Source organism: Pseudoalteromonas sp. SG45-3 (assembly GCF_014164075.1).
Taxonomy (GTDB): domain Bacteria; phylum Pseudomonadota; class Gammaproteobacteria; order Enterobacterales; family Alteromonadaceae; genus Pseudoalteromonas; species Pseudoalteromonas distincta.
In genome coordinates this window covers 1-230,686 of the sequence record NZ_JACJEN010000003.1, presented here as the reverse complement: position 1 = coordinate 230,686, position 230,686 = coordinate 1, and the positions used below count along the sequence as shown (strand labels likewise).

At 39.0% G+C, this 230,686-nt stretch carries 193 protein-coding genes and 1 pseudogene (1 of these 194 cut by a window edge); 102 read left to right on the top strand and 92 right to left on the bottom strand.

The genetic code is table 11. The features are described from left to right. The 4 genes from H5126_RS05500 to H5126_RS05485 form a co-directional block, all read left to right on the top strand. Positions 1-376, top strand: the 3' end of a protein-coding gene (locus H5126_RS05500; protein ID WP_004334683.1) for a cytosine permease. 1,346 nt of this gene lie to the left of the window's left edge; the window shows 376 of its 1,722 coding nt (coding positions 1,347-1,722); the start codon falls outside the window, past its left edge; the stop codon is at positions 374-376. Between the two features lie 47 nt (positions 377-423). Further along, the gene (locus tag H5126_RS05495; protein ID WP_182719940.1) at positions 424-1,947 is read left to right on the top strand and encodes a mannitol dehydrogenase family protein; all 1,524 of its coding nucleotides are present in this window, start codon (positions 424-426) and stop codon (positions 1,945-1,947) included. A gap of 2 nt (positions 1,948-1,949) precedes the next feature. After that, a complete protein-coding gene (locus tag H5126_RS05490) occupies positions 1,950-2,867 on the top strand; it encodes a carbohydrate kinase (RefSeq protein ID WP_182719939.1) in 918 nt (305 codons plus the stop codon). A gap of 259 nt (positions 2,868-3,126) precedes the next feature. After that, a complete protein-coding gene (locus H5126_RS05485; protein WP_004334688.1) occupies positions 3,127-4,596 on the top strand; it encodes a carbon starvation protein A in 1,470 nt (489 codons plus the stop codon). A gap of 84 nt (positions 4,597-4,680) precedes the next feature. Here H5126_RS05485 and H5126_RS05480 read toward each other — a convergent pair whose 3' ends face one another. After that, entirely contained in the window at positions 4,681-5,199 is a 519-nt protein-coding gene (locus H5126_RS05480; RefSeq protein ID WP_182719938.1) for a TetR/AcrR family transcriptional regulator, read from the bottom strand. A gap of 389 nt (positions 5,200-5,588) precedes the next feature. Between H5126_RS05480 and H5126_RS05475 the strand changes: the two genes are divergently transcribed. The 3 genes from H5126_RS05475 to H5126_RS05465 all read left to right on the top strand — a co-directional run bounded on the left by H5126_RS05475 (position 5,589) and on the right by H5126_RS05465 (position 7,476). Then, positions 5,589-6,209 (top strand): glutathione S-transferase family protein, encoded by a 621-nt coding sequence (locus H5126_RS05475; protein ID WP_182719937.1) that lies wholly within the window; start codon positions 5,589-5,591, stop codon positions 6,207-6,209. A gap of 49 nt (positions 6,210-6,258) precedes the next feature. Next, positions 6,259-6,951: a cupin domain-containing protein gene (locus H5126_RS05470; RefSeq protein ID WP_182719936.1), complete on the top strand. Its 693-nt coding sequence runs from the start codon at positions 6,259-6,261 to the stop codon at positions 6,949-6,951. Positions 6,952-7,095: 144 nt separating this feature from the next. After that, positions 7,096-7,476, top strand: a complete 381-nt coding sequence (locus tag H5126_RS05465) for an STAS/SEC14 domain-containing protein (RefSeq protein ID WP_002960091.1) — start codon at positions 7,096-7,098, stop codon at positions 7,474-7,476. Between the two features lie 95 nt (positions 7,477-7,571). Here the strand turns inward: H5126_RS05465 and H5126_RS05460 are convergent, their stop codons facing one another. Further along, on the bottom strand, positions 7,572-8,459 hold the full coding sequence (locus tag H5126_RS05460) for a LysR family transcriptional regulator (protein WP_138490298.1): 888 nt from the start codon (positions 8,457-8,459) through the stop codon (positions 7,572-7,574). A gap of 119 nt (positions 8,460-8,578) precedes the next feature. Between H5126_RS05460 and H5126_RS05455 the strand changes: the two genes are divergently transcribed. The 3 genes from H5126_RS05455 to H5126_RS05445 all read left to right on the top strand — a co-directional run bounded on the left by H5126_RS05455 (position 8,579) and on the right by H5126_RS05445 (position 10,620). Further along, a complete protein-coding gene (locus tag H5126_RS05455) occupies positions 8,579-9,457 on the top strand; it encodes an MBL fold metallo-hydrolase (RefSeq protein ID WP_024595728.1) in 879 nt (292 codons plus the stop codon). Between the two features lie 40 nt (positions 9,458-9,497). Then, positions 9,498-10,148, top strand: coding sequence for a DsbA family protein (locus H5126_RS05450; protein ID WP_182695368.1), 651 nt, complete (start codon positions 9,498-9,500; stop codon positions 10,146-10,148). An 82-nt stretch (positions 10,149-10,230) separates the two neighbouring features. Beyond that, entirely contained in the window at positions 10,231-10,620 is a 390-nt protein-coding gene (locus H5126_RS05445; protein ID WP_149603532.1) for a nuclear transport factor 2 family protein, read from the top strand. Positions 10,621-10,665: 45 nt separating this feature from the next. Here the strand turns inward: H5126_RS05445 and H5126_RS05440 are convergent, their stop codons facing one another. The 3 genes from H5126_RS05440 to H5126_RS05430 form a co-directional block, all read right to left on the bottom strand. Next, positions 10,666-11,613 carry a carbohydrate kinase gene (locus H5126_RS05440; protein ID WP_182719935.1) on the bottom strand — a complete coding sequence of 316 codons (948 nt, stop codon included), beginning with the start codon at positions 11,611-11,613 and terminating at the stop codon, positions 10,666-10,668. 113 nt (positions 11,614-11,726) lie between these two features. Next, complete coding sequence (locus H5126_RS05435) at positions 11,727-14,123, bottom strand: TonB-dependent siderophore receptor (RefSeq protein ID WP_182692364.1); 2,397 nt, start codon at positions 14,121-14,123, stop codon at positions 11,727-11,729. Between the two features lie 171 nt (positions 14,124-14,294). After that, positions 14,295-15,521 carry a sugar MFS transporter gene (locus H5126_RS05430; RefSeq protein ID WP_039488390.1) on the bottom strand — a complete coding sequence of 409 codons (1,227 nt, stop codon included), beginning with the start codon at positions 15,519-15,521 and terminating at the stop codon, positions 14,295-14,297. 176 nt (positions 15,522-15,697) lie between these two features. On the opposite strand from H5126_RS05430, the gene gtfA reads away from it, so the two are divergent. After that, complete coding sequence (gtfA, locus tag H5126_RS05425; RefSeq protein WP_182719934.1) at positions 15,698-17,170, top strand: sucrose phosphorylase; 1,473 nt, start codon at positions 15,698-15,700, stop codon at positions 17,168-17,170. 95 nt (positions 17,171-17,265) lie between these two features. Here gtfA and H5126_RS05420 read toward each other — a convergent pair whose 3' ends face one another. Further along, complete coding sequence (locus H5126_RS05420) at positions 17,266-18,297, bottom strand: LacI family DNA-binding transcriptional regulator (protein WP_182695370.1); 1,032 nt, start codon at positions 18,295-18,297, stop codon at positions 17,266-17,268. 415 nt (positions 18,298-18,712) lie between these two features. On the opposite strand from H5126_RS05420, the gene H5126_RS05415 reads away from it, so the two are divergent. The 3 genes from H5126_RS05415 to H5126_RS05405 all read left to right on the top strand — a co-directional run bounded on the left by H5126_RS05415 (position 18,713) and on the right by H5126_RS05405 (position 21,760). Continuing rightward, entirely contained in the window at positions 18,713-19,192 is a 480-nt protein-coding gene (locus H5126_RS05415) for a hypothetical protein (RefSeq protein ID WP_182692363.1), read from the top strand. A 158-nt stretch (positions 19,193-19,350) separates the two neighbouring features. After that, entirely contained in the window at positions 19,351-20,223 is an 873-nt protein-coding gene (locus H5126_RS05410) for a trypsin-like serine protease (protein ID WP_182692362.1), read from the top strand. A gap of 55 nt (positions 20,224-20,278) precedes the next feature. Further along, positions 20,279-21,760, top strand: coding sequence for a S41 family peptidase (locus tag H5126_RS05405; RefSeq protein WP_182719933.1), 1,482 nt, complete (start codon positions 20,279-20,281; stop codon positions 21,758-21,760). A 34-nt stretch (positions 21,761-21,794) separates the two neighbouring features. Here the strand turns inward: H5126_RS05405 and H5126_RS05400 are convergent, their stop codons facing one another. After that, complete coding sequence (locus H5126_RS05400) at positions 21,795-22,697, bottom strand: LysR family transcriptional regulator (RefSeq protein WP_182719932.1); 903 nt, start codon at positions 22,695-22,697, stop codon at positions 21,795-21,797. Positions 22,698-22,827: 130 nt separating this feature from the next. Between H5126_RS05400 and H5126_RS05395 the strand changes: the two genes are divergently transcribed. After that, a complete protein-coding gene (locus H5126_RS05395; RefSeq protein ID WP_182719931.1) occupies positions 22,828-23,586 on the top strand; it encodes an SDR family NAD(P)-dependent oxidoreductase in 759 nt (252 codons plus the stop codon). Between the two features lie 244 nt (positions 23,587-23,830). Here H5126_RS05395 and H5126_RS05390 read toward each other — a convergent pair whose 3' ends face one another. From H5126_RS05390 to H5126_RS05345, 10 genes are all read right to left on the bottom strand, one after another. Further along, positions 23,831-26,764 (bottom strand): TonB-dependent receptor, encoded by a 2,934-nt coding sequence (locus tag H5126_RS05390; protein ID WP_182719930.1) that lies wholly within the window; start codon positions 26,762-26,764, stop codon positions 23,831-23,833. Positions 26,765-26,829: 65 nt separating this feature from the next. Continuing rightward, positions 26,830-29,490 (bottom strand): glycoside hydrolase family 16 protein, encoded by a 2,661-nt coding sequence (locus H5126_RS05385; protein ID WP_182719929.1) that lies wholly within the window; start codon positions 29,488-29,490, stop codon positions 26,830-26,832. 440 nt (positions 29,491-29,930) lie between these two features. Further along, entirely contained in the window at positions 29,931-30,722 is a 792-nt protein-coding gene (locus H5126_RS05380; protein ID WP_182758506.1) for a sterol desaturase family protein, read from the bottom strand. Then, positions 30,715-31,395, bottom strand: coding sequence for a CDP-alcohol phosphatidyltransferase family protein (locus H5126_RS05375; protein WP_182720929.1), 681 nt, complete (start codon positions 31,393-31,395; stop codon positions 30,715-30,717). Before H5126_RS05375 ends, H5126_RS05380 begins: the two co-directional genes overlap by 8 nt. Positions 31,396-31,439: 44 nt before the next feature. Next, entirely contained in the window at positions 31,440-32,078 is a 639-nt protein-coding gene (locus H5126_RS05370; RefSeq protein WP_076924245.1) for an ATP-binding cassette domain-containing protein, read from the bottom strand. Between the two features lie 55 nt (positions 32,079-32,133). Further along, positions 32,134-33,888: an ABC transporter permease gene (locus H5126_RS05365; RefSeq protein ID WP_182720928.1), complete on the bottom strand. Its 1,755-nt coding sequence runs from the start codon at positions 33,886-33,888 to the stop codon at positions 32,134-32,136. Beyond that, entirely contained in the window at positions 33,885-35,219 is a 1,335-nt protein-coding gene (locus H5126_RS05360) for an ABC transporter substrate-binding protein (RefSeq protein ID WP_182720927.1), read from the bottom strand. Before H5126_RS05360 ends, H5126_RS05365 begins: the two co-directional genes overlap by 4 nt. Next, positions 35,206-36,024, bottom strand: a complete 819-nt coding sequence (locus tag H5126_RS05355) for a DUF547 domain-containing protein (protein WP_182720926.1) — start codon at positions 36,022-36,024, stop codon at positions 35,206-35,208. The genes H5126_RS05360 and H5126_RS05355 overlap by 14 nt, the downstream gene beginning before the upstream one ends. A gap of 2 nt (positions 36,025-36,026) precedes the next feature. Continuing rightward, positions 36,027-38,180 (bottom strand): FAD-dependent oxidoreductase, encoded by a 2,154-nt coding sequence (locus H5126_RS05350; protein ID WP_182720925.1) that lies wholly within the window; start codon positions 38,178-38,180, stop codon positions 36,027-36,029. 10 nt (positions 38,181-38,190) lie between these two features. Further along, the gene (locus H5126_RS05345) at positions 38,191-40,551 is read right to left on the bottom strand and encodes a TonB-dependent siderophore receptor (protein WP_182720924.1); all 2,361 of its coding nucleotides are present in this window, start codon (positions 40,549-40,551) and stop codon (positions 38,191-38,193) included. Positions 40,552-40,968: 417 nt separating this feature from the next. Between H5126_RS05345 and H5126_RS05340 the strand changes: the two genes are divergently transcribed. Then, complete coding sequence (locus tag H5126_RS05340; RefSeq protein ID WP_096794390.1) at positions 40,969-41,382, top strand: hypothetical protein; 414 nt, start codon at positions 40,969-40,971, stop codon at positions 41,380-41,382. A 94-nt stretch (positions 41,383-41,476) separates the two neighbouring features. On the opposite strand, the gene H5126_RS05335 is transcribed toward H5126_RS05340, so the two are convergent. Continuing rightward, positions 41,477-41,902 (bottom strand): hemerythrin domain-containing protein, encoded by a 426-nt coding sequence (locus tag H5126_RS05335; RefSeq protein WP_182716821.1) that lies wholly within the window; start codon positions 41,900-41,902, stop codon positions 41,477-41,479. Positions 41,903-42,249: 347 nt separating this feature from the next. Here H5126_RS05335 and H5126_RS05330 point away from each other — a divergent pair, with 347 nt between their 5' ends. The 3 genes from H5126_RS05330 to H5126_RS05320 are packed head-to-tail and all read left to right on the top strand — an operon-like array spanning position 42,250 to position 43,066. Continuing rightward, positions 42,250-42,504, top strand: a complete 255-nt coding sequence (locus H5126_RS05330; protein WP_076924239.1) for a hypothetical protein — start codon at positions 42,250-42,252, stop codon at positions 42,502-42,504. A 59-nt stretch (positions 42,505-42,563) separates the two neighbouring features. Further along, positions 42,564-42,818, top strand: a complete 255-nt coding sequence (locus tag H5126_RS05325) for a hypothetical protein (protein ID WP_096794392.1) — start codon at positions 42,564-42,566, stop codon at positions 42,816-42,818. Positions 42,819-42,847: 29 nt separating this feature from the next. Next, positions 42,848-43,066, top strand: a complete 219-nt coding sequence (locus tag H5126_RS05320; RefSeq protein WP_149603545.1) for a DUF6500 family protein — start codon at positions 42,848-42,850, stop codon at positions 43,064-43,066. A 36-nt stretch (positions 43,067-43,102) separates the two neighbouring features. Here H5126_RS05320 and H5126_RS05315 read toward each other — a convergent pair whose 3' ends face one another. Beyond that, on the bottom strand, positions 43,103-45,022 hold the full coding sequence (locus tag H5126_RS05315; protein WP_182720923.1) for a GGDEF domain-containing protein: 1,920 nt from the start codon (positions 45,020-45,022) through the stop codon (positions 43,103-43,105). Between the two features lie 179 nt (positions 45,023-45,201). Beyond that, a complete protein-coding gene (locus tag H5126_RS05310) occupies positions 45,202-46,857 on the bottom strand; it encodes an RluA family pseudouridine synthase (protein ID WP_182720922.1) in 1,656 nt (551 codons plus the stop codon). Between the two features lie 316 nt (positions 46,858-47,173). Between H5126_RS05310 and poxB the strand changes: the two genes are divergently transcribed. Next, positions 47,174-48,898 carry a ubiquinone-dependent pyruvate dehydrogenase gene (gene poxB, locus H5126_RS05305; RefSeq protein ID WP_182720921.1) on the top strand — a complete coding sequence of 575 codons (1,725 nt, stop codon included), beginning with the start codon at positions 47,174-47,176 and terminating at the stop codon, positions 48,896-48,898. A 554-nt stretch (positions 48,899-49,452) separates the two neighbouring features. Here poxB and H5126_RS05300 read toward each other — a convergent pair. From H5126_RS05300 to H5126_RS05290, 3 genes are all read right to left on the bottom strand, one after another. Continuing rightward, positions 49,453-50,679: a threonine/serine exporter ThrE family protein gene (locus tag H5126_RS05300; protein WP_002960134.1), complete on the bottom strand. Its 1,227-nt coding sequence runs from the start codon at positions 50,677-50,679 to the stop codon at positions 49,453-49,455. Positions 50,680-50,795: 116 nt separating this feature from the next. Next, positions 50,796-52,025 (bottom strand): glycosyltransferase, encoded by a 1,230-nt coding sequence (locus H5126_RS05295; RefSeq protein ID WP_182720920.1) that lies wholly within the window; start codon positions 52,023-52,025, stop codon positions 50,796-50,798. Continuing rightward, on the bottom strand, positions 52,022-53,017 hold the full coding sequence (locus H5126_RS05290; RefSeq protein ID WP_182720919.1) for a LacI family DNA-binding transcriptional regulator: 996 nt from the start codon (positions 53,015-53,017) through the stop codon (positions 52,022-52,024). Before H5126_RS05290 ends, H5126_RS05295 begins: the two co-directional genes overlap by 4 nt. A 166-nt stretch (positions 53,018-53,183) precedes the next feature. Here H5126_RS05290 and H5126_RS05285 point away from each other — a divergent pair, with 166 nt between their 5' ends. The 3 genes from H5126_RS05285 to H5126_RS05275 all read left to right on the top strand — a co-directional run bounded on the left by H5126_RS05285 (position 53,184) and on the right by H5126_RS05275 (position 56,907). Further along, positions 53,184-55,646: a prolyl oligopeptidase family serine peptidase gene (locus tag H5126_RS05285; protein WP_154902959.1), complete on the top strand. Its 2,463-nt coding sequence runs from the start codon at positions 53,184-53,186 to the stop codon at positions 55,644-55,646. A 71-nt stretch (positions 55,647-55,717) separates the two neighbouring features. Then, positions 55,718-56,335, top strand: coding sequence for a LysE family translocator (locus H5126_RS05280; protein ID WP_024595057.1), 618 nt, complete (start codon positions 55,718-55,720; stop codon positions 56,333-56,335). Between the two features lie 80 nt (positions 56,336-56,415). Continuing rightward, positions 56,416-56,907: a DUF2798 domain-containing protein gene (locus H5126_RS05275; protein WP_182692473.1), complete on the top strand. Its 492-nt coding sequence runs from the start codon at positions 56,416-56,418 to the stop codon at positions 56,905-56,907. Between the two features lie 52 nt (positions 56,908-56,959). Here H5126_RS05275 and uvrA read toward each other — a convergent pair whose 3' ends face one another. After that, the gene (uvrA, locus tag H5126_RS05270; protein ID WP_182720918.1) at positions 56,960-59,518 is read right to left on the bottom strand and encodes an excinuclease ABC subunit UvrA; all 2,559 of its coding nucleotides are present in this window, start codon (positions 59,516-59,518) and stop codon (positions 56,960-56,962) included. A gap of 267 nt (positions 59,519-59,785) precedes the next feature. Between uvrA and H5126_RS05265 the strand changes: the two genes are divergently transcribed. Next, on the top strand, positions 59,786-60,190 hold the full coding sequence (locus H5126_RS05265; protein ID WP_024597346.1) for a hypothetical protein: 405 nt from the start codon (positions 59,786-59,788) through the stop codon (positions 60,188-60,190). 13 nt (positions 60,191-60,203) lie between these two features. Here the strand turns inward: H5126_RS05265 and H5126_RS05260 are convergent, their stop codons facing one another. From H5126_RS05260 to H5126_RS05250, 3 genes are read right to left on the bottom strand one after another with little or no spacing between them, the layout of a single operon-like run. Next, positions 60,204-60,992 carry a LytTR family DNA-binding domain-containing protein gene (locus H5126_RS05260; RefSeq protein ID WP_182720917.1) on the bottom strand — a complete coding sequence of 263 codons (789 nt, stop codon included), beginning with the start codon at positions 60,990-60,992 and terminating at the stop codon, positions 60,204-60,206. After that, complete coding sequence (locus H5126_RS05255; RefSeq protein WP_182720916.1) at positions 60,989-62,029, bottom strand: sensor histidine kinase; 1,041 nt, start codon at positions 62,027-62,029, stop codon at positions 60,989-60,991. Before H5126_RS05255 ends, H5126_RS05260 begins: the two co-directional genes overlap by 4 nt. Positions 62,030-62,057: 28 nt before the next feature. Beyond that, positions 62,058-63,911: a CIA30 family protein gene (locus H5126_RS05250; protein WP_182720915.1), complete on the bottom strand. Its 1,854-nt coding sequence runs from the start codon at positions 63,909-63,911 to the stop codon at positions 62,058-62,060. Between the two features lie 1,051 nt (positions 63,912-64,962). Here H5126_RS05250 and H5126_RS05245 point away from each other — a divergent pair. Further along, entirely contained in the window at positions 64,963-65,940 is a 978-nt protein-coding gene (locus H5126_RS05245; RefSeq protein WP_182695397.1) for a helix-turn-helix domain-containing protein, read from the top strand. 346 nt (positions 65,941-66,286) lie between these two features. On the opposite strand, the gene H5126_RS05240 is transcribed toward H5126_RS05245, so the two are convergent. The 7 genes from H5126_RS05240 to H5126_RS05210 form a co-directional block, all read right to left on the bottom strand. Next, on the bottom strand, positions 66,287-67,213 hold the full coding sequence (locus H5126_RS05240) for a DMT family transporter (RefSeq protein WP_182720914.1): 927 nt from the start codon (positions 67,211-67,213) through the stop codon (positions 66,287-66,289). A 101-nt stretch (positions 67,214-67,314) separates the two neighbouring features. Continuing rightward, entirely contained in the window at positions 67,315-68,022 is a 708-nt protein-coding gene (locus H5126_RS05235) for an AraC family transcriptional regulator (RefSeq protein ID WP_024597340.1), read from the bottom strand. A 326-nt stretch (positions 68,023-68,348) separates the two neighbouring features. Beyond that, positions 68,349-68,693, bottom strand: a complete 345-nt coding sequence (locus H5126_RS05230; RefSeq protein WP_310736007.1) for a sulfotransferase — start codon at positions 68,691-68,693, stop codon at positions 68,349-68,351. A 35-nt stretch (positions 68,694-68,728) separates the two neighbouring features. Next, positions 68,729-69,334, bottom strand: coding sequence for a hypothetical protein (locus tag H5126_RS05225; RefSeq protein ID WP_182711695.1), 606 nt, complete (start codon positions 69,332-69,334; stop codon positions 68,729-68,731). Positions 69,335-69,376: 42 nt separating this feature from the next. Beyond that, positions 69,377-70,123, bottom strand: coding sequence for a glycoside hydrolase family 19 protein (locus tag H5126_RS05220; protein ID WP_182716833.1), 747 nt, complete (start codon positions 70,121-70,123; stop codon positions 69,377-69,379). Positions 70,124-70,567: 444 nt separating this feature from the next. Then, positions 70,568-72,148, bottom strand: coding sequence for a sulfotransferase (locus H5126_RS05215; RefSeq protein ID WP_182720913.1), 1,581 nt, complete (start codon positions 72,146-72,148; stop codon positions 70,568-70,570). 85 nt (positions 72,149-72,233) lie between these two features. Beyond that, positions 72,234-74,648, bottom strand: coding sequence for a TonB-dependent receptor (locus tag H5126_RS05210; protein ID WP_182695401.1), 2,415 nt, complete (start codon positions 74,646-74,648; stop codon positions 72,234-72,236). Between the two features lie 477 nt (positions 74,649-75,125). Here H5126_RS05210 and H5126_RS05205 point away from each other — a divergent pair, with 477 nt between their 5' ends. After that, positions 75,126-76,220 (top strand): NADH:flavin oxidoreductase/NADH oxidase, encoded by a 1,095-nt coding sequence (locus H5126_RS05205; protein ID WP_182720912.1) that lies wholly within the window; start codon positions 75,126-75,128, stop codon positions 76,218-76,220. A 75-nt stretch (positions 76,221-76,295) separates the two neighbouring features. Beyond that, positions 76,296-77,492, top strand: a complete 1,197-nt coding sequence (locus H5126_RS05200) for an MFS transporter (RefSeq protein WP_182720126.1) — start codon at positions 76,296-76,298, stop codon at positions 77,490-77,492. A gap of 72 nt (positions 77,493-77,564) precedes the next feature. On the opposite strand, the gene H5126_RS05195 is transcribed toward H5126_RS05200, so the two are convergent. From H5126_RS05195 to H5126_RS05180, 4 genes are all read right to left on the bottom strand, one after another. Then, positions 77,565-78,428, bottom strand: a complete 864-nt coding sequence (locus H5126_RS05195) for a DMT family transporter (protein WP_002960588.1) — start codon at positions 78,426-78,428, stop codon at positions 77,565-77,567. A gap of 232 nt (positions 78,429-78,660) precedes the next feature. After that, positions 78,661-79,404, bottom strand: coding sequence for a FadR/GntR family transcriptional regulator (locus H5126_RS05190; protein ID WP_002960591.1), 744 nt, complete (start codon positions 79,402-79,404; stop codon positions 78,661-78,663). 426 nt (positions 79,405-79,830) lie between these two features. Further along, positions 79,831-80,817, bottom strand: a complete 987-nt coding sequence (locus H5126_RS05185; protein ID WP_182720127.1) for a Gfo/Idh/MocA family protein — start codon at positions 80,815-80,817, stop codon at positions 79,831-79,833. 37 nt (positions 80,818-80,854) lie between these two features. Continuing rightward, positions 80,855-81,865, bottom strand: coding sequence for an AraC family transcriptional regulator (locus H5126_RS05180; RefSeq protein WP_182720128.1), 1,011 nt, complete (start codon positions 81,863-81,865; stop codon positions 80,855-80,857). A gap of 102 nt (positions 81,866-81,967) precedes the next feature. Between H5126_RS05180 and H5126_RS05175 the strand changes: the two genes are divergently transcribed. Next, complete coding sequence (locus H5126_RS05175) at positions 81,968-83,572, top strand: GMC family oxidoreductase (RefSeq protein ID WP_182720129.1); 1,605 nt, start codon at positions 81,968-81,970, stop codon at positions 83,570-83,572. Between the two features lie 27 nt (positions 83,573-83,599). Here H5126_RS05175 and H5126_RS05170 read toward each other — a convergent pair whose 3' ends face one another. From H5126_RS05170 to H5126_RS05160, 3 genes are all read right to left on the bottom strand, one after another. Next, positions 83,600-84,415 carry a class I SAM-dependent methyltransferase gene (locus H5126_RS05170; RefSeq protein ID WP_182720130.1) on the bottom strand — a complete coding sequence of 272 codons (816 nt, stop codon included), beginning with the start codon at positions 84,413-84,415 and terminating at the stop codon, positions 83,600-83,602. Between the two features lie 3 nt (positions 84,416-84,418). After that, on the bottom strand, positions 84,419-84,820 hold the full coding sequence (locus H5126_RS05165) for a hypothetical protein (RefSeq protein WP_002960599.1): 402 nt from the start codon (positions 84,818-84,820) through the stop codon (positions 84,419-84,421). A 67-nt stretch (positions 84,821-84,887) separates the two neighbouring features. Continuing rightward, positions 84,888-85,307, bottom strand: coding sequence for a DUF3429 domain-containing protein (locus H5126_RS05160; protein WP_182692533.1), 420 nt, complete (start codon positions 85,305-85,307; stop codon positions 84,888-84,890). 281 nt (positions 85,308-85,588) lie between these two features. Here H5126_RS05160 and ahpC point away from each other — a divergent pair, with 281 nt between their 5' ends. Beyond that, on the top strand, positions 85,589-86,158 hold the full coding sequence (gene ahpC, locus H5126_RS05155; protein ID WP_002960601.1) for an alkyl hydroperoxide reductase subunit C: 570 nt from the start codon (positions 85,589-85,591) through the stop codon (positions 86,156-86,158). A gap of 155 nt (positions 86,159-86,313) precedes the next feature. After that, positions 86,314-87,888, top strand: coding sequence for an alkyl hydroperoxide reductase subunit F (ahpF, locus tag H5126_RS05150; RefSeq protein WP_182720131.1), 1,575 nt, complete (start codon positions 86,314-86,316; stop codon positions 87,886-87,888). A gap of 117 nt (positions 87,889-88,005) precedes the next feature. Here ahpF and H5126_RS05145 read toward each other — a convergent pair whose 3' ends face one another. The 4 genes from H5126_RS05145 to H5126_RS05130 form a co-directional block, all read right to left on the bottom strand. Beyond that, positions 88,006-88,263, bottom strand: a complete 258-nt coding sequence (locus H5126_RS05145) for a hypothetical protein (protein WP_182720132.1) — start codon at positions 88,261-88,263, stop codon at positions 88,006-88,008. A gap of 58 nt (positions 88,264-88,321) precedes the next feature. Further along, positions 88,322-90,340 carry an ATP-binding protein gene (locus H5126_RS05140; protein WP_182720133.1) on the bottom strand — a complete coding sequence of 673 codons (2,019 nt, stop codon included), beginning with the start codon at positions 90,338-90,340 and terminating at the stop codon, positions 88,322-88,324. A gap of 172 nt (positions 90,341-90,512) precedes the next feature. Next, positions 90,513-90,734: a hypothetical protein gene (locus H5126_RS05135; RefSeq protein ID WP_002960604.1), complete on the bottom strand. Its 222-nt coding sequence runs from the start codon at positions 90,732-90,734 to the stop codon at positions 90,513-90,515. A gap of 205 nt (positions 90,735-90,939) precedes the next feature. Further along, positions 90,940-91,713: an undecaprenyl-diphosphate phosphatase gene (locus H5126_RS05130; protein ID WP_182692529.1), complete on the bottom strand. Its 774-nt coding sequence runs from the start codon at positions 91,711-91,713 to the stop codon at positions 90,940-90,942. A gap of 236 nt (positions 91,714-91,949) precedes the next feature. On the opposite strand from H5126_RS05130, the gene H5126_RS05125 reads away from it, so the two are divergent. From H5126_RS05125 to H5126_RS05115, 3 genes are read left to right on the top strand one after another with little or no spacing between them, the layout of a single operon-like run. Beyond that, complete coding sequence (locus H5126_RS05125; RefSeq protein ID WP_182711686.1) at positions 91,950-92,237, top strand: hypothetical protein; 288 nt, start codon at positions 91,950-91,952, stop codon at positions 92,235-92,237. Further along, complete coding sequence (locus tag H5126_RS05120) at positions 92,234-93,829, top strand: PepSY domain-containing protein (protein ID WP_182720134.1); 1,596 nt, start codon at positions 92,234-92,236, stop codon at positions 93,827-93,829. The genes H5126_RS05125 and H5126_RS05120 overlap by 4 nt, the downstream gene beginning before the upstream one ends. Beyond that, entirely contained in the window at positions 93,826-94,071 is a 246-nt protein-coding gene (locus H5126_RS05115; protein ID WP_165723373.1) for a hypothetical protein, read from the top strand. The genes H5126_RS05120 and H5126_RS05115 overlap by 4 nt, the downstream gene beginning before the upstream one ends. A gap of 9 nt (positions 94,072-94,080) precedes the next feature. Here H5126_RS05115 and H5126_RS05110 read toward each other — a convergent pair whose 3' ends face one another. Next, positions 94,081-94,917, bottom strand: coding sequence for a patatin family protein (locus tag H5126_RS05110; protein ID WP_165723372.1), 837 nt, complete (start codon positions 94,915-94,917; stop codon positions 94,081-94,083). 166 nt (positions 94,918-95,083) lie between these two features. Between H5126_RS05110 and H5126_RS05105 the strand changes: the two genes are divergently transcribed. Beyond that, the gene (locus H5126_RS05105) at positions 95,084-95,956 is read left to right on the top strand and encodes an SMP-30/gluconolactonase/LRE family protein (RefSeq protein ID WP_182720135.1); all 873 of its coding nucleotides are present in this window, start codon (positions 95,084-95,086) and stop codon (positions 95,954-95,956) included. Positions 95,957-96,194: 238 nt separating this feature from the next. On the opposite strand, the gene H5126_RS05100 is transcribed toward H5126_RS05105, so the two are convergent. Continuing rightward, on the bottom strand, positions 96,195-97,634 hold the full coding sequence (locus H5126_RS05100) for a diguanylate cyclase domain-containing protein (protein ID WP_182720136.1): 1,440 nt from the start codon (positions 97,632-97,634) through the stop codon (positions 96,195-96,197). A gap of 198 nt (positions 97,635-97,832) precedes the next feature. On the opposite strand from H5126_RS05100, the gene H5126_RS05095 reads away from it, so the two are divergent. Further along, on the top strand, positions 97,833-98,726 hold the full coding sequence (locus H5126_RS05095) for a cation diffusion facilitator family transporter (RefSeq protein ID WP_002960617.1): 894 nt from the start codon (positions 97,833-97,835) through the stop codon (positions 98,724-98,726). 69 nt (positions 98,727-98,795) lie between these two features. Here the strand turns inward: H5126_RS05095 and H5126_RS05090 are convergent, their stop codons facing one another. Continuing rightward, a complete protein-coding gene (locus tag H5126_RS05090) occupies positions 98,796-103,295 on the bottom strand; it encodes an EAL domain-containing protein (protein WP_182720137.1) in 4,500 nt (1,499 codons plus the stop codon). 166 nt (positions 103,296-103,461) lie between these two features. On the opposite strand from H5126_RS05090, the gene H5126_RS05085 reads away from it, so the two are divergent. The 3 genes from H5126_RS05085 to H5126_RS05075 all read left to right on the top strand — a co-directional run bounded on the left by H5126_RS05085 (position 103,462) and on the right by H5126_RS05075 (position 106,135). After that, positions 103,462-104,013: an isochorismatase family protein gene (locus H5126_RS05085; RefSeq protein WP_182712365.1), complete on the top strand. Its 552-nt coding sequence runs from the start codon at positions 103,462-103,464 to the stop codon at positions 104,011-104,013. Positions 104,014-104,160: 147 nt separating this feature from the next. Continuing rightward, the gene (locus tag H5126_RS05080) at positions 104,161-105,627 is read left to right on the top strand and encodes a methyl-accepting chemotaxis protein (protein ID WP_165723367.1); all 1,467 of its coding nucleotides are present in this window, start codon (positions 104,161-104,163) and stop codon (positions 105,625-105,627) included. Continuing rightward, positions 105,611-106,135 carry a DUF6436 domain-containing protein gene (locus H5126_RS05075; protein WP_182716305.1) on the top strand — a complete coding sequence of 175 codons (525 nt, stop codon included), beginning with the start codon at positions 105,611-105,613 and terminating at the stop codon, positions 106,133-106,135. The genes H5126_RS05080 and H5126_RS05075 overlap by 17 nt, the downstream gene beginning before the upstream one ends. Before the next feature lie 61 nt (positions 106,136-106,196). On the opposite strand, the gene H5126_RS05070 is transcribed toward H5126_RS05075, so the two are convergent. Next, entirely contained in the window at positions 106,197-106,754 is a 558-nt protein-coding gene (locus tag H5126_RS05070) for a TMEM165/GDT1 family protein (protein ID WP_182720138.1), read from the bottom strand. 342 nt (positions 106,755-107,096) lie between these two features. On the opposite strand from H5126_RS05070, the gene H5126_RS05065 reads away from it, so the two are divergent. Beyond that, positions 107,097-107,291 carry a (2Fe-2S)-binding protein gene (locus H5126_RS05065; protein ID WP_002960627.1) on the top strand — a complete coding sequence of 65 codons (195 nt, stop codon included), beginning with the start codon at positions 107,097-107,099 and terminating at the stop codon, positions 107,289-107,291. Between the two features lie 65 nt (positions 107,292-107,356). On the opposite strand, the gene bfr (H5126_RS05060) is transcribed toward H5126_RS05065, so the two are convergent. The 5 genes from bfr (H5126_RS05060) to H5126_RS05040 all read right to left on the bottom strand — a co-directional run bounded on the left by bfr (H5126_RS05060) (position 107,357) and on the right by H5126_RS05040 (position 112,837). Beyond that, positions 107,357-107,821, bottom strand: a complete 465-nt coding sequence (gene bfr, locus H5126_RS05060; RefSeq protein ID WP_002958984.1) for a bacterioferritin — start codon at positions 107,819-107,821, stop codon at positions 107,357-107,359. A 12-nt stretch (positions 107,822-107,833) separates the two neighbouring features. After that, the gene (gene bfr / locus H5126_RS05055) at positions 107,834-108,304 is read right to left on the bottom strand and encodes a bacterioferritin (RefSeq protein ID WP_002958985.1); all 471 of its coding nucleotides are present in this window, start codon (positions 108,302-108,304) and stop codon (positions 107,834-107,836) included. A gap of 272 nt (positions 108,305-108,576) precedes the next feature. Then, positions 108,577-110,712 (bottom strand): TonB-dependent receptor, encoded by a 2,136-nt coding sequence (locus tag H5126_RS05050; protein ID WP_182720139.1) that lies wholly within the window; start codon positions 110,710-110,712, stop codon positions 108,577-108,579. A 72-nt stretch (positions 110,713-110,784) separates the two neighbouring features. Further along, positions 110,785-111,855: a PepSY domain-containing protein gene (locus tag H5126_RS05045; protein ID WP_182720140.1), complete on the bottom strand. Its 1,071-nt coding sequence runs from the start codon at positions 111,853-111,855 to the stop codon at positions 110,785-110,787. 103 nt (positions 111,856-111,958) lie between these two features. Then, positions 111,959-112,837 (bottom strand): cation diffusion facilitator family transporter, encoded by an 879-nt coding sequence (locus H5126_RS05040; RefSeq protein ID WP_182720141.1) that lies wholly within the window; start codon positions 112,835-112,837, stop codon positions 111,959-111,961. Positions 112,838-113,088: 251 nt separating this feature from the next. Between H5126_RS05040 and H5126_RS05035 the strand changes: the two genes are divergently transcribed. The 8 genes from H5126_RS05035 to H5126_RS05000 all read left to right on the top strand — a co-directional run bounded on the left by H5126_RS05035 (position 113,089) and on the right by H5126_RS05000 (position 123,009). Continuing rightward, on the top strand, positions 113,089-117,852 hold the full coding sequence (locus H5126_RS05035) for a PAS domain-containing protein (protein WP_182720142.1): 4,764 nt from the start codon (positions 113,089-113,091) through the stop codon (positions 117,850-117,852). Positions 117,853-117,864: 12 nt separating this feature from the next. Then, the gene (locus tag H5126_RS05030; RefSeq protein ID WP_002958990.1) at positions 117,865-118,347 is read left to right on the top strand and encodes a GNAT family N-acetyltransferase; all 483 of its coding nucleotides are present in this window, start codon (positions 117,865-117,867) and stop codon (positions 118,345-118,347) included. Between the two features lie 79 nt (positions 118,348-118,426). Beyond that, positions 118,427-118,933, top strand: a complete 507-nt coding sequence (locus tag H5126_RS05025; RefSeq protein WP_182720143.1) for a hypothetical protein — start codon at positions 118,427-118,429, stop codon at positions 118,931-118,933. 22 nt (positions 118,934-118,955) lie between these two features. Continuing rightward, on the top strand, positions 118,956-119,567 hold the full coding sequence (locus H5126_RS05020; RefSeq protein WP_182720144.1) for a superoxide dismutase: 612 nt from the start codon (positions 118,956-118,958) through the stop codon (positions 119,565-119,567). A gap of 74 nt (positions 119,568-119,641) precedes the next feature. Then, positions 119,642-120,994, top strand: coding sequence for a DNA-3-methyladenine glycosylase 2 family protein (locus H5126_RS05015; RefSeq protein WP_182720145.1), 1,353 nt, complete (start codon positions 119,642-119,644; stop codon positions 120,992-120,994). Next, positions 120,994-121,464, top strand: a complete 471-nt coding sequence (locus tag H5126_RS05010) for a methylated-DNA--[protein]-cysteine S-methyltransferase (protein WP_182671096.1) — start codon at positions 120,994-120,996, stop codon at positions 121,462-121,464. Before H5126_RS05015 ends, H5126_RS05010 begins: the two co-directional genes overlap by 1 nt. Before the next feature lie 72 nt (positions 121,465-121,536). Next, complete coding sequence (locus tag H5126_RS05005) at positions 121,537-122,331, top strand: amino acid ABC transporter substrate-binding protein (RefSeq protein ID WP_182720146.1); 795 nt, start codon at positions 121,537-121,539, stop codon at positions 122,329-122,331. A 93-nt stretch (positions 122,332-122,424) separates the two neighbouring features. Beyond that, entirely contained in the window at positions 122,425-123,009 is a 585-nt protein-coding gene (locus H5126_RS05000; protein ID WP_154902930.1) for a thymidine kinase, read from the top strand. Here H5126_RS05000 and ltaE read toward each other — a convergent pair. Together ltaE and rlmF are read right to left on the bottom strand one after the other, a co-directional pair. Continuing rightward, a complete protein-coding gene (ltaE, locus tag H5126_RS04995; RefSeq protein WP_182720147.1) occupies positions 122,992-123,996 on the bottom strand; it encodes a low-specificity L-threonine aldolase in 1,005 nt (334 codons plus the stop codon). The genes H5126_RS05000 and ltaE overlap by 18 nt on opposite strands. Before the next feature lie 40 nt (positions 123,997-124,036). Then, on the bottom strand, positions 124,037-124,969 hold the full coding sequence (gene rlmF, locus H5126_RS04990; protein ID WP_182720148.1) for a 23S rRNA (adenine(1618)-N(6))-methyltransferase RlmF: 933 nt from the start codon (positions 124,967-124,969) through the stop codon (positions 124,037-124,039). Positions 124,970-125,097: 128 nt separating this feature from the next. On the opposite strand from rlmF, the gene H5126_RS04985 reads away from it, so the two are divergent. Continuing rightward, entirely contained in the window at positions 125,098-126,006 is a 909-nt protein-coding gene (locus H5126_RS04985; protein ID WP_182720149.1) for an alpha/beta fold hydrolase, read from the top strand. Here H5126_RS04985 and H5126_RS04980 read toward each other — a convergent pair. The 3 genes from H5126_RS04980 to H5126_RS04970 form a co-directional block, all read right to left on the bottom strand. Next, positions 126,003-127,436, bottom strand: a complete 1,434-nt coding sequence (locus H5126_RS04980; RefSeq protein ID WP_182720150.1) for a sulfotransferase — start codon at positions 127,434-127,436, stop codon at positions 126,003-126,005. The genes H5126_RS04985 and H5126_RS04980 overlap by 4 nt on opposite strands. A 249-nt stretch (positions 127,437-127,685) precedes the next feature. After that, complete coding sequence (locus H5126_RS04975; RefSeq protein WP_182720151.1) at positions 127,686-130,268, bottom strand: TonB-dependent siderophore receptor; 2,583 nt, start codon at positions 130,266-130,268, stop codon at positions 127,686-127,688. Positions 130,269-130,585: 317 nt separating this feature from the next. Next, positions 130,586-130,759 carry an oxidoreductase-like domain-containing protein gene (locus tag H5126_RS04970; RefSeq protein WP_154902924.1) on the bottom strand — a complete coding sequence of 58 codons (174 nt, stop codon included), beginning with the start codon at positions 130,757-130,759 and terminating at the stop codon, positions 130,586-130,588. Between the two features lie 103 nt (positions 130,760-130,862). Between H5126_RS04970 and H5126_RS04965 the strand changes: the two genes are divergently transcribed. Beyond that, positions 130,863-131,285, top strand: a complete 423-nt coding sequence (locus H5126_RS04965) for a hypothetical protein (RefSeq protein WP_002959004.1) — start codon at positions 130,863-130,865, stop codon at positions 131,283-131,285. A gap of 87 nt (positions 131,286-131,372) precedes the next feature. Next, entirely contained in the window at positions 131,373-132,737 is a 1,365-nt protein-coding gene (locus H5126_RS04960; protein WP_182720152.1) for a M17 family metallopeptidase, read from the top strand. 39 nt (positions 132,738-132,776) lie between these two features. On the opposite strand, the gene H5126_RS04955 is transcribed toward H5126_RS04960, so the two are convergent. Next, complete coding sequence (locus tag H5126_RS04955) at positions 132,777-133,163, bottom strand: VOC family protein (RefSeq protein ID WP_002959006.1); 387 nt, start codon at positions 133,161-133,163, stop codon at positions 132,777-132,779. A 70-nt stretch (positions 133,164-133,233) separates the two neighbouring features. After that, positions 133,234-134,313 (bottom strand): ketoacyl-ACP synthase III, encoded by a 1,080-nt coding sequence (locus H5126_RS04950; RefSeq protein WP_182681583.1) that lies wholly within the window; start codon positions 134,311-134,313, stop codon positions 133,234-133,236. A gap of 153 nt (positions 134,314-134,466) precedes the next feature. Here H5126_RS04950 and H5126_RS04945 point away from each other — a divergent pair, with 153 nt between their 5' ends. The 8 genes and pseudogenes from H5126_RS04945 to H5126_RS04910 all read left to right on the top strand — a co-directional run. Further along, positions 134,467-135,774: an amidohydrolase family protein gene (locus H5126_RS04945; RefSeq protein WP_182720153.1), complete on the top strand. Its 1,308-nt coding sequence runs from the start codon at positions 134,467-134,469 to the stop codon at positions 135,772-135,774. A gap of 8 nt (positions 135,775-135,782) precedes the next feature. Further along, positions 135,783-136,187 carry a DUF4440 domain-containing protein gene (locus tag H5126_RS04940; RefSeq protein WP_182720154.1) on the top strand — a complete coding sequence of 135 codons (405 nt, stop codon included), beginning with the start codon at positions 135,783-135,785 and terminating at the stop codon, positions 136,185-136,187. A gap of 61 nt (positions 136,188-136,248) precedes the next feature. Next, the gene (locus H5126_RS04935; protein WP_182720155.1) at positions 136,249-137,490 is read left to right on the top strand and encodes a sensor histidine kinase; all 1,242 of its coding nucleotides are present in this window, start codon (positions 136,249-136,251) and stop codon (positions 137,488-137,490) included. Beyond that, positions 137,487-138,014 carry a response regulator transcription factor gene (locus H5126_RS04930; RefSeq protein ID WP_154902919.1) on the top strand — a complete coding sequence of 176 codons (528 nt, stop codon included), beginning with the start codon at positions 137,487-137,489 and terminating at the stop codon, positions 138,012-138,014. Before H5126_RS04935 ends, H5126_RS04930 begins: the two co-directional genes overlap by 4 nt. 27 nt (positions 138,015-138,041) lie before the next feature. Further along, entirely contained in the window at positions 138,042-138,464 is a 423-nt protein-coding gene (locus tag H5126_RS04925) for a thiol-disulfide oxidoreductase DCC family protein (RefSeq protein ID WP_182695195.1), read from the top strand. 102 nt (positions 138,465-138,566) lie between these two features. Continuing rightward, positions 138,567-138,845 carry a peptidylprolyl isomerase gene (locus tag H5126_RS04920; RefSeq protein WP_002959014.1) on the top strand — a complete coding sequence of 93 codons (279 nt, stop codon included), beginning with the start codon at positions 138,567-138,569 and terminating at the stop codon, positions 138,843-138,845. 355 nt (positions 138,846-139,200) lie between these two features. Next, positions 139,201-139,593 carry an ankyrin repeat domain-containing protein gene (locus H5126_RS04915; RefSeq protein WP_033037352.1) on the top strand — a complete coding sequence of 131 codons (393 nt, stop codon included), beginning with the start codon at positions 139,201-139,203 and terminating at the stop codon, positions 139,591-139,593. Between the two features lie 91 nt (positions 139,594-139,684). Next, positions 139,685-139,789: pseudogene (locus H5126_RS04910) on the top strand (peptidylprolyl isomerase); the annotation flags it as partial. Positions 139,790-139,869: 80 nt separating this feature from the next. Here the strand turns inward: H5126_RS04910 and H5126_RS04905 are convergent. The 6 genes from H5126_RS04905 to H5126_RS04880 all read right to left on the bottom strand — a co-directional run bounded on the left by H5126_RS04905 (position 139,870) and on the right by H5126_RS04880 (position 144,216). Continuing rightward, on the bottom strand, positions 139,870-140,217 hold the full coding sequence (locus tag H5126_RS04905; RefSeq protein WP_039488466.1) for an energy transducer TonB: 348 nt from the start codon (positions 140,215-140,217) through the stop codon (positions 139,870-139,872). A 167-nt stretch (positions 140,218-140,384) separates the two neighbouring features. After that, entirely contained in the window at positions 140,385-141,044 is a 660-nt protein-coding gene (locus H5126_RS04900; RefSeq protein WP_182720156.1) for a DsbA family oxidoreductase, read from the bottom strand. A 114-nt stretch (positions 141,045-141,158) separates the two neighbouring features. Continuing rightward, positions 141,159-142,379 (bottom strand): Xaa-Pro peptidase family protein, encoded by a 1,221-nt coding sequence (locus H5126_RS04895; RefSeq protein WP_182695192.1) that lies wholly within the window; start codon positions 142,377-142,379, stop codon positions 141,159-141,161. A gap of 101 nt (positions 142,380-142,480) precedes the next feature. Beyond that, positions 142,481-143,089: a flavin reductase family protein gene (locus H5126_RS04890; RefSeq protein WP_182720157.1), complete on the bottom strand. Its 609-nt coding sequence runs from the start codon at positions 143,087-143,089 to the stop codon at positions 142,481-142,483. A 9-nt stretch (positions 143,090-143,098) separates the two neighbouring features. Further along, complete coding sequence (locus H5126_RS04885; RefSeq protein ID WP_154902913.1) at positions 143,099-143,821, bottom strand: SDR family NAD(P)-dependent oxidoreductase; 723 nt, start codon at positions 143,819-143,821, stop codon at positions 143,099-143,101. Next, the gene (locus tag H5126_RS04880; RefSeq protein WP_154902912.1) at positions 143,818-144,216 is read right to left on the bottom strand and encodes a thiol-disulfide oxidoreductase DCC family protein; all 399 of its coding nucleotides are present in this window, start codon (positions 144,214-144,216) and stop codon (positions 143,818-143,820) included. The genes H5126_RS04885 and H5126_RS04880 overlap by 4 nt, the downstream gene beginning before the upstream one ends. A gap of 120 nt (positions 144,217-144,336) precedes the next feature. Between H5126_RS04880 and ppc the strand changes: the two genes are divergently transcribed. Both ppc and cdd read left to right on the top strand, forming a co-directional pair. Continuing rightward, complete coding sequence (gene ppc / locus H5126_RS04875) at positions 144,337-146,982, top strand: phosphoenolpyruvate carboxylase (RefSeq protein WP_002959021.1); 2,646 nt, start codon at positions 144,337-144,339, stop codon at positions 146,980-146,982. Between the two features lie 136 nt (positions 146,983-147,118). Further along, entirely contained in the window at positions 147,119-148,045 is a 927-nt protein-coding gene (gene cdd, locus H5126_RS04870; protein ID WP_182720158.1) for a cytidine deaminase, read from the top strand. Between the two features lie 94 nt (positions 148,046-148,139). Here the strand turns inward: cdd and udp are convergent, their stop codons facing one another. After that, positions 148,140-148,895, bottom strand: a complete 756-nt coding sequence (gene udp, locus H5126_RS04865) for a uridine phosphorylase (RefSeq protein WP_007375563.1) — start codon at positions 148,893-148,895, stop codon at positions 148,140-148,142. Between the two features lie 464 nt (positions 148,896-149,359). Between udp and H5126_RS04860 the strand changes: the two genes are divergently transcribed. The 7 genes from H5126_RS04860 (at position 149,360) to H5126_RS04830 (ending at position 159,477) form a co-directional block, all read left to right on the top strand. After that, positions 149,360-150,469 (top strand): arginase family protein, encoded by a 1,110-nt coding sequence (locus H5126_RS04860; protein ID WP_024605708.1) that lies wholly within the window; start codon positions 149,360-149,362, stop codon positions 150,467-150,469. A 129-nt stretch (positions 150,470-150,598) separates the two neighbouring features. Continuing rightward, the gene (locus H5126_RS04855; protein WP_002959026.1) at positions 150,599-151,288 is read left to right on the top strand and encodes a transporter substrate-binding domain-containing protein; all 690 of its coding nucleotides are present in this window, start codon (positions 150,599-150,601) and stop codon (positions 151,286-151,288) included. A gap of 147 nt (positions 151,289-151,435) precedes the next feature. Next, a complete protein-coding gene (locus H5126_RS04850) occupies positions 151,436-152,737 on the top strand; it encodes a hemolysin family protein (RefSeq protein ID WP_002959027.1) in 1,302 nt (433 codons plus the stop codon). Positions 152,738-153,022: 285 nt separating this feature from the next. After that, positions 153,023-154,192, top strand: a complete 1,170-nt coding sequence (locus H5126_RS04845) for an efflux RND transporter periplasmic adaptor subunit (RefSeq protein WP_182720159.1) — start codon at positions 153,023-153,025, stop codon at positions 154,190-154,192. 12 nt (positions 154,193-154,204) lie between these two features. Further along, positions 154,205-157,339: an efflux RND transporter permease subunit gene (locus H5126_RS04840; protein WP_182720160.1), complete on the top strand. Its 3,135-nt coding sequence runs from the start codon at positions 154,205-154,207 to the stop codon at positions 157,337-157,339. Then, a complete protein-coding gene (locus tag H5126_RS04835; protein ID WP_182720161.1) occupies positions 157,336-158,754 on the top strand; it encodes an efflux transporter outer membrane subunit in 1,419 nt (472 codons plus the stop codon). The genes H5126_RS04840 and H5126_RS04835 overlap by 4 nt, the downstream gene beginning before the upstream one ends. Before the next feature lie 96 nt (positions 158,755-158,850). Continuing rightward, the gene (locus tag H5126_RS04830; RefSeq protein WP_002959031.1) at positions 158,851-159,477 is read left to right on the top strand and encodes a TetR/AcrR family transcriptional regulator; all 627 of its coding nucleotides are present in this window, start codon (positions 158,851-158,853) and stop codon (positions 159,475-159,477) included. Positions 159,478-159,543: 66 nt separating this feature from the next. On the opposite strand, the gene H5126_RS04825 is transcribed toward H5126_RS04830, so the two are convergent. From H5126_RS04825 to H5126_RS04800, 6 genes are all read right to left on the bottom strand, one after another. After that, complete coding sequence (locus tag H5126_RS04825) at positions 159,544-160,656, bottom strand: HupE/UreJ family protein (protein WP_182720162.1); 1,113 nt, start codon at positions 160,654-160,656, stop codon at positions 159,544-159,546. Beyond that, on the bottom strand, positions 160,653-161,678 hold the full coding sequence (locus H5126_RS04820) for a hypothetical protein (RefSeq protein ID WP_182720163.1): 1,026 nt from the start codon (positions 161,676-161,678) through the stop codon (positions 160,653-160,655). The genes H5126_RS04825 and H5126_RS04820 overlap by 4 nt, the downstream gene beginning before the upstream one ends. Positions 161,679-161,732: 54 nt before the next feature. Beyond that, positions 161,733-162,242, bottom strand: a complete 510-nt coding sequence (locus tag H5126_RS04815; RefSeq protein ID WP_024600513.1) for an Ig-like domain-containing protein — start codon at positions 162,240-162,242, stop codon at positions 161,733-161,735. Positions 162,243-162,253: 11 nt separating this feature from the next. Beyond that, the gene (locus tag H5126_RS04810) at positions 162,254-163,846 is read right to left on the bottom strand and encodes a DUF4331 domain-containing protein (protein ID WP_182712336.1); all 1,593 of its coding nucleotides are present in this window, start codon (positions 163,844-163,846) and stop codon (positions 162,254-162,256) included. Positions 163,847-164,004: 158 nt separating this feature from the next. Further along, positions 164,005-164,688 carry an anti-sigma factor domain-containing protein gene (locus tag H5126_RS04805; protein ID WP_182720164.1) on the bottom strand — a complete coding sequence of 228 codons (684 nt, stop codon included), beginning with the start codon at positions 164,686-164,688 and terminating at the stop codon, positions 164,005-164,007. After that, positions 164,685-165,209, bottom strand: a complete 525-nt coding sequence (locus H5126_RS04800; protein WP_182720165.1) for a sigma-70 family RNA polymerase sigma factor — start codon at positions 165,207-165,209, stop codon at positions 164,685-164,687. The genes H5126_RS04805 and H5126_RS04800 overlap by 4 nt, the downstream gene beginning before the upstream one ends. A gap of 349 nt (positions 165,210-165,558) precedes the next feature. Here H5126_RS04800 and H5126_RS04795 point away from each other — a divergent pair, with 349 nt between their 5' ends. Beyond that, positions 165,559-167,178: a diacylglycerol kinase family protein gene (locus H5126_RS04795; protein WP_182720166.1), complete on the top strand. Its 1,620-nt coding sequence runs from the start codon at positions 165,559-165,561 to the stop codon at positions 167,176-167,178. A gap of 51 nt (positions 167,179-167,229) precedes the next feature. Here the strand turns inward: H5126_RS04795 and H5126_RS04790 are convergent, their stop codons facing one another. After that, complete coding sequence (locus H5126_RS04790; protein WP_024591820.1) at positions 167,230-167,538, bottom strand: VF530 family DNA-binding protein; 309 nt, start codon at positions 167,536-167,538, stop codon at positions 167,230-167,232. Positions 167,539-167,592: 54 nt separating this feature from the next. Further along, positions 167,593-167,895, bottom strand: coding sequence for a DUF1496 domain-containing protein (locus H5126_RS04785; protein ID WP_182720167.1), 303 nt, complete (start codon positions 167,893-167,895; stop codon positions 167,593-167,595). Positions 167,896-168,021: 126 nt separating this feature from the next. Between H5126_RS04785 and H5126_RS04780 the strand changes: the two genes are divergently transcribed. Beyond that, positions 168,022-168,255 carry a TIGR02647 family protein gene (locus H5126_RS04780; protein WP_007375551.1) on the top strand — a complete coding sequence of 78 codons (234 nt, stop codon included), beginning with the start codon at positions 168,022-168,024 and terminating at the stop codon, positions 168,253-168,255. A gap of 11 nt (positions 168,256-168,266) precedes the next feature. Here H5126_RS04780 and maiA read toward each other — a convergent pair whose 3' ends face one another. Then, positions 168,267-168,896, bottom strand: a complete 630-nt coding sequence (gene maiA, locus H5126_RS04775) for a maleylacetoacetate isomerase (protein WP_182716343.1) — start codon at positions 168,894-168,896, stop codon at positions 168,267-168,269. Between the two features lie 2 nt (positions 168,897-168,898). Then, complete coding sequence (hmgA, locus tag H5126_RS04770; RefSeq protein ID WP_182720168.1) at positions 168,899-170,200, bottom strand: homogentisate 1,2-dioxygenase; 1,302 nt, start codon at positions 170,198-170,200, stop codon at positions 168,899-168,901. Positions 170,201-170,351: 151 nt separating this feature from the next. Here hmgA and H5126_RS04765 point away from each other — a divergent pair, with 151 nt between their 5' ends. Next, entirely contained in the window at positions 170,352-170,783 is a 432-nt protein-coding gene (locus H5126_RS04765; RefSeq protein ID WP_182720169.1) for a MarR family winged helix-turn-helix transcriptional regulator, read from the top strand. A 51-nt stretch (positions 170,784-170,834) separates the two neighbouring features. On the opposite strand, the gene H5126_RS04760 is transcribed toward H5126_RS04765, so the two are convergent. From H5126_RS04760 to H5126_RS04750, 3 genes are all read right to left on the bottom strand, one after another. Next, a complete protein-coding gene (locus tag H5126_RS04760) occupies positions 170,835-173,951 on the bottom strand; it encodes a TonB-dependent receptor (RefSeq protein ID WP_182720170.1) in 3,117 nt (1,038 codons plus the stop codon). Positions 173,952-174,287: 336 nt separating this feature from the next. After that, a complete protein-coding gene (locus H5126_RS04755; protein WP_182720644.1) occupies positions 174,288-177,494 on the bottom strand; it encodes a TonB-dependent receptor in 3,207 nt (1,068 codons plus the stop codon). A gap of 43 nt (positions 177,495-177,537) precedes the next feature. Further along, positions 177,538-178,392, bottom strand: a complete 855-nt coding sequence (locus H5126_RS04750) for a S1/P1 nuclease (RefSeq protein ID WP_182720645.1) — start codon at positions 178,390-178,392, stop codon at positions 177,538-177,540. A 251-nt stretch (positions 178,393-178,643) separates the two neighbouring features. Here H5126_RS04750 and H5126_RS04745 point away from each other — a divergent pair, with 251 nt between their 5' ends. Beyond that, entirely contained in the window at positions 178,644-179,510 is an 867-nt protein-coding gene (locus H5126_RS04745) for a hypothetical protein (protein ID WP_182720665.1), read from the top strand. Continuing rightward, the gene (locus tag H5126_RS04740; protein WP_182720646.1) at positions 179,503-180,447 is read left to right on the top strand and encodes a hypothetical protein; all 945 of its coding nucleotides are present in this window, start codon (positions 179,503-179,505) and stop codon (positions 180,445-180,447) included. Before H5126_RS04745 ends, H5126_RS04740 begins: the two co-directional genes overlap by 8 nt. Positions 180,448-180,476: 29 nt before the next feature. Here the strand turns inward: H5126_RS04740 and ushA are convergent, their stop codons facing one another. Both ushA and H5126_RS04730 read right to left on the bottom strand, forming a co-directional pair. Beyond that, complete coding sequence (gene ushA / locus H5126_RS04735; protein WP_182720647.1) at positions 180,477-182,111, bottom strand: bifunctional UDP-sugar hydrolase/5'-nucleotidase UshA; 1,635 nt, start codon at positions 182,109-182,111, stop codon at positions 180,477-180,479. 92 nt (positions 182,112-182,203) lie between these two features. Next, positions 182,204-182,374, bottom strand: coding sequence for a hypothetical protein (locus H5126_RS04730; RefSeq protein ID WP_182720648.1), 171 nt, complete (start codon positions 182,372-182,374; stop codon positions 182,204-182,206). Between the two features lie 250 nt (positions 182,375-182,624). On the opposite strand from H5126_RS04730, the gene H5126_RS04725 reads away from it, so the two are divergent. Continuing rightward, a complete protein-coding gene (locus tag H5126_RS04725; protein ID WP_182716351.1) occupies positions 182,625-183,365 on the top strand; it encodes a peptidylprolyl isomerase in 741 nt (246 codons plus the stop codon). Positions 183,366-183,432: 67 nt separating this feature from the next. Here the strand turns inward: H5126_RS04725 and H5126_RS04720 are convergent, their stop codons facing one another. Further along, positions 183,433-183,849, bottom strand: coding sequence for an MAPEG family protein (locus H5126_RS04720; protein ID WP_024594583.1), 417 nt, complete (start codon positions 183,847-183,849; stop codon positions 183,433-183,435). 236 nt (positions 183,850-184,085) lie between these two features. Between H5126_RS04720 and H5126_RS04715 the strand changes: the two genes are divergently transcribed. Continuing rightward, entirely contained in the window at positions 184,086-186,968 is a 2,883-nt protein-coding gene (locus H5126_RS04715; RefSeq protein ID WP_182720649.1) for an insulinase family protein, read from the top strand. A gap of 247 nt (positions 186,969-187,215) precedes the next feature. Here the strand turns inward: H5126_RS04715 and H5126_RS04710 are convergent, their stop codons facing one another. Further along, complete coding sequence (locus H5126_RS04710; protein WP_182720650.1) at positions 187,216-188,598, bottom strand: Na+/H+ antiporter NhaC family protein; 1,383 nt, start codon at positions 188,596-188,598, stop codon at positions 187,216-187,218. A 323-nt stretch (positions 188,599-188,921) separates the two neighbouring features. Here H5126_RS04710 and H5126_RS04705 point away from each other — a divergent pair, with 323 nt between their 5' ends. Continuing rightward, positions 188,922-189,149 (top strand): hypothetical protein, encoded by a 228-nt coding sequence (locus tag H5126_RS04705; protein ID WP_370626123.1) that lies wholly within the window; start codon positions 188,922-188,924, stop codon positions 189,147-189,149. A 201-nt stretch (positions 189,150-189,350) separates the two neighbouring features. Continuing rightward, the gene (locus H5126_RS04700; RefSeq protein ID WP_261765619.1) at positions 189,351-189,692 is read left to right on the top strand and encodes a GNAT family N-acetyltransferase; all 342 of its coding nucleotides are present in this window, start codon (positions 189,351-189,353) and stop codon (positions 189,690-189,692) included. Here H5126_RS04700 and H5126_RS04695 read toward each other — a convergent pair. From H5126_RS04695 to H5126_RS04685, 3 genes are read right to left on the bottom strand one after another with little or no spacing between them, the layout of a single operon-like run. Further along, positions 189,689-190,297: a PqiC family protein gene (locus tag H5126_RS04695; RefSeq protein WP_024595769.1), complete on the bottom strand. Its 609-nt coding sequence runs from the start codon at positions 190,295-190,297 to the stop codon at positions 189,689-189,691. The two genes, H5126_RS04700 and H5126_RS04695, sit on opposite strands and share 4 nt — an antisense overlap. Continuing rightward, entirely contained in the window at positions 190,297-191,952 is a 1,656-nt protein-coding gene (pqiB, locus tag H5126_RS04690; protein WP_002959056.1) for an intermembrane transport protein PqiB, read from the bottom strand. Before pqiB ends, H5126_RS04695 begins: the two co-directional genes overlap by 1 nt. After that, on the bottom strand, positions 191,949-193,115 hold the full coding sequence (locus H5126_RS04685) for a paraquat-inducible protein A (RefSeq protein WP_024595565.1): 1,167 nt from the start codon (positions 193,113-193,115) through the stop codon (positions 191,949-191,951). The genes pqiB and H5126_RS04685 overlap by 4 nt, the downstream gene beginning before the upstream one ends. Before the next feature lie 164 nt (positions 193,116-193,279). On the opposite strand from H5126_RS04685, the gene H5126_RS04680 reads away from it, so the two are divergent. Then, a complete protein-coding gene (locus tag H5126_RS04680; RefSeq protein WP_182716356.1) occupies positions 193,280-194,026 on the top strand; it encodes an ABC transporter substrate-binding protein in 747 nt (248 codons plus the stop codon). Here the strand turns inward: H5126_RS04680 and H5126_RS04675 are convergent. After that, positions 194,015-194,830 carry a thioesterase family protein gene (locus H5126_RS04675; RefSeq protein WP_024595563.1) on the bottom strand — a complete coding sequence of 272 codons (816 nt, stop codon included), beginning with the start codon at positions 194,828-194,830 and terminating at the stop codon, positions 194,015-194,017. The genes H5126_RS04680 and H5126_RS04675 overlap by 12 nt on opposite strands. Positions 194,831-195,071: 241 nt before the next feature. On the opposite strand from H5126_RS04675, the gene dnaK reads away from it, so the two are divergent. The 12 genes from dnaK (at position 195,072) to H5126_RS04615 (ending at position 208,393) form a co-directional block, all read left to right on the top strand. Beyond that, positions 195,072-196,988, top strand: coding sequence for a molecular chaperone DnaK (dnaK, locus tag H5126_RS04670; protein ID WP_002959064.1), 1,917 nt, complete (start codon positions 195,072-195,074; stop codon positions 196,986-196,988). Positions 196,989-197,190: 202 nt separating this feature from the next. Continuing rightward, a complete protein-coding gene (gene dnaJ / locus H5126_RS04665) occupies positions 197,191-198,330 on the top strand; it encodes a molecular chaperone DnaJ (protein ID WP_002959065.1) in 1,140 nt (379 codons plus the stop codon). A gap of 100 nt (positions 198,331-198,430) precedes the next feature. Beyond that, the gene (ybaK, locus tag H5126_RS04660; protein ID WP_182716874.1) at positions 198,431-198,892 is read left to right on the top strand and encodes a Cys-tRNA(Pro) deacylase; all 462 of its coding nucleotides are present in this window, start codon (positions 198,431-198,433) and stop codon (positions 198,890-198,892) included. A 150-nt stretch (positions 198,893-199,042) separates the two neighbouring features. Then, positions 199,043-199,447 carry a DUF1761 domain-containing protein gene (locus tag H5126_RS04655; protein ID WP_002959069.1) on the top strand — a complete coding sequence of 135 codons (405 nt, stop codon included), beginning with the start codon at positions 199,043-199,045 and terminating at the stop codon, positions 199,445-199,447. Positions 199,448-199,539: 92 nt separating this feature from the next. Continuing rightward, entirely contained in the window at positions 199,540-199,908 is a 369-nt protein-coding gene (locus tag H5126_RS04650; protein ID WP_182720651.1) for a response regulator, read from the top strand. A 304-nt stretch (positions 199,909-200,212) separates the two neighbouring features. Then, positions 200,213-200,464: a hypothetical protein gene (locus H5126_RS04645; protein ID WP_024595559.1), complete on the top strand. Its 252-nt coding sequence runs from the start codon at positions 200,213-200,215 to the stop codon at positions 200,462-200,464. Between the two features lie 160 nt (positions 200,465-200,624). Further along, positions 200,625-200,888, top strand: a complete 264-nt coding sequence (locus H5126_RS04640) for a hypothetical protein (RefSeq protein ID WP_024595558.1) — start codon at positions 200,625-200,627, stop codon at positions 200,886-200,888. 190 nt (positions 200,889-201,078) lie between these two features. After that, on the top strand, positions 201,079-202,809 hold the full coding sequence (locus H5126_RS04635; protein ID WP_182692464.1) for an ATP-binding protein: 1,731 nt from the start codon (positions 201,079-201,081) through the stop codon (positions 202,807-202,809). Then, complete coding sequence (locus H5126_RS04630) at positions 202,802-204,166, top strand: sigma-54 dependent transcriptional regulator (protein WP_002959078.1); 1,365 nt, start codon at positions 202,802-202,804, stop codon at positions 204,164-204,166. Before H5126_RS04635 ends, H5126_RS04630 begins: the two co-directional genes overlap by 8 nt. A 176-nt stretch (positions 204,167-204,342) precedes the next feature. Beyond that, a complete protein-coding gene (locus tag H5126_RS04625; RefSeq protein ID WP_182693761.1) occupies positions 204,343-205,299 on the top strand; it encodes a porin in 957 nt (318 codons plus the stop codon). A 9-nt stretch (positions 205,300-205,308) separates the two neighbouring features. Then, complete coding sequence (locus tag H5126_RS04620; protein ID WP_182716873.1) at positions 205,309-206,784, top strand: SLC13 family permease; 1,476 nt, start codon at positions 205,309-205,311, stop codon at positions 206,782-206,784. A gap of 214 nt (positions 206,785-206,998) precedes the next feature. After that, the gene (locus H5126_RS04615; RefSeq protein ID WP_404936431.1) at positions 206,999-208,393 is read left to right on the top strand and encodes a coniferyl aldehyde dehydrogenase; all 1,395 of its coding nucleotides are present in this window, start codon (positions 206,999-207,001) and stop codon (positions 208,391-208,393) included. Positions 208,394-208,529: 136 nt separating this feature from the next. On the opposite strand, the gene H5126_RS04610 is transcribed toward H5126_RS04615, so the two are convergent. After that, a complete protein-coding gene (locus H5126_RS04610; protein ID WP_039488497.1) occupies positions 208,530-209,255 on the bottom strand; it encodes a tetratricopeptide repeat protein in 726 nt (241 codons plus the stop codon). Positions 209,256-210,045: 790 nt separating this feature from the next. Between H5126_RS04610 and H5126_RS04605 the strand changes: the two genes are divergently transcribed. The 7 genes from H5126_RS04605 (at position 210,046) to H5126_RS04575 (ending at position 217,963) form a co-directional block, all read left to right on the top strand. Then, positions 210,046-210,909 (top strand): DUF6279 family lipoprotein, encoded by an 864-nt coding sequence (locus tag H5126_RS04605; RefSeq protein WP_182720653.1) that lies wholly within the window; start codon positions 210,046-210,048, stop codon positions 210,907-210,909. 84 nt (positions 210,910-210,993) lie between these two features. Next, on the top strand, positions 210,994-212,022 hold the full coding sequence (locus H5126_RS04600; protein WP_182720654.1) for an XdhC family protein: 1,029 nt from the start codon (positions 210,994-210,996) through the stop codon (positions 212,020-212,022). Continuing rightward, positions 212,016-212,609 carry a nucleotidyltransferase family protein gene (locus H5126_RS04595; RefSeq protein ID WP_182720655.1) on the top strand — a complete coding sequence of 198 codons (594 nt, stop codon included), beginning with the start codon at positions 212,016-212,018 and terminating at the stop codon, positions 212,607-212,609. Before H5126_RS04600 ends, H5126_RS04595 begins: the two co-directional genes overlap by 7 nt. A 199-nt stretch (positions 212,610-212,808) precedes the next feature. After that, the gene (locus H5126_RS04590; protein ID WP_182720656.1) at positions 212,809-213,297 is read left to right on the top strand and encodes a (2Fe-2S)-binding protein; all 489 of its coding nucleotides are present in this window, start codon (positions 212,809-212,811) and stop codon (positions 213,295-213,297) included. Positions 213,298-213,309: 12 nt separating this feature from the next. Beyond that, a complete protein-coding gene (locus H5126_RS04585; RefSeq protein ID WP_182720657.1) occupies positions 213,310-215,601 on the top strand; it encodes a xanthine dehydrogenase family protein molybdopterin-binding subunit in 2,292 nt (763 codons plus the stop codon). 184 nt (positions 215,602-215,785) lie between these two features. After that, entirely contained in the window at positions 215,786-216,757 is a 972-nt protein-coding gene (moaA, locus tag H5126_RS04580; protein ID WP_182720658.1) for a GTP 3',8-cyclase MoaA, read from the top strand. A 168-nt stretch (positions 216,758-216,925) separates the two neighbouring features. Beyond that, positions 216,926-217,963, top strand: a complete 1,038-nt coding sequence (locus H5126_RS04575; protein ID WP_182720659.1) for a GGDEF domain-containing protein — start codon at positions 216,926-216,928, stop codon at positions 217,961-217,963. A 10-nt stretch (positions 217,964-217,973) separates the two neighbouring features. Here H5126_RS04575 and H5126_RS04570 read toward each other — a convergent pair whose 3' ends face one another. Further along, on the bottom strand, positions 217,974-218,912 hold the full coding sequence (locus H5126_RS04570; protein ID WP_002958690.1) for a LysR family transcriptional regulator: 939 nt from the start codon (positions 218,910-218,912) through the stop codon (positions 217,974-217,976). 119 nt (positions 218,913-219,031) lie between these two features. Here H5126_RS04570 and H5126_RS04565 point away from each other — a divergent pair, with 119 nt between their 5' ends. The 5 genes from H5126_RS04565 to H5126_RS04545 all read left to right on the top strand — a co-directional run bounded on the left by H5126_RS04565 (position 219,032) and on the right by H5126_RS04545 (position 228,716). Beyond that, complete coding sequence (locus H5126_RS04565; RefSeq protein ID WP_024595653.1) at positions 219,032-220,201, top strand: efflux RND transporter periplasmic adaptor subunit; 1,170 nt, start codon at positions 219,032-219,034, stop codon at positions 220,199-220,201. Positions 220,202-220,210: 9 nt separating this feature from the next. Continuing rightward, complete coding sequence (locus tag H5126_RS04560) at positions 220,211-223,363, top strand: efflux RND transporter permease subunit (protein WP_002958688.1); 3,153 nt, start codon at positions 220,211-220,213, stop codon at positions 223,361-223,363. Continuing rightward, a complete protein-coding gene (locus tag H5126_RS04555; protein WP_182720660.1) occupies positions 223,356-224,768 on the top strand; it encodes a TolC family protein in 1,413 nt (470 codons plus the stop codon). The genes H5126_RS04560 and H5126_RS04555 overlap by 8 nt, the downstream gene beginning before the upstream one ends. Positions 224,769-224,778: 10 nt before the next feature. Continuing rightward, positions 224,779-225,807, top strand: a complete 1,029-nt coding sequence (locus H5126_RS04550; RefSeq protein ID WP_182720661.1) for a zinc-binding dehydrogenase — start codon at positions 224,779-224,781, stop codon at positions 225,805-225,807. A 653-nt stretch (positions 225,808-226,460) separates the two neighbouring features. Beyond that, on the top strand, positions 226,461-228,716 hold the full coding sequence (locus H5126_RS04545) for an acyl-CoA dehydrogenase (RefSeq protein WP_182720662.1): 2,256 nt from the start codon (positions 226,461-226,463) through the stop codon (positions 228,714-228,716). A gap of 192 nt (positions 228,717-228,908) precedes the next feature. On the opposite strand, the gene H5126_RS04540 is transcribed toward H5126_RS04545, so the two are convergent. Then, entirely contained in the window at positions 228,909-229,877 is a 969-nt protein-coding gene (locus tag H5126_RS04540; RefSeq protein WP_182720663.1) for an integron integrase, read from the bottom strand. Positions 229,878-229,982: 105 nt separating this feature from the next. On the opposite strand from H5126_RS04540, the gene H5126_RS04535 reads away from it, so the two are divergent. Next, positions 229,983-230,477, top strand: coding sequence for a hypothetical protein (locus tag H5126_RS04535; protein ID WP_182720664.1), 495 nt, complete (start codon positions 229,983-229,985; stop codon positions 230,475-230,477). The last annotated feature ends 209 nt before the right edge of the window (positions 230,478-230,686 follow it).

The window sequence follows — 230,686 nt, the reverse complement described above, 5'->3', positions numbered from 1 at the left end:
ATGGATTTTCACCATTGTTGTTTACACGCTTTTAGCTAAAAAATACGGCGCTGGTGACGACTACACACAAGAAATTGCAGCAGAAAAACAAGAGCAACGTGATATTAAAGAATATCAAGCAGCTGAGGCTAAAGACATTCCAAAGCCAGTAATTGACAGCTCTGTATTTACAAAAGTACTTAACGCAGTTTCTACGGTTTCACTGGTTATCATTTTCATATTTGCCAGCCAAGTGATGTTTTTCAGTGAAACTATGAGTATGTACAGCGCTAATAAATCGCAATTCGAAATAGCCTGTTTTATTTGTACTGTTATTTATTTTGTTACTGCGTACTGGTCGTTAAAACGCCATAAAGTACTCAACACAGCATCGTAATACAGTATCGTAATTTATATTTTATCTTTGTTTAGTAAGGTCACACCATGACACAATACCAACACACTGACGCTCTAGTTACAGGGCTAAACCAACAGAGCTTGGCTCAATTACCAAGCCATGTTGATACACCAACCTACGACCGTAGCGCAGTTAAAGCCGGTATTGTACATATTGGTGTGGGCGGTTTTCATCGTGCTCACCAAGCAGTGTATGTCAACGAGCTTTTAAAAACTCCGGGCTCTGAGCAATGGGGTATATGTGGTGTTGGCCTTTTAGAGGGTAACCGTGGTCTGCGTGATATTTTAAAGCAGCAAGATTACCTTTACACGCTTACTGTTAGACACCCAGACGGTACAATAGATAACAAAGTAATTGGCTCAATGATCGACTTTTTGTTTGCTCCAGAGGACAAACAAGCGGTAATTAATAAGCTAGCGCACAGCGATACTAAAATTGTGTCGCTTACTATTACTGAAGGCGGTTACAACTTTAACCCTGCAACGGGCGAGTTTGATTACAGTAATCCAGATATTATTAACGACATTAATAACCCAAACTACCCAATTACAGCGTTTGGCTACATTACCGCTGCGTTAAAATTGCGTAAAGAGCAAGGCCTAGGCGCGTTTACAGTTCAGTCGTGCGATAACATTCAGCACAACGGTAACGTAACACGCAAAATGCTTTTAGCCTTTGCTACAGAGCAAGACAAAGACTTAAGTGAGTGGATTGAGCAAAACGTATCGTTTCCTAATGCGATGGTTGACCGTATTACGCCGGTATCTAAAAAGAGTGATATTGATTACGTGGTTGATGCATATGGTGTTAGTGACGAGTGGCCAATTACCTGTGAGTCGTTTACACAATGGGTAATAGAGGACACATTTAGTGACTCTCGTCCAAATTGGGATGTTGTTGGTGCTCAGTTTGTTACTGATGTAACGCCTTATGAAACCATGAAAATACGTTTACTTAATGCAGGGCATTCTGTACTTGGTTTATTAGGTTCAATCCATGGCTATGGCACTATTGACGAAACGGTATCGGATGAATTATTTGCCACATACCTACGTGCTTTTATGGATAAAGAAGTAACCCCAAATCTTGAACCACTTGAAGGCATTGACCTTGAAAGTTACAAAGATACGTTAATAGAGCGTTTTGCTAATCCTAATATTAAAGACAGCCTAGCGCGTATCTGTAGTGAAAGCTCAGCTAAACTGCCTAAGTTTTTAATTGCCACAATTAACGAAAACCTAGTACAAGGTCGCGATGTGTCACTGGCAACGCTTGTTATTGCAACTTGGTGTTTATACAGCGATAAAGGTTTAAGTGAAAACGGCGAAAAGCTTGAAATTCAAGATGCGATGCACAAAGAGCTTAATTCTTACGCGCAAGAGACTCAAACTAGCCCGATTGCATTTTTAAAGTTAACGAGCTTGTTTGGCAAGCTTGAGCATAACGAAACGTTTACTGCTGAATATAAAAAGTCGATTGCTGCGTTGTATGCACCTAATAGTAAAATTAAAGCCATTATGCAGGCTGTACTTGATCAAAAGAGTAACTAATTATGAGCATTTTAATTAATCATAAATCAGGCGAAAACGTAAGTGTTAGCTGCTTTGGCGAAGTGCTGTGGGATTGTTTTGATTCAGGTAAACGCTTAGGTGGCGCGCCACTTAATATGTGTGTGCGTATTAACTCACTTGGCATTAAAGCCGACATGATCAGCGCTGTTGGTAACGACGAGTTAGGCGCTGAGCTACTAGGCGAAATTACTAGCAAGGGCGTAAGCTGCGAATACATTGCTATCAATAGTGACAAAAAAACTAGCACGGTTGAGGTAACGCTCGACAGTGGTGGCTCTGCAAGTTATGAAATAGTGGCAGACTCTGCGTGGGATAATATAGCGCTTACCGATGAGTTACTTAGTAAAGTTAAAAGTAGCGATGTATTTGTATTTGGCAGCCTAATTGGGCGAAGCGAAGCGTCTTTAGCAACGTTAAATCAACTCGTTGATGTAGCAAACTTTAAAGTATTTGACGTAAATCTACGTGCACCGCATTACAAGCTAGAAATACTTGTAAATTTAATGAATAAAGCAGACTTTATTAAGTTAAACGATGAAGAGCTATACGAAATTGCAAAAGCGATGGGTTGTAAGTTTCATTCGCTTGAACAAAATTTAGCGTTTATAGCACAGCAAACAAATACCGATTACTTATGTGTAACCAAAGGTAGCCACGGTGCTTTATTAACAATCAAAGGCGAGAATTTTTATAATTCAGGTTATTTAATTAGCGTAATTGACACTGTTGGCGCAGGGGATTCGTTTTTAGGTTCGTTAATTTATCAGCTTTGTAGCAACGACGACGCGCAATATGCCGTTGACTTTGCATGTGCCGTTGGAGCAATGGTCGCCGAAAGTTCTGGTGCAACACCTACTTTAACGCATCAACAAATTAGTGAGTTTATGAACCCACTTTAAAAAAACATTGTGTGTGAAAGCGGTTATACGTAAAAGTTTAACCGCTTTTTTTGTGCCTAAAATAAGACATAGGCGATAAGTGAGTGTTAAGTGCGCAGGTTGCGTAAATAGTGGCTTATATCGATTATTGTATTAGCTAAACGTCTTATTGTTTGAGGGTTAAAGCTTTGTTATCGTTCGTCGATTATTCACGGATTGAAAAGGCGGGGCGACACACAATGCGCTCTATAACTAAAATACAAAAAGAGAAACGTGCTTTATGATCATCTTTTTTATCTGCCTCACTATTTTAATACTGGGCTATAAGTTTTACAGCCCATTTGTTGAAAAACAAGCCGGTTTGGATTCAACTGCTGACACACCACAAAAACGCTTTAGCGAAGGTGTTGATTACGTAGCTATTCACCCTGTACGAGCATTTTTAATTCAGTTTTTAAACATTGCTGGCGTAGGTCCAATATTTGGCCCAATTTTAGGTGCTTTATACGGACCAGTTGCACTAGTATGGATTGTACTTGGTAATGTTTTAGGTGGAGCTGTACACGACTTCTTCTCAGGTGTAATGAGTATAAAAGAAGACGGTAAAAGCCTACCAGAAATCGCAGGCCATTATTACAACGTCGTATTTAAAGGCTTTATGCTTGTATTTACTGCCATGCTACTGTTTTTTGTAGGTGTAGTATTTATTATGAGCCCTGCAGGTTTGCTAAGTAACCTTGATTTTTTTGAAGGTACAATACTGGCAAACAATACCTTTTGGGTACTTGCTATTTTAGCGTATTACTTTTTAGCTACCTTGCTACCAATTGATAAAATTATCACTAAGTTTTACCCAATTTTTGGTGCGCTAATGATTGTAATGACAGTGGCAATTGCTATTTCATTACTTATTAATGCGCCGCACTTACCTGTACCAAGTGACTTTTTAGCTTACTTTGAAGCTGATCACGCACATGACTTTTTAGAGCCAAACCCAGATGGATTACCAACATGGCCATTGTTATTTATAACAATTACCTGTGGTGCTATTAGTGGTTTTCACTCTACTCAAGCGCCTATTATTGCGCGCTGTTTAACTAACGAAAAATACGTACGTCCAGTTTATTACGGCGCTATGATGTGTGAAGGTATTGTAGGTTGTGTATGGGCACTTGCTGGTATTGCAGCGTTCCCAGATGGTTACGCAGGCTTAAAAGCATTGCTTGACCAAGGTGGTCCAGGCTTAGTTGTTAACCATGTAGCTAACAGTTACTTAGGCGTATTTGGCGGTATAATGGCAATTATTGCAGTAGCCGTATTCCCAATTACTTCTGGTGATACAGCGTTCCGCTCATTACGTTTAACTGTTGTTGATGCGTTTAATATTCCACAAAGCTTACGTAATCGCTTACTAGTGGCGGTGCCTATACTTGCTATAGCGTACTTTATGACGAAGCTCGATTTCTCATTAATTTGGCGCTACTTTGCATTTTCAAACATGCTGCTTTCTACAAGCGTATTATGGCTTGCCACTAAGTACTTGTTTGACCGTGGTACATTCCATTGGATTGCCAGTGTTCCTGCTGTTATAGCAACAGCGGTAACGGTTTCTTATATTGGCACTGCAGCAATTGGTCTTAACTTATCAAGCGATTTAGGTAAACCTATTGGCGCTGTAGTAACAGTGATTGGCTTAATTGTTTTAGCAATTGTGCACTCTAAGCATAAAGTTAAACCAACAGCGGTTTAATAATCACATAAGTTATTTCAAGCATTAAAAAAGCGAGCTATTGATAATCAATAGCTCGCTTTTTTTGTGTACTAAATTTAGGTATTACTGAGTTGCAAGTTCAAAGTAACTATTATCGTCGAGCGTTTTGCTTATCATCATAGCGCCCTCAAGCAGGCTTACTGTTTGAATAGCTGCTTGATCGGGGTTAGGCTCACCATTCGCTAAGTGTGCAGCGCTAAGCCATGTTAGGTTTTGATTAAAAAAGCGCTTTACTTCAAGGCGTACTTTATCTGGAAGGCTATCGCTTTCGGCTCCTAGCAACCCGCATAAACACATTTTTTTATCGGTTACTAATGCACGTCTAAAAAGCTGTGTGTACACATCAATAGGATTTTTACCGTTTGCTTTAAGCTCGCTTGGCTCGCCTAACGCTGCTAAAAAAGAATCAGTATATTGATGAGCCAGCTCAGCACCTAAATCGGCCTTAGTCGCAAAGTGATAGTGCACACTGGCGCTTTTAATGCCGACTTCGCAGGCTAGCTCTCTAAAACTAAAATTACTGTATCCGCCAAGGCGCACCTTGTTTTCAGCGGCTTTTAATAAAGCTTCTTTTTTACTCATTTTTAATATTTCCTATCTGCAGTAACACCAGTTTTATTAAAAACATGATCATTGTATCGCATTAAATAACACACTAACTGCGTTAAAAATTATTCATACAGAATAACTAGATGTCATGATTTTCGCCTCGTTATTGCGCTATTTTCCTAGCGCAATAATAGATCACTTATTTAATGCAATTGGTACAGCAAAATTATCGACCAGTAGGTAGTTATTTACAAGTGTTTTTACTTTTAAGCAACTCCATAATTTTATTATGAATTAAGTTAAATCCCATAAATCAAAAAAATTTAAACGTTGACTTAAATTTAGTTTAATATTATAAATTACCTATCGATAGGTAGGTTACGCCATTGGCTCACTTTTAAACAATAAAGATAGAGATTGCTATGAAAATTTATGATGTAGAAAACTTTCCAAATCCACTTCGTGTTCGTATCGCTTTAGCTGAAAAAAATGCCACTTCAAATGTTGAGTTTGTACCTGTTGATTTATTAAATGGTGAACACAGAACAAAAGCCTTTTTAGCTAAAAATCCATTAGCAGGTGTACCCGTATTAGAGCTAGATGACGGCACGTTTATATCAGAAAGTACCGCTATTACTGAGTATATTGATACCGCATTTGAAGGCCCATCTTTAATGGGTGAAACCGCAAAAGAGCGTGCAGTAATTAACATGATGCAAAAGCGTGCAGAATCTATGGTGCTTGACGCTGTGGCAACTTACTTTCATCATGCAACTGATGGCTTAGGTCCTGAGCTTGAAACATATCAAAATGTGGCTTGGGGTGAAAAACAAGGCGAAAAAGCGCGCCAAGGGTTTAGCTATTTTAATGATGTACTAGTGCAATCGGCGTTTGTTGGCGGCGAGCAGTTTAGTATTGCTGATATTACATTGTATGCTGGGATGGTATTTGCTGGATTTGCACAAATAGCAATCCCGAATGAGTTAACCCATTTAGTTGCATGGCAAGAAAAAGTAGCAAAACGCCCAAGTGTTGCAGCTTAATTAGGTTATTAGTTTAAAATTTAAGTGAAGTTACGCTTAGGAGCCAAATATGAAAATAGCTGCCGATTTTAGTAAACGAGTTGTGGTACATAGCGAATCACTTCCGTGGGTTGCATCGCCAATGGCGGGCGTTGATAGGCGAGCGCTCGATAGAGTGGGCGACGAAGTTGCTCGCGCAACGACTATTGTTCGTTATGCACCTGGCAGTGAATTTTCGCCGCATGTTCATACAGGCGGTGAAGAGTTTGTTGTGCTTGAAGGGGTATTTCAAGATGAACATGGTGACTTTGCGGCAGGTTCTTATATCCGTAACCCACCGCAATCAAAGCACAAACCGGGGTCTGAAAATGGCTGCGTTATATTTGTAAAGTTATGGCAGTTTCAGCCAGATGATCGAACCCACGTGCGTTTACAAACGGACTTGATGCAAAGTACGGCGCACCCTAGTTTTAAAAATGTAGCCGTAACCCCTTTATACAAAGACGATTTTGAAGACGTAAGCTTGTTGGACTTTAAGCCCAACGCCTGCATGGTTATAAGCGCAAAAGGCGGAGCTGAGCTGCTAGTACTTGAAGGCTCATTTGATGAGCAAGCCGATACCCTTGTAAAAAACAGTTGGTTAAGAGTGCCTATTAATAGCTCTGTTAACGTTAAAGCGGGAAGTAATGGTGCAAAAGTATGGCTTAAAACGGGCCATTTAACTGATGTAGAAAACCAGACATCTCGCGTACAAAATGCGTAATTGAGTCGTTTATTTGAGACTATTTAATGATCTAGCTCAGAACTATTTATTGATTTAGTTCAGGACTATTTATTGATTTAGTTCAGGACTAATTAATTTTAGAAGGTGTACTTTTACCACTCAGCCTATTTAAGGAGAGCAGTAATGGTACACACAACACATGGTTTATCGATTGGTCTTGAACGTGCAGGAAGAGAGTTTTTTTTAAAACTTAAAGCCGTTGGTACGCTTACTCACGACGACTACAAAATAATTACCCCAATGATAAATTCAGCTCTTGGCGAAGTTAAGCACCCAGTTGTAAACGCCTTAATAGATGGTAGCGAGCTTGAAGGTTGGGAATTACGCGCAGCGTGGGACGACCTCAAGTTAGGTGTTAAGCACTCTAAAGAATTTAAAAAAGTAGCTATTTACGGTAATAAAGAGTGGCAAGCTCGAATGGCCAAAATAGGTAACTGGTTCATATCGGGTGAGGTTCAATACTTTGAAAATGCTACCGCAGCCATAGATTGGCTAGACGAATAATAAATCCCTTCTTTCAAAAAATAGCGCTTACAAAGCGCTATTTCAACTCTTAAATAAAGGACTTATAGCGAACGTTTAATAGTTTTCGCTTATTGTTAAGTATCAATTTTATCAAAATACGTTACTAAGCTATCAATAAATGAACGAAGTGCAAGTGACTGATGTTTCCTAGAGCGGTAAATACCGTATATGCTCAAAGTTTGTGGTTTAAGGTGTGGTAGTAAATGTATTAACTTTCCATTATTTATATATTTCTGCGCAGCAAACTTAGGTTGTAGAGTTATTCCTTGATTATTAAGAGCAGCTTTTAACAGTAAGCTCGAATCATTAGCACTGAAGTTACCAGCAATCGCTACAGATACGGGTTTTTCAGGGTGTGAAAAATGCCACATACTTTTTTCAAACCGTGAATAGTTTAAACAGTTATGGCGACTCAAATCATCCGTAGTTATAGGCTTAGAGTTTTTTTCTAAATATTCTGGGCTTGCACATAATACTGAATGGCATTTCCCAAGTGGGCGAGCAATTATATTAGGATCTAAGTCATTGGTAATTCTAATTGCTAAATCTATTCGCTCTTCTACCAAATTTGTAACGTGATTACTAATTTGTACATCAATACTGACTTCGGGATGAGCGTGCAAGAATTGTTGCAACATATCTGGTAGTACATCATGTGCTAAAAAAGGCGAGCACGACAACCTAATTTGCCCGTTTAATCTGTTATTACTTTCTATTGGCGCACTGATGTTTTGGGCGATGGCAATGAGCTCTCGGCTATGATTAAGTACTTTTTCACCCTCTGACGTGAGTGTTATTTTTCTTGTTGACCGATGGAGTAGTTGGGTATTTGCCCACTTTTCCATTTGATTCAAATACCGTGTAACCATAGATCTAGACATATCTAAAGCACGGGCAGCACCGGCTAGACTTTTCTGCTCTACAATTTTTATAAATACATCAGCTGCAATAATTCTATCCATTCACTTTGCCTATATGTTCGATTTATGCAACAGATAGTTGCATTCTGCCTAGTTTTTCATTCTTAAATTGCAACATACAATAGCCTCATCTTAACGAAATAACAAACAGGCTACTGAGAATGAAAAAAGTTAAACACGTATTAGCAGCAACAGCTTTATTAGCAAGCACATTAATGCAACCGGTATTAGCGCAAAGTGAATTAGTTGTTGATGTATATAACCCACAAGACAAAAGTATTTTTGCTGTTTCATCAAGCATTATAAGTGGTGATAACGAAGTGTTATTAGTGGATGCCCAATTTCAGCGTAATGATGCACAAGCATTGGTTGAAAAAATAAAAGCGAGCGGTAAAACATTAACAGCTGTTTATATTAGTCACAGCGACCCTGATTTTTACTTTGGTTTAGATGTAATTAAAGCTGCTTTTCCAAAAGCAAAGTTATTAGCGACTAAATCAACAGTAGAGAATATTAAGCGCTCAATGCAAGGAAAGTTAAATTATTGGGGGCCTATTTTAAAGAGCAATGCACCTAAAGAACTTATTTTGCCAGAAGTAATGCTATCTAATAGCCTAACTATAGATGGGAAAGAAATTATTATTAAAAATTTACAGCATGATCCAAAGCATACTTACCTTTGGATCCCTTCTATAAAAACAGTGCTGGGTGGGGTTGTAGTATTTGATCAAATGCATGTGTGGTTGGCCGATTCGAGCACTGCTGCAGAGCGTCAAACTTGGCAGTCAACATTAGATAACATCGAGAATTTAAAACCACAGACTGTTATTCCAGGTCATTTTTTACAGGGCAGTAAACAAGACCTTTCTGGTGTGTCATTCATGAAAGGATACTTAAATAAAGCGGATAGCGCTGCAAAAAATGCAAAAAACTCAACTGAATTTGTAGAGATAATGACTCAAGCTTACCCTGATTTAGGTGCAAGAAGCATTTTAGAGTTGGGCTCAAAAGTGGTTATGGGTGAGATGCAATGGCACTAAGTGCCCTTGCGTTAAGCAATTATTTAGATAGGAAATATTAATGAAAAACGTAACGTTACATATAATTGTTGACCCTTTATGTGGTTGGACTTACGGCAGCGTGCCCTTGATCACCGCTGCTGAAAATATTGATGGTTTAATTGTAAAAGTACACAGTGGAGGTATGCTAACAGGTGATAATGTCAAACCTGTGACTCCTGCATGGCGTGAATTTGCACTTAAAAACGACAGTGTCATAGCGAAGAAAACCGGTCAGGTATTTGGTAGTAACTATACTGATGGGCTTTTAAAAACCAACGATATTATACTCAACTCGGCTCCGGCTATTACCGCTATATTGGCAGCGCAAGAGCTTGGTATATCAGGTGGGGAAATGCTTAATAGTATTCAACATGCTTATTATGCTCAGGGTAAAAACATTATGCAGCTGCATGTACTGACTGATATTGCATTGGAGCTGGGTTTAAACAAGGCCTTATTTGAAACCCACTTTAATGCGCTAGAAGGCGGTGCAACAGATCAACATATAGCACAAAGCCGAGGCTTATTGCACGATATTCATGGGCAAGGCTTTCCTAGTGCAGCATTTGAATTTAACACAGGTAAGTGGCAAAAAGCCGATATAGCCCATTATTATGGAAAAACTGAGCAGTGGGTTACCTACTTACAGCAATCAGTTGCGCTAGTATAGTGTGATGAAATTTCTAAATAATAAAGCTGTTTATATTACAGCTTTATTGAGCTTCCTTTTTATAGTGCAAGGGTGTGCAAAAATGAACAACATAGACATAATTAAAAGTACGTATGAAGGCAAAACATCACAAGAGAATGGGCAAAATTTAGTTGCTCATGCAAGTGATACTATTACTTGGAAAGAGGCTGACGGTTTTGCTTATGCTGGTACATACCATGGTATGAATGACATTACTGAACATGTTTTTCAAAAGCTTGCAAGCGAGTGGTATAACTACACGTTTACGCCACAAAACTACTTATCCCAAGATGATACTGTTGTAGTGTATGGCACGTACTCTGGTACTTATATTAAAACGGGTAAAAAAATGCAAGCTAGGGTCGCGCATATTTGGCAGCTTAAAAATCAAAAAATAACGCACTTTGAACAAATAGTGGATAGTAAAATGGTGTTTGATGCTATGCAGTAACTACGCGTTACTGCATATATTTGAACTTAAAAAACATTAGGTCTATTAAAGTACATCAGCCAGCACAGGTAATGCCGGAAATGCCCCTTTAGCTAAACACGCTTTAGAGCCACATTTAAGAGCGAAGTGCAGGGCGCCTTTTACGCTCGCTTTATCATTTAGTTTATCTGCTAGTGGTAAATCACTTCCTAAGTGATTTAAGTAGTATAAAACCCCCGCTATAAATGCATCACCTGCGCTTGTTGTATCTACGGCGTTTATTTTTGGTGCCGATTCGTTAAGTGTAAATGCGCTGTGGTAAACCGTGGCAGGCTCTGGTCCATCGGTTAAAAACACCAGTTTTACTCCGGTATTTAATAGCATTTGAATGTAATCATCGCTCGTTGTATCGCTATGCTGGGCTAAAAAATTAAGTTCATCACGCGAGAGTTTTACTATGTCACAATAGGTGTAACAGGCTTTTACATTGCTTGCTATATCGTTTGTGTTTTCCCACAAGCTGTAGCGTAAATTTACATCAAAACTGACGAGCTTATTATTCGCTTTTGCAAGTTCTAGCGCTTTAACCGTTGTGTTGGCAATTGCTGATTCGGTTAATGTGTTTGAACAAAAGTGTAGTGTGCTTATTTCTTGCCAATTTATATGCGCTAAATGCGCCTGCGTTAATAGTACATCGGCTGTATTATGGCGATAAAAGCCAAAACTACGCTCGCCGGTTTCATCAAGGCTTACTATAACCATGGCGGTTTGTGAGCCTGCAATGGTAAATAAATAGTCTGTATTTACATTATATTGCGCTAATGCATTACTTAATTGATTGGCAAAATGATCGTCCCCTTTACCACCACAAAATGCAGCCTCTGCGCCGAGTTTTGCGTAGCCAACAGCTACATTGGCAGGCGCGCCACCTGGTATAGGTAAATAGGCTGAGTTATTAGCATCTTGTGGCAGCATATCAATTAATAGCTCGCCTAAGCACAGGAGTTTAGTCATTTGGAATATCCTAAAAAGCCTAGCAAGGCTAGGCTAAAAAACGTGAAGGGTGTTATTTATTCATACTTTAAAAGGCGCTACAGTGACTACTCACCGCAGCGCAATACACACATTTAGTTAAAAGCGTATTTTAAAGTTACCGACGTTGTGCGGCCGTTAATAGTACGGGCACGAATAATGTTATTTTCAGGTACTGAACCTTCTTCTGCTTCTGTAATACCTACTGTATCGAAGAGGTTATTCACATTAAGCGCAATATTAAGGTTTTCAGATAAGTCATAGCTTACAAAGCCATTTACCTGTGTGTAGCCGTCAAATTGTAGATCGTTATTATCTTGAGCGTATGCATCGGTAGTACCAATGAAACTTACCCCTGCAGCGCCTTTTTCATAGTTGTAACGTGCCATTAATGAGTAAATTAAATCGGCTTGACGACGTGGCGTATTACCTACCACATCTGGATTAAGCGCATCTTTTGCTATTTCTGCATCGGTCCAGGTTAAATTACCGCGAAAATCCCATGCATCAATAAAGTAAGTAGATTCTATTTCAATCCCTTTTGCTTCGTATTCACGGTCAAAAAACGTTTGTGATGTTGCTTCAAAATTTTGCTCTTCAGTTTCGGCAAAAAACGCAGTAGCAAACACTGATAATGAATCAAAGCGCTTTTTAACACCAAACTCAAACTGGTTTACTTCATCAACAGCGTCTTCTTTTGCAACAGAGCCGTCGGCGCGTACTTTACCAAATAAAAGACGGTCAGCATTTGCACGCCCACCTTTACTAATACGTGCAAACGTAGCAAGGCTTGGGTCAATTTGATAATTAGCACCAATTGAATAAGAAGAATAGTTCCAGTCATAGTTTACTGGGCTGGCGTTGGCAATATCAATACCTGCAACGTTTTGCTCAGGGATTGATATTTCTCCGTCGCGGTTCATATCTACAGTTGATGTTACGGCACCTGCATAGTTACCGCGAGCTTCGCCACTGTCGTAACGGGCACTTGCATCAATGCTTACGTCGCCTAATTTAGTAGAGAATGCAACGTATGGTGCACGGGTGTCGTACTCTGTGTCGTAATCACGTTGGCAACAGTTTCCCCAGTAAGGTGTGCCATATGCATATAAACCATTTTCTGAAAATTCAGTACCGTCAGCTGCAGTAACATTTAATAATGCAGCATTGTCGCCTTTAAGCTCCATAAGGTATGAATTCCATAACCACGACATAGCAATGTTTTGTGTTGACGCGTAATAACCAAAGGTAATGCTGGTGTCATCATCAAACGATTTAGTTAGTTTAAAGTCGTTAACTAATGAATCGAAGTCGTTCATTGTTACGTCAAACGTATGAATTCGCATAGCAAGGTCGTCGTTAAATGCAGCGCCCGTGTTTGCGTTACTGAGTGTTGCGCCTACACCACCAATGCTCTGTGCAATAGATGATGCGCTGCCAACCTCTGCAGGAATAAGCGAGTTAAAGTTGCCGCTTATTGATGATTTACGAAAACGGTTTTCGATACGCCAATCGTTATCTAAATCAAATACAGCTTCAAAACCAACAGAGTCAACCTTTGGATTCATACCATCGCGAATATCGCCGCTACTGATTTGGTTTTCACCATTTAAACGTACTGTTTTAGTAAATAACGCTGAGTGAGGTGTGTCTGATTGCGCATCAAAGCCAGCAATAGAGTCACCATTTGAGTACATTGGCATAGGAAGGTAGCCAACACTCTTATCGTCTAAGTGTTTGTAATAAAGGCGAACGTAACCGTTGTCGAAATCTTTAGTAAGATTAGCTTTTATTTGGCCACCTTTATTAGACGTGTAACCTGTTTCGCGCGGGCCTTCGCCTTGTCGAACAAAGCCACCAACATGAAAACGCACGCTATCGGTTAAGTAAGTGCCGTATTCAAAGTCTGTACGAACGCTGTCGTAATCTAAGCCAAGTGTTGTAGATACACTGCCAGATTCGTTTTCGCCATTTTTAGAGATAAAGTTAATAATGCCACCAGGTGCATTACTTGCGGCAGTAGATGCTGAGCCACCACGAATCGATTCGATAGTTTGCACAGTGTTATCTAATCGCATAAAAATATCTGAATTACCAAAAGCGATATCACCGTATTGCAGTACAGGTAAACCATCTTCTTGTAATTGTAAAAATTTTGCACCGCCTGAAGCAACTGGCAGGCCACGAACAGCAATATTTGCATTACCTTCGCCACCTGTCGATTCTGCACGGATACCAGGAATGATTCTAAAAGCCTCGGCTGTTGAGCGAGGAGTAGACACCTGAACTTGTTCAAGTGATACGCTACTAACTGAAACGCTTGAAGCCATGATTGTTGTTCGACGTGGTACGCCGGTTACAACAATTGTTTCAAGACCTTTGTTTTGTGATGCTTCAGGTGTTGCTTGGTCTGTTTCTTGTGCGTTAACGCCTTGACTTACGGCAAGTGCTAAAGCGCTGATTAAATATAAAGGTGTATTGTGTGTTGTCATGTGAACGCCTCGTTGTGTTGAACCCAGTAGGATTTGTTATTTTCACTTAATCGATTAAGTAAAAATAACAAATATTTTACAATAAGCAAATTATTTTGTGTTTAATTTGCTCTTTTATTATTCATATGTTGATTTTAAAAGTATTTTTTATTGTATTGAGATACAAATTTATTAAGCTGTTGGGTTATTTTCTTGTAAAGCACTCATTGATGGGTCGCGTAAATAATTGAACAACATAGCTACAAATAAAATCACGGCAAACCCTGTTGCTAAGTAAAAGCCATAGCGCACATGGCCAAAGTAATCGCTGATCATACCCATAAATAAAGGAGCTAAAGCAGCCGATAATGCGGTAAAAAATAATATAACGCCGGCTACGGCTCCATGGCGCTCAGCAGGAAAACACGATATACCTTTAGAGTTTAAAGTTGGATAAACCATAGACATAAATAAACCTGAAAGAGGTAGTAACCCTACAGCCCAGTCAACGCCACCAATAAGTGTACCCACATAACAAAGCGCAATACCTAAGCTTAAATAAGCCATAACACCTTGCCAGCTATAACGATTTAGTAACCATACAGCAATAAAACGACCTGCAGCACGTAGTATAAAAAATATAGTAAGTGCATAAGTGGCAAGGAGTGGCCAAGAGCCTGTGTAGTCCTTTAATAGCGTTGGCATCCATACATAAATAGCCACTTCAGTCGCTACATAAAGTGCAATAGCTAAAGAAAAGCCAAGTGCATAAGGGTTTTTTACCATTTTCATGGTCGTGGCCAAAGAGGCTGGCTTTTCAGTTGTTTTAACTACGTCAGGGTAGTCTGCGCGCCATGCTAATAAAGCAAGGATTAAACACATTACGCCCGCAGTAATATACAGGTATGTCCAACTAACGTTTTGCACTAATAAAACACCAACTAGGGCAGGGCCTACAATAGCGCCAATGCCAAAAAAGCCCTCAACCTTGTTCATAGTTTTAGTATGGTCGTCGTTACTATGTGAAATATCGCCAAGCAATGCCAGTGCGCCGGTTTTAAATAAACCAATGGCCAGGCCTATGCAGCAAAGCAATACTAAAAAGAAAGTAAAACTGGTGCTAAATGCAAATAAAAAACAACTCGCGGAAAATATTAATAGACCTAGCATAATGGTTTTTTTACGGCCAAGGCTGTCAGCTAAAAAGCCTAAAAATAATCCACTAAAGGCAATGAGTGCCATAGGAGCGTAATGAAATGCACTAGCTTGAGTCATGCTCAAACCGAAATCTTTTATAAGTTCGGGGATTATCATGCCGACTGCGTCAGAGGTCATGGCAAACATAAAAAACATCATGTATGTAAGCCAGCGTATTTGTTGCAGTGGGTCGCTGCTTACGTGAGTGTGTGATTTTGTCATGTGTTTATTCCTCGTTAAATTCTCTATTAATACTTCGTAAGTCAGTCAGTTGCTTACTGTAGTATTACGTGAGACACGAAATTTGTATGTAAAATTATTAAAAATTACTTGTAAATTCTTACTCGCTAGTTAAAGATATATCTTAATCGATTAAGTTTCAACATGGTAATCACACAATGATGAAGAATAAAGTTCAATTGATCACATATGCTGATCGAATCACTGGCCAAAATATAGGCGCGCTAACCACACTTTTAAACGGCCCTTTAAAAGGCGTATTTGGTGGTGTGCACTTATTGCCATTTTACAATCCTATTGATGGCAGCGATGCTGGCTTTGACCCTATTGACCATAGTGAAGTTGATTCTAGAATAGGCACTTGGGAAGACATACAAGTATTAGGTAAAGATCTCGACTTAATGGCTGACCTAATTGTTAACCATGTATCGGCGCAGTCTTTTCAGTTTCAAGATGTATTAGCTAAAGGTAAGCAATCAGAATTTTGGGATTTGTTTTTAACCAAAGATGATGTATTTCCAAATGGTATGAGCGAAGCTGAGCAAAAAGCAATTTACCGCCCACGTCCTGGTAGTTGCTTTACCCCAATGAAATGTGGTGATGGTAAAACGTATGACTTCTGGACCACTTTTACCGATAACCAAATTGATATAAACGTAAAAGTAGAAGCCGGTGTTGCGTATTTAAATAACGTACTCACTAAATTTTCGGCTAACAATGTAAATATTATTCGTTTAGATGCGGCGGGTTACGCTATTAAGCAAGCTGGCACTAACTGCTTTATGCTTGATGAAACGTTTGGCTACCTAGATAACTTATCTAAGCAAGCAAACGATTTAGGCATGGAAACCATTGCAGAAATTCATAGCCATTATCAAACTCAGGTAGAAGTGGCAAAACGCGTAAATATGGTTTACGACTTTGCGTTACCACCGCTTATTTTACACAGCTTATTTAACAACGATGTAGATGCACTGCTCAAATGGTTACAAATTTCGCCACGTAATTGCTTAACTGTACTTGATACACATGACGGTATTGGCATTATTGACGCAGGTCCAATGGGCGACAAACCAGGGCTATTAAATGCACAGCAGATTGATAACCTAGTAGAAACAATGCACGCCAACAGCAACAACCAAAGCCGCCAAGCTACGGGCGCTGCGGCGAGTAATGTCGACTTATATCAAGTTAACTGTACGTACTACAACGCATTAGGCGCTAAAGACTTTGATTACTTACTGTCGCGTGCAATTCAATTTTTTGCTCCAGGTGTACCACAAGTTTATTACGGCGGCCTATTTGCTTGCGAAAATGATATGGAGCTATTAGCTAATACAAATGTTGGCCGTGATATTAACCGCCCATATTTAGATGCAAATATAATCGACAAAGCCTTAAATAAGCCTGTAGTAAAAGGTTTAATTGAATTAATTAAAATTCGCAATTCACACCCTGCATTTGCAGGTGAATTTAGCGCCCAAGGTGAAGGCAGTATGTGTTGTTTATCGTGGCAACTAGATGAGCAAACTATTTCACTGACTGTTGACTTTAAATTACGCCATGCACTTATTACGCAGGTAAACGGTGATGAAGAAACAACGATTAACTTAAATTCATTTTTAGCTTAATGTTATAAAAGTAATTTACAAGCGCCATGTAAAGCAAAAGCCAAGCTTAAGTAGCTTGGCTTTTTAACACATAAAACTATTACAAGGTTTGTAAGCTAACTACTCGCACCAATCTCTAATTCGTAACTGACTTCCTGAGTTTTTTCTTCTTTAGAAATAAATAATTCGGCGGCTATAACGCCTTTTTCTTGGCTGTTTTGATGAATGGTGGTTAGGCGAGGTACAAACCGGGCTGCTTCATCAATACCATCAAAGCCCACAATACGCAGTTCTTCACCTATCTTTATGCCTTGTTTTATTGCTTCTCGCATTGTGGCAAGGGCAATTAAATCACTCATACAAATAATAACGTTAGGGCGAGGGGAGGCACTTAAAACCTCTTTAGCAGCAATATTAGCAAAACGCTCGCTGCTTTCAGGAATGTTCCAAATACGATCGTCAGCCACCGTAATATTTGCCTCGCTTAAAGCGCGTTGATAACCACGTAAACGTTGATGCGAAATAGATTGTCCGGTTTCAAATTCGTGATGCTCATACACGCGGCATAATACGTTTTCATCAAGTAATCTAAGCCCTAATATAGCCACTTTATCGCTTTGATTATGCAGTACGTGTTTAGCAATTTCGTAACTTGCTTGCTCGTTATTAATATTTACAGAGGCATTGCGAGCAATATCAAAATCAATTGTCACTACATGTTTAGACACTGTTTTTAACTGCTCAACTAACGCGTTATTACGAGGGCGGCCATAACAAATAAAGCCATCTACCAAGTCGACCACGTTGTTAAGGTTACCGCTATTACCTGAAAACAATAAAACATTAATGCCGTTTTTTTCAAGCACCGAGGTAACACCGCGCATAAAGCTGCTAGCCACAGGGTCCGACACCATGTATTCCACACTATCGGGCAGCACTAAAGCAACAATATTAAATGTGCCATTACGCAAAGATTGCGCGGCCTTATTGGGCCCGTAATAGCCCAAAGTTTTACACGCTGCGAGAATATCGTCTCGGCGTTTAGCCGATAGCTGATCAGGGCGATTAAACGCATTAGATACTGTCGCGTTAGACACACCTAACTCTTTAGCAATACTTTTTAGGGTCCAGCGGGTTTGCTTACTCATACCAATTCTTTACTCAATACACATGTTAATAAACTAACATATTCAGCGCGTTAGCAAAGTAAAAATTAAGAGTATTTACCTTAGGTGTTTTTATCGTACTTTTTACAACCCGTTTAATACCTCCTTAGAGCACAGGCGCTTTTTGAAAAGTGTGCAAAGATGATTATATGAGCAAGTTTTTATAGTTTATTCGCTTTGTTCAAGAGGAAATTTTGCTTATCTGGAATATTATTGCTCTTCTCCATTTTGGTGTATTTTTACAATTAACATATCAATTCGCACTTAACTATTTGTTTACACATATTTATTTGATGGCTAAGATAAATGTATCGCAATATTAGGATATTTGTCGGTTTAATAAACGACAATGTCGTAGATAAAATTGATAGCACTATAAGTTGAGTGGGTTGCATAAATGAAGGTTTTAAGAAAAGCGGAACCCAATATCTATTACAAAGCAGAAAGTTTTCATATTGCTGCTCAGGTTTTAAATCAAGCTAATGAAATGCAATATAGAGGATCTCCATTTATTGTAAATGCCACCTTTGCAATTGAACTTTATCTAAAATGTTTTGATGGGCAAACTGTTTTTAATCAACCATCAGAGTACTGCGAGGGTGTTACCAAATATGAGAATGTAACTAGTGAAGGTAGCAACAGAGGGCATGACCTTGGCAAACTATTTAACCATTTAAATGATGCTAACCGCAAACAAATCAGTAGTGCATTTGAAAAGCGTATAAGTGGAATAACATCAGAAGAATTTTTTGAAAAATACCGAGACCATTTTGTTTCGTGGCGTTATGGTTTTGAGGGTAATGCTACTGTTTATTCTCCATCAGAAATATTAGTAATGCTAGAAGTCTTAAAAGAGAGTGCATCGCAATATATATAGTGCTAACAAGCACTTTAAACGGAACAAAAACAGTTGGCTGTTTCGCTCCGCTAAACAGTTATAGCCAACAACTTTTGTCCGCTTAAGCGGGCGATAGGTACGAATGTTAAGCTCAAGGGGTTGACTTTTTTTCTGTCTCTTATGATAAGGATGTTTAAATGAAAAAATTTATTATTTTTGTGTTGATGATTGCTTTTAATTCGCAGGCAGTTGTTAAGCGCCATGATATTAAGCCTGAGCTGTACGAACTAAAAAATGCTCCAGAATACTATGTAGATATGCCCTTTGAAGGGACAGCTGTTTTAATAGATAAAAATTGGTTGTTAGCTCCCGCACATGTAATTTACACATTTTATTATGATTATCTTGGAAAACCTATAGAAGTAGGTGGTATCGAAAATAAAATCGATAAAATAATTTTTCACCCAGAATATGTCCAAGACCAAACTGACTGGGGGGATAGTGATCCTCAACCATTGATGGATTTTTTAAATAGCCATAGCGATATAGCATTAATTAAACTTACCGATTCAGTAGATCATATTAATCCAATTAGACGTTTTTCTGGAGAAACTGAATTAGGCCTCGAAGTTACTGTATACGGTAAGGGAGCGGTAGGTAATGGTTTAACTGGAGAATTAAGAGAGACAAAAAACGCCGGTTTTTTAGAAAAAGTTTACAACTGGTTTCGACAAAAATTTACAGACTTGGCACCGACTCAAGAATTTAGGCAGCTTAATTATTACAACAATGTTATCACTAAAGTTGATGAACGCTGGATTAGATTTAAATTTGACGCAGACGAAACTGCTCTACCTTTGGAGGGGACTATTGGCTCTGGGGATAGTGGAGGTCCTGCAGTCATATTTACCGAAGATAAGCCAATCTTAGTAGGTTTAGCCAGCTGGGTGGAAATAGACTCTGCGTTAAATCAATTCATTCCCGGAAAATATGATTCAGTCGCAGTTTTTGTCAGAGTGTCATCCTTTAATGAATGGATCGATAAAGTAATAATAGAAAATGGCCATTAAGGTACAGAGTTGCAATAACATTGCACCGGCAAGAAGATTAAAAGGAAAAATATAAATGGCTAATTTTACTTCGTTCCATATTATAACCAATCATGTATTGCTCTGCGCTTTACTACTATCACCAATTATAAATGCTGCACAAGAACCCACTCTACCTACTACACCTGAGCAGTGGCGCAGCATAACAGAGCGCGATATTAACGCGGCTTATAGTATTACTGCACAAAATCATCCAGGTATGTTTGATGTTAATAACCCAACTTTTCCTGATTTATTAAAACAAGCAAAAGCAGAGGCGCTTGCACTCTCGTCACAAGCGAGTGGGCCGCAGGCGCATGTTGCGTCAATTGCACGTTTTAGTACTGTGTTACAAGATGGTCATGCTGGTGCGTTTTCAAGCGTAGATAGACCCGCGCGCCGCTGGCCCGGCTTTAGAGCTGTATGGCGAGGTGATGCGCTAAAAGTGTATTACAGCGAAACCAACAATATTAGTAAAGGCGACGTTGTAAGCCAATGTGATGGGCAAAGCACTGATACCTTAATGCGTGAGAGAATATTTAAGTTTCATGGTGAAGTTGCACAACCTGGGCATTGGTGGCAGCAAGGTTGGCGGTTACTAATTGACGAGGGCAATCCATTTTTAACCCCTCTAAAAAAATGTGAATTTGTTAAAGCCAATAGCGATACCTATACACACGTATTAAATTGGTCAGTAAGGCCTAAGTCAGCAAGCAAGTATTTAGAAAATGCTTATAACGGTGATGAGCTTCCCATTGATTTAACGTGGCCTGAAAAAAACATTGCTTGGATTGCTATGCCTAGCTTTTCATCAACAGATAAACAAACTGCTGCATACAATAAAGTGTTTGAAAAAATAAAACAGCAGCGTAGCAAGTTACTTACTGCAAAAGCCGTGGTATTAGATTTGCGTCATAACCAAGGTGGCTCATCTTATTGGAGCTCACAAATAGCCAAAGAATTATGGGGTGAAAAGGTAGTAGAACAAAAAGCAAATGATAAATCTCAAAACACGCAAGTGTGGTGGAGAGCATCAAAAGATAATACTGACCATGTAGTGTCTTTATTAGAGATTGTAAAAGATCAGCCTGAATTATTGAAAATAGTTAAAACCGTAGCAGCTGGTATGGCTTTATCACTTAAAAATGATGCCCCATTTTATGTAGAACAAGAAACTAATACGCTAAATAATATGCCACAAAATCCTTTAACTAGTGACTTTAAAACCAAGGTGTTTGTTATTGTTCCGCCGCAGTGCGCCAGTGCTTGTTTAGATGCGCTTGATAAGTTTAAGCTTTTTGAAAATACAACGTTATTCGGTGCGCCAAGCAGTGCTGATTCTATGTATATGGAAGTACGCTTAGCTGATTTACCTTCAGGGTTGGGGAAAGTGATTGTACCTAACAAAGTATACGTAAACAGAGCGCGAGGGGCAGGGTCTTACTACAAGCCAGATATTGCGTATAACGGCATTGATTGGACAACTAATGTGTTGCTTGAGCAGATTAAAAATCTGTAACTTGTATTAGTAACTCAAGCGAGCAACTAGGTTATTACTTTGTAAATACACTCAATTGTTCTTCAAGCCAAAGCATAAATGCACTTACGCGTTTGGGTAAGTGACGCCTATTCGTGTACAAAATATTGATTGGTAGGTCGGGCATCGCGTATTGAGGCAAAACCTGTATAAGTTCGCCAGATTCAAGGTATTTACTTATACCGTGAATAGGTGATTGAATAAGCCCGAAACCACTCAGTACTGCGCTTAAATATGCCTCTGAGGAGTTAACAGTAAGCTGGCTTTTCATCGTTATTGATTGCAATTGATTATTGCTATCTAAATATTCGAAACCCGGATCAGGGATACCAAGTGTTTGACTGTAGCGAACAATGTAATGATTTTTTAAATCGTTTAGAGTTTTAGGTAAGCCATGATTTTTTACATAATAACGGCTTACGCAATTTAAAACTTTAAAGCTACCCAAACGTCGTGCAATTAATGATGAGTCGGTAAGTTCGCCCACTCTTACTACGCAATCAAATCCTTCTTTAATGACATCTACTCGTCTATCGGAGCTGCCAAGTTCTATTTCAAGATTTGGGTGCATTTTTAAAAACGAACTTAAGTTTGGAATTATGGTATCTCGACTAACAGCTTGTGGCATATCTACACGTATTCGGCCTGTTAAACCTTTATCCTCAGTTACAAATAAATTTTTTAAATCGTCAGCGTCGCTGATAATTCCCAGTGCACGTTGATAAAATAGCTCACCGTCTGAAGTCATATTTACGGTGCGTGTAGTACGGTGTAATAAACGCGTATTTAATGTACTTTCGAGCATGGTTACTGCTTGCGATACACTTGACTTAGGAAGATTTAAGCTTGTTGCTGCTTTAGAAAAACTACTGAGTTGCGCTACTTTAATAAAAATACGTATTGCATTTAGGTCTTTCATAATACCGTTTATTGTTCGTTTATTTTGAACAGTGTAACTCTTTTCAGCCTGTTTATCTTTGTTGCTTGAAAAAATATACTGGCTTGGAAGTTATTTAACTCCCCGCTTTTATTTTCAACAGGATATAACAATGAACAAACGAATTGCAGTGATCACCGGTGGTAATCGTGGGCTTGGTAAAAGCACGGTGCTTTGCCTTGCAAAGCAAAATATCGATTGCATTTTTACTTACCGTCGTCATGAAAAAGAAGCAAAAGAGGTTGTAAAGCAAGTACAGGAGCTAGGCTCTAAAGCGGTTGCATTGCAATTAGATGTAAGTGATATGCTCGGCTTTGAGGATTTTGCACAACAACTACAAAATGTCCTGCAGACTCATTGGCAACAAAGTGAGTTTGATTACTTAATTAATAATGCAGGGGTGGGGCTTACTAGCAGTTTTGCAGACACAAGTGAATCAACTTTTGATACGTTAATAAATATTAACTTAAGGGGAGTATTTTTTGTTACCCAAACATTGTTGCCCTTTATAAAAAACGGTGGTCGTATTATTAATTTATCAAGTGGTTTAACGCGTTTTTCATTACCCGGTCATATTACTTATGCAATGACCAAAGGTGCAATAGAAGTAATGACAAGGTATTTAGCTAAAGAACTTGCACCTAAAAATATTACGGTAAATGTTGTAGCCCCTGGTGCAATTGAAACCGACTTTGGTAATGGCGCCGTTCGTGATAACGATGAAGTAAATGCGTTTATTACATCACAAACGGCAATGGGCAGAGTCGGTGTAACAGACGATATAGGGCCTATGATTGCCAACTTATTAGCGGACGAAAACCGTTGGATGACAGGCCAGCGACTTGAGGTATCGGGCGGTATGTATATGTAATCATACCAACCGACATGAATCTTTGAGCAATTTAGTGAATTAAATTTCACTATAATGTCGCTGAAATTTTTATTTAGAACAACTAGGTACAAAAATTTTTGCCTAGTTATAGCGTAATTTTCTTAACGTTAAATAGACCCCATATATAAACAGATTGGTACCATTTATTAAAAAATTATGACTTTAGACAATAAAAAACCGCTCAGTGAGCGGTTTTTTGCATTTTTTACTAAAGGAAATTTAGTTAGAACGTGTAACGAGCACCAATTGAGTAACGAGGACCGTATTGATTAGCAAATAAGAACTGCTCTTCGTAACGTCCGTAACCTTCTTCGGTTGCATTATTTAAGTTTATGCCATCAAAAAATACCGTTACGTTTTCGTTTACATCGTAGTTAACGCTCATATCCCATTGGCCATACGCTTTAGCATATTGCGGAGGCGCATCAGCTGAACCTTGCGCTTGGCCAACACCAATTAGGTATGAGTCGCGCCATGCATAAGTAATTTTAACTGATAGGCCGTCTTTTTCGTAAAAGCCTTGGAAGTTAGCTGAGTCACTTAAGCCTGTAAGCGGTGCTTGTTGATCAAGGCTTTCGCTATCAAATTCAACGTCGCCATCTACAAACGTTGCGTTAACACCAACACCAAAACCGGTTTCACCAATTAAGTGCTGAACAGCTACTTCAAAACCATCCACCGATTTACTGTCGGTGTTTTGTGGTTGGCTAATATTCCATGTAATTAGCGGATCGTCGCTGTTTGGTTCAATAACGCCATTTGCATTGCCGTAACCGCTGGCAATCATTTGTGCAAAAATAGCGTCGGTTGTTGCTTGCTCACCACGTGATTCAATATCGCTTACGGCTTGTAAGTAACGAGGGCCGTTTAAAATATCGTGCAAGCCATCAATAGTGGTTTGCGTAATAGTGGTTTGAATAAAGTTATCAACATCTTTTTTAAAGTAACCAACAGACGCGTAGCTGCCTTCTGCGTAGTAATACTCAAGTGATAAATCAAGGTTTGTTGATTCAAACGGCAATAAGTTTGTATTACCTTGGCTACCTGTACGAGAACCCGGTTTTGGGCTCCCTGTTAAACTACGGCCACCGGCTAAATTACCTAGTGGTGCACGCGACATTGTTTTACCCCAAGATACGCGGGCTACTACGTCTTCAGTTAAATCAACACTTACGTCGATTGAAGGCAGTAAAACATCGTAATCACCTTGTTGCTCTAAGAAGTTATCATCGCCGCCAGCAGCGTATTGCATGATCCACTCTGAAGCGCTGATCCAATTAACTTGATCTTCAACGCGTTGGCGCACAGTACTTGTTACGTCTGTTTGCTCATAGCGTAGGCCTGCATTTACTTTTACGTAGTAGTTACTTACGTCAAATTCCCAGCTTGATTGAACATAAAAGCTATTAGTGATTTCTTCTACGTAGCTTTCGCTGTCAATACCATCCATATATGCATTTGCGGCGTATGCATCGCCGCCTGTCACATCAGCTGTTAAGTAAGCAATTTGGCGCGCAACAGCTTCGTCAAAATCGTAGGTATAGTAGTAACCAGGTTGTAAGTCACTGCCGCCCCCTTCAAATTGATCTAAAAGGCCCGATGTATCGTGACGGGTAAACATGCCGTCTGGGAATATTTCTGTATACGACGGGTTAAAACCAGGGCCACCTACTAAACCACTCCATGCGGTGTAACCACCGGTGTTTTGTTCTGTACGTGATGCGCCAAATTTGACTTTAACTAAACCAATGTCATAACTTTCGTTATACCATGTTGTATGTAGCTGTAATTGTTCAATGTTTGATTCACCCGGTGAGTGAGTAAACTGACTAAAGTTTGAATCAATTTCGCCAGGCGTTAATTCACTTGTGCCATTTAACCAATTAACTTGTGCACTGGGTACTTCGCCCGTGCGGTAATCATAAATTTTATTAGCTAGCTGATCAGAACCTAAAATTACTTGGCCGGCACTTCCCAGCCCATTGTCGGCGCCGTTATCGGTTTCGTTTTTAGAGTCGTGGTAATCAAGCTCTACGTGCCACGTGTCACTAATTTCCCAATCTAGGTTTAAACCAAGTGAGCGCGCTTTTACTTCTGAAGTTCCTTTATTAGCTGTGAATGACGCATCGTTACCGCTAATATCAGCATAAACAGCCGTACCATTTTCATCAAGCTCGTAGCCATTAATATTGCTACCAAAGTCGTTCCAAATACCCCAACCAATACTTTGAGAACCTGTTACAGCTTTACTTGCGGTGTAATCAAGTGTTGCTACAAAGCCATCTACCGGTGCATATTGAAAGGTAACTTGTCCGTTTGTACGTTCACGTTCTACATCTTCAATAGAGTAATTCATGTCTTTAGGGAAGTAGTAGTTACCTGCAGGGTCTGTGCGGTTATCAACGACGTTGCTGCTATCTAATTCAGGTAAGTCTACGTTTGCCTGCCAGCCTTGAATATTGGCACTTTGTTTTTGAAAGTCACGCTCTTGGTGCGAAAACGAAAAACCAAAGCCAAAAGTGTCATCTACAAAAGTATTGCTGTAAACAGTAGAAAACTCTGGTGTTACGTCATCACCAGCTTCGTTTGACGAGTCGTGATTTGCTTTAACGGTTGCTGAAAAGTTTTGACCCGGCTTTTGAAAAGGGCGCGCAGTAGAAATATTAACTGTTGCACCTAAGCCACCGCTTGGCACGTCTGCACGTGCTGTTTTAAAAACTTCAAGGGCACTTACGCCCTCAGAGGCAACGTTTTCAAGATTATACGAGCGTGTATAACCTGTGCCCGGCATTTGGCGGCCATTTAAGGTTATTAAGTTAAACTCAGGGCCAAAACCACGTACTGTAATTTGGCTACCTTCACCGTTTGCACGGCTTACCGATACACCGGTAATACGTTGTAATGATTCTGCTAAGTTGGTATCTGGGAATTTACCCATTTCTTCAGACGAAATGGCATCTACAATACCTGAAGAGTCGCGTTTCATATCCATAGAACGAATAAGTGAACCACGAATACCTTTTACTTCAATAACTTCTACATCAGATGAAACGCTTGTTTCTGCTTCTGCCGCAATAGCTGTGTTTAATGTGCTCGCAGCAATGATGAGAGACACAGAAGCCGCAAGTTGGCTCTTTTTAAAATTGAATGTGTTCATAATAGCTCTGCTTTATAAAATGTTGTTGTGTAGCAATAGGCGCTAAGCGCCTATTGGTGTGTGTTTTATGGATTTGCAATAATCACGTTATCTATACGGTAAAGCGCGCCATCGCCCATGTCCCAGCTAGGAAAAACCATAATTACGTTTAATGCGCTAATGTCTAGGCCGGCATCAAATAATTGCTGAAGAGGGAAGGTGTATGTTTGCCATTCGCCCGTTACAGGTACTTGGCCTTCAACACTGCTAGATAAAGCAAGCTCTACGGCACTCGATGTAACAATTGATTCAATTTTAAATAGCCATTGTGCGTCAATATCTGAAGGGGCTGATACAACTTTCATATCAAATTGAACTACACCATTTTCAAGTATTGCAGAGGCATCAAACGATACGTCTTCATCAGCAATAAAGCCCATTACTGTTGCAGTAGAACCAATGCTAAATTGCGCTACTGCGCCATGCGCGTCATCATCGGTTTCTGTTGTTGGTGTAGAGCCACCACAACAATCCCAAATACTCCACTGATCGGCAGCTGCATCTTTAAATACAGTAAGCTCACCCGTTGCAGCTGGCGCTGCATTTGGATTATAAATCTTAACGTTATCTACACGGTAAACAGAGCCTTCACCTGCCCCCCACGCTGGGAAAATCATTAATACATCTATAGTACTTACATCTAAGCCAGCAGCTGCAAGATCAGACAATTTAAATGTATATGTTTGCCACTCGCCAGTAACTGGCGCTACGCCTTCAACACTTGCCGTTAATTCAAGCTCTACTGCAGAGTCTCCGCCATTTGACTCAACTTTAAACAACCACGGTGTAGCTGGATCGCTAGGAGTAGAGGTTACTTTTAAATCAAATTGAATAACGCCTTCATCTAAAATGCTACTAGCGTCAAACGATTCGCCTGCGCCTCCTGACGATGTGCGGCTATTAAAGCCCATCACAGTAGGCTCTGCACCAATGCTAAACTCTGCAGTTAGACCATGTTCTTCATCATCCATAGCTTCAACAGGGGTTGAGCCACCACAACAATCCCACATTGGCCATGCTAGATTTTGCTCATCAGTAAAAATAGTAAGCTCAGGTGATACGCCTAAGTTATCTTGAGTAATCTCAACATCGTCAATTAAATAAACAGCGCCTTCACCTGCGCCCCATGCTGGAAACACCATGATCACATCAATTGCACTAATATCTAAATTTGCTGCATCTAGATCTTTTAGTAAAAATGTATAAGTTTGCCATTGGCCAACAACAGGGCTTACGCCTTCAACACTGTCTGTAATCGGCATTTCTATTGCGCTAGAACCTTCATTACTTTCAAGTTTTACAAGCCAAGCTGCATCAGCTGTGCCTGGTGCATTTGTTACTTTCATTTTAAAGCGAACGTAACCTTCATCCAGCATTGGAGATGCATCAAACGGGCTGGCTTTTCCTGCTTCGTCAGTAATAAAAATCTCACGGCTAATAAAGCCCATTACAGTGGGTTCTGCACCTACTACAAATTCAACTACATCACCTTGGGTTTCATCTGCAACAATAGCGGGAGTAGAACCACCACAACAATCCCATGCAGGCCAGTTTGGATTAAATGATTCACCAAAAATAGTTAGTGGTGTTGCAATGCCTGTCGAAGGTGGGCTAGGGATTGGTGCATCGCCTTCAAGCAACGCATCGTCTAAGCTATTGTAACCTGGGCGAATAGTTTCACAGCCTTTACCTGTTTCAGGGTTTGATGCACATTGATAAACACGTACGTAATCAATAGCAAAGGTTTGGCCGTTTTCAAATGCGCTAGCGTCTACACCTAAATCATTTACGTTTTCAGGCCAGTCACCGCCTACTGCTAGGTTTAGCAATAAGTGAAAGTCTTTATCAAATGGTGCGCTATCCCAGTGAGTTTCAAGCTCGCCAGAACCTTGTTCAAAATATTCTGCAAACCAGCCACGATGTTTTAGACCTACAGCCTCGCCACTTGCATTAGTACGAACTTCAGATTGACGCTGAGTTGCATAAAGGTAACCGTCTACGTACCAGCGAATTTCACCTTCTTGCCATTCAACAGCATACGTGTGGAAGTCATCAGCAGGATTAGTATCTTCAGGGAATTTAAATTCTTGCCCTGTATAGCTGTTATCTGGCCACGCGCGTCCGTAATGAAGGGTGCCGTGGATACTAGACTCTATACCGCCGTCTTCATCTGGTGTTTTAAGGTTTACTGATTCTAAAACATCTATTTCGCCAGAACGAGGCCAAGTGCCGTAAACTTCATCAGTTGGTAGCATCCAAAATGCTGGCCAGCTACCTTGTCCTGATGGAAGTTTGGCGCGCACTTCAAAACGGCCATACGTAAAGTCGGCGTTATAACGCGTATTTAAGCGTGCTGAAGTGTAAGGTTTTTCTGCACCTTCCTCAGCGGGTAGGGCAACAATGTTTAACAGACCGTCTGCAATAAATGCATTTTGCTCGCTGTCGGTGTAACACTGTTTCTCGTTGTTACCACCGCCATCGCAGTTTAATTCATAGTTCCATTTGTTTGTATCAATGGCTGAGCCTTCAAACTCGTCGCTCCAAACCATTTGCCAATCTGAAACTGGCTCAGAGGCATCTACATTTTCAAAATTTGATTTAGTGGCAGAGTCGCCACCACAGCCAGCTAACGTAACTAAAGAGATAGCGGCAAGTAAACGTGTAATGTGCGTTGTTTCAATGTTCATAACTGAACCCCGGTTTCAACAGATTATTGTCAGATTAATTGTTTTTTGAGCTTTGTTTTTTCATTCTGTAAGCGCTTACATTTTGATATGTGTTTTGTAAGCGCTTACAAATGATATTGTGGAGTACGCAAATGGTCAACATATTTGTTTATTTTATTTACAATTAGTTTACGGTAAGACCAGTTTACCAATTTTAGATTGTATATAAACTGCAGTTTATACAATTAGTTATGTTGTTTGTGTTTTTTGATGGGAGCGTGAGCGGAATATTTTTTACGTCAAAAAAGTAGGGAAGGACTTAACAATTAAAAGGTTAGTTACAGGTATATTTATAGTATTTAAGGAGTATTTTGTTATACCAATCTACATAAAAGCAATTTTAAGTGGATTGGTATTATATGAGATAAAATATGCTTGTTTTTACTTGTTTTTACTTGTTTTTACTTGTTTTTAAAAGGCATTGTAAGTAACCCCAAAAGGGACGCATTTTGGTTTTGGCTTGGGTATTCTTTTAAACCAATATTTATATCTGTGTCGGCTTTTGTTGCTTTATCTTTGTAGCTACCAAATAATTTATCCCACCAAATTACACTAAAACCATAGTTTGAGTTAGTTTCGCTAACCACTTGGCTATGGTGAATTCGATGCAATATTTGCGTCATTAGTATTAAACGCAGTGGTTTTTCAATGGCATTAGGTAGGCGTATATTTGCATGATTAAATAATGCTAAACCATTAAGTGCTATTTCAAAAATAAGTACCGCAATGGCAGGTACGCCAAGAGCAGTTATTGCAATGAGTTTTATAAGTATGCTCAGTACAATTTCGATAGGGTGAAAGCGCAGCCCTGTACTGGTATCTACGTGTGCATCGGCGTGATGTACACGGTGCAAGCGCCATAAAATAGGCACGTTATGAAATAACCTATGTTGCCAATAAATTAATATATCGAGTAAAAGTATGCTCAATATAATAATTAAACTGCTTGGTAGAGCTATTTGATTAAATAAGCCTATGCCGTGCTCTTGATTGTAAAGTGCTACGGCGGTTAGCCCAATGGGAACTACTAAGCGCGCAACAACTGATGAAGCAAACACTAATCCAAAATTAGCAAACCAACGTGTACTGCTTTTTATTGGTGATTTACGCGCTGGTTTTTGCGCTTCAAGCAGCATCATTATAACTAAAATGCTAAAAAAGAAGCCTAGTCGCCACCATACTTCATTAGTCATTTATTACCTCAGAATTTGAACTGCTAGGCACGTTTTCAGCTGCTTTGTTAGCATCGGCTTCTTGTTGCTTAAGTGTGTGATAACCGCCATGTATACGGGTAAAAATAGTTATGCCACACGCAATAGCAAAAATGCTCGCCATAACCGCAAAGTGCTGCGGCCAAATACAAAATGCAATAAATAGCGCTATTGTTTCAGTGCCTTCGGTTAAGCCGTTTAAGTAGTAAAAGCTTTTGTATTTAAATTGCGGTTTTTCGAGTTTAAATTTTTCGGCGGCAATCGCAAAAGCTAAAAAGCTTGAACCCGTACCAATAAAAGTAGCAAGTAATAACGATCCCGCTATCGCGTTTTGCTCAGGGTTTGCCAAAATAAAGCCAAGCGGAATAGCCGCGTAAAATAAAAAGTCGAGTGTGATATCTAAAAAGCCACCTGCGCTTGAACTTTGGTTTGCATAGCGTGCTAATGCGCCATCAAGTCCATCTAAAATTCGATTTAAAGCAATGGCAACTAATGCGCCGTACCACATTTCAAACGCCAGTAATGGCACTGCTAATAAGCCAACTAAAAAGCCAACTACGGTTAGCTGATCGGCGGTTATGCCGCGTTTATGCATAAGCATAACCACAGGTGTTAACAGTGGCTTAATTACAGGGGTGATAAATTTGTCTAGCATGTTTGTTGCCTTATGCGTTTAAAACTATTCATTAAAGTCATGTATTAAAGTGCGCTACTTAAAGTAATGAGTTTGCCATTTGCAGCGTCGGCATCGCTATGATCATGAGTAACCATAATTGCAGGTAGCTTATGATCGCGTATTTGGCTAAACACGAGTTCGCGTGTATCAACACGCAGTTGGGTGTCGAGTTTGCTAAAGGGTTCGTCAAGTAAAATGGCTTTAGGTTCGCTCAGCAGCATACGTAATAATGCAACACGAGCTTGTTGCCCACCTGAGAGGTTGTCGGGGTGACGATTACCCATGTCTTTAAGGCCGACTTTCTCAAGTGCGTGTTCTATTTTTTCAAGGCGTTGTTTTTTATTGCCTTTGGGCATTGCAAAGGCAATGTTACCAGCAACAGTTAAATGCGAAAACAATAAAGCGTCTTGATAAAGCACTCCAATATGGCGCAAGTGTGGAGGGGTGTTATCGATATTTTGACCATTAAGCCACACCTCTCCATTGGCCTTAAAGCTACTTGGTAAAGTACCCGTAAGCCAATTTAATAAGCTTGATTTACCACTGCCTGATGGGCCCATAATAGTCAGAATTTCACCGCCATTAACTTGCTCGTTTAAGCTAAGTAACAGTTCATTTTGGCGATAAAGCTGACAATTTTTAATCTGTAACGATGACTGCATTAAAAAACCTTAACCCTGATAGTGTTAAACATGGGTGCTTTACATATGTGCACGTTTAAACACGTGCACTTTTGAAAAAATATTTAGGTAAACCCCATGCCAGTATAAATCCAATAAGCGGTAACACCATTTGCATAATAGCGTACACGGCACTGGTGCGTCTGCTTGCGCCATTGGCAAGCGTAACGGCTTCGGTTGTTATTGTGGCTATACGCCCGCCGCCAGCTAAAAGCGTGGGGAGGTATTGTCCAAAACTAATAGCTAAGCCCAGTGCGGCTGCAATTAAAATAGGGGCAAACAACTGAGGTAGTTTTACTTTAAAAAACACCTTACATGGCGCTGCGCCTAAGCTTGCTGCAACATGAGCAAAACGAGGATCTAAGCGCCTATAACTGCTCGCAAGTGACAAAAACACATAAGGCAACACAAACAGTAAATGCGTAAGTACCACATTAAAAAATGCGGCTTGGTTATTTAACAATTGCTGTATCCATACTAGCCCAAACAAAAAGGCAATACTGGGTACTAATAACGGTAAGTAAATAATTAAACTGGTAAAACGAGAAATAGGTTTGTCACTCAATTGCTCTGATTCTAAACACAATAAAGTAAGAATAATGGCAAATAGTGTGGTTACTAAACCGATTGCTAGCGTATTAAAAAGCGGGCTGCCCATTTGCATTAGCGCACTTTTAAAATGCAGTAGCGTAAATTGCTCAGGCATTGCATCTGGAAAGCGCCAAAAGCCTGCAACCGACCACATAACTAAACCAATAAGTGACAACAGTATAAAGCTAATTACTAATGTGGTGAGTACTACCGTTATTTTTTGCCAATAAAAGCCGCCGTATTCGCGCACCCCATTAGTGAGAGAGTCGCTAAATAACACTTTTACGGCCTTTTCTGCGCCAAGCCAGAGCGCTAATAACCCGCCTGTAACAGCCAGTTGTAATAAAGCACCTGCAGAGGCTTTAATGCGCAGGTTTAAATCAACATCGTTAAACCAATGCATTATTGCAACGGCTAACGTGGGTGGTGTATTTGGGCCTAAAATGAGTGGCATTTCTACACTGGCACTTGCATAGGCAAGCACGGCTAAAAGGGGTAAACGCAGCAGCGGATAAAGACTTGGCAGTATTACTTTAAAAAAGGCGGTCATTGGGCAATAACCCAAGTTAAGCGCAACCTTATGTTGTTGGCGTAATTTTTTGCCAAGCTCAGGTTGAGCAAGTACGCCCAGTGCCATTAATAATAAAAAGGGAAGCTCTTTGAGTGTTAAGCCTAAAATAATACTAATACCGAACGAATCATGCGGAAACATGCCGTTTGGTGCAAGTTCCCAGCCGCTTAACCAAGGCGACGCTAAGCGTGAAATCATACCTGAAGGGGCTATTAAAAACCCCACCGCAATAGCGGCTGCGGCATGAGGTATAACTAATATAGGGCTCAATAAACGCTGAATTTGGTTAAGCCACGGGCTGTTAAAAAACGCAGCTAAAATCATTAGGGTAATGATAAATGCAAGCAAAGTACTTATTAAGCCTGTTGCAACGCTTAAGGTAACCATTTGGGTAAGGCCAGGTGTTTGCCAAAGGGCATTAAAACCTTGCAAGCTAAACGTTGTTTGCTCAAGTACGGGCGCATAACCAAAGGCAGGCAGCAATACGCTAATTAAGCCACCAAGTACGGGTAATATAAGTAAAGCGAGTAAAAATCGCGGGCTAAATTTTACAATGCGCGTAAACATATCGGTGCTGCACTGCGTTGTTGCTTTGGTATTTACTGCTACACTTTTTGAAATGACGCTCATTGGCTTACTCCATAACGGGTTTGCCAACCTTGCATAATGGCGTTTACCCAGCTTGGACGAGGTTCGCTCAATGTGCGTTTAATACTGTTTAAAGGCAGTGCACTTGGATGCGGTTTAGCTGTTTTAAATAAGGCTTGCTGATCAGGTGTTAACGTTGATTGAATAAGTACGCTTTTATCGCCCCATATATGCGCTTTTTGTTTTTCAGCTTGCGCCTCAGGGCTCATTAAAAAATTAGCCACTAATTGCGCACTTTGCTGGTGGCTTGCATTGTAAGGGATTGCCACGAAATGGGTATTACTCAAACTGCCATCACTCATTGCGTAACTGCGAATGCTGTTTGGTAAATCATAGCGTTTTACAGCAGCGGGTACTTCTGGTGCTGAAAAAGTAAAGGCTAAACTCAACTCTGTATCGTCCACAAGGCGGCGCATTTGAGCACCACTTTGCATAAAATGAGTGCCACCACGCCAAAGAGTTGGGTGTAATTTATCTAAAAAGTCCCACAGTGGGTTTAACACTTGCGCTGTATTTTTAGTTGTAGCTGGTTGGTTTAGCTGCGCTTTAATACTTTCGCTGCTTTGCTGATGCAGTACAACTAAGGCGTATTTTAAAAAGCTCATACCTAAAAAGTCAGGCGGCTTTGGGTAGCTAAAGCGACCAGGGTTTTGCGCGCTCCAGTTTAATAATTCGTTTAATGTCGTCGGCAATTTATTGTTTGCCTTACCATTTATTGCAATGCTGTCGTAATAAAATGTAAGTGACGCTTGCCCCCATGGAGCCTCCATACCATTGGTAGGTAAACCAAAGTCAAAGGTTACAGCAGGGTTGTTAGCCGGATCGGTTAATGCAAAGTAGGGGAGTTTATTAGCCCATTCTTTTAAAAGCAGAGAGTGCTCACTCATGGTGGCAAAGTTAGCCCCGTTGATCCACATTAAATCTACGCTGCCTTGGTTGTTATTGTTTGCTGATTTTTCGGCAAGTACACGGCTTACTGCTTCGCTGGTATCGCTTAATTTTACATGCACTAGGTTAATGTTGTACTTAGTTTTAACTTGCTGAGCTGCCCATTGAATATAGGCATTTATTTGCGCGTCGCCGCCCCATGCATAAAAGTATACATCTTGATTGCGACCAAGTGTTTGAACTTGTTGCCAGCGAGATCCCTGTTGTATGTTAATTACTAAATTACTTTTACTATTTGAGTTAATAGCGGGATTAGCAAACGCAGTGCTCGAAAAAACAGCTAAATTTACGATTGCACAAACGCAAAACGCGACACAGCAAAAGCTGTATCGCGTCAGTGTTTGCCAAAACTTAATGGCGAACATTTAAATCCCAGTTGTAGTCGAAAAATTTAACTTTCATGTCATCATTCTTAAGTGCTTTTTGCTGAGCGGGTATCAGTTTAAGGGCATCAGGATACTGCAAGAAAAACTGCTGTAGCGTGTTTGCACCTCTAAAGCCTTTTTCAAAGTCATCGCCGTACCACTTAAATATTGAAGACACGCTTAGCGTATTTTCTTGAGCCATATTACGTGTCATATCAGATAAAAAGCGCACCGTTTGCTCTTGCAATTGGCTTTCTAAATCAGTGGCTGTATACGCTTCTTCTCGAAGCGCTGGACAACCAATACTCGCGCAATTTACCGCAAAGTGAATGCGTGGGTCGTTGTATTTACCGCTACCACGTATTAAACCATGCTCAATATCATCAAGGCTGCGAGTTTTGCCAAGTAATGGCACAAACTCTTTACTCCATGGTGAGCTAAAAAAGCTCCCTAAGTCTTTAATTGATTTAAGATCTGGGTACTTTGTCAATATAAGTTCAACAGTCCACGCATTATAAGCATTGATTAAAAAAGCGAGTTGCTTAGGCTTTTCCCATGCGTCAAATTCGCTTTGCGTTACAGCTGTTAACGAATCTAAATACGTTTTTAGCTGTGCATGCTCACGTTTTATGGCAGCGTAATCAACCTCAGTACTGTGATTATGGTTAATAGCGACAACATGCTTATTTAACAATGCATTCCAGCTATCGTGCATATTTTGGGCTTGGGCCGAAAATGACGTTGTAAACGATGTTACAACTAAAGCCGAACCAAGTAGTAATGCTTTTAGAGGTGTTTTAAACATAATTAACCTCGACGCCAAGTATGGTATTTTTCAAGCATGTTAAGCACTTTTTCAGGTGCATGAGCGCGTTTCCACTCGCCTGCTGCGTACTTATTACCTTCAGCCCAAGTAGGATAGCTGTGTATAGTACCGAGTATTTTATTAAGGCCTAAGCCGTGTTTCATTGCCAGTACAAACTCAGCAATCAAATCGCCAGCGTGTTCAGACACCACGGTAACACCGAGTATTTTGTCTTTGCCTTTGGGTGTAATCACTTTAATAAAGCCTTTTGTAGCGCTGTCGGTAATTGCGCGGTCTAGCTCTTCAAATTCAAAGCGAGTAATTTCGTAATCTATGCCTTTGTCTTTTGCGTCTTGCTCGTTTAAGCCAACACGTGCTACTTCTGGGTCAATAAACGTAGTCCACGGAATAACACGGTAATCTACTTTAAACTTTTTAAGGTGACCAAATAAGCCATTTACCGCTGCGTACCAACCCTGATGAGCGGCGACGTGCGTAAACTGGTATGGACCTACAATATCGCCAGCTGCGAAAATATTTGGGTACAGTGTTTCTAGGTATTCGTTAGTTACTACTGTGCGGTTTGTTTCAATGCCTAGCTCTTCAAGACCGTAACCTTTAAGGCGTGCACTTCTACCAACGGCACATAATAGCTCGTCGTATTCAATATCTATTTCTTTGTCGTTATGTTTAACAACAATATATTTTTTACCATCGCGCGTTTCACAGCGAAGTGCTTGGTGCGATGTTAAAATATTAACGCCACTTTCGGTTAACGCTTCGTGAGCAAAAGTAGACACTTCAAGATCTTCTTTGATCATGATGCGCTCCGCCATTTCAATTTGCGTAACGCTTGAACCTAAACGAGCAAAGCTTTGTGCTAATTCGCTACCAATTGGACCACCACCAAGTACTACAAGTTTTTTAGGTGCCTCATCTAGCTCTGCAAATTTATTCCACAATGTATCGCTTGTTACATAGCCAGTTTCTTCAATACCAGGTAGTGGCGGTACAAATGGGCGTGCGCCAGTTGCAATAACAATAGTACGAGCGGTGAGTGTTTGCGTGCCACCGTCGTTAAGTTTAATTTCTACAGTCCACGGGTCTATTAATTTACCGTAACCTTTTACAACATCTACGCCTAGGTTGGTGTAACGCTCAACACTGTCGTGTGGTGCTACATCGGCAATTACTTTGTGTACACGTGCCATTACTTTTTTGAACGAAAACTGCGGTGTCGCATTTTCTAGGCCGTAGTTTTCACCATGGCGAATTTGTTCTGCAATTTTAGCGCTTTTAATGACTGCTTTACTTGGAACACAACCATAGTTTAAACAGTCACCGCCCATTTCGCCCGCTTCAATAAGGGTTACTTTTGCTTTAACAGCAGCGGCTATATAACTTGTTACCAAACCACCTGCGCCTGCGCCAATAACAATCATGTTACGGTCGAATTTTTTAGGCTTAGTGTAGTTTTTGTATACGCGACGCTTTTTAAACACGTTTAAGATTCCTTTTGCAATGAATGGGAATATACCCAATAAAGCGAATGATAAGATTAAGTTGAATGATAAAATTCCAGATAAGCTTTCTATTTGCGCCAGTTGTGTACCTGCGTTAACAAATACAAATGTACCGGCGAGCATACCTGCTTGGCTTACCCAGTAGTAAGTCCAAGACTTTATTGAAGTAACACCCATTAGTAAGTTGATTAAAAAGAACGGAAACACCGGCACTAAACGAAGGGTAAATAAGTAAAATCCACCTTCTTTTTCAACGCCTGCATCAATGGCGGCTAATCGCTCAGGAAAACGTTGTTTAATAGTGTCACGTAGTAAGTAACGCGATACTAAAAAAGCAAGTGTTGCGCCAATAGTTGAGGCAAAAGATGCAACCAATAAGCCTTCAACTAAGCCAAACAATGCACCTGCGGCAAGTGTTAAAATAGCGGCGCCTGGTAAAGAGAGAGCAGTTACTACTACGTATAGTAAAAAGAACCCACCAATAACGAGTAACGGTGACTGCTCTTTGTATTGGTTAAACTGATCCATCGATCCTTTTAAGCCATCAAGCGTAAGTAGTTGGTGTAAGTCAAAATGAAAGAACAGGCCGACGGCGGCCGCTGCAATCAATAATAGAAATATTTTTTTAATCATGTTCTCTCTCTTAAAAACTATGCGTAAGGGTTAACTTGGCGTTAATTGGCAACTCAGGAAAAGCTAAAGTTGCACCAAAGTAACCGCCTTCAAATACTGGGCGCCAGTTTTTTTGATTCGTCACGTTGTTCACATCTAATCGTAACTTGGTATTAGGCGTAAAAGCATAGCTAGTATTTACGTTTAGGGTGTACTGATCACGAATTTTTACTGTCGCCAAAAAGTCTAATGGGTAACTCTTTGTATATAGACCTGAAAAACCCGTTTGCCATTTCGAATTAATTGAATAATTTCCGTTAAAGCTGAAAGATTGCTCAGGGATGCCCTGAACTTGGCGGTTTGAAGGTGCAAACGCGGTAAAGCTAGGTGCGCCAACACTGGTACCTGCAATAATATCTGGACGTGAGTTGTCAAATGCATCTGCTACTTGCGCTGAATCTTGGCTACTTGCAGAATTATCGTAGCGAGCGTCAATATAGCTGTAGCCGGCACTTAACCAATAAGGGTAAGCATCATAGAATACTTGGCTTTCAAAGCCGGTAGTACGAATGCCGGTATTACTACCATCGCGATTACGTAAACTACGACGTTGGCTAAACACTGCACCATCGGCGTACCAATCACTGTCGGTTGGTGCGTATTTTAAACCGAATTCAACTAAGGTATTTTCGGTTGAAAAGTTTTGCGCGCTAATCGTGTTGTCACCACCAAGAGACGTGCCGCCAGCCATGCTATTTGATGTGGCTTCGTTGTAACTTGCTGCACCATAAGTGGTGTAATCACCATTTAATCGGTAATTAAAGCTTACTTGCCCCGAATGTAGCTTATCGTTAATGCTATCGCTCGCTGCAATTTCACCCTCTGGTGCTATTGGGTCGTGCGCGTCTACGTCATAAAAATCAATGCGGTAGCCAACACTTGTATGAAACTTATCTGTCCAATCTGAATCTTGCTGAATAGCAAAACCCGTTTGCCATGAGCGCGAATCGGTAGTGTCTGATAAGTTAAAGTCGCCGCTGCCATCGTTATTAATATCGTACTGACCACCAGGGGATACAAATACACCTGGGCTAATTTCAATTAAACGCGCTTGTTGTGAATCAGTTAAAGGAATGCGGCGATTTGAAATTGGGCCAGTTAAATCAATAGGTAGGTCGGCTTCTGTTGTAAATTGGCTGTAGCCTAGCACGCGGTTGTAACGCACATCAAAAGCAAAAATTGTTTGCTGTTCGTTGCTCCATTGGTAAGTCAGTTCGGTACGGTTCTGCGCGGTATCGGCACCATCTATAATTTCAACAAAGCTATTTTGTGCAATTTCTTCGCGTTGTAAGTGCTGAAAATACGTAATGTTTTTTATTGATGCGTTGTTTGAAAGTTCACGCTTATAAATACTGTGTAGTAAATAAGTAGTGGCTTCGTTTTGATTGTCAGGGTCGGTAAGTACTGTACTACGGTCTATTTTTACTTGCCCAGTAGGTGAAACAATAGAACCTGCCGCTGGAACTGTACTGCCATTTACTTGCACGCCTTGGCCGGTAATATAAAGGCCATTATCTATTAGCGCTTGAGTAGGGCGGTTAATACCTGCGTTATCGGTAAATTCAACTTGGTATAACTCAAAGTTAATATCCCAGCTGCTCTTGTCATCAGGTAACACCCTAAGTGCTGCAAATAGGCTGTCGCTTTTCGTGCCCGAAAAGTCGTAGTAACTGCCGTTATCAATGTGTTCAGCGCTTACTCTAAAGCCTACTTTGTCTTTTACTATAGGTGCACTGTAATCAACTAAAACACTGTACTGATCCCATCGTCCTGCAGATACCGTTGCTTTGCCTTTACTGTCGTCAGTTGATGCTTTTTTAGAATGTAAGTTTACAAAACCACCGTTGCGTTGGCTTGAACCAAATAATACCGGTGGCGCGCCTTTTACTACATCTATTTGTTCTACAGAGTTGAACGATAACGGCACACCGAAGCCATTATTACCTGCTTGGCGGCGTGTACCATCTTGGAAAAGCTCACCTAGTTGCCCACGAATAGTAGGTAAACTAGGTGCTCCAAAACCACTGGCTGAATAGGTATTAGGACTTACTGCAAGTACATCTTGTAAAGTCGTAATATTGAGTTGTTCTATTAACTCGCTTGAAATTGGTGTTACTGAACGGGCTATATCTTGTAGAGCTAAGTTGTCGCCAAAAGGGCCGTCTACAGTGGCATTTTTAACCGAAAGACCTTGAGATTTAATAACTTGGCCTGCCACCTCAATACGCTCAATTGCGCCTTCTTTTGCTGTTTTTGATTCTTCGGCTGCAAAAGCATTAAGTGGTGTATTTAATATGGTGGCTAGGGAAAGTGCTAAATATGCGTGTTTCAAACGTTTTCTCTCTACGGTTAAAATGTTGTTGGCGATAAAGACCGAAAGGATTAAAAATAACTTTCAGTAAAATTTTGATTCTTTTTGTTTTTTAGAACATAACAAAACAGATGCATTATAAAGATGGTAATTAAGTAGTATTGTTTTATTAGTTGATAAAATATTAATACAGCGATTGTACTAGACTGAATGTAAATATATGCTTTTAATAGAATTTTTAATTATAGACTACTTTCAACCTGCTAACATTTTAAAAGAGTTAACTTTTATGCAGCATTTTTAAATTACTTAAATAAGCTTCACTTTTAGTACTGCATGGCTTAACTAATGAATTTAATTAAAAATTTTTGAAATAAAAAATAACTTATACGGTCTAGGTTACTTCTAAGTTTATTAATATTCATTTAAGGAAATTTTATGACAGGTTCAATGAATTCTGATGTGCAAAACCGTTTGCAGTGGTCACTTTTATCTTTGCGTTTAGGCGTGTTTATTGTAATGGTTATGTGGACATTCGATAAGTTTGTTAATCCTGGACATAGCGCACGTATTTTTGAACATTTTTACGGTATTAGTGGCTCTACAGATATAGTGGCTTACATTATTGGTGCGGTGCAGTTAGTGCTTGTTTTAGCATTTTTAGCGGGTATTAAAAAACGCATTACTTATGGTGTGATTTTTGTGATGCATGGTTTGTCTACGCTTTCATCTTACAACCAGTACATAGATGGCTTTAATAACTTATTATTCTTTACTGCATGGCCAATGTGGGCTGCGTGTTTTGCACTTTACTTACTACGCGACCAAGACGTGAAATTTACTGTAAAGTAATAAAGTACATGCAAAAAAATTGGTTATAAGCCATAAGGCTTATAACCAATAAGTACACAGGGAGTGTGTGGAAGTCGGTTTGCATGTTATGCAACTAATGCATTGCGTCGTTGTATTGCTCAGCAAGGCTCTCTTTTTGCCCTTCGGTAAGTGCTTTACCCGCTAATTGAAACACTTCGTGTTCTTCTTCACTTAAATGATGATGTACCAAATGGTGTAGCTTTTTAGCTGCAACTAACCATGCAGACGAGCTCATTTCGGTATCTTCAAGTTGTTCAATTAATTCATCAATTTCGTGATGTTCAGCTACGCTGTGGCGCGCTTTTTCATGAGTTAAGTCATCAAACATAAGTGGGTTATAAAAGTAACGTTCTTCAAATTTTGCGTGTTGTTCTAGTTCTGTTTTTAGCTCGTCCATTAGCGTGTGGCGCTGCTCTGTTTCGCCGTGCGTTTGAATAAGCGCATCTACTAATTCTCGTTGTTTGTCATGATCGTGACGTAGTGCTTCAAAAATATTCATAACTAATCCTTTTACAATTTATTTGCTTATATCACTAATGTGCAAACTAAATGCCAAATATTAAGTTGATGTATTTTATTGCTTTTATTTTGATTTTTTATTTTTATGCTCATATCACTGTAAATTTTACAGTGATATGAATGCAATAATTTCAGGATTTTACATAGTTCAATTATAAAGGGAGTATAAATCCCTACAGAACCTTACAAATATTTACTGGTTGTTGATTTTATTGCAGTGATAAAGTAGCAACATTATTTAGGTACAACCTATATGTATTACTCCCACATATAATACATATAGGTATAAATGCAGGTAGCACGTTAACTGAATAGGATAGTTTAAGGATGAACATAAAAAGCCCCGTCGCCGCATTATTGCTGTGCGCTTTACTGAGTGCATGTAGTACAGCCCCGCGTTCTGACCCTAACTTATGCATTGAAGAGGCTGAAATGGTTGATCGAAATGGCGCTCAAACAAGCTCACAGGTTTACAATCAATGCATTAGCGCACAAATTAAAAAGGATGAAAAAAATAACACTTTTTTTGATGCCATCGGTACGTTCTTTTTTGAATTTTTTGTAATGGTGGTAGAAAAGTAAATAGGCTAACTTGCAACTGTAATTTAAAGTAAATAAGTTGCGTAAAAATAGGATTAGTTATGAAGCAATTATTGATAGCAATTCCACTTTTTTTATTACTAAGCGCTTGTGCGGCAAAGCCTTACGCAGGCTCGGCAAAATGTATGGAACAAGCAGATATTGCATACGAAACCGATACACTTAAAAATGAGACATTAGATAATGAATGCAAAGCTGCAAAAGTAAATACGCCTAATAAAGAGCTTGAGAATCATGGCTTGGTTGATAGAAGCCTTTTACAGCTAATCGTTAGCTTTTTAAATGGCGTATTTTAATAGTAAAAATATAATTAAATAAGGTATGTATGAGGGAAGAACTAAGAGCAAAAATAATTACCGTGTGCGATAAAAAAATAGCAGTTAAAGGCGAAAATGTAGGGCTTTCTTTTTATGCATTTTTTGCTAATAAAAACGACGACCCAGAGCTACTTATGGAAGCTGCTACTTGGTGGATACACACCCATAAATTAGATCATTTTGTAAAAGCACATAAAATTAAACAGATGGTTACAGATGGACTTTAGTCAATTAACTGAGCAAGTACTTCTAGCTGTGTTTATTTAATCAACAACGACTTGGTTTCTTCCGTTTTCTTTTGCTTTATAAAGTAATTTATCTGCATGCTTAATAAGAACATCTAGTGTGCTTTTTAAAGGGTTACTTACAGAGGCTCCAACACTAAAAGTGATTTTTGTATCACAAGGAAGGTCTTTTATATTACTACAATGCTCGGTAAACCTAGTGGCTAGCTGGTCAAATATATCTCGAATAGCTAGTTCGTCAACCGAATTTAGTGCAAACAACCATTCTTCGCCGCCGTAGCGGCCAAACTGATGATCACCACTTAGTGTTTCTCTTGCAGCTTTTGCAAAGGCAATAAGAACTAAATCGCCAACATCGTGACCAAAATGGTCGTTAACTTTTTTAAAGTAGTCTAAGTCAACAATTGCTATAGTCATTTTACCTTCATCAAGCTTTGCTTCTGCTGCGCGCATTATTCCTCTTCGATTAGGGCAATTTGTTAGGTAATCTGTTAATGAAATATCGTGATACTTTTGACGTTGTCGAGCTTGTCGATAAAATAAAAATAATGAAACAATCACTAAAATAAACGCAATAGCAGCGCTAAGTCGCCAAATTATTTTTTGATGATATTCTTCTTTAGCTTGTAGCTCACTAATATCTTTTGCGTACTCTAGTTGCTGTATTTTTTCTTCTTTTTCTTTTACTTCAAACTGTATCTGTAGTGTTTTTATATTATTTTCACTGGTAGCTTCGTAGTGTTTTTTTGTATAAAGGAGCTTTTGTTCAATTGCTTCAAAAGCCTCGTCAGTGTAGTTAAGGCGTCGCTTTAGCTCATAGCGTTTACTTAAAAAATCGGCTTTATAAATACTGCGGCTGAATTTATCTAATTTTAAAAACACCTCATCGTTTGCTTCATTTGCTTGATCAATTAAATCTAGTTTTATATATATGTCAGCTAACAAAATGAGCGATGCGAGTTGCATATCATAAACACCTGCAGAACGAGCAAGCTCAATGTTTTCTTTAGTTAAAGTTAAAGCTTTATCGTAGTTTGCTTGTAAGTACTCAATGCTGGCAATTGAGTATTGGGCAAAGGTTAAGCCTTTTTGCATATTAACTTTTTTGAAATAGAGCAATGCTTTGTCTAGGTATATTAAGGCATCTTTAGGTTTCTTTATCTCGAGCAATATATTGCCTAAACTCCAATATGCTTTTGCAGTAAAAAGCCCATCTTGTGTTTGCTCATATGCTGCAACCGCTTTTTTTGCATAATATATGGCTTTGTCTTTTTCGTTTAGATAATTATATGCATCGGCTATTTTTCTAAAAAAGTATCCCTGAGATGCTGAGTCGTCATCTTTTAATGCTAATTCTAACCCCTCTAGTGCAACATTTAGGGTCTTTTTCAATGCATCAGTATCGGTGTAATAGTAAGCAAGTGCTCGTAAAATAATAATTTTTTCTTTAGATGAATGCTGTTGCAAGCTCTCTTCTAATTTTGTGGCTAGCGTGTGTGCTGGAGCTGGGTTTGCATCCCTCGCTAGAGACTTGAGTTGTGATTCGAGAAATAATAAATACACACTTTTTTGGTTTGGTAACTCTTTGTTCTTTAAGTAATAGGATAAGTGAGTATTTAACGCTGTGTATTTTTCTTGTCTAAAAAGTAACTCCGCATACAAAGCGGCCGCTTCTAGATGAAGCTTTTCCCAATTTTGATCTTTGCTTATTTTAAACGCTTGAGTGAGTTTGTCTCCATTTTGAAGATAGTCTAATTCATTTAGTTTTATGTTATTGATGAGAGTTTGAGTCGTGTCAAAGTCTAGCGCATGTGAAGTTGCATTTAATGAATCGCCGTTAGCAGAGGCAAGTTTACTAAAAAGTAAAAATAAAAGGAGAACAATATACTTTGCCCATAAAGTATTACCTAAAATCTTTATTTGTGTATTGTTAGCCATGTTAATCCTTTGCTGATTTATTTTTATTATTGAAATACTTATTCACAGTGCTTAATAAACTTGGGTTTGAACAGTTTTTTTTACACTTCTCATTGAAAAAATAAGACCACAAACGATATCAATTTAATTAATAAAAACAAACACATTATATAATATAGTCGCTGTAGTTATGTGTTTTATTAAAAATCAGCGGCTACTTCAAACTCTAATCGTTTAAGCGTAATAGGGTGAGTAAATGCTAAGTATTCTGCATGTAAATGTAATCGTTCGGCTTTTTGCCCGTAATGTGTGTCGCCTATAATTGGCATGTTTAAACCTAAGCTGTGCGCACAATGCACTCTTAATTGATGAGTTCGCCCTGTTTTAGGGTATAACTGTAATCGGGTAATATTGTTGTTACGCTCTAAAACCTGCCAGGTAGTAAGTGATGGCTTACCGTGTGTGTAACACACCATTTGGCGCGGTTTATCATCAAAGTCGAGCACTAAGGGTAAATCAATTACTCCGCTATCCTCAGCTACGTTACCATTAACTAATGCGACATAACGTTTATCTATGGTGCGTTCAATAAACTGCTTTTGCAGTGCTTTGTGCACGCGTTTATTAAGCGCAATCATCAATAACCCAGAAGTCGACATATCTAATCTGTGTACAATTAGTGGCCCTGATGCCTCTGGAAACTGCGTTTTGATTCGCATATAAACTGAGTCATCAATATTAACGCCAGGTACCGATAAAAACTCAGCGGGCTTATTTACCACAAGTAAGTCGTCATCTTTATAAACAATACTTAAATCTTTACCCTGAGCTGGGTTGATAAGTAGCGGGTTATCTTCAACATCTAAACCCTTTAGCATATGCCCAAGTATTGGTTGGCATTTACTGTAACAAGAAGGGTAGTAATTCTTATGCTGCCTAATTGCTGATTTAGGTGCTGCTCCCCACCAAAACTCTGCCATAGCAAGTGGCTTTAAGTCATGTTTATAGGCGTATTGTAATAATTTAGGCGCTGCACAATCGCCAGCACCCGAAGGAGGAGTGTGCTCAGGTAATGCTGCAAAAATAGCATTTAAGTCTGTAGTTTCACCATTTGCATTTAAAAATTGGTACTGTGCAAATAGCTTTTTTTGTAAGCTTTTAGAAAGCGTTTTACGGCGTTTTTTTAAATGAGCAATTTCATCAGAAATATTGATGTGTGTTTGCTGCAGTGACTCGATTATATTTTGCCAATAGGCTTTAAGTGCCAGCAGTTGCTTTTTTTCTACGATGCTTTGCCCTGCAAGCTTATTTTTTAACTGCTCAAAATCACTTTCGCTAAGTTCTAATTCACCTTCAGTACGTTGTATTTTTCGTTGCTGACGACCGGCTTGCATTACTGCCTGTTGAGCTAATAGCGCTTGCTGGTAGCTCTGTGTTGCATCATCAAGTTTGTTATTAACTTCAAGTAGTTGTTCGCTATTTTCTAACTGCTCAATTTGAGCATTAATATCGTTAATTATTTTACTTTGAGCCAAATAGGTATCATCTTGAAGTTGCATGCTAGAAACAGGCGGCACAAAACTAATATTGCCTTTATCACCTTCAATTTGTCCCGAATAAGCACTTAAAAAGCCTAATTGTTGCTTAGCATTTTGCACCACTAAAACCCCAAACATTTTACCTGCATTTTCTGCTTTTAAATGCGTTAACGTTTCAAGTTGTTGCTGTAATTGTTTAGTGGCTGCTACAGCTAATGGTTGCGGCTCGTAATAAAAAGGGAAAGTAAACTTTTCAGGAAGCGCGAGAGCATCAATATTTTGAGAAAATAATGTAAAGCAAGAAGCAGAATTTGACATAGAAGTAAGAGAAAAGCATTCAGTAAAATAATTGAGCGCATAATAACATATTCATAGTTAAGCCACTAAAAATCTCGCACCCGCATATTCATAAACACTTTAAAGCGGACATTCATGTTTTATGTATCAGTATGGGGTCGCAGCAAGCATAGGCGTTTGTTAGTAAAGTCTCAGTAGTAATATATTTATCATTATCAAAATATTTAAGCTTATCGATTCTCAATAATTGAGCGCATTTCGAAACGATGACTTACCTGATAGATCAGAGACGAAAAATCAATTTACAGAATAACTGAATATTTAGGAGTTCTATATTATGAGTCAAAATATCGCAAGTTTTATTACTAAAACCCTCGAACAAGCAGGCGTAAAACGTATTTGGGGAGTAACTGGCGATTCACTTAACGGCATTAGTGAAAGTCTGCGAAAAATGGGAACAATTGAATGGTTAGGAACGCGACATGAAGAAGTTGCCGCATTTGCAGCTGGTGGCGAAGCCCATTTATCAGGCGAGCTTGCGGTGTGTGCGGGTTCTTGTGGGCCGGGTAACCTTCATTTAATTAATGGCTTATTTGATTGTCAGCGTAATAATGTACCAGTATTAGCAATTGCCGCACATATTCCTTCATCTGAAATTGGTAGTAGTTATTTTCAAGAAACCCATCCGCAAGAATTATTTAAAGAATGCAGTGTGTATTGTGAAATGGTGTCGAGCCCTGAGCAAATGCCGTACCTGCTAGAAACAGCAATGCGACAAGCAATATTAAATAAAGGCGTGAGTGTACTTGTGCTACCTGGCGACATAGCATTAAAAGATATGCCTAAAGCTATTAAGCCAAAATGGAACGTGCCAAAACCAGCAACTTATACCCCCGCTTTATCTGATATTGAAGCAATGGCGACTCATCTTAATAAAAGTAAAAAAGTAACCTTGTTGTGCGGCGCTGGTTGTAAGGATGCCCACGACGAAATTGTTGCGCTAGCCGAAAAATTACAAGCACCGATAGTGCATGCTATGCGTGGTAAAGAATTTATTGAGTACGATAACCCTTACGATGTTGGTATGACCGGATTTATTGGTTTTGCGTCGGGCTATCATGCAATGCAAGAAGCCGATACGTTACTTATGATTGGTACTAGTTTTCCTTATCGTGCTTTTTATCCTGAAAATACCACCATATTGCAAATTGATAATCAGGCTGCGTCACTCGGGCGACACGTGCAAATTGACTGTGGCGTATTAGGCGATACAAAAAATTCAGTGACCACACTGCTTGATTATATTAAAGGTGAGCGGACAAGTTCGCACTTAGAAAAAAGTGTTAAAAACTACAAAGAGTCTCGACAAGATCTCGATGAACTAGCCAGTGGCAAAACCTCGCAAAATTTAATTCACCCGCAATACCTAACGCGTTTACTAAACGAGCAAGCGGCTGACGATGCTGTTTTTACTTGTGATGTAGGTACGCCAACAGTGTGGGCTGCGCGTTATTTATCAATGAATGGTAAGCGTCGCTTAATTGGCTCGTTTAATCATGGCTCTATGGCAAATGCGATGTCGCAGGCAATGGGGGTTCAATCTGTAGATAGAGACCGCCAAGTCATTGCAATGTGTGGTGATGGTGGCTTTTCGATGTTAATGGGGGATTTAATCTCGCTTAGACAGCTTAATTTACCAATCAAAATTGTTGTATATAATAATCGCTCACTTAGTTTTGTGGCTATGGAAATGAAAGCCAGTGGGTTTTTATCAAGCGATACCGATTTAGAAAACCCAAGTTTTGCTAACATTGCACAGGCCTGCGGCTTAAAAGGGATTCATGTGGATGACCCTGAAAAATTACCATCGGCAATGAACGAGATGATGAACCACTCAGGACCTGTTGTTTTAGAAGTCGATACTGCAAAACAAGAGCTTTCAATGCCGCCGAAAATCAAATTAGAGCAAGCAAAAGGCTTTAGTGTTTACATGATGAAAGCGCTGATAAACGGCAAAGGAAACGAGATTGTAGAGCTTGCTAAAACTAACTGGTCACGCTAAATGAGTTACTTCCCTATTGAGTACTTTTGCTCAATAGGGAAGTGCCAAGTAATAATCCTCACTATCATCTTTTATTATTAATAAGCTAAGGCCGCTGTTTGTAAGTGATTGAACCGAAATAGAAAATAATATATGGTTTATCATTAAATTAATAAAAACACGCATAAAATACCTCTACTCATAGAGGGAACGGAGCAATAATGAAATGGAAATCGGTTTTACTGTCGCTGGCTGTTTTATGGCTTATTCAAGCTCAGCAAAGCAGTTTACGCACCAGTGAATACGCAAATATCTAGCCTATTGCAAGTAAATTCAACGCAGTTAGCGCTGAAAATAGCTGCTTGAGATAGATTTATTATCCAGAGTTTAGGTTATTTAGAAAGCGCTGAACTGTTTTTACGTTGGAATCACTATGAGGTTTTTGAGTTTGACTCAAGTGCAATGTAATGAGCTAAAACATTTAGCATTGGCCTCAATTGCTACTTGGTAGTTGTTTTTAGTTTAATGTTTTACTCGCTTTACTCAATTAAAGTAAAGCGAGCGCTCAGTATCAGTTACAAACTCTTTTTAGGCGGTAGGGCTACGTTTGCAAATATTAGCCCTGCAACAAGCGACATAAATATTAAAAACGTTTGCTGGCCTATATGCTCTGCGTATATAAAGTCTTGGCCTTCAATGAGTGAGTTTAAGCCAATATAGGTTTTGCTACCTGGTACTAATACAATTAAGCCTTGCATGGCCACAATAGAAGCCGGCGCATTAGCAACACGGTTAAACAAGTTACTAAATATACCTACCGATAAAGCACCCACAAACGTACCTAACGTGTAATCAAGGTACATAGCCGAGCCAATACTGGTGCCATACGCTATAAAGCCTGATGCAATAGACCAAACAGCGTGCTTAAGTTTGGTTCTAAAAATAACTATTAAGCTGCTACAAAGTAAAAATATGGCGAGCCATGCTGTCCACTTTGGTAATGGTTCAGGTTGTACAAAGTCAGCTTGCCCAAAGAGTGCAAAGCCAATGCCTATGCCAATAAAACCGCCAAAATAGAGTTTAAATAACAGCATAAACGAGTCCATGACTCTTGCTGTACCCGACACTAAATGCCGCGCTGCAAGCTCTGCTAAGCCAAGCGCAAGTGCTAAACCTGGTATAAATACAATAATGGCCGAAAGTACCACCAAGCGTATGTTTATTTCAGGTGTTATATACACGCTTACTGCACAGGCAAGTATTGCCGATATTATGGCTACCAATGGCTCAAGCATATGGGCTACGCGTTTTGAGCGTCCCGACCAAAGCACAAACAAATAAACAACTAAAGTAAGAAGCGATGACCAAATAACATCAGTCCAGCTAGTACCCATTAACATTGCAAACGCACCACCAGAAGTTGCAAACGCAACGCCCGTAACAAGTTTATTGTATGGGTTTGGCATGTCGTAGATAGCATCTAGCTGGGCGTCAACTTCTTGTAAAGTTAGCTTGTCGTCAAGCATTTGGTTTACAAGATCGTCGGTGTCGGCAAGTGAGCCTAAATCGTGATCGCCAGGGTCTACACGCGCAACATGGGTGTACTCGTCTTCGTGGCCATCAGTCCAAATAACAAACGTTACCGAAGTTGGCGACATAACAAACGACGATTTAAGTCCTAAATATGTAGCCACTTCCATTAGGTGGGCTTCTAGGCGGTAAGCAGGCGTACCATACTTGTGAAGCATTTTACCCAATTTAACGATAAATTTGCGTTTTTCTGTAAAGGTTGCAGTTTTCAAATCTTTTTGGACCAAATATTGCGATAACTAAGCTAAAAATATAGACAATACAGCTAAAACTGCCCACGTTTGATGGGCGCGATTTTAAACACTAATTGGTGTGTGTCTAGTCATTTTTAATCTAATTTTTTATTTTTTTCAGCTATCCATTGCGACATGTATTGAGTGCTGCGCATTGTATGATGTTTGAGCATTTGGCCTGTAAAGTTTTTTTCGCGATGAGCCTCTAAATCGCTACTTATTGAATCGATTTTTTTAATTAACACCGTACTCAATTGTGCTTTATCGTAAAGCGTATTAAGGAGCGTGTTGCCATCTTGCTGCGCTTGTTCAAAGTCACTTTGATTGGTGTACATTTCAACAGCAGCATTGGCAAAATCGTCGGCGGTGTTGGCTATTTTACCAGGCCATGGTAAATCGTTATGCATGCCCTCTGCACCAATATAGGTGGTAACGCTGGGTGTTTGCATAATCATGGCTTCAAGTAATTTACCTTTAATGCCTGCACCAAAACGAAGTGGTGCTAAACATACGCGTGCGCTTTGCATTACATCAAACGCATTATCGGCCCAGCCTTTTATTAAAAACCCTGTTTTAGGGTTATTTAGTGCCGTGGCTTTTGGTGGTGGGTAGGAGCCATAAATATGTAGTTCTGCTTTTGGGAGTTGCTTGCGAATAAGTGGCCATATTTTTTGCAAATAAAGTACAGCATCCCAGTTTGGTGCGTGTCTAAAGTTACCTATGGTCATAAAGTGCTGGCGCTGCTCAAACGTTTTTGTACTTGTAGGCAGTGAGCTTAAATCGACCATAAATGGTAAATGGTGTAATAAGCTTGGCTCTATTTTAAATACGCTGTTTAGCAGGCTCATTTCATAACTTGAAATAATTAAGCTTAGGTCGCAGCGTAAAATAGCGGCAATTTCTCGTTTTGCTATGTCTGAGTGTAAATCGCTGGTTGTAAACTCGCGCTCACCTTTAAACGCTTCGTGGCGTGCATTACGTAGGCATTGTAAATCTTCGGTATCTAATATTTTAATGGCATTTGGGCAATGTTTATCGACGCGCCAGCCAAATTGTTCTTCCATCATAAAGCGGTCAAACATGACTATATCTGGGTTATAGGCTTTAACGTATTCGTCAAAGCTATCGCAGTTTAGTGCAATGCTTTGGCTGGTTATACCAAAGTCGTCAAGGTTTACCATGTGGTCGGTGCGCTGCGCGGGCGTTGCAAATTCAACGTCCCAGTTTTGCGCTCTAAATGCATTTAATAACGACATCATGTGCGTTCCCGCAGCAGACGAATTTGGCTCTGGCCATACGTAGCCAATTACCAGCACTTTTTTCATTGGCTAGAATCTCTAATTTGTAAGTTTACATTTACCAGTGTTTTTACTGGCGGGACTGTATTTTGTAGTAGCTCTTGGAGTATTAAAAGGCACCGCTTAGCTATATCAGTTGTACTAATAGCCACGGTGGTTAAGTGATTATTTATAACCGCGCTATTAGGAATGTGGTGGCAACTCACTACTTTAATACAGTGATTAGTTAATGAGTTAATAGCGGCAATAACACCTTGAGCAATAATATCGTTTGCACACACCACTGCGTTTAATGTGGGGTTGTGTTTATATGCTTCTATAAATGCATTTTTAGCGCTAAGGGCTGTGTTTACTGCGCAGTCAATGGGTGCTAATGGTGTAATGCTGTGCTGCGCGCATGCGGTATTAAAGCCACTTTGCAGTGCTTGTGAATCACTTAAAGTAAGTTCACTGCTTATAAATGCTATGTTTGTCACGCCTTGTGCGAGTAAATGCATACTGGCTACGTGGCTGGCTTTTTTATAGTCGGGTAATACACACGGAGCTGCGCTAAAGGGCACTTCACTCATTAAGGTAATTACTTTGTGTTGCGCGCTGAGCGCATCAAGCCATTTGGGGCAAGTATTAGCAACGGGGCAAATAATAAATGCAGCCGCGTTGTATTCTTTTAAGTTTTTAACTGCGTTTGCTTGTAGCTCAAGGCTATTATTACTGCTTACAATCATGGCTTGTAAGCCATTGTCGTTTAACAAAAGTTCTAAGCTGGTAGCAAGGTGTGCCATAGCTGGGTTAGTTAAATCATTTATTACTATGGCCACTAAGTTAGAGCGTTTTGAGCGCATAGCAGCGGCATCACGATTATAAACGTACCCTAGCTCATCTATCGCTTTTAGTATTTTTTGTTTACTTTTATTGCCCACTTTATCGCTTTGGGTAAGTACCAACGATACGGTTGATTTTGATACACCAGCACGCTCTGCAACATCAAAAATGGTGACTGATTTGGCTTTGTTATGCATTGTATTTTAAGTACCGCAGTGGTGAATAAATAGCGCTGTAGTTTAGCTTAATCAGCACTATTAAGTCATCTTTTAGAGGTGTTTAACTTACCTTAATACTTTATGAACAAAGCAAAACGTGTTTATATACGCCTATAAGAGTAAAAAATAACAAAAGGATAAAAACATGAGCGCTTTTAGGCTGTTAGTTGTCTTTATTTGTTGTGCGGCATTAGTCCCAACAAGTTACGCCGAGCAGGGCTATCAAACCCCATCACCCGAACTTGCAGCATTGGTTGACGCTAAGTTAGCACCCACTAGTTACTTATCGAGCGATGGCCAGTGGCTAGCGCTTTTTGAGCGCAAACGTGTAGTAACCCTTGATGAACTTGCAAAAGAAGAGCTTAAGCTTGCAGGTATTAAGCTAAACCCCGCTAATTTTTCGCGCTCTCGTGTGAGTGCCAAATTTAGTGCCGTGGAGCTAAAGCATGTTCAAAGCGGGTCGGTTATTAGCATTAACAACTTACCTAATGGCATTATCCGCTCACCTAAATGGTCATCTAATAGTAAATATTTAGCCTTTGTTGTTGAGCAGCCAACCCAAGCCAACTTATGGCTTTACAGCGTTGAAACCAAACAAGCAAAAGAGTTAACTAGTGCTGCGTTAAATTCGGTACTAACTGCATCGCCATATAAATGGCTGCCAGATAGCAGCGCCATTGTTGCAAATCTTGCTGTTAATTTTGGTAAACCAAGGCTTGAAAATAACAGCCAAAATGTAGTGCCTGTTATTCAACAAAGTACTGGCGAAAAAGCGCCAGCACGTACTTACCAAAATTTATTAACCAGCCCGTTTGATGAATCACAGTTTAAGTTTTACGGGCAAGGGCAATTGGCTTACATAACGCTTGATGGCAATACTCAAGCAATAGGTAGCCCTTCTTTATTTAAATCGTTTTCAGTATCACCTGATTCTACCAATATTTTAGTTGCCGGTATTAATGAGCCGTTTTCGTATCAAGTGCCTTACAGCCGCTTTGCAAGCACGTGGCAAATATGGGGCATGCGCGGCTATGCATTAGCAGAGCTGGCAAAACAGCCACTTGCCGATAATATTCCACAAGGTTACGACAGTGTACGCACTGGCCGCCGTGATTTTGAATGGCGAGCCGATCAAGGTGCTGAAGTTATTTGGGCCGAGGCGCAAGATGGCGGCGACATGAAAACCGACGTTGAGCATCATGATTATGTTTACAGCTTACGTGCACCATTTAAACGCGAGCCTAAATTATTTGCCAAAGTAGAGCGCCGTTATGCGGGAATGGAGTGGGGCAACGAAAACGTAGCAATGCTGACAGACTGGCGCTTTAGCGATCGCCAAGTACGTACTTACATAGTGCAACCACGAAATGCCGACAGAAACCGCGTGCTATTTTCAGAGCGTAGTTACAACGATGCGTACAAAGACCCGGGTAATGCCATTTACGAGCGCAACGATTTAGGCGCAAACGTAATTAAAATTGTAGGCGGGCGTTATATTTACCTGCGCGGTAATGGTGCTTCAGAGCAAGGTAATGTGCCGTTTTTAGATAGGTACGATGTTAAAACAAATAGCAGCAAGCGTTTATGGCAATCAGAAGCGCCATACTATGAGCGTGTTCGTGCACTACTTGATGACGAAGGTGAGCGCTTTATTACTATTCGCGAATCTAAAACTGAGCAACCTAACTTTTTTATACGTGATTTAGATAACGACACGTTAACGCAACTAACGACATTTGAGCATCCGTACCCTGCATTTAAAGGCGTAACTAAAGAGCAATTACGTTATAAACGCGACGACGGCGTTGAGCTTTCGGGCACGCTTTATTTACCACCAGGGTACGATAAAACACAAGGCCCGTTACCGGTACTTATGTGGGCTTACCCACTTGAATACAAAGATAAAGCGGTTGCATCGCAAGTACGCGAATCGCCTTATGCGTTTACCTACATTGGTTATTGGGGCCCAATGCCTTACCTTGCTAAAGGTATTGCCGTGTTTGACGACCCTAAAATGCCAATAGTGGGTATTGATGGCAGCGAGCCAAACGATAACTTTAGAAAGCAGTTAGTATCAAGTGCGCAAGCAGCTGTTGATGTATTGGTTAAAAAAGGTATTGCCGATAAAAACAAAATAGCCATAGCAGGGCACTCGTATGGTGCATTTATGGTTGCTAACTTATTGGCTCATAGCGATTTATTTAAAACAGGTATTGCTCGCAGTGGCGCGTATAACCGCACATTAACGCCGTTTGGTTTTCAAGGAGAAGAGCGTGATTTTTGGCAAGCACAAAGTGTGTACGCTAATATGTCGCCGTTTTTCCATGCTGAAAAAATTAACGAACCAATGCTAATGATCCACGGCCAAGAAGATCCTAATTCAGGAACCTTCCCAATGCAAAGTGAGCGCATGTACGCAGCCCTTAAAGGTTTAGGTAAAGATGCTCGCTTAGTAATGCTCCCTTATGAAGCACATGGTTACCGTGCGCGTAAAAGCTTATTACATGTGTTGTGGGAACAAGAACAGTGGTTAGATAAGTATTTGTTAAATGATACAGCAGAGCCAGTAGAGGTTATTACTGACCCCGTGGTAAGTGCTGGTCAATAGTAATAAAAATGAGTAAGCAACAGCGCGGCTACTTATAGCCGCGTTTTTGCTTTTAATATGAGAGTAAATTAATGATTGATGTAGCAGCACTTGCGGTTTTTATTCCTACCTTCTTTTTTGTGTCGATAACGCCTGGTATGTGTATGACCCTTGCCATGACACTCGGTATGAGCATTGGCGTGCGCCGCACATTATGGATGATGATAGGCGAGCTGTTAGGTGTCGCAAGTGTTGCCATAGCTGCGGTATTAGGTGTTGCAAGCGTAATGCTAAATTACCCAGATGCGTTTGCTATTTTAAAGTGGGTAGGCGGTGCGTACTTAATTTATATTGGCGTTAACATGTGGCGAGCCAAAGGAAAAATGTCGGTCGATACCTCAAAACCAAGTGACGTAAGTAGGAAGTCGTTATTTACGCAAGGTTTTGTAACCGCAATTGCTAACCCTAAAGGGTGGGCGTTTATGATTTCACTACTGCCACCCTTTATAAGTGTTGAGCATGCTGTAGCCCCTCAGCTTTTAGTATTGCTTGGTGTTATAATGACCACCGAGTTTTTAAGTATGTTAGCTTACGCAACAGGCGGTAAAAGCTTACGTTTATTTTTAAGCCGTGGTGATAATATTAAATGGATGAACCGTATTGCTGGTAGTTTAATGGGGTTAGTTGGAATTTGGCTTATTTTTGGTTAGCTCAAAAAGTGGTTGATATTGTCAATTAATTTGTTATAGTTGATTTTGTCATCTATTTAACGCTTAAGGCATGCCCAAAAATGAGTACACCCGTATCAGCAAACCCAGTAATGGTTGAGCCTAAAAAAACACCTGTAATTTATAAAATACTGGTTATGGTAAGTATTATTACCTTAATTGGCGGTACTCTAACTGGCATTATGACTTATGTGAATGTGGGTGTTACAGAGCATTTTTATGCAGATTGGTTTACCTCATTTATAAGTGCAGTATTGGTTATGGCGCCTGTTGGTTTTGTAATGATGACCTTAATGCATAAGCTAGTTAATAAGTTATTGCCTAGTAGTAGCGAGCTAAAACGTAATTTAGTGATTAGTGTTTTTATGGCGCTGATCATGGAGTCGGTTATGGCGTTTGTTACCGCTACTAATAATATTGGCTATGCAGATATGCGTGTATTTGTAACTGGATGGGCTGAAGGGTTATTAGCCGCATTACCAATAGGTTTAACTATAATGCTGATAATGTCGGTTACGGTAAAACCTAAAATAGAACGCTTTTTAAAAAGCTAATAACAAAAAAGAGCCATTGGCTCTTTTTTGTTATTTAGTGTTTACCTGCTCTTTAAATTGCACGATTCAAAAAAGGTGCTGTTCGGCTTATTTTAGATTGGGCTACCTCTGTAGGTTTCCCTTGCGCTACAATTAAGCCGCCTTCTTCGCCAGCACCGGGTCCTACATCAATAACCCAGTCACTATTGCGGGCTACTTGCATATCGTGTTCAACCATAATGACGGTATTGCCAGCATCAACTAATTTATTTAACTGCGACATTAACATTGATACATCCGATGGATGCAGGCCTGTAGTTGGCTCATCAAGAATATAAAGTGTGTTACCGCGCTGCGTACGTTGCAGCTCCGTTGCTAATTTAATACGCTGCGCTTCACCGCCCGAAAGCTCAGTGGCAGGTTGCCCTAAACGTAAATACCCAAGACCTACTTGCATAAGTGCATCGAGTGATCGCAGTATTGCAGGCTCATTTTCAAAAAAGGTATATGCCGATTCAACCGTTAAATCTAGAATATCGCTGATGTTTTTATCACGATATGTAACCTCAAGTGTTTGCTCGTTATAACGTTTGCCATGACACACTTGGCAAGGTGAATAAACGCTAGGTAAAAACAGCAGCTCTATACTCACAAAGCCAACGCCTTCACAGTTTTTACAGCGACCTTTAGCAACATTAAACGAAAAGCGACCAGCATCGTAACGGCGCTCTTTCGCTTTTTGGGTAGAAGCAAATAGTTTACGCACATGATCAAATAAACCCGTATAGGTAGCTAAGTTTGAACGAGGGGTACGGCCAATCGCTTTTTGATTTACGGTAATCAGGCGGCTTATATTATTTATTCCTTCAATGATTTTTCCGCTGGTGTGTGTTTGCAGTTCTTGTTCGAGTAGGTCGGCTTCGTCGGTGGGGGCTTCCGGTATTACTTTTTGCCCAAGTGCTTCGTAAACAAGTTCTACTAACGCTTGGCTTACTAGGCTTGATTTACCCGAGCCCGAAACCCCAGTAACGGTTGTCATAACACCCAGTGGAAATTCTGCATTGAGTTTTTTAAGATTGTTACGCTCAATATCAGCTAATTTTAACCACGCTTTTGGCTGCCTTTGCTCCTTTTTTTGCGCGCTGTTTTGAGTAGACTCTTGACTGGCGTTTTTAGCAAAAAGGTGGCGGGCAGTGTGCGAATTTTTTACTTTACTTAACCCTTCAACAGGGCCGCTGTAAATAATGTTGCCACCATGCACACCTGCATCAGGGCCTACATCAACAATCCAATCGGCATGTTTAACAACGCTAACATCGTGCTCAACAACAAATACAGAATTGCCAGCCGCTATTAACTCGTCGAGCGCTTTTAAAAGTGCTTGTGTGTCGGCAGGGTGTAAACCCGCTGAAGGTTCATCTAGCACGTAAACCACCCCAAATAATTTAGAGCGAATTTGTGTGGCAAGTCGCAATCGTTGTAGTTCTCCGGGTGAGAGCGTTGGCGTTGTACGCTCAAGCGACAAGTACCCTAAACCAAGCATGGTTAGTGCTTCAATACGAGTGAGAATGTCACTGGCAATGCGCTGCGTAACAATGGCTTGCTCTGGATTTTTTGTATTCTTATTTACTTTGGTGCTGGCGGCATTACTTAATTTTTTAGCAAGTTCGTTTAATGTAAGTTGAGATAGCTCGCCAATATCGAGCCCTGCAAATTTAACACTTAACGATGCTTGTTTTAATTTTTTACCTTGGCAAGTAGGGCACTGCGATATTTGCATAAACTGCGATACGCGCTTTTTAGTACGCGGGCTTTGGGTAGTAGCAAAAGACTGTAAAACAAAGCGTTTAGCGCTTGAAAAAGTTCCCATGTAGCTTGGATCTTCGCTATTTTTTATCGCATTCTGTGTTTGCTCATAGGTGTAATCTGGGTATACCGGCACAGTAGGTGTTTCGTCGGTAAATAAAATCCAATCCCGTGCTTTTTTAGAAAGTTTGTTCCAAGGTGTGTCTATGTCATAACCAAGGGAAGTAAGAATACGGCTTAGGTTTTTACCTTGCCATGCTGGTGGCCACGCTTCAATGGCGCGCTGGCGAATAGTTTTTGTATCGTCTGGCACAAGTAGCTTTTCGGTTACTTCAAACACTCGGCCTATTCCTGAGCATTCTGGGCACGCACCTTGTGGCGTATTCGGCGAAAACGCATCAGCATAAAGTATACCTTGGTCTTTTGGGTATTCACCTGCGCGTGAGTAAAGCATACGTAGCGCGTTAGAAATAGTTGTTATGCTGCCAACGGATGAGCGAACCGACGGTGCGCCGCGTTGCTGCTGTAAAGCAACGGCAGGCGGTAGCCCTTCAATAGAATCAACATCGGGCTCATCAACTTGATCTATCAACCTTCGGGCGTAAGGCGATACTGAATCAAGATAACGGTGCTGCGACTCAGCAAACAGCGTTCCAAACGCAAGCGACGACTTTCCAGAGCCCGATATTCCTGTAAAAACAACCAATGCGTTACGAGGTAAATCAACGTCTACATTTTTTAAGTTGTGAACGCGTGCCCCTCTTACTTGAATGCTATTACTGGGATCAGATAAATCCATTGTTGAGTTTTTATGTGTGCTTGCCATACGTTTATACTCCTGTTTAATCGCGCTTTTTACTTTAAGTTAGCTTTAATTATTTACTCTTATCACTCGTTATTACCTCAAAGTAGCGCAAGCACACTGAATGAGCGCTTAGTCTGTAGTGGCGCAGCCAAAGCGCTGGATAAAATTGTGATGATTGTTTGTTTACATAATAGGTATGGAATGCGAATATAATTTAAACAGTTATTGTTATGTAATTTATTAGGTAATTTACTAGGTATTTTACTAGGTAATAAAAAGGAACTCACAGTGAAGAAAGCCTTAGTGATCATTTTATTGGTGCTTTCGTGGGCAAGCCAAGCCGACTCTATCAAAGCGCTAAATGTTGACCGTGCAGTACCAAATAGCATGCACTTATCGTTTGCAAACGATAGCAACATAACCCCTAAAAAAGGGGATTTTAAAATCGTTAATTATGTATTAATGAGCAATGAAGAGGGCGAACGCTGGGCTGTTATAACGCTAACTAACTTATCGTCGGGCAATCGAGAATTAGGCGAGGAGCACTTACTTGCACTTTTTGCTGACGGCAGCCGATTTATGCCAATGGAATTTAAACTCGGTTTTAAAGGCAACGAAACACAATCGGTAACTGTATCGTTTGCCGATTATAAATTCCCTATTTTAAGTGTGTATTCGAGTAACGACCAGTAGCATATTGGATAAGTTAAATATGCAGCAATTGCTTTAACTTATCTGCGCCGGCTCTGCTGGTGCTTAGTTCAGATTTAATATCGTCATTTACAATCACCATAAGTTTGCCATTAAACCAGCGCTGTATTTCTTTAATGTGGTCAATATTAACCAAATAACTGCGGTGGATTCGTACAAAGTTATGTGCTGCTAAAGCATGCTCAAGCTGATCAAGTGTATCGCTTAAATGATGAAATGTATCGCCATTCCACGCCAAACTATTGCCCTGCTCCGATTTAATAAATTTAATATTACTAGGGGAGAGTAAAAATATCCGCTCACCGTTTTTACTAATGAGCTTATTTATAGTGTTTTTGGTTAATGTAAACGTTTGCTCGTTGGGTTCGTGATTGACTAGGGTATGTGCACGTTGTTGCTCTAGTTGCTGCTGCGCTTTGGCGAGAGCTTTTTTTAGCCTAGCAATAGGAAAAGGTTTGAGTAAGTAGTCAGTTGAGGCGTTCTCGAATGCTTCAATAGCAAATTGATCGTACGCGGTTGTGTAAATAATAATGGGCTGGTAGTTAAGTAAATCAATAAGCTCAAGGCCGTTAATTTCAGGCATTTGAATATCAAGTAATACCACATCAGGGGTCAGCTCATTGATTAATGTAATAGCCTCTTTGCCATTTGTAGCCATAGCCACCAATTCAACATGCTCCATTAAACTTAATTGATGGCTTAATTTTTCGCGAGCGGGAAGCTCGTCATCGGCAAATAATACGCGCATTTTAGTAATAGTATGTTGCTGGTTTTTGCTGTTCATAGTGCTAGCTCCAACGTAACCACTGCACCATTATTATTGCTCAGTAGTACCTTACTTTTACCAAGTTGTTTGACGCGCTTGAGTATGTTTTTCATCCCTACACCATTGCCATGCCCGTGCTTTATTACATCGCTCGAAAAACCCTTACCATTATCGCTAATTTGTATTTTAACGCCGTTTGGAAGCTCACTCAGGGTTATATTAAGTATTAGAGAAGTTTGGTTGGCGTTGTGTTTAATGGCGTTTTCAATAATTGGCTGAATAAGTAGCGGTGGTAGCGATATGTCTTTAAGCCTATTGGGAATATGGTAATTAACCTGAAGTTTATCGCCAAAGCGTGCTTTTTCAATATTTAAGTATTTTTCTATTATTGTAAGCTCTTGCTGTAAAGGTATTTGCTGTTGCTCAGCGGTATCAAGGGAGTACCTTAAAATATCAGCAAGTTCATGCAGTACTTCATCGGCTAAATCAGGGTTTGTATGAATATAGGCCGAAATTGTATTTAAGCTATTAAACATAAAATGAGGGTTTAGTTGATATCGTAATGTAGCAAGTTGGGCTTGTTTAAGTGCGTGTTTTTCGGCTGTTGCGCGTTTTTTGTTTTCAATAAAAATACTGGTAAAGTAAATACACGATCCCCAAAGTAAGCCGTTAAATACAACAAATACTCCCATCGATTTATGCCCATCAAAAAGCTGTGTGAGTAATATATCGGTAAGCACATTACCAAGTGCCATAAATACAACTGCAATTAACCATTCAAATGCTATTTTGTTAATGTGTTTATTGCGAAGGTAAAAAATAACTGCTGCCGCACTCCAAACAGGAAGCCAGTAAAAAGTTACGAACCACACAGTTGCAGCGAGTGCACTACCAGTAGTAAAGGGGGCAGAGTTCGCGATTATTAGCCCAAGGGCATAAGCAATATCTACAATAAGTAGAATAAAAAAGCTGTATTTATAAAATGGATGTTTGAGCATAGTATGTGCTTCTTTTTGTAAGTGATTAAACCATATCAAAAAACAGTCAAAACCCAAATGATTTTGTGTTTTGACTGCTACTCATTCAAAAGTAAGTTAGCTCTTTGATTTGTAATGTGTTTTTTAATAGCTCATTGCTTGCGCCTGACATTTTACGCCACATTAAGTTAACCCCAGTTAATTCTGTTGCTGACCACGTAACTGGGCTACCAAAACCAAATTGTTTAAGTGTAGTGAAGGGAATATCAAGCGTGGTCCATTCATCGCGCGGCTTTAAAAGTACACTAAAGTGATCCCAATCTTTTACATCACTATGATAAACAGACAAAGCAAAAGGCGTGGTAGACCCTTTATACGTTAAGCGCACGCCTTTAAATGCAGAAGCATCAGCCGGTGATGTAAATTTTATTTCAGCGCCTGCCCACGCGCCAAAGCTTGTTGGCTTTGTAATGGTTGTATCTATAGTTAAGCTATTTTTATGCGTGGTAAGCGTTGCCACAGACTGACCACCCATTACCGAGTCGCTTAAGGCTTGCCATGGTGTATCACCGGTAAAATCATCAATAACATGCTGCGCTTGGCTGCTTTTAATTACTTCATTACAAGTGGGGCCTTGTGGCTTTATGGCTTTGTTTTGAGCAATAAGCGCTGGGCGGTCTACTTGTATACCTGCTTTATAAACCTCTGAGATAGTGTGAATATGGTTTATATCATCAAGTGGGTTTTGCTTAAGCAGTATAAAGCTTGCCTCAAAGCCTTTAGCAAGCTTACCAATACTATCTGCTTTATTGATCGCTTGTGCGCCGTTAACCGTTGCTGCATTAATTATTTCACCATTAGTTAGGCCCGCTTTTTTAAGTGCATCTAACTCGTTATGTAGCCCTGTACCATGGATTGTGTATGGGTTTCCGGCATCAGAGCCGGTGCCTATAGTGATATTAGCTTTATGTAACTTTTGAATATTTGCATAAGCGGTTTTACGTTCACTCCATGCGTGTTCTTTCCATTTTGAAGGCGCAGGCACATTTTCAAACAAGCACTCTTGAAGCTTTTCGGGAATGGTTTTTAGTAACTCGTTTTGTGAGCTAATAGTATGGTTATGCTTTTCATCGCTATGGTTGTAGTACACCGCAAGGGTAGGAATGTAGGTTACATTATGCTGTTTCATTAGCGTAATAAACTCATCATCTATCGCTTCGCTATTAATACCGTGGGCTAAAGCCGTTGCACCGGCCTTAATAGCGCGTTTGCCATCATCTAGTGTAGAAACATGCACAAAATACGGTAAATTAGCCGCTTTAGAGCGCTTACCAAGATCGCTTAATTGGCTATCAGTCAACGATTTACCCACACCGCCAAAGGTTTCAATAACCGCTTTAGTTACATGGGGTTGGGTGCTTATATGTTTTTTCCATAGCGCTGCTATGTCTTCATTTTTGGCAATTTCGTATGCGTGACCGCCAAACTGCGTGCCGTGTCCGCCAGGGTTGGTAAACAATGTACCTGCATAAAAAAGGTTAGGGGTTAGTTGGGCTTCTTCTAATTGAGCGGCTTCGTTTAGGGTTTGCTCAAACGAAAACAAATCAACAATGTTAGTTACGCCTAAATACAAATTAGAATTAAAGTGCGATTTAACCGGCAAATACTGAAACTCAGTAAAGTTACTGCCTGATGAACCCAAATGTACATGTAAATCAATTAAACCAGGTATTGCATATTGGTTGTTGGCATCAATAGTTTTATCGGCGTTTTGTAGTGGGTCGGTCGCTTTAGCAACGTTTACAATTTTACCATCGTCAATATAAAGCGAACTCGGCGCAGAAAAGCTTTGCGAATTACTTTGGTATACACGAATATTGTCGACTCGCAGGTCAATGGCATGCGCACTAAAGTGGCTTGTTAAACTCAGTGCTATAACTGTTTTTGTAATAATGTTCATGACTATATTCCTTATCAAAATAGGTATTTGGCGTTTTGTTGATAAGGAATTTAGCGAGTTTTTTAACCTGCTTCATTAATGTTTATCTGAATCGACATTATTTACCGTTGAACCGACACTAAAGTAAATAAACGTAGTGGTGCGCTCAGATTAACTGAACTAAATATTATGAATTAGCGATAGATCCCTTCGGCGGGTATGCCTATTTTAAGACAGGGTTTTAAAATTTAATCTTGTTTGAATGACTTTTAAAGGCGGCTAGGAGCGATTAACAGCCGCTCAAGCATCTTGTAATTGGAATCCATTTTTCTCTATAGCTGACGTTCGAACCTGCTTTACTAATGCTAACTATTAGCCGAAAGCTGACATTAGTTTTTGTAAAAGAATAAACAGATTATTGGTAATTCAAACCAATATATACTGCATGTTTGAGGGCTAGTGTAAGCTCGTTGCTGCCTTTGAACTTCCATCACTTGATGCTCATTTGAGCCTAAAGCAGTCAGTAATGAATTCGGTTTCAAGATCGCTTTGTGAGTATAGAAGACGCTAGCATTTAATTTTTACACAGATTTCTAATGAATTAATCATGTCAAATTACTTAAAATTATTAATAATAATGTAAATTAACAACTTTAATCGAGCAACCGTTAGTCAACAAAATTGACCCATTACTAACATTCTTTTTTTGAGGTGGTTTAACTATGGATGCCCTAGTTATGCTATAGGTGATTTTAGCAATTAAACACTAAACTCTTCCCTAAGCGAGTGACAAAATTGGATCAAACGGGCACCTTTAAAGCTTTTGGGCTGGAAGACCTGCCTGATGGGGAAATTTTGCCATAGATTGACAGCTTAGTTATATTTAGGATGTCTAATTTGGTTCGACTCTCAAAATGAAAAACTAACTTGCTAGCACCAAATAAAATGTTTAAATTTAGCTGTTTAGCCTAATTGCAACCGCTGGTTGACAAATTAACAACTTGACTTGCTGGTCTGCAACTACCTGACTTTCTATGCTTACCGCTCAACAACAAATGAAGGAATGAACTTTATGATTTTAGCAGAAAAGATTGTCAGATTAAGAAAACAAGTTGGTTGGTCGCAGGAAGAATTGGCTGAAAAGATGAATGTTTCTAGGCAGTCAGTGTCTAAGTGGGAAAGCACTAATAGCATACCTGATTTAAATAGGATAATTATATTGGCGGAGCTTTTTGACGTGTCTACTGACTTTCTACTAAGAGATGAGAATGAAGCTTTTGATTCTCATGATGAAAATAAAAAGCCTGATATCATTCAAATTAGTTTAGAACAAGCAGCAAAATATATTGAAAATAAGATGGAAGTGTCAGCCTTAATCACTAAAGGAGTTATACTTTGTTTATGCTCAGTAGTACCTTTGTTTTTCTTCTTGGCAATGGCTGAAACCAATCGATTGAACCTGACAGGCAATATCGCAGCAGCGATAGGAGTTGTGTGTATTGTAGTTATGGTCTCTATGGGAATAAATTTTTTTCTCAGAGCCAACCAATATGAAAGCGATATAGCGGTAATAGATAATGAAGCATTTGAATTAGCCTATGGTGTACATGGTGTTTTCAATGAAAAATTAACAAAGTTCAGACCTACCTATAATCGAAGATTATCGTTGGGTATATTTATGTTCATTATCAGTTTTGCACCTCTTATGTTTGCTAGTATGCTTTTCAGAGGCCCAAGTATAACTCTAATGATGCTAATTGTACTTATGCTCATCATAGCCGCTGGGATATACATTGTGTCTCCTGTTGCGGCTAAATACGAGGCTTATAACAATATTCTAAAAGATGGGCCTCTAGATACCGTAAAGAGTAGACGTGTAAAACGTGCTGAAAAACTCGCTGCATTCTACTGGCCTTTGCTAATCGCTATCTTTCTTGGTTGGAGCTTATGGACTATGGATTGGGGCGTAACTTGGATAATTTGGCCTGTAGGGGCTGTACTTTTCGCTGCACTGGTTGGATTAATGGAGTTGCTGGATAAAGAAGAGTGATGAACATGATATGCATCTTTATCAGCGATACAAAAACCTAATCTTAAATGGCAGAGATTAGGGGGATACAAATAAGTCATCTAAATATAAATACTTGAACAACCGCTATGCTGGCATTTACGATCATCAATCTAGACCTAAATTCAAATACTATAAATGGCACTTTAGCGAAGTTCGGCTGTGAGCGTGAGGCAGACTGTGAGAAATTATTATGTATGAAGTCAATACTCGTCTCCTTGGTTATTACATTTTATGAACGTTCGTTACGAGCGTTCATGTTTTTTACTTTATATAAATGAATTATACCCTATGGTAAGCTTTTAAAAGCATTGTCAATGCTCTTAAGCTACATAGATTTAATAGGTACTCTTAATTGCTTTTGAGGTTTGATGGTTTGCATTAATAGGCATAGTGATACCAAAGCCACACCTATCCAACCAATTATCTTAAACCTTTCACCAATAACGAAAACGGCTAAAACAGTTGCAACTAATGGTTCTATTAAGGTAATTAATGTCGCTTTACTTGCATTTATATAATTCAAGCCAAAACCAAATAATAAGTATCCTAAAAACATTGGAATTACTGCCATATACAAAGATGCCAATGCATTGGTTGCGCTTGAAAATAAGTTATCACCTGTAAACCATAATGAAGGGAGTAACAATAAAGCAGCACAACCAAACAGTCCTGACATTGACGATTTCGAATGAACTCCACTTTCAATTAAACTCCTTGCTGCCCATGAATAACCTGCATAGGTTAATCCAGCAATACACCCCAAAAGAATACCCAGGCTCTGTTGATTAATACTGTATGAAGGATCATTACTCTGATCTCTACCTAACGTTAATAAAGTAATACCTATAGCTCCAATAACAAAACTCAGTACCCATTCCAGTGATATATTTTTTTTACTAATTAGGCTTTCAAGGATTGCAGCAAAAAAAGGTGCCGTAGCAATTGAAACTACAGTGCCAATTGCAACACCTGATAAACGCATTGAAGTATAAAATGCTAATGGATAGATAGCGACAGAAGCGGCACCTAAAAGTAATACATTAGGCTGTGAAATCATGAGCTTATAATCTATAAATAACGTTTTTCGTGCTGTAATAACAAGTAGCACTCCCCCTATTCCCATAGAGAATGCACCAATTGCAAACGAACTCACATCAGGGGAATAGCTTGCTGCGGTGCCTGTTGTTCCCCACAAAAAACTAGCAATAATGATAGCAATTACACCTTTAAAACTTCCGTGATGACTTTGCATAGTGAAACCTGTTTTTTATTATTTCAATACAGAAATTGTATGCTAATGATGAAAGGAGTTTTTAACAATTAAGACGCTATCGTTGACAATAAAGACTAAGTTTACTTTTTGAATTTATTAGGTGGTAGGCCAAAGAATTGTGAAAACTTTCGGCTAAAGGCTGACGGCTCTTTGTAGCCTACTTTTTCACCAATGATTGATAGTGGATAATCTGTGTGTGTTAGTAAAGCTTGCGCTTTTTCCATACGAAGTTTGGTTACGTATTTCATCACAGTCATATTTGTTTGTTGCTTAAATAGTTTCTTAAACTGCGTTTCGCTTAGAAAAGCAGATTCAGCCAGGCGTTTAATGTGAAGTTGCTCTGCAATATTTTGCTCTATGAAGGATATTGCTGTACCAATACGGTTATCTACTTTTGGCAATAAAGGTTGCTCTGCAAGCAGTAAACTGAACATTTCAAACATCGCCTGTTCTAATTGAGCATTAACTTTATTTTCTAATTGGTTTTCGATAAAGGTTAAGTAACTTTTAAGGGATGAGTTAATTGCAAAAACAATACAGTGAGAAGATGAAATATTTAGGGGTAGGTTTTTCATGTCCACAACTACAAATCTAGCTTCAGTATCTGCAGTGAACAAGTGCTCTTCATTGGCTTTAACTACAACACATTCACTTGGCGCAACTTTACCATTGAAATCACCAACGCATATATTTATGACACCACGTAAAGGTAAAACCAATTGATTAAAGTGATGTGAGTGACGGGTTGGTTTTGTGCTATAAGAACGAATGGATAATAGATTTTTCATAATAACAGAAATGTATGGCCTTATTTCATCCTGATTTTGGTTATACATAGTAGAGCAATGGATGACAAAGTGAAGTGTTAGTTTTATTGGCTCTTTAACTTAAACCTCAATGACTGCAATGGTGTGTGAGTTCACATGGCTTAGCAGTCCCACTAAAGGCTTTGAAAGGTAATATCTGCTGTTGGCATTCTCCGCCACTCCACAACATAAAATGTTGATAATAATTGGCAAGGTATTTTACTGTGTCGGATGGCGCTTCGCTTATCCGACCTACACACGTACACAAAGCCTCTTATTTGGCGTCTCTCACCGGTAAAATAAAGCGTTTACTCAATACTAATACCTTGTTTTAAAAGGTACTCCTCTGCTTTATCAGTATGGGGCTTAAATGCTTTCCAGCGCCCAATCGCTTTATTGTTAAGTGGTTGGCGTACTTGTACTTTACTGGCGGTAGAGACCGGTGCGGTGTTTAAGTGAAAATCTATACACTGTGCTTGCCATTCTAAATTACAAAAGCTAACTAGCTCTTTTATTTGCTGTTCGGGCTGGGCGACTAGTTTTTCGTATTTTACTAATTTTATATTGCTATGCAGGGCGCTAAAGTGCTGCATGAGTTTATAAAAGCGGCTATTTAAAAAAGATAAATCCCCCATACTGGGGGCATTTATCACATTAGTATATGACCTTAATATAATTACTAGCGATGTTATTTTGAATTGGAAATTACTGGCCACTCGTCAACTAAAATGCCATTACCACAATCGTTGTCTGCATGTATTAAATTAGGTTTTAGATTAATCAGTTGTGGGAACGAAATGGTGTAATTGACCTTATAACCGCAAGAGCCAAAAGCAGAGTATAAGCGCAGAGACTTTAATTCATTCCCTATTTCACTAACTTCAATACTGCCGGTAATTAAATTAGTTTGCTTTAGCTCCCACTTATTATCAATAAAAGTAGGTTCTGACCAAGTTATGGGGTAAGCCATGTTAGTTAACGTCTTGACATAATAGGTCAAGTAACTGTCTTGATATGCTCCAGTGTTGCAAGCTAATGCAAGCAATTTATCACCCGAACTTAGCTTAAAAACTGAGACAAATCGATTGTTATGATGTTCGTCTTTGATAGAACAGTTGTCGTTTTTATTTAGTGAGCCAAGAAGCTTTTTTTGAGTTAATAGCTCAAAATCTAGAGGCAACTTTTGACCAGAGGGTATCTGCATTTTTAAGGGTTTATTATTCTTAATATCTGCATTGAGTGAAGCGGCATTAACATGCGAGCATAATAAAAAGATCATAACAAATAAGGTCATATTTAATTTCACCAAGAGTTAATCCATAAAAGTATATGTGTATTAAGCTAACGCTACATTTGTTGAGAATAATAACTTTTCAAATTCAAATGTACCTCGTGACGCTTTCAATAGTCGCTCAAAAATTATAGCGTCATTAGCAATCTCTAAAGCGTGATCTTGACCATTAATTATTCTCCTAGCTCCAATATAATTAGAAGTTGCACCTGATATAAATTGGCCTAGCTTCGCTTTAGCAAATAAACCTTCTCGCATGCCATAAGACATTATTGCATATGCAATTTTATGATTAAGTGCTAGGTCTGGATTTATATAGAGCTTATCTCCAAGCCCTAAAGCATCGCCAACCTTTTTATAATTATAATCCCATGTTAATTGTACATAACCCCTTCCGTAATATATGTTTTTTTCTACAGTTGAAGTAGTTGGAACATCGTGTACGCTACCATACAGCTTACCTTTTCCTTTTCCCCACTCTTTAATTGGTTTCCAGGTACGTCCGCACTCACGTTTTACTGTCGCTAACATGTAAGCAATCCATCGGATATCGGTAATGTGAGGATCCATTACACATTCAATCAAGAGTTTTTTTAGATCATTAAATGCTTGCTCATTAGGGAACTGCTTTTTATATATTTTAATGAAGTGTTCATAATCAATAACTTGAACTTGATTTAAAAGGGCAGCTTCTTTGTGCTTTTTTAGAAAGTTCTGACTTAATGAGGCTACAAGTGCTTTGTGAGTTAAATCATCAGGTATAACTTTTTTACTTGGGTGTTTATTACCCAATGCAGCGGATTGAAATAGCTTTAGTTGCTCTTCAGTTTTACTACCATAATATCCATCGGGCTTTAGTACTTTTTTACCGAAATACTTTTTTGTGTACCTAATAAAAGCCTTTGTAGTACTAAAACATCTAGTGGGGCATTCCTAGCACCGTGACCAACACTATTAGTTAACCTTGTTATATTTACTAAGTTTAGTTCTTTAAATATTAACATTTTAATCCTTTAATTTTTATCCTTTAGTAACTATACCACTCACTATGTGGCCCCTTCAAGGGAACATTAGCTGAATTTTATTCCATTTATATTATTCCTTTTCTATCAATATTTGTCAGTAAGCATTGGCAACTGTGTTAGTTTGATCGTCACAGTGCTTATATTTATTTTAAAAAGTAATTACCTGACTATAAATTAATTAAGCGAATTTATATAAAATAGAAGTGATATTTCATCCTATAATATCTTGTTGTTTTAAGTAGGTCTCAGCCTCATCAGTATGGGGCTTAAATGCCTTCCAACGGCCAATTGCTTTGTTGTTAAGTGGTTGGCGTACTTGCACTTTACTTGCAGTAGAGACCGGTGAGGTGTTTAAGTGAAAGTCTATACACTGTGCTTGCCACTCTAAATTACAAAAGCTAACTAGCTCTTTTATTTGCTGCTCGGGCTGGGCGACTAGTTCTTCGTATTTTACTAATTTTATATTGCTATGCAGGGCGCTAAAGTGCTGCATGAGTTTGTAAAAGCGGCTGTAAAATTTGGCAGTGTCGAGTAAATCGAGCGAGTACGCGTAGTAGGGGTTATTTATAGTAAATAACTGGCGATAGTTACCAATGCAGGTGTCCATTGGGTCGCGTAGCATGCAAATAATTTTAGCGTTTGGCAGGGCTTTGGTAATTAAGTCGATATAAAAAAAGTTAAACGGGAGTTTATCTATAAAGTGCTTATGGCTGCCTGTTATTACGCGTGTTGCGTTTAAATAGGTTGACCCAAGCTGATTAAAATCAAGCTCGTAGGCTTTACTGAGTGTTTGAGTGTCGAGCACATGGGGTGTTTGTGTTTGGCTGAGCCTTTTAACACTTAAGCCAAAGTCTTGCAGTTCACCGGCTGACTGCACGTCGCTGTGGCTCGATAAAATACGCTCTACCAATGTGGTGCCAGAGCGGGGCATGCCTAATACAAAAATAGGCTCTGCCGTTGGGTTACCTTGTGTCAGCGCTTGTGTGTGCTGTTCACTTAAGAGTTTAATATGTTCAAATAACTCAGTTGAGCTTTTATGATCAAACGGCTGTACAGCACGTTTTACTACTTTACCTTGCTCTAACGCGTTAAAAGCGTCTGAAAACTCACCAATATCTTGATACTCTTTAGCTAAAGCATGGCCAATATGCAGTTTTGCATCGGGGTTTGTTACTTGCTCAAACACGTTTTTTAAGCGTTCAATATGATTGTTTTGTGTACTTACTTTAGTTAAATCACTTAATGCAAAATGACTTTGATGGTGCAGCTGGTTAAGCGCTATGGCATTTTCAAAAGCGTGTTGGGCTTTATCAAATAGCCCTAAAAACTTAGCACTTACACCGTAGTTATAATAAAACTGAGGTTGAGCTTTGTTAGCTGCTGTAGACAGTGTAATAGCGCGCTCAAAGTAGTTAAGTGCTTGCTCGTGAATACCTGCTTGAGTAAGTGCAACGCCGAGTGTGTCGGCATCAAGTGCTTTAGTTATTTGCTTTAATGGCACCGATAGTGCGGTGTTTTTTGCTTTTTGTAATTCGCCAGTAAGTGCGTAACATTTAGCAAGTTGCGCGGTGTATTCAATACTTTGGCCAAGGGTGAGGGCTTTTTCGATGAGCTTTATTGCTTTGTGTATTTGCCCAACAGTTAAATTAACCATTGCCAGCAAAAAATACCCATCAGCAAAGTCTGGTTTGAGTGTAACTAACTCCACTAGGGCTTTGTGTGCTTGCTCTATTTTACCTTGGTTTAGGGAGTGTATTGCGCTTTGATGAAGTTGCTTTAAATTTGGCTGCATGGTTTTTGGTAATTATTTTGTGAAAGAAAATAAAAAGGCTCAAATAAATTTGAGCCTTAAAACATTGTTTAAAAATTACTATAAATTATATTTCAAATTTGTAGTTAAATTTAACACCTACCGTAAGCGGGCGATTAATGTAATGGCCGTAGTTACGTTGTATATCGGCACCATTTGCTGATGTTATATCGGCATCTGAACGACGAACGGATGTAACTGCGTATTTGTTGAATAGGTTATCAACATATAGGGTAGTTGACCATGCATCAGCTGTTAATTTAGCTGATATATTACTTAAGCTGTAACCTGGTAGTGTTTCGCCATTGTCATGCAAGCCAACTCTTGTAATTACATCGCTTTGCGCGGTTAAACCGTAGTTAATATCAAGCGTTTTGTCGTTAAATACATCTGTTTGATAGTTTACACCCATTGAGAACTGATGCTCTGGAGAGCCTGGTAAACGGTCGCCGTCTTCTGCGCCATCGGTACCATCAGCATTAAACAAAAATGGTGCATCTGATGTTAGCTCTGCTTTTGTATAAGCATAGGTTGCATAAACTGAAAACGAGTCAGATAAAATGGCACGGGTAGATATTTCAATCCCTTTTGCGTTAGCGCTACCTGCGTTAGATAAGTACGGTAGTTGGCCTACATCAGTAGCGCCCGCAATTTGTGCATCATCCCAATCTACGTTAAATAGCGCGGCGTTAAAATGAAGTTGGCTTCTAAACCAGGTGCTTTTAAAGCCTAACTCGTAGTTTGTTGTTGTATCGGCATCGTAAAGCATTTCTTCTGGACTACCACAACCTGCTTGGTTAGCTGGTAATGGATCAGGACACGGTGCTAAACCATTTGAACCGCCGATTCTAAATCCTTCACTTACCGTTACATAGCCCATGACTGAATTTGTGAATTGGTATTTAGCATTAAACTTAAAGAGGCTGCCGTTATCGTCAGCTTCATTTTTTTCAAAGTTTAATGAAATAGCATCAGGTGCTGCGTCATCAAATAAGGTATTAAATAATGGAAAATCTACAGCTGACTCAGATTCAACGTCGTATTGGTATAAACGCATACCTAAAGTTACGTCTAGTTTTTCTGTTACTTGGTAGCCTATTTCGCCAAATAAAGCTGATTCTGTTATTTCGGTACGATCTACCGAGAAGTACTCAAGTTGATCTGGGCGAGACTGCGAAGCGCCAAAGTTTTCTACTGCAAAGTCACCAAAGCCAGGCGTAAACTCTTTACTAGAAGCATCCGTTTCTATTTTGTTGTAAAACGCACCAACAATCCAGTTTAAGTCACTATCGCCTTGCGATACTAAACGCAGCTCTTGGGTGAAGGTGTCTTCTTCTTCAATCTCACGCGTGAAAGATGAAAACGAAGGAAACTCTTCATAGCCGTAATCAAGACGAATAAGTAAGTCTGTTTGGTCGCGTTGGCCGTCGGCATCAAAGCTCGAAATACCAGTAGCCGATACCAGCTCTGCAAAACCTAGGTCGGCTTTTAGCTCAAGGCTTAGTAATTGATCTTTTTTCTCGCGAGGCTCTTCAAAGCGATAAGCCGATTCGTATTTACCTATTACGTCGCTTAAACCGTTGTTTGAATTAAGGCTGTTGTAATGAACAATCGAGCGGCCTTCGCTGTCTTGGTTTTGGTAAAAGTAGTTAAGCGTACCTTCAAACGATTCATTTGGTTTAAAGCGAACAGAAATACGACCTGTAGTGGTGGTTTCGCCGTTGGCGTCTTTTACATTTTTAAGGTTGTTACTAACTGCTGAGCTATCGCTCCAATCTGGATCTGGCAACGATACGCCAGGCTCACGTACTACGTAGCCGTAATCGATAAAACCCGGATCTTCATATACGTTTAAGCTGGCGCGTACTGCTAATTTATCTTCAATAATAGGAAGGTTAAATATAAAACCGCCTTCGCCACCTAAAGAGTCACTTTCTTTTGTTTGAAACAGGTCGCCGTAAACTTCAAGCGATGTAAAATCAAGCTCAGGCTGTTTAAGCATGTAGCGAATTGCACCGCCTAATGTGCCTGCACCATAAAGGGTGCCTTGTGGCCCAATTAATACTTCAACACGCTCAATATCTACTAGGCGCATATCTACCGAAACTGGAATTTCGTTTATATAAGTAGATACTGTGCCGCCATCTGACGATGGACCAGAAGAATTTGTATTTAAACCACGAACAATAATAGGCGAGCCTGAGCGGCCACCTTGATCAGTAATTGTTAAACCAGGTACCCAGCGTGCTACATCCGCAAGCTCATTGATATTTTGATCTTTCATAATATCTGCATCAAGAGCGGTAATATTTAGCGGTGCATTTTGCACAGAGCCGCTGCGCCTTGTTGCTGTAACTTCAATTACTTCGAGTGATTTGTTTTTAGCGGCAACTTCTTCTTGAGCAAGAGCGGCATTTGGTAATAAAAATACGCTAGAAACAGCGCTCGAAATAGCCAAGGTTAACAAGCTTGGTTTAAACATAAAAAGTGATCCCCAGTTCAAATGTTTTACATTAGTAAATTAAGTTAAGTAGTTTATCAGGGAGTGAAGTAGCTGGGAATATTTAAATTGAATTTTAATTCACTTTTATAGAATAAATATGGCTTATTTTCAGGGTTTTTATTTGGTTAATAGGCAATACAAGCAATAGCTTAGTGGAATTAGGTACAGTTAGGTTAAAAATTACACCCTTGTTTAAAGGTAAATAGTCATTCATGTTTTAAAGCTGGTGTTATGACGTGCTCGTTAAACAGATTATTACATTAAAATTAATATTTCATAATGTCATTACTTATACTTTTATTAGCACTATTAAAGTGTGTTTTTATCCCCATTATGAGTGATAGTCGTAATTATAAGTGACTGCATAAGCTTTTGAGTGAGCGTGTTTGATTGCCGCTTCGTATTCTCTTTTTTATTTTGTCCGCACTTTTTTGTGCGTGTTTTTAAGGATTAACAATGAGCCAACTATTTTCGCCTTTATCACTTGGGCAAGTATCGTTAGATAACCGTATTATTATTGCCCCTATGTGCCAGTATTCAGCCAATAATGGCGCTGCTAGTGATTGGCATACTATTCATTTAGGCCAATTGAGTTTAAGTGGTGCAGGGTTACTTATTTTAGAAGCAACAGCAGTAAACCCAGAAGGGCGTATTAGCTACGGCGATTTAGGGCTTTGGAATAACGAAACCCAGCAAGCACTAGGCAAAAGCCTAAAAGCAGTAAGGCAATACAGCCCTATGCCTATTGGTATTCAGTTAGCGCATGCTGGACGCAAAGCATCGACTGAAAAACCATGGGACGGTGGCGATGCCATTGCACCTGATGATGTAAATGGCTGGCAAACGCTCGCACCTTCGGCAATTGCGTACGACGCTAACAGCCCAGTGCCAAAAGCAATGAGCCAATCTGACATAGATTCACTAATTAAAAATTTTGTAAGTGCAGCTAAACGCGCTGATGAACTCGGCCTTGATTTAATCGAGCTTCATGGTGCGCATGGTTACCTGTTACATCAATTTTTGTCGCCACTTTCAAACAAGCGAGATGACAACTACGGTGGCAGCCTAGAAAACAGAATGCGCTTATTACTTGATGTGTTTAAAGCGGTAAGAGCGGTATTCCCCAGTAATAAAGCAGTGGGTGTGCGTATTTCGGCAACCGATTGGGTTGAAAGTGGCTGGGATTTAGATCAATCGATAGTGCTTAGTAAAGCGCTTGATGAACTAGGTTGTGATTTTATTCATGTAAGTACGGCGGGCCTAAGCCCAGAGCAACAAATACCAGTTAAACCTAATTTCCAGGTACCGTTTGCAACAGCCATAAAAGAAGCAGTTAAAATGCCTGTTATAGCGGTGGGTTTAATTACACAGGCGCAACAAGCCGAAGATATTATTAGTGAGCAGCAAGCCGATGGCGTAGCACTAGCGCGTGGTATTTTATATAACCCGCACTGGCCGTGGCATGCAGCTGCAGAGCTTGGCGCTACAGTAACTGCACCTAAACAGTATTTACGCTCAAGCCCACATGGGCAGCCATCACCAATAAAATAAAGTTTAGTTTTTTTGTAGAAACCCAACCCGCGTTTGCGGGTTGGGTTTTATTATTTTTATAAAGTAGAGACACACATGACCCAAACAGGCGTTTCAGCGCAACCCCTTAGCAATACACTCGTTACTATTATTGCTTTGTGTTGCGGTCTTATTGTTGCCAATATTTATTACGCTCAACCTATTATTGAGTTACTTGCCCCAGAAGTTGGATTAAGTGCGCACAGTGCTAGCCTTATCGTATCGCTTACACAAATAGGCTACGCTTTGGGGTTGTTTTTTTTAGTACCACTAGCTGATTTAGTTGAAAATAAAAAGCTTATGTTGGTCACTCTTGGTGTGTCGTTTTTGAGTTTAGTGGGTACGGCACTTGCTGATTCACCTAATGTAATGCTTATTTTGTGTTTGATGATAGGTATAAGTTCGGTTTCTGTTCAGGTGCTTATTCCACTTGCTGCGCATTTATCGTCTGACGAAAAACGCGGACAAGTTCTTGGTAATATTATGGCGGGTTTGTTGTTAGGTATTTTGCTAGCAAGACCTATATCGAGCTTAATAGCCGATCACTTTGGTTGGCGCGCCGTATTTTACTTTGCAGCAGGGTGTATGGTGTTTATTGCTGGTGTAATTTATTTTGCTATTCCAAGTAGGCAACCAACCCATAAAACAACGTATTTTAAGTTATTAAAATCGCTGAAACAATTAATGATAAGCCAGCCAGTGCTGCGCCAACGTTCACTTTTTCAAGCGTTAATGTTTGCATCGTTCAGCTTATTTTGGACGAGCGTACCGGTTGTGCTTGCCCGTGAGTATGGTTTATCCCAATCAGAAATAGCATTGTTTGCACTAGTGGGCGCCGCAGGTGCTGTAGCAGCTCCCATTGTTGGGCGTTTGGCTGATAAGGGCTATACGCATCAGTTATCGTTACTGGCCAAACTCATTGCAGCACTGTGCTTTTTACCAAGCTTATTTGAGTTACCTTACGGCATTATAGTATTGGCATTAACCGGTGTGTTTATTGATTTTTCTGTGCAGGCCAATATGGTATTGGGTCAACGTGCAGTGTACGCGCTAGAGCCACAAAGCCGTGCGCGTTTAAACGCTATTTACATGACTAGTATATTTGTAGGTGGCGCAGTAGGCTCGCTTATTGCCAGCCCACTATATGAAGCAGGCGGTTGGACTGGTATTGCACTGGTGGCTACCGGCATGCCGCTTATTTCGTTGATTGGTTATTTGCTTACAACTAAAAAGCGAAGTAAGGCTGTGAGTTAAAAAATTACCGGATAAAACACAATAAAGTCACCATGTTGTGTGGTGACTTTATTTAGCTTATTTGGTAGTTAATTAAGTAGCCTGTTTTTTTGCGTTTGAAAACGAGCTACCAACAGATGCAATAATCACAAGTAAAATAGCGAGCCACTGCCATAAAGTAAGTAATTCACCCAGTATAATAAACCCTGCGAGCGAAGCTATTGCAGGCTCTAAACTCATCATTACGCTAAACCCTTGTGAAGGCATGTTACGCAGTGCAACCATTTCAAGTGTGTAAGGCAGTGCGCTTGATAAAATAGCAATACCAATACCCAGTGGGATAATTTCCCACGTAAACGCGGCGCTTTGCATAATGCCACCGTAAGGCACTAGCACTATAGCGGCAACAGTCATGCCCAATGCGACAGTGGCTCCACCAGAGCTTTGTGTGCCGGTTTTTTTACCAAATAATATATAACCTGCCCAACATGCACCGGCACCAAGCGCAAGCGCTACACCTAATGGATCAAGGCTATCTTGCCCGCTCATATCTGGAAGCAGAAGCAAAATACCAGCAATAGCACAGGCAACCCAAAATAAATCACGTTTGCGGCGTGATGAAAATAAGGCAACAGCAAGCGGGCCTGTAAATTCAAGTGCTACACCAATGCCTAGTGGAATGCGTTCAATAGCGTAATAAAACAAAATGTTCATGCCGCCTAAACTTAAACCATACACAATTATAGGAATACGATTACCCGTAGTGGGTAAGTGTTTCCAAGGTTTAAACACTAAGCAAAGTATAAAGGCAGAAAAACCAAGCCTAAGGGCCGTCGTACCCTCAGGGCCAACAATTGGAAAAAGCTGTTTTGCAAACGACGCGCCCGTTTGAATGGTCATCATGGCAAGCAATACACACACGATAGCCAGTAAATAACTTTTTGAAGATGCTTGCATTTTTATCCTTGAGTTGAGTAACTCTATCAATTAGTTATGTAATGCAGGGAGTATAAAAGCTAAACCCACCCGATATTAATGGCGGCATAGTATCTTTTTTTAAATTTATAGGTAAGTGTTTGCGACCAAAAATAACGTAATAAAAAGTATATTAAATAGGGAAGGTAAATAAAGTAAGAGGTAAAGTTAGCAAACAGGCGTTTGCTAACTTTAATCAGTTGGTTAAAAGGCCTTAGTGGGCACTTTTATTAACTAAGCCATCAAGCGAGTAGAGGCCTCGTTTTTCATCATTTTTGCGTTTAATTTCTTCAAGTGCACGCGATTCTACAGCGTCAAATAAAGCATTAATTAAGCGGTTAAAATGTTTGTGCATTGCACTGCGCGCTGCATTTGCATCATGCGACTTTAGGGCTGTATAAATAGCGGTGTGTTCATCCATAACGCACTCGTTATTGTTTTTACACACACTGCCATAGTCAGCAACAATTTGTGGATTTGTTAAACGTAAATCCCACAAGTTAGACACTGCAAATTCAAGTGCTTTATTACGCGTTGCTCTAGCTATAATTTCGTGGAACTCACGATCGGCTTGCTCAACATACAGGCCTTTTTCCATAGCAATTAATGTTTTATTTAGTTGCTCTAGTTCTTCTTCTGTAATGCTTTGAGCAGCTAGAGCGGCAATTTCGCCTTCAATTAATGCGCGAGCTTGAGTAAGTTCAAATGCACTGATCTCTTTTGATTTTATAGATGCATTTTTTTGTTCTACTACGTAAACACCAGAGCCAGTTTTAACTTCAACTCGGCCACGTACTTCTAATGCGATAATAGCTTCTCTAATGGTAGGGCGGCTTACATCAAACATTTCTGCAAGTTCACGTTCAGGTGGTAAACGACTCCCAGCAGAAAATTCGCCTTGATTTATTAAAGACTCAATTTTATCAACTATGCGCCAAAATAAGCGACGATTACCCATACTTTACCTTCATTACCTTAAGGAATAATGGCCTCTGGGGCCTATAAGTCAAAACCAACTGTTAATATCAGAGGTTACCTTAAAATTCACTATTATGTCAAAATTCTAACGCGATGTTAGGGTTAAAAACCACTATACACCAACGGTTGCATTCTTGTATTACCAATTTAGTTTAAAATAATGTAATTGGCCAGCTTGATTGGTAATGTTTTTATGTGTTAGGTTAGATTTAAGGTTATTGAGTAATAAATATTGGTAATAAACCGAGTTGGGTTGTCAGGTTAAGTTTGTTGTAGAAGTATTTGATTGCCCATGGATGGGGATCGCTATTTTAAAGTGTTTTGTAAAATGTGTCGTTGTACGAGAGCTATTTAAGCTTTCTTCTGGGCGTTAGCTGTCGTTGGTTAACGCCCATATTTTATTTAATTAGTCGTTAGGGTACACAACCCCAAGCTGTCTGCGCGCTTCATCAAGAACGCTCATTACGTTACTGGCTAAAATGTGCGTATTAACAGGTGACTCAAGGATATTTTGCTTCACTAATGACATGAAATGCTCAACTTCGTATTTCATAAAGTGCTCATCAAACGGCTGGGATATAATCTCTACATCACCATTATTAGCAATAAATTCCACTTTTTTAAGTTGCGATACGGCTTCTATACGTATGCGCCCAAGCTCGCCTTGTATTTCGGTTATGTTGTCGCCTTGCGATATTTTGGAGTAACTAATAACGGCTTGTTTATCTGCATAGTTTAGTAATACATCCCCCGCACCATCTACACCAGTATCGAGCAATACGCCACTGGCACTCACGCTTTTTGGTGCCCCCCAAAGTGCAATTAATAAATACAGCGGGTAAATCCCTAAATCAACTAAAGCACCATTTGCAAACTCGGGTAAAAATGTGTTTGGGCGTTCTCCATTTTTATACTTATCGTAACGCGATGAGTATTGACTGTACTGGCCAATATATTTACGTGGTGTGCCAATTTTTACCATTGCCTGTTGTAGCTGTTCATAGTTAGGCAAGTGAGAGGTCATCATGGCTTCCATGTAAAGGCGCTGATGCTTTTTTGCTGTAGCTATAATGCTTGCAAGCTCTTTAGAATTGGCAGCTGATGGTTTTTCGCCAAGGACATGTTTACCCGCTTCTAGACACATAACGGCATATTGTTTGTGTAAGCTATTAGGGGCGGCTATGTAGACAGCATCGACATTTTGATCTTGGCAAACTTGCTCGATTGAGGTGAAAATTTTTGCTTGTGCATTTTGTGGGTGTTTGGCTAAAAATGCTTCGCCGCTAGATACTGCGCGCGAGCACACCCCATATAAATTAAAATCGTTTAACGTATTTGCAGCGGCTAACAATGTGTCGCTAATAAAATTGGTGCCAACAATAACAAAGTTCATGCTCACTCCTTAGCTTAAATAAAAATAATAAGAGTATTTAGTTTAACATTTTTTTAGTTCTATATGCTCGAGGAGAACATCCAAACCAGCGTTTAACATTAACACTTAGTGTTGCTTGTTCCTGATATCCTAAAAGCTCAGATATGGTTGAGATTGTAAATTGGTTTTGCGCTAAATAGTGTGCAGCTAAAGCGCGGCGAGTGGCATCTTTTAGTTTTACAAAACTCGTATTATGTTTGATAAGTTCTCGATGCAGAGTACGCGGGTGCATACCCAGCGCAGCTGAAATAGTTTGGTTACTACATTGATAAATAGGAAGCATAGGCCTAATTAGCGCACTAACTTGGTTGGGCAACGGTTGTGTGTGTTCTTTGTTTTTTGCCAAGAAGTTTAGCGCTGCTTGTACTTTATTTAGTTTAGGGTGATCAAGCTCAAGAGTTAAATTACTTTTTGAGATTACAATGCCAGCGCTGTTGCGATGCTCTATAACGTTACAACCAAAGTAAGTGTTATAGGCACGAGTATTAGTACTTAACTTTTTTGGCAAAAATATATTAATTGGTTTGCAGCGGTTATTACTCAGCTTTTTAATAACAGCTAATGCTAAACCAATGGTTAGCTCAATGACTTGGTTTATGTGCGGTAATGGTTTTAAATTAATTTCGAATGATAAAAACAAGCTTTTATCATTCTCTAAAGGGTGCGAATTTAAGCTAAGTGCAGGGCTGTGTAAGTGAAGGTATTTAATAACCCAATTAAGTGCATCACCTAAATTAGTACTACTTTTGGCAGCTATTGCAATATGTCCTAAAATATCAAAGTTTTGTCTACTTGCGAGCTTAAGGCCAAAACTAGAGCAATTGAACTTACAAGCACAGTATTCTAAAAGCTCAGCGTAATCTCGATAAGGTAAATATTGGTTGTCGAGATTTTTAAAGTCAACGTTACTAATATTACAGCTTTGCATTATTTCATGCGGATCGCCGCCAAATTCGCTAATTAGCGTGTCTATACCTTGTAATGACGTGGCTCTGATTAGGCTGCTCATGGTTAACCCCAAATAAGTGATGTCTAAAAATATCAAGTTTTATTGGGTTTTTCTATGCACTATTACTGTTAAGGCCGTTTAAAACTTTTATTAAGGTAAACCATGAACAATACAACATTTGATTACATTGTGATTGGCGCAGGCAGTGGCGGCTGCGTTATGGCATCGCGATTGTCTGAGGATAAAAATGTCAGTGTGTGTTTAATTGAAGCTGGCGGCAGCGATAAAAGTGCATTTGTGCAAATGCCAGCTGGCATAGCAGCGAGTGTGCCTTATGGCATAAATAGCTGGCATTACAATACGGTGCCACAAAAAGAGCTTAATAACCGCTGTGGTTTTGTGCCGCGCGGCAAAGTATTGGGTGGGTCAAGCTCTACCAATGCAATGGTTTATATTCGCGGTAACAAATACGATTACGACCAATGGGCTGCTAATGGCAATACGGGATGGGATTTTGAGAGTTTACTCCCGTACTTTATTAAAGCTGAGAACAATAAAGCGTTTATAAATAATGAGCTGCACGGAATAAAAGGCCCGCTACATATACAAGAGCTAAGTAACCCAAGCAATGTAAACCAATATTTTTTAAATGCCTGTGCTGAGCAGGGCGTTAATTTAAGCGACGATATAAATGGCAAAGAGCAAAGCGGCGCGCGTTTATCGCAGGTAACTCAGCACAATGGCGAGCGTTGTAGTGCAGCAAAAGCATATTTAACACCGTATTTAAACCGCCCGAATTTAACGGTATTAACCCATAGCCACGTTAATAAAATAAATGTAACCAATAAGATAGCGCAAGGTGTGCAAATAGAGCGCAATAAAGAGGCTATTAATTTACGTGCTAAAAAAGAGGTAATACTCAGTGCTGGCGCTATTAATTCGCCGCAAATATTAATGCTTTCGGGTATTGGCCCAAAAGAGCAGTTAAGTGCACATAACATTAAGGTTCAGCACGTACTTGAAGGTGTTGGCGCTAATTTACAAGATCACTTAACGGTAGTGCCACTTTATAAATCAAAAACAAGTAAAGGCACATTTGGTATAAGCCCGCATGGCATTGCCAGCATTTTAAAAGGATGCGTTAACTGGTTTAGTAAACGAGAAGGGCGATTAACCAGTAATTTTGCAGAGTCGCACGCGTTTATTAAATTATTTGAAGGCTCGCCAGCGCCCGATGTGCAGCTAGAATTTGTAATTGGGCTGGTGGACGATCATAGTCGTAAATTACACACTGGGCATGGTTACAGTATACACAGCAGTATTATGCGCCCTAAAAGCCGAGGCACGATTACATTAGCAGATAACAACCCGCGTAGTGCACCGCTTATTGACCCTAATTATTTAAGCCATCCAGATGATTTAACTGTAATGCTTGCTGGTCTTAAAAAAACACTCGCTATTATGCAAAGCAACGCTTTTGATAACATACGCGGTAAAATGCTCTACTCGCTTGATATAAATAATGATGATCAGCTAATCGAGTTTATACGCCAAACTGCAGATACCGAATATCACCCGGTCGGGACATGTAAAATGGGGCAAGACTCAATGGCAGTGGTAGATACTAATTTACGAGTACACGGGGTAAGTAACTTACGCGTAGTTGATGCGTCGATTATGCCTACTATTATTACCGGCAACACAAATGCGCCGGTAATTGCGATTGCTGAAAAAGCGGCTGATTTAATTAAACACGCAAGGAAGTAATTAAATAAACAGTAGTAGGGCTATTAATTAGCTATAAAACTCATTTAGCCATTGTTGCCAATCGCTTTCAAGATGCAGCATTTGCTGATGCTTTTTAGCGTTTAGATGCTTGGCTTCGTCCTCGCTTGCCACATAAGGCCCAACGCGGCATAGGGGGCAATGGTTAGATGTTAAGTATGCAGGCTTTGTAAGGCGTGAGCTTAATTCGCTAGTATGTTTATCGAGACTTTTTGGGCTGAAAACGTAAGTTATGCCGCTTGTGTCTTTAACGTGTTTGTCGCGGTCAACATTACGAATTTTATAACCTTCAAAATGGCTAATATCAAATGGGATTTGGCCTAAGTAATCTGCGGTTAAACCGTTATTTAAACTCCCCTCTATATTCCATTCTCGATAAGGTTTTACATCCTTTGAGGTGATGTAACAAAGCATTGGCCCATTTTTATCAAGCGCGTATTCGTTAGCGTATTTAATAAATTGGTGCAGTAAAGCGCGGTTTAATACGTTCATACTGGTTTGGCGCGTGTTGTTTTCAAACGCTTCTCGGCCAACAAATGCAGGTATAAGCGGAAACTGAAAAATAACCACATCAAAGCTGTGCTGGTTTTCACTTAGAGCTTGCCAACATGCATGGTTTGTTACATCAAAACTATTAAGTACCTCAACGTTATGCGCTTTTAAGTTGCTAAGTGCATTGTGCTGGTATTTTTGCTCAATAGTAGTTTGGTCATCGTAAGTGGATGCAACCAAAGCTTTTGGCGATAGATGAGTGTAAATAGCGTTCGAAAACGATAAATCGCCATCGCCTACGGTGAGTATTCGCCATTGAGGATTTAAATACATATTTTATTTAGCGTTTATGTTTGTAGCAGTATTATTTATATCGCTATTTGTTTGTGAGTCTTTTGCTAGTAAACGATGAAACGCAAGTCTGGTTTTTAACCCTTCAATAGCGATTTGTTTAATAATAAGATTAAAGGTAATTAAAATGGCAAAGGCAATATGAATAGGGCCGTGAGTAAATCCTGCATCTGTATCGTACAGTGTTAAACCGAATAGCAAAAATAAAACGACTAAAAATATTTCGAGTAATTGACTTGAATAAAAGCTTAAACGACCTTCGCTTTTATGATCTTTTTTAATGCGAATAGCACAAAAAAATGGGATCACTTTGATTTTAAATGCAGCGTTTTTTTCTACGTAGTTTTCGCCAAGTTCGTCGAGTTGTTGGCGTAGTTGGTCAATCATGGTGTGTCCTCAAATAGCAGTGCGCGAATATTACCTTATTACCACGCAATATTTAAGTTTACAGCTGTTATTTAGGGTAAATACTCATACCAATAGTAAGGATATGACACACAAACACAACAGAGGTAAGTACAAAGCGCATTTTTTGATAATCTTTATGATAGGTTTGCCATTGCGGCGTGGCTTTTTCAAATATAAGTACTAACCAAAAACTAGCACCTAAACAAGCGAGTGCCCACTCAACAGGTAAAAATGATAAAAATGGTATAGGTATTACAGGAACAACAGCTTTTATCGCATTGCTATAAGTTTGCTCTCCGGCGCGCCATAAGTTACCCGCCATAAATGCTAAAATGGCGATACTGTAAAAAGTAAAAAACTCCAAGTTAAGGCTATTACTGCCAAACATGAGCGGCCAACCTACACACCCTAAAAACGGGATTAAGCCTAGGTAACCTAGCTGTATATGGTTAACAAATTTTTCCATTACGGTGTGCCTTATATTTAATGACTTATCTGAAGCGCGGCTATTGTAGCAGTATTGCGATTAGCGGTCTTAATAATTCGCCAGCGTTTACAATTCAAATAATGCTTACGATAACAATGATTACATAGTTCAACCCAAAAAACCGATTGTTTTAATCTAAACAATCAATTTTATTTAATTTCCCATTGGCCTTATTGTATTAATCAAGCCAACGCAGAAGGTCGTTTAAAACGAAAGCGTTGATTACTTTTAAAATACATAAACACAGATGAGGAAATACCATGAGCACTTCATTAATCAATACAAAATTACAACCATTCAATGCAACCGCTTACCACAACGGTGACTTTGTAGAATTGTCTGAAAAAGATGTTCTAGGTAAATGGTCTATCTTCTTCTTTTACCCAGCAGACTTTACATTTGTATGTCCTACCGAATTAGGTGACCTTGCAGATTACTATGCACAACTTCAAGAAATGGGCGTAGAAGTTTACTCAGTATCTACTGACACTCATTTTACTCACAAAGCATGGCATGACACGTCAGACACTATCGGTAAAATTACTTACCCAATGATTGGCGACCCAACAGGGCGTATTACACGTAGCTTTGGTGTAATGATTGAAGAAGAAGGTTTAGCACTTCGCGGTACATTTGTAATGAACCCAGAAGGCGAAATTAAAGTAATCGAAACTCACGATTTAGGAATTGGCCGAAGCGCTAAAGAACTAGTTCGTAAAGTACAAGCTGCACAATACATTGCAACTCACGATGGTGAAGTTTGCCCTGCATCTTGGCAGCCAGGTGAAGACACACTTGCACCTTCACTAGATTTAGTTGGTAAAATCTAAATATAGGTTTACCCACTTTTATAAGGGCAGGTAACTGCCCTTAAATCAACGAACATTCGTTTGTTGGTGCCTCCTATATCAATATACTTGTTTAAGCACATGCATTATTTGGCATGGGAGGCTTGCTGTTTAAATTTTCCTAAAAGGGTTAAGCCATGTTAGATAACAACATAAAAAATCAATTAAAAAGCCATTTCGAATCGCTTACTCAACCTGTTGAGCTGCTTATTGCCTTGGATGACAGCAAAAAATCAGCAGAAGTAGAAAGCTTAGCAAACGATTTAGCCTCACTAAGCGATAAATTTACTGTAATAAGCAATCCTGATACAAGCGCACGTCGCCCGTCAATGGTTGTACATTCGCCTATTAAAAAAACTCATGTTACGTTTGCAGGCGTACCTATGGGTCATGAATTCACAAGTTTAGTGTTAGCACTTTTGCATACTGGCGGACACGCAAGTAAAGCTAAAAGCGAAGACATTGAGCAAATACAATCGCTTACTCAAGAGCTGAACTTTGAAGTATACATAAGTTTAAGTTGCCAAACGTGCCCGCAAGTAGTGCAAGCACTTAACACTATGGCAGCGACAAACAGTAATATTAAAGCCACCATGATTGACGGTGCATTATTTCAAGATGAAGTAGAAGAACGAAATATTTTAGCTGTTCCGGCTGTATATTTAAATGGCGAACCATTTAGCCAAGGTGCACTAAGCCTTACTGACATACTTAATAAAGTAGATAGCAAAGGGGCTGCTAAACAAGCAGCAGCGCTAAGCGAAAAAGACGAGTTTGATGTACTGGTAGTTGGTGGCGGCCCAGCGGGCGCGTCGGCTGCAATTTACTCAGCACGAAAAGGGTTAAATACAGGCATTGTTGCTGATAGATTTGGTGGACAAGTTGCCGATACACTAGCAATAGAGAACTTTATTTCGATTAAAGCGACTGAAGGGCCTAAATTGGTTGCCCAGCTTGAAGAGCACGTTAAAGAATACGATGTAGATGTAATGCATAATCAGCGTGCAGCGGCACTTGGTTATAACAATGGTTACGAAATTACACTAGAAAATGGCGCAGTACTTAAAGCTAAGTCGCTCGTACTTGCAACTGGTGCACGCTGGCGCGAAATGAACGTACCAGGTGAGCAAGAGTATCGTGGCCACGGTGTGGCATATTGCCCACATTGCGACGGCCCTTTATTTAAAGGCAAATCTGTTGCTGTAATTGGTGGTGGTAATTCAGGTATAGAAGCGGCAATCGATTTAGCTAATATTGTGCAAAGCGTTACGGTACTTGAATTTGCAGACACACTACGAGCCGATGAAGTGCTTATTCGTAAAGCTAAAAGCATGGCTAATATTACTATTATAAAAAGTGCACAAACAACCGAAGTACTTGGTGATGGTAAAAAAGTAACTGGCTTAATGTACACAGATAGAGTGTCGGGGGAGAGCAAAGAGCTTGAACTTGCCGGTATATTTGTACAAATAGGCTTAATACCAAATACCGAGTGGTTAAAAGACAGCGACCTTGAATTAAGCAAATTTGGTGAAATACTAATTGATGCTAAAGGCGCAACTTCATTACCAGGCATTTATGGCGCGGGGGATGCAACCAATACTCCGTTTAAACAAATTATTATTGCAATGGGCAGCGGTGCAACAGCAAGCTTAGGCGCATTTGATTATTTAATTCGTCACTCTGAAGAAGCTGATCAAAGCGCTGCTTAATGTAATTAGTAAAAACTCTCTTGATATAACAGCAAGGCTACACCCATAGCTGTTTGTTAACCCAAGCCGCCCTTCTCCAAAGGCGGCTTTTTTAATGCTTAAGAATTAGCACACGATTTAATCGCACCCACCACCAGAATCGCCGCCGCAATTTGTATAAGAATGTGATGAGTTACTGCTAGAGGAAGCTGTTGAGTCACTGCCAGTATAAGCAGATGATCCACGTGATGACTTAGCACTGCTAAATGTTACTAACAGCAATACGCCTGATACGATAACTATTGTTATTGATGAGCTCCATTGCCCAGTGGAAACGCCTTTAAATACTGCAACAATAAGGACAGTTAGTAATATAGTTCTAATTATGTTTTTCATTGTTAATGCCTTATCTAACTATATTTAGCACGCGGTTAAGTGTGCAAAGCTAATATTTTTAAAGCTTTAGTAATTGCGCCGCTGACGCAATAGCGACTTCTAAAGAATGCATTTTAAACGGTTTTGAAATAAACATATCCATACCAGCTTGTTTGCACGCTAATTTATCTTGCGATGAAGTATTGGCTGTAAGGGCAACAATATAGGTTGAATCGTGCGGACAGATACTTTTTGTTCGCAGTTGTTTTGTAGCCTCAAAACCATCGAGTATAGGCATAATACAATCCATAAAAATAAGGTCGTAATGCTTTTGCTCGCATTTAAATATGGCATCTTGCCCATCTACTGCAAAGTCTGGCTTTATATTGAGTTTATTAAGCGACGCATCAAGAACTAGCCTGTTTATGTCGTTGTCATCCACCACTAAAACAGAAAGCTTAGAAGCGTTAATGTTTATTTTTGATAGCGGATTTAGCTCTACTTTTTGCTCTTTACCTAGCTCTATAGGGATACTTAGCGAAAAAGTAGTTCCCTGATTAACTTTACTACTGACCTTGATTGTTCCACCCATGTACTCAACAAGTTCTTTAACTATTGCGAGGCCAAGTCCTGTGCCTCCTTTACTGTTTTTAGCATCTACTTCTTGAGTAAAAGGGGAGAATAAAGATTCAAGAAATTGGCTAGTCATGCCTCTTCCCGTATCGGCGACTTTAATGTTTAGCGTTAATTTATTATTGTTATTAATCACAGACGTGTGCAGTTTTACACAACCACGCTCAGTAAATTTTAACGCATTACTTAATAAGTTGGAGGTAATTTGACTTAGGCGTGTGTTATCGCAATATGCCCAGCAGCTATCAGAAATTTCATTTTTTACTTCTAGTTCTACATTGCTGTTTTTAAATAACGGGGTGTACAAAGAAATGAGATCAGTAAATGTTGTATTTAATAAAACATCCGTGGGTTCTAGTTTTAACTCACCGTGGTTAATTTTAGAAAAATCGAGTACTTCGTTTATTATGCTCAAGAGTATATCTGCGCTACGCAGCGCGACTTTTATTTTTTCGGTTCTCTTTTGTTCGTTATGTTCATCTATTAACGTAGTAAGCATGCCCGTAATGCCATTTAGCGGTGTTCTAAGTTCGTGGCTTATTTTTGCAAAAAGCATGCTTCTATCTTCGAGTAATCGCTCGGCTTGTTCTTGTTTATTTTTAAGCTCTTCTCTTAAAGCCACTGCTTCGGTAATATTTTGAAAGGTACCAAACAAACGTACACAGGTATCACCGTCAAATTCGGCTTCACCAAATGTAGATACCCAAATGGTCTGATTTTTGGCTGTAATAATTTCAAGCTCTAGATGCCACTTTTCGCCGTGTTGTATAGCAAGCTCAACTGCTTTACTTATTTCGTCTCTGCTTGTACCTTCTTTATAAAAGTTAACTGCAGATTCAATTTCAGGCTGATAGTTTTCATCAACTTGATGGATTTGTTTAGTTTGCTGACTCCAATAAATTTTATTATTAGCAAGGTCAACTTCCCACGTGCCTATATTTGCTATGCTTTCTAGTTTTAATAAGCTATTGCTGTTTTTTATTAATTTTTCTTTAGTGATGCTGCGAGCTAGTTCTGCCCCTAACCACTGCGCAAATAGCTCAATATAGTCGTAGGCGGCATCTGTAAATACTGGAGATTGATTGGCAGAAGAAAAATTTACAGTTCCAAATATATCGGTACCTATTTTAATAGGTGCCCCAATATATGACTCAAGTTTAAAGTTTGCATAGCAAGGATGGTCAGCAATTGCGCTTTGTGAGACGTTATGAAATGCAAGTGCAGAACCCGCAGTAAGAGTGTGTACACAATAGGTGCCATCTAAATCAAATTGAGTACCTATTTCTAATGCATTATCTGGCGTAATGGCATGTAGCACGGTATAGCAGTTTTTCTCGACCTTACTAATAATAGCTAAATCAAGGTTAAACACTTTAAGTCCAAATGCTAGTAGCTGATGGGTTTTTTCATCAAAGTCTAAGCTTTGGTTAGATACTATGTCGTGAAATTGCCTAAGAAAATTCAATAGTAAATATCCTGTTGGTTTTAGAACTGAGTCTATAGCTTGATAAAGCACTAGTTTAACAAAAAAATTAAATATATTTAGTTAATTATTACTTTATATAAACTTTCTCTAATTAAGCACAACTGATTTAAACACAAACTGCGAGTAAGTTGCTCGCAGCTTATTGTGTATATTAGTAGGTTGAGTTTGGTGTGTACTCAGGGTTGATATCGCCGTCTACTTCCTCTGGGTCAACATCGTTAATAAGCAGTGTTTCACGTACAGCTTCAATGTGATCAAGTACGCTTTGGTAGCGCTCGCCATATTCATACTTTGTCACTTCAATCGCTTTAGGCATGTAAGTAAAAGCTATTTTTAGGGCGTGGAGTGCTTCTTCGTTTATTTTTTCGCTCATAATGTTCTCTTATGTGTAGGCTATAGCTAACCTGAGTTCTGAATAATAAATCTATCTCAAGCAGCTTTTTTAGTGCTAACTGCGTTGAATTTCCTTGCAATAGACCAGCTATTGACGCGTAAATTTGCCTTGTTTTCACCAAAAATTTCTAGCTAGAGAGAGACAGACTTAAATATCGTTATTATTTACAGTGTTTTTAAATCTCTTAACCAGAATTTAGGTTAGTTAGTAAAATAACACCAAATACGATTCGGTAAAGACCAAAACTAACAAAAGTGAAATTTTCTAGAAAGCGTATGAATAGTTTAATAGTAAAATAAGCAACTATAAAAGACGTTAAAAAACCTACAGCAAGGGCAGTTAGGTCATCTAAGCTAAACAGTTGGTAATGTTTAAGTAAGTCGTACCCTGAGGCTGCTGCAAGTACAGGTAAACCAAGTAAAAATGAAAATTCAGCGCTGGTTTTTCGGTTTAAACCACACAACATGGCACCAACAATAGAGCTCCCAGCACGACTAGTCCCCGGAATTAACGCAAATACTTGTGCTACGCCAATCCAAAGTGCTTGTTTATAAGTAACTTGGGTTACATCGGTAGTTGTGCAGTGAGCCTCTTTATAACTGCGCTCTAATAGTAAAAAGATCACACCGCCTACAATAAACATAACACCTACTACTGGTACGCTAAACAGTGTTTTTATTACATCACTAAATATAAAACCAATAATACCCAAAGGAATAAATGCAATGGCAACTTTCACCCATAAATTGAAATATTTAGGGCTAAACTTGTCTTTATAGTTGGCTAGTACCGCCAAAATGGCGGCAAGTTGGATAATGACTTCGAAGGCGAGGTTAGTGTCTGTTGATTCAATGCCTAACCACTTTGACGCTACAATTAAGTGCCCAGTTGATGATATGGGTAAAAATTCTGTTATACCTTCAATAATACCTAAAATAATCGCGTTAATTATATCCACGGTTTACTGCTTCCTGAAAAATTAAAAAGCCCGAACTCGGCTTAACTGAAATGACGCATTACTGCGTACCTAAATTGCGAGGCGTAGCATAAAAGCTCTTAAAGCAAACCAACAGTATTTTTAGACTTAATGTGTTTAATAAATTGCATTAAGTGTTAAATGCACAATATAATAACAATTGTTATCATTTGCATGTGATGTTTTGTATATGTTTGGGCAAATTTAATGAGCGAATAATGAATAATAAAAAAACGTTTACAGCTACACGGCGAAGGCACCTAATTGCATGTGTGCTAGCGCTAATTACTGCGGTAATAATGATTCCGGGTATGACAACTTATTTACCGTTTCAAATGAATGAACAAATATTACTGCCTATTTTACTCTTTCCTGTTATTTGGACTGCGTTGTTTATTTATTCGTATTTGGCGCAAAAGGTATGGCAACCGTTTGTTGTAATGATTGCACTGTGTGTATTACATGGTTTATTGAGTTTTTGGGCGTTAACGCAGGGGCAGGGATGAAGTCGATTATTTTAAAAAAGCTATTTTTATTACATAGCTGGGTAGGAATTATTACTGCGGTACTGCTATTTATTGTTGCATTTAGTGGGGCGTTAGCAGTTCTGTCGCGACCTGAGTTAAAAATATGGGCTAATCCAGAACTACAATCTAGCCAACACGTTGCCAGCGCGCAAATTAATAGACTAGTAAACGAATATCATAAACAAGTACCTAGTGAATTTGGCGAAAACATTCATGTGTTTTTACCAAGTGGGCATAACTTTCATTTATTAACGTTGGTATTTGAATCTCACCATGGCGATGAAAATTACGACCAAGAGGTGGCTAGAGTATTTCAATTTCATCCCAATACACTGGTGCTGGAAAATACTTACTATGGGCCTAGTAAAGAGTTTTACGCCAATAAAAAAACCGATGCGCCAACTTATATAGGTGAATTTCATGCAGATTTGCATTTAGGGCGACCAATTGGGTTAATACTCACTGGGTTTTTAGGTTTAACGCTTTTAGTAAGTGCAGTGACAGGCTTGTTTATTCATCGCAAATTGATAAAAGAGCTCTTTACGTTTAGGCGAGATAAAGGGTTAGATATTGCAATAAGCGATGCTCATAAGGTTATAGGTATTTGGGGCAGCGTATTTAATATTGTGATTGGTTTTACAGGATCATTTTTAGGACTCGCGACTATTATTTTACTACCAGCAGCTGCGTTTGTGAGCTTTGGTGGCGATCAAGATAAGTTAATAGAAACGTTTACCGCCATTCCTGAGCCTGTAGTTAGCCACATTAAGCAACCTACAAAAATAGACACTATTTTAGAGCATGCTCATAGTCGTTACCCTGAAGCAATAATTAGAGATGTCACAATAATGGCGCATAACGATGCGAATGCGCAGGTATATTTGCGTTTGTTAGGTGGCGAGGCTGTTGCTTCTCAGTTACTACATTATCAAGGCAATGGTGAGTTTGTACAGTCGATGAGTAGTTTTGGTGATATTTCAGGTGTTTCGATAAAAGTAATTGAGTTGATGTTTCCGCTGCACTTTGGGAACTTTGCAGGGGTGTTTGTAAAATTACTTTGGGTATTGCTTGGCTTAAGTACTGCGCTTTTACCTATTTCGGGCATGATGATGTGGCTAGCAAAGCGTACACGTGGCAGTAGCCCGTCGCTGAGTGTGCAGGCATATGCACGCTGGAATCGTTTTATTATTGGTAGTTGTGGAGGCTTGGTATTAGCAAGCTTTGTGTTATTTCCTTTGCAAGTTGTACTTAATTATACCGTTATTGGTGTGGCGCAAAATAGCTTTTTTGGACCCGTGTTTTTTTATACGTGGTTGGCATGGTTACTCTTAAGTGTATTGCCTATAGGTTATAAAAACTATTTTAAGCTGACTCTTTTGCTATGCGGCGCTTCGCTTGCTTTGGTGCTGCCGCTCAATATTATATTTGGCGTGAGCAATGTTATTAACCTTAATAGCTCGCTTGTCGCGATAGTAGATATAAGTTTTATGGTGGTGGGTATCGCGTGTATTTTTGGTGCCTTAAAAATAAAAAACACACAAAAATTACAAGCAGAGGTACAACCCGCATGAACGAACTACTAATTATAATTGCCATGGTAAGTCTATTATTAATGATGCTTAATATACGCAAAAACACACTCACAATACCCACTAAAGCTTTTTTATGTACACTGCTATTTAGTTTAGCGCTGATATGCTTTATGAGTGTTTATGGTATTTTAGGCGGTGCAATATGCACCGTTGTAGGAGCTATGTTAGCAGGGTTACTAACTGCAGTTATTGCGGGTAAAGCGCCGCAATTATTAGGGTAAAAAATGCAGTTATTTAGCTAAAAAGGCCTTAGCAGCATCAACTCCCATATTGTAACCACTATTAAGTATTTCAAACTTTTTAGTGGTTCGGCCAACTTTAAAATTAGCTGGTGGAGCAATAATATTGATTTTGCAGTCATTTGGTGGATTCATAATAAAATCGATAGACTTATTATAAAAATCAGCCCTATCTAAGGTCGCTTGAACTAATGCAGGATAGTTTTTATACATTTTTTTAGTAAGCCAAGGTGCCTTACTTGGTTTTTTACGATAGCCTAAACATTGAGACAAAATAACGGTGATTTCGCGTGCACCCATTTCGTAAGCTTTTATAACCGGAATTGAATCAGCAACACCGCCATCGGTCATCGCTATGTCATTAATAATAGGGTAGTCACGATATGCAATGGGTATAGCGCATGATGCTTTTAATTGATGCACCATATCGGCGCTGGTGGCTTTTAAATAGTGTGCTTTGCCTGATTCGATTGCCGTAGATACAATATAAAACTCTTGTGGAGTTTGTTCGAATACCTCTGTATGAAGGCGTATTTCGCGAATTGTTTCTTGCCATAACCAATCTAAATCAAATAAATGACCACCTTTAATAAAGCGCGCTAAATTAATAAATTCAGGACGGCATGAATAGTCGGTAATCACTTTATAATTTCGCATTGGTTGTTTGCATAAAAATGCGGCTATATTAGTTGCTCCGGCTGAAACACCAAAATAGCGTTCAAATGGCTGGTATTGCTGTTTTAAAAACTCATCAAGCACACCAGCGGCAAATATACCGCGCATTGCACCGCCTTCAACGACGAGTGTGTTTTTATTATTGTTGTTCATGGCCAATCCTTTTTATGAAATTTGATGTTATCAACTCAGTCTAAAAAATGCGATAGAGATTACTGAAGATGATAAAAATTAAAGCCGGGTACACATCGCGAAACTCACTGCTTTCTGGTAAGGTTTAGTATTACAAGGCTTTGTTAATAATAAAGAATAACTACTTATGTTTGATCCTAGCGTAACCATTTTTGAAAGCACACAGTGTCAGCTTGCAGAAAGTCCTCTTTGGCATCCTATGCTGAACACTTTTTTTTGGGTCGATATAAATAAAAAATTACTTTTAAGCAAAAATATACACAGCGAAAGCCAACTAAAAACCGTGAATATGCCCGATACGCTCAGTGCAATAGCGTGGATTGATGAGCAGCACTTATTGCTAGGTACAAGTACTGGTATATACAAATACCATATTAATTCAAGCACTCGCCATCTTATCCTTAGTATTGAAAATACACAGCTAAATCGACGTTCAAACGACGGCCGTGCTGATCCATGGGGTGGCTTTTGGTTAAGTACAATGGATGTAAATGCTAAAAAAGGGGATGGTAAAATATACCGTTATTATAAAAACCAGCTTAAAGCCGTTGTAAGTGGTTTGAGTATCCCAAATGGATTGTGTTTTGATAAGTCCCGTTTACGCAGTTATTACTGCGACTCTTTAACTAGTTGCATTTATGTATTAGATTTGGATGAGAAAACTGGTGAGCCTTGCGCTGAGCCACGTGTTTTTTATCAATTTAATAATACTGATGTTGACCCCGATGGCTGCGTAACCGATAAATTAGGCAATTTGTGGCTAGCTGTTTGGGGAATGGGATGTGTTATGTGTTTATCCCCAAGCGGTGAGCTAATTAAAACAATAGAGCTTTGTGCATTAAAACCGACGTGCACCGCCTTCGGTGGTGAAAATGCTGAGTTGCTACTTGTAACATCGGCATTTGATGAAGCGATTAATAATACTGTTGGTGAACAAGGCGCTGTATTTCAGATCTCCGGTATAAAAAACGGGCAGTTTGAGCCGCCCGTTTTACTGTAACTTGTAATTTTCAGTGATGATTAGCTTTTAGGCGTAACCCACATAACACCACTTCTTTTTTAGTTACTAAAACCTCAGTACTGGCGATAATTGGTTGCTCACTTTCAACGCCTTACTTAGCTTACTACGCGTAAATAACTGAGTAGTTGTATTGTTTATAATTTCAGGTGTATGGATTATCACTACAGCAAACTTTAAACCACTAAAACTCACTGCAGTGCGCCACCTTAGTCGGTTTTTAAAAACTAGCTATTTTATTTCTACCTGTTTCTTTTGCGTTATAAAGGGCTATGTCGGCGTTAGTTATAACCTCTTTGGGTTTTGTTTTGTGATTGGGTATGAAACTATAAAACCCAATGCTTAAAGTGAGGTATTTACTGACAGTTGAAAAGTTATGTTCAATTGCGAGTTCTGCGATTTTTTCCTGAATAAGAACAGCAAACCTTTGACAGTGTTCTGTGTCGACTGCAGGTAAAACTATCGCAAATTCTTCACCCCCGAAACGAGCTGCTAGATCACCTTCGCGTTTACAAATATTGTGTAGCGCTTTGGCCACTCGCTTTAGCACTTCATCGCCAAGCTGATGCCCATAGTTATCGTTATAACGCTTAAAAAAATCAATATCACACATAATTAAACTAATGGGTTCCTTATTACGTGCACAGCGCTTAATTTCGCATTTTAAAGTCTGATCAAAACAGCGTCTATTAGCAATGTTTGTAAGGCCATCAGTATTGACTTGTTTATTGAGTTTTTGGTTGGCGTTAATGAGTTGCTGCTGAGTTTGTTGAAGCTCTTGCTTATAATTTAAATTTTTGAAAGCATTAGCAAGCATTTCACCTACTAACCTTAGGCGAATAAGGTCTAAATCTGTCCAGTCTTGCTTTTGAATTACACAATCACAGCCAATAAAGCCAACCAGTTCTTTGTCATAGCGTAAACCAATGCAAAGTACCGATTTTATTTCTTGTCGCTGGAAAATCGTTTTTTCGCTCATTGCTTGAATGGGGAGCAAAGATACATCATTCACTCTGAATAAATGGGTACGGGCCATCGAACTAAAAAAATAAGGGAGGTCGCTTTTTAAAAGGTTTTGTAAGTCGTCTTTAAAAGCTTTGATACCATCATTGACCCATTCGTGAGTGTTATTAATAGTTTTACCATCTTCGGCAAACTTAAAAAGATAACTCCTATCGGCATTGCAAACCGTACCGACTGCTTTTAATGCATAGTTAATATGCTTATCAACATCGTCATTTTGAATATCAATTAAGTCAGTTGAGATGTTCGATATAATATTATCAAAATCATATTGTTCATTCACGTTGTTATTTAATATATCGATAATAATAATGGAGTTTGAATTAGGTAAATTTGCAAATTTTACGTTGAGTAGCAATTTGGATGATTGTTTCGATAAAATAAACTGGCATTGGTTATTTGCCGTAAAATAATCAAAGAATAGCTCCTCGATCAACAGATTTTTTTTACTGTGATGATTGGTTAAAGTGATGTGTGAAAAATCAGTTTTATAAAAATGTGATTGGTCTTTTAAGTCAAACAAGTCCTGTGCCTGGCTGTTAACTTTAAATATATCTTCATTGGCATCATAAAGTAATACGCAAAACGGCAATAACTCCAAGTTTTGCCATGCTTCTTCTGATAGGTTATTACTCACTCAACTCTCCATGTGTCCAAGCCATAATTAAATTCTTTTTCTTTACTAACTATTAGCACATTTTTTTTTGATTTACTAAGTTTTTAGTGCGTTTGCGGGCAGTACGTATTATAATTGATACTGTATATCATTACCCATTTCTACTCTAAGCCATCTTTGGCTTATTTGCACTTTAAGTATAGGTTATTCAAGCATTTCATGACAGAAATCACTACACACCAAGCTTCTCGTCGTCGGTTACTCATTGCGCTAGCAATTACGTGTTCGTTTATGGTAATTCAGGTTATAGGTGCTTATTATTCTAATTCGCTTGCTGTTCTTGCTGATGCGGGGCATTTGTTTGTTCACAATAGCTCGTTATTCATCGCACTGATAGCATCAAGTCTCGCTATTCATTTTGCCAAAACCTATAACGATGGCCATCAACGAGCAGAGCTTTTTGGTGGCCTAGTGAACGGGTTTTTATACCTAGCAATCAGTTTAATTATTTTGTATGAAGGTGGTGAGCGCTATATACACCAACATGAAGGAAATGAGCTGGCTATCAATAGTTATTTAATGTCGGTTATTGCTGCTATTGGTTTTTTATTTCATGGGGCTGCTGCATGGGTTTTATATAAAGGCCGCAAAGCGAGTATTAATGTGTACGCGGTATTTTTACATTCATTCTTTGATCTGATTTCTACCGTATCGACATTTGTTGCCGGTATTCTTATATATTTTACAGGCTGGGTTGTAATCGATATTTTATCGAGTATGTTAATTGCTTCTTTCGTATTATTCACCGGTATTAAGGTCATAATTAGTTGTATAAAAGGTTTACGCCTAAATAAAGCGAAACTTCCTAAAGTTACTGATATTGAAAGTAAAATTACAGATATGGAACATGTTCATAATGTCCATAATGTCACTGTAACGCGCAAATATAATGGTATTGTAGTAGGCGCACACGTTGTCCTTAAACAACATTGTACGATTGAAAAACATGATGAAGCGTGTCGTATGAAAGTAGAGCAATTATTAGCCGAAAAATTTAATGTACGTAATAGTGTATTACAAATTGAAAGCCATGAATGCCATCATATCCATTAATAGCATCTAATTAATATAAAAGCGTGTAATAATGATTAGCACGCTTTTAATGTTTCAAATCAAATCAAATCAAATCAAATCAATGATATTGCTAAAACAATCGCTTTTACGTAAGTCTTTAGCATTCATTGGTTTTGCAAAGTAATAACCCTGTAATACATGGCAGCCAACCTCGGCTAAAAAGAGCATCTGTTCGCGCGTTTCTACTCCTTCTGCAATGCAGTATAGATCTAAGTTTTCTGCCAATGAAAAAATAGTTTTAATAATTGATTCATCTCCCTTATCTATACCAATACTATTTACAAAGCTTTGATCTATCTTAATAACATTAATAGGAAATTGGCTTAAGTAGGTGAGTGATGAGTATCCTGTACCAAAATCGTCAAGCAGTAATTTAAACCCAGCAGCTTTTAGGTTTTGCAGCTGTTTGGCTGCTTTAAGCTTATCTTCTAATAAAATACTCTCTGTTATTTCGAGCCTTAATTGTCTTGGATGAACTTGAGAGTCCGCTAATATAGCCATTAACCGCTGTGTTATGTTTGTTTTTAAAATGTGTTTAGGCGATAAGTTTAAAGATATATAAAACAACGGGTTTTCGCTGAGTATAGGCGCAAGTTCAATTAGTGAACGGTGCAAGGCTTGCTCAGTAAGAAGTTCTATTAAACCGGTTTCCTCAGCTACAGGAATAAAAAGAGCTGGAGATATTAACTGGCCTTCATTTTTCCAGCGCATGAGTAACTCCACGCCATTTATTGTTTTTTCTTCTATGTCGATAATAGGCTGGTAGTGATTAAAAAATCGGTTGTCTTTTACTGCATCTTTTAAATCATTTTCAAGCAGTAACTTTTGTTTTATTAGCTCATTCATTTCATCGCTAAAAAACTTAAAGTCGTTTCTCCCGCCTTGCTTAGCGTGCATCATTGCAACATCGGCATTACGGATGAGTATATCTGTGGTTACAGCATCGAATGGGTATAGAGCTACGCCAATACTTGCTGAGATATTAATAGAGAAGTCTTCAATAATTACTTTATTAGCTAATTCATTACTAATTTTTCTTACGTTATCGCGAAGAGATTGGAGTGATTTTATATTTTGAATCAGCACTAAAAATTCATCACCACTTTGGCGGCCAAGTATAGCGTTTTCGCTAAGCATACCGCTTACTCTTTGGGTAATATTACATAACAACTTGTCACCCACTGCATGGCCAAAAGAGTCATTAACAGGTTTGAACTTATCTAAATCAATAAATAATAATGCGCATTGGGTATTGTTTTTATCGGCATATTTAATCGCCTTTTCAATGTTTTGATACATTAAACTACGATTAGGTAGGTGCGTTAGAGGGTCAAAATTAGCCAAATAGCGCAGTTCGTTTTCAGCACGTTTTTGTTCAGTTAAATCTGTAATAACAATCACATAGTAACTTGCAGTGTCTTTTGTTACAGCTGTGGCACTTATATGTATTGGGTGTTCATTATTTCTTGCTGTTTTTATATAAACATCACTTTGCCAGTTTTCAGTTGGTTTTAATTTTTTTAAAATACTAGCAAACTCTCTGCACTTATCTTTACCAATTGCTTTAATAAACAATTTAGGGCTAATTTTGGTGGCCGTTTGCTCGTTTGAAAATGTTTCAATAAAACTATTGTTCGCAGAAAATGGCATTAAACGCTTATCGAGTATAAGTAACCAATCGTTTATTTGGCTAAACGCTTCACCTAAAATTTTTGCTTGTTGCTCATTAGCTCGTTGCTCGGTGATATTGGTATATATGCCAGAAACATATAGAGGCTCATTTGTTTGAGGATCGTATATAACTTGCCCTGTATCTTGATACCAGAGCCAATGGCCATTTTTATGCTGTAAACGGTAAGTTGCTTGCCAGTTTTGTTGTTTTTTGTACTTGAAGTAGTTTTCCCATTGGTTTTCAAAACGACGTCGATCGTCAGGGTGTATCAACGCTAAAAATTGATCTATATGCACGCGTTCTGGTAAGTCTGTATAGCCCAATTCACTTCCTCTGAGCGTATTTACGGAAGCGTCTTTAAAGTTATAATCCCATACGCCGCTTTTATTATTTTTAAGCGCGAGTTCTGTTTGCTTTTGCGAATGAATAGTCGCTCTATGGGCTTGTTCAATTGCTACTCGGCGGCTGCGATACTGCCAAAAAATAAAAAATAACACCCCAAGAATTAAAATAATGTAGGCGGCTATAGCAATGGGCGATCTCCAAGGAGCATACGCCACGTTGATATTAAGTGTTGTAGGCTCGCTTGTAATAATACCATCACGATTATGTGCTGATATTTTTAGTGAGTAATTACCAGGTTGAAGCTTTGTGAAAAACACTTGATTAGATTGTAAATCTTCATATGTTAGAGACGTAGGCCCTAAAAGGATTACTTTATAATATGCTTTATCAATATTAGGGTAAGAGAAGTTAGAAAAGCTAACCGTCAATCCCATGTCTTCATAATTTAATTCAAGTGGTTTGCTAAGGTATTTATGAGGATTGTAATTGAGTTCCCTAGTAAGGAGGCTAATATCAGTAATGGCTAGATTACTTTTTTGTAGTTGTTCTTTTTCATTAAAGTCTAACGGATTAAAAAGTAAGGCTCCAGCATTACTGCCGAACATAAGCCTGCCATCGCTTAGTGTTGCTGCCGCTATTGGTGTAAATTGGTTTATATTCAAACCGTCTTTTACTGAAAAACTCACTACATTGAGTGTATCTAGGTCTATTTGATACAGACCATTGTCGGTACTAGCCCATAAAAAGCCGTTTTCATCAGGAAGTAGTGAATAGATAGAATCAGTATTAAACGAATTTTTTAATCCTATATAGTGCTTTCTTTCATAAGTAACGGGGTCAACGCCGAGCAAACCTTCGTGAGTGGTTGCTAACCATAAAATGTTTCGTTTTGAGTCTAAGTAAAAGTTTTCTACAGTGTAAAAAATATCTTCTTTAGGATTAAAAGACTGAAATATAGTCGTTAAAGTTTTCGTTTTTTCGTTGTACCTAAGGAAGCTTTTTGATGTGCCAAGTACAAACTCTTCAGGATGTGTGTCGAGGTGTTTATAAAAAGCGTAAGAAAATAAAGGATCGACTTGCTCTTTGAGCTCCTTAATAATTCTTGTTTTTCCTGTTGTTTCATTAAAAACATAAAAATTATCATCCGACATAAATGCATATGTGTCTGCAGATAACTGGGCAAAGCCAAATAAGTTGGATTGGTTAATTACATTTTTTTCTGTGTCTTTATTTTCAATAATTTTACCCGTTTGTTTATCAAACAGTTTAAAACCATCGAAAGTAACAAGCCAAAGGAATTGATTATCACCAATTGAAGACGCAAAAATATCATAAACGGCAGTTGCCCCGTATATTGCTTTTGAGTCGGTTGAGCTCAGATATACATCACTTTTATTTGTTGCTTTGTCGTACCGTGCAATTCCATCTTCTGTTCCTAACCAAATAATATTATTTTTGTCTTGGTAGGTGGCATGAATAGTATTGTTACCGGGTAAAGTAATGTGTTTAAACCGTCGGGTTTTAATTGGCCATGTAAACACGCCCTGGGTTCTAGATGCGAGCCAAAGTACGCCGGACTTATCAACCATTAAATCGTTTATTGAGTTTTCATTAATATTAAACTTACTTTTTTCATAATTTAATACGAATTCTAGTTCTTTGGTTTCGCGGTGATAACTGAACAATCCACTTTCGGTTGCTACAAACTCCCCGTAAACAGTATTGGCATAATCCCATATATTATAATCAGGGATTAAAGTTGTAATATTTGCTGCAGATATATTTTTTTTATTATCAAATGCTAATTGATACATGCCTTCAACAGTACCAACAAGTAATCCTAATTCATTATCAACACTTAAGAATTTGACGTTTACATTATCTATCGTATTTTTTTCAGGGGGATGAAGAGGTATTTTTACAAGTTCTGAATTATCTATATTTGCAGTGTATAAACCATCATTTGTACCAATATATAAAGTGTTTTTATATATTGTTAATGACCGAATGTAGTCACCTTTATTTGGCAGGGTTAGCTTAAATGTAAAGTGTTTACTCGTCTCATCAAATGTATATATTTGAGCATCTATGGCGAAATAAAAAGTGTTTTGTTGCTGAGTCATTGCAGAGATCGGAGAGAACATTTTTTGTTCTTTATCTATTTGACCAGAATAGATTTTTTCGGTTTTTAAAGTGAGGGGATCTATTATATAGGCACCAGAAAGATCTGTTGAGACAATGATTTTTCCGTCTTCGGCTTTAAATAATGCATAAATATAGTGTTTATCCAGGCCAAAGCCGCCACTAAAAGTTTTTACATTATAACCATCAAAACGGTTTAAACCCTGTTGGGTTGCTATCCAAATATAACCAATATCATCCTCTTGAGTCTGCAAAACGTAACTTTGTGATAGGCCTTCGTCAGTAGAAATTCGTTGTAACTGCTGAGCATAGTTTTGTGATGCATAAGTGCTTTGGATGCATAGTAAAAAAGTAATGGTGATATGAAAAAAAATTTTGCTCAAACGCACTTATAAACACTCTCAGTGGAAGGTAGGATGATGCTTAGCTAGATAGTAAATATAGCATAAGTTTTTATTTTTTAATTACAAACAATATACATAACGCTAAAAGTTCTATTTTTAAATAGTGAGCTACTCTATACAGATAATAGTAAATGCTTAGAAGGAGAGTATATTGGTTTTCTCTAATGTTGATGCAAAAAACAGCGTGTTATTAGTTATAGACTTACAAGAGTTGCTTGCTCCTGCAATTAAAGATTTTCCGAATATTTTAAAAAGCACATTGCAGTTAGCTCAAGCGGGTATTATTCATGGCGTTCCATGTTTAGTAACGGAGCAATATGTGAAAGGTTTGGGCGAGACTAATCAGCAAATTAAAAATACGTTACCTAATGCCACGTATTTTCATAAAACGTACTTTAGTGCGTGTGCAGAGCCTGGTTTTGTTGATACGTTAAAAAGCCATGGTAAAAAGCAAGTTGTTGTTGTGGGAACTGAAGCACATGTGTGTGTTTTACAAACATGCTTAGATTTAATAGAAAATGACTTTGAAGTTATTATTGTTTACGACGGAGTTGGTTCGAGAAACCCACAACATAAAAATTTGGCGATTGAGCAGCTACGTCAAGCTGGAGCTGTAATTTCATGCGCTGAAATAGTAATTTTTCAATGGACAAAAAAAGCTGCTACGCCTACGTTTAAGAAAATACTGCCTATAATTAAGTAGACCACATATATATAATATAAATCAAATGTATTACTTTTTGATGTGTCGGTAGTTTATTATTGTGTTCAGTGAACTGAAACTCGTTTTACACGTATATTGCAGACTGCTTTATAAAACAACAATGCAAACAACAATTTTAAGGTTTTTATGTCTAGTATTGGCCGGTTATTTACAATTATTTTCAGTCTTTTGTTTGTCGAGTCTATCGCTATAGGCTTGTATTTCGACACATTAGCGCAGGCTTTTATGATAGGTTTGCCATTGTGTTTATTACCTATATGGCTTTTAAAAACACAAGGTGATAGCCCTATTATCCCCCATGTGGTAGCTGCCGCCATAATGATGTTTTCTTTTTTGCACATACAACAAACTTTTGGGCTGATTGAAGTCCATTTTGAAATATTTATTTTAATGCCCATGTTAATTGTTTTTGTACAGTGGCGAGTGTTTATTACCGCTATTATTTTTGTAGCGGTACATCATTTATCTTTTTATTATTTACAAACTCAAAATACGGGTTTTTACGTATTTGACCCTGATAGACTCGCTTTTACTACGGTGCTAATTCATGCTGGATACGCAATAGTTGAAGTATTAGTTGCAGGCTATATTGCAAAAACGCTGCAACGGGAACGTCGTGCGGGCTTATCTTTAAGTTATGCGACAGAACAAATAATGAAAGATCCTGAAAACATTAAACTCTCTCTTCGCGCGGATGACACTAAAAGCGAAGCTGTAGCAGGATTTAACACATTACTAGATTACTTATCTGATGTTATTAAACAGGTACAAACACAATCAGAATCATTGCAAAAAAACTCACAAGAGCTTATTGATGTACACGATCAGTTAGCGAGTGGTGCGGTTCAACGCACACAACAAACCGATGATATTGCTAATTCTGGCGCTCAAGTTGCCAATGGCTTTAAACTTGTAGAAGAAGAAAGTGAGGTGCTTAAGCGCCAAGTTGACCATATTACACAATCTGCAGGTGATGCATTAAAAGAAGTGCTTCAAACAGACGCTAAAAGTAGAGAGTTGTTAACACTGCTTAATCATACCGAAGAAAAAATAAATCACTTAGTGGCAGCGGGCGATGTTATTTCAGGGCTTCTTAATGAAATATCAGGCATTGCCGAGCAAACAAACCTACTTGCTTTAAATGCAGCTATTGAAGCTGCCCGCGCAGGCGAACACGGTCGAGGTTTTGCTGTTGTTGCTGATGAGGTAAGATCTTTGGCTAACCACAGTAAAGCAACAACAGATAAAATTAGTCTTACATTAAAAGATCTTGTTAATAATAGTAAAACGTCAACGCAATCAATGAGTCAGTGTGTGAGTTTTGTAGTTGATTTAACAAGTATTAGTGCTGCAATGAAAGAAAATATTTCAGCAATGAGCGAGCAAATAGCCGCAGTATCTTCAAGCTCTGACTCAGTTGCACAAGTGGTAGCGGAGCAGGCAGGTAATACCGAGTTAATAGCAAGCAGTACAGATACTATGCGCCAAAATCAGTACCAAGATACGCAAATAGTGCAGCAGTTAACCGCTAAGGTGCAGTTAATCGATGTAAGTATTGATGTATTAGAGCAAAGTATTGCCAAGTTTAAATAAATCTAACTCTTTTGTATTTTCGCTTATAGCTATATGGCTTGTTTGTGTTGTTGCAGGGTTAGTTTATTTTCAGTTAGAGCAACTTAAGCCGTTTGATAGCTCAAAAGTTTTATTGCAAAAGCACTGGTTTAATAACTTTAAAAAGCAATTGGACTGGGTTGACACTAATGAAGCGTCGTTAGTGCTTATAACTGAAAAAAATTGCGGGTGCACCATACAAGCTAAGTCGCATATTTCATCGTTAAGCTCTTTTGCTGCCAATAAAGCTATGAAGGTTGTACAAGTTGAATTAACACCAAAGCTTAAACACGTTATTCCGGCAACGCCTGCCGCCGTTATTATTAATAAAAACGGTGAGTTTGTTTATGCCGGTCCTCTCTCTGAAGGGTTAGCGTGTGCCCAGGGAAGTGGCTTTGTTGAAACTGCGGTCACTAATTTAGCTGCAGGCTTTAACTCAAACCTTTTAATTACGCAAACCAAGGGGTGTTATTGTGTAAATAATGCGTAAATAATGTGCAGAAAAAACTAAAGCTCGCACTTAAATCAACAGTTACGAGCTTTAATATTGATTAAATTGTCACTAACCCATAAATACCTAATAACACAAACACACAAGCAGCAATCGCGCGTACGGTGTTTAGAGATATTCTTTTTAGTAATGCATTACCTGCATATATAACAGGCACGTTAGCAATTAGCATACCTAACGTGGTTCCTACCGTTACCCAAAACACAGACTGATATTGTGCGCCTAGCAACACTGTCGCTATTTGTGTTTTATCACCAATTTCTGCAATAAAAAATAATACAAAAGCGACTAAAAAAGCCCCGTAGCTATCGTATTTATTACTTACATCTTCGTCTTTGTCTGGAACTAATAGCCAAAGGCCAACAATAATAAAGCTGATGTTTACAAGCCAAGGTAAATATTCAGAAGAAAAACTATTACTTAACCACTGCCCAAACCACGCTGATAGGCCATGATTGAGTAAAGTTGCGGTTAAAATACCAAAAATAAGTGCGCCTTTATTACGAAAACGGGCAGCTAACAGGAGTGATAAAAGCTGGGTTTTATCGCCAATTTCGGCAAGTGTAACAGTGACGGTTGAGGTTAAAAAAACTTCCATTATTGATTCTTACAGGCGGGAATACTAAACCAAGGCAAACAACTATCTCCCGCCATGAGGATAGTGTCTACCTAGGTCTCGCCGATAACGCTTGCTACAACATTACAAACTTACCATGCACATGAGGTGCAATTATGTTGATAAGTTTACTCATTACTGAGCGGGCTACTCCCCTAAGAGGCGGCCATTATTCCATAACTTTACTTTTAGGTAAATATAGTTAAGAGAACAAATACCATATTCTAATAAATAATTTATATTTATTAGTGAGGAAGCTATTGATAACAATTGTCGTTTAGATTAGTATGCACCTATTGAATGTAATTAACACGGTTTGTATTGATGTATATTTGTCTTTGTCACGGTGTGACTGATAAAAAAATTGAGCAAACAATTGACGATGGTGCAACGACCATGCGTGAATTAACCAAAGAGCTTAAAGTAGGCAGCCAATGCGGTAAGTGTTGTGGTTGTACTAAAAAGATCCTTAATCGCAGACTTATTCAAATTGCGGATGTAACGGATCAAGTTGCTTAATTACATATAAAATTTAGATATAAAAAAAGCAGCTTTTTAGCTGCTTTTTTTATGCTTGTTACTATTTACAGTTGAGACTGTAAGTAGTTTTTGATACCCGTATTTTTAATAAGTAATTGTTGGGTTTCTAACCAATCAATTTGCTCTTCTTGTTCATTTAAAATGTGATCAAGGGCTTCGCGGGTAATGTAATCTTTTTTGCTTTCAGCTAGTTTTACAGCGCTACGTAACTCATCAATAGTATCAAGTTCAAAACTCATGTTAGCAGCAATCATTTCTTCGCTGTTTTCACCAATACGTAATCGGCCTAGGTCTTGAAGATTTGGTAAGCCTTCTAAAAACAAAATACGTTCAATTAAACGATCAGCGTTTTTCATTTTTTGAATTGATACTTTGTAGTCTGCTTTATCAAGCTGTGTAAAGCCAAAATCTTTAAACATACGTGCATGTAAAAAGTATTGGTTAATACCAACAAGCTCATTAGCGAGTACTTTATTAAGCGCTGCAATAACGTCTTTATCGCCTTTCATAATATGCTCCTACTAAGCCATTTGTGCTTGATGATAATTTTCAGAACCAATTTTATCAATTAGACCAAGTTGTTGCTCTAACCAGTAAACATGATCTTCTTCGGTATCAAATAACAGCTTTTCTAAAATGCTACGAGATTGATAATCTTGTTGTTCTTCACATATTGCGATTACGTCTTTAACACACGCAACTACTTCAAGCTCTAGTGTTAAATCGTTTTGCATCATGCTTTTTACATCGTTACCGATAAGTAAATCACGGCGCTTAGTCATATTTGGTACACCTTCTAAAAACAAGATGCGCTTAATAAGCCAGTCTGCGTGATCTTTTTCTTCTTCCATTTCGTGGTTAAGGCGCTCGTATAGTTTGTTTAAACCCCAGTCGTCATACATGCGCGAGTGTATAAAATACTGATCGATTGCTGCTAATTCGTTAGCTAACAATGTATTAAACGCATCGATTACTTTTTGATTACCTTTCATGATAAATCGCCTCAACTATTTCAATTGTATGCAGTGTAGTACATATAGCCTATATTGCAAGTTTTCTCTATAAAAATCATTGCGTTACTATTGGTTTTGATTCTTATTTAAGTTTGCGTTACTGCTTGGTTTATGGACAGTTTTTTATTTGTATTAGTATCTGAGAATGATTACTAGAGGTATTTATAAACAATAAGTAGAGATACTGCTTTTCATATTATCTTTTTAAATAAATAGGCATGCTGATGCCTATTTATTGAGTCTATTACTAATTAAAACTGGTATTTAGCACCTAGGGTAGCCGTTGTGCCTAATCCTTTGATGTTATAGCCGCCGTAAGTGTAAGATTGTGCGCGGGCAGGGTAGTAATCGCTATTGAACAGGTTTTCGATACCAAAATAGCCACTCCAGCTGGCGTTAACATTGTATTGGCCACTTAAGTTAAATGTGTTGTAGCTACTAACAGGGCCTTGATCGCCAGAGTATTGGCCCTGTGCATTTTTATCAAAACGCTTTCTGTCGCCTACATATAAAAAACTCATTGCAAGTGATAAATTTTCGTTGGTTTGCCATGTTAAATTAGCAGTGGCTTTCGGCGGGCTGATTTGTTTTGCCCCTAAATATTCATCCGCTTCGGTGTTTTTACCTTCTACGTAGCTATATGTAGCACTTAATTTAAGATCTTGATTAATAGTATAATTAACTAAACCTTCGTAACCCCATATTTCTTGCGGTGCGCGTACGGGTTCGTAAACACCCGTTACTTCGTTAAATTCATTACTGGTGCCAAGCTCTGAAGTACTTCTGTACAGTGCAAATTCAAAACGAACGTTTTCAAACTGTGAAGTAAAACCAACTTCGTAGTTGTCAATTATAGATGCTTGTGTTTGAATAAGTGCAATATCGTCAACGGTTGCAGCGCGAAGTAAGCGGCCAATATCAGAAATATCAGATCCCTGTGAATAACTAAAAAATGGGCTGAATGCATCTGTTAAATTGTATTTTATGCCTGCATTATACGTTGTAGCGTCATAGTTTATGGTATCACCACGCACATTTAATGGGACTGAGCATTGCGAAGGGGTTCTACACAGTTTTAATGTTTGGTAATCACTTACGCTCAAATCAATACTTTCGTTTCTTACACCTGCTTTTACAATAATATCGTCCTTTATTACCCATTTGGTTTGTAAAAAGCCAGCCACACTTTCCATGTCCATTTCGGGCACCCATACACGGCCATCTACTAAAGGTTGCGATGTTTTATCGTTTAAGGCATCAATACCGTAGATTAAGGTGGCTGTTACGTTTTCAAAATCAAACTGACTATTAAATGTAGCCCTTGCACCTTGCTTGTCTGATTTAATAACGGATTGGCCACCGGTATAGCCTTCATCGAGGTTAGCTAGGTTGGTGGAGAAAAAGAATACGTTTTCTATATCTTGTTTATACAGATCGAGGGTCATTTGTGTGTTTTCAAACAACGCGTAATCAACATATTTTAGGGTTATATTTTTGTTGCCTTCTGGGCCTTGCGGCTTACCTTGTTTTTGAAGCTCTAAGGGTACGTGAATAGCGTAAGTTTTTTCCCCTATATTGCCATCGCCAGTAATATCACCTAAGTCAGTTTTTTGCTGTGAGCTGAAATAGTTATAGCTAAACTGCAGTTGCTTTTCGTCGTCAAAATCATAAGTTAGTTTGGTAAAATAGTTTTGAGTCTCAGAGTCTGATAAACCGTATTGTAAGCCTAAAATATCGCCCTGTGCATCGCGTTGTACACCGTTTTCTTCATAGCTTGCCGTTAACAGGTAGCTTAGTTGGTCGAGCTTACCGTTTACTGCGGCTGATACTCTACCGCCGCCACTTTCTGCTAACTTAACAGCGCTAAAGCGGCTTGAAATACTTATTTCACCTTCAGGTTTACCATCACTGCGAGCCTGTTTGGTTATGTAGTTAATAATGCCACCTGAGGCACCATTACCATAAATAGACGTTGCGCCTTTTATGACTTCTATGCGAGCTATGGCACTTGCATCAAGTGTTTTTACGCCTAAAGAACCATTACGAAGAGGGGTTGATTGCGGTACGCCATCAATCATTATTAATGGCGCGCGGCCGCGTAGTGTTTGTCCTGAATTACTTGAACTGCCTGTATCTGGGGCAAGGCCAGGGACCATTTGCGCGAGTAAACTTCCCAATTCTGAGCTTACTTTTAAATGCTGTTGTATTTGTTGCTGATTAATAACGGTAATAGATGCAGGTACTTCGTCAATGCTTTCTGATATGCGGCTGCCTGAAACAATGACATGCTCAAATTGATCAGAATTGTATTCATTTTTATTATTTTCATTTGCTAATGTGTTAGTACTTATTGCAACAGCAATAAGGCAAAGCGAAGTTTTTAACATGGGGTGTCTTAGTTGATAACAATTTGCGTAATGGTAATTATTATCAACTAATGACGCAAGTGTTAATGAGATTTATTTCCATTTATGGCGTTTTAACCAAAAATATACACCGCTTACAATAAAAAATGCGAGTGAAAGGGCTATTAATAACCATAAAAACTGCACAATAGGACCTGCAAAATCACCAATGTGAAACTTATACTTAAAGTTCCATGCTTGTGTTGTGAAGTTGGTTTTACTGGCGTCAAATGAGTTTAATACTTTACCAGTAAATGGGTTAATCCAAACCCAGCTGTAAGCGTGGCTTTCGCCAGGGTTTTGCATTCTCAGTGCAATTGCTTCGTCATCTTTTTTAGGTAAGTAAATTCTATATACTTTACCATCTGGAAATACGTTCTCTGCATTTTTAATTGCTTGATTGTAGTTTAACGCAGCTTGAGAAGGGGCTATTATTTTTGGCGCTTTAGGTCTTTGTTCTACTTTATTAAACGTCACAAATTCTAATACAGATTGAGTTTGTGTTTTCCAGTTAAATGCCATGCCAGTAAAGGCAATAAGCATAAGCGGTATAAAAAAGTAAACACCAAGCACTGTATGTAATTGATACATGAGCACTCTAAATTTGGCTTTTGGTTTTATAGCTAAACGTTTAACTCTGTTTTTGGGCTTTACCCATAAATAAAAGCCCAGTAATACATTTATTAAAAGTAGCAATGCACACACCGACATCCAATTTCGAAAGGTTTTTTCACCTTTACTGTTTTCAAACAACAGCCAACGATGTAATCCCATAGCAAACCCATAAATCGTATCGGTTGATTCATAGATGTTTAGTACACTCCCAGAGTAGGGGTTAACACTGGCGTAGTGTTTATTGGCTAACCGAAATTGCCATGCTGCGTTTGGCGTTTGTTCGGGCATAAAAAAGGTGATTTTTTGCTTAGTTTGAGCTTGTACATTTTGTATAAGTTCATCGTAATGCATTAAGTTTTTTTGGGGTGTTACTTGCCATTTTGCAGGCTCTATTAGGTGCTGTATGTCTTTTGCATAAATCATAACAGCACCGGTTAGGCTCACTATTAATAAAAATAGTCCGCTAATAAGGGCAAGGCCTAAATGAATTCTACGTAACCAAAGTTTCAAAAACGGTATCTCATTATGAGTTAATGATAATATTGTAAATGATAATACGAGCTGTTTTCAATTAAATAAGTTGTGTATTTGGTTTAGCTTGTTATTAAGAACATTAAATTAGGCTTTTATTCGCGATTGGTCGGATTTCTATTATGCAATTTTCGATATTAAAATTGTTGTGTAAAAAACTTTTAACTGCGGCTAAATCAATTACGTGCTGAGTGCTAATAATAAGCTCGCAATAATTTTCTTTATCGTCTAATTGCCAAAGCTTGATGCTAACTACCGATTCGATATTAAATTCATTACTAATAGCATGTGATATTGCATCTGTATCAATATTGCTAGGCGCTGCTTGCATTAAAATTTTGCAGCTTTGCTTTAATAGTAAAATGCCGTGATAAATTACATAAAAAGAAATAAGCACAGTGGCAATTAAATCAACGATATACCACTGGTATAAAATAATTAAGGTGCCCGCAATAATAACAACAATAGATGCCATTGCATCTGATACGTTATGAATAAAGGCCGCTTTTATATTTATACTGTGATTTGCGCCAGCTCGGTAGGTTAAATATGCGGTTGCTAAATCAATAATCAATGCTATTGCTGCCACCCACACAACTATCCAACCATTAATTGGTTGAGGGCTTAAATAGCTCGAAATGGCTTCAAAAATTAAATACACACCAATTAATATCAATGTACTGCTATTAAAAAGTGTGGCAAGTATTTCAGCGCGTTTATAGCCAAAATGATGAGTGGTGTCAGCAGGTTTATTACCAATTTTACGTGCAACGAGCGCGATAAATATAGCGGCAGCATCACTTAAATTATGAAGTGCATCGGCTATAAGTGACAAACTGCCCGAAAATACCCCGCCAATAACTTGGGCTACGGTTAGCAATACATTAATAACCACAGCGACGGTTAGCTGTTTATCGCTCTGGTTTTCGTCTACATGACTATGTGAGTGATCGTGCGCCATAATGACCTCAAATGTATTAATTGAATATTGCTTATATCATGGCTGGTTTAAAACCGCTACAGATGTGGTAGCGTCAATAAATCTAATTATAAGTTAGTAATAAAGGCGTATATTTTAAAAAGTGTGAATTTAATATTGTAACGCTAAACACCCATTTTTTAAGGAGTTTACCGCTCAAAACTTGCGTCTTTATATATTTAGTGCATTAATGTAAGTAATATTAAATGATTATAAGTTGCTGGATATTAAGCATGCACAAAGGTTTAAACTTTGGTGAATTAACAGGTAAAGGACAGTCTGTTCGAAGTAAGTTAATTATAACCTTTATAATTATAGCCTTAGGGCCACTTTGTATACTTACTTGGTTTAGCCTTGGACATGTAAATAGCACGCTTAAGCAAAATGCAGACGCTGAACTTAACGAGCTTAATAATATAGGTAAGCAATTTGCTGATATTTGGTTTGCAGAGCATGTTAAGGATCTATATTTGCTTAGGGCGCAGTTTGATATTAGCCCGACTAAAAAACAACAATTAATAGCGCAATTTGTTGAGCAGTACGACTTTGTTAATAATGTAGAACTTATTGATGTAAACCTCGTTAAATCACTACCTTCATCTCCCTTTTTTAATATTATTAAAGATCAACGTTTTAATAACATACTCTCTGGTATTAAAAATACAGGTAAAATCCAATTTCAGTCAATGACAGTCTCAGGGCGTGAGTATCATATTATTGGCTTACCGTTAGTAAATACCGAAAATAAGCTACAAGCCATATTGCTCGCAGATATAAATTTAAACGGCTTATTAAATAATCTAAGTAAAATACACGCTGCAAATAAAGACATAACATTTTATGTTATGCATAATAATAAAATTCAAAAAAATAATAATTCAGAAGATTCTCAACCATTATTTTTCTCTCAAAACGGCTCCCCAACGCAACGTGTCTTTTCTTACAGTAATAAAAATGAAGAGACTTTATACGGGTATATTGATTCTCTAGAGTTTTTAAATGAATCTGGATGGCAGTTACTTGTAACAAAACCAAAAGAAGTTGCACTACAAGGTGCTAATTTTTATAAACAGCTTGCTTTATTAACAAATGCGGGGGCATTACTGCTTATATTAACGTCATCGTGGTGGTTTGGGCGTCGACTTTTTAGACCTTTAATTAACTTAGCTAAAATTGTTGAAAGTATTACAAAAGGAGACAAGGTAAAAGTCCCTGTAATAAACGACAGTATTGAGTTTAGCCAGCTTTCATTGGGTTTACGTAATTTAGTAGCCGTAAAAGAAGAGCAACAAAGTATATTACAAAAGCAACGCTCTGCACTTCAAATTGCATTAAAACAATTAGCCGAGCAAAAAAGTGCATTAGATGAACACGCTATTGTTGCTGTAACTGATTTGCATGGCACCATCACTTTTGTAAATAAGAAATTTTGTGAGATTAGTGGCTACGATGAACACGAATTAATAGGTCAAAACCATCGCCTTTTAAATTCAGGAAAACACGAAAAAGCATTTTTTAAAAATATGTATAAAACGCTTAAACGTGGTGATATATGGAACGGGCAAATATGCAATAAAGCTAAGCATGGTGGCATATATTGGGTAGATACGACAATTGCACCATTTTTAGATGAAAATGGAAAACCGCAAAACTATATTGCTATTCGTAATGACATTACAGCCCTGAAAGTACAAGAGCTAGAGCTTGAGCAACACAAAACACAGTTACAGCTAGTGATAGACTCAACAGCCGTGGGTATTTGGGATTGGTATATTGATACTAATAAAGTGACGTTTAATAACCGCTGGGCCGAGATAATAGGTTACAAACTCAGTGAGATTGAGCCTTGTACTATAGATACTTGGTATACATATGCTCACCCAGACGACTTAGTGATATCAAATAAAAAACTTCAAGAGCACTTTGCCGGTGAGACTGACTATTTTGTTAGTGAAGCCCGCATGAAGCATAAAAATGGACATTGGATATGGGTACTCGATACTGCAAAAGTAGTTGAGTGGAATACCGATGGCTCTCCAAAACGTATGATAGGTACGCATTTAGATATATCAGAACGAAAATCTACAGAGCTTGAGCTACAAGGAAGCCGCGATAGGTTTGCATCTTTGGTATCAAATATCCCTGGCATTATTTATCGATGTAAGTTTGATAATAAATTAAGCATGCTTTATATGAGCGAGCAAGCGAGTGGAATAACAGGTTATTCACCTGATGAGTTGATACATGATGAACCCCCCAGCTTTTTTGATTTGATATGCGAAGACGATTCTAAAAAAATAAAAGATGAAATTCTACGTTGTGTTAGCGCTAAGCAGTCATGGTCTGTTGAGTATAGGATTACAGCCCGCGATGGCTCCTTACATTGGGTAAATGAAAAAGGCCAAGCCATTTACGCAGATGATGGCAGCATATTGTATTTAGATGGATTTATTTTTGATATTACAGAGCGTTACAATACACAGTTAAAAATAAATCGTCAGCAAAGCCTACTTGAATCAATGAGTAAGCAAGGGCAGATTGGCGCATGGGAGATGGACTTAGATGCGCATACACTTTATTGGTCTGATGAAGTTAAAGTTATTCACGAAGTACCAGAGGACTTTGAACCGAGCATAGATACCGCTATTAACTTTTATAAACCAGGCATACACCGAGATACTATAAGTACCTTATTTGAGTGCGCAGTGACTTTAGGTGAAAGCTGGAGTGTAGAGCTTATTATTTTGACCTATTCTGGGCAAGAGCGTTGGGTTAAATCGATGGGCCAAGCTGAACTTAAAGACGGTAAATGTGTACGTGTGTTTGGTTCATTTCAAAGTATTGATGCACATAAACGACTTGAACTTGAAAGCGAAAAAGCAAATCGTTATAACAAAAATTTAGCCGCGCTTACAGTCGCACCTGAGGTGCAAAATAGTGATGTAGAACAGGTTAAAAAGCTAGCCGTTAAATCTATGTGTGAAGTGCTAAATGTTACACGAGCTTCGATATGGATCTTTAACGAAAAACGAGATGTGATGACGTGTCATTGCTTATATATAAATGGTCAAGGGTTTGTAGATACCGACGCTATTTTAACTGCTAAAGACTACCCAGCTTATTTTAATGCTATTTATAAACATAATTTAGTGGCTATTGATGATGTTTATACTCACTCAGCAACTGTTGATTTTATTGAAGCATATGTAACACCACTAAATATTAAATCGATGCTTGATGCTGTAATTGCAACAGGCGATGGTAATTTAGGTATTTTGTGCGCTGAAACAGTAGGCGAGCATCACAACTGGACGCAAAGTGAAGAAACGTATCTTCGCTCATTAGCTACTTTAGTGGGAAGCACTTTAGTTTCTCAAAAACGAAAAGTAATTAGTGAGGAGCTAAAAGTAGCACTCGTGAAAGCTGAAGATGCAGCCATTGCTAAGAGCCAATTTTTAGCAACCATGAGCCATGAAATTAGAACGCCGATGAATGGCGTACTCGGTATGCTAGAGCTTGTTCAATTAGAGTCGCTATCTAAACCAATAGAAACAAAAGTAGATATAGCCAAAAAAAGTGCACATTCTTTATTGGGTGTAATTAATGATATTTTAGATTTCTCTAAAGCTGAAGCAGGTAAAATCGAGCTTGAAGAAATTAACTTTAATGGACGTGATTTAATTGGTGAAGTTGCTGCCGCACAAGCATTTACAGCTCAAGACAAAGGTATTGAAATTATTTTGGATCTGGTAGCGCTAGAGCCTTCGCAGTTATGCGGCGATCCAGGGCGCATTCGCCAAGTTATTACTAATTTATTGAGCAACGCCGTTAAGTTTACGAGTCAAGGCGAGGTTGTTGTAAGCGCGAAAATTAATAAAGTAGCTCAAGGTTTAGAGTTTGTTGTAAGTATAAAGGACTCAGGCATAGGAATAAGTTTAGAAAAACAAGAGCAATTATTTACCCCTTTCTCTCAAGTCGATGCATCAACAACGCGTGAATATGGAGGCAGTGGCTTAGGGCTGGCTATTTGTAAGCAGCTTTGTGAACTAATGGGGGGGGCTATCTCTCTCACTAGCGAAGCCGGTAAAGGGAGTACTTTTACTGCCACTATAATGCTGACTCCGGGAGATCAAAAAGAACGTTATATTCCTAATATTAATATGGAAGAGCTAACCGTTTTGGTTGTTGATGATAACGAGACAAATCGAATTGTAATTTCACAGCAGCTTGAGCACTGGGGAGCTAAGGTTGCGCTTGCATGTGACGCACGCGAAGCTCTTGATATGTGCGCGCAGCAGTATAAAAGTAACAATTGCATGTATGACATTGCAGTGCTTGATATGCAAATGCCAGGAATGGATGGTATAGAGCTGTGTAAAGCACTAAAAGCACATGAACATTATAAATCAATGCCACTTGTAATGATGACCAGTATTGCTGGTATGGAAGGTGCGCAGCGCTATTCTAATGCAGGCTTTCAGGCATATTTCCCCAAACCTGTAACCACTGCCGATTTAATTTCTGCACTGTCAGTCATAACAAGTAATGATTCAGATGAGACACTCCCACTTGTTACTTCAGGCTATATTTCCTCTCTTAAAAAAGAAAAGGTGCAGGAACCTACCCAAATATTACTTGTAGAAGATAATCCAATTAATCGACAAGTGGCTACATTAATGCTCAAAAAGCTTAATTGTGACGTTACAATTGCCGAAAATGGTCAATTAGCGATAGATATATTAGAGTCTCACGATTCTGGTTTCTTTAAGCTCGTTCTTATGGATTGCCAGATGCCTGTTATGGATGGCTTTGCTACAACTGCAGCTATCCGTAAAGGTATGGCGGGTATACAACACAAAAACATTAGGATCATTGCTATTACGGCTAACGCAATGGACTCTGATAAAGAGCGTTGTATAACCGCTGGAATGGATGACTACTTGAGCAAACCGATTCAATTAGATATTTTAAAAGATAAATTAGAGCAGTATATTTAAGGTAAAAATACAATGAGCCAACCCGTTATAATACGTGATGCAAAACCAAGTGATGCGAAAACAATTTTGCACTTTATTACCGAACTTGCCATATATGAAAAAGAACCGGATGCAGTTAAAACAGACGAACAGGCTATTTTAGATACGCTGTTTAGCGACGGTGCTACTGCGCACAGCATAATTTGTTTAGAAGGTGATGAGCCAATTGGTTTTGCGGTCTATTTTTATAATTACTCTACATGGTTAGGTAAAAATGGCCTATACCTTGAAGATTTATACGTAAGCCCAGATAGCCGTGGCAATGGTGCAGGTAAAGCCATTATGAAGCACTTAGCTAATAAGGCGATTAGTAATGACTGTGGTCGTTTTGAATGGGTAGTGCTTGATTGGAATAAACCCGCTATCGATTTTTACAATAGCATTGGTGCAAAGCCTCAAAACGAATGGATTATATATCGCTTAACAGGGCAGGAATTACTAGACTTTGCTAAATAGTTAATGAAAATCATTTGCATTTAGGTTTGTGGGTGTGTAAGTTAACTACACGCCCATAAATAAACGTGCAGATGATTATATGATCTCAAACCAAAAACAATCCCACTCAGATTTACTTTGTCTTGATCAAGCATTAAGCCCTTGGCAGTCGAATATAATGCAAGGTAATTATGCATTTGAACAAGGTGCACTTCTCGAAGCCCGCGATAAATACTTATTAGCTAAAACACTTGCAGATCATCTTCTTCAGCAGTTTTTATATGCTCAGATTAATAACAATGTCATCCATGCTATTGAGCATTGCATACCCGCACTTGTTGTTGCGTCGCATAATTTAGCTGATACCTATATAGCTTTGCAACAGCCTGAAAATGCATGCAAATGGCTATGCGAAGTACACTTAACACTCTGTTCGCTAATTAAGCATACTCATTACGATATACAAAAAGTGAGTAAGCATCATTACACTAAAACGTCCTCTGAACTTGTATCCTTTGCAAGACGCTATCATTTTTTACCTGAGCTAATAGAGCAAGTGAATTTTTGCTTATGCTCAGAGAGCACTACAAACAATCAACTGCACTAATTTAAAAGAAAAAGGAGTATTTATGGCTTTTACTTTGCCTGCACTTAACTATGAGTACGATGCGCTTGAGCCTCATATTGATGGTAAAACAATGCATATTCACCACACATTGCATCATCAAACGTATATCAATAAAGCCAATGCTGCTTTAGCAGATACTGTTTATGCAACCGCAAATGCTGAAAAATTACTTAAGGGAATAAACAGCCTGCCTAGTAATTTACAAAAAGCAGTACAAGAGCATGTAGGAGGGCATTTTAATCACAGCTTATTTTGGCAAGTAATGAGCCCTCAAGGAGGAGGTGAACCTGAAGGTAGTGTAGCCCAGGCAATAAATGAACAGTTTGGCAGTTTTGATAAGTTTAAAGACCAATTTACTGCTGCTGCAATTAGTCAATTTGGCAGTGGTTGGGCGTGGCTATGTGTGACCCCAGATAAAAAGTTGATTGTAGAAAATAGTGCTAATCAAGATTGCCCTTTAATGCAGGGAAATACCCCTATTTTGGGACTTGATGTATGGGAGCATGCCTACTATTTGAAGTATCAAAATAAGCGTCCTGACTATATTGCTGCTTTTTATAATGTAATTAATTGGACTGAAGTTGAAAAACGCTATCTAGCCGCAGTAAGTTGAGTGCCGAATATGGCTAGTAATACAGTTTATTTTCTATAAGCTAGGCTCTATTAGATTAATTTATAGAGCCGTTTATGGACACTTCACATTGGCAAAAAGCACGTCAGAGTCGCGATCCTCGTTTTGACGGGCTTTTTTACGTAGCGGTAAAAAGTACCGGTATATATTGCAGACCAATTTGCCCTGCACCAACGGCTCACGAAAAAAATGTTGCTTATTATCAGTTTGCCCATAACGCGGCGCAAGATGGTTTTAGGCCCTGTATTCGTTGCAGGCCCGATAGTGCCCCTGGCAGCGCAGCATGGCAGGGTACAAAAACGACTGCACTTAGAGCAAAACAGTTAATAGATCAAAATGATGAACACGACTGCGAAAAATTAGCAGCTCGTTTAGGTATAAGTAGTCGTTATTTAAGGCAGTTGTTTAAGCAGTATTTTGGCGTGTCGATTACGCAATATCGATTATTTAACCAATGTCACTTTGCTAAAAAGCTGATTCAAGAAACACATTTACCCCTTACCGAAATAGCGTTTGCCGCAGGCTTTAAAAGCATTAGGCGCTTTAATGATGCATTTTTACAGCAGTTAAATATAGCTCCCTCGAAGCTGCGCAGTGGCGATAAAAAACCAACGTCAACACTCACTTTAACCCTGCCATTTAGGCCGCCTTATAATTGGCCTGCTTTGCAGGGCTTTTTACAAAGGCGCTTGATAAAACCAATGGAGTGGATAACACAAACGAGCTACGGGCGTACTTTTGCAAGTGATAAATATAAAGGAAGCTTTACCGCTGAATTTATAGCTAATAAAAACCACTTTAGTGTATCTATCAATATAGACAATACGGCGTACTTACAACCTGTTATAAATAATATACGCCGAGTGCTTGATTTAGATGCCGATATTAATTTAATTGAAACGCATTTAAGCGCCAATATAAACAATGCGTTTACAGTGTGTGAAGGGCTCAGACTTCCGGGGATTTGGTCAAGTTTTGAAGCCGGTATAAGAGCGGTACTTGGGCAACAAGTGAGTGTTACTGCGGCGCATAATTTAGTAACAAAGTTAGTTGATGAATTAGGCGAAAAAGAGGGCGATGCCGTTTATTTTCCTACGGCTAAAATTATTGCTAATAGTGATTTTGCATTTTTTAAAATGCCACAAGCACGCAAAAATGCGCTACACAACTTAGCCCTGTTTTGTGCACTAAATCCTGAAAATGACGATTTAGACGAATGGCTTAGCTTAAAGGGAATTGGTCCTTGGACAGTAAATTATGCAAAGCTGCGAGGACAAAGCCAACCCGATATATTACTTGATGGCGACTTAGGTGTTAAAAAAGCTCAAGCGGCGGCAAACCCTTTTGAGCCTGCTAATTGCGCTCCTTTTCGCTCTTACTTAACGTTTCAACTTTGGCAGCAATTATAATGATCATTCAAACATCAATTTCGAGCCCTATAGACGACATAATTATTCAAGCGACTGATAAAGGTGTGAGTTACGTTGGTTTTTATCCACCAGTTGAATACTCTTATACGCCATTTGAGCAAGTTACTAACAAGGCGGTGCTTATTTGCGCAGCGCAGTTAAATGAGTACTTTGCAAAAAAACGCACTATGTTTGATGTACCACTTGATACAACCGGTACAGTATTTCAGCAAAGTGTATGGCAAGCACTATTAACTGTGCCTTTTGGACAATCGCAAACATACGGCTATATTGCTAACCAACTCAATAACCCAAAAGCAGTGAGGGCAGTAGGCGCTGCTAATGGTAAAAACCCGATTAGTATTATTGTACCGTGCCACCGCATTATTGGCGCAAATGCAAAGTTAACGGGCTATGCTGGTGGGCTTGAAAGGAAACTGTGGTTGCTGAAACACGAAGGATTAATGTAAATTATTTGATAAAATATAGTCAGTCTGCTTAACTCAACCTATAATTTAAATAACTAACTAATAAAAATTATTATGCGTATTAATAGCTTAGTGTACTTTTTTATTGCCAGTTTAATGTTTACCGCTACTGCATTTAGCAAACCGCAGAGTCTCATATTTTGTTACGAAGACAAAAATATAGCTCCTATGTTTTTAGGTGAAGGGCGAAATACGCCAACGGATAAACCCGGTGCATCAATCGAAATACTTCAAAAACTTGATTTAGCATTGCCCAATGTAGCAATATCATTTGTTAGAAAGCCATGGCGTAGATGCTTAAACGATTTAGAATTTAATCGAGTTAATGCTGTTATTGCAAGTTACCGCAAAGGGCGAGAAAACGTTGCTGTTTACCCTGTTGATGAGCAAGGTAAGTTACAAGATAACTACGCAGTAAGTGAATTTGGCAGCTGCCTTATAGGGCGTTATAAATTTCATAAGGAATGGGAGACTCGTGAAGTATTTCAAAATAAAGCATTTACGATAGCTATTCCTAATGGTTATGGGCTAAATAGCGCGTTAAAAGAAGAACCATTTTTTATTCATAATACGTTTTCTAAAAGCAAAGCTTTTGAGTTGCTAGATAAGGGGGTAGTGCAAGCGAGCGTTGATCTATGCCAAGTAGATGGCTTAAAAGTGTCGAGTTATCCGTATGAGGGTAATAATGTTAAACCTATTTATCCCCCTTACGAAACCAGCCATGGTTACCTTGTATTTTCAAAAAAATTCTACGAAGAAAATAATGCTCTAAGCTTGCAAATGTGGCAGTGGTTATCAAAATTTGAAAGTGCACCTGTGTATATTAAATACTTACAAACACTTAAATAAACAGGCTCTGACAAAATAAAATTCGCGTTTGTAAATTGGTATTAATTTAATATTAAGGTAGCATAAGCGCACTTTTTATAAAATGGCACCACAATGGCTCAATTATACTTTTACTACTCTGCAATGAATGCAGGTAAATCAACCACGTTATTACAATCTGCATTTAATTATAAAGAACGTGGCATGGAACCTGTGATCCTGACTGCTGCCATTGATGATAGACAAGGCGTGGGTAAAGTATCTTCTCGTATTGGTTTGCAAGCTGATGCGCATGTATTTGATGCCAGTAAAGATGTTTTTGATCTTATTCAATCACTCAATAATGATAAAAAGCGCCATTGTGTGTTAGTTGACGAGTGCCAATTTTTATCAAAAGAACAAGTAATGCAATTAACCGATGTGGTTGACGAGCTCGGTATACCGGTATTGTGTTATGGCCTGCGTAACGACTTTAGAGGCGAGCTATTTATAGGGTCGCAATATTTGCTTGCGTGGGCTGATAAGTTAGTTGAGCTTAAAACTGTTTGCCACTGCGGGCGTAAAGCTAACCATGTACTGCGTACCGATGAAAATGGCGAAGCAATAGCCGATGGTAACCAAGTAGAAATTGGCGGCAATGACCGATATGTTTCGGTATGCCGCAAACATTATAAAGCCGCGTTAAATATGGGCCGATAAAGCATTTAAAAATGTATCAATATCTTCGCGGGTTATATCTAAATGCGTAACTAGCCTAAGCTGCTTGCTTGGGCTAAATAATATGCCTTGTTGTTTAAGCGCTTCAGCAATATCTTCAATATTTATACTGCTACTGTATGTTGCGTAAACCATATTAGTGGTGTTAGTCATATCGACAGTAAAACCACTGATTTCACTTAATTGTTGAGCCAAATAACGTGCATTTTCATGATCGTATTTTAAGCGCTCTACATTGTGCTCAAGTGCAAACTGCCCGGCAGCTGCAAGCATTCCGGCTTGGCGCATACCGCCACCAAGTACTTTTCTCCATCGTCTTGCTTTATTAATAAGTGCTGGTGAGCCTAATAATAAAGAGCCTACGGGCGCACCTAAACCTTTAGATAAACATATAGAAACTGAGTCAAAGTGTTTTGTAATTTCAGTGATATCAACTTTTAGCTCAACAGCGGCATTAAAAGCACGTGCGCCGTCTAAGTGCAGCGCTAAACTATGCGTATTAACAAGGTCACGTGCTTGGGCTAAGTACTCAAGCGGGAGTACTTTTCCGCCAATGGTATTTTCTAAGCTGAGCAATCGCGTTTTTGCAAAATGGCAATCGTCTGGTTTTATAGCCGCCGCTATTTTACTAAAAGGGATGCTGCCATCAGCATCGTTTTCAATAGGCTGTGGTTGCACAGACCCTAAAACAGCTGCGCCGCCACCCTCAAACTTATAATTGTGAGCATTTTGGCCACAAATGTATTCGTCACCTCGCTCACAGTGCGCCATTAACGCAAGTAAGTTGGCTTGTGTGCCTGAGCTACAATAAAGTGCGGCTTCAAAATTAAAACGCTTACACGCATAGGCTTCTAGTTGGTTAACGCTTTCATCATCACCATATACATCGTCACCAACCGGTGCGTTGTACATAATGTCGCGCATTTCTTTTGTTGGTTTTGTAACTGTATCAGAGCGAAAATCTATCATGATTGCCTTATCCTTTTTATTATTTTTAATAAAATTGGTATTAATCAAGCTCGCTACAAATTTGCTCACGAGTGTCTTTATCAAAGTAGGTCCATGCAATAAAGCGGCTAATTTTTTGACCTTGTGCCATATCAACTATTTTATACTGTGCTATTGGTTGAGCTTTTAATACTTCTTCAAGGGCTGCAATATTATCTTTTTTAGAGACTAACGATGTAAACCACAGTACTTGCTCTGCAAAGTCTTCGCTTTCTTTAATCATATTAGAGATAAACTGTACTTCACCGCCTTCACACCACAATTCATTATTATGACCACCAAAATTAAGCGTGCTACTGGGTGTTTTCCCTAGGTTTTTCCATTTACGTTCACTGCCTTTACTTGCCTCTTCTTCACTTGCATGAAACGGAGGGTTACAGAGGGTTAAATGGTATAGATCTTTTTGATTTATAACGCCTTTAAAAATATGTGATGCGTTTTTTTGTTGTTTTAGGGTTATTTTTAAACCATTAAACTGAGCAATTTGCTTTGCTATTTTTACTGAGGCTGTATCAATATCAGTCCCGGTAAAATGCCACTTATATTCACTTGTACCAGTAAGCGGATAAACTAAATTAGCACCAGTACCAATATCAAGTACTTTAATTTGCTTACCTAAAGGTATTTGTTGTTGGTTATCATCACTTAATAGGTCGGCCAAGTAGTGAATGTAGTCAACACGCCCAGGTATAGGCGGGCATAAGTTGTGCTCGGGAATATCCCAAAAATCAATATTATAATGTGCTTTTAAAAGAGCTTGGTTAAGTGTTTTAACGGCTTTGTTATCACTAAAATCAATACTTTTAGTCCTTGCAGGTGTGGTTATAACAAAGGGCAGTAGAGCAGGATGCTCTGTTGTTAATAAATCGAAGTCGTACCCATTTTTATGTAGGTTACGAGGGTGTAATTTTGAACGTGCTTTATTTTCTTTCATGGCTTCATTTTAACAACAGATATGATGTGGTGATTGTAACAAATGCTGATGAGTAAAGTGCAGACATTTCCTTTGGTATATTTAATATTACTGGTAGGATGAGTTGAAAATAATAAAAAGGAATAACTGTGGCAATTTCTCAGCAATCAATAATAGTTGATTTAGACTCTCGGCAAACTCTTCATTTACGCCGTATTAGCGATGAAGATCAGCAAGGGCCTATCGTATTTTTTATGCATGGAGCAATAGAAAACGGTAAGATTTTTTACACGCACTCAAATAAAGGACTTGCCCCTTTTTTAGCTGAGCATGGGTATAGATGTTATGTGGCTGATTTACGTGGCCGAGGTGATAGCAAGCCAATCATTTCGAGTGAGTCCGAACATGGACAAACTGAGTCTATCCTAGAAGACATCCCTGCCTTTATTAAGCAAATAGAGTTGATTGAAGGCAAAAAGCCAGACTACTGGGTTGCTCACTCTTGGGGCGGGGTATTGATGAACAGCGCGTTTGCACGTTTTCCAGAATATATTAACGACGTTAAAGCATGTGTGTATTTTGGCTCTAAGCGTTCTTTATTTAATAATCATCCTCAAAAATTATTACAAGCCAATTTAATTTGGTATTTTATGGCGCCTTTACTTGCTAAAAAACATGGCTATTTAAATGCTAAAGGTTATAAGTGGGGCAGCGATAACGAAACTCAAAAGTCGCATTATCAAAGTATGCAATGGGCTAAAAAGAAGCCATGGATAGATTCTGATGATAATTTTGATTATGCAAAAGCGCTAAACAACCTGCATTTACCGCCAACGCTTCATATTGCTGCGGTAAAAGATAAAGCATTAGCGCAACCAATCGATATTCAAAAATTTATGGACGAATCGGGGCTAGGCATTCAACAAATGCAAATTTACGGTCGTAAACACGGGCATAATTTTGATTACGATCATATTAATATGCTTACCCACCCAAGTGCGCGTGATGATCAATTTAAAGATTTACTTAATTGGTTTAAAGCACATCCGATTAATTAATTCTCATCAAGTAACTTTAGAAGAGGTGTTTTGTAACGCTCCCACTTAGCGATTGCGGCGTTATTAATAGGTTGGCGAATAGCATGTTTACTCAAGGTCGTTACCGGTGTTTTTTGTTTATAAAATGCTAAGCAGCGCTCTTCAAAACTACAGTTTAAAAAACCAAGTAACTGCGTTAGCTGCTCTTTTGGGTTACTCACTAAATCTTCGTAACTGACATCATAAATTGGCATCTCTTTAAAAGAGTGCCAATGGCTCATCAATTTTTCATACAACTTATGATAAAGCTTAAACTCAGGTAGTGAGCAAAAGTAAGGCTCGTTTTCAGCAAAGTAATTAGTGAAGATAGAAAATGCAGTGGCATTAAAATCACGACTTAAATTTATAAATTTAGCATTTGGAAATAGAATATATATAAGTCCGAGCGACTGATAGTTACTCGGTAGTTTATTTATTATAAAAGGTCTGATGGGCGATGCTGTTTTTAATGTTGTGATATACAGCTCGCGGGCTTTTTTGATTAAATCCGGCGTTAAATGTGCTAAACATTGCGGGTAAGTCACTCCCGTTTTTTGTTCGATAAAAGCAACTGCGTTATTACTAATACTCGTGCTCTCTCCTAGGCTCGAAAACTGACTATGGCTTGCCAACATTTGCTCCACAAGGGTAGAACCACTACGAGGCATGCCAATAACAAATACAGGCGTGATATTATCCGTAAATTTTTTATCGGCAGAGGCTATAAACTCCTCGGTGTTGTATTTTATTATTTCATCGTAAAAAGGGATTAAATCTCTAGTGTTAAATTCACTTAATTTTTTTTGTAATTTATTCGCCAATATAAAATAATTAAATGCTTGCTCGGTATCCTCAAGTGCATCGTAACTGTTTGCTAATGCGTAGTAACACACCATTTTTAAACGTAAATTACTCGTTTGAGTTAATAAGTGGTGCAAATTACTTACATAATTATGTTCTTTATCAAAGCGACCTAATTGTACAAGTTCAAATAAAATATAGGCTGTTACAGGGTATACACCAATGCTGAGTGCATGAGCAAAAGTTGTATGAGCTTTATCTAACTCGCCATGTGTTAAATAGTGCTGTGCTAAGTAATAATGAGGTTCTGGATTATGACTTGCTAATTTTTTTGCGTATTCAAGCACCGTTAGTGCATCGTTTGGCGAATGAACACCGTTAAATGCATCAGCAAGGGCATGTAATGGTTCAAGCATATGAGGCAAGCGCTCACAAGCTTTTTGGAGTAGGTATACAGCAGCGTCGTAACGTTCTAGTCGTAAGGCAATTCTGCCTAAGCCAAATAAAGCCTCACCATTTTCAGGGTTACTATTTAAAATTGCTTTAAAATGGAACTCGGCTTCTTTGAGTTTATTTTGTTGCAGTAGTTGGTTGGCTTTTTCAAGTAGCATAGTTATACCAATTTTATTAAAAAATAATCATTCTATCGCATTAAATAGCGTACTCACTGCGTTAAAAATTATTCATATAGAGCAACTATATATCATAGTTTTCGCCTTGTTATTACGCTATTTTCTGAGCGCTATAATAGAACACTTATTCAATGCAATTGGTATTGTTCATTATTATTTTTATTCACTATAAAATTAAAAAGGCGAAATGTCTTTAACATTTCGCCTTTGGTTCTTCATGAAAATAGTTTAAAAAGTATATGTTGCTTTAGCGTAGTAAAAGCCACCGTTAATACCAAACGGAGATGTTTCGTAGAACTGACCACCCCAGTTGTTATTAGGGATGCCCGTTGCATCTGCAAAATCAAGTTTTTCAGCATCTTGGTCGAATAAGTTTTGAGCGCCTACAGAGAAGCTAACTGATTCATTTAAGAAGTAAGTTACTTCAGCATCAATAGTGACTGCAGCATCTGCTGTTTTAGCTGTTGCATCATAATCAACGTGAACACCTTGGTATTCGCCGTAGTAGTTTGCACGAGCAAATGCAGAAACTGATTCCCATTGTTGAGACAAGGTGAACGTTGCACGATGATTAGGTAAATCTTCTTCTAAACGCTTAACTTTAAACGCACCTGTAATTTCACTAAATTTAGTTACTTCAGTATCATTCCAGTTATATGCAAGGCTAAATGTAGAGCTACCGCCCATTAATTCAGCTGTATAGTTTGCAACTAAATCGATACCTTGTGTTGTTGTGTCAAAGTCATTTGTAAAAAAGCTTACCTGAGCAAGGCCTTGTACATTAGGTACTCCTGCTGCTGCAAGGGTATCTTTGTCTGCTTGGCTTAAGTTGATTTTATCTGATTGGCTAATACGGTCATCTACTTGGATGTTGTAGTAATCAAGCGTTAAAAATAATTCGCCAATTGTGTATACAGCACCAAGCGTATAACTTTGCGATTCTTCCGGCTCAAGCTCTGTACCACCTAATTGCACTGCAATTGGGTTTGTTGGTGGAAGAAGCGCTGAATCTTGTAATACACCGCCATCTAAACTTGTTTGTACGTTACTTACGTTAGCTTGACCAACTGTAGGTGCACGGAAACCACTGCTTACAGAACCACGAATATTTAAATCTTCAGTTAAATGGTATTGAGCCATTACTTTATAGTTAGTGGTAGTGCCAAAGCTGTCGTAATCTTCAAATCGAAGTGCTACGCCCATTAAAAAGTCTTCAGTAAACGGCGCTTCAACATCAACATATGCTGCATAGTTACGGCGAGAAAATTCACCTGCTTGTGATGGTTTAAAACCAGGGAAACCATTAGACCCAATACCAAAACCTTGTGCTGTTAAAGGGCCTGCTGTGTAAGATGCTTCATCACCAGAGACGATAGTAAATGTTTCTTCATGCCATTCAAAACCACCGGCAATGTTTACATCATAAGCTAAACCAAAGTCGATACCTTTTGATAAATCAAAGTTAAAGTTCTTCTCTAGTTGTTCGTATTTACCCGGGCTGAAGTCTCGTGGTGTATCTGCACCTAAAGAGGCATTAACCGTGTCGTAAATAAAGTAACGTGATTCATTTAAGCCAACAGTACCGCTTAAGTCATAGTAAGTATCTTTTAAGAAGCCACCAGTGAATCGACCTTTAGTACCAATAGTTAAAGAAGTATCAGTAATGTTGCCGCCAAAGTTAGGTGTAAAGCCACCTGGAAGCATCTCATTAAAGGCAAAACAATCTGGGTTGTTTGCTACACCATTTATGTAAGCAGGATCATCTAGTACATTGCCGTCTGTTATTGTGATAGTTGGACAGTTAGCACTCATATCAGGTGTTGTGTCGGCAACAAGTAATGTTTCGCCACCATCATTTGAGTAAACACCAGAACGTGTTTGCGGATTACGGTAATAAAAACCGCCACGTACATCACGTTCAGAGTAGTTACCAAACATGTAAAATTCAGAGTCGTTTGTTAGCTCTAAACCCACATTACCAAAAATAGTAATATCGTCATCTACTTCTGGTGCACCCCATACTTGTGCAAGAGAAGATACTTCAGGCACACCGGCAGCTGAAAGTGCTGCAGCATCGGCACGTTGAACTGAACGACTTGTTGCATCAGCTGTTTTATATTGAAAGCTTAAATTAGCAAAACCATTGTCGGTAAACGGTAAACCTACGTTACCCGACACTTGTGTTGTATCGCCATCACCTTCATAAAATTGACCATGGCGGATTTCTAATTTACCACCTTCTGAAGCGTCTTTTAGTTGGAAATTCATTACACCGGCGATTGCATCAGAACCATACTGCGCAGCCGCGCCATCGCGAAGTACTTCTACTTGTTTAATCGCAATGCTTGGAATAACTGAAATATCTGCGCCTTGCGCGCCATCGTTAATACCACCGCCTAAAAATGCGATTACAGAAGCACGGTGACGACGTTTGCCGTTTAAAAGAACCAATGTGCTGTCTGACGGTAAACCACGTAAGTTAGCTGGACGAACAAGAGAAGCCGCATCACTGATAGGGTTTTGGTGTACGTTAAACGATGGCACTGCACCTTTTAAAAGTTCAAGCATGTCAGTGTTACCTGACTTTTCAAGCTCTTCGCCGCCAATAATGTCGATTGGAACCGGTGAGTCACCTATTGAACGAGGAGCTGAACGCGTACCTACTACGGCAATTTTCTCAACGTTTTTATTTACTTTAGTTTGTTCCTGCTCGTCTGCCGCAATAGCAGATCCAGAAATAAATAACCCTGCAGTGGTTGTAGCTAAAGCAAATTTGATTGCTTGGTTTAGCGCATTACTTTTTAATTTCATTCTAATTTTCCCCAGTTAGAATAATTCTTATTTTTGATGTGAATTTCACATCATTTGTTTTTAACTTAATTTTTTGTTTCACATAAGTTTGAGGTTTTAGCTCAAAAGCCTAATCAATTAAGCTTACTTTTTGTGAAGTCCTATCTACAGACTATAGATAAAAAACAGGAAGGGCAATTACTAATTAACCGTTTGATAACAAAAAGATTCAATTTAAGAAAAAATGCAACAGTGGTGCAAAGTAAAACTAAAACGAACTAAATAAGTGCAAATAAGGCTATTGAGGGGAATATTAATGCGCTAACTGCATTTAAATGTTATTTATTTGTATCTTTTTTTGTGGGGTTTTCAATGTTTTGTGCGTACCGCCAAGCTGCTAATTTTTCTTTGTATTCATCCCATACGCAGGGACAGCAACTGCCACCACCGCAACATTCATCAGATTTTGGTTTTTCAGGTTTTTGCGGTAATTGATTTGTTATATTCTGCATTGTTGTATGTATTTAATACTAATTTGGTGCAAAGGGTAAGTTAAAGGGTGTTGAAAGTAAATTATTCTTTGTGAACCTGTGCTGCTGTGTGAAAATAAAAGTTATGCGATTATATAAAGTTATTCACCGTGCACCTTGGCGGGTAGTTAAAATTAGTAAAAAACGCCAACAGCTGCGTTTTCGCCGTGCTATGGTGGCGCTTAAAATCGCACTCGCCCAAGAAAAACAAGAAACTAAAGAAATGCTCTCTATTTATAGGCGTTACACTCAAGGCCACACAAGTAAAGAAGAGTTAAAACGCGCAAATGAGCAATTTGTTGATATTTTAAAAGGGTTAGGGCTCGGTGTATTTGCTGTATTACCTTTTGCTCCGCTTACAATTCCTTTAGTTGTTAAATTAGGGAGTTTGGTGGGAGTAGATGTACTGCCAAGTTCGTTTAATATGAACAAATCTATTAAAGAACTAGATGCTAAAATAGATCAAGAAAATCAAAAGCAAGAATCTAAAAACAGCTTAAAAAAGTAGCTAAAATCCCTTCAAATTAGCGATACCTTTTAGGTGCGCTTATTGATATGCTCTTAAGTACCATTTTTATATTATATGAGCTTTTTAATGAGTGCATTACTACGTCATACATCTTCTGGTATTCCTTTATCTTTTATTCTTAAAAACGAATTATCTGACTGGCAAGCACAGCAGCCTGCATTTATACAAAATTGGTTAACTAATACAGGTTTTGAAAAGCAAGGTGTTGCTTTAATTCCTGATGCTAAAACGGGCGAGTTAAGCCAGGTATTTTGTTTAATGCAAAGCAGCGATGATTTTTGGGCTGCGGGTAATTTAGCAAATACACTTCCTACAGGTACTTATCAAATTCAAGGCGACAGCGCTTTTGTAGAGCAGGTTGCTTTAGGGTTTGTACTTGGTGGTTACGAATTTAGTGAATACAAAGAAAAACCAACAGCAAAGGCGCAATTAGCCATTAGCGATAAAGCGTTATATGAACGCATTAGCCAACAAGCTGATGCCATTACACTTGCACGTGATTTAGTTAATACTCCAGCGGTAGATATGATGCCGCAACATTTATCGCAAGTTATGGAAGATTTAGCTGCAACTTACAATGGCGAATTTTCACAGTGGGTTGGCGATGAGTTACTAGAGCAAAACTACCCGACTATTCATATGGTGGGTCGTGCAAGCGAAAATAAACCGCGTTTACTTAATTTAAAATGGGGCGCGACAGATGCTCCATTAATTACGCTAGTCGGTAAGGGCGTATGTTTTGACTCAGGCGGACTTGATTTAAAACCAAGCTCTGGTATGCGTAACATGAAAAAAGACATGGGCGGCGCGGCGCATGTAATTGCACTAGCGCAGCTTATTATGGCAGCTAACTTACCAATTAGATTACGTGTACTTGTACCAGCGGTTGAAAATGCAGTATCGCGCAATGCATTTCGCCCAGGCGATGTTATTAAAACGCGCAAAGGTATTATGGTCGAAATTGATAATACAGACGCTGAAGGCCGCTTAGTATTGTGTGATGCATTAAGCGAAGCGCAAAACGATAATCCTGAGCTAATTATAGATTTTGCTACCCTCACGGGTGCATGTCGTGTTGCACTGGGCACGGAGCTTCCGGGCTTTTTCTCAACAGAGCGCGATGTAGCAAATGGGATTATTGACGCCGGTTTAAGTGTACATGACCCTGTTTGGCAACTTCCGTTGTTTGAGCAATACAAAAGCTTACTAAAAAGTGATGTAGCCGATATGGCAAATTGCGCAAGCACACCGTTTGGTGGTGCTATTACCGCAGCGCTTTACTTAAAAGAATTTGTTGAACCAACAACACCGTGGGTACACTTTGATGTAATGGCATGGAACTTACGTGCATTACCAGGTCGTCCAACGGGTGGTGAAGCATTAGGTATTCGTGCTGTATTTAACTACTTACAAAATCGTTTTAATAAGTAAGTTTTTAATTCAATAGTAAGAACTTGAGCTTTATGAGCTTTAAACCTCATAAAGCTCAAGTGGCAAGTTATCTGGATCGGCAAAAAAGGTAAACTTTTTGCCGGTTATTTCATCCACTCTAATATCCTCAACTTTTACGTCGCACGACTCTAAATACGTTTTTGCAATCTGTACATCCGCTACCTTAAAAGCTAAATGTCTTAAGCCTTGTGCTTCGGGATAGCTGGGTCTTTCGGGCGAACCATCAAACGAAAATAGCTCTATTTGGCTACCATCGGGCATGGCTAAATCTAATTTATATGAATTACGATCAGCTCTAAAGTGCTCATTAATAACGTTAAGTTTAAGTACATTGCTATAAAAGTGTTTAGAACGTGCATAGTCACTACAAATAATCGCAGCGTGATGAATACCTAAAAGTTTCAAATTTAATTCCTTAAAAAGCAAAAACGCACTTAAATAAGTGCGTTTTAAATGTGGCTTATTACATGTTGTGCTAGCTAGGCTGCGCTTCTTTACATGCTTTAACGGCCGGTGCTACAAGCTCTAAACCAGTTTTATCACACGGTGGTAAAGCAGCATCGCTTACACTAATAGGCGTTACACGTTCGCCCCATTTTATGTAACTTGCAGCCCACGTAAGGCCTGCACCAAATGCTGCAGACATAATGTTTGAATGCGGTTTAATTAACCCTTGCTCAACCGCTTCACATAACGCAATAGCAATAGTCGCAGCAGAGGTATTACCATAGTCACCAATGTTAACCATTACTTTTTCGTCAGGTACTTTTAAGCGATGCTGAATAGCCTGAATAATACGTAAGTTAGCTTGGTGTGGAACGAGTACATTAATGTCGTCAAGGCTTAAGTTGGCCTGTTGCAGTACGTCGTCGCAGGCTTCACTCATACCTTTTACAGCACGTTTAAAAATTTCACGACCTTCAAATAATAAATCAGAAGGACCAATTGGCTCATACTTATTTAAATCGCTACCAAAGTTGGTGATGTGTAAAATATCGCGGTCTTCGCTGTCACAACCGGTTTTGGTACCAAGTAAACCCGCTGGCGTATCGGCAGCTTCAAGTATTACTGCACCTGCGCCATCGCCAAATAAAACAGCGCTGTCGCGACGTGCCCAGTTTACATACCAGGTCATACGTTCAGCGGCAATGACGACTGCTTTTTTGATCATACCCGCTTGAATTTGTGCTGTAGCAGCTTGCAATGCATATAAAAAGCCCGAACATGCCGCGTTTGTATCCATTGCGGCAGCGCCTGTTGCACCAATGTTTTTTTGCACTTGTGAGGCGGTATTTGCCACAACAGTAGAAGGTGTACAGGTTGCTAATATCACTAAATCAATATCTTTAGGATCAATGCCTGCGCACGCAATAGCATGCTTAGCTGCAACGGTTGCCAGCTCAGCGGTACTTACATGACTCACTCGGCGAGATTTAATGCCAGTACGCGTGGTTATCCACTCGTCGGTGGTATCAACTATTTCACTAATTTCATCGTTGCTAATGCTTGCTGGTGGAATGCATTTACCCCAACCAGTGATATGTGCGTAAGGCATAGTATGTTCTCTTAAGGTGGTCTGACATGTGTTACTAATGGGGGAGTTATACCAAAAAACGGCTTTCAAGACTAGTTTATAGCATGTTTTGTATCGTAAATATTCGCAATTACAGGTTATTTAAGGTAATGCTAGTATAAAAAAGGAGCAAGTATGAAAACAACACTAATAACAACATTCACTTCAATAACGCTGGCATTAATAACAAATGGGGCTTTTGCTCAACAGCATAAAATTATTTATGCTGGCAGTTTACTTGCATCCGAAGATCAAAAAGTAAAAACAGAGCAAACGTTAGTCATAACAGATAATACAATAACAGCCATTAAAAACGGCTACCTCACAAAAGCAGAACTTAACCTACCTGATGCCGATATTATCAATCTTAAAAATCAATTTGTAATGCCTGGTCTTATCGATATGCATGTTCACGTTACGTTTGAGCGAGATTCAAAAGCAAACCCTCACCGCTGGGCTACAGAATATGATGCCGATTATGCTTTGCGCTCAATTAAATATTTACAACGTACGCTCGATGCGGGTTTTACATCAGTGCGTGATTTAGGTAGCGATCACAAAGTAATATTTCCGCTAAAGCGCGCTATTGAGCGAAATGATATTAACGGCCCTCGCATTTTTGCAGCGGGTAATACAATATCGCCTACCGGCGGACACGCAGATATGCACGGATATCGAAAAGATATTACAGATGCGGTTACAGGCGGGATTGGTATATGTAATGGCGCGGATGATTGTAGCCGTGCGGTACGCGAGGTAATTAAAAGTGGCGCTGATGTAATTAAAGTTACTGCCACGGGTGGAGTACTAAGTAATACCGCTGCTGGTGTTAACCAACAACTTACAGATGCAGAGCTGATTGCAATTGTTGATACGGCCCACCACTTAGGGCGTAAAGTTACAGCCCATGCACACGGTACACAAGGTATAAAAGCGGCCTTAAAAGCCGGTGTAGATTCTATTGAGCATGGCTCTTATTTAGATAAAGAGGCAATGAAGTTATTTAAAAAAACGGGGGCTTATTTAGTACCGACGCTTTTAGCGGGGGCAACGGTAAGTGAAGAGGTGCTTACAAACCCAAATATGCCACCGGCAATAGCCGACAAAGTGCGTGAAGTGACTCCGAAAATGCAGGCTTCGTTTAAACTTGCACTGAAAAACAAGGTTAATATAGCTTTTGGAACAGACTCTGGGGTGTCGCGTCATGGGCTTAATGCTAACGAATTTAGTTTAATGGTAAACAATGGTATGAGCGAAGCCCAAGCTATTAAATCAGCAACCATACATGCAGCTAAACTGCTGGGGCAAAGCGCACTCATTGGCGACTTGAGTGTTGGTAAACAAGCAGATATTATCAGTGTGAATGGCTCACCGCTTAAAAATATCGACGTACTTAAAAACGTGCAATTTGTTATGAAAGCTGGGCAAGTTTATAAACAATAGGGAAGGTTATGAGCAGCAAAATAAAAGTGTCGTTGTTTAATCATTTGATTGACGCTGAGCGCCAGTTACTAGACCCAGAAGTTCGCCAATCTGAGCGCGCATTAGATGCTTTACTCGATGATGAATTTATCGAAATTGCTGCTAATGGCACTACATTTAATAAATATCAAGTACTTACCCGCTTACCTACCGAGGTTGTGCCACAGTTTTATAATCAGCATTTTAAGGGCCGAATGCTGAGCGATGATGTAGTGCAACTTAGTTACCAAGCTGCTTTTAGGCGCTCTGCTCGCGCTGAGTTTAATTATTCATTGCGTATGTCGCTTTGGCGTAAAAGTAATGATCAATGGAAAATGGTGTTTCACCAAGGAACGCCTTGTGCGCCGTTTTCAATTTCGATGGATGATGATTAAAAATCATATAACCGTTAAAATAACCTTATTAAACATTTGATTGGGCAATAACCTGTTGTTAATGCGTACCGACCCCACCATGAGTCGATTATTAATGCTGCGAAGCGGCGCTATTGCCGTGCAATTAATTGCGGTACTTAGCGTTTATTTTTTACTAGAACATCAAATTGCATTACTGCCTTTACTTATTGTTATTGCCGTTGAGGCTGTGTTTCAGCTTATTAGCCTATTTGCTTATCGAAATGTAAGCCGTGCTAAACCTTTGGGTATGTTGATGCAGCTAACTGCAGACGTATTATTTTTAACGGTTTTACTCTCACTAAGCGGCGGTGCAACTAATGCATTTGTTTCGCTGTTATTGCTCCCAATAATGATCGCTGCTGTTACGCTGCGAGAAAGAGGATTAGCTTATATTGCGGTATTAGCCATTGCCGCATACAGTTTGCTACTTATAAAGATGCCCGATCACAGTATGCATCAAATGAATATGAGTAGTCATTTTATTGGCATGTGGGTTAATTTTGTTTTAAGTGCTAGCGTAATTGCACTTGTTATTGGCGCAATGAGCAGGGCACTTAAAGAGCGAGAGCGAATTATTGCAAACGTGCGTGAAAAACAATTGCGTAATGAACAGCTTGTTACCCTTGATGGGGCTGCTGCACAAATCACCCATCAACTAGCGACCCCAATTGCAAACTTACAGTTACTGTTTGAAGAGTTATTAGAAGAGCAACCAAACAACCCAATTGTTAAGCACATGCAAGCGCCGCTTACTCAGTGTAGTACGCAGCTTAACGACTTTAGAAAACTCTCAGAGCAATTACGCCTTAAAAATTCACAAGAGCATACCACCGTAAAGCAACTGCAAACGCAAATTACAGATACGCTTTTACTGCAATACCCTGATCAGTACATTAAATGGATTACGCCACCTATTGCGGCAACGCTATTGAGTGATGCGATGTTATTGCCTGCTATTTTAAATTTATTGCAAAATGCCGCGCTCGCTAATCAAAAACAAGGTAAAACTCAATTAGAGCTGAGTTGGCAGCAAGATAACTTACATAGCGAATGCGTTTATTTGTTAATTCGTGATTTTGGCCGTGGCTTTTCATCATCGCAATTAGCAGAGCTGGGTGGTCAACTTATGCCAAGCGATCAAGGAATGGGGCTTGCTGTGCTTTTATCAAATGTTACTTTTGAGCGTTTAAATGGCTCACTTACCTTGTTTAACCATGCAGATGGCGGCGCTGTCGCCAAAGTTAAACTCGCTATTGTAAACATTGAGAATAACGCCTCATGAAGTTACTTATAATTGAAGACGACATTAATTTAGCCAGCACACTGGCAAGGCGCTTAACTAAACAAAGCTTTGCCTGCGAGGTGGCGCATAACCAAAGTGATGCGTTACTTGCTGCGCGTAAATTATTGCCCGACTTTGTTTTATTAGACATGAAACTAGGCGACGATAACGGACTTACACTCATAAAGCCGCTGCGTAGTTTGCTCCCCCAAGCTCATATTGTTTTACTAACCGGGTTTGCAAGTATAGCAACCGCAGTAGAGGCAATGCGTTTAGGCGCAAACGATTACCTTACTAAGCCGGTTGATATGGCAACATTATTAAAAGCGCTTAACACCGATCCTGTGTCATCGGCATCGAATGTTATTGATGATGCGGTTATGTCGCCGGAGCGCTTAGAGTGGGAGCATATTCAACAAGTATTACACAGTAATAATGGCAATGTGTCGGTTACCGCGCGGCAACTTAATATGCATAGACGTACTTTGCAGCGCAAGTTACAAAAAAAGCCGGTGCAGCAGTAATTTATTACTTAATTTAAGGAAAGTGTTATGAGCGATGATGCAGCTATATTAATGCAAAACCAAAAAATTATTTTATTTGATGCGCAATGTAAGCTTTGCAGCGCGTGGTGTAACTTTATTATTGCTCACGATACTAATACTATTTTTAAATTATGCAGCGTGCAATCTCCAAAAGGAGAACTGTTGTTAACACACTTTGGTTTTTCAACCAGTGAATACGCTTCAATGGTGCTTGTTGAAAATGGTAAAGCATTTACACAAAGCCATGCTTTTTTTAATGTTGTTAAGCAGCTAGGTTACCCATACAAACTAGCAAACGTATTTAGTATTTTGCCAAATAGGTTTAATAATTGGTTATACGATAGGGTTGCTTTAAATAGGTATTCGTTATTTGGAAAATATCAGTATTGCAGAGTACCCAACCCAGAGGATGCTAAACATTATTTATAAATTAGGCGTTAATACACTGCAGTATAAGTAGATGATAGGTTTATGAGGTTGTGCTAAAATCGCCGCGTTTAATTTTAGCTAACGGTATAAAAGGCTTTTTTCATGGCAAACACAGCACATGCACTTCACATTTTGGTTAAGCACAAAGAAATTGCAGAAGATATTATTAAGCAATTAGGTAAAGGTGCAAAGTTTCAGACCTTAGCTAAAAAGTATTCGTCATGCCCATCGGGTAAAAAAGGAGGTGACTTAGGTGAATTTAGACGCGGACAAATGGTTCCACAGTTTGACAAAATTGCATTTAAAGGCGCAATTTTAGAGCCACACCTAGTTAAAACAAAATTTGGCTGGCATGTAATTAAAGTACTTTATCGTACTTAGTTTATTTAAACTGTTTAATAATTGACGCGTCTTAGCAAGCGTCTATTTCATCACCTATCCTAAATTTACACTTTGACGAACTAAGAATTAGGATGGGTGTCATCTTAGTTTATTGCCTTAGGAACTTCAGCCACAGTTGTTACAAATCCTTCTGGATGGATAGGACACTTGGCCGGTGATTTATTAGGCTTGTCTGCGCCCACCTGTATACCAGTAAAGCATCAGTTCAAATACCACAGAATTACAGGAGTAAAGGTTGATTATATCCCTCGGTAACATACGATTAGTAAAATATATTGTCCCAATACTTTTACTGTGTGCAAATAATGTCTGGTCTTGCTCAAAGTATGCAGAGATGGTTCAAACGGCTGACTTGAGTGAGGTCGGTGAACTTGCCCGACGAGAATTGGGGCATGAACTTATGAGAGAGTATGATTTCCCGAGTAAGGTATTGAAGAGACTGATGAATAATGAAATGGAATTTGAAAAAAGTAATATCCTTCATAAATATGGGGATGTTTTGCTTGATATGGCTGTTTATCGTTCAAACTATGAAGGTGTCAGGTATTTGCTAAGTAACGACATATCCTTATTTTCAAAACGGAGATTTATAGAAAGCCCAATATTTGTTGCTACAAGTGCTAAGGACAAAAAAATGTTAAAGTTACTCTTAGAGATGACAAGCTCTGAACATACTCAATTGTTTAAAGTGGCAAATAAATATATTGATTGTGCTAACTCTTTGTAAGGTTAAGTAGGTTCATGAAAAATTAACGTGGCACCCACTTTAATTAGGATAGTTTTGCTTGTTAAAAATAGGTGCCTGTCTTGCTTAATATCTACCACAGTTCGATAAGGTTGCATTTAAAGGCGAAATTTTAGAGCCACACCTAGTTAAAACAAAATTTGGCTGGCATGTAATTAAAGTGCTTTATCGTACTTAGTTTATTTTTAAGTAAAGAAGTAACCTTCGCTGTATAGAAAAAGGCTGCAATGTGCAGCTTTTTTTAGTTTTAGTTAGTTATTATTTTGCCAAATTAAAATCTATAGTCATTTCTAAGTCTTCATCAACTACCGCAATACCATTAACTACTTTAGGTGCGTAACGCCATTTAGAAAGAGAGCGAATCGCTGCTTTATCAAAAATTTTCACAGGCTCAGCTTTAATCACTTTAATATTAACTGGCTTACCAGATGTATCTACATCAAAAGACATTGTCACACTACCTTCAATTTTTTCACGGACACTTTTAATTGGATACTCCGCAGGACTGGGCATTATCAGTGTAGAGTTAGGGCTATCAGGTAGATGTGTTGTCGAACATGCGGTTAAAAGAAACAGTGACGTCAAAGTTGTAATTATATATTTCATTATAAATCCCTTTATAGGTATTATTATCGATTTGTTAGATCTCGTTTCTATAATGACACCAAAAGAGATTCAAGGTAAATAATAAATTTGTATTGTTTTTGAACTGATGAATAAACAAGAAAGGCTGCAATGTGCAGCCTTTCTTAATTTTAAACTATATTTGTGTATTAAGCGTCTTGCTTAGCCTCTTCTTCACTAATTTGTTTTAGTGCCTGAATGAATGAGTCGCTTGGTTGTCCGCCAGTAAGTGCATACTTATCGTTTATGATAAACGTAGGTACTGACGTAATACCCATCTGTTTAAAGTTGTCTTGCTCTTGGCGTACGTCTTGTACGTATTTGTCTGAATGTAGGATACCGCGCGCAGTTTCTTTATCAAGACCTACTTTTTCAACAACGTCGAGCAGTGCTTCTTCTTGATTTAAGTATTTTAAATCAGTGAAGTGCGCTTCAAAAAAGGCGAGTTTTAGCTTCGTTTGCTTACCTTCTTCACGTGCCCACATTAATAAACGATGCAAATCAAAGCTGTTGATCATGATGCGTTTGCCATCAAAATTAAAGGTAAACCCAGCACGCTGACCGGCTTCGAACATGTTTTTACGATTTTCGTCGCTTTGCTCTTCAGTTAGGTTGTACTTTTGCATTAAGTGTTCGTTTAAGTCTTGACCTTCAATTGGCATATCTGGATTTAGTTCAAAAGGATGCCAAGTAATATCTGCGCTCATTTCGTCTTTGAGTTGCTCTAGTGCAGTTTCTAGGTTTTTATAACCCACTACACACCAAGGGCACATTACGTCTGAAACGATATCAATTTTAAAGTTTTTCATATTTATCCTTTTGAGGATTGCTTTGGTATAACAGGGGATATTGGGATGAACTGCACTTTATCAATACCAAACTAAAAAGAGCAGCTAAGCAGCTGCTCTTGAAGGTATTCAGTTTTAAGCGTTAAGCCCGAATGGGTCGTCAATACTATAACTTGGTTGTGTAAACCAATGAGGGCCGTTGTCGGTCATGTAAAAATGATCTTCTAAGCGTACGCCAAATTCATCGGGTATAACTAACATTGGTTCGTTACTAAAGCACATGCCTGGGGCAAGTGGGGTTTTATCACCGCCAACTAAGTATGGCCATTCATGAATGTCTAGCCCAATGCCGTGGCCAGTTCGGTGTGGGCAACCCGGTGTTTGGTATTGCGGGCCTAGCCCTTGCGCCGCTAAATAGTTACGGGCGCCCGCGTCTACGTCTTCGCACGTAGCACCAATTTTAGCTGCATTAAATGCCGCCATTTGCGCTGCTTTTTCATGATCCCAAAACATACGTTGGCGCATTGTTGGTTCGCCAAATACATAGGTACGGGTTATATCTGATAGGTAATCGTGTACTTTACAGCCGGTATCAATTAGTACCATATCGCCTTTTTTAAGTATTTGGGCATCTTTAACACCGTGCGGGAAAGACGTTGCAACACCAAATAAAACAATACAAAAATAGTTACCTGGCGCGCCTACTTTTTGGTGTGCTTTCTTAATAAAGGCTTCTACTTCGGTGGTGGTTATTCCCTCATAAAGCATACTTGCTGTGGCTTGATGTACGGCTAAGGTCATGTCCATCGCGCGTTGCATTAAGCTAAGTTCATGAACTGATTTATGCATACGGCAATGCGCCGTTACAGGTTGTGCATTTATGAGGGTTAAACCCGTTTGTGCTTTATTAATGCCGTCGAATATAAAAAATTGTGCGCTTTCATCAATGCCAATGGTTGCGTTTTCATTAATGTTTAACTTTTTTAATACTTCGACAAAAAGTGCATAAGGATTTTCGTGCTCTTGCCACCCATGAATAGGCCCATCTATTACTTTAAACCCGTTTAGTGAACCAATTTCGAAATAAGGCGCAATGTATTGTACTTCACCAAGGGCGGGTAATATCGCGCCAACCATACGTTCGCTCGCGTACCATTTCATGCCTGTAAAGTAGGTAAGGTTGGTGCCAGCGTTTAAATAAATTGCATCTATGTTGTTTGCTAGCATATACGCTTGAGCCTTGGCTATGCGCTCTAAATGTTCGTCAGCTGCGATAGGGGTCAGCGTTTGCGTCATGTTACTTAGGCTTGCCAGCGCTTGCTCGCTTGATTGTGTACCAATACCGATGGTGGTCATATTTTTCTCCTTGGATTTTTAGCTAGTGTGATTAATACCAAGGTAAAATTCAATGTTATGCGATAAGAGGCTATTAGTTTATAGCCTCTTAAAATGGCATATTATTTTTTAGCGTAAGGTAAACGCGTGAGTTTATTACTTGTGTGGTAGCTATCAAGCCCGGTTACTGCCACCGTTTCAATAGCCTGTAAATCTAAAAAGCCATCACTTTGAAGTGCTACTTCATCTAAATACACATCAGTGATTTCACCGATTACAAGCTCTGTGCCATTGATGGCTAAATGTTGGTTTTCTACAAATTTAACCGAGTACTTTAAGCGGCTTTCTTTAACAAAAGGCGCTGCAAAGTCATTTAAATATTCGGGCGTTAAACCTGTCGTCGCAAATTCCGACTCGCCTTTGTCGTAGCGGGCTGATGTTTGATGAGCTTGCTTATAAATAGCTTTATTAACCTGGTTAATGGTGTAACTACCGGTTTCGATTATGTTTTCGAACGTATGTCGAGGCACGCTATTTGGGCGCATTATCATGCCAACTAGCGGCGGGTGAGCACCTAAATGAATAACAGAGCTAACAATGGCGAGATTAGTATTGCCTTGTTTGTCTTGCGTGCCAATTAAGTTGGCGCTTTTAAAACCCGAAAGCGAATTAATTAAATGAGTACGAGTGTGTTTTTCAAGTGCGTTTATGCGTTCTTTAGTAAAATGCATTAAAGGTCCTTACCACGGTATGGTTTCGCCTTGCCAATCTAAGTAGGCAGGCTCACCATTGAGTTCTAAATGAAGGTTATTAAAAGTAAGTGTAAATAGCTGCTTAGCTACAAATTCAGCTGTAAAGAGTTTTCCAGCGGGTACGTTTTTTTGAAATGGCTTTGAAAGCGCAGTATCAGTAGTCCCTGGGTGAAATAAAACGAGCTTGGTATTTTTAGCTCGGCGTGAAAGCTCAATCGCTGCGGTTTTAAATAGCATGTTAAGAGCAGCCTTAGAGGCGCGATACGTATACCAACCGCCTAATTTATTGTCGTTAATGCTGCCCACACGCGCACTGAGTGCTGTAATAGTACAGTGCGTTTTATGTGTTAAGAGCGGCAAAATACTCTGCAAGCAAAGTAGGGGAGTTAGGGTGTTTGAATTGAGAAGTTGGCTAAAATACTCAGCGTCTAAATCCTCCAGCTTTTTTTCGGGCATATGGGTTTCGTTGTGCAGTGTACCATTGAATATAATAACTTGTTGTATATCGGCACTTTGCTCTTTTAGGTAATTAGTAACGCGCGCTAAACTTTGTTTTGTGTAGTCAGTATGCAGGTGGACAACACTTGAGTCAGATTCAATACTTTTTGAACTAATACAAACTATCTGATGAGTAGGCGTGTTTATTTGTAGATGTTCTATATATGCATTTGCTATGGCACTGCTTGCGCCGAATAAAACAATGGTTTTCATTTATCACCTTTTGCTTTTAGTCCACATTCGCCGTTACTGCACTGAGTATTTGGCATTAAAAAGCGACTGATGGGGTGCCTATACTTAGCAAATAACAGGTATCCGCAGTCAGCGAAAAAGCGGATTATTGGCAAGCGAAAAATTTTCAACCAGCTATGTTTACCCACTATTTTCCATGCTTCGTACGTTACATCAAGCCCGTAAATCATTTCACCTGATTGCTTTTGGGCTTGCAGGTAGTTCATTGCTTTGTCTTTATCAATATACGGGTAGCGTTCACTAAAGTCGCTCGCGTTAAGATCTTCAAGCGTAATTAGATTTTTAGAGTCTGCGTGTTTTAGTTGCTGCATTTCGGTGCTGCAAAGAGGGCAGTTTCCATCGTAAAAAATGATCATGTAATCGCTTTGTGATTATTTTATATATACTTTTTTACGACAAGACATTGCAAATGGATCTATTAAATTTCTCTTCATGATGATATTAATAGTGTCCTACGAAACAAAGGAGAATGAGAAATGAGTGAACAATATGCCGCCTTGCGAGGTAATGTAAATTTACTTGGGCAATTACTAGGACAAACTATTAAGGATGCTCAAGGCCAAGCTATTTTAGATAAAGTAGAAGAAATTCGGGCTTTATCTAAATCATCTCGCAGTGGTAATGAAGACGACAGACAAGCGCTAATAGATGTTTTACATGCGCTTAGTGATGAAGAGCTTTTGCCGGTTGCCCGTTCATTTAATCATTTTTTAAACCTTGCTAATGTAGCAGAACAATTTCATACCGTTTCGCGTTTTAATGACGTTGGCCTTGGTCAACAAAACCCTCTCACTCAAACATTAAAAACGTTAGTTACAAAAGCAGAACAAGGCCAGCTAGATAGTAATCATTTGGCCGAAACACTCTCAAAACTCCACATAAACTTAGTATTAACCGCCCACCCAACCGAGGTGACGCGCCGTACTATTATTAACAAACATGTTGAACTAAGTGATTGCTTAGCGTCATTAGAGCGAAAAGATAACTTACCGCTAGAGCGAGATGCTATTTTAAATCGTATTGAACAGCTTATTAGCCAGGCTTGGCATACCGACGACATTCGCCGCTCTCGCCCAACGCCAGTTGATGAAGCTAAATGGGGTTATGCGGTAATCGAAAACAGTCTTTGGCACGCTGTTCCGCGCTTTTTACGTGAATTTTCAGCCAATGTGAAAGAGCAATTAAGTTTAGAGCTACCAAAAGATTACAGCCCGATTGAGTTCACATCTTGGATGGGTGGAGACCGTGATGGAAATCCATTTGTAACATCGCAGGTTACAGCTGAGGTGCTTGACCACGGTCGTTGGATGGCGCTTAACTTATATATTCAAGATTTAAAAACGTTATGCGCTGAATTATCTATGTCAGACGCCAGTGATGAGCTTATTGAGTTGGCAGGTCAAGACTTTGAACCATACAGAGCGGTGATCAAAAAGCTTAAAAACCAAGTTGCAGAGACCGTGGCTCACCTGGGCGCTAAAATTAAAAATAAGCGTAGCGATTCACAAGATTTAATTACTGACATTAATCAGCTTAAGCACCCTGTAGAGGTCTGCTACCGCTCGTTATTAAAGTGTAATATGAAAGTAGTTGCTGATGGCTTATTGCTTGATTTACTGTACCGTATTAATAGCTTTGGCTTGCGTTTAGCTAAACTCGATGTGCGCCAAGACTCGTCTCGTCACAGCGATGTTTTTTCTGAGTTGACTCGTTATTTAGGTTTAGGCGACTACAACCAATGGCAAGAGCAAGATAAACAAGCTTTTTTACTTACTGAACTTAACTCTCGCAGACCGCTTATTCCAAAACATTGGCAACCAAGCCCTGATGTTCAAGAAGTGCTAGACACCTTTGATGTTATTGCTAAGCAAGACGAACAAACATTTGGCTTGTATATTATTTCGATGGCGCGAACAGCATCAGACATTTTAGCAGTACAATTATTGCTAAAAGAAAGTGGCTGTAGCTTTGATTTACCAGTAGCACCCTTGTTTGAAACACTCGACGATTTAAACGCAGGCAGTGATGTAATTACTACATTACTTGATAATGTTTGGTATCGCGGGCACATTAAAAACACCCAAAATGTAATGATTGGTTACTCTGATTCTGCTAAAGATGCCGGCATGATGGCAGCAGGTTGGGCACAGTACGAAGCAATGGATAAACTAGTGCAGCTTGCTGATGAGCGTGGTATTGAACTTATTTTATTCCACGGACGTGGTGGCACAGTAGGGCGTGGTGGCGCACCTGCTGCACAAGCGCTGCATTCACAACCGCCAGGTTCGTTAAAAGGTGGTTTACGTGTAACCGAGCAAGGCGAGATGATTCGCTTTAAATTTGGTTTACCTGATGTAGCACTGCAAAGCTTAAATATTTACGCAGGTGCAGTACTACAAAGTAACTTATTACCGCCGCCGGAACCAAAACCGCAGTGGCGCGAAGTAATGAAGCTAATAAGTGAGGAGTCGTGTGAACATTACCGTAATGTAGTTCGCCACGATGAAAACTTTGTACCTTACTTTAGAATGGCAACGCCTGAACTTGAGTTGTCTAAGTTGCCGCTTGGCTCGCGTCCTGCAAAACGTAATCCTAATGGTGGCGTTGAAAGCCTGCGTGCTATTCCATGGATTTTTGCGTGGAGCCAAAACCGTTTAATGCTTCCTGCATGGTTAGGTGCGTTAACTGGCTTAAAAGCTGCGCTTAATAAGTACGGCGCAGAAACCCTAAACGAAATGAGCCTACAGTGGCCATTCTTTAGATCGCGCCTAGAAATGCTAGAAATGGTATTTAGTAAAGCCGATTGCTGGTTGAGTGAGCATTACGATAATGCGCTGGTGGAAGATATGTACAAACCATTGGGTGTAACACTTCGTAAAGAGCTTCAAGAAGCGATTAGCTTGGTGCAATCACTTAGCCCACAAAAAAGCCTACTCGCCGAACAACCTTGGATTAAGGAGTCGATTAGTTTACGTAATCCGTACACCGATCCACTTAACCTACTACAGGTTGAGCTTTTACGCCGTGCTCGCTCAGAGGAAAAACGAAACGAAGGTGACATTGATAATGCGTTAATGATCACGATGACAGGTATAGCTGCAGGTATGCGTAATACCGGCTAACACTTTATTTTGTTAGGTATACCTATTAGTATTAAAAGGGAGCACGCGATGTGCTCCCTTTTTTTGCGTTAAATAGGCTGGTATTTAACACCCTAACCTTTTAAACTACTTAGCCATTGAATAATTAAAAAATATTATGGCTTCAGCAACTTTTACTGTACAGCAAGATACAGCACTTACAAATTCGCACTTCACATTAAGCGTAGCGCAAACAGCGTCATTACGTAGTCAATTAAAATCACAACGTGGCATATTAAATTCTAATAATATTAAAGCGTTATGCGCGCAACTCAATGTGTCTGATGATGTATTACTACAAGGTTTAGTGCCTTTAGCTGCTGAGTATGCCGTTGCGCCAGTGTCAGATTTTCATGTAGGCGCAATTGTTAAAGCGCTTGATAAAAAGGGTGAGGTAAACTTTTACTTTGGTGCGAATGTAGAGTTTGATCATCAAGCATTGAGTTTAGTGGTTCATGCAGAGCAATCGGCTATAAATAACGCATGGTTAAACGGCGCTAAAAAAATAGTTAAAATTGCGATTAGCGATGCGCCTTGTGGGTATTGTCGCCAGTTTATGAACGAACTCGCTGATGCGAAAGAGTTTGATATTTTACTTCCTGATCAGCAATTTAAACTTGCTCAATTACTGCCGCATTCATTTGGACCTACCGATTTAGGTAACGAATTTAGCTTGTTTAACCCAAAACCACAGCAAGGTAATTTTAGCTTTGATGGCCTTGATGAAACCCTTGCGCGTTTTGCACTTAATGCGTACGTGCCTTACAGCCAAAACTTTAGCGCCGTAAAAATAAGTACATTTAGTGATGGTGATTTTTACGGAAGTTACGCCGAAAATGCAGCTTACAGTCCAAGTTTATCGCCACTACAAAGTGCACTAAGTCAGTTCTTTTTAGCTGGGCTTAGCTTTAACGAAAGTACGGTGAAGGGAATAACATTGCTCGAAACAGCGGGTCGTGAAAACCAGTCGCAAGTGGCAAAAGCTGTACTTGCCAGTTTTACGCATTTACCAGCACTTAAAGTAATTAGCGCACCACTTAAATAGTGGCTTGCATACAATAAAGCACAGCCGGAGCTGTGCTTTATTAAAGCGAGCCATTCTATCGAATTAACTCACTCACTGACTGCTATAACCTGTATTAATCAAGTAATACTTTAGCTGCTTCTAATACTACTGCTACAGATTTACGCTCAATTTCACCGTGGTCTACATTTGGTATTTCTTGGCGAGTACGATTAACAAGTACGCCTGCTACACATGCTGCTTGTAATCCAAGGGCTGCACACATAGTAAATAATGTTGCCGATTCCATTTCGTAGTTCATCACGCCCAATTTTTGCCACTCTTCGCAGCTACCTTGTAGTGATTTAGGAACGTAACCAGAGTGCGTATCGTAACGCTCTTGCCCTGGGTAGAATGTATCGCTTGATGCAGTAATACCAATATGAAAATCGATATTTAGGTTTTTACATGCTTGTACCATAGCTTGTGTTGCATAAAAGTCAGATACAGCAGGGTAGCTAAGTGGTGCAAAATGTTGGCTAGCTCCATCTAAACGTACAGACGCTTGGCTAATTAAAATTTCGCCTTCGTTAATGTGTGGCTGAATTGCACCGGTTGTACCAATACGTAAAAATTTACGCACGCCAAGTTGTGCTAATTCTTCTACTGCAATCGACGTAGATGGACCACCAATACCTGTAGAACATATAACGACAGAGTGGCCGTTTAATTGACCTAAATAAACATGAAACTCGCGAGTTTGAGCAAGGCAGGTTGGGTTGTCTAGGAATTGTGAAATACGTGCTGCACGATCTGGATCGCCCGGTACAATCGCAAGTTTTGCACCTTTAAGATCGTCAATACATAGTCCTAAGTGAAATACCTTTTCCATAGCTAAGCCTTTTATAATAATTTGTTGTCAATCTAGCATGATTGCTAGAAACGTTTATCAAGTACAGGACGATTGTCCGTTTTATCTTAACTCTTCCAATAAAGCCTTAATAATTTTAAGGGCTAATTTGATTTATTCACCAACTATGAATATTCACTCAAGTACTTATATACGTAGCCTTGTTGCGCTGTTGACATGTTCAAGCAGACATAATAAGTATCACTCAAGCGCGTAACTACGATTAAATGAATGATTACAAGTTTTCATTAATATCAAATAAATTCAATAGCTTAGCCTTGTGGTGAACACGTAAAAACTAACGTGTTTACTTATATTAAGCACTGACTTATTTAGCAAAGTGGCATTTATTTGAAGTTTAGGCATTTTTAGTGATTTTGCATAATTAATCAAAAGTAATCAAAACTAATTAGCTACGTACAGAATAAAAACCGAAGGAGTTTATTATGAGCACACAATTTGAAGCATTTAAAAACAAAGTTGAGCACTGTTTGTGCGCACCGGGCGATGGCGTATACACAGTAAATACTGCAAAAGAGCGCAAAGCCGCACTGCGTAATAAACTTTACGGACAAACTGAAAACGTTGATAACTTGTGGCGCGAGTCTTTAAACGAATTACCAAACTCACCACATAAAGCCGTTATGTTAGGTATTAGCTCCGACTGTGGCGGTGGGATATTACGCGGCGCAAACTGGGGGCCACTGTTTGTGCGCTCAGCATTAATTGATCAGCAACCGCAGTGTCATTCGTTTGATTTGGGTGATGTACGTGTGATCCCACATCTACTTCATGACAAATACCTAAATGATGCGACTATTTCTAATTGCCAAAAAGCCTTATATGGTGATGAAGATAACGATTATTACGTAAGCCCGTTATCAATCACTGAAGATGTGTGCGACAGTTTTTACGCAACGTTTAAAGATAAAGGATTATTTGGTATTGGTGGCGATCACTCAATTAGTTACCCACTTACTAAAGCGTACTTAAAAGCAAAACGTGAGCAAGGTAAGCGCACGGCTATTATTCACTTTGACGCGCATACCGATTTACTTGTGGAGCGCTTAGGTATTGATTTATGTTTTGGCTCGTGGTGTACACATATATTAGAGTTTTTACCGGCGCCGCATCATTTAATACAATTTGGTATACGCTCAAGTGGCAAGCCTAAAGCGCATTGGGAAAATACTTTTGGTGTTAAACAGCACTGGGCACATGAAATCATTGAACGCGGCGCAGCAGCGGTTGCTGCCGACGCTATTGCACAGTTAAAAGCCGATAACGTTGATGAAATATACGTAAGCTTTGATATTGATGCGCTTGATGCTGAATTTGCATCTGCCACAGGTACACCAGAGCATCACGGTTTAACGCCTCAGCATGCGCTTGATATTTTATCAGCCATTGCGGATGAGTTTCCTATTACGGGTGCAGATATGATGGAGATAGCGCCATTTACCGACAGCTCTTTAGTTGGCCAATCAAGCTCAGAAACGACACTTAGAGAAGGCGCTAAAATTTCAGCCTTTTTAATTAGTGCAATGAACAAGTAAGCTGTAGAAGCTATAAATACTAGCACTATCAGCGTATAAGTGTGCATCACATGACTAAAAACTAGCAGTTCATAAAGCCTCAGCTATATTTATTAAATACATATAATGAGTTAGTTGAGGCCTCGCTAGATGAAATTGTTGATCTTTTTATTGTTCATTAGCTGTATTAAAGTTGATGCAGCTGAAATTACAATAGTAACGGAAGTATTTCCGGACTTTCAGTATATTAATGAAGATAACAAACTCGTTGGCCGCTCTGTCGAAAAAGTTCATAAAGCGCTAGAAGGTACAGGTATAAACTACACTATGTTGGCGCATAGTTGGGCCATATCCTACAATGCAGCGCTACGCGATAAAAACACCTGTATATTTTCGATTGTTCGATTACCTAATAGAGAAAGTAAGTTTAACTGGGTAGGCGAACTGGAAAGCTTTGACTCTGCCATTTATGGTCTAAAATCCAGAGGTATAAAGTTAAACACACTCAATGATGCTAAAAAATACAAAATAGCAGTACTGCGTGATAACTTTAGTCATCATTATTTGCTTGAAAGGGGCTTTAGTGAAAGCAAGCATTTATTACTCATCGATAGCCTAGATAAAATAGATAAACTCATAAGCACTCGTCACCATATACTTGATTTTGTTATCCTCAACAAAAAGCAATTTAACTATCGAGTTAAAACAGAGCCTAAGCTTGAGTTACTAGAACCATTACTTGATTTAAATACAACTCAGTCTCCGTTATTTTTTGCCTGTAATATAAATATGGATCCGGCTTTAGTTTCTCAATTAAAAGTCGCCTTTAATAAAATTTAAGTACTTTAAACTCACTGTTTTACCTCTTAAATAATTGAAAATTAATAGTTTAAATATATTTCGTAAATATAAATTGCTGCGTTTAAAAAACCGATTATAATCCAGCTGCTTTTTGTTTAAAAAAGCGCTAACTTATTGGAGCGTTAAATGGGTGATTTAATCGGGATTAGCTTATTGATCTTGATCAGTGCGTTGTTTGCTATGTCAGAAATAGCAATTGCAGCGTCGCGTAAAATAAAACTGCGGGTAATGGCAGATGAAGGAAATATAAAAGCAGCAGCGGTATTAAAGCTACAAGAAAATCCAGGGGCTTTTTTTGCCATGATCCAAATTGCACTCAACGCGATTGCGATTTTGGGTGGTATTGTGGGCGAGCAGGCTTTATCGCCTTATGTTGAAAGTGTTTTAGTGCTTTTTTATCAAGGTGCACACTTAGAAAAAATTAGCTTTTTATTCTCATTTTTTACTATTACATCTCTGTTTATCTTGTTCGCCGATTTAATGCCAAAACGTTTAGCGATGATCATGCCAGAAGCTGTCGCTGTTAGAGTCGTTACAATAATGCGCTGGGTAACCTTTGCCTTAACTCCGCTAGTGATGTTTTTTAATGGGGTAACTAACTTTGTGCTGCGCTTATTTAAAGTGCCCGCTGAGCGAGAAGACAACGTTACAACTGAGGACATTGTTGCCATGATGGAAGCGGGTGCTGCATATGGTAGTTTGCAAAAGCAAGAGTATGAACTCATTGGTAATGTGTTTGACCTAGAAGCGCGGTTTTTATCAAGCGTAATGACGCCACGCGACCAAATTGTCTATTTTGATTTAAACGAATCTAGCCATGATATTGCGACCAAAATTATTGACCACCCTCATAATCACTTTTTAGTAGTGTCAGGAAATTTAGATAAATTGCATGGCTCTGTTGAATCTAAAGATATTTTACGACAAGTACTAAAAGGCGAAGCCGCCAATATAAACGATGAGCTGATTGATAAAGATGTTTTTTACTTACCGGAAACATTAAGCCTATCAGAAGCCTTAAATGCGTTTAAAAGCGCAGCAAAGCCATTTGCTGTTGTCGTAAACGAATACGCGCTTTCGGTAGGTATTGTAACGGTAAAAGACTTAATGAAAGGGTTTATGGGGGATTTAATTACTCATCAAGGTGATGAATTAATTATAGAGCGCGATAAAAATTCATGGCTTGTAGATGGGTTAACTCCAATTACCGATTTAGCAAAGGTACTTGATATAGAAGAATTTCCAGATCAGATGCACTATGAAACTGTCGCTGGATTTTTAATTTACAGTATGAAGCGAATCCCTAAACGTGCAGAGCATTTAACTTTTTCAGGCTTTAAGTTTGAAGTTGTTGATGTAGAGGGAATTAGGGTAGAGCAGTTGTTAGTTTCAAGAGTTATTAATCCACAGAACGACAACCCCCTTTAAAAAAGTAAGATAGTCGTTTATATAAATAGCCAAGCTGTTTTTGCTTGGCTTTTTTGTGCCTATTTAAAAGTTCTGTGCTTAAAATGAGTGGTTATTTCAATCTGTTTAATTGCTTTATTTTCAAACAGCTTTGATTCTATTTTCATCAAATTAACATTAAATGCTACCTAAGGCGTATATTGTATTCAATAGTGTAAGTTTGTGTAAATTTCTCCTTATTAAGATTCATTATCAGCGCATTTTAATTTAGAATGATCGTTCACTCTAAACTAAAAGGTATTTAACATGCAGCGTTCCCGCATCGCTTTATTTGTATTATCAGCCCTCGTCGGTTCTGTTGCTTTAACTGGTTGTGATCAGGCTGCTGAGCAGTCACAAGCTTCAGCTCCTCAAGCTGTGCCAGTGGGTGTACTGACATTAAAAAGCCAAGCGCTTACTCTCAAAAAAGAACTTCCTGGGCGTATCAGTGCATTTCAAATTGCTGAAATTCGCCCACAAGTAAGTGGTATTGTGCAATCTCGTTTATTTGTCGAAGGTAAAGAGGTTAAGCAAGGCCAAGCACTGTATCAAATAGACCCAGCTACATTTGAAGCAGACCTTGCAGCAAGTGAAGCGAGCGTTGCACGCGCAGAGGCAAGCATCGCCAGCTCTAAATCAAAAGCATCACGTTACGGCGAACTCTTAAAAATCAAAGCAGTGAGCCAACAAGATTTTGACGAAGCGGATGCTGCGTACAAACAAGCAAATGCTGAATTATTAACGGCTAAAGCGCAGTTAAAATCAGCACAAATTAACCTTGATTACAGCCATGTGTCTTCCCCTATTAGTGGTCAAATTAGTAAATCAAGCGTAACAGTGGGTGCACTTGTAAGTGCCAATCAAAGTACAGCACTTGCTACAGTAACTCAGTTAGATCCAATTTATATCGATTTAACACAATCGAGCAATGAGTTGACGCAACTTAAAAAAGCGATTGCATCTGGCCGTTTAGGTATTGATGCAAACAGCCAAACAGATGTTGAATTAATAATGGAAGATGGCTCGGCGTATTCTCACAAAGGAACGTTGCAGTTCTCAGAAGTGACTGTTGACCCAAGTACCGGCTCTGTAACTTTGCGCGCTAAGTTCCCTAACCCTGAAAAGCTATTATTACCAGGCATGTATGCACGTGCATCTATTGTTGAAGGCGTTAAAGCGGATGCGATTTTAGTACCGCAACGTGGCGTTAGCCGTAATTCAAAAGGCGAACCAACAGCAATGGTTGTCAGTAAAGACAATACAGTAGAAAGCCGCGTATTAAAAGTAGATAGAACTATTGGTTCTGATTGGCTTGTTACTGATGGCTTAAGTGATGGCGATAAGTTAATAGTTGAAGGTTTACAAAAAATCCGCCCTGGTGCACCTGTGAACCCATCTGAAATTCAATCGTCTGCTAAAGCCGATCAAGCTCAATAACGGAGAGTTTTAATGTCACGATTTTTTATCGATAGACCGATATTTGCTTGGGTACTCGCTATTGTAGTGATGCTAGCAGGTATTTTGGCTATACAAAGCTTGCCAATTGCACAGTATCCGTCAATTGCACCGCCAGCAATTAGTATCACGGCAACGTACCCTGGTGCATCTGCACGTACGCTTGAAGATACGGTTACGCAAGTTATAGAGCAAAAAATGAAAGGGCTTGATGGCTTACTTTATATGTCATCAACGTCTGAGTCGAGCGGTTCAGCAACGCTTACTCTTTCGTTTAGCGCCGAAACAGACCCTGATATTGCACAAGTTCAAGTGCAAAATAAATTAGCGACAGCAACACCACTTTTACCTGAAGAAGTACAAAGGCAAGGTGTCGTTGTTGCAAAGTCTGCGCGTAACTTTTTGATGGTATTAGGTTTTGTGTCTAAAGATGGCAGTATGACCAACATCGATATTGGTGATTATGTATCATCAAACGTGCAAGATATTGTTTCACGTGTTGAAGGCATAGGTGAAGTGCAATTATTTGGCTCACAATACGCTATGCGAATTTGGTTAGACCCTGCAAAGTTACAAAATTATAAGCTTACACCTGCTGATATTAGTGCATCAATTAGTGCGCAAAATGCACAAGTATCTGCCGGTCAACTTGGCGGTATGCCTGCCGTTGATGGTCAGCAACTTAATGCAACGGTGACAGCGCAAAGTCGTTTACAAACGGTCGAGCAGTTTGAGAATATTTTAGTAAAAACAAATCCTGATGGCTCTTTTGTCCGCCTTGAGGATGTTGCACGTGTAGAGTTGGGTGGCGAAAGCTACCGTGTTGTAGCACGCTACGATGGACAACCTGCTTCGGGTTTAGGTATTAAATTGGCCAGTGGCGCGAATGCACTTGATGCAGCGGCAGGCGTTAAAGCCGCAATTGAAGAGTTAAAACCTTATTTTCCTGAAGGGTTAGATGTAGTTGTACCCTATGACACCACACCATTTGTATCTTTATCAATTGAAAAAGTAGTTCATACGCTTATTGAAGCGGTTATTTTAGTGTTTGTCGTCATGTATTTGTTTTTACAAAACTTCCGAGCAACGCTTATTCCGACCATTGCCGTGCCTGTGGTATTGCTTGGTACGTTTGGTATTTTGTACACCTTTGGTTATTCAATCAATACGTTAACCATGTTCGCGATGGTACTTGCCATAGGCTTACTTGTGGATGATGCGATTGTTGTAGTCGAAAACGTTGAGCGCTTAATGACCGAGGAAAAACTCTCGGCACTTGAAGCTACGCGTAAATCTATGGATGAAATTAAAGGCGCGTTGGTCGGTATTGCCATGGTACTTTCTGCGGTATTTATACCAATGGCATTCTTTAGTGGCTCTACCGGTATAATTTATCGTCAGTTTTCTATAACACTCGTATCGGCGATGGGGTTATCTGTTTTAGTGGCTCTTATTTTAACGCCAGCATTATGTGCAACGCTTTTAAAACCAAGCCATGTACATAACAATAACACGCTATTTGGCCGATTTTTTACAGGCTTTAACCGTGGTTTTGATAAAACAAACTCAGGTGCACAAAGTTTTGTGGGCCGTATGCTTACGCACTCTAAGCGCTATCTGCTTATTTATGGCGTGATTGTGGGCGGCATGGTTTATGTATTCTCAAGCTTACCAACGGCATTTTTGCCTGACGAAGACCAAGGTATTTTGTTTAACCAAGTGTCATTACCGGCAGGCTCCACAACACAACAAACACTTGAGGTTGTTAAAAAAGTAGAGAACCATTTCTTAAATGATCAATCCGAAGCAGTAAACGGTATTTTTACCGTGACTGGTTTTAGTTTTGCTGGTTCTGGCCAAAACTCAGCGATTGCGTTTGTTAACTTTAAGCATTGGGATGAGCGTCAGCGAGATGATTTATCTGTTAAAGCGGTTGCAGGTAAAGCAATGGGCTACTTTTCAACAATAAAAGAAGCCTTTGTTTTTGCCTTTCCGCCACCTGCAATTGTTGAGCTGGGTACGGCCAATGGCTTTACTCTCTTTTTACAAGACCGTGTTGGCCTTGGACATGATGATTTATTAGCGGCAAGAAACCAATTATTAGGTATGGCGAGCCAAAGCCCAATTTTAGCGGGCGTACGTCCAAATGGACAAGAAGACATGCCAGAACTTCAACTTGATGTAGATTTAGCAAAAGCTGAAGCACTTGGTGTTTCACAAGGCGATATAAACAGCACGCTTGCCACTGCTTGGGGGAGTAGTTATGTAAATGACTTTATAGACCGTGGTCGCGTGAAGAAAGTATACCTACAAGGTGATGCGCAATCGCGTATGGTGCCTGAGGATCTAAACAAGTGGTATGTGCGCAATGATAATGGCGACATGGTGCCGTTTTCAGCTTTTGCTAGCTCGTTTTGGACATACGGTTCACCACGCTTAGAGCGTTACAATGGTTTTTCAGCAATGGAAATTCAAGGTAGTGCAGCGCCAGGTTACAGTACAGGCCAAGCAATGGATGAAATGGAGCGTTTAGTTAAACAATTACCAAATGGTATTTCGTCTGAGTGGACCGGTATTTCATTCCAAGAGCGCTCTAGTAGCGGTCAAGCACCTCTACTATATGGCCTATCGCTGCTGTTTGTATTTTTATGTTTAGCCGCGCTTTATGAAAGTTGGTCGGTACCGTTTGCGGTAATGATGATTGTGCCACTGGGTATATTTGGTGCAATTATGGCAGCGCTTGGCGGTGGCTTATCTAACGATATTTACTTGCAGGTAGGTTTGTTGACCACCATTGGCTTGGCATCTAAAAATGCGATACTGATTGTAGAGTTTGCGATTCATAAAATGGAAGAAGGGCTTGGCTTAGTTGATGCGGCTATTGCAGCTGTTCGCCTACGTTTGCGTCCAATACTTATGACTTCGATGGCCTTTATTTGTGGTGTTTTACCGCTTGCAATTGCCTCAAGCGCGGGTTCTGGTGCGCAAAATGCGTTAGGTATTTCGATTATTGGCGGCACACTTGCATCATCAATATTAGTTGTTGTTTTTGTACCGTTATTCTTTGTGTTAGTGCGCCGTGTATTTCCTGGCAAAGCTAAAGAGACAACGAAGGAGAGCGCAGAATGAGCATTAAAACATTCAGCCTAAGTGCAATTGCTTTATTGGTGCTAAGTGGTTGCCAATTAGCGCCTGAGCAAAAAGACCTTGCTCTACCAGTATCTGATGCTTATGCATCAGATACTGGGCAAACCGCTGCGCAGCAATTAAATTGGCAGCAGTTTTTTAATGACGAAAAATTACAAACGTTAATTACGCAAAGCCTTGAGCATAATAAAGACATGCAAATTGCAGTGCTTAATGTGCAGCGTGTGCGTGGTTTATATCAAATTGAAGACTCTGCTTTGTATCCATCCCTTGATTTAAATGCTTCTGGTACGCGCCAGCGTTTACCGGCTGACTTATCAGGTACTGGCGATGCAGCTATTAGCTCGCAGTACAGTGCAACAGTAGGTATTACCTCTTACGAGTTAGATATTTGGGGCAAAGTACGCAATCAATCAGCGCAAGCACTGCAAAACTTATACTCTACAGAGCTTAGCCAATACAGCACGCAGGTGTCTTTAATTTCAGAGTTGGCAAATGCGTGGCTAAATTATGCAACTGATTTGCAACTGCTAGAGCTTGCAAAAGAAACGCTTACCTCTCAGCAAGAGTCATTATCGCTTACGCAAAAAAGCTTTGATTTAGGTGCGACGTCTTCAATTACCCTTGAGCAGCTTAAAAGCACAGTTGCTACGGCAAAAGTAGACATAGCAACGTACAAACGTTTGTTAAAGCGTGATAAAAGTGCCTTAGATTTATTAGTAGGTAAATCTGTTTCAGCTGATTTACTGCCTAATAAAGACCTGACTAACTTGATCAGTATGCCAGAAGTACCAGTTGGTTTACCGTCTGATCTGCTATCACAGCGCCCTGATATTAAAGCCGCTGAGCATTTAATGCTTGCTGCTAATGCCAATATTGGTATTGCTCGAGCGGCGTTTTATCCAAGCATAAGCTTAACAGCCAACGCGGGGTCTGCTTCAAGTGACTTAAGTGGCTTGTTTGATTCAGGCTCTGGGACATGGAGTTTTGTGCCGACAATTAGCTTACCTATTTTTAATATGGGACGTAACCAAGCAAATCTTGATGTAGCAAAAGCAGATCAAGAAATTGCAGTGGCAACGTATCAGCAAAAAATTCAAAATGCGTTTCGCGAAGTTGCCGATGCACTTGCTGATAGAGAAGGTTACCAAGAGCAATTAAGTGCCCTTGATATGCTTATAAGTAGTCGACAAATCACGTTTGATTTATCAAAAATGCGTTACGAAAAAGGCGCAGATAGCTACTTGCAAGTACTTGATGCTCAGCGTACGTGGTACGGCGCGCAGCAGCAGTTAATTGCGGGTCAGCAAGCGTATCTTGCGAGTCAAATTAACTTGTACAAAGCGCTTGGTGGCGGATGGAATGTAGCCAGTGAAACAACTCAGGAAGAGAAATAATATTTGCGGCTTTTAAAGCCGCATTACATATTTATATGGCGAGACTATTTATAGCTCTTGCTTTACTGAGTTTATGACTTGGTAGTGGAGTTGAACATGAAGCCTAAAGCAAAAAGGCAAACAGATCCCGCGATAGCACTTGCTAGGCGTGAGCAAATTTTAACAGCTGCTGCAGAGTGTTTTCGCCGTAAAGGTTACCACGGTGCAGGTATGGCAGAAATATCTAAAACGGCAGGGATGAGTGCAGGGCATATTTATAATTACTTTGAAAGCAAAGAAGCGATTATAGAAAGCATTATTGAAAAAGACATGGAAGAAATGTTCTCTATCTTTCAAAAGTTTGAAGATCACCCTGGTGATGTTTTGGCGGCTCTTTTAGATGGCTTAAATATTGGCGTGCAAAGACACATGGATACAGGCTCATGTGTTATCGATTTAGATATGATGGCAGAAGCGGGTCGTAATATTAAAGTTGCTACTCTTTTGCGTGAAACCGATATTCAAGCAAGAGGGCGCATGAGGCAGCTTTTAACAAGCGAGCGAAGTGCGCTCAAAGACATTGATGAGCGTGAACTTGAAAGCCGAATTAATGTTATTTTTTCGATGATGGCAGGGTTATTACTTAGAAAGTTACTTTACCCTGAGCTAACCGAAGAAACGGTACTCATAGCGCTTCGCCCTGCGATGAAAACATTACTGATGCCATTTGATAAAGCGCAGTAACGCTCAAAGTAAATAACTAAAAAGTAAGCTAGCCAATATTTTGGCTAGCTTTTTTATTTATACTATTTAAAAACGCTCGATTGACCACTGAAGTGCAACAATTGCGATAGCAACGGAGCCCATTGGCATTAACCATTTTTTATACCAAGTGTAGTGTCGTACATAAATGAGTATTGGTAAGGCTATCAGTAATATACTAAGTTGACCGATTTCGACGCCTAAATTAAACGCCAATATACTGAGCAGTTGATAGTCGCTCGACAGGCCAAGTTCGCCAAGTACGCTCGCAAATCCCATCCCATGTAGTAAACCAAAAGCAAAAGTAAGCCAACCTAAACGAAGTACCAACGGCCACACATTATTTAATGCTGCAAATAAAACCGATATAGCAATTCCAAGCTCTACCCAGCGACTATTTGGTGATACAAGGTTCATAGCGGTGGCGGTAAGCGTAATAGAGTGCGCAAGAGTAAACGCGGTTACTATCCATGCTGTGTGTTTAATAATGTGTTTTTTAGAGCTAATACCTTGCCATGCTTTATTGCTGCGTTTTAAAACACAGGTAAGTAACAAAGCGATTAAAAATAAAATATGATCAATACCAATCCAAATATGTAAAACACCTTGGTAAACGTATTGATTAAAGGTACTTAAATAACTTGTTTGTTCAAAGCTAAATGTTTGCTGAGCCTCGTTGATATTAAATACACGAGATACACCGTTAATATTTACGATGGATTTATGGTTAGCATCAGTTTTGAAAAAAGCGGAATAGGAAAGGGTGATTGCTTCATTGTCATCACAGCTAAACTGCAGCGGAATAACCAAATAAGGTTGGTTAAAATGGTTATCTAGCTGATAGATACCTTCACTTTTTAAAGGGCATATTTGCGCGCTTTGCGTGATATTTAAACTTTCTGTAATGAAGTTATTAATTGAGCTGCGTTTTGCTTTTATTTCTGCCCACGAAATTTGACCGTTTTTATCTAAATCCAGAGGCACTGTGTGCTCTAAGTCGGCGATATTAACTTGCCAGGTACCCGTGTATTGGCTTTTGTTGGTGTCGTTATCGTTCTTGCTATTTAGGGTTATATAACTTGTACTTAGTTGATGGGAAAAGCTGTAAGTTGAGAAAATACACAGCATTAAAGTGAGTATAAATAGATAAGGCGTTTTCATAGTGTATCTCGTTGCATCGCTTTTGCTTTAATAAGTAATTGCTCATCGGTGCTCATTTTAGCCTGTTGCCAATTAATATGAGCCCAGTAAAGTGCTTTTTCACGATTTGGTTGTACATCAAGGTAATATTTAGCTAAGTCACTCGCATGAAAAGAATCTTTACGAAGCTCTCTAAGTGTAACTCTTTTCGCCATTGTATTTTGCCATTTTTTATCGCGTTTATTTAGTTTTTTTTCTGCGATTGAAAGCCTTAGTAAAATAGCATCTTCTAAATTACTTTTATCTGGAAGCAGTACGCTTAATGTATTTAATACTTGTTGAGGTTGATTTAGCGCAATTTGAATATCGGCCCATAACACAATGAGGCTCACAGGAGCTTGAACTAAATCTACGCTTTGTAAGTGAGACAAAGCTTGCTTGTAGTTACTTAGACGGTAGCTCATTTCACTTAAAACATGGTTTGTAGCTAAACTAGTTTGGTTATTGTTTATAATTTTAACTAATGTTTGGTAGCTGTCTAAAACGCTTTCATGCTGGCTTTGTACGTCTAGTACACAAGTGCTAGCAGTAATGGTACTTACTTGACCAATCAAGGCAACACAGTGTTGTTTTGCCTTTGTAAATTCACCTTGGGTCATCAATATATTGGCCAGTAACAAATGGCTATTACTGTGCTTTGGCTCGGTAATCAAAACGTTGTTGGCAACGTTAATTGCTTCGTCAAAAAGGTGCTCTTTTTGTAAAACACGAGCATATAAGTAACCAATTTGAGATGAGGGTGTTTGTTTATATAGCTGGGCTAAACGGGTCTTAAGTAGCCCCTGTAAACGCTCTGTTTGGCCTACATATTGGCTGTTAGTGACTAATGTATTTATTTCCTCAACAGACAGAGAAGCACTAAGCGTTGAATTACTGTTAGCAATAACTGCGTCATCTTTTGGAGTATAAGGAGCCGCACTCACCGCGAAAGAGGTTAAGCAAATAGCAATAATAGTGAGGGGTTTAAGTACTGATAAATGCATTATAAATATCCTTTGAAAAAAAGCCATCCATGGCCTGTCAGCTTAATGACTTGGTTAGTTACCGCTTGTAGAAATTAATCCATCAACATCGGTATCAGTGTTTGTAAACACCCGACCATTAACAGTTAACGGCTCTGCATTTGGCGCTTGGTTAAATGCATCGGTTGCAAATTGAGCAAAGTCAACTTGCAGCGCCTCAATCGTAATACTTACTGTTGCAGTAACTTGCGAATTAACGCCATCACTTACACCAAACATAAAGCTATCTGAACCTGTTGCTTCTTTATTAGGTGTATAAGTAAAGTTACCATCACTGTCAACATTAACAGTACCGAGCATTGGCTCACTTGTTAACGAGTAAGTAAGTGAGTCGCCATCATTATCGCTTGCGTTAAGCATATCGGTAATGCTTACTTCAGTTTGTGTTGTTAGCATTGCATCGCTTGCTGTAGGTGCGGTGTTTACAACCGGTGTAGGTTGTTTTTTATCATCATCGCTACTACATGCTCCCAATGTTAATGCACTGAGGAGAACACAAATATGGGTAGTTTTTAAATTACGCATTATTTTACTCCTTATTTAGAGCCAGCAAGTGGTGTTGCAAGGTATGGGAATGTTGAGTCCATCATTGTTGCATCAATAGGTGCGCCGTCTGTAAATGGCACTGTGCCTGTATTAGCATCCTCTGGTGCACAAAGTCCTAAATCAGTGTCTTCACCATTTACAGGAATCGGATGACATAAACGACCCATCACAACACGAAGTGCAATATCAACCACATCATCACCCGGGCGACGACCATTTGGGAAGCCGGCTAAATCATTACCCGCTACACCAAATGCAGATTGATCAGCTTGCGCTGTTGCTGCAATGCCTGTATTTAAACGCAGCATTTCCGAAGGTGTTACAGTTGCTTGCTGATTAACGCCTGCAAAACCCGTTAAAAATGCAGTGATTAAATCAGTACGCGGGAAGTTAGTGGGTGCCAGAGTTTCTAAGTTTGCGTCAAGGGTCGTATTAACAGCATCTTTAAACAAAATGTTTAATAACTCAGGTAGTGCTGGGTGAGATACATAATCTAAAAATTGTGCATCGTCTTTAGGGTGCGCAGTAGAAAATGTGTCTTTGTCTTTAATGCCAATTACAAGCTCATTTACAAGCGGGCTACCTAGGCGTGAAACCTGAGTTAATGCACCACCGTTTACCGCATTATTAGCAAATTTAGCATTGGGGTTTAATACACGTGCTTGAGGTAAGCTTGCTGTTGTCCACGAACCTATTACGCCGTTACCTTCACCGACAATACAGCTTTTAGGTATTTCGATAGCGATTGATGTTACGTTTTTATCTGCAAGGTCGTCATTATCAGCTGATTGCGTTATACCACCTGGAAAACCACCGCCGTCACCAGCACCAGGGGCGCTATCACCTTCTACAGGTACATAGTTTACTAAATCAAATGTTTTACCTAGGTTAACTACAAACGGGTCTTTACGCTGTCCTACAAAAACTTGTGCCATGCTCTCACAGTTAGGAATTGAAACCTGATACACAAATTGGTCAGCATAAGTTTGATAATCGCTCATTGAACCAAATGTTTTATTACCCACATAATCAAGCGGTTTAGAAAATGTGCTGGAGTTTGATGCAGTGTTATTTAATAGCGTTGTTTCGCCAGTACGCTGCGCGCCGCTTATCATGCTTACTGTGTATGATTCGCTAAAATTTGCAGCGCTGTTATCTCCGGCAGATACACCGCCTACATTTTTAAGCGGTACAGACACGGTGCGTTGATTACCTTCAGGTCCAACAGTTAATTGCACACCTTGGTTATCATTAGGAAGCATGCTTTTAAAGTTAAACGCAAATGTAATATCTTCAACAGCATCGCCGTCGTTATCTATATGAATGCTGTAAGTAGCATCTGGGTCCATTGCAAAGTAATTAGGACCGCCGTATGCATCTTGCAGCGGGATGTAATTAGCAATTAATGTGACGTAATCATCACGACCTTGCTCGTAACTATTAAATACATAAAAATCGGTAGAATCTAAAGTCGGGAAACGGCTTATATTTGGCGCTTCTCTGTGGCTAGACGCTTCACTTGGTGCACTTATAAACGTACTGCATACTACTACTGCGAGTATTGATGGAGTTAAAGCTTTCATGACTTTGTCCTTTAGTTTTGATTGAAGTCGTAGTTAATAACGGGTGAGAGTTCAGTATGGATGCAAAAAAGTTAAAATGTTTTTATTTTTTGTTAAAAACTTTAAGGAAAGGTTAGCTGCTTAATGTAAGCAGCTAATAAAAGGCTATAAAAGTAGAGCTACAGGAGTATAAGTTCTGTAGTGTATAACACCTCGGTTGGTGATCCATTTGGTGAACCACCAATAGGTTCTAAACTCACTGCTAGTAATGCAATATCACTTGCGTTAAAACGGTTATCTTTTAATAATATCTTGCTACCTTGCTCGGGCAGTAAACCCAATGAAATAGGTGCATCTTGCCCTTTTAAAATCATCCACAGCTCGTAATCTTTATTGGTTTGGGCAACCAATTGGCTACTGGCTTTAATTGAAAGCCCTTGCTCGCTTACATCAATAAACCACAATGATTGCTTGTCTTGATTTTGAACCAAGGCAATTTGTTGTGTTTGAACAACATTAGTAGAAGGTTGAATAATCAAAAAGGCTAAAACAATACATGCAGCTGTTGCAACAAAAGACCATGTACGCCAAATAGAAGGCTTAGTATGTATCACCGTTTTGGTGGGTTGTTTTTGGTTTTCAATACGCTGTAGTATATTTATCCATACATCGTCACGTGGCGTTTGTGGTGTAATAGCACTGGCCAAGTTATTTAGGTTTTGCTCCCACATAATTGTTGCTTCACGTGCTTGGTTTGAACTGAGCAACAGACGCTGAAAACGCTTACGGGCAAGCCCTCTAAGTGTGCCAAGCACGTACTGCCCAGCAAGCGCGTCTAATAGTTCGGGTTTATTATAATTCATAATGTTAAACACCTTTGTAGCTGCATAAGCCCACGCCTGATCCAGCTTTTAACTGTACCTAAAGGCGTTTCTATATGATCCACTAACTCGCTATGACTCAGCCCCTTATAATAAGCTAAGTGAATAGCTTGTTTTTGTTGCGGCTCAAGCTGTTCGATACAATTGACCAGTTTCGTTTCTTCATCGTAAGTAACGTCGATGCTTTCATTCTCATATTCGTCATCGCCTAACGACTGCTCTTTTCGTACTTTGTGATAGCGCAGCGAGTCGAGGCTTCTATACCTTACTATACTTATCATCCAGCTTATAACAGTGCCTTTAGAGGCGTTATATTCAGATGCGTTATGCCAAATTTTTATAAAAGCGTCTTGTAGTGCCTCTTCTGCATAAGCCCTGTTAGTGAGCATATTTAAGCTAATAGCAAAAAGTTTGCCGCTAGTTTGTTGATATAAACTTGAGAAAGCATTTTTGTCTCCTTGTGCTGTTGCGCACAAAAGAGGGAGTAAATCATCGTTATCCATAGGGGTCCTGTTTTTCTTATTATCATTGAGTAAACGGTTGAGGGTGTGATTTGGATGCAAAAAAATTTAATTGCCTTTTAGATTAGCTGCTTTATACGTAAGTACAAGCAATAATCGGTCAGTGTTTGAAATTTAGACGTGTAAGTATAATTTATTCACATGTTTGTAAAAAATGCACAAAGAGCGGTCTGTAGTAGATTTTAGTTTATTAATTGCTATATATATCAATGGCCTATTGTTCGCGTTTGAATTTTAAATGGCATTTATATGGCGTGATATTTGCAAAAGACTACTTAAAGCCGTTTAAATTAAGATTATAAATCGGCATTATTTTCACAAAGGAGAGACTATGTGGGCTGCAATTAGTTATTTACTATTAGCACTACTGCTTATTTTTATTGGTTGGGAAGTGAACTCTGTCTATTTTGCTATTGTTTTTTATTGGACTGCGCTGTCACTTTTATTAGTGAGTACCGCGTATATTTTTAATACAGCAAAAATATTTAGAAAGCGTGAAAATGGGGTGATCCCATTTTATATACGGTGGGCGTTTGTGCCATTTTTATTCGGTGTGCAAATTTATAATGCCTGGTCACGTAAGCGCGATAAAGTGCCGCCCATTCAACAAATAAACGAAAACCTATTTTTAGCTTGCCGATTATTTCCCTCAGATATAGACACATTAAAAGATAACGGGATTACGGCGATTTTAGATGTTACGTGTGAATTCGACGGACTCGAGTGGAGTTCAACACAAGAGAATATTAATTATTTAAACATTCCGGTGCTCGATCATAGTATTCCTACCCATTCTCAGTTAAATCAGGCTATTAATTGGATTCATCACCATATTAAAGAAGACCATCGCGTAGTCGTTCATTGTGCTTTAGGGCGTGGGCGCTCTGTTTTTATCATGGCGGCTTATTTACTGAGCCAAAACAAAAATGCAGATGTGCATGAAGTACTTGCACAAATAAAAGAAACCCGCGAAACCGCAAATTTAAATAAGCATCAACTTCGCCATTTAGCTAAGCGACATAAAAAAGGCGAATTACTGATTAAAAACAAAGCCGTTTTAATTGCAAACCCTGTATCTGGTACACGATTATGGGAAGAAAAAGAGCACTTAATTGTTGCGCGGCTATCGGATTATTACGATCTGAAAGTACTCACTACTACAAAAGAAGTTAACGGTATTGAGCTGGCTAAACAGGAAATTGCGCAAAATCCGGATATTATTATCGCATGCGGGGGAGATGGTACGGTGGCCGAAGTTGCAAGCGTACTTGTAAATACACAATGTAAACTAGGCATCATCCCTATGGGGACTGCAAACGCTCTTGCGCATGTATTGATGGGTATTACTTCTAAATTTATTCCTGTTGAACAGGCTTGTGACTTAATTATAGATGGTCAAACAAGCATAATAGATACTGCTTATTGTAATAATGAATTAGTACTACTGCTCGCGGGTATTGGTTTTGAGCAATCAATGATAGAAAAAGCAGATAGAGAGTCGAAAAATAAGTCGGGGCAACTTGCCTATTTAAATGGTTTTTTTGAAGCGTTTGGCGAGCAAAAATCGCAGTTACTTAAAGTAAAACTCGATGATAATGAGCCAAAAGAAATATGTACTAATAGTTTTATTGTGGCCAATGCTGCGCCTTTTACAACGTTATTGGCTCAAGGTGGCGGGCAACCTGATCATAGTGACGGGCTACTCGATATAAATTGGTTAACACCAAATAATGAAGATTCAACCACAGTACTAAGTATTGCAGAGCTGATGTTTAGTAGCTTAACGCAAACACATTTAGCTATAAACTCTCATCATACAAATGCCAAAAGAGTAGAGGTTACAGGCGAAGGAGAGCTTAAGTACGTACTAGATGGTGAAGTTAAAACCGCTCAAAAACTAGTTATTACTATTGAGCCGGCTTCATTAAATGTGATTTGCAAAGAGCAATAAATCGCGTTAGTTATAATCAAAAAAGGAGCTAAATTAGCTCCTTTTTTTACATCACTTTTTAATTGATGGCCAAACAAACCCTGTTGTATCAGGCGCTTGAGAAGATGTTTCTCTTGGTGCACTTTTTGGTCTACGAATAGGCTTATTATTTATAGTGTGAATATAAAGTGCTTCCACTTTATCGCGAGCCCAAGGCGTTTTACGCAAAAACTTTAAACTCGATTTAATGCTGGGTTGATCAGTAAAACATTTAATTTTTACTTGCTCGCCAAGTGTTCTCCAGCCAAGTCGTTGTTCTAACTCAACAAGTATTTGTTCTAATGTTACCCCATGTAAAGGGTTTTTAGGTTGATTATTCATAGCCATACTACTTATTTAAACTGCATGCATTGTAGCTTAAATCAGCTTTTAGCGCTAATTCACAGTGATTGTTTTAGGAGCTGTTGGGTAAATAGCATTACCTTGCTTATCTATTTTAAGCCAAATGAGTTGGCTGTTACTGTGTTGGGGTGTTTTAGCACCACACAAAAGTGTAAAAGAGTGAACTTGTATTAATGCCCCTTCGCTATAGCGTTTGTTGTCGTACCAACAGTTAGCTTCTTCATTTACAAACTGGTTTGCATCAATAATTGAATGGGTTTTTAGCGTTGTTGCTTCACTAAATATTGAATACGATAAGCTGCTAAAACAAAAGCATAGAATTAAAAAGTTACGCATTAGAGGCCTTTAAATAGGGAGGGTTAAAAATAATACATTAAGCTAAAAAACGTGCTAGTGTAAAGTAAACAAAGTGATTTTAAGTATAAACTTAGTTATTCACAGAACAATAAAAAGGTGCACACAATGCAATTTAATCAAACAATGATCGAAGAATTCACACTATTAGCAAAGTTTCCTCGCGACAGTAAAATGCAGGGTATTAAATTACATTCAGACGCAGAGCCAAGCTTACTTAGCGCAGCGCAACGTTTATTTGAAAAAGGGATTATAGATAGCCCAGATGGCGGATATTTAACTGATCTGGGCTTAGATTTAATTGAGCACGTTACGGTTATTCATAGCGCGCTACAAAGTTAATCTAAATTAGCTTAATTTGCATCGGGTTGATTTTGCGGTGCAGCGTCATTAAATGCAGCTAATTTATTACAATGCTCGTAAATGGCTGCAATTTTTGGATAAGCGCTCATATCTACGTTAAAACGAATTGCATTAAATACTTGCGGCACTAAACAAATGTCAGCAAGTGTTGGTTGGTTACCAAAGCAGTAGTCATCATTTTTGTTTAGCATCAGTTCTATTTTTTCAAAACCCACTTCTATCCAATGTCGATACCATTTATTTTTAGCCTCGTTATCAACACCTAATTCGTTTGATAAATACTTCAGCACGCGTAAATTATTAACAGGATGAATATCGCAAGCAATGGCAAAGCTTAAGTTTCTTATTTGCGACTTTTGCCACGCAGTCCCTGTAATTAATGGCGATTGCGGATAAGTTTCATCAAGCCATTCCAGTATTGCAAGTGATTGTGCTAAAACACCATCATCGGTTTCAAGTGCAGGTAGTAAGCCTTGCGGATTAGTCGCTAAGTATTCCTTCCCAAGCTGCTCCGATTTTAAAAGGTTAACAATAGCAAGTTCATGATCGATTGCTTTTAAGTTAAGCGCTATACGCACTCTATAAGCCGCTGATGAGCGAAAGTAGCTGTATAATTTCATAATTAATCCTGTGAACCTGTAAATTGTTTTTTAATAGTACGCCAGCAATCGGTGTAATTTGGTTGGCGCTCTTTACCTTCTAATGCATATTTTGTCGGTGAAATTATATAGCGCGACTCAAACATAAAGGCCAATGTGTTTTCATATTTTTGTGGTGTAAGCTCAGCGTTTGAGGCTTTTTCAAATACGTCGGCTTCAGGTCCATGTGGCGACATACAATTGTGTAAACTTGCGCCACCAGGTACAAAACCATGCTCTTTTGCATCATACACACCTTCAATTAAGCCCATAAATTCACTCATAATATTGCGGTGATAATACGGTGGGCGAAATGTATTTTCGGCTACCATCCAACGCGGTGGAAATATCACAAAATCGACATTTGCCATACCCTCAGTAGCAGAAGGAGAGGTCAGTACAGTGAATATAGAAGGATCGGGGTGATCAAAGCTCACTGTATTCATTACATTAAAACGCGATAAGTCGTATTTATAGGGGGAGCTATTACCCGTCCATGCAACAACATCAAAAGGTGAGTGTTTTATTTCACAGCTGAATAAATTACCGTTAAATTTAGAAACAAGCTCAAAGTCACCCTCTTTATCTTCAAAGGCCGCTACAGGGTATTGAAAGTCTCTGTCGTTGGCATAACCGTTTGCACCAACAGGTCCTCGCTCTGCAAGCTCTAACGCATGGCCATAATTTTCACAAATATAACCACGGGCTGTATTATCAATTAAGTCAACTGAGAACTTAATTCCTCTGGGAATTACAGCAATTTCACCTGGTTTAATGCTTAACTTACCGCACTCGGTGTGAATTAATAATTCACCATGCTGAGGGACAAACAACATTTCGCCATCAGCATTACAAAAGTAACGCCCTTGCATTGACTGATTAGCGACATATACATGAATGCCAATACCAGATTGCCCATTAGCACTGCCATTAGCAGCCATCGTTACTAACCCATCAATAAAATCAGTAGGCTGTGAAGGCATATCAATAGGATTCCAACGTAGCATTGTTGGTGGTGTTACGGCTTCAGTGATTGGGGCTGTTCTTATTAGGCCATTATCAATTGCTTGGTAATCACCTTGCACTACAGACGGACGAAGGCGGTAAAACCAAGTGCGACGATTTGAAGCGCGAGGAGCCGTAAATGCAGTCGAACTAAATTGCTCTGTGTATAAATCGTATTTAACTTTTTGTGGGCTAAATTGTCCTATTGGCAGTGCACCGGGTAGCGCTTGTGTTTCAAATTCATTACCAAAACCGGTCATATAACTTAATTGTGTCGCCATTACTGACTCCTGTGAGAGGGGGTTGGTTTAATATTATTTTTATTTCAGTTAAGATACTCTCAAGTGAGACTAATATCAAATGTGCAACTACGCATCCGTGTAAATATTAATGAACACTAAAGTAAGCCTTATAAAGCTGGGATAACTAAAAATGAAAATTGATTTAGCAACGTTTTTACCTTATCAATTAACGAATGTAGCAACACGTGTAAGTAATGACTTTGCCGAGGTTTATCAAACTAAATACGGTTTAAATATTCCGCAGTGGCGAATACTTGCTAATTTAGCGCAGTATGGTCAGAGCAACGCAAAGGATTTATGCACGCAAGCAAATATGGACAAGTCGACAGTGTCGCGTGCGGTAAAAGTACTAATAGACAAAGGCTTAGTGAGAAGTGAATTAAATAAGCAAGACAAACGCGCAGCATTACTTGTGCTGAGCCAAGCAGGTCAAAGCCTATATGAGCAAATAACACCCGATGCACTAAATTGGGAAAAACAATTACTGAGTACTTTAACCAACGAAGAATACGAAGTGCTAGTGAATATTTTTGAAAAGTTAAATAACAAATTAAAAGCATAAAAAAGCCCACAAAGTGGGCTTTTAAATAATGTTTTAGGTTACAGTTCTAAATTAGAAAGTGTAACGAACACCTACACGCATTTGCCATACAGATGCATCTGATTGTACAGATGTATTTGCATTATTCGCATTAAAGTCAGAGTAAACGTAACGACCCTGATCATCAAGTGATGTTGAAATCATGCTAGCACCAACGAAAGGACCTTTCTTAAGTACGCCCCAATCATCGTTTAACAGGTTAGTAAGGTTATCAATTACGAAGAATGCTTCACCTTTATGGCCTTCCATAAAGCCTGGAAGCTCTTGTGTAACTTTAAAGTTAAACTTAACAAACCAATCAGAGTTTTCTGCGTTACGGCTAGTCGTTTGACCACGTTCTAAACCATTTGATGCAATAAATTCATTGAATTCATTGATATCAGCAGCACTCATGTTGTAAACAACGTTTGGATCGTTTTCAAGTGGAACATACAATAGCTGGCGGTTACCATTCCAGTTGTTGTCACCAAAAGTACCATCACTTCCATCAAACGTGTAGCTGTATGGTAAGCCTTTATATGCTTCACCGAATAGATTAAAGCGAGTAGCAAAACCATCAACAAACTCATGAGTATAACCAAGAGTCATAGTGAAACGATGTGGAATTTCGTAATCAGATGAAGCAACACCTGGGTTACCTGGATCTGTTAGCGCAATGTTACCGTAGTTTGAACCAGCTACAGAGCTTGTCATTGGGTTAACATCATCAGAATCTGTGTAGGCATAACCAAAGTTAACGCTTACACCATTATCAAACATCTTGCTAACCGCTAATGAGATAACAGATGAATCACCGCTATCACCACTTACATTTGTTAGTAAGTATTCGTTTGAACGACCTTCAATTGATTCGTAAATAGGACGACCATCAAACGTTGTTTCGCCGCTATCTTGAAGTGCAATATCACGCATCAATGCAGCATCTTTCTTCTTCGAGTATAGGTAGTCTACAGAGATTACGTATTCGTCTTCAGTTGTGTATGTAGCACCAAGAGAGTATTTCCACTCTGAAGGAATTTCAAAATCTGGGTCTACAGCATTAACTGTTGCATCGCCTACACCAATTTCTGTATTTGCAACAATGTCAAACATACCTTGTGGTACGTCAAAACCAGGTGTACCGCCGTTTACGTTAGCTGTATTGAATAAATCTACACCACGGAACTGCGTACTAATGTTTGTAATACCATCGTTAGAGTATGAGTTAGACAGCCATACGTTCGGGTTACCACCAGAGAACAAGCCTAAGCCAGCACGTACTTCAAGTTCGTCAGTTGCATACCATTGGAATCCAACACGTGGCTGCAGTAAGTCAATACCGTCGAATGTAGACTGGTTGCTGAAACCGTAACGGTTAGTGAAGTTTTGGTTAAAGTTAGGAACGTCATCACTTGTGTACTTGTCGTAACGTAAACCAAACTGAATGGTTGCATCTAAGTCAGTGAATGCGTATTCATCTTGGACATAGAATGTATGCTGCGCATATTTAAAGCTTGCAGCCGCATCATTCGGGTTATTAGTACCTGCAGCATTGTTGTAGTAGATACGCGCTGCTTGACCTGCTTCAAAGTCGTCAATTGAGTCAAAGCGCCACTCACCTTCTGTTTGCTGTACGAACAAGTTAAAAACAGATAGCTCTTCAAACTCGTAACCAGCAGTAATTGTGTGTTGATCTAGGTAATAAGTACCAGCAACTTTAAATGTAGTTGTGTCGTAATCTAGATCGTTTGATTGACGAGAATCATCTGGACCAATGAATACAGTACCGCCATTATCAGTACGTATTTGCATTTCACCAAAGCTGCTTGCAGCATCTAATGACTGAACCGTTGCATCTAGCTCTGATTTACCTAAACGAACTTCAGTAGAGAAGTCATCTGACCAATCAGAGTAAACAGATGCAATGATTGAAGTGAATTCTGCACTTTGGTCATAAAAGTGGTTAGATAGTGATACACGGCTAGAGCCAGTATCAGACTGTGAAACAGTATTACCATCGTTGTAGTTATAGATTAAGTTTGCACGGTGATCTTCGTTGATGTTCCAATCTAGTTTAACTAAGATTTTTTCATCTTCAACAGGCATACTTGAAGGCATTCCGCCTACATCGTAACCATATACAGTTTGAGCAATGCTAGTGATACGCGAGATATCATCAGCAGTTACACTGCCACTGCTTAAGCCATCGTAGTTAAACTGTTGAACACCTTCAAGTTTTTCATATGAAGTGAATAAAAATAGTTTATCTTCAATTAGTGGAAGACCTACGTTGAAGCCGTAACGTTTTTCAGTATAGTTACCGTTATCAACGTCATCACCTTCAATTTTATCACCCTTGAAAGAGTCGCTAGTGTAATCGTAGAAAACAGCGCCATGAACATCGTTGCCACCAGATTTGGTTACAGCGTTAATGTTACATGATGTAAAACCACCGTATTGAACGTCAAACGGTGCAAGCTCAGCTGAAACTTGTTCAATTGAATCAAAAGAGAAAGGGGCGCGAATAGTAGGGTAACCATTTGAGCTTAAGCCGAAGTTATCGTTCATACGAACGCCGTCTAGCGTTAAGCTGTTGTAGCGAGGGTTACCACCACCACAGTTAATTGAACCACGGCTATCATCAATTGTGATACGTGGGTCGATACGGATAATGTCTTTTAAATCACGGTTAATAGCTGGTGTATTTTCAAGATCAGTTAGCGTAAATGTAGACGCCGGACCAGTACCACCAGACATAGCGCTAATTGGCGCGCCAGAAACTACAATTTGTTCCATGCTTGATTGTGACTCAAGAGAAACGTTTACTGGATAATCGTTACCAATATTAAGAATAATGTTATTGAATTCTTGGTCTGCATATACATCTGAATCAACAATTACTTTATAAGGACCGCCAACTCGCAGGCCTTTAGCTGTGAAATAACCTGCGTCATTTACTTCAGTTGTTTTTACTGATCCAGAAGGTACGTGTAAAATTGTTACTTTAGTGCCGGCTGCTGGGTTGCCGTTAGGCCCCATTACTTGACCTTTAATTGCAGAGGTCGTTTCGTTAGCCATTGCAGCGCCACTTACACCAACACATGCTGCAATAGCAAGTGAAAGAGCTGTTTTGCGTAATTGAGTTTTCATTTAATTTTCCCGTGTAGTTATTAATTAAATTTTTATATTTTTATTTTAAAATTTTTCAAAATAAACAGTTAAAGTTCATTTATTCAAAATCCGTTACTAGTGTACCTTATTTATTCGTTACAAATAAAATACAACTGCAATATATTTTTAATAAATAGTACTATTTTTGTCTATTTGAGTGTTTTTTTGAGCAATAACTCTATATCGGGGTATATATTACGTGGGCTTTATGACAAACATGTGAAATTGGGGTGCGAAAAACAAAAAACCCATCACAATTTTGCAATGGGTTTTGTTAACAAATAACTTAATGTGTTATTACTTACCTATTAAGACTTAAAACTTGTAGCTAATACCAACTTTAGCCTGCCAAGCTGATGAGCTAGTTTGGTATTGACTGTAGTTACGAACGTCAGCACCATTAAATTTGCCATCAATTATATAACGACCTTCATCATCTAACCCACCAAAATCATAAACAGCTTGATCAGAGAAACCTAAGCGTTTTTCAACACCCCAATCACTGTTTAGTAAGTTTGCGAAGTTATCAACCATGAAGTAAACCTCACCGCTGTGACCTTCAGCAAAACCTGGGATTTCTTGTTTGATACTTACATCCATCGTAGTAACCCAAGGTTGAGTACCTGAGTTACGGCCTAAAATTTCACCACGTTCTGAGATACCAGCACGATTTAGAAGCGTTTCTAATTCATTCCAAGATAAACCAGACTCATCCCAATTTACATTTGGATCATCAGCGCCAGTTGGAATGTAAGCTAGGTAAGCTGAGCTTGAGTAAAAGTCGCGTGTGTCACCTAGGTCACTATCTTGATACATACCCATAGTGTAGCTAAATGGACGACCAGAGCGGCGCTCAAAATACACGTTAAACTTAGTTGCATAGCCACTGAAAAATTCAGTGTTATACGCTAGGTTTACTTTAAAACTGTGCTCTACTTCGTATGAACCACGATCTGCAAAGTCTTCATTACGGTTACGTGTAATGTCGTATTGGTAGTTACTCTGAGCACGAGAAGATGAACCCGATGAGGCCTCAGTTACGTCTTGGTGTGCATAACTTGCAGAAACATACAGGCCATTTTCAAATTCTTTTGCAATGCCGGTAGAAATAATGATTGAACGTCCATCGTCAGATGAATTAGTCATTGCAATATCAAAGTTATCAGCAAGGTCGCCAGTATAAATACTTTCGTTAATTACACGCTCACCATCAGCAGCAACACCAATTGGGTTTAAAGCAGTGTTATGCCATACAGCTTCGTTTTCTTTTTTATGGTAAGCAATTTCTGCTTGCCATTTGAAGCCTTCTCCAAGTAGTTCTGAGTCAAACTCGTATTCAAAACCAACTTGAGCTCTTATGCTCGATGGAAGCTCAAAATCAGGGTCAACATAGTTTGTGCTACCGGCACCTTGGACTAACGTGTTTTTAATAGCGTCAGGTACTTGCGTAATATCGGCTTGGTTATTGGCGTAATAATCATTAATAGCGCTTTGTGGTGCTTCAACAAATGTAATACCGTCATTTTGGAAAGAGTTATTGTACCAAACGTTTGGAATACCACCTTGGAATCGACCTATACCACCATTAATGGTTAATGCTTCAGTTGCATAATATTTAAAGCCAATACGCGGTAAAATTATATCTAAACCATCAAGATTCTCTTGATTGCTAAAGCCGTAAGTATTTAAAAAGTTTTCGTTTAAAGTTGGTTTATCGTCTGATGATAAACGCTCATAACGAACGCCTGCTGTTACTTCTAAATCATCACCAACATAAAAAGTATCTTCGATATAAAGTGCTAACTGGTTACGTGTCGCATCGTATGCAGTGTCATTTGGGTTATTTGTGTACGCGTTACTGTAAGAAAAGTCGTATGTACCTCTAAAGTTACCCACTTCACGGTTTGCAAAACCTTCGAAGTCATCAAATTCCCAAGAACCTAATGAGTTAGATGCAAATAAGTTATATAAATTTAGCGATTCATACTGCATACCAAAGTTAATTTCGTGCTCATCCATTAAGTAAGTGGCATCGAAAGTAAGCGTTAAGTTTTCAGTCGATGAGCTATTTGCATGGCGGAATTCATCTGTACCAAACTCATAAGCTGGACCACGGAAGTACTCTTCAACTTTCACAAAGCCAATATCAGAGTTAGTTAAGCTTCTTGATGATACATCTTTGTAAGCGATACCAATTTCAGTTGAGAAGTTTTCATTCCAGTCTGAATATAATTTTGTCGCAAAATTATTGAATTTAGTAGCGTAAGTATAACGGCTTGACGCTAAGCTTACTGTACTACCGCCAGTGCCGACATTTGTTTCGTCTTTATCGTCTTGCCATTGGTAAGTGAAATCTAAACGATGATCATCATTAATATTCCAACTTAATTTAACAAGCAATGATTCGTTTGTATCTTTAGGGTCACCACCTAGAGAATCGGTTAAGCTGTATTCATTATTTAAAATATTAATAAATTGGTTGTAGCTTTCTTCTGTTACATCATATTCATTCGTTGCACCAGAGCCTTCAAAACCGTAATCTAAATCAAGTTCACTTGTCCATTTGTTGTAGTTAACAAAGTAAAACAAAGTATCGTCGATTAATGGGCCGCCAACATTAAAGCCATAACGTTTCTCAGTTTGAATTGGTTCTACCTGATCAATAACGTATGTACGGTGTCCATCTTCATCTAAAACAGGGTTACCATCTGCATATACTTGAGAAATACTGTCTACATCACCTGCAATATCAGGAGTAGATATTTCATAAAAGCCAGAAAATTTAAACTCATTAGTACCTGATTTTGTTACTGCATTAATGGTACCTCCCCCAAAGTTACCTTTAGAGGCTGAGAACGGAGATACATCAACAGAAATTTGCTCAATTGCATCAAGTGCTACAGGTGGTTGCGAAGTAGGGTAGCCACCGTAACTTAAACCAAAGTCATCATTTTGGCCAATACCGTCAACAGTTAAGCCGTTGGTACGCGGGTTACTACCTGCAAACGTTAGCTCACCACTACCATTAATGCTGGCGAGTGGATTTAAACGCGCAATATCTTTAATATCACGGTTAAAGCTTGGCATATTCTCAATAGTGTCAGAGCCAAATGTACTGCTAGAGCCACCTGATTGCTGAACAATCTTATAACCAGACACTTCAATCTTTTCGATGTTTAGCGGAGCAAGCTGCGAGCTTAAGCGGTAAGTTTCACCAAGGTTCAAGTAGATATTTTCAACAGTCGTATCGTTAAACGTATCAGAGTCGATGATAACCATGTAAGGACCACCTACACGTAAACCATTAGCGATAAACGTACCACTTTCGTTTGTAGTTAGTTCGCTAATAGTTCCCGTTGGTTGGTGAACTACTTTGATTTTAACGTTTGCAGCATTGCCACCTGATGGCGTTGTAATTTTACCACGCATTGCAGATGAAGTATCAGCAGCCATTGCGCTTGTAGAAACACCTAGAGCTAAAATTACCGCTCCAGTTAATTTCGAAAGGCGAAGCTTAGTCATAATGTTGATTTCCCGTGTGTAGGTTATATAAATTTAATACTGTTTATTTATCAGTCGTCATTTTTAGTGCCGTATCTAACTCTTTTGCAGAAGGGTCAAATAAGGCGTTTAATAGTCCAGCTAGTCGAATACCCGCTTGTTGTAGGCGTGTTTTTACAATTGGAGTGTTGTTATAAATGTAGCTGTACCCAACTTCGTCGTTGGTGTACTTATAAATTTTTGTTGCTAAATTGTGTGATTCTTCAACCCATGTCATAGGTGAGCTTTGTAAATACTCAGCAATTAACTCGCTGTTATTTGTATCAATAAATTGTGCGTACTCAGTAAACGACAAATTCTCGTTCTCAACTAACTTTGTATCCCAAAGGCTGTGAAGATTTGTTTCTTCGTTAAAAAATGAAACCTTAATACGGTTACCACCTCTGTCTTCACCTCTACCAGCATGAAATGGTTGGTGACTGTCGCCCACCAAATGTACTAAAAAACGTAAACTGAACTGTTTAGCATCTAACGTGCTGTTGGTATCAGTAAGTGTTTGCATTGAATAGTGAATACCCTCGAGGATATTACTTACAGATTCTTTGTTTTTAGTATGATCGTGATTGAAGCTGAAAGATTTTCCTGGGGCTGCATTAATATAATGCCAACGAGATGATTGCTTTTGCCAAAACTCGCCAGGAGCTGAGCGCATTTCATCAGGCCAGGTTGATATTTGTGCAAGTGATTCACCATCAAGGTAGGGTTGTATTGCTGCTTTAGTTGTTTCGCTTATATGAGATTGTGCAATCTGCCCTACAATACGGTGGCCATTTTGACCCCAAGCGTGTGAGTTAGTGCTTGTGAATATCGCACTAATCAAAAGCGCAGAAGATATCGAGTACTTTATATTGTTATGCATTAAAACTTCCTAAATGAATATTTCATGGGGTTGCTATAAGCTAATGCGGTCAATTGTCCTCATTTTTAATGTTGATAGGAAGGACTTATTAAAATTCATAGTTTCTTATTAAATTGTGTTTAAAATCAGTATTTTATGTTTAACAGGTAAAATTACTTGTTGTAATAGGTAAGCGAAATTGTTCAAATACACTATATTGTCTATTTTTGGGTGGCATTGCTTTGAATTATAAAAATATTGTGTTGCACAAAATGTTAATTGTTACATTTTTGTTTCTGTTGTTGGTCGTTACATGGATTTGCGGTCAAGTTAGTGTATACAATGATGAATTACACTTTCCAGTTATGATAGAAACCTCAACTGAGTGTCAAACAACTGCTACAAGTAATAAAGGCCAATTAATTGTTTTTACACAATCAAAAAAAATAGCCAAGTTATTAACACAAAAGTTATGCTCTGATAACGTAGTAGCTAAGCAATATGGCTCGGTAAAAGGGTATTGGGGATATAGAACGGCAGATAGCTTTGAGTTTGTTGGTAAAGGAATTGCTGACCTAATTTTGGCTAAAAGCAATATTATGGCTGCATTTAAAGCGGAGTCGACCTATAACTACCAACCCGTAGTTGGTTTTTCTGACTACACGGCTTTTTTTATATCTTCTAAAGAAAAACCTCGAATTACTAAACAATATTTTTTAGATAAACGCATAGGTTTGCTTGATTATCCTACCAGCCGATCAGGGCATATTTTACCAAAGCAAATGTTTAAAGAACTGGATATAAATTTAGCTAATTTGAAAATCACTTATGCTAGTTCTCATAACGAATTACGCGATTTACTCGCCGACGGAAAAGTAGATATTATTGCTTCGTTTTGGAAAGAGAGTGACGAAAAACGTTTTTCAAAAAACTATATTACGCCTTTGAGTAATAATATTACTGGAACAAGATGGTATTTAAAAATGCAGCAAAATAATACTGATTTATTATGTGCAGTACAGGCAAATTTGCTTGATATGTCTAAAGATCAAAGTTTGCATTATTATCAAAATGCACAATCGTTTTGGAGTTGCGGTACTAGCTCAGTAAACTTAAAAGAGGAAGTTAGTGATGAGTAAATATAAACAACTACTTGTTTTACTATGCTTATTTTTAACTTTATCTTCTGTGTTTTATATTTCTGTAATTCAAAAAAGCCAGCAAGTAACTAAACAAAAAATAACGCAGATAGAAAGGCAAATAGCACTCGACTTACCATTACTTGATTTATCAAATGAGCTGCTAAAGCATTCGGGGAATAAAGATGCAGTTAATAGCTACATTAAAACCTTAAATAGCCACATTAATTCGAACGATCTTAAAGTTGTTGCTATTACAGCAAAAGGCGAAATGCTAGCATCTGTAAACTTACACCAACTAACACGTAGTTTGAGCACTAATAACGGACCTGTATTAGTTGTATTTAACGTTCAGCAAACCCATTTTACATTGAGCCATTTTATTTACTATTTTATATTTTTAGTATTAAGTGTGTTGATTAGTTTTTGGGTAAAGTTTGCGTTTATTAAACAAAGTAATAAGCAGTTTAATAATGTGCAGCATCAGTCAATTACAGAGCCTACGCCGGTGATGCTTATAGTTGACCTTAACGATAAAACACTATCAAGTAGTTGTAATGCAGAGCAAAAAGTGGGTTTAGCCAATAAGCCATTATGCTTTTATTTAGCACTTGTAGAGTATTGTACAAATAACGATGATGTAGCGCTTAGTCATAATAAAGATGTACCAGAGGAGCTTCTAGAGCTCGCTAACAAGTATTTTTATAGGTTGGTAGAGCTTGGTCATACGGTTAGAAAAAGGCCTAATTTTAATAATAGCCTAGAAAAAACCTTGAGTGAGATACGTGCGGCATTAGATGAAGTACTTAGCGAGTGTCCTGAAGAAAAAGAGTTATATTACCCACCTAAAGCCTATGGAGAAGGCTCTCGTTCTCGTTTGCATAATTATGGGCTGGCAAATATTAAAAAAGGTAATATTGAAATAAGAGGAAAGTAACTAGATTACTTTCCTCTTATTCTTAGAGGTTATTTAGGGGTAAATTCAGCCGCTTTGAGAGGGCTATTTTTTGAAATAAAGTCTTGAAGTGCTTTAGCATCTGTTTCGTCTGTACTTACAAAGCCTTTTTTATTTGTAAGTGCAGGATAACCATCACCGCCTGATGCGTTATAGCTATTTAGACTCATTCTGTATGTTTTATTTTTATCAAGCGGTTCGCCATTGATCAAAACATTAACCAACTGATTATTTTTACGCTCAAACGATATTTTATGGTATTGTAAATAAGCACCAGCATCCGGTGGGAAGCTCGTTACTGTATTTAAGTAATCCCATAAATCACTGCCTTGCCAATCCATATAAGTAATGCGGTTTTTAAAAGGATGTACTTTTAAAATATCTTTATAGCTTACTTTACCAGCCTCTATTGAGCTGCGAATACCACCGCCACTTATTAATCCAAAGTCTGCATTTACTACATCCATTTGAGCTTGAATAATTACACGTGCAAGGTTTGTTTGTTGGTAACGAACTTTGTTTCTGTCACCTTCTAAGCGAGCATCTACTTCACCAATGGTACCTTCAATTTGTTTAGCGCCTTTAGCTTGGTATACCGCTAAATAAGATTCAAGTTTAGGGTCTGGTTTAATGTACTCGTTTGCTAATACTACTTTAGTAGAGCCATCAGCTTGAACTTTATCTACATACAAATTAACAGGCATAAGTTTGTAGTCTAGTAACGTTAATTTTCCGTTTTCAAGCTTAAACTCAGCTTTACCAACATACTTACCCCATTCATGGGCTTGCATAATGTAAGTACCGTTTTGCTGGTCTGGTTTACAGGCAAGGCCAGGTTTAAAGTTATCGTCATTTACATTTGTATCACTCATACACACAGGTTCTTGTGAGTGACCGCCAATGATCATATCAAGTGTGTTTGCAGGAAGTGAGCGAGCAAGTGTTACATCACCTGGTGCATTAATGCCAAAGCTAGCATCAACATAATGACCCATATGAGTCAGCGCAATGGTAATGTCAGGGTTGTACTTAGCTTTTATTTCTTTAGCTAGTTTTGCGGTAACGTCAACAGGGTCTTTAAACTCTAAGTGGCCAATATACTGAGGATTACCAATTTTAGCTGTGTCTGTTGTTGTTAATCCAATAACAGCAATAGTTAAGCCATTTTTTTTGAATATTTTATAGCTATCAAACGCATGTTCGCCTGATTCTTTTTCAAATATATTGGCTGATAGAAAAGGAAAGTTCACCCATTTTTGCTGTTGCTTCAAAACATCAATAGGGTTATCGAATTCGTGATTGCCTAATGCCATTGCATCATAACCAATCAGCGACATACCTTTAAAGTCAGGTTCTGCTTTTTGTAAATCTGACTCAGGAATACCGGTATTAATGTCACCACCAGAGAGAAGTAAAACGGCATGACCTTGCTTTTGGGCGTCATTACGTAAAGAGTCAATTAACGTTTTGCGAGCGGCCATACCGTATTCGCCTTTTTCGTTTTGCCAAAAACGGCCGTGATTATCATTCGTATGAAGTACAGTTAGATATTGAGTTGCAGGAGAGTTGCTTGCACTTGGGTCGGAAGTTGCCGATGTGCACCCAAGTACGCTTAAAAAAACTGAAAATAAAATAATTATTCGCATAAAATACCTGTCTATTAAGGCCCACTTAATTTATTGAGCGGCTAGTTTAAACTAGTTTTATGCGAAAAAAACGTACTTATTTACATTTTACCTTAATTACGGCTTGTTGCAGCTGTTTCTCTGCGCTTTAACTCTTCACTCGCATATTTAGATTTTTCATGGTTTGTTGCAATCATCCACGTTAAAAAGCTAGCGGGTAGTTTTGTGTAAGCTTCGCCTCGGTGTAAACCAAAGTCGCAAATTGTGTGTTCAGTATGTTGCATCGTCAGTTCCTATTGTTTTGTGTTTTTTAAAGGTAACAAAAAGTAGGTATGCTTTTAAGATGATTTAATTTTAAATAGTTAGATTTATATAGCAAAAAAGAATATAAATAATGGCATATGTAATTAATTTGTTATCAACACGGTCTTAATTGTATCAACTCACACTTTAGAATCGATTTTAGTCGCCGATGGCATTAATGTGTTAACGCATTAACTAATTATTTAAAAAATATAACAACAGGAATAAAACATGAAAAAACTTTTACTTGGCTCAGCATTTGCTGCAGCAAGTTTTACAAGCACCGCTACTATAGTTGAAATGAACACGAGCCAAGGTGTCATAGAGATTAACTTGTTTGATCAACAAACCCCCAAAACAGTCGCAAATTTTTTAAGTTACGTTCAAGACGATTCATATAACGAAACAGTAATTCACCGCTCTGTTAGTAACTTTGTTATTCAAGGTGGTGGATTTACATTTTCTGATTCGCTAGATGCGATTACTACAAAGCCTGCTGTAGAAAATGAGCCCGTTTTTTCTAATGTTAAGGGCACCATTGCGATGGCTAAATTATCGGGTGATGCTAATAGCGCAACAAGTCAGTGGTTTTTTAATATTACAGACAATAGTGCAGCACTTGATACGCAAAATGGTGGCTTTACTGTGTTTGGACAAATTACTGCAGCAAGCCAATCAACTTTAGATAAAATTGCAGCGTTAGTACACTGTGGTGAAACACCCGTGGTTGATATTACTGCTGAGCAATGTGCAAGTACTGATGTAACAATTAGTAGTGCTAACTTAGTGACTATTCAAAATGTGGCGGTAATGGATGATGATCCTAATTCAGCAGCAGGCCTTACTGTTACTGAAAATACGTTAATTGATTCTGACACATCAACAGATTCTAGCAGCAGTTCTGGCGGCGGGTTAATTTGGCTTTTAGGTGCTTTTTTACTTGCGGTACCTCGTTTAAAACGTGCTAAATAATTAAAATTAACGTTAATGTGGATGGCCTAAACCAGCCGTCCACATTACTATTATTAAACTTTGCTATTTAAAATAGTACTCGCCAAACCATTGCTAGCCAAATTGAAAACACACAAACACAACCCAGTAAAAACACTTTAAAACGTGCGCGTACGTTGTTTTCACCTAAATGAATAACGCTATGCACAATACGTGTTGCTACAAATAAACAGGCCAGTATTGCCACAAGTGTACTGGCGCTATTTAGTTGCAGTGCAAGTAAACACCCCGCGTAAAAAAGCACTGGTATTTCAAACTGATTCGAAAAGTTTCTATCTGCCACCCTAATAGTGTCGCCAGCCTTATCTAACTGCATTGTTTTAAAATCACTTAAATCTAGTTGTTTATTTTTAGCTGCGGCAAAGCGCCTTTTACCCATAATGAGCATGACAACCAGTGAAAGCGTAACTTGTGCAAACATGGCAAGTATGATGATTTTTTCCATTGTTTTTCCTTATTATTTAGAATTTGCGTATTTTTTGATATTGAATGATTTTTAGTCTCGCAAGGTTGGCAGACTCCCAACTAATATCCAATTATGAAGACATTTTTCACAATGTGTTACACAAAATAGCGTTATTTTGTAGAAAGTTATTAATTGAAAATGTTAGTTTAGCTTAACTATATTGCTTTGAATTGGCGCACGCTATTTTGCGCAATACTTTTTAATGGAAAACAAAAATGAAAAAGATTATTGGTTTTAGTGCAATCGCACTTGCAGTTTTAAGTGGTTGTTCAAATACGGCTTCGGTTTCAGTGGCGCCTCAGGCCTCTTTACTATCAGATACGTTAGTCGTAAGCCCTAACGATAACCGCGAATATAAAACACTTAAGCTGGCAAATGACATTGAAGTAATTTTAGTGTCAGATCCAGGTGCTGAAAAATCTGCAGCGGCACTCAGCGTTGGTGTTGGTTTACTGCATGACCCAATGTCGCAACAAGGTATGGCGCATTATTTAGAGCACATGCTGTTTTTAGGCACAGATCGCTACCCAGACACAAAAGGGTATTCTGATTTTATGACCAAAAATGGTGGCGCGCACAATGCTTACACGTGGCTCGATATTACTAATTACATGTTTAAAATTAATAACGACGCGTTTGATGAAGGGCTAGACCGTTTTGCTGACTTTTTCAAAGCGCCTAAGTTATACCCAGAATACACAGACAAAGAAAAAAATGCAGTAAACGCAGAGTGGTCAATGCGCCGCGAAATGGACTTTTTTGGACAATTTAAACTCGCGCGTAAAATGATGGGCGATCACCCGGCTAATCGCTTTTTAATTGGTAACCTAGAAACCCTTGGCGATAAAGAAAACAGTTCACTTCATAAAGAAACGGTTGATTTTTATAATAAATACTACTCTTCAAATATTATGAAAGTTGCGCTTATTTCTAATTTACCTATTGCTGAAATGGAGCAAAAAGCGCAAAAATACTTTGCTGACATAAAAAATAAAAATATCGAAAAACCAACAGTGACTGCAAAACTTGATTTTGATAACGCTGGCGGAAAACGCGTGTTTTATGCACCAAATGAAGATGTAAAACAGCTGCAACTTGATTTCACCATTGCTAATAATAATAGCGAATTTGCACTTAAACCAAACCGATTTGTAGCGTATTTACTAAGTAATGAAATGCCGGGCAGCCCAGCGCAACTTCTTCGTGATAAAGGATGGGTGTCTCAGCTTTCAGCTTCAGCTGCACCAAATCAATATGGCAACTATGGTTCGTTAAATGTAAATGTAGAGCTTACAGATGAAGGCATGAAAAATCGTGACGAAATAGTTGCGACTATTATGCAGTACATCGATTTAATTAAAAAAGAAGGCGTTGATAGCAAGTACTTCAACGAAATTCGTACTTCCCTTAATAACCAGTTTAAGTTTTTAGAAAAAGGTGATGAGTTTAATTATGTAAGCTCGCTTACGCAAAGCATGCAAGACTATCCGTTAAATCACGCTATTAATGCACCTTATTATTATGCAAAGTTTGACGCTGACGCTGTAAACAATGTACTTGAGCAGTTAAATGCCGACACCCTTCGTATTTGGTATGTATCGCAGCAAGAAGAGACAGACTCACAACTACACTTTTACGACGGTAAATACCGCATCAGTGACATTAGCGATGATGAAATTGCCAGCTGGAAAAAATCAAGCGAATTTAAGTTAGCACTACCGACTGTAAACAATTTATTGCCTGAAAATTTTGCAATAAAAACGCAAGCATTTAAAGAGCAAAAACACCCAGAACTTGCTTACGATAAAAATGGTGTAAAAGTATGGCGCCAAGCAAGTCAAAAATTTGCAGAGCAGCCAAAAGGGCTTGTCGAAGTTTATATAAATACTCAACCCGGTTTGAAAGATATTAAAGCAGAAGTACTTTATTCTGTTTGGGCTGATTTATACAATATTCAACAAAGTCAGTTAAGTACCGAAGCAGCAATCGCCGGTATGAGTGTAAGCCTTGCGCCGAGTAATGGTCTTGTTTTATCTATGAGTGGTTTTACAGATAAGCAAGATGTATTGCTTAAACAAGCTTTAACCGGATTAAAAGCCGATGAAACAGCACAAGCATTTAGCCAAGCGGTAGATCGCTTTAAGCGTAATTTACTAAACCAACAAAAGCAGTTTCCGTATGCACAAGCATTTGGCGAGTATTCAAAACTAACCCGTACAGGTGGTTTTGATACAGATGCGCTTATAAAAGCCGCTGACTCACTGAGTGTTGCCGACTTAGCACAATTAAAAACAGCTACGTTTGCACAAAACGATTTACGCGTATTTAGTTACGGTAACTACGATCAGCAAGATATTGACGCGATTGCACAAGAGTTAAGTGCAACATTACCAAGTAATCATAAGCGCAGTGAATTTGCACGAAGCAAAGCGTGGTTGCCACAACCGGGCGAAACACTGGTACTGCAAAAAGATATCGATGTAGCCGATGTAGCGGTGGTTGATATGACCGTTCATCCTGTTGCGGGTTACAAACAAAAAGCAGAAGCAGCTGTATTACAAAGCCACTTTAGAACAGTTGCGTTTGATAAAATGCGTACTGAGGAGCAACTTGCATACGCAGTAGGTGCATTAGCTCGCCCAATCGAGGATTACTCAGCAATTGGTATGTATATTCAAACACCAGTTAAAGGACCAAAAGAAATACAAGCTCGTTTTGATAAGTTTAAAAAAGAATACGCAGTTGAACTTGATAACATGAGCGAAGAGACTTTTGAGCAGCTGAAAAACTCTACCCTTGTATCACTTAAAGAGCAGCCTAAAAACTTAAGTGACGAAATGAGCCCACTTATAAACGATTGGTACCGTGAAAACTTTACCTTTGATTCTAAGCAAAAGCTGATTGATGAAGTTGAAAAAGTAACGCTTGCAGATATAAAAGACTACTACAAGCAAACAATGCTTAACCCTAATGCTGCACGTTTAAATGTGCAATTACGCGGGACTAAGTTTATAGAAAGTGACTTTGCCGATTTACCAAATCAAACTAAAATCACAACGCTTGATGCCTATTACAATGGTATTAAACTACAAAAATAAGCTTTATTTATGTAGCTAAAATAAACCCCAATGTATCACTACATTGGGGTTTATTATTTATCTCACTATATTTACTAATAATACCAATTCGCTTAATTAAGTGATCTATTTTGAGGATGGAAAAACGTGTTGATAGCTAGGCAAAAAATTCGCTATTTAGTTGTTCTAAATGAAAATTTTTTAACGCAGGTAGCGACTCGTTTAGCCCCGCAAAATGATTAAGTATTATTGCGGATTGGTATAGTATTTATGCCATTATCAAAAAGCCTATAACAGCTAATGCCGCAGCAATTAGCGTGTAAGGCAATTGTGTAACGGCATGGCTCATTAAATTACAACCAGAGCCTTGCGCTGCGAGCACCGTTGAATCTGAGTAAAAACACGCTTGGCTACCAAAAGAGGAAGCCGATAATAGCGCACCAATGACCAGTGGTATGTTTGCATCAACCGCATTTGCCAGTGGCATAACAATGGGAATTGATACAGCAAAAATACCCCAGCTAGACCCAGTTGCAAACGCTAAAATAGCCATTGAAATAAATACCACGGCTGGTAAGTATGCCGCGGTCATATAAGGGCTTAAGCTGCCAATAACAAACTGAGGCAAACTAATTAAGTCGCATACATCTTTAAATATAAACGCAGCTATAACAGTACCAATCGCGGGGATCATACTTTTAAAGCCATCAAGCATGCGTTCAATCATTTCACTTACGCTCATTAATTTTTGTAGTGCATAAAATGGGAGAGTGACCGCCATTGTTGCTAATAAGCCTTTGTATACGTCTATTTCAAAGTAAACAGTAAATGCAACCAGTAAAATAATCGGCACCAAAAAGTTACGTAATTTACCTTTAGGATCAGCATCTTCAAAGTTCTCTTCTACGGCTTTTACCGCATATTCATCCGCTGTTTGAACGTCATTGTATTGGGCAGGGTCGACTTGAGCTTGCTCAATTTGCGCCATTTGCTCTGCTTTTTTCATTGGACCAATCGCAGGAATAATACCCAGCACAACAAGTAAAACAACAAGCACTGCAAACCACGCATAAAACATATACGGTATGGCTTGGATATAAACTGCAATCCCTTTGCCTTCTTCTGCAATACCGTTATCTACAAGTAAGCCACCAAAAAAAACCGCCCAAGTAGATAAAGGGACAAGTACACAAATTGGTGCAGCAGTAGAGTCTACAACATAGGCAAGCATCTCACGGCTCACTTTAAATTTATCGGTAATGCGTTTCATGGTTTCACCCACGGTAAGCGCATTTAAGTAGTCATCAATAAAAATAACTACACCCAAACAAAAGGTCATAAACAAAGATGAACGCTTACCTTTAGTGTATTTAAGGGCTAACTTGCCAAAAGCCGATGCGCCACCTGTGCGCACTAATAGCGCGATTAAAGCACCGAAGCCACCACATACAAGTATTAGCCAGCCGATGGTTTCGTCTGTCATCACTTTTAGCGATGTACTCGCAAAGTTAGTAAGTACCTGTGCAGGATCGGCGATAACTAAACCAACTAAAGCACCAATAAGTAAAGATAAAATAGGGCGGCGTAATACAACAGCCAATACAACTACCACCAAAGGTGGCAGTAAACTTAACGCAGAAGGTTCAAGCATTTAAGTATTCACAAAATTAAAAGCATGTATAAAAATTACAATAGTATTAATTTTTAAACTGCTTATACAAAAACAAAGAAGATGATAAGTTTGTTGTAAAATTATCTTCCAAGTCACTGCTTTTGTACGCGAGGGAGAGACACATAAACAGTTATGTTAAATAGCGGCTTAAGTGAAACGCGTTGGCTTTGGCGCCAGACGGTGCAAGGAGTGCAAACCGCTATTGTTGTGCCTGTAAAAACATCGGCGCAAAAATAATCTGCTTTTTAATTTCAGTCAACAAAAAGTTACATGCAAAACAAAGTTTTTTAGAGGAGCTTACATTGAACGCTGTATTTAAAACAAATCGATTGTTGTTGCGCCATGCAAATGAGCTTGATGCAGCTATTTTACTTAAGCTAGTTAATCAGGCGAGTTTCATAGAGCATATTGGTGATAAAGCAATCTATACCCTTGATGATGCCAAGTCGTACATTATAGGGCCTGTTTATCTTTCGAGGTTAAATTTGCAGCAGTATGTTTGGTATTTAGGCAAGGCAGAGCCTATGTAGTGTGGTTATTCCCCATAAATAGGCGATAACACAGCATAAATGCCAAACATGCGCTGCCCGAAGGGTTCTACCTAGGGGCAATTAACTCTTTGATGCTCGGTTTTTACTTAGCCCACTAGGTTATAAACCTCACGCCGCGATTAAATCGCCCCTAGATTGAACAAATTTTAATCCTGAAAGGTCAACAGGCCCTAGTCATTTATTGCTTCTCATGTACGCCAAGGCTTTGGGCCTTACATTATTACTTTGCATAATGCTGTAGTGGTTGGCGTTGTTGGGTTTTATAAACGCGCCGCGTTACTGCAACCTGATTTAGGTTTTGCACTTGTAAGCGGTTTTGAAAAAAAGGGTTATGTTTTTGAAGCGGCCAGCGCACTTTTGCAATATAAGCATGAATTTGGAATTACAAAACTGTGTGCAATAACATCACCAGATAATAGGGCATCGCAGAATGTGTTGTTAAAATTGGGCTTTAAAATAAAGGGCAAGGCGGTTATCAATGATGATAAAACCGCCGTGATTATATTGTCACTTAACGATTAAAGTCTTGCTTGTTCTATTTGTTTTGCAACATTTAGGTTTATATTTAGCCATGTTGCTTCAAGTGTCGAAACCAGGCCATCATAGCCATCATCATCAATAGGGACCAATTGCGAAAAATTATTAATACTTATAAGGCGTCGGCCTGTTTCAGGGTGTGTGTAATATAAACGCCAAAGCCCAGAAATATCAGCGTTACCTTGCATATCGCCATTAAAGTGGTGAATTTCGTATTCAAGCTCATAAAACGTTTGTTGATCAAGTTCAGTAATGACCGGTAAGCCTTTTATTACCATCCAGTTGGGCATAGCATTAAAAAGTGTTTGCTGGGCTGTTGCAGTAAGCATTACATCCGGCGATTCGCCCCACAGGTTATAATTTGCAGCATGAATTTGGTTGCTATCTATTTTCATAGCAATGCCCAAATTATTTAAAGCGCCTCTAAGTACAACAGTTTGTATTCTTAGTTGCGCATCTGTATCTGCAACGTTTCGAGACGATGCACCTATAGGCTGCTCAAACTGGTAATACTGTGTCGCAGTTTGTATTGATGAACTACAACCTGCCAATAGTAATAATAAACTTGCAGTTAAAAATAACGATTTCATTATTGCTTCCTTGGTTTTGGATCTGCTGGTAATGATTTATCAAAAATTAGCATATTAGGTTGCTCGTTTAATCCGCGAGTTAGAGGCTGTAGGCCCTCACTTAAACGTTTAAACTCTTTTAATGTTTGCTGTATTTGATGATGAAGTTCAGAACCGGCTTGGTAACTGGCCATGGTTTTATCAAATTGGCGCATAGTGACTTCAAACTGCTCCATGCTTTTTGTCATCTTTTCGAAATTACGGTTAAAGTCGCCAGGTAAGTTTTGTGTATCTTTTTGGCTTAGCAGCTCTCGCATTTCATTAGCAAGCGCTCGGTAATCGGTAAATGTAGCTTGCATTTGTGCCAAGCTATCTTCAACTTTTAAGTTATTTACCTTATTAAGTACGTCAGAAACTTGATCTGCTAATACAGTTATACCGCTTGAAATACTCGGAAAAACATCATACTGCACAAGTTTACCTAGGTGCGCTTCTGGCGCGTCGGGGTATATATCAAAATCTACATACACAGCACCCGTTAATAAATTACCAGGCTTTAACGAGGCGCGCATCCCACTTTCAATCCAGCCCTTTAAACTGCCTTGCCAATACTCTTTTGCTGAAGCACTGTCATGATACAAGCGTCCGTATTCTACTTTTATAAGCACTGGAACCGCCGTATTATGGTTTCTAAAGTGGGCAGGTTTACCGTCAATAATTACATTGGCAGGGGTTTCAACAACAGTACCTACACGCATACCTCTGTATTCGACAGGTGCACCTGTGCGTAGTCCTCGAACTGACTGTTCAAATTCAATTAGGTAGTAATCAAAATCATAAAAGCGCTCTTCTAACGCCTCTTTATAGCTTTGGCTTAATGAAAAGCTATGCCCATCTTGTGCTATTTCACCCGGGGCCTGTTGTTCAGGTAAACCAACCGAAATACCGCCTTTTAATAGTTTACTCAAAGAGCCCGTATTAATATTGATACCATCGGCAGATAGGTCAATTTCAATTCCTGCGTTCACCCAAAATATTGAGTTCATGGTGATCAGATTTTGATAAGGGGCTTTAATAAATACGCCATACTTCATTGCTTGGTTTTCCCAATCAAAAGTGGCGGTTTCTATTTGCCCTATTTTATAATTTTTGAAGAATATACCGGTGCTTACATCAAGTACTTCAGCGTTGTAACTCATTAATTTAAAACGACCACCTTTCACATCTTTACCAATGAGGGCGGGTTCATCTTGTAACTTAAAACGCTCTTTTAGTTCTTTACTTTCACCGGGTGAAAACTCTAAATATACACCAGACAATAACGTACTCATCCCGCTAATACCTGTTTCATCAATGCGTGGTTTTACGACCCAAATTTTGGCATCGTCAGTCAGTAGCTCGTTGTAATTTTTATCTATTTGCGCGCGAGCAATTACGCTGTCTTGCGTGTCGGATAGCCGAACATGATCAATTTGACCTATTTTTACACTGCGCACTTTTATTTCAGTCTTACCTGCAATAATACCTTCTGCTTGTGGCATTTCGATAAAAATAGTAGGGCCTTTATTAGCTTGGTATTGGTATAACATCCACATGCCCACTAACAGCGCAATTGCCGGAATGATCCAGATAGCGGAAATTTTCGGTTCTTTTGTTATTTCGGCGGTTTCGGTCATGCTTTGTTCTCTGATTTTTTGTTTTTAGGGGAATCCCACAATAAGCGTGGGTCAAAGGCATGGGCAGCCATCATTTGGCATATTACCATAACTGTAAAAAATACAATGCCTAATCCTGGCGTTACTGACATTAAATTACCCAGTTGAACTAAGGCCACTAAAATAGCAACCACGAATACATCTATCATCGACCATTTACCAATAAACTCAGTCAGTTGATAAATTCGGGTGTAACTTTTTGTATGTTTATTGGCAGGCCTTGTAACCATAAAGCATAAAAAGCTCAATACAAAAGCTTTAGCAAGTGGCACCACAACGCTGGCTAAAAATATAATAGCGGCAATAGGGTAGGAGCCACTTTTCCAAAGAGTAATAACACCACCAATTAAAGTCGAAGGGGATTCATCCCCAAGGCTAGTGGTGTGCATAATAGGTAAAACATTTGCTGGAATATAACAAACAACAGAAGTAATTAGCCAAGCTGCTGCTTTTTGTACGCTATAAGGATTTCTAACGTGTGTTTTTGTATGGCAACGCTGGCAAATATTACCGGTACATAGTTGATGGCACACATGGCAGGCTTTAATATTTTCATCTATTGCACGTTTAGCATGCTCTGCGCCTTCGAGTACTTTTACAGGCTTTATTTGAGCCCATAAGCGTGGGCGATTTAAGTGAACAAGTGCAGCTATGTATAAAATAACAAACCCCACATAAGCCCAAAAACTCGTGCCGAAGCTAATATCAGCCAGCGACATGATTTTAACCATACTAACAAGTACGCCAATTAAAAATATTTCCGACATAATCCAAGGCTCTAACGCCAAAGTGAACTTTAGTAGTCGCCTTGCAATGCTCTCTGGTAATGCTTTTAAAAGCCCAAGATGCAAAGGAATTAAAATAACAAGCAAACCCATGGGCAGGGCAATAATGCTCAAATCAATAAATAAGCCAAGTAGCTCACTATCATAATTAAACAAAATTCGAGCCGCGTCGGGCAGTGTAATAGTTTGAGTTATACCGCTACTACTAAATGAAATAAAAGGGTAAAACATACTGCTGAGCAACATTAATAGTGCGCTAAAGCTTAGTGCAACTATGCGACTGTCGTGATTAACATCGGCTTCGCAAAGTTTATGGTGACAATGTGGGCATATCGCCATTTGTTTTGCGATTATGCGAGGTATATCTATGATCAGATCGCAGCAGGGGCAGACAGTTTGCAATTTAATACCAAGCAAGAAGAATATTTCTTCAATTTTGCTATATTTAATACATTAATACAACGCGTTCTGCCATCAAGCTGCTCGTTATATAAAGGAAGCGTGTGAAATATTATTTGTACTGCATACTAATGTGGCTCTTTATTTGTTCGCAAAATGCTGTGGCTATTAATAAAGAGCGAGAAGTAATTATCTCCGCGAGCGCATCAATTCCGCCCTATGTTTTTGAAAAAACAGACTCGGGTATACACCTAGGTTTAATCAAAGCCGCGTTAAAGGCTAATGGATTTGCCAATATTAATGTGCAATATATGTCGAATAAACGCGCTGAGCATCAATTGCATAATAAAGGAGTAGATATACTTTTAAATTATGCAGGAGGAAGTAGTCCATGTATTTACCCAAGTAAACCGGTACTTAGTTATGAAAATGTAGCCATCACACTCAAGCGAAATAAATATAATATTGATGAAATAGAAGGCATGTTTAATAAAAACGTCCTTGCTTTTCAAAATGCAACTGCATATCTGCCTTCTATATTTAAAAGTAATGTTAAACACTTTAGCTCATATCAAGAGGTTATTAATCAAAAGGCGCAGGTAGATAAGCTGTTAAAAGGTTGGGTGGATGTAATTGTGTTAGATAAGCGTATTTTTTACTATTACTACAATCAACATAAATCACCCGAAGCTGTGCAAATTTACACTTTATTTCCAAAAGCAGAGCGACCTGCTTATTTTAATAACCTCTCTTTAGCTACTGAGTTTGATATAGGTTTGGCGCTCATCAAGCAAAACGGTACTTATAAAAGAATTGTTGATGAAGGCCAAACCCATTCATCAATCAAATAACGCCACTGTTTGACGTGTAAGCGCTATTAGCTCACCGGATTGTGACCATATACAGCCATCTTCTAAACCATAGCCATCTTTTGAATGATGAGTGATTGCTTCAAAGCCAAGCCATTCGCCAGGTGATAAGTTTGGCTCTTGTACAAACTCTAAATACCATGACATGCTACTAGCTGGAGCGGGTTGTTTAAACATTTGTAATAACGTAGGTGGCCATGCATCTGTTAATGCAATTACATGCGCTTCAGTTATTTGTTCGGGCGTATGTTTAAAGCGCATCCATCCCCCTAAGTGAGACGTTTCTGCGCTGCTAAATGGCATGGCACCTTGTTGAGGGCATAAATCAACATGTTGAAAAAATTCAGGCATCTGGCCTTTAATAAAAGGTAGAGTATGGCGCTCGTCTACCGGTTTTAACCCTAAAGACTTTGAAACAGGCACATTTACACCCGACTCTCTACTTTTAGCAAAACACGCTTGTACAATTACACACACTTGTTCATTTTGAATGGCTTTGGCGAGTACCTGTGTGCTGCTTTTACCTTGTCGTAATATTTCTACCGATAACGAAAAAGGAGTATCAGCTAGTAATGGCCCTACAAAATTTGTACTGAGTGAGAGTAGGCGACGATCATTGGATACTTTTCCTCTGATAGCTTGATACAACAGTGCGGCTGAGAGCCCACCAAAAGCAGTTCTGCCTTGGCACCAGTTTTCTGGAAATTGCATTGTGCTAGTTAATTGTTCGGTATTGTCTGAACTTCCAATTTTTGCAGCTTGGAGAAGTAATTGTTCAAAATGCATGAAGATGTCCTTTTATAGTGCGATTTAATAAATTTATAACACAACCAAACTAGTCAGACCAGTAATTAAAAACGTCTCTGGCGGTGCAAAAATCACCATTCCTTACAATTATTAGGGTTATTTTGTAAATAAATCACAAAAAATGGATTTTTTTTCATTTTTACAGTTGAAATAAGTTTGGCGCATCCCTATTTACTATGTCATCGAACGTATTAACGAATATTGAAGTTGGAGAAGTTTCATGGGTAAAATTATTGGAATCGATTTAGGTACTACAAACTCTTGTGTTGCAGTACTTGATGGTGGCAAAGCACGTGTTATTGAAAACGCGGAAGGCGATCGCACAACCCCGTCTATTATTGCTTACACGCAAGACGGCGAAACATTAGTAGGTCAATCTGCTAAGCGTCAAGCGGTTACTAACCCGACAAACACATTATTTGCAATCAAGCGTTTAATTGGTCGTCGTTTTGAAGACGAAGAAGTACAACGCGATATCGGCATCATGCCGTTTAAAATCATCAAAGCTGATAACGGCGATGCATGGGTAGAAGCAGGTGGCGAAAAACGCGCTGCACCACAAATTTCTGCTGAAGTACTGAAAAAAATGAAGAAAACGGCAGAGGACTTTTTAGGTGAAGAAGTAACTGAAGCTGTAATCACAGTACCTGCATACTTTAACGATTCACAACGTCAAGCAACGAAAGATGCTGGCCGTATTGCGGGTCTTGAAGTTAAACGTATTATCAATGAGCCAACTGCTGCGGCACTTGCTTACGGTATGGATAAAAACCGTGGCGAAAACATCGTTGCAGTATATGACTTAGGTGGCGGTACTTTCGATTTATCAATCATTGAAATTGATGAAGTTGAAGGCGAGCACACGTTTGAAGTACTTGCTACAAACGGTGATACTCACTTAGGTGGTGAAGATTTCGATAATCGTGTAATTAACTACTTAGTAGCTGAATTCAAGAAAGATCAAGGTTTAGACTTAAAAACTGATCCTCTTGCAATGCAACGTGTTAAAGAAGCTGCTGAAAAAGCAAAAATTGAACTGTCATCTGCACAATCAACTGAAGTAAACCTTCCGTATGTAACTGCTGATGCATCTGGTCCTAAGCACATGAACGTGAAACTAACACGTGCTAAGCTTGAATCACTAGTTGAAGATTTAGTAACTAAATCTCTAGAGCCACTTAAACGTGCACTTGCTGATGCTGATTTATCAGTAAGCGACATCAACGATATTATTCTTGTTGGTGGCCAAACACGTATGCCTTTAGTACAAAAAACAGTTGCTGATTTCTTCGGTAAAGAACCACGTAAAGACGTAAACCCTGATGAAGCAGTTGCAGTAGGCGCAGCGATTCAAGGTGGTGTACTTGCTGGTGACGTTAAAGATGTACTATTACTAGACGTTTCTCCATTATCTCTAGGTATTGAGACAATGGGCTCAGTAATGACTGCATTAATTGAGAAAAACACGACGATTCCTACTAAGAAATCGCAAACATTCTCAACAGCTGAAGATAACCAATCTGCTGTAACAATTCACGTGTTACAAGGTGAGCGTAAACGTTCAAGCGACAATAAATCTCTAGGTCAATTTAACCTAGAAGGTATTCGCCCAGCACAACGTGGTACACCGCAAATCGAAGTAACATTCGATGTTGATGCCGATGGTATCTTACATGTATCTGCAAAAGATAAAGATACAGGTAAAGAGCAAAAAATCACAATTCAAGCATCTTCAGGCTTAAGCGATGAAGAAGTTGAAAAAATGGTTCGTGATGCAGAAGCACATGCTGAAGACGATAAAAAGTTTGAAGAACTTGTAGCTGCTCGTAACCAAGCTGATGCTCTAGTACACGGTACTCGTAAGCAAATTGAAGAAGCTGGCGATGCATTACCAAGCGAAGACAAAGAAGCGATTGAAGCGGCTGTTGTAGATTTAGAAGCTGCTATTAAGAGCGACAACAAAGAAGAGATTGAAGCTAAAACTCAAGCTCTTGCTGAAAAGTCTCAAAAACTAATGGAAATTGCACAAGCGAAAGCACAGCAAGGTTCAGCAGATGCAGGCGAGCAACAGCAATCAGCTAAGCAAGACGACGACGTTGTTGATGCAGAGTTCGAAGAAGTGAAAGACGACAAGTAATTGTTGCTAACGCTTCTCGCTAGCCAAAAACACTTAACTCAATCGAGTGTTTAGGTTAGGATGAACAATTGAGGCGCGCGAGCAATAGCTTGTCGCGCCTTTTGCATGTATTTAAGGTTTAAAAATTCAATGATAAATCGATGCGATTTATCGGTTTATCCAGCAGCTCACGCTGCAAACAGAAAAGAGTAGTGTGATAGATATGTCAAAACGCGATTATTACGAAGCCCTCGGCGTAAGCAAAGATGCGAGTGAGCGAGACATAAAAAAAGCGTATAAACGCTTAGCGATGAAATATCATCCAGATCGTACCGCAGGCGATAAAGAGCTTGAAACTAAATTTAAAGAAGTTAAAGAAGCTTACGAGATTTTAACCGATCCTCAAAAACGCCAAATGTATGACCAACATGGTCACGCGGCATTTGAGCAAGGCGGTGGCGGTGGTCATGGCGGCTTTGGTGGCGGTCATGGCGATTTTGGTGATGTATTTGGTGACGTATTTGGCGATATTTTTGGTGGCGGCGGTGGTCGACGTCAATCTCGTCAACAACGTGGTTCTGACTTACGTTACAACATGGACTTGAGCTTAGAAGAAGCGGTTCGTGGTAAAGAAGTTGAAATTAAAGTACCAACATGGGTGGGTTGTGAGCCATGTGATGGCAGTGGTGCTAAAGCAGGTTCTAAGCCTAAAACATGTACTACGTGTCATGGTGCTGGCCAAGTACAAATGCGCCAAGGTTTCTTTGCTGTTCAGCAAACGTGTCCAACGTGTCAGGGACAAGGTCAGATTATTTCAGACCCTTGTAACAAATGTCATGGTCAAGGCCGCGTAGAAAAAACTAAAACGCTTTCAGTTAAAATTCCAGCTGGCGTTGATACTGGAGACCGTATCCGCTTAACTGGTGAAGGTGAAGCCGGAATGCACGGCGCGCCATCTGGCGACTTGTACGTGCAAGTATCTGTTCGCGAACATGAAATATTTGTGCGTGAAGCAAATAATTTATACTGTGAAGTACCAATTAGCTTTACAACAGCAGGTCTTGGTGGCGAAATTCAGGTGCCAACACTTGATGGTCGTGCAAAACTTAAAATACCTTCTGAAACGCAAACGGGCAAAATGTTCCGTATGCGTGGCAAAGGCGTTAAGTCTGTTCGAAGTGGTGCCCAAGGCGATCTAATTTGTAAGGTAGTAATCGAAACGCCAGTTAATTTAAACGAGCGTCAACGTGAACTACTGCAAGAGTTAGATGAAAGTATGGGTACAGATAGCTCGAAAAATCGTCCTAAAGAGCAAGGCTTTTTTGACGGTGTTAAAAAGTTTTTTGATGATTTGACCAAGTAAATTTAAATTATTATTAATAATGAAACGGCGCTTTTTAGCGTCGTTTTTTTTGCTTTAAATTTTATTTTTGTTACTGTTAAAAAAAACACGATTCAATAGTATGACCCCAGCAATCGAATTACTTAAAAAACAAAAAATCCCCTTTGAAGTACTCAGTTACGATCACGATGCAGGTAATAGTCAATATGGGCTTGAAGCTGTTGAAAAGTTAAATTTAGATAGCGCCCAAGTATATAAAACTCTCGTTCTTGAAACGCATGAAAGGCAGCTAATTGTTGCTGTTACTCCTGTGTCGCAACAAGTTAACTTAAAACAGTTGGCAAAATTATGTGGTGCCAAAAAAGTAGCAATGGCTGCCCCGCAAAAAGTTCAAGCTAGCACTGGTTATATTTTAGGTGGAGTAAGTCCACTTGGGCAAAAAAAACGCTTAGCTACGTTTATTCATAGTAGTGCTTCACTTTTTGATACTATTTATGTGAGCGCTGGAAAGCGAGGTTTAGAAATCGCACTCTCCCCAACTAATTTAGCGGCGTTAACTAGCGCTAAATTTGGCGATTTATAGCCTTTATTTTTAAAATTACTCTCCATAAAGGCAATTAACTCAAGTTAAGCAATTTGCTCAATACCTTATTTGTAACTACATTGAGAGTATCTTTATACCGTTAATATTTAATACCAAACGGTATTACACATTTTGTATACGGCTGTTTGTATGAACCTTTTAGATGTAGATTATTTTGCAATACTGGTGGCTGCACTGTCTTCTTTTATGCTTGGCGGCATATGGTACTCAAAAGCACTCTTTAAAAACGCTTGGCTAGAAAGTATTGGCTTAACTGACCTTGATTTACAATCAGCCAATCCTAAGTTGATATTTGGCGGCAGCTTCTTTTTAGTATTTATAGCGGCTTTAATGTTGTCTCTATTTTTAGGTAAAGACGCAAGCTTAGTTGAGTGTATAGGAACAGGCTTTGTAATCGGCTTTTTTTGGATCAGCAGTTCACTAGGATTAAGTTATATATTTGAGCAACGCCCTTTAAAGCTATTTTTAATTAATGGGAGTTACTGTATTTTACAGTTTTCGTTAATGGGGCTTATTTTAGGTATTTGGCCGTAAGGGTTGAGTAGCCGTTAATGCCCGGTTTGATTCTTACCTGAGAGTAGAGTAGGTTTATATAATCGTATTTACATGATTTGGTAGCGGTATTAATGAAAATATTAGTAGTTGATGATATGCCACTCATGCGTCATGTTTTAATTAATATGCTAAGAAAGTTGGAGTATTGCAATATCGTTGAAGCTACAGATGGATTACAAGCTTTGGCTTTATTACGTGAGCAACATTTCGATTTGGTTATTACAGATCTTCATATGCCAAAAATGGATGGTGTTGATTTACTCACAAACATTCGAAAAGACAGAGCCCTTGCTGATATTCCTGTGTTGATGGTTATCTGTGAGGATAGTACAGATAAAGTTAAGCAAGTTATTGCGGCTAAAGTATCGGGGTTTATAATCAAACCTTTTAATATGAATGTATTATCATCTCAATTAAACCGCTTCTTTTTCAAAGATTAGGTTATATTTTTCATCATCATTAAATTATTATGAGCTCACTTTAATAACCATACCGCGTAAAAATTTTAAAACCCAGTGGTCACCTTTACCCACCTAATACCAATGAGCAATGATACTTAATCATTTTGCGAGGCTAAATGTGTCGCTCCCTGTGTTAAAAAATTCTCATTTAGAACAGTTAAATAGCGAATTTTCGCCTAGCTATCAACACGTTTTTCTACCCTCAAATAGATCACTTAATTAAACGAATTGCTATAAACTGGTATCATAAAGAATAATTTTTTATATAGTACTGAAGGACTTAATGGCAAAACCTAATAAAAAAGGCCCAACTAAAACGGTCGATATTTTTTGCTCTGCTTGTAAAGCTTCCTTATTTAAATATCGAAAAGGAGGCAAAGGAGCATTAGTTAAGTGTTTTAAAGAGCGTATTAGTCAAGACTTTACACAAGAGCCTTGTATTTGTCCTAACTGCAGTCGGCCTTTTGCCCGAGAAGCGATTATTCGTGGTGCACCTGCCTATAAAATAATTGGTGGCAAAGTAACGTTTAAATAATTCAGATACAGTAAAATTTCTTCATACGGACATATGGCCTTGTTAGAATTTACCATATTGATAGAATCGCTCGGTTTGCTGTTTCAATGAATGAAAAAATACCCTCCCCATGGATCGGGCCAGTTTATTGGGTTATTTAAAAATGGATAAGGATAGTTTCGTGATAGCACTCTTATTTGACATCATAGGTATGACAGGTACTTTTTTAGTAGTTGGTTCATTTTTCTTACTGCAGCTAGGAAAAACGTCTCCATCTAGCCTAACGTATAATATGATGAATTTAACAGGGGCGATTTTGTTGTTAATTAGCCTTTGCTATAACTTTAATTTAGCGAGCTTTGTGATAGAAATATTTTGGATAGCTGCTTCATTAATTGGTTTATACAAATACCTAAAAAACAGATCAGCTTTAGCTACAAATTAATAACGTATTAATTTTGTTCTAAACCTTAAACACTGCAAGCACAACTGTTTGCGGTGTTTTTTGTTTTTAGGACTAAATTTAATTAACAAGTATAATTAAATTCATTTGTTAACAAAAAGTTTATATCCCTACCTTATATAAGTCGTTACACTAGCGACCTTAAATTTTTAGGCTATTTCTCGGGTAGGCCATGTTTACGTTTTCTAAAAAAATAATTACAGTATGTATATTATTAGTATTAATTTTGGTTGTTACATTTTGGGTAGGCCGCGCTCACGATATTGAAAAAGCAACAGCTCAAGCGCAGCGTCAGGTTACTCAATTAAATAATTACATTGATACTGAACTCGCTCGTTTTTCGGCTATTCCCCAGCTACTTACTTATAATCAGTTAATGATTGAATTTGCAAACGGCGACCAAGCCCATTACAACGCTATAAATAACTACTTAGCTGATATACAACAAGCCAGTGGTGCATCAGATATATTTGTACTGAATGCCCAAGGCGCAGTAACGGCAAGTAGTAACTGGCAAGCCGACTACACATTTTTAGGCAGTAACTTTGCCTTTAGACCTTACTTTAAGCGTGCATTTGCAGGTGAAAAAGTGGCCTACTTTGCACTAGGTATGCGTTCAAAAGAGCGTGGCATTTATTTTTCGCAGGCTGTTTATCACGACAACAAAGCGGTTGGTGTTGTTGTATTAAAAGTGAATGTAAGCAAATTTGAAAACGACAGAGAGCTTTTAAATACATCTAAAGGTAGCCATTTTTATTTAGAGCTTAGTGATAATGTAATTGCGATGTCTGATATGCAAACATGGCGTTTAAATAGCTTCAGTGAGTTTGATATAACAAAGCGACGTAATATAAAGTTACGCCGTGCTTATTTAGATCATCAACCTGTATATATTAAGCAATTTCAATATAAGAGCCAGGGTATTTCGCATTTCAGAATTAATAAAAACCTTTATGTGAGTGCGACAAAACCATTGCGTTACTTTAGTGCACATATGAACGTACTTGTTGATATTACAAAAGTAAATTCAGCTCAATTAATACGCTTGTTTTGGGCATTTAGTATTTATGCTTTAGTTATGATTGTTGGTTATAGTTTACTTGCTCGTTTTGCGGGTTATAAAAAGCTCGTTTACTCTAGGCATAGTCTTGAGCAAAAAGTGATTGAGCGCACACAAGAGCTTGAGAAAACGCAAGTTGCATTAGTTCAATCAGCAAAACTTGCAACAATTGGGCAGTTAAGCGCAGGTATTAATCACGAAATAAACCAGCCCCTTAGCGCTATGAATACTTACCTAGCAAGCGCCAAACGTTTACTCGCTAAGCAAAATTACACCGCACTTGGCGAAAGCATAACTGTGATTGAGGGGCTTGTAGGTCGCGTACACAAAATAGTGGGGCAGCTAAAACATTTTAGCAAACCATCACAAACTCAATTAAGACCTTATCCGTTAGCTGGTTTATTAAATAACGCCTTGATGATTGCCAGCTCACAACTAAAACAAGATAACGTACACGTAGAGCAGCCTAATTTAGATAGTGGGTTAATAGTGTGGGTTGATTCACTTAAATTTGAGCAAGTGTTGGTTAACTTAATAACTAACGCGAGCCAAGCTATGAATGGCGCAATAATACGTAAATTAAGTTTTAATGTTGAGTGCTTTGATAATCGAGTAAAACTCTCAATTTTAGATACAGGGCCTGGAATAGAGCAACATGCTTTTGGTAATATTTTCGAACCTTTTTATAGTACTAAAGAAAGTAACGGCTTAGGCCTTGGACTATCTATTTCAAAACAAATCATTGACTCGTTTAATGGCTCTTTAAGTGCGCACAATCGACTGCAAGGCGGGGCTGAGTTTATAATCAGTCTATCAAGCACGCAGGATAAAACAGATGATTGAAAACTCACCGTGTAAGCACATCATTGTAGTTGATGATGAAGCGATGATCAGAGATTCATTAAAGCAATTACTTACTCTCGAAGGCTATACAGTTGAGTGCTTTAATGATGCAAGTACGGCTCTAACAAAGCTTAATCGACGTTTTATGGGCGTTGTACTGAGTGACATAAATATGCCTGCAATGGATGGGCTTACTTTGCTTGAGCAAGTCACGGCATTTGATAGTGAACTGCCGGTTATATTTTTAACAGGGTACGCCGATGTAACTATTGCTGTTAAAGCTATGCAATTAGGCGCGTATGACTTATTTGAAAAACCAGTAAACGAAACATTGCTTGATTGCATAGCAAGAGCATGCGACAAGCGTAGCTTAGTGATTCAAAATCGTGCACTAAAACTTGCTGTACAAAAAACCTCAGCGCCGGGTGTACGAATACTGGGTGATACTCCTAAAATGCAAGATATGATGCATTTACTCAATACGGTTATTGATACCCCAGCTGATGTAATGATTGAAGGTGAAACTGGCACGGGTAAAGAGCTTGTAGCGCGTTACTTACACGATCAAAGTATTCGCTCAGCAAGTAACTTTGTGGCTATAAATTGCGGCGCGGTGCCTGAGCAGTTGATAGAAAGCGAGTTGTTTGGTGCTGCAAGTGGTGCCTATACCGGAGCAACTCACACTCGTAAGGGAAAGTTTGAATTTGCACAAGGTGGTACAGTTTTTTTAGATGAAATAGAAAGTACCCCAATGTCGTTGCAGGTTAAATTATTACGCGTATTAGAGGAGCGAAAAGTAACTCCAGTAGGTGATAATAAAGCAATTGAGTTAGATATAAGAATTGTTGCAGCCACTAAAGTAGATTTGCTTTTATTAGTTGAAAAAGGTGAATTTAGAGCAGACTTATATTATCGACTAAGCTTGGTAAAGGTAGATATACCGCCTCTTAGAGCTCGCAAAGCAGATATAGTATTACTCTTTAAGCACTTTAGCTCTATTGCAGCAACACGCTATCACAAGCCGCCAGCACCTCTTAATAGCGAAATACAACAGCGACTCTTAGCGTACGACTGGCCTGGTAATGTAAGGGAGCTTAGAAACCAAGCTGAGCGCGCGGTTTTATTAGGAGTAGAACTTGCTTTTAGTGTTAGCAAAACGCAGGCTAAAGGTGAGCTTTCTCCCGATTTAAGCCTATCTGAAAAAGTTGCTTTTTATGAGCAGTCGTTAATAGAAGAAGCCCTAGAGCGTAACCATGGCAGTATTAAAAATACGATGGATACACTGCAAATCGCTCGTAAAACCCTTTACGATAAAATGAGTAAATACAATTTAAACCGTGATATGTTTATTGACTAAATTGTGTGGTTTATGTGACAACTTCGTTTTTATGGTGTGTGGGAAACCGCACATTTATTCTCTTTTTTATACGCAATGCCCATTAACCATCTGAAATATAAAAGTATTTTACCATTGGCAGTAAAGTTGCCTTATTAGGTCTGACAACAAGTAGATTCTAATAATTAGGACACATAATGATAAAGTTTACACACTCTACTATTTTACTCACCTCAATAAGTAGCTTTGCTTTTTACTCGTACACGGCTTGCGCTACTGAATATGATGTTTATGGTAAAGCCGAAGTGCAAATTGCTAATACAGATACGGGTATTATGCGTTACGCAGAAGAAGGCACGCAGATTGAAGCGCCATTTTCGCGTATAGGTATTCAAGGGCAACACAAATTAAATGAATATTTAAACGTTGTTTTTAAATACGAAGTGCAAGTAAAAGGCTTTGAGCAAGATGACACCGAAGAGCCATTTAGTGCAAGGAATACATACCTTGGTTTAAAAGGTCAATTTGGCGAGCTTGTAGTGGGAAGAAATGATACTCGCTTTAAATACTCTGAAGGCAAAGTTGATAACTTTAATGAAACCCAAGGTGACATAGCTCAAGTTATTGCAGGACAAGATAGACTTGGTGATACGCTAACATACACTTCTAAGTATTGGCATAATACGCAATTTTCGTTTACTTATGCTCCAAAAGACGACAACAAAGATAACGAAGCTGGATTTGCAGCAACCTTTATTTATGGTGATCGAAGCTTAAAAAACACCTCATATTACTTATCATTAAGCCATGTTGATTCTCTTAATAATATTAATGCGAGCCGAATAGCAGCAGCCTATAAATTTGAACAATTACAGCTTGGTGCACTATATCAGCATTCTGAATCAACAGATGGTATAAAATCAGGTAACGGTTATGTGTTAAGTGCAAGCTATACGCTTGATAAATGGGTACCTAAATTACAGTTTGCTAAAGATGACTCTTTACTTCGTCAAACTTCTGAGGCAACACAATGGACTACGGGCCTTGACTATGTATTTGACAAACAAACAACTGCTTACCTTTTATACACCGACCTTAATTTAGAAGAACAAGACGACAGCAGTGTTGCGCTTGGTCTTAAATACAAATTTTAGAGGCCTGCCATGACAGATAATATACTCACGCAAAAACCAGATAAGAAAAGAAATTTCCAATGGCTTTTTTTGATACTAGGCCCTGTAGTAATGCTAATGACATGTTTACTCGATCCACCAACGGGTATGTCTGTAGCGGCATTTAAAACCGCAGGTTTAGCATTTTGGATGGCATCGTGGTGGGTGAGCGAAGTAGTACCAATTCCAGCAACTGCTTTGCTCCCTCTGGTAATATCACCACTTGCTGATATAGCAGCAATTAAAAGCGTGGCTGCCCCGTATGCGCACCCGCTAATATTTTTATTTTTAGGTGGTTTTTTAATTTCTATTGCTATGGAGCGTTGGGGGTTACATAAACGTATTGCGCTAAGCACCATGTTATATGCGGGTAAAAAGCCAAGCTTGCAAATTTTAGCCATGATGCTGGTAACCGCATTTTTGTCGATGTGGATGTCAAATACCGCAACAGCTGTAATGATGCTGCCTATTGCGCTTTCAATTACTAATTTAGTTAAGCAATCAGACCCGAGTAATGAAGGTTTTGGTAAGGCTTTACTGTTATCAATCGCTTATGGTGCAAGTATTGGTGGTATTGCTACCTTAATCGGTACTCCGCCTAATGCTTTAATGGCTGCGTACTTGTCTGATAGTTATCAAATAGAAATTGGCTTTGCGCAATGGATGATTGTAGGCGTACCACTTTCTTTAGGCATGCTAATTATTAGCTGGGTTTGGCTTACTAAATTTGCGTATAAAGTAGATGCTAATATTAAAAACGATCAAAAAATTGATACAAAAGCGGTGTTTTCAACGCAGTTAAAAAGCCTAGGTATAATGCAGCGCGCCGAAAAAGGCGTGTTATTTGTGTTTGTTTTAGCAGCACTGTGTTGGATATTTAGACCTTTATTAGGTGATATAACAGGTCTTAATATTTCAGATACTACTATTGCAATTGCAGCGGCATTGCTGTTGTTTGTAATGCCAGCGAATAAAGGCAAAGATGAGCGTATCCTTGATTGGGAAAGCGCAGCTAAAGTGCCGTGGGGCGTTTTATTATTATTTGGTGGCGGGCTTACACTTGCATCTCAAATTAAGTCATCAGGGCTTGCTGAATTTATTGCTCACCTAATTGAAGGCGCCAGCACTATTCCACTTGTTATGAGTGTACTTGTTGTTGTGGCATTAATTACGTTTTTAACTGAGATCACAAGCAATACAGCAACTGCAGCTGGCTTTCTTCCTTTGTTAGGGCCCGTTGCAGAGTCTATAACAGGTTCACCATTGGTTTGGGTTATTCCTGCAGCTATAGCGTGTAGTTGTGCGTTTATGATGCCGGTAGCGACACCACCAAATGCTATTGTGTTTGGCTCAGGGCAAATTCAAATGCGCGACATGATAAGAGCGGGTTTTGTGCTAAACATTGTGGCTATTGTATTAATTACGCTGGTTACAATGACGATTGCAGCCCAAGTATTTGGCTTTTAAAGCTGAACTAAATTAGTTCTAACCAACCTATGCCAGAGTAGCTTTGTTTATACTTACAATTTTAAACAAAGCTACTCTTTATGCTTATTTATATTGCTTAAGAAGCTCTTTTTTAGATAATTAGTGTTATTGCTCGAAAAACAGAACAAGGTTATAGTCGTTAATAACTTTAAAAATTGAGTAACCTATTTTGAGCACTGAGACATCACAGGCAATGCCTTTAATTCCCCAGTTTGATGAATTGCAAAAAAGCTTTCTCGAAACGCCTTACTTGCCAATTGATAAACGTCTCGTTTTATTGAAAAAACTCCGTGTACGTATTGTTGAACTTGAGCAAGAGCTAGTAGATGCTGCTTCAAAAGACTTTGGTTACAGAACCGCTTTCGATACTTTACTTGGCGATATACTGCCTACAGTGCAAACACTCGCGCACATTATTAAAAAACTGCCAAAATGGGCAAAGCCAAGTAATCGCTCTGTGGGTTTAAGCTTATGGCCTTCAAAAGTCAGTGTTAATTATCAGCCCAAAGGTGTGGTTGGTATTATTGCACCGTGGAATTACCCCATTCAGTTAGCGTTAGTACCTGTGCTTACCGCTATAGCTGCCGGTAATAGAGTGATGCTTAAATTAAGCGAATTCACACCTCATACAAACGCCGTTATCGAAAAAATATTTAAAGATGATCTGCAAGCTCATTGTAAAATAATACTAGGGGCGAGTGATGTTGCAGCACAGTTTTCATCACTGCCATTTGCTCATTTATTATTTACGGGTTCTACGAACGTAGGTAAATTAGTAATGGCGTCAGCGAGTCGTAATTTAACGCCGGTAACGCTTGAACTCGGTGGTAAATCGCCAGTTATTATTACGCAAAATGCCGATATTAAAAAAGCGGCACAAGCCTTACTGTTTGGTAAAATGGCCAACGCAGGGCAAATATGCGTTGCACCCGACTACGTATTTGTACCCAAAGAGCTTGAGCATCAGCTTATTCAGCAATTATGCGAGTTGTATAAAAAGCATTTTAAAGACGGTGTTGAAGGTAAAAACTTAACTTCTATTATTAGCGATGCGCATTATAAACGTTTGGCAACCTACTTAGAGCAAGCCCAAGAACTGGGTGCAAACATTATTAAGCCACTTGAACACAATCAGCAAGACGAAGAAAAGCATCGTATGGGGCTGCATTTAGTGACTCAAGTAACTGACGAAATGCAGCTTATGCAAGATGAGTTATTTGGTCCAATACTACCAATAATGAGTTATGAAAAGCTCGACAGCGCAATTGACTATATTAAAGCTCATCACCACCCATTAGCGCTTTATATTTTAGGCCAAGATAAGCAAGCTCAAGAATACATTATGAAGCAAACAATCAGTGGCACTGTGGCAATAAACGATACCTTAGTGCAAGTAACTGCTGACGATGCTCCTTTTGGTGGTGTAGGCCATTCAGGAATGGGGCATTATCATGGTATAGAAGGTTTTTTAACGTTTAGCCATGCTAAAAATACGTTAGTATCGGGCTCGTTTAATCCTCGCATTGTTATGCTACTAAAACAAAGCAAACTTATTATTAAGCTTCTAAAGTGGCTTTACATAAAATAATAGGGTGCTGATTTGGTAAAGTTGAATAGGTGTTAACTTGCTAATCAAGATATATTAAAAAGGCTGAATTACATTATGTAATTCAGCCTTTTTTAGATTAGTTTAAAGCTACGGTCTTAAACTTTAAAATAAGACTTTAAAATAAGCGACCTTCGCCAGCATAGGTACCCACTTGTATTTTTGCATAAATGGCATCGGCTTTTTCTTTAGCTTCTTCAATTTCTTTAGGCAGCATTTTACGCTCATCAAGTTTACGGCTATGACTCGCTTGCATATTACCGTTGTACTCAGCGATAGTATTCCAAATATATGACTTTTCTAAATCTTTTGGCATACCTAGTCCTTCAAAATACATGAGGGCTAAATTAAATTGCGCTAAAGAGTAATTGTTTGCAGCTGCTTTTTCGTACCAGTTACGTGCCGCTTCATAGTCTCGTGTAACACCCACGCCATTAGCGTACATTACGCCCAAATTAAATTGAGCTGCAGGTAAATTCTTCTTAGCTGCTTTTTCAAATAAGGTAACTGCCATTTGATGATCAAGTTTAACGCCTTTACCTTCGTCGTATAAAACAGCTAGAGCAAACATCGAATCAGCATGGTTCTTTTTAACGCCTTGTTGATAAAGCGCAGCTGCTTTGCGGTAATCGCGTGTTACACCGTATCCACCTTCGTATAATTTGGCTAGTTCGTAAATTCCTGGCGCAAAACCTTTGTCTGCTAGGTATTGGAATTCTTTTAGGGCGACTGCAAATTCACCTTCGTTAGCTGCTCTTATGCCATCTTCTAATGTTGCATGAGCGAAAGGGCTGGCAAGTAAAACGCCAGCAAGAATGAGTGCTTTTAAATTAAACTGTGACATATTAATGCCTCCAATTATTAATAGTTTCGATAGATTTTAGGGCCAGTACATTTTTTAGATTAAACATCCACTGCTATTTAGGCTCGCCCTTGAGGCGGTTTGCTCTTTGTTGCTCGGTTTTTTAATGAGCTTACTAAGTTACAAACTTCGCGCGGCGATTAAATAGCGCCTAGATAGAACAGATTTAATCCTAAAAGGTCAACAGGCCATAGTTAAATGCTAATTTATTAAATTTTTGCACTATTTGCACTATTTGCACATTATAAACGTTTAATACCCAATACATTTATGTAAAGACTAAATCGGTTACTATAAATAGATGCAAAAAAGGGTGTCTACTGTTATGTTTTACGCCAGCTTTAGTGTAAACGCAAGGCGGTACCTTATAAGATCGTGCGTATAAAATGTAAATAACACCGCGGTGGACTTTCAAGGTAAGTAAATGAGTTTAAGAAGTGTAAGATACAGATTTTATAGAAAATTTAAAGATATAAAAAAAGCCCGTTAGGGCTTTTTTGAGTCATATTAACCGTCACTAATATGAGCAATGTAGCAAGTAAATGTGATATTTGGTGTTATTACTTGGGTCGAGTAAGTAATACCACGAAGCGGCACGTTCTTCTTTTAATGTGTCAGCATCCTTGCTGAATATCCTTCCATAGGCACTGAGGTCGGTACACTTTGTTTCTGATAATGATTATTAGTTAGATTACCGCGCAAGTCAATACTTAAATGATAATTATTATCAAATAAGATTTTCATGATTATAAAATTTAAAATAAGGAAAGTGATGCTTAATAATCTTAAAGCTAAAAAAGTGATAAATGCATGCTTTGCTATCAGCATGGTATTTTTGTGTAGCTGTTCAGCCTCATTCACTTATAACAACTTGAGCTGGCTTTCGTCATTTTGGGTAGATGATTATATTGATTTAAATAAAACACAAAATAAGCAGCTCAAACAGATTATTAACACGACCCAAGCGTGGCATAGAAGTACGCAGCTACCAGCCTACAAACAAGACATTCAAAATATTAAGGCACTTTTTAACACCACACTAAGCATTGATCAGTTAAAAGAGCAGGTGGTTTTTGCTAAAAAGCATTGGCAGAACCTACTTGAATACGCGCACATGCCTTTAGCTGAGCTTGGGGCAACCTTATCAAGTGAGCAAAGAGAAGAACTTTTAAACAATATTCAAATAAAAATTAACGACGAACGTGAAGAGTTTAACGAACAAACCCCGCTTGAGCGAAAAAGTGAGCGTTTGGAAGAGCAATTTGAATACTACGAGCAGTGGATAGGCAAGCTTAATAAACAACAAAAAGCGCTGATTAAATCAACTAATGAGCAACATCAAGACTCAGGAGCGCTGTGGTTAGAGTACAAGCAAACCCGTTTGAATGCGGCCAAACAGGTATTTACAAATGCTGAAATTACAAAAAAAGAATTTATAAATCAGTTGAGTACAGTTATTAAAGAGCGCGAACTATATATGAGCGACGCACTATTGAAAGCCAATGAAGCAAACTTAGATTTATATATAAATTTACTCTACGAATTAAACTCAACCTTAAATGATAAACAACGCCAAAGCGTTAATGATCAATTTGATGAGTTAATTGAGACCTTAAACGATATAATAAAAAACTAAATTGTGCGTGAATTATTAAGTTTTAAATTAGCTGTTTAGGCTGATTTGTTTTTAAACGCAAAAATGCTTTTTAAAGGGCAATATATGGTTACAGATTTGAAAAGTATCTTAAACACTTGGTATCCCAACAGGGACAACCAAGAATGGGTTTTAGCTACTTTGTACAAAATTGAAGGCTCTAGCTACAGAAAGCTAGGTGCTATGATGCTTATTTCGAGCCTAGGCGAGCGCTTGGGGATGCTTTCGGGTGGCTGTTTAGAAGCTGACATACAACGCCATGCTAAACAAGTAATGAGTAGTTTAAGCAGTAAAACCATTAGTTATGATGCCACCGATGAAGACGATTTAACATTTCAACTTGGCATTGGTTGTGGGGGCATAGTACATATTTTACTGCAGCCCATTCACAAAGCTAATGACTATTTACAGTTAGAGCTTGTATCTAAAGCACTTAATGAGAATAAACCAGGGCGATATCTTCAACAAGTAAGCCCCATTTTGCCAGCCGGTAGTGGTGTATTTTCGCAAAATGATGAGTTGCATGGCTTATCAATGAACCGCAAAGCGCAGTTGGTAGAATTACAAGGCGCTACGTGCTTGCAAACCTCTATTTATCCACCGCCCCACCTATTAATAGTAGGTGGTGGAGCAGATGCAGTTCCGGTTTATACATTTGCCAAACAACTTGGTTGGAGTGTAACGGTATGGGATACACGCGCGGCTAATGCAAAAAGACAATATTTTAAAAATGCAGATGCTATTTTGCGCATCACACCGAGTGAGTTAAAAGAATATTGCATAACTAATAAAGTCGATGCGGCTATTTTAATGGCTCACAGCGTTGAACTTGACGCCAGTACGTTGGCTCAATTTAAAGATGTTCCGTTTAAATATATAGGATTATTGGGTCCTAAGCACAGACGTGAACAAGTTTTAGAGCACGCAAATACGCGTGTTTCACAAATTAAGTCTCCTGTTTTTGGGCCTGTCGGTTTAAATTTAGGCGGCGACTCGCCAGAGAGTATTGCACTATCGCTGATCAGCGAAATACATGCAGTGCTGTGTGATAAAGATGCCCAATCACTAAGTCATTGGGGGCAAGAGCCGTGCTAATTGCAAAAGTTGTTTTAGCCGCAGGTCAATCATCTCGCTTTAACGGCTGTAAATTAACAGCTGATATTGGCTTTGGCAAAACAATGATTGAGCATGCTGTAAATACACTTCAAGAACTTGATGACACGCCCGTGTATGTAGTTACCGGGGCATGGCATAAAGAAGTAGCGCAGGCACTGGCAGGTTATCAAAGCATAGAGCTGATTGAGAACAAGCAATGGAGCCAAGGTTTGGGTAATTCAATCGCGACAGCTTCTCAAACTGTGTTTAAAAATAAGTCCTTTGATGGGATTTTATTTATGCTTGCGGATCAGGTTGAGCTAAAAGTAGCGCACTTAAGTGAGCTAGTTACTGGTTTTAAACGTAATCCATCGCGCTGGTGCGCAAACTATGGCGAGCGTTTAGGTGTACCCGCTATATTCCCAGCGGTTGATTTATCTCAGCTTGCAAGCTTAACTTCAGATAGAGGTGCGCAGCAATTACTGCGTTCCAGCAGTGAGGTCGTTAATACAATTAGTTTAAGTAGTGCGAGTGTAGATATAGATACTCAAAAGCAGCTAAGTAATTTTATAGCTAAAAATGAGTGAAAAAGTAGTCGTAGGGCAAAATAATTTTTAGCTGCGCTAACGCTTTAGTGCAGTGGTTATGGTATTAAGCTGTTAATGTAGCTGATGCGGTAACTATATGTGTTATGGATTAGTAGTTACAACAATCTTAACTGTTATAACCTGCGTTTAAATTAAACAATTTAAACGCAGGTTATAAAGCTTAATCAAGGGGCAAGCTATGGTGACGTTTACAATTAATGGCAAGGTGGTTGAATCACACGCAAGTGAAGATACACCATTATTATGGGTTATTCGCGATGAAATTGGATTAAAAGGTACGAAGTTTGGTTGCGGTATTGCAATGTGTGGTGCGTGTACGGTGCATTTAGATGGGCAAGCAACTCGCTCCTGTGTTTTACCAATTGGCGCTATTGCAGGAAAAAACATTACCACAATTGAAGGGCTTAATAACGAACACCCACTTCAAAAAGCATGGGTTGAAGAGCAAGTACCACAGTGCGGTTACTGTCAGTCGGGGCAAATAATGCAAGCTGCTACATTACTGGCAGCTAATCCAAGTCCTTCAGATGAAGAAATAGTAAGCCATATGGATGGTAACTACTGTCGCTGTATGGCTTATAAACGTATTAAAACTGCTATTCAACGCGCTGCAGATGAGTCACAAAGTGTAGTAAATATATTTGATCCAAATGCACAAGACGCTTAACTGGAGCCGATAATGAAAAAATTATTTCAAAAAAATAGCGAAACCGTTAATTTAAATCGTCGCTCGTTTATGATTGGCACTGCTAGCGCAGGCTTAGTCATGGCGTTTGCCCCTGCGTTATTTTCGGGTTCGCTCAGTGCAAAAGAATCAATTGCGCAACAGACTTTTTCACCCACTATTTGGTGGACTATGAGCACCGACGGCGCTGTAGAAGTAAGTATTGCTAAAGCTGAAATGGGTCAACATATTGGTACTGCTCTTGCGCGTATTGTGGCTGATGAGCTTGAATGTGATTGGGATAAAGTATCAATTACCTATGTAGATACTCATGAAAAATGGGGCTTTATGGTAACGGGTGGTTCATGGTCTGTATTTCAAAGCTTCAAGCCATTATCTCAAGCCGGCGCTGCGGGTCGAATTGCATTAATAGAAGCTGGAGCTAAATTGCTCGGCGTGCCTGCAGATAAATGTCGTGCTGAAAAGGGCTATATTATTGCAGGCGAAAAATCGGTTAGTTACGCAGACATAGTTAAAAAGGGCGAATTTAATCGTACATTTACTAGTGATGAAGTTGCAAACCTTCCACTAAAACCTGCTAATAAACGTCATTTAACTGGGCTTAAACAAGATTTTAAAGCGCTTGATATACCAGCCAAAACAAATGGTACAGCAGTATATGGGATAGATGTAGAAGTTGAAGGCATGCTGTACGCGCGTCCAGTTATTCCACCAACTCGTTATGGCAGTACAGTAACAAACGTTGATGATAGTGCAGCAAAAGCAATTAAAGGTTACAAAGGCTATGAAATTTTAAATGACCCTAGTAACACAGTGCAAGGCTGGGTTGTTGTATTAGCTGATAGTTACCCAAGTGCCATTAAAGCAGTAGATGCTTTAAAGGTGAGTTACAAAAAGGGTGAGTCGGCAAATATATCTGAAGCTGATATTCAAAAAGAAGGTAAGCGATTATGCGAGCAACGCGACTCGGGTACTTTGTTTGTTGATGAAGGCGATATAAAGAAAACTCAAGCAGACGCTAGTGAGTCGTTAGAATCAATGTATACCACAGCGACAGCGAGTCATTATCAGCTAGAGCCATTAAATGCGGTTGCAGAGTTTAAAGACGGAAATTGGATTATTCATACAGGTAACCAGTGGCAGTCACTTACGTTACCAGCGCTTGCTAAAGCACTCGATATAGAACAAAACAAAGTAATTATTCGTCCTTATTATTTAGGTGGTGGTTTTGGTCGTCGATTATTTGGTGACTGGACTGTACCTGCGGCTCTAACTGCAAAAGCAGTAGGTAAACCAGTAAAACTGGTATTTACACGAGCAGACGATAGTTTATTCGATCAGTCTCGTTCTGCATCTGCTGCAAAAATGACGGCGTCGTTTGATAAAAATGGTACCTTCACAGGAATGGAACATGCATTTGCTGCTGGTTGGCCTACTAAAGCTATGGCACCAGGGTTTTTATCACCGGGTGTTGATGGCAAAGGTAAATTTGATGCATTTTCGGCATCAGGCGCTGATCATTGGTATAGCATGAGCAGTCATCGTGCACGCGCTATTAATAACGAAGTTGCACAAAGCACCTTTAATCCAGGTTGGTTACGTTCAGTAGGGCCAGGCTGGATTGCATGGAGTCTTGAGTCGTTTATTGATGAAATTGCCCATAAGCAAGGCAAAGATCCTGTTCAATTTAGAATTGAAATGTTAGATGGTAAAGGCAAGCAAGCAGGTAAAGCACCTGAGAGCATTGGCGGAGCACTGCGCTTACGTAATGTGCTTAAAACAGTGTCTGACAAAGTAGCTTCTGTAAAATTGGCGAAAGACGAAGGTATTGGTTTTTCTGTAAGCTCAGGGCAAGAACGTACCATGCCAGCATGGCTTGCAACCGCAGCGCATGTTCACGTTAACCGTGATAGTGGTAAAATAACGCTTAAAAAGCTTTATGTTGTTGTAGATGCGGGCTTAATAGTTCACCCAGATGGCGCACTGGCACAAATTGAAGGGTCGTTACTATGGGGTAGCAGCCTTGCATTGCATGAATCAAATACGTATAAAGATGGGCAAGTATCTGCGACTAACTTTAATACTTATTTACCGCTAAGAATGCAAGATGTGCCAGATATGGACATAGAGTTTTTACAAAGCGATGAGTTTCCAGTTGGTTTAGGTGAGCCTGGCGTGATAGGAGTTGCTCCTGCTATTGGTAATGCAGTGTTTAATGCTGTAGGCGTGCGTTTACGTGACCTACCAATGAAGCCAAGCGAACTTAAAAAAGGCTTAAAAGCGTAAAACAAAAATAACTAAGGGGTATGCTTTAGGCTGCCCCTTTAGTTATTAAATATATTTATGTAATTATTATTTATGTATCAATAGGTAGCGTTGTTTATACCAGTTTGCTTAATTAAACGATTAAGTATTAGTGCAAATTGGTATTAGGTTGTTATTACGTGTTGATATTAGTTAAGGTTTATTTATGCTAATCGACCCAACAGGGCGAGAGTTTAGTTACTTACGTTTGTCTATTACGGATGTATGTAATTTTAAGTGTGTTTATTGTTTACCAGATGGTTATCAGGGCGGTCACGACCGTGGGTTCCTCACAATTGATGAAATTAGCAATACGCTTAAAGCGTTTGCACACCATGGTATTGAAAAAGTAAGGATCACTGGCGGAGAGCCAACCCTTAGAAAAGACTTTATAGATGTTGTTCGCGCGGCAAAAGATGTTGCGGGCATAAAAAAAATTGCAATGACTAGCAATGGTTTTTCTCTTCATAAGAATATTCATGACTGGGTAGATGCAGGCTTAAACGCCATTAATGTAAGTATTGATAGCTTAGATCCGCGCATGTTTAACACCATTACTGGGCATGACAAATTTACCTCAGTAATGAAAGGTATTGATACTGCGCTTGAAACGGCTATTGATTCGGTAAAAATAAACAGCGTGCTGATGAAGCAATACAACGCAAAAGAGTTTGATACATTTTTAAATTGGGTTAAACACCGCCCCGTTACCATCCGCTTTATAGAATTGATGCAAACAAACGACAACAAAGCCTTTTTTGATGCTAACCATGTTTCTGGGCAAGTTTTAAAAACTCAGCTATTACAAACGGGTTGGCAGCAAGTTGCGCGTAGTGCATCAGCAGGTCCTGCTCAAGAGTTTGCGCATCCTGATTATCAAGGCAGAATTGGTTTAATAATGCCTTACAGCAATGATTTTTGTAGTACCTGTAATCGACTAAGGGTTACAGCAAAAGGAAATCTGCACTTGTGTTTGTTTTCTGAAGAGGGTATTTCGCTAAGAGAATATATGAACGACAGTTCGAATAGTGAATTAATGGCATTGTTATCTCGTTATATTAAAACTAAGAAGCCAACTCACCTTTTACACCAGGGTAATACAGGTATTACTACTAATTTATCCATGTTAGGTGGCTAGTTGTTAAAGCCACTTAGTGATATTAAAGTATCAAACGTGTTTCTAAAATACACTACATTATCCCTAAAATGTAAATAACTGGTTGTATCTACGTGGTTTATATGAACAAAGCTTGTTAAATTGTATTTTCACGTTAAACTTACTTTTTATTTTTATTAAGTGATTAGAATGGATATAGCGGCCCTTAATAGCACTAAATCATTAAGAAAGGACGTCCTGAGAGGGATGTGTCTTTGTTTTGGTTTTTTATCGCTAGTATTTGCGAGTGTTAATTTGACCGTAAATAATTTTCCATTGCTAGGCTATATCGAAATCTGTTTTTCTATTTATTGTATATTTACTTATATTTCACTTAAACGCCGTCCACTACAGTTTTGGCAATCCTTAATAATGTGTGCACTGGTAACGTTAATTATTATTATAGGTACATCCTTAGCAACGCCTAGTAATGGTGTGTTTGTATGGTCGTTTGCATTACCTATTTTGTACTACCTGTTACTAGGTAAACAATATGGTATAATTTTCTCTGCAAATTTATTAGTTATCCAAGTGTTTATTTTAGGGAGTAAGTCTACACTTGCCCCCTTTGAAACTTTTAACTTATCTCTTAATCTACTCTGTGCTTATTTAAGTATTTGGGCGATTTCTCATGTTTTTGAAGGGAGTCGTTCACACTTTTCAAGGCGACTTAAAAATTTAGCGTTACTTGACCCATTAACGGGTGCAGGCAATCGCCTTTCAATGAACCACTACTTTGAAGTAGAACTACAAGATAAATCACAGTTATATTTATTCTTACTTGATTTAGATTTTTTTAAACAAGTAAATGATGAATATGGCCATGGTGTGGGTGACCAAGTGCTTATTGAAGTAGCAACTTTACTAAGAGTTATACTCGCTAGAGGGTATGTATTTAGAGTAGGCGGTGAGGAGTTTGCTTTATTTAGCTCTTTTGAAAATGATGAGGCCGCGCTTAAAACTGCCGAACAAATAAGGGCATGTTTTGAAAGTACCACATTTGACATTGACGGCCTTGCAATCAATGTGACAACCAGCATTGGTGTGGCAAAATTTAAAAGTACCAATTCATTGGAAAGCTTTGTAAACCAAGCAGATAAACAGTTATATAAAGCAAAGCAATTTGGTCGCAATAAAGTGTATTGTAAGTTTAAAACAGAAAATGATTACGAGGCAGTTGTTGCGTAAGTCGTGCTACTTAGTACATTTGTTCAAAGTTAGGGATCCCGTTTTCCCAAATCGGTTTATCTTTTCCTAAATGCTCGCGCACAGCATCAAAAAATAATCGGGTTCTTACCGGTAAATCTCGATGCGGATATACGGCATACATAGCGCTAAACTCCATCAGTTTTACATCGGTTAATAAAGGCACTAGCTTACCCTGTATTATTTCATCACCAATAATAAATGCAGGGGCAACAAAGTAAGTGGTGCCCGACAATGTTTTCATTAATAATGATTCTGCATCATTTGCCCTAAACACACTTTTTATTTTTTGCTCGCAGCGCTCACCTTTACTATCGTAATAATCTATTGCTTCTACTCGAATAGAATTACTGGCATAGCTTGCTGCTGGTAATTTCGCTAACTCTTCCATTGTTTTTGGCATACCATAAGTTTCAATAAACTGTGGCGCAGCTAAAATTAATAACCGGTTACGCGCTATTTTACGTGCAATAAGTGACGAGTCTTTAGGCTCTCCTACACGAAAAGCCAAATCAAATCCTTCAGAGACTATGTCTACTAATCTATCGTCTAAACGCAGTTCAACTTCTACTTGCGGAAAGCGTTTTTGAAAATCATTAAGTACAGGTTGTAAATAACGACGACCAATAAGTGTTGATGAAGTGATTTTTAACACCCCGCGCGGCTCTAAATGGTAGTTTTCAGCCATGCGCACGGTTTCGCCGAGCAGCTCTCTAAGCTCAGCGGCTTTTTTGATCATTTCGGCGCCTGCCGCTGTGAGCGAAAATGAACGGGTAGTTCGGTTAAGTAACCTAACGCCTAACTCATCCTCTAAACGGCTAATTTGTTTAGATATAACAGAGCGATCTATGTTGCGTATTTCTGCAGCTTTAGCAAAAGAGCCTTGCTCAACTACTTCAAGTAACATTAAAAGTCGACTTGTTGTATCCATTATTACACCTTAACCAATCTATTGATGCCATTTTGGCATTAATGAATTTAAAAATCTATGGTTTTTACACACGGGTTTAATCCGTATTATGCGAGGCTAATCAATAATGGAGCGTCTTCATGAACAAACATCTAATTGCTGCTGCACTTACTGCGGCCTCTTTAACACTTGCGGGTTGTGCTGATGAGAGCACAGCTCAATCAGCACCTGCACAGCAACTTCAACCAATTGATGTAGCACAGGTGCTTGTTAAGCCGGTACAGAGCTGGCACACATATACAACTCGTTTAGAGTCTCCACAAGAAGTTGCTTTAATGCCGCGTGTATCAGGAATCATCGATAGCATTGAATTTAAAGAAGGCGACGTGGTTAAAGAAGGCGATGTTTTATTTCAATTAGATGCTCGCCCATTTGCAGCGGTTGTTGCAAGCTTAAAAGCGCAAATTAAAAGTGCAGAAGCCGCCTTAGAACAAGCTAAAAGTGAAGACAAACGTGCGGTACGCTTATTAGACCGTAAGGCAATCTCTACAGAGCAAGCACAAGCGCGCACTTCAACACTGCGCCAACGCGAAGCACAGCTTTCTGCACTGCAAGCACAACTTACTTCAGCAGAACTTGATTTAGAGTTTACGTCAGTAGTATCACCAATTGATGGCATTATTTCTCGTGCAAATATTACTAAAGGTAATAACGTACTTGCGGGTCAAAGCGTATTAACGTCAATTGTTTCAAACCAAGCTATGTACGCTTACTTTGATGTTGATGAGCGCACATGGAATAGCTCTTTTAATGATGTTACTGCTGCGAGCCACCAAACTGTTGTAATGCAAAAAGTCGGTCAAAGTGATTTTGCATACAAAGGCTACATTAACTTTATTGATAACCAAATTAATTCATCAACGGGCACATTACGTGTACGTGCGGTATTTAATGAAGACAACAACCAATTACGCGCAGGCTCGTTTGCACGTATCAAGCTTGCAGCCAATTCTATTAGCGACGCTATTATTATCCCAGAACGTGCAATTGGTACTGACTTAAAAAATCGCTTTGTACTAACCGTTGGCGAAAACAACGTACTTGAATACAAACTAATTACTATTGGTGAACGTTACGGTGCATTACGTGCGGTTACTTCAGGCCTTAACGAAGGTGATGTAATTGCTGTAAATGGTCCTGCTCGCGTAGGTCCTGGTATGCCAATCTCTCCGCAAACAGTAACAATTGATACAAGCGGTGTGGCATTTACATTGTCAAACGACAACGCACAACTTGTGGCTAAGCAATAAGGTTTATTGATGAAATTTTCGCATTTCTTTATACAGCGCCCAATATTTGCGGCTATGCTGTCGTTGGTTATTTTAATTGCTGGTGGCATATCACTATTCCAATTACCAGTAAGTGAATACCCAGAAGTAGTTCCTCCAACAGTTGTTGTTACCGCCAACTACCCAGGTGCTAACCCTACCGTTATTGCGCAAACAGTGGCAACACCGCTGGAGCAAGAAATTAACGGTACTGAAAACATGTTGTATATGTTTTCGCAAGGTACTAGCGATGGCCGTATGACTCTAACGGTAACATTTGCGTTAGGTACCGATTTAGACCGTGCTCAAGTACAAGTACAAAACCGTGTAAACAGTGCACTTCCGCGTTTGCCAGAAGAAGTACAACGTTTAGGTGTTGTGGCTGAAAAGTCATCACCCGATTTAACCATGGTAGTACATTTATACTCACCTGAAAAAACGCACGACACAGCTTACTTATCTAACTATGCTGATTTAAACATTAAAGATGAAATTGCGCGCTTACCAGGCGTAGGTGATATTCGCATGTTTGGTGCTGGCAAATACTCAATGCGAGTATGGCTAAACCCAGATGCACTTGCTGCACGCGAATTAACAGCAACAGATGTAGTAACAGCACTTCGCTCGCAAAACCAGCAAGTTGCTGCAGGTAGCTTAGGTGCGCAACCAATTTCAAACGACAGTCAATTTCAAATACTGTTAAACGTTAAAGGTCGTTTAAACAGTATTGAAGAATTTGAACAAGTTATTATTAAAGTAGGCGACGAAGGTCAGTTAACGCGCTTATCTGATATAGCCCGTGTTGATTTAGGTCAAGACACTTACGCACTGCGTGCAGAGCTTGACAACCAACCAGCTCTTGCAATGCCAATATTTCAACGCCCAGGTTCAAACGCTATTGAGCTTTCTGATCAAGTACGCGAAACAATGGCGCGCTTATCAAAAGATTTCCCTACTGGTGTTGAATACGACATTGTGTACGACCCTACGGTATTCGTTCGCGGCTCAATTGACGCGGTAATTGCCACTTTGCTTGAAGCAATTGTACTGGTAGTTATTGTTGTTATTGTATTTTTACAAACGTGGCGTGCATCAATTATTCCGCTAATTGCTGTGCCTATTTCACTTATTGGTACATTTGCCGTAATGCAGTGGTTAGGTGTCTCAATTAATACCTTGTCGCTGTTTGGTTTAGTTTTGGCCATAGGTATTGTTGTAGATGATGCTATTGTAGTTGTTGAAAACGTAGAGCGTAATATCGAAAAAGGCTTATCGCCACTTGAAGCAACCCGCGTTGCAATGAGCGAAGTAACAGGCCCTATTATTGCCATTGCGCTGGTACTAAGTGCTGTATTTATTCCTACTGCGTTTATTACCGGGCTGTCTGGTCAATTTTATAAGCAATTTGCACTTACAATTACAATTTCGACGATTATCTCAGCGTTTAACTCACTCACGTTATCGCCTGCGCTTGCTGCATTGTTATTAAAATCACACGATGCAAAACCAGATGCGTTCACGCGTTTACTTAATAAATTGTTTGGACGTTGGTTGTTTAAACCATTTAACCGCGTATTTAATCGTGGAGCTAAAGGGTACGAAAAACTGGTACAAAAACTAATCCGTATGACCGTTGTTGTAATGGTGGCTTATATTGCACTTGTTGGCGGCACAATTAAGTTATTTGATACCGTACCAGGTGGCTTTATTCCACAGCAAGACAAACAGTATTTAGTGGCTATTGCGCAGTTACCTGACGCATCAAGCCTTGATCGTACTGAAGACGTACTTGCTCAAATGCAGCAAATTGCATTAGAAGTCCCAGGCGTTGCACATACTGTTGCTTTTCCTGGCTTATCAGTGAACGGTTTTACAAACAGCCCTAACAGCGGCATTGTATTTACACCACTTGAGAGCTTTGACAAACGTACCGACCCAAGCCAATCAGCGATGGCGATAGCGGCGCAGTTGAATAAACGTTTTGCTGCAATTGATGAGGCATTTGTAGCGGTATTTCCACCGCCGCCAATTCAAGGTTTGGGCACTACAGGTGGTTTTAAACTGCAAATAGAAGACAGAGCTAATAAAGGATTTGAGGCACTATTTAATAGCCTGCAAGCCGTTATTGGTAAAGCGCAACAAGACCCAGCATTAATGGGCCTGTACTCAAGTTTCCGTATCCAAGTTCCACAAATGGATATTGATATTGACCGCGAACAAGCGCTTATTCAAGGTATTCCACTTGATGAAGTATTTAATGCACTGCAAATTTACTTAGGCTCTGTGTACGTAAATGACTTTAATATGTTTGGTCGTACGTACCAAGTAAATGCACAGGCTGATGCTGACTACCGCTTAGACCCTGATCAAATACTTAATTTAAAAGTACGAAACCGCTCAGGTAATATGGTGCCACTAGGCTCTGTATTAACAGTAACACCAACAATTGGTCCTGACCGTGTTATGCATTACAACGGTTACCCAAGTGCAGAACTAAATGGTAGCCCAGCGCCAGGTTATAGCTCTGATCAAGCACAAGTTGCTATTGAAAAAGTACTCGCAGACACACTACCAACAGGTATTGAATATGAGTGGACTGAAGTAACGTACCAACAAGTACTTGCCGGTAACACCATGGTTTATGTATTCCCGTTAGTTGTATTACTTGTATTTATGGTACTTGCAGCGCAGTACGAGAGCTTACGTTTACCACTGGCAATTATATTAATTGTACCAATGACTATTTTCTCAGCCTTGTTAGGTGTGTGGTTTGTCGGCTCTGACAACAACATATTCACCCAAATAGCGTTAATAGTACTGGTCGCGTTGGCTTCTAAAAATGCAATATTGATGGTTGAGTTTGCAAAAGATAGACACGACTCAGGCTTATCGCACTTAGAGGCAATACTTGAGGCATGTCGTATGCGCTTGCGCCCAATATTAATGACGTCAATTGCATTTACAGCAGGTGTTGTACCGTTAGTACTTGCCACCGGTGCGGGCGCCGAAATGCGACACGCAATGGGTAACGCAGTATTCTCAGGCATGATAGGTGTAACCGTGTTTGGCCTATTGTTTACGCCGGTATTTTATATGTTAGTGACTAACAAAAAAGAGAAAGCGCAGGAGAATACTCATGACTAAATTAATGCAAAAAAGGCTTAAAACAAGTCTAACTGTCAGTGCGGTATTAGTCGCTGCGTTTTTAGCCGGGTGCGCGAGTAAAATAGACACCATGGGCGAGCAAAAAGCCGTTAACGAATTTGTTGCTAAAGCTAATATTGCGAGTAACGTTAGCGTTGCTGATGAAACAAACTGGTGGAAAAAGCTTAATTCTGATCAACTAAATGAGCTTGTTACTGGTGCGCTTGCAAATAACTATAATTTGCAAACAAGCCAGTTAACACTTAAAAGTGCATTAGCGCGATTAGGAGAGCAAAAAGCTCAATACCTACCACAAGGTGGCGTAAATGTTGGCGCAGCTCGAAGCGATGCACCAAGCGTGTTTGACCGTCAATCAAGTGCAAACGTTGCACTTGATTGGCAACTAGATTTATTTGGTCGCATAACGGCGTTGGTTGATGCTGCAAATGCATCGGCCATGAGCCAAGCAGAGCAAGTACGTTTACTGCAAATTGAAGTAGTATCGTCAGTTGTTAAAGGCTTTGTAAGTTATCAAGGTAATGTTGAAAAACAACACATTGTAGCACTTCAAATTGAAGCGCTTGAGCAAAGTATTGACGTTCTTCAAGCCCGAGTTGACGAAGGCGTCGCAAACGAGCTTGATTTAAACCGTACGATGGCGCAGCTTAGGCAGCAACAAGCATTAATGCCTGCTATTGAGTATGCAAAATACAGCGATTTATCTGCTCTTGCAGTACTAAGCGGTGAGTTAGCGCAAAATATTGCTATTGAAAACGAGCAAGGCGTGCTTGAACGTGACTTTAGCGTAGCATTAAAAAACGCTAATAATGCCATTGCCTTACGTCCTGATATTAGCCGTGCACTGTTTGACTTTAGCCAAGCAAATAGTTTAAGTGTTGCAGCTAGCAAAGCGTTATTACCAGATATTAGCTTATCTGCATTTGCAGGGGTTGTGAGTATAGACAGCACAGGCTTAAAAAATACCGAACAGCAGTGGCAAGTAGCGCCGCAGTTACAATGGTCGTTATTAAGTTACCCAGCATTATTAGCACAGCGCGACGCGCAGCAGTTTTTAAGTGAAGCCGCATACAGCGATTATCAACAAGTGGTATTAACTGCACTAAGTGAAAGTGAACTTTCACTGCAATTGTTGGTCAATCAAGCACAGCAAAAACGCTTTGCAGATGAGCGCTATGACTTTGCTAATAAAGCATTTTTACAAGCCCAAGCAATGTATGAAGAAGGCCAAATTCCTTACCTTGAGTTGTTAGATGCGCGTCAGGATGTTTTAATAGCACAAGAAAATGCTGTTGAAACAACAATTTCTTCACTGCTTGCCAAAGTAAATGCTTACCAGTCATTTAATGGCCAATGGAGTTATGCGTTAAACGACACTAATAAGTAGAGTTATATTGATGCCAAATACTGAAAATTTACATGAATACATTATCCCGCAAACGATGCGCGCTATTGTACTGCCAGAACCAAATGAAGCAATTGACTTAGCAGATGCTGAGCTGCCTGTTCCAGACTGTGCAGATAACGAGCTGCTTGTAAAAGTAGAGTACGTTGGTTTAAATCCAGTTGATGGTCAATTTGCTAAAACAGGCTTTTGTAAATGGCAGTATCCACACATTTTAGGCTTAGATGCCGTAGGTGTTGTGGTTAAAGCTAATAAAGGTGTGTTTCCAAATGTTGGCCAGCGCGTTATGTGGCACGCCAACATTGGTGAGCAAGGTGCTTTGAGCGAATACACCAAAGTACCTAACTTTGCAGTGTCGGTTGTGCCAAGCGGTTTAAATCCGGCCATTGCAGCAACACTTCCATGCGCCGGTATGGCAGCACTTATCAGCTTAGATAAAATAGGCATTAGTGAAGGCGATACTATTTTTATTGAAGGCGGAGCCGGAGCGGTAGGGCAGTTTGCTATTCAATATGCAAAACAGCGTGGCGCAGATGTATTTACCACGGCATCAAAGCGTAACCATAAATTGGTTAAGCAGCTAGGCGCTGATGTGGTTTTTGACTATAGCGATAAAAAGCTATGCGAAAAAATCCGCAGAGAACTTGGCCCGCAAGGCTTTGATGCGGTTATTGATACGATAGGTGGAGAGTGTACTCAGCGTAATATTGAGTTAATGCGTTTTTGCGGACGTATTGCCTGCTTAAATCCACTCCCTTGTTTTGATCAAGACTTAATGTATCACCGAGCGCCGAATATTAGCGTTGTATCGATTGGTGGGGCATGGCTTGCTAATAGTTTATGTGCACAACAACGCTTGAGCTTTATGGGCAACCTGTTACTTGAAGGAGCTGTTAGTGGCGACATTAAACACCCAGAAATAACGCCCGTAGACTTTAGTGCTGAGTCAGTATCGCAAGCGCTTAATAAACAACTTGCTGGTGGTTTTACCGGCAAGCAAGTTGTTAAAGTTGCTAAGTGAAGCGCTTATACAATTTGATTTAAATTTAAGTAGTTTTAGTTAGATTAACTGATAATGTAGCCTCTATAAATTGAATAAAAACGTAGCCTATTTGTGCTGCGTTTTTTTATGCCCATCAAAAAATAGATACAGCGCTAGGGTCTGTTGATCTTTCAAGGTTGAATTTGCAGCAGTCTGTTTGGTATTTAGGCAAGGCAGAGCCTATGTAGTGTGGTTATTCCCCATAAATGGGCGATAACGTAGCATTAATGCCAAACAGGCGCTGCCCAAAGGGTTCTTCCTAGGGGCTATTTACTCTTTGTTGCCTACATGGATGTAGGTAAGGGGCGTGAGCAGGACGCGGAAGCTTTGCTCGGTTTTTACTTAGCCCACTAGGTTACAAACCTCGCGCTGCGATTAAATAGCCCCTAGTTTGAACAAATTTTAATCCGCAAAGATCAACAGACCCTAGAGCTTTTGCTGTTTTATTCATCATTTTAGTCAAAATACTTTTTTTTCAGCGTACAACTGTAAGCCTTTGTGTTTCAACAGTTTACGTTCAGGTAAAGAAAATAAATTGAAAAAACTGTTAATTAATTGAATAGAGTAATTGATCTAAACGATTTTTTATGACGTAATGTAGGTATTATTTAGCTGGTCGGATGAGTTCAATCATGAGTTTACGTACAAAACTAAAAAAAGTATTACCAAGTATTTCTATCACAGAACAAGAAGCGCTAGACGCGGGTGATGTATGGCTTGAAGGTTCTATCTACCAAGGTAAACCTGATTTCAGCGCACTTCGCGACGTACCTGCTGCTACATTAAGCGCAGACGAGCAAGCATTCTTAGACGGTCCAGTAAAAGAACTACTGGGCATGATTGATGATTCAGTGATTCAAAACGGCATTCATTTACCAAATGACATCTTAGAATTTTTGAAAAAAGAGCGTTTTTTCTCGCTTATCATTCCTAAGTCGTTTGGTGGTTTAGAGTTTAGCCCTTATGCAAACTCTACCATTGTTGGCACAATTGCTACTAAAAGCTCAGCAGTTGCGGTAACCGTAATGGTTCCTAACTCGTTAGGCCCAGGTGAGTTATTACTTCACTTTGGTACGCAAGAACAACAAGCACATTACTTACCACGCCTAGCAAATGGTACAGACATTCCATGTTTTGCATTAACAAGCCCAGAAGCGGGTTCTGATGCAGGTGGTATTCCTGATGTTGGTAAAGTAACTAAAGGTATGTACAACGGCGAAGAAGTCCTTGGTTTAGAAATTACTTGGGACAAGCGCTACATTACACTTGCACCTATTGCTACCGTACTTGGTTTAGCATTTAAAGTAGTTGACCCTGATGGTCTACTAGGTGGTAAAGAAAACCTAGGCATTACCTGTGCACTTATTCCTAAAGAGCACCCAGGTGTAGAGCTTGGTAATCGCCACGACCCAATGGGTATTCGTTTTTACAACGGTACTACACGTGGTAACAAAGTATTTGTACCAATGGATTTTGTTATTGGTGGACAGAAAAACATCGGTCGTGGTTGGCAAATGCTGGTTAGCTGTTTAGGTGCTGGCCGTGGTATTTCATTACCTGCGCTAGGTGTTAGTACAGCACAAGTAGCATTTAAATCAGCATCTGAATACGCAGCAGTGCGTGAACAGTTTGGTTTAGCCATTGGCCAGTTTGAAGGTATTCAAGAAAAACTAGCCGACATTGCAGGTAAAACATACCTACAAGAAGCAATGCGCGTACTTACAACTGAAGGCTTAGGCATGGGTTTAAAACCATCAGTAGTAACCGCAATCGCTAAATACCATATGACAGAGCTTGGTCGCGACGTACTTGATTCAGCAATGGATATACAAGCAGGTAAAGCGATTCAAAATGGTCCACAAAATACATTAGCAAGTGGTTATGTTGCTCAGCCGATTGCCATTACGGTAGAAGGCGCGAACATTCTTACACGTAACCTAATGATCTTTGGTCAAGGTGTTATGCGTTGTCACCCATATTTACAATCTATGGTTGAGTCAATTCACAGTGAAGACAAAGGCGCAGATAAAGAATTTAACGGCATTTTGCGTAAAACAATCGGCTACAGCACAGCAAACAGCTTACGTGCTTTCCGCTTAGGTGTTTTACCATTTACAGCAAGTGCAAACTCTGATTTGCCAGAAGTACGCGACTACGAAAAAGCAGTACATAAACTATCTGCAAAACTTGCAGTGTACGCAGACTTTTCGTTACTTGTACTTGGCGGTAAGTTAAAACAAGCAGAAATGCTATCGGCACGTTTAGGCGATGTAATGAGCTTCTTATATGCAGCTATGGCATCAATTAAATACTACGAGCAAAAAGTATCAAGTAGTGACCGTGAGCAAGCAGCGCCGTATTTCCATTACGCGACGCGTTTTGCACTACAAAGTGCTGAAGAAGCATTGCATAAGTTTTTAGATAACTTCCCTGCAAGCGGTACACGTAAGTTTATTCGTTTCATTACAATGAACTACTCAACTAAAATGCCAAAAATTAGCGACGATTTAATCCGCGAACTAGCTAAGCAAGCTCAGCTAGATACCGCATTTAAAGCGCAAATCACGCATTTAGTTAAACCAGTAGTGGGCGATGGCCATCATATTAATGAGCAAGCTTACAAAGCTAAAATGGCATCACTTGGCGAGCTGGCTAAAGTTAAAAAAGCACTACGTGCTAAAGTAATTAAACCAGGTGCACGTTTTAACATTACGCTTGATAACGCACTAGCGGCGAACGTAATTACCCAAGCTGAACACGTTCAGTTAATTGATTACAACATCAAACGTGAAAAGGCGATTCGTGTAGATGAGTTCGATTTTGATATGAACATACTAGACGATAACGCACAGCCAATTAACCCGCTTAAAAGCGTAGTTAATCAGTAAGTTAAAGTAATTAAATTCAATGATGCAAAGCGCCCGCACTATCGGCGCTTTTATTTTTGAGTAAATAATTAGTGTGGGGCCCCGCTTGTGTAAAAACAAGCGGGGCTTTTTTATGTGTTATTTAAAGTAGAAATAGATGACGGTATTGGTTTGAAAGTGAATATGTATCTGTAGAGGATTAAAAAGAGACGCTTATAATCTTGAAAAAGGGCTAACAACCCCGTTAGCACCTTGCTGTAGTACATGGGTATAAATTTGAGTAGTTTTAACATCAGAATGGCCAAGCTGAGCTTGAACAGTTCTTATATCGGCGCCATTTTGCAGTAGATGAGTAGCAAAAGAGTGTCTCAATGTATGAGGTGTTATTATTTTTGTTAACCCTGATTTTTGGACGACTTTTTTAATCTCTTTTCTAATACAAGAGTGATGAAAATGATGTCGCCTTATTTCACCACTTTGAGGATCTGAACTTAATATATGAGAAGGAAATAAATATTGCCACGCAAGCGATTTTGCGGCACTTGGATATTTTTTTGTTAAAGCATATGGCATCCATACGCCAGAATATTCCGTATTATTTAAATCCAGTTTTAAATAGTCATCAACGTTCAAAATTTGATTTCTCAGCATAGGAATTAGCTCTGTGGCCAGCGTAACAATGCGGTGTTTATTACCTTTTCCATTCCATACTTGAATGCATTTATAATCAAAATCAATATCTTTTACTCTTAATTGCACCGCTTCCATTACTCTTAAGCCACTTCCATACATAAGGGCTGCAATTAAATAATAGCGCTTATTTAAATGAGCCATCAACATTTTAACTTCCTCTGGGGTCATCACTACAGGGAGCTTTGCTTGTTTTTTACTACGGGCAAAATTTAAATTTAATGAGAGTTCTTTTTTTATTATGTGCTTGTATAAAAATGACAATGAATTGAGTGCGGTGGCTTGCGTACGTGGTGCAACGTTTTGCTTTAACACTAAATGTTCTAAGTAGCGTTCGACTTCATTGTCCCCCATTGAGGCGGGATGGCGTTTATTATGAAAATGGATATAAGATGCAATCCATCTTAGGTAGGTATCTACGGTGCGTAATGAATACTGACGTACCAACATATAATCGGCTATATAATTTAAAAATGGGGAACGTGTTTTCATACTATTACCAATAATGGCGCTGTTTTTATATACAGTATAGTTGTGATGCACACATATTCAAGAAAATGAGCGGCGAGCGCATTTTCTCTTTTATTGAGAGTTTGAATGCTAATAAAAATTATATATAGCAATGTGTTAAGTTATTTGGTAAAAATGATTTATAAAATACATGAGAGTATTGTTGGCAGAAATATGCGCGATGAGCGCACTATTAAATTGTTAGTTTTTCAGGGAAGTTTAGTGTTTAAATATATATTTGCTGTATTAATTATTCTGGGTGGAACAATGGAAGTTAATGGTCAGGAACCGGAGTGGGTTTCAACATTAAGGATTGAGTTGGGCGATGAAATCATGGCCAAATCGGCAATGGATTTAACTGCCGAAGACGTATTTAATATTGTCCGTGTTACGAAAAATATTAATGGTGCTGATGACGGAACTTGGCCAATGATTGAAGCTAAATTACCTCAGATTCGTTCACACATTATTAGTCTGCTAAATTCTGGCAAAGTATCAAAGGAAGAACTGGAAACTATAAATTACTTGGCTTCAATATTCTTTGAAAGTGATAAAGAATTACATGTGCAATTGAAAAACTAACAAGCAAATAAACTGGGACACGTAGAGCTTGCTCGGTTCCACTTCGTTCCACATTTTAGCAAGCACTACTTAGCCCGTTATTTGGGCGTTGGTATGACTCCCACTGTCAAGTTAAGCACACTGATCCTTGCTTCACTTTTTAAGCCATAATTACTTCAGCTCGAATTAGAGCGAGTTAATACATAGGATGAAGCAAGTAATTTCGTCGG

Bases quoted from the DNA above. Each gene is read 5' to 3' on its own strand.
- H5126_RS04925 (WP_182695195.1), top strand. From the start codon at position 138,042: ATGAGCGATGATGCAGCTATATTAATGCAAAACCAAAAAATTATTTTA.
- udp (WP_007375563.1), bottom strand. From the start codon at position 148,895: ATGGAAAAGGTATTTCACTTAGGACTATGTATTGACGATCTTAAAGGT.
- H5126_RS04755 (WP_182720644.1), bottom strand. From the start codon at position 177,494: ATGACTAAGCTTCGCCTTTCGAAATTAACTGGAGCGGTAATTTTAGCT.
- H5126_RS05180 (WP_182720128.1), bottom strand. From the start codon at position 81,865: ATGAGCAGCCTAATCAGAGCCACGTCATTACAAGGTATAGACACGCTA.
- H5126_RS04930 (WP_154902919.1), top strand. From the start codon at position 137,487: ATGAAGTTACTTATAATTGAAGACGACATTAATTTAGCCAGCACACTG.
- H5126_RS05365 (WP_182720928.1), bottom strand. From the start codon at position 33,888: ATGAGCGTCATTTCAAAAAGTGTAGCAGTAAATACCAAAGCAACAACG.
- H5126_RS04975 (WP_182720151.1), bottom strand. From the start codon at position 130,268: ATGAAATTAAAAAGTAATGCGCTAAACCAAGCAATCAAATTTGCTTTA.
- H5126_RS04935 (WP_182720155.1), top strand. From the start codon at position 136,249: ATGCGTACCGACCCCACCATGAGTCGATTATTAATGCTGCGAAGCGGC.
- H5126_RS05165 (WP_002960599.1), bottom strand. From the start codon at position 84,820: ATGATTGACCAACTACGCCAACAACTCGACGAACTTGGCGAAAACTAC.
- H5126_RS04560 (WP_002958688.1), top strand. From the start codon at position 220,211: ATGAAATTTTCGCATTTCTTTATACAGCGCCCAATATTTGCGGCTATG.
- H5126_RS05145 (WP_182720132.1), bottom strand. From the start codon at position 88,263: ATGAAAAACATAATTAGAACTATATTACTAACTGTCCTTATTGTTGCA.
- H5126_RS04885 (WP_154902913.1), bottom strand. From the start codon at position 143,821: ATGAAAACCATTGTTTTATTCGGCGCAAGCAGTGCCATAGCAAATGCA.
- H5126_RS05390 (WP_182719930.1), bottom strand. From the start codon at position 26,764: ATGAACACATTCAATTTTAAAAAGAGCCAACTTGCGGCTTCTGTGTCT.
- H5126_RS05400 (WP_182719932.1), bottom strand. From the start codon at position 22,697: ATGAAAGACCTAAATGCAATACGTATTTTTATTAAAGTAGCGCAACTC.
- H5126_RS05070 (WP_182720138.1), bottom strand. From the start codon at position 106,754: ATGGAAGTTTTTTTAACCTCAACCGTCACTGTTACACTTGCCGAAATT.
- H5126_RS04830 (WP_002959031.1), top strand. From the start codon at position 158,851: ATGAAGCCTAAAGCAAAAAGGCAAACAGATCCCGCGATAGCACTTGCT.
- H5126_RS04630 (WP_002959078.1), top strand. From the start codon at position 202,802: ATGATTGAAAACTCACCGTGTAAGCACATCATTGTAGTTGATGATGAA.
- H5126_RS05125 (WP_182711686.1), top strand. From the start codon at position 91,950: ATGAATAATAAAAAAACGTTTACAGCTACACGGCGAAGGCACCTAATT.
- H5126_RS04860 (WP_024605708.1), top strand. From the start codon at position 149,360: ATGAGCACACAATTTGAAGCATTTAAAAACAAAGTTGAGCACTGTTTG.
- H5126_RS05080 (WP_165723367.1), top strand. From the start codon at position 104,161: ATGTCTAGTATTGGCCGGTTATTTACAATTATTTTCAGTCTTTTGTTT.
- H5126_RS05420 (WP_182695370.1), bottom strand. From the start codon at position 18,297: ATGAGTAAGCAAACCCGCTGGACCCTAAAAAGTATTGCTAAAGAGTTA.
- H5126_RS04890 (WP_182720157.1), bottom strand. From the start codon at position 143,089: ATGCATTTTACTAAAGAACGCATAAACGCACTTGAAAAACACACTCGT.
- H5126_RS04980 (WP_182720150.1), bottom strand. From the start codon at position 127,436: ATGCTACTTGAAAAAGCCAACCAACTACTGCAACAAAATAAACTCAAA.
- H5126_RS05205 (WP_182720912.1), top strand. From the start codon at position 75,126: ATGAGCCAACTATTTTCGCCTTTATCACTTGGGCAAGTATCGTTAGAT.
- H5126_RS05010 (WP_182671096.1), top strand. From the start codon at position 120,994: ATGATCATTCAAACATCAATTTCGAGCCCTATAGACGACATAATTATT.
- H5126_RS05050 (WP_182720139.1), bottom strand. From the start codon at position 110,712: ATGTTAAAAACTTCGCTTTGCCTTATTGCTGTTGCAATAAGTACTAAC.
- H5126_RS04750 (WP_182720645.1), bottom strand. From the start codon at position 178,392: ATGCATAACAATATAAAGTACTCGATATCTTCTGCGCTTTTGATTAGT.
- H5126_RS04780 (WP_007375551.1), top strand. From the start codon at position 168,022: ATGCAATTTAATCAAACAATGATCGAAGAATTCACACTATTAGCAAAG.
- H5126_RS05160 (WP_182692533.1), bottom strand. From the start codon at position 85,307: ATGGAAAAATTTGTTAACCATATACAGCTAGGTTACCTAGGCTTAATC.
- H5126_RS05175 (WP_182720129.1), top strand. From the start codon at position 81,968: ATGAACAATACAACATTTGATTACATTGTGATTGGCGCAGGCAGTGGC.
- H5126_RS05040 (WP_182720141.1), bottom strand. From the start codon at position 112,837: ATGGCGCACGATCACTCACATAGTCATGTAGACGAAAACCAGAGCGAT.
- H5126_RS05455 (WP_024595728.1), top strand. From the start codon at position 8,579: ATGAAAAAAGTTAAACACGTATTAGCAGCAACAGCTTTATTAGCAAGC.
- H5126_RS04855 (WP_002959026.1), top strand. From the start codon at position 150,599: ATGAAATTGTTGATCTTTTTATTGTTCATTAGCTGTATTAAAGTTGAT.
- H5126_RS05385 (WP_182719929.1), bottom strand. From the start codon at position 29,490: ATGAACATTGAAACAACGCACATTACACGTTTACTTGCCGCTATCTCT.
- H5126_RS05340 (WP_096794390.1), top strand. From the start codon at position 40,969: ATGACAGGTTCAATGAATTCTGATGTGCAAAACCGTTTGCAGTGGTCA.
- H5126_RS04805 (WP_182720164.1), bottom strand. From the start codon at position 164,688: ATGAATTATAATAAACCCGAACTATTAGACGCGCTTGCTGGGCAGTAC.
- H5126_RS05440 (WP_182719935.1), bottom strand. From the start codon at position 11,613: ATGACTAAACTCCTGTGCTTAGGCGAGCTATTAATTGATATGCTGCCA.
- H5126_RS04695 (WP_024595769.1), bottom strand. From the start codon at position 190,297: ATGAAATCGTTATTTTTAACTGCAAGTTTATTATTACTATTGGCAGGT.
- H5126_RS05295 (WP_182720920.1), bottom strand. From the start codon at position 52,025: ATGAAAAAAGTGCTGGTAATTGGCTACGTATGGCCAGAGCCAAATTCG.
- H5126_RS05240 (WP_182720914.1), bottom strand. From the start codon at position 67,213: ATGCAAAGTCATCACGGAAGTTTTAAAGGTGTAATTGCTATCATTATT.
- H5126_RS04635 (WP_182692464.1), top strand. From the start codon at position 201,079: ATGTTTACGTTTTCTAAAAAAATAATTACAGTATGTATATTATTAGTA.
- poxB (WP_182720921.1), top strand. From the start codon at position 47,174: ATGAGTCAAAATATCGCAAGTTTTATTACTAAAACCCTCGAACAAGCA.
- H5126_RS04620 (WP_182716873.1), top strand. From the start codon at position 205,309: ATGACAGATAATATACTCACGCAAAAACCAGATAAGAAAAGAAATTTC.
- ushA (WP_182720647.1), bottom strand. From the start codon at position 182,111: ATGCGAATAATTATTTTATTTTCAGTTTTTTTAAGCGTACTTGGGTGC.
- H5126_RS05445 (WP_149603532.1), top strand. From the start codon at position 10,231: ATGAACAACATAGACATAATTAAAAGTACGTATGAAGGCAAAACATCA.
- H5126_RS05485 (WP_004334688.1), top strand. From the start codon at position 3,127: ATGATCATCTTTTTTATCTGCCTCACTATTTTAATACTGGGCTATAAG.
- H5126_RS04815 (WP_024600513.1), bottom strand. From the start codon at position 162,242: ATGCGTAATTTAAAAACTACCCATATTTGTGTTCTCCTCAGTGCATTA.
- H5126_RS05335 (WP_182716821.1), bottom strand. From the start codon at position 41,902: ATGAATATTTTTGAAGCACTACGTCACGATCATGACAAACAACGAGAA.
- H5126_RS04540 (WP_182720663.1), bottom strand. From the start codon at position 229,877: ATGAAAACACGTTCCCCATTTTTAAATTATATAGCCGATTATATGTTG.
- H5126_RS05370 (WP_076924245.1), bottom strand. From the start codon at position 32,078: ATGCAGTCATCGTTACAGATTAAAAATTGTCAGCTTTATCGCCAAAAT.
- H5126_RS05350 (WP_182720925.1), bottom strand. From the start codon at position 38,180: ATGATTAAAAAAATATTTCTATTATTGATTGCAGCGGCCGCCGTCGGC.
- H5126_RS04895 (WP_182695192.1), bottom strand. From the start codon at position 142,379: ATGACCACCATCGGTATTGGTACACAATCAAGCGAGCAAGCGCTGGCA.
- H5126_RS04725 (WP_182716351.1), top strand. From the start codon at position 182,625: ATGAAAAAACTTTTACTTGGCTCAGCATTTGCTGCAGCAAGTTTTACA.
- H5126_RS04760 (WP_182720170.1), bottom strand. From the start codon at position 173,951: ATGAAAACTCAATTACGCAAAACAGCTCTTTCACTTGCTATTGCAGCA.
- H5126_RS05280 (WP_024595057.1), top strand. From the start codon at position 55,718: ATGATTGATGTAGCAGCACTTGCGGTTTTTATTCCTACCTTCTTTTTT.
- H5126_RS04675 (WP_024595563.1), bottom strand. From the start codon at position 194,830: ATGCATTTTGAACAATTACTTCTCCAAGCTGCAAAAATTGGAAGTTCA.
- H5126_RS04715 (WP_182720649.1), top strand. From the start codon at position 184,086: ATGAAAAAGATTATTGGTTTTAGTGCAATCGCACTTGCAGTTTTAAGT.
- H5126_RS05275 (WP_182692473.1), top strand. From the start codon at position 56,416: ATGAGTACACCCGTATCAGCAAACCCAGTAATGGTTGAGCCTAAAAAA.
- H5126_RS05310 (WP_182720922.1), bottom strand. From the start codon at position 46,857: ATGTCAAATTCTGCTTCTTGCTTTACATTATTTTCTCAAAATATTGAT.
- H5126_RS04565 (WP_024595653.1), top strand. From the start codon at position 219,032: ATGAACAAACATCTAATTGCTGCTGCACTTACTGCGGCCTCTTTAACA.
- ybaK (WP_182716874.1), top strand. From the start codon at position 198,431: ATGACCCCAGCAATCGAATTACTTAAAAAACAAAAAATCCCCTTTGAA.
- H5126_RS04685 (WP_024595565.1), bottom strand. From the start codon at position 193,115: ATGGCGATATGCCCACATTGTCACCATAAACTTTGCGAAGCCGATGTT.
- H5126_RS05260 (WP_182720917.1), bottom strand. From the start codon at position 60,992: ATGAACAGCAAAAACCAGCAACATACTATTACTAAAATGCGCGTATTA.
- H5126_RS04950 (WP_182681583.1), bottom strand. From the start codon at position 134,313: ATGCCTTACGCACATATCACTGGTTGGGGTAAATGCATTCCACCAGCA.
- ltaE (WP_182720147.1), bottom strand. From the start codon at position 123,996: ATGATAGATTTTCGCTCTGATACAGTTACAAAACCAACAAAAGAAATG.
- maiA (WP_182716343.1), bottom strand. From the start codon at position 168,896: ATGAAATTATACAGCTACTTTCGCTCATCAGCGGCTTATAGAGTGCGT.
- H5126_RS05315 (WP_182720923.1), bottom strand. From the start codon at position 45,022: ATGGCTAACAATACACAAATAAAGATTTTAGGTAATACTTTATGGGCA.
- H5126_RS05430 (WP_039488390.1), bottom strand. From the start codon at position 15,521: ATGACAAAATCACACACTCACGTAAGCAGCGACCCACTGCAACAAATA.
- H5126_RS04920 (WP_002959014.1), top strand. From the start codon at position 138,567: ATGGCAAACACAGCACATGCACTTCACATTTTGGTTAAGCACAAAGAA.
- pqiB (WP_002959056.1), bottom strand. From the start codon at position 191,952: ATGACCGAAACCGCCGAAATAACAAAAGAACCGAAAATTTCCGCTATC.
- H5126_RS05405 (WP_182719933.1), top strand. From the start codon at position 20,279: ATGGCTAATTTTACTTCGTTCCATATTATAACCAATCATGTATTGCTC.
- H5126_RS05360 (WP_182720927.1), bottom strand. From the start codon at position 35,219: ATGTTCGCCATTAAGTTTTGGCAAACACTGACGCGATACAGCTTTTGC.
- H5126_RS05380 (WP_182758506.1), bottom strand. From the start codon at position 30,722: ATGACTAATGAAGTATGGTGGCGACTAGGCTTCTTTTTTAGCATTTTA.
- H5126_RS04960 (WP_182720152.1), top strand. From the start codon at position 131,373: ATGAGTGCATTACTACGTCATACATCTTCTGGTATTCCTTTATCTTTT.
- H5126_RS05435 (WP_182692364.1), bottom strand. From the start codon at position 14,123: ATGACAACACACAATACACCTTTATATTTAATCAGCGCTTTAGCACTT.
- H5126_RS04880 (WP_154902912.1), bottom strand. From the start codon at position 144,216: ATGATCATTTTTTACGATGGAAACTGCCCTCTTTGCAGCACCGAAATG.
- H5126_RS04740 (WP_182720646.1), top strand. From the start codon at position 179,503: ATGAGTAAATATAAACAACTACTTGTTTTACTATGCTTATTTTTAACT.
- H5126_RS04720 (WP_024594583.1), bottom strand. From the start codon at position 183,849: ATGGAAAAAATCATCATACTTGCCATGTTTGCACAAGTTACGCTTTCA.
- H5126_RS05185 (WP_182720127.1), bottom strand. From the start codon at position 80,817: ATGAACTTTGTTATTGTTGGCACCAATTTTATTAGCGACACATTGTTA.
- H5126_RS04645 (WP_024595559.1), top strand. From the start codon at position 200,213: ATGGCAAAACCTAATAAAAAAGGCCCAACTAAAACGGTCGATATTTTT.
- H5126_RS04590 (WP_182720656.1), top strand. From the start codon at position 212,809: ATGGTGACGTTTACAATTAATGGCAAGGTGGTTGAATCACACGCAAGT.
- dnaK (WP_002959064.1), top strand. From the start codon at position 195,072: ATGGGTAAAATTATTGGAATCGATTTAGGTACTACAAACTCTTGTGTT.
- dnaJ (WP_002959065.1), top strand. From the start codon at position 197,191: ATGTCAAAACGCGATTATTACGAAGCCCTCGGCGTAAGCAAAGATGCG.
- H5126_RS04555 (WP_182720660.1), top strand. From the start codon at position 223,356: ATGACTAAATTAATGCAAAAAAGGCTTAAAACAAGTCTAACTGTCAGT.
- H5126_RS04710 (WP_182720650.1), bottom strand. From the start codon at position 188,598: ATGCTTGAACCTTCTGCGTTAAGTTTACTGCCACCTTTGGTGGTAGTT.
- H5126_RS05410 (WP_182692362.1), top strand. From the start codon at position 19,351: ATGAAAAAATTTATTATTTTTGTGTTGATGATTGCTTTTAATTCGCAG.
- H5126_RS04730 (WP_182720648.1), bottom strand. From the start codon at position 182,374: ATGCAACATACTGAACACACAATTTGCGACTTTGGTTTACACCGAGGC.
- H5126_RS05200 (WP_182720126.1), top strand. From the start codon at position 76,296: ATGACCCAAACAGGCGTTTCAGCGCAACCCCTTAGCAATACACTCGTT.
- H5126_RS04970 (WP_154902924.1), bottom strand. From the start codon at position 130,759: ATGCAGAATATAACAAATCAATTACCGCAAAAACCTGAAAAACCAAAA.
- H5126_RS04810 (WP_182712336.1), bottom strand. From the start codon at position 163,846: ATGAAAGCTTTAACTCCATCAATACTCGCAGTAGTAGTATGCAGTACG.
- H5126_RS04945 (WP_182720153.1), top strand. From the start codon at position 134,467: ATGAAAACAACACTAATAACAACATTCACTTCAATAACGCTGGCATTA.
- uvrA (WP_182720918.1), bottom strand. From the start codon at position 59,518: ATGGCAAGCACACATAAAAACTCAACAATGGATTTATCTGATCCCAGT.
- ppc (WP_002959021.1), top strand. From the start codon at position 144,337: ATGAGTGAACAATATGCCGCCTTGCGAGGTAATGTAAATTTACTTGGG.
- H5126_RS05235 (WP_024597340.1), bottom strand. From the start codon at position 68,022: ATGAAAAATCTATTATCCATTCGTTCTTATAGCACAAAACCAACCCGT.
- H5126_RS04915 (WP_033037352.1), top strand. From the start codon at position 139,201: ATGGTTCAAACGGCTGACTTGAGTGAGGTCGGTGAACTTGCCCGACGA.
- H5126_RS05460 (WP_138490298.1), bottom strand. From the start codon at position 8,459: ATGGATAGAATTATTGCAGCTGATGTATTTATAAAAATTGTAGAGCAG.
- H5126_RS04900 (WP_182720156.1), bottom strand. From the start codon at position 141,044: ATGAAAAACTTTAAAATTGATATCGTTTCAGACGTAATGTGCCCTTGG.
- hmgA (WP_182720168.1), bottom strand. From the start codon at position 170,200: ATGGCGACACAATTAAGTTATATGACCGGTTTTGGTAATGAATTTGAA.
- H5126_RS04745 (WP_182720665.1), top strand. From the start codon at position 178,644: ATGTTAATTGTTACATTTTTGTTTCTGTTGTTGGTCGTTACATGGATT.
- H5126_RS05250 (WP_182720915.1), bottom strand. From the start codon at position 63,911: ATGAACATTATTACAAAAACAGTTATAGCACTGAGTTTAACAAGCCAC.
- H5126_RS04790 (WP_024591820.1), bottom strand. From the start codon at position 167,538: ATGAATAATCAACCTAAAAACCCTTTACATGGGGTAACATTAGAACAA.
- H5126_RS05195 (WP_002960588.1), bottom strand. From the start codon at position 78,428: ATGCAAGCATCTTCAAAAAGTTATTTACTGGCTATCGTGTGTGTATTG.
- H5126_RS05495 (WP_182719940.1), top strand. From the start codon at position 424: ATGACACAATACCAACACACTGACGCTCTAGTTACAGGGCTAAACCAA.
- H5126_RS04795 (WP_182720166.1), top strand. From the start codon at position 165,559: ATGTGGGCTGCAATTAGTTATTTACTATTAGCACTACTGCTTATTTTT.
- H5126_RS05110 (WP_165723372.1), bottom strand. From the start codon at position 94,917: ATGAACAACAATAATAAAAACACACTCGTCGTTGAAGGCGGTGCAATG.
- H5126_RS04550 (WP_182720661.1), top strand. From the start codon at position 224,779: ATGCCAAATACTGAAAATTTACATGAATACATTATCCCGCAAACGATG.
- H5126_RS04570 (WP_002958690.1), bottom strand. From the start codon at position 218,912: ATGGATACAACAAGTCGACTTTTAATGTTACTTGAAGTAGTTGAGCAA.
- ahpC (WP_002960601.1), top strand. From the start codon at position 85,589: ATGAGCACTTCATTAATCAATACAAAATTACAACCATTCAATGCAACC.
- H5126_RS05375 (WP_182720929.1), bottom strand. From the start codon at position 31,395: ATGCTAGACAAATTTATCACCCCTGTAATTAAGCCACTGTTAACACCT.
- H5126_RS05225 (WP_182711695.1), bottom strand. From the start codon at position 69,334: ATGACCTTATTTGTTATGATCTTTTTATTATGCTCGCATGTTAATGCC.
- H5126_RS05005 (WP_182720146.1), top strand. From the start codon at position 121,537: ATGCGTATTAATAGCTTAGTGTACTTTTTTATTGCCAGTTTAATGTTT.
- H5126_RS05015 (WP_182720145.1), top strand. From the start codon at position 119,642: ATGGACACTTCACATTGGCAAAAAGCACGTCAGAGTCGCGATCCTCGT.
- H5126_RS05330 (WP_076924239.1), top strand. From the start codon at position 42,250: ATGAACATAAAAAGCCCCGTCGCCGCATTATTGCTGTGCGCTTTACTG.
- H5126_RS05030 (WP_002958990.1), top strand. From the start codon at position 117,865: ATGAGCCAACCCGTTATAATACGTGATGCAAAACCAAGTGATGCGAAA.
- H5126_RS05395 (WP_182719931.1), top strand. From the start codon at position 22,828: ATGAACAAACGAATTGCAGTGATCACCGGTGGTAATCGTGGGCTTGGT.
- H5126_RS05210 (WP_182695401.1), bottom strand. From the start codon at position 74,648: ATGTTTAAACCAAGCTTGTTAACCTTGGCTATTTCGAGCGCTGTTTCT.
- bfr (WP_002958984.1), bottom strand. From the start codon at position 107,821: ATGAAAGGCGATAAAGACGTTATTGCAGCGCTTAATAAAGTACTCGCT.
- H5126_RS04600 (WP_182720654.1), top strand. From the start codon at position 210,994: ATGGTTACAGATTTGAAAAGTATCTTAAACACTTGGTATCCCAACAGG.
- H5126_RS05115 (WP_165723373.1), top strand. From the start codon at position 93,826: ATGAACGAACTACTAATTATAATTGCCATGGTAAGTCTATTATTAATG.
- H5126_RS04650 (WP_182720651.1), top strand. From the start codon at position 199,540: ATGAAAATATTAGTAGTTGATGATATGCCACTCATGCGTCATGTTTTA.
- H5126_RS05490 (WP_182719939.1), top strand. From the start codon at position 1,950: ATGAGCATTTTAATTAATCATAAATCAGGCGAAAACGTAAGTGTTAGC.
- H5126_RS04785 (WP_182720167.1), bottom strand. From the start codon at position 167,895: ATGCGTAACTTTTTAATTCTATGCTTTTGTTTTAGCAGCTTATCGTAT.
- gtfA (WP_182719934.1), top strand. From the start codon at position 15,698: ATGATGAAGAATAAAGTTCAATTGATCACATATGCTGATCGAATCACT.
- H5126_RS04840 (WP_182720160.1), top strand. From the start codon at position 154,205: ATGTCACGATTTTTTATCGATAGACCGATATTTGCTTGGGTACTCGCT.
- H5126_RS04965 (WP_002959004.1), top strand. From the start codon at position 130,863: ATGCGATTATATAAAGTTATTCACCGTGCACCTTGGCGGGTAGTTAAA.
- H5126_RS05215 (WP_182720913.1), bottom strand. From the start codon at position 72,148: ATGCAGCCAAATTTAAAGCAACTTCATCAAAGCGCAATACACTCCCTA.
- H5126_RS05105 (WP_182720135.1), top strand. From the start codon at position 95,084: ATGTTTGATCCTAGCGTAACCATTTTTGAAAGCACACAGTGTCAGCTT.
- H5126_RS05245 (WP_182695397.1), top strand. From the start codon at position 64,963: ATGATTTTAGCAGAAAAGATTGTCAGATTAAGAAAACAAGTTGGTTGG.
- H5126_RS04585 (WP_182720657.1), top strand. From the start codon at position 213,310: ATGAAAAAATTATTTCAAAAAAATAGCGAAACCGTTAATTTAAATCGT.
- H5126_RS05285 (WP_154902959.1), top strand. From the start codon at position 53,184: ATGAGCGCTTTTAGGCTGTTAGTTGTCTTTATTTGTTGTGCGGCATTA.
- H5126_RS04905 (WP_039488466.1), bottom strand. From the start codon at position 140,217: ATGAAATATATAATTACAACTTTGACGTCACTGTTTCTTTTAACCGCA.
- H5126_RS04845 (WP_182720159.1), top strand. From the start codon at position 153,023: ATGCAGCGTTCCCGCATCGCTTTATTTGTATTATCAGCCCTCGTCGGT.
- H5126_RS05480 (WP_182719938.1), bottom strand. From the start codon at position 5,199: ATGAGTAAAAAAGAAGCTTTATTAAAAGCCGCTGAAAACAAGGTGCGC.
- H5126_RS05035 (WP_182720142.1), top strand. From the start codon at position 113,089: ATGCACAAAGGTTTAAACTTTGGTGAATTAACAGGTAAAGGACAGTCT.
- H5126_RS05025 (WP_182720143.1), top strand. From the start codon at position 118,427: ATGATCTCAAACCAAAAACAATCCCACTCAGATTTACTTTGTCTTGAT.
- H5126_RS05325 (WP_096794392.1), top strand. From the start codon at position 42,564: ATGAAGCAATTATTGATAGCAATTCCACTTTTTTTATTACTAAGCGCT.
- moaA (WP_182720658.1), top strand. From the start codon at position 215,786: ATGCTAATCGACCCAACAGGGCGAGAGTTTAGTTACTTACGTTTGTCT.
- H5126_RS05470 (WP_182719936.1), top strand. From the start codon at position 6,259: ATGAAAATAGCTGCCGATTTTAGTAAACGAGTTGTGGTACATAGCGAA.
- H5126_RS04535 (WP_182720664.1), top strand. From the start codon at position 229,983: ATGCTAATAAAAATTATATATAGCAATGTGTTAAGTTATTTGGTAAAA.
- H5126_RS04835 (WP_182720161.1), top strand. From the start codon at position 157,336: ATGAGCATTAAAACATTCAGCCTAAGTGCAATTGCTTTATTGGTGCTA.
- H5126_RS04940 (WP_182720154.1), top strand. From the start codon at position 135,783: ATGAGCAGCAAAATAAAAGTGTCGTTGTTTAATCATTTGATTGACGCT.
- H5126_RS05355 (WP_182720926.1), bottom strand. From the start codon at position 36,024: ATGTTTAAAACACCTCTAAAAGCATTACTACTTGGTTCGGCTTTAGTT.
- H5126_RS05000 (WP_154902930.1), top strand. From the start codon at position 122,425: ATGGCTCAATTATACTTTTACTACTCTGCAATGAATGCAGGTAAATCA.
- H5126_RS05290 (WP_182720919.1), bottom strand. From the start codon at position 53,017: ATGCATAACAAAGCCAAATCAGTCACCATTTTTGATGTTGCAGAGCGT.
- H5126_RS04655 (WP_002959069.1), top strand. From the start codon at position 199,043: ATGAACCTTTTAGATGTAGATTATTTTGCAATACTGGTGGCTGCACTG.
- H5126_RS05475 (WP_182719937.1), top strand. From the start codon at position 5,589: ATGAAAATTTATGATGTAGAAAACTTTCCAAATCCACTTCGTGTTCGT.
- H5126_RS05120 (WP_182720134.1), top strand. From the start codon at position 92,234: ATGAAGTCGATTATTTTAAAAAAGCTATTTTTATTACATAGCTGGGTA.
- H5126_RS05135 (WP_002960604.1), bottom strand. From the start codon at position 90,734: ATGAGCGAAAAAATAAACGAAGAAGCACTCCACGCCCTAAAAATAGCT.
- H5126_RS05020 (WP_182720144.1), top strand. From the start codon at position 118,956: ATGGCTTTTACTTTGCCTGCACTTAACTATGAGTACGATGCGCTTGAG.
- H5126_RS04820 (WP_182720163.1), bottom strand. From the start codon at position 161,678: ATGCATTTATCAGTACTTAAACCCCTCACTATTATTGCTATTTGCTTA.
- H5126_RS04545 (WP_182720662.1), top strand. From the start codon at position 226,461: ATGAGTTTACGTACAAAACTAAAAAAAGTATTACCAAGTATTTCTATC.
- H5126_RS05415 (WP_182692363.1), top strand. From the start codon at position 18,713: ATGAAGGTTTTAAGAAAAGCGGAACCCAATATCTATTACAAAGCAGAA.
- cdd (WP_182720158.1), top strand. From the start codon at position 147,119: ATGGCTTCAGCAACTTTTACTGTACAGCAAGATACAGCACTTACAAAT.
- H5126_RS05190 (WP_002960591.1), bottom strand. From the start codon at position 79,404: ATGGGTAATCGTCGCTTATTTTGGCGCATAGTTGATAAAATTGAGTCT.
- H5126_RS05170 (WP_182720130.1), bottom strand. From the start codon at position 84,415: ATGTATTTAAATCCTCAATGGCGAATACTCACCGTAGGCGATGGCGAT.
- H5126_RS05065 (WP_002960627.1), top strand. From the start codon at position 107,097: ATGTATATTTGTCTTTGTCACGGTGTGACTGATAAAAAAATTGAGCAA.
- H5126_RS05450 (WP_182695368.1), top strand. From the start codon at position 9,498: ATGAAAAACGTAACGTTACATATAATTGTTGACCCTTTATGTGGTTGG.
- H5126_RS04800 (WP_182720165.1), bottom strand. From the start codon at position 165,209: ATGGATAACGATGATTTACTCCCTCTTTTGTGCGCAACAGCACAAGGA.
- H5126_RS05320 (WP_149603545.1), top strand. From the start codon at position 42,848: ATGAGGGAAGAACTAAGAGCAAAAATAATTACCGTGTGCGATAAAAAA.
- H5126_RS04765 (WP_182720169.1), top strand. From the start codon at position 170,352: ATGAAAATTGATTTAGCAACGTTTTTACCTTATCAATTAACGAATGTA.
- H5126_RS04615 (WP_404936431.1), top strand. From the start codon at position 206,999: ATGCCTTTAATTCCCCAGTTTGATGAATTGCAAAAAAGCTTTCTCGAA.
- H5126_RS05095 (WP_002960617.1), top strand. From the start codon at position 97,833: ATGACAGAAATCACTACACACCAAGCTTCTCGTCGTCGGTTACTCATT.
- H5126_RS04625 (WP_182693761.1), top strand. From the start codon at position 204,343: ATGATAAAGTTTACACACTCTACTATTTTACTCACCTCAATAAGTAGC.
- bfr (WP_002958985.1), bottom strand. From the start codon at position 108,304: ATGAAAGGTAATCAAAAAGTAATCGATGCGTTTAATACATTGTTAGCT.
- H5126_RS04610 (WP_039488497.1), bottom strand. From the start codon at position 209,255: ATGTCACAGTTTAATTTAAAAGCACTCATTCTTGCTGGCGTTTTACTT.
- H5126_RS04825 (WP_182720162.1), bottom strand. From the start codon at position 160,656: ATGAAAACGCCTTATCTATTTATACTCACTTTAATGCTGTGTATTTTC.
- ahpF (WP_182720131.1), top strand. From the start codon at position 86,314: ATGTTAGATAACAACATAAAAAATCAATTAAAAAGCCATTTCGAATCG.
- H5126_RS05465 (WP_002960091.1), top strand. From the start codon at position 7,096: ATGGTACACACAACACATGGTTTATCGATTGGTCTTGAACGTGCAGGA.
- H5126_RS04575 (WP_182720659.1), top strand. From the start codon at position 216,926: ATGGATATAGCGGCCCTTAATAGCACTAAATCATTAAGAAAGGACGTC.
- H5126_RS04605 (WP_182720653.1), top strand. From the start codon at position 210,046: ATGCTTAATAATCTTAAAGCTAAAAAAGTGATAAATGCATGCTTTGCT.
- H5126_RS04850 (WP_002959027.1), top strand. From the start codon at position 151,436: ATGGGTGATTTAATCGGGATTAGCTTATTGATCTTGATCAGTGCGTTG.
- rlmF (WP_182720148.1), bottom strand. From the start codon at position 124,969: ATGAAAGAAAATAAAGCACGTTCAAAATTACACCCTCGTAACCTACAT.